Annotated in this window: 181 protein-coding genes, 7 tRNA genes, 2 other RNA genes, 9 pseudogenes and 1 riboswitch (1 of these 200 only partly in view); of the genes and pseudogenes, 75 read left to right on the top strand and 124 right to left on the bottom strand. The window is 39.2% G+C overall.

Annotated features, from left to right (window positions below; translation table 11 throughout):
* Window positions 1-21 precede the first annotated feature (21 nt).
* Both ACT4_RS08290 and ACT4_RS08285 read right to left on the bottom strand, forming a co-directional pair.
* A complete protein-coding gene (locus tag ACT4_RS08290; protein WP_007481341.1) occupies window positions 22-1,116 on the bottom strand; it encodes an acyl-CoA desaturase in 1,095 nt (364 codons plus the stop codon).
* Between the two features lie 14 nt (window positions 1,117-1,130).
* The gene (locus ACT4_RS08285) at window positions 1,131-2,198 is read right to left on the bottom strand and encodes a ferredoxin reductase (protein ID WP_007481340.1); all 1,068 of its coding nucleotides are present in this window, start codon (window positions 2,196-2,198) and stop codon (window positions 1,131-1,133) included.
* A gap of 140 nt (window positions 2,199-2,338) precedes the next feature.
* Between ACT4_RS08285 and fabR the strand changes: the two genes are divergently transcribed.
* Window positions 2,339-3,034, top strand: a complete 696-nt coding sequence (fabR, locus tag ACT4_RS08280) for an HTH-type transcriptional repressor FabR (protein ID WP_007481339.1) — start codon at window positions 2,339-2,341, stop codon at window positions 3,032-3,034.
* Window positions 3,035-3,058: 24 nt separating this feature from the next.
* Here fabR and ACT4_RS08275 read toward each other — a convergent pair whose 3' ends face one another.
* Complete coding sequence (locus ACT4_RS08275; protein WP_007481338.1) at window positions 3,059-4,192, bottom strand: DUF389 domain-containing protein; 1,134 nt, start codon at window positions 4,190-4,192, stop codon at window positions 3,059-3,061.
* A gap of 250 nt (window positions 4,193-4,442) precedes the next feature.
* Here ACT4_RS08275 and dps point away from each other — a divergent pair, with 250 nt between their 5' ends.
* Window positions 4,443-4,940, top strand: a complete 498-nt coding sequence (dps, locus tag ACT4_RS08270; RefSeq protein ID WP_004880945.1) for a DNA starvation/stationary phase protection protein Dps — start codon at window positions 4,443-4,445, stop codon at window positions 4,938-4,940.
* Window positions 4,941-5,000: 60 nt separating this feature from the next.
* Here the strand turns inward: dps and rapA are convergent, their stop codons facing one another.
* From rapA to ACT4_RS08225, 10 genes are all read right to left on the bottom strand, one after another.
* Entirely contained in the window at window positions 5,001-7,838 is a 2,838-nt protein-coding gene (gene rapA, locus ACT4_RS08265) for an RNA polymerase-associated protein RapA (protein WP_007481337.1), read from the bottom strand.
* Window positions 7,839-7,981: 143 nt separating this feature from the next.
* On the bottom strand, window positions 7,982-8,626 hold the full coding sequence (locus ACT4_RS08260) for an RluA family pseudouridine synthase (protein WP_007481336.1): 645 nt from the start codon (window positions 8,624-8,626) through the stop codon (window positions 7,982-7,984).
* Between the two features lie 142 nt (window positions 8,627-8,768).
* Entirely contained in the window at window positions 8,769-9,185 is a 417-nt protein-coding gene (locus tag ACT4_RS08255) for a heme-binding protein (RefSeq protein WP_007481335.1), read from the bottom strand.
* A gap of 348 nt (window positions 9,186-9,533) precedes the next feature.
* Window positions 9,534-10,832 carry a glutamate-1-semialdehyde 2,1-aminomutase gene (hemL, locus tag ACT4_RS08250; protein WP_007481334.1) on the bottom strand — a complete coding sequence of 433 codons (1,299 nt, stop codon included), beginning with the start codon at window positions 10,830-10,832 and terminating at the stop codon, window positions 9,534-9,536.
* Between the two features lie 82 nt (window positions 10,833-10,914).
* Window positions 10,915-11,526, bottom strand: coding sequence for a thiamine phosphate synthase (gene thiE / locus ACT4_RS08245; RefSeq protein WP_007481333.1), 612 nt, complete (start codon window positions 11,524-11,526; stop codon window positions 10,915-10,917).
* Window positions 11,527-11,738: 212 nt separating this feature from the next.
* Complete coding sequence (locus tag ACT4_RS17390) at window positions 11,739-11,849, bottom strand: hypothetical protein (protein WP_201786693.1); 111 nt, start codon at window positions 11,847-11,849, stop codon at window positions 11,739-11,741.
* Between the two features lie 117 nt (window positions 11,850-11,966).
* On the bottom strand, window positions 11,967-13,082 hold the full coding sequence (locus ACT4_RS08240) for an ABC transporter permease (protein ID WP_007481332.1): 1,116 nt from the start codon (window positions 13,080-13,082) through the stop codon (window positions 11,967-11,969).
* Window positions 13,083-13,086: 4 nt separating this feature from the next.
* Complete coding sequence (locus ACT4_RS08235; RefSeq protein ID WP_007481331.1) at window positions 13,087-14,208, bottom strand: ABC transporter permease; 1,122 nt, start codon at window positions 14,206-14,208, stop codon at window positions 13,087-13,089.
* Window positions 14,208-15,980, bottom strand: a complete 1,773-nt coding sequence (locus tag ACT4_RS08230) for an ATP-binding cassette domain-containing protein (protein WP_007481330.1) — start codon at window positions 15,978-15,980, stop codon at window positions 14,208-14,210. Before ACT4_RS08230 ends, ACT4_RS08235 begins: the two co-directional genes overlap by 1 nt.
* A gap of 10 nt (window positions 15,981-15,990) precedes the next feature.
* Window positions 15,991-16,989, bottom strand: a complete 999-nt coding sequence (locus tag ACT4_RS08225) for an HlyD family efflux transporter periplasmic adaptor subunit (protein WP_007481329.1) — start codon at window positions 16,987-16,989, stop codon at window positions 15,991-15,993.
* Between the two features lie 106 nt (window positions 16,990-17,095).
* Between ACT4_RS08225 and ACT4_RS08220 the strand changes: the two genes are divergently transcribed.
* Window positions 17,096-17,728, top strand: a complete 633-nt coding sequence (locus ACT4_RS08220) for a TetR/AcrR family transcriptional regulator (protein ID WP_007481328.1) — start codon at window positions 17,096-17,098, stop codon at window positions 17,726-17,728.
* A 61-nt stretch (window positions 17,729-17,789) separates the two neighbouring features.
* Here the strand turns inward: ACT4_RS08220 and ACT4_RS08215 are convergent, their stop codons facing one another.
* From ACT4_RS08215 to ACT4_RS08200, 4 genes are all read right to left on the bottom strand, one after another.
* Window positions 17,790-18,470 (bottom strand): SDR family NAD(P)-dependent oxidoreductase, encoded by a 681-nt coding sequence (locus ACT4_RS08215; protein ID WP_007481327.1) that lies wholly within the window; start codon window positions 18,468-18,470, stop codon window positions 17,790-17,792.
* Between the two features lie 10 nt (window positions 18,471-18,480).
* Window positions 18,481-19,239 (bottom strand): SDR family NAD(P)-dependent oxidoreductase, encoded by a 759-nt coding sequence (locus ACT4_RS08210; protein WP_007481326.1) that lies wholly within the window; start codon window positions 19,237-19,239, stop codon window positions 18,481-18,483.
* A 5-nt stretch (window positions 19,240-19,244) separates the two neighbouring features.
* The gene (locus ACT4_RS08205) at window positions 19,245-19,931 is read right to left on the bottom strand and encodes a glutathione S-transferase family protein (RefSeq protein ID WP_007481325.1); all 687 of its coding nucleotides are present in this window, start codon (window positions 19,929-19,931) and stop codon (window positions 19,245-19,247) included.
* A 323-nt stretch (window positions 19,932-20,254) separates the two neighbouring features.
* On the bottom strand, window positions 20,255-21,286 hold the full coding sequence (locus ACT4_RS08200; protein WP_007481324.1) for a LysR family transcriptional regulator: 1,032 nt from the start codon (window positions 21,284-21,286) through the stop codon (window positions 20,255-20,257).
* Window positions 21,287-21,482: 196 nt separating this feature from the next.
* On the opposite strand from ACT4_RS08200, the gene ACT4_RS08195 reads away from it, so the two are divergent.
* Genes ACT4_RS08195 through ACT4_RS08185 form a run of 3 tightly spaced genes read left to right on the top strand, consistent with a single transcriptional unit; the run spans window position 21,483 to window position 27,374 of the window.
* Window positions 21,483-22,706, top strand: coding sequence for an efflux RND transporter periplasmic adaptor subunit (locus ACT4_RS08195; RefSeq protein WP_007481323.1), 1,224 nt, complete (start codon window positions 21,483-21,485; stop codon window positions 22,704-22,706).
* 6 nt (window positions 22,707-22,712) lie between these two features.
* Window positions 22,713-25,892 (top strand): multidrug efflux RND transporter permease subunit AdeG, encoded by a 3,180-nt coding sequence (adeG, locus tag ACT4_RS08190; protein WP_007481322.1) that lies wholly within the window; start codon window positions 22,713-22,715, stop codon window positions 25,890-25,892.
* 12 nt (window positions 25,893-25,904) lie between these two features.
* Window positions 25,905-27,374, top strand: coding sequence for an efflux transporter outer membrane subunit (locus tag ACT4_RS08185; protein ID WP_007481321.1), 1,470 nt, complete (start codon window positions 25,905-25,907; stop codon window positions 27,372-27,374).
* 192 nt (window positions 27,375-27,566) lie between these two features.
* Here the strand turns inward: ACT4_RS08185 and ACT4_RS08180 are convergent, their stop codons facing one another.
* Window positions 27,567-27,785 carry a hypothetical protein gene (locus ACT4_RS08180; RefSeq protein WP_004880972.1) on the bottom strand — a complete coding sequence of 73 codons (219 nt, stop codon included), beginning with the start codon at window positions 27,783-27,785 and terminating at the stop codon, window positions 27,567-27,569.
* Window positions 27,786-28,581: 796 nt separating this feature from the next.
* Here ACT4_RS08180 and ACT4_RS08175 point away from each other — a divergent pair.
* Window positions 28,582-29,496, top strand: a complete 915-nt coding sequence (locus tag ACT4_RS08175; protein WP_007481319.1) for a LysR substrate-binding domain-containing protein — start codon at window positions 28,582-28,584, stop codon at window positions 29,494-29,496.
* Window positions 29,497-29,558: 62 nt separating this feature from the next.
* On the opposite strand, the pseudogene madM reads toward ACT4_RS08175, so the two are convergent.
* From madM to kdpA, 14 genes and pseudogenes are all read right to left on the bottom strand, one after another.
* Window positions 29,559-30,321 (bottom strand): annotated as a pseudogene (gene madM, locus ACT4_RS08170) (malonate transporter subunit MadM).
* Between the two features lie 28 nt (window positions 30,322-30,349).
* Window positions 30,350-30,750, bottom strand: a pseudogene (gene madL / locus ACT4_RS08165) (malonate transporter subunit MadL).
* Between the two features lie 47 nt (window positions 30,751-30,797).
* Window positions 30,798-31,727, bottom strand: a complete 930-nt coding sequence (gene mdcH / locus ACT4_RS08160; protein WP_007481311.1) for a malonate decarboxylase subunit epsilon — start codon at window positions 31,725-31,727, stop codon at window positions 30,798-30,800.
* A 12-nt stretch (window positions 31,728-31,739) separates the two neighbouring features.
* Window positions 31,740-32,345, bottom strand: a complete 606-nt coding sequence (locus ACT4_RS08155; RefSeq protein ID WP_007481310.1) for a malonate decarboxylase holo-ACP synthase — start codon at window positions 32,343-32,345, stop codon at window positions 31,740-31,742.
* Complete coding sequence (gene mdcE, locus ACT4_RS08150) at window positions 32,336-33,163, bottom strand: biotin-independent malonate decarboxylase subunit gamma (protein ID WP_007481308.1); 828 nt, start codon at window positions 33,161-33,163, stop codon at window positions 32,336-32,338. The genes ACT4_RS08155 and mdcE overlap by 10 nt, the downstream gene beginning before the upstream one ends.
* A complete protein-coding gene (locus tag ACT4_RS08145) occupies window positions 33,160-34,011 on the bottom strand; it encodes a biotin-independent malonate decarboxylase subunit beta (protein ID WP_007481306.1) in 852 nt (283 codons plus the stop codon). Before ACT4_RS08145 ends, mdcE begins: the two co-directional genes overlap by 4 nt.
* Window positions 34,004-34,303, bottom strand: a complete 300-nt coding sequence (locus ACT4_RS08140; RefSeq protein WP_007481304.1) for a malonate decarboxylase subunit delta — start codon at window positions 34,301-34,303, stop codon at window positions 34,004-34,006. The genes ACT4_RS08145 and ACT4_RS08140 overlap by 8 nt, the downstream gene beginning before the upstream one ends.
* Before the next feature lie 23 nt (window positions 34,304-34,326).
* Window positions 34,327-35,193, bottom strand: a complete 867-nt coding sequence (locus tag ACT4_RS08135; RefSeq protein ID WP_007481301.1) for a triphosphoribosyl-dephospho-CoA synthase — start codon at window positions 35,191-35,193, stop codon at window positions 34,327-34,329.
* On the bottom strand, window positions 35,193-36,872 hold the full coding sequence (gene mdcA, locus ACT4_RS08130) for a malonate decarboxylase subunit alpha (protein ID WP_007481298.1): 1,680 nt from the start codon (window positions 36,870-36,872) through the stop codon (window positions 35,193-35,195). The genes ACT4_RS08135 and mdcA overlap by 1 nt, the downstream gene beginning before the upstream one ends.
* A gap of 343 nt (window positions 36,873-37,215) precedes the next feature.
* Entirely contained in the window at window positions 37,216-37,917 is a 702-nt protein-coding gene (locus ACT4_RS08125; RefSeq protein ID WP_007481296.1) for a response regulator, read from the bottom strand.
* 9 nt (window positions 37,918-37,926) lie between these two features.
* Window positions 37,927-40,575, bottom strand: coding sequence for a sensor histidine kinase KdpD (locus ACT4_RS08120; protein WP_007481294.1), 2,649 nt, complete (start codon window positions 40,573-40,575; stop codon window positions 37,927-37,929).
* Window positions 40,576-40,588: 13 nt separating this feature from the next.
* A complete protein-coding gene (kdpC, locus tag ACT4_RS08115; protein ID WP_007481289.1) occupies window positions 40,589-41,200 on the bottom strand; it encodes a potassium-transporting ATPase subunit KdpC in 612 nt (203 codons plus the stop codon).
* A gap of 9 nt (window positions 41,201-41,209) precedes the next feature.
* Window positions 41,210-43,219, bottom strand: coding sequence for a potassium-transporting ATPase subunit KdpB (gene kdpB / locus ACT4_RS08110; RefSeq protein ID WP_007481287.1), 2,010 nt, complete (start codon window positions 43,217-43,219; stop codon window positions 41,210-41,212).
* Window positions 43,220-43,232: 13 nt separating this feature from the next.
* Entirely contained in the window at window positions 43,233-44,936 is a 1,704-nt protein-coding gene (gene kdpA / locus ACT4_RS08105) for a potassium-transporting ATPase subunit KdpA (protein WP_201786691.1), read from the bottom strand.
* Between the two features lie 215 nt (window positions 44,937-45,151).
* Between kdpA and ssrA the strand changes: the two genes are divergently transcribed.
* Together ssrA and ACT4_RS08100 are read left to right on the top strand one after the other, a co-directional pair.
* Window positions 45,152-45,511: a transfer-messenger RNA gene (gene ssrA, locus ACT4_RS16920) on the top strand.
* Between the two features lie 334 nt (window positions 45,512-45,845).
* On the top strand, window positions 45,846-46,106 hold the full coding sequence (locus ACT4_RS08100) for a hypothetical protein (RefSeq protein ID WP_007481283.1): 261 nt from the start codon (window positions 45,846-45,848) through the stop codon (window positions 46,104-46,106).
* Between the two features lie 2 nt (window positions 46,107-46,108).
* On the opposite strand, the gene ACT4_RS08095 is transcribed toward ACT4_RS08100, so the two are convergent.
* Window positions 46,109-46,576 (bottom strand): BLUF domain-containing protein, encoded by a 468-nt coding sequence (locus ACT4_RS08095; RefSeq protein WP_007481279.1) that lies wholly within the window; start codon window positions 46,574-46,576, stop codon window positions 46,109-46,111.
* Window positions 46,577-47,083: 507 nt separating this feature from the next.
* On the opposite strand from ACT4_RS08095, the gene ACT4_RS17510 reads away from it, so the two are divergent.
* Window positions 47,084-47,413 (top strand): hypothetical protein, encoded by a 330-nt coding sequence (locus ACT4_RS17510; protein WP_081399764.1) that lies wholly within the window; start codon window positions 47,084-47,086, stop codon window positions 47,411-47,413.
* Between the two features lie 251 nt (window positions 47,414-47,664).
* On the opposite strand, the gene ACT4_RS08085 is transcribed toward ACT4_RS17510, so the two are convergent.
* The 6 genes from ACT4_RS08085 to ACT4_RS08060 all read right to left on the bottom strand — a co-directional run bounded on the left by ACT4_RS08085 (window position 47,665) and on the right by ACT4_RS08060 (window position 52,174).
* Complete coding sequence (locus ACT4_RS08085) at window positions 47,665-47,874, bottom strand: cold-shock protein (protein ID WP_004881013.1); 210 nt, start codon at window positions 47,872-47,874, stop codon at window positions 47,665-47,667.
* A gap of 106 nt (window positions 47,875-47,980) precedes the next feature.
* Window positions 47,981-48,214 carry a hypothetical protein gene (locus ACT4_RS08080; RefSeq protein WP_004881015.1) on the bottom strand — a complete coding sequence of 78 codons (234 nt, stop codon included), beginning with the start codon at window positions 48,212-48,214 and terminating at the stop codon, window positions 47,981-47,983.
* A 185-nt stretch (window positions 48,215-48,399) separates the two neighbouring features.
* Window positions 48,400-48,476 (bottom strand) — tRNA-Met (locus tag ACT4_RS08075).
* Window positions 48,477-48,728: 252 nt separating this feature from the next.
* Window positions 48,729-50,255, bottom strand: a complete 1,527-nt coding sequence (locus tag ACT4_RS08070) for a DHA2 family efflux MFS transporter permease subunit (RefSeq protein ID WP_007481276.1) — start codon at window positions 50,253-50,255, stop codon at window positions 48,729-48,731.
* Between the two features lie 6 nt (window positions 50,256-50,261).
* Window positions 50,262-51,410: an HlyD family efflux transporter periplasmic adaptor subunit gene (locus tag ACT4_RS08065; protein ID WP_007481272.1), complete on the bottom strand. Its 1,149-nt coding sequence runs from the start codon at window positions 51,408-51,410 to the stop codon at window positions 50,262-50,264.
* A gap of 266 nt (window positions 51,411-51,676) precedes the next feature.
* Entirely contained in the window at window positions 51,677-52,174 is a 498-nt protein-coding gene (locus ACT4_RS08060; RefSeq protein ID WP_007481271.1) for a thioesterase family protein, read from the bottom strand.
* Between the two features lie 174 nt (window positions 52,175-52,348).
* Between ACT4_RS08060 and hemB the strand changes: the two genes are divergently transcribed.
* Window positions 52,349-53,362 (top strand): porphobilinogen synthase, encoded by a 1,014-nt coding sequence (gene hemB, locus ACT4_RS08055; RefSeq protein ID WP_007481269.1) that lies wholly within the window; start codon window positions 52,349-52,351, stop codon window positions 53,360-53,362.
* A gap of 313 nt (window positions 53,363-53,675) precedes the next feature.
* A complete protein-coding gene (locus ACT4_RS08050; RefSeq protein ID WP_007481268.1) occupies window positions 53,676-54,797 on the top strand; it encodes an FAD-binding oxidoreductase in 1,122 nt (373 codons plus the stop codon).
* On the opposite strand, the gene ACT4_RS08045 is transcribed toward ACT4_RS08050, so the two are convergent.
* Both ACT4_RS08045 and ACT4_RS08040 read right to left on the bottom strand, forming a co-directional pair.
* Complete coding sequence (locus tag ACT4_RS08045) at window positions 54,780-55,688, bottom strand: TIGR01777 family oxidoreductase (protein WP_007481267.1); 909 nt, start codon at window positions 55,686-55,688, stop codon at window positions 54,780-54,782. The two genes, ACT4_RS08050 and ACT4_RS08045, sit on opposite strands and share 18 nt — an antisense overlap.
* 71 nt (window positions 55,689-55,759) lie before the next feature.
* Entirely contained in the window at window positions 55,760-56,212 is a 453-nt protein-coding gene (locus tag ACT4_RS08040; protein WP_007481264.1) for an ABZJ_00895 family protein, read from the bottom strand.
* Window positions 56,213-56,515: 303 nt separating this feature from the next.
* Here ACT4_RS08040 and ACT4_RS08030 point away from each other — a divergent pair, with 303 nt between their 5' ends.
* On the top strand, window positions 56,516-56,893 hold the full coding sequence (locus ACT4_RS08030) for a VOC family protein (protein ID WP_007481263.1): 378 nt from the start codon (window positions 56,516-56,518) through the stop codon (window positions 56,891-56,893).
* A gap of 47 nt (window positions 56,894-56,940) precedes the next feature.
* Here the strand turns inward: ACT4_RS08030 and ACT4_RS08025 are convergent, their stop codons facing one another.
* Window positions 56,941-57,723: a crotonase/enoyl-CoA hydratase family protein gene (locus tag ACT4_RS08025; protein ID WP_004881029.1), complete on the bottom strand. Its 783-nt coding sequence runs from the start codon at window positions 57,721-57,723 to the stop codon at window positions 56,941-56,943.
* Between the two features lie 503 nt (window positions 57,724-58,226).
* Here ACT4_RS08025 and ACT4_RS08020 point away from each other — a divergent pair.
* The 3 genes and pseudogenes from ACT4_RS08020 to ACT4_RS08010 all read left to right on the top strand — a co-directional run bounded on the left by ACT4_RS08020 (window position 58,227) and on the right by ACT4_RS08010 (window position 65,278).
* Window positions 58,227-60,269, top strand: coding sequence for a BCCT family transporter (locus ACT4_RS08020; RefSeq protein ID WP_007481262.1), 2,043 nt, complete (start codon window positions 58,227-58,229; stop codon window positions 60,267-60,269).
* 153 nt (window positions 60,270-60,422) lie between these two features.
* Entirely contained in the window at window positions 60,423-61,673 is a 1,251-nt protein-coding gene (locus ACT4_RS08015) for an exonuclease SbcCD subunit D (RefSeq protein ID WP_034604776.1), read from the top strand.
* A 9-nt stretch (window positions 61,674-61,682) separates the two neighbouring features.
* A pseudogene (locus tag ACT4_RS08010) lies at window positions 61,683-65,278 on the top strand (AAA family ATPase).
* Window positions 65,279-65,412: 134 nt separating this feature from the next.
* Here ACT4_RS08010 and ACT4_RS08005 read toward each other — a convergent pair.
* Both ACT4_RS08005 and ACT4_RS08000 read right to left on the bottom strand, forming a co-directional pair.
* Complete coding sequence (locus ACT4_RS08005; RefSeq protein ID WP_004881037.1) at window positions 65,413-66,066, bottom strand: hypothetical protein; 654 nt, start codon at window positions 66,064-66,066, stop codon at window positions 65,413-65,415.
* Window positions 66,067-66,267: 201 nt separating this feature from the next.
* The gene (locus ACT4_RS08000; RefSeq protein WP_007481258.1) at window positions 66,268-66,945 is read right to left on the bottom strand and encodes a YggS family pyridoxal phosphate-dependent enzyme; all 678 of its coding nucleotides are present in this window, start codon (window positions 66,943-66,945) and stop codon (window positions 66,268-66,270) included.
* A gap of 126 nt (window positions 66,946-67,071) precedes the next feature.
* Here ACT4_RS08000 and ACT4_RS07995 point away from each other — a divergent pair, with 126 nt between their 5' ends.
* Both ACT4_RS07995 and ACT4_RS07990 read left to right on the top strand, forming a co-directional pair.
* Window positions 67,072-68,109, top strand: coding sequence for a type IV pilus twitching motility protein PilT (locus tag ACT4_RS07995; RefSeq protein WP_004881041.1), 1,038 nt, complete (start codon window positions 67,072-67,074; stop codon window positions 68,107-68,109).
* Between the two features lie 24 nt (window positions 68,110-68,133).
* Window positions 68,134-69,252: a PilT/PilU family type 4a pilus ATPase gene (locus ACT4_RS07990; RefSeq protein ID WP_004881042.1), complete on the top strand. Its 1,119-nt coding sequence runs from the start codon at window positions 68,134-68,136 to the stop codon at window positions 69,250-69,252.
* A gap of 93 nt (window positions 69,253-69,345) precedes the next feature.
* Here the strand turns inward: ACT4_RS07990 and fur are convergent, their stop codons facing one another.
* Window positions 69,346-69,783: a ferric iron uptake transcriptional regulator gene (gene fur / locus ACT4_RS07985; RefSeq protein WP_004881044.1), complete on the bottom strand. Its 438-nt coding sequence runs from the start codon at window positions 69,781-69,783 to the stop codon at window positions 69,346-69,348.
* 111 nt (window positions 69,784-69,894) lie between these two features.
* On the opposite strand from fur, the gene ACT4_RS07980 reads away from it, so the two are divergent.
* A complete protein-coding gene (locus ACT4_RS07980) occupies window positions 69,895-70,293 on the top strand; it encodes an outer membrane protein assembly factor BamE (RefSeq protein ID WP_004881046.1) in 399 nt (132 codons plus the stop codon).
* A gap of 53 nt (window positions 70,294-70,346) precedes the next feature.
* Here ACT4_RS07980 and ACT4_RS07975 read toward each other — a convergent pair whose 3' ends face one another.
* The 10 genes from ACT4_RS07975 to ACT4_RS07930 form a co-directional block, all read right to left on the bottom strand.
* On the bottom strand, window positions 70,347-70,673 hold the full coding sequence (locus ACT4_RS07975) for an RnfH family protein (RefSeq protein ID WP_007481251.1): 327 nt from the start codon (window positions 70,671-70,673) through the stop codon (window positions 70,347-70,349).
* Entirely contained in the window at window positions 70,673-71,755 is a 1,083-nt protein-coding gene (locus tag ACT4_RS07970; RefSeq protein WP_007481249.1) for a hypothetical protein, read from the bottom strand. The genes ACT4_RS07975 and ACT4_RS07970 overlap by 1 nt, the downstream gene beginning before the upstream one ends.
* Window positions 71,756-72,012: 257 nt before the next feature.
* On the bottom strand, window positions 72,013-72,468 hold the full coding sequence (locus tag ACT4_RS07965; RefSeq protein ID WP_004881051.1) for a bacteriohemerythrin: 456 nt from the start codon (window positions 72,466-72,468) through the stop codon (window positions 72,013-72,015).
* 283 nt (window positions 72,469-72,751) lie between these two features.
* Window positions 72,752-73,600, bottom strand: coding sequence for a class II glutamine amidotransferase (locus ACT4_RS07960; protein ID WP_007481247.1), 849 nt, complete (start codon window positions 73,598-73,600; stop codon window positions 72,752-72,754).
* A 99-nt stretch (window positions 73,601-73,699) separates the two neighbouring features.
* Entirely contained in the window at window positions 73,700-74,476 is a 777-nt protein-coding gene (locus tag ACT4_RS07955; protein ID WP_004881056.1) for a GNAT family N-acetyltransferase, read from the bottom strand.
* A gap of 125 nt (window positions 74,477-74,601) precedes the next feature.
* Window positions 74,602-75,501 carry an acetylglutamate kinase gene (gene argB, locus ACT4_RS07950; RefSeq protein ID WP_004881059.1) on the bottom strand — a complete coding sequence of 300 codons (900 nt, stop codon included), beginning with the start codon at window positions 75,499-75,501 and terminating at the stop codon, window positions 74,602-74,604.
* Window positions 75,502-75,515: 14 nt separating this feature from the next.
* A complete protein-coding gene (locus ACT4_RS07945; protein ID WP_007481246.1) occupies window positions 75,516-76,934 on the bottom strand; it encodes a phosphomannomutase/phosphoglucomutase in 1,419 nt (472 codons plus the stop codon).
* Between the two features lie 193 nt (window positions 76,935-77,127).
* Window positions 77,128-77,580, bottom strand: a complete 453-nt coding sequence (gene dut, locus ACT4_RS07940) for a dUTP diphosphatase (protein ID WP_007481238.1) — start codon at window positions 77,578-77,580, stop codon at window positions 77,128-77,130.
* Between the two features lie 23 nt (window positions 77,581-77,603).
* Window positions 77,604-79,643: a DNA helicase Rep gene (rep, locus tag ACT4_RS07935; protein WP_007481236.1), complete on the bottom strand. Its 2,040-nt coding sequence runs from the start codon at window positions 79,641-79,643 to the stop codon at window positions 77,604-77,606.
* A 196-nt stretch (window positions 79,644-79,839) separates the two neighbouring features.
* Window positions 79,840-80,505 (bottom strand): OmpA family protein, encoded by a 666-nt coding sequence (locus ACT4_RS07930; RefSeq protein ID WP_004881069.1) that lies wholly within the window; start codon window positions 80,503-80,505, stop codon window positions 79,840-79,842.
* Window positions 80,506-80,896: 391 nt separating this feature from the next.
* Here ACT4_RS07930 and ACT4_RS07925 point away from each other — a divergent pair, with 391 nt between their 5' ends.
* The 6 genes from ACT4_RS07925 to ACT4_RS07900 all read left to right on the top strand — a co-directional run bounded on the left by ACT4_RS07925 (window position 80,897) and on the right by ACT4_RS07900 (window position 85,361).
* Window positions 80,897-81,814 carry an acyltransferase gene (locus ACT4_RS07925; protein WP_007481233.1) on the top strand — a complete coding sequence of 306 codons (918 nt, stop codon included), beginning with the start codon at window positions 80,897-80,899 and terminating at the stop codon, window positions 81,812-81,814.
* Window positions 81,815-81,838: 24 nt separating this feature from the next.
* Window positions 81,839-82,897, top strand: a complete 1,059-nt coding sequence (locus tag ACT4_RS07920; RefSeq protein ID WP_007481231.1) for a hypothetical protein — start codon at window positions 81,839-81,841, stop codon at window positions 82,895-82,897.
* 117 nt (window positions 82,898-83,014) lie between these two features.
* Window positions 83,015-83,734, top strand: a complete 720-nt coding sequence (minC, locus tag ACT4_RS07915; RefSeq protein ID WP_007481229.1) for a septum site-determining protein MinC — start codon at window positions 83,015-83,017, stop codon at window positions 83,732-83,734.
* A gap of 65 nt (window positions 83,735-83,799) precedes the next feature.
* Entirely contained in the window at window positions 83,800-84,612 is an 813-nt protein-coding gene (gene minD / locus ACT4_RS07910) for a septum site-determining protein MinD (protein ID WP_004881075.1), read from the top strand.
* A 2-nt stretch (window positions 84,613-84,614) separates the two neighbouring features.
* Window positions 84,615-84,887 carry a cell division topological specificity factor MinE gene (gene minE / locus ACT4_RS07905; RefSeq protein WP_004663449.1) on the top strand — a complete coding sequence of 91 codons (273 nt, stop codon included), beginning with the start codon at window positions 84,615-84,617 and terminating at the stop codon, window positions 84,885-84,887.
* 186 nt (window positions 84,888-85,073) lie between these two features.
* A complete protein-coding gene (locus ACT4_RS07900; protein WP_007481225.1) occupies window positions 85,074-85,361 on the top strand; it encodes a PA4642 family protein in 288 nt (95 codons plus the stop codon).
* Between the two features lie 49 nt (window positions 85,362-85,410).
* On the opposite strand, the gene rhtC is transcribed toward ACT4_RS07900, so the two are convergent.
* Together rhtC and ACT4_RS07890 are read right to left on the bottom strand one after the other, a co-directional pair.
* The gene (gene rhtC, locus ACT4_RS07895) at window positions 85,411-86,028 is read right to left on the bottom strand and encodes a threonine export protein RhtC (protein ID WP_004881080.1); all 618 of its coding nucleotides are present in this window, start codon (window positions 86,026-86,028) and stop codon (window positions 85,411-85,413) included.
* A gap of 128 nt (window positions 86,029-86,156) precedes the next feature.
* Window positions 86,157-89,219, bottom strand: coding sequence for a DNA translocase FtsK (locus ACT4_RS07890; RefSeq protein ID WP_007481222.1), 3,063 nt, complete (start codon window positions 89,217-89,219; stop codon window positions 86,157-86,159).
* Window positions 89,220-89,473: 254 nt separating this feature from the next.
* On the opposite strand from ACT4_RS07890, the gene trxB reads away from it, so the two are divergent.
* From trxB to ACT4_RS07870, 4 genes are all read left to right on the top strand, one after another.
* On the top strand, window positions 89,474-90,424 hold the full coding sequence (gene trxB / locus ACT4_RS07885) for a thioredoxin-disulfide reductase (protein ID WP_007481220.1): 951 nt from the start codon (window positions 89,474-89,476) through the stop codon (window positions 90,422-90,424).
* A gap of 102 nt (window positions 90,425-90,526) precedes the next feature.
* A complete protein-coding gene (locus tag ACT4_RS07880; RefSeq protein WP_007481218.1) occupies window positions 90,527-92,083 on the top strand; it encodes a class I SAM-dependent methyltransferase in 1,557 nt (518 codons plus the stop codon).
* 86 nt (window positions 92,084-92,169) lie between these two features.
* Window positions 92,170-92,901: a leucyl/phenylalanyl-tRNA--protein transferase gene (aat, locus tag ACT4_RS07875; protein ID WP_034604771.1), complete on the top strand. Its 732-nt coding sequence runs from the start codon at window positions 92,170-92,172 to the stop codon at window positions 92,899-92,901.
* Window positions 92,902-92,929: 28 nt separating this feature from the next.
* Window positions 92,930-93,745, top strand: a complete 816-nt coding sequence (locus ACT4_RS07870) for an arginyltransferase (protein ID WP_007481214.1) — start codon at window positions 92,930-92,932, stop codon at window positions 93,743-93,745.
* On the opposite strand, the gene rimI is transcribed toward ACT4_RS07870, so the two are convergent.
* From rimI to ACT4_RS07830, 8 genes and pseudogenes are all read right to left on the bottom strand, one after another.
* Window positions 93,731-94,192 (bottom strand): ribosomal protein S18-alanine N-acetyltransferase, encoded by a 462-nt coding sequence (gene rimI, locus ACT4_RS07865; protein WP_007481213.1) that lies wholly within the window; start codon window positions 94,190-94,192, stop codon window positions 93,731-93,733. The genes ACT4_RS07870 and rimI overlap by 15 nt on opposite strands.
* A 92-nt stretch (window positions 94,193-94,284) precedes the next feature.
* Window positions 94,285-95,169, bottom strand: a complete 885-nt coding sequence (locus tag ACT4_RS07860; RefSeq protein WP_004881093.1) for a metal-dependent hydrolase — start codon at window positions 95,167-95,169, stop codon at window positions 94,285-94,287.
* A 213-nt stretch (window positions 95,170-95,382) separates the two neighbouring features.
* Window positions 95,383-96,264 carry a metal-dependent hydrolase gene (locus tag ACT4_RS07855; protein WP_007481212.1) on the bottom strand — a complete coding sequence of 294 codons (882 nt, stop codon included), beginning with the start codon at window positions 96,262-96,264 and terminating at the stop codon, window positions 95,383-95,385.
* A 200-nt stretch (window positions 96,265-96,464) separates the two neighbouring features.
* Window positions 96,465-97,655, bottom strand: a complete 1,191-nt coding sequence (gene tuf, locus ACT4_RS07850) for an elongation factor Tu (RefSeq protein ID WP_004876408.1) — start codon at window positions 97,653-97,655, stop codon at window positions 96,465-96,467.
* A 93-nt stretch (window positions 97,656-97,748) separates the two neighbouring features.
* A complete protein-coding gene (gene fusA, locus ACT4_RS07845; protein ID WP_007481211.1) occupies window positions 97,749-99,887 on the bottom strand; it encodes an elongation factor G in 2,139 nt (712 codons plus the stop codon).
* Between the two features lie 177 nt (window positions 99,888-100,064).
* Window positions 100,065-100,534 (bottom strand): annotated as a pseudogene (gene rpsG, locus ACT4_RS07840) (30S ribosomal protein S7).
* A gap of 160 nt (window positions 100,535-100,694) precedes the next feature.
* Window positions 100,695-101,069 (bottom strand): 30S ribosomal protein S12, encoded by a 375-nt coding sequence (gene rpsL, locus ACT4_RS07835; protein WP_004638184.1) that lies wholly within the window; start codon window positions 101,067-101,069, stop codon window positions 100,695-100,697.
* Between the two features lie 170 nt (window positions 101,070-101,239).
* Window positions 101,240-102,580, bottom strand: coding sequence for an EcsC family protein (locus ACT4_RS07830; protein ID WP_007481206.1), 1,341 nt, complete (start codon window positions 102,578-102,580; stop codon window positions 101,240-101,242).
* A gap of 290 nt (window positions 102,581-102,870) precedes the next feature.
* Here ACT4_RS07830 and ACT4_RS07825 point away from each other — a divergent pair, with 290 nt between their 5' ends.
* The 3 genes from ACT4_RS07825 to ACT4_RS07815 all read left to right on the top strand — a co-directional run bounded on the left by ACT4_RS07825 (window position 102,871) and on the right by ACT4_RS07815 (window position 105,324).
* Entirely contained in the window at window positions 102,871-104,100 is a 1,230-nt protein-coding gene (locus ACT4_RS07825; protein WP_004881100.1) for a beta-ketoacyl synthase N-terminal-like domain-containing protein, read from the top strand.
* 18 nt (window positions 104,101-104,118) lie between these two features.
* A complete protein-coding gene (gene hemJ / locus ACT4_RS07820) occupies window positions 104,119-104,571 on the top strand; it encodes a protoporphyrinogen oxidase HemJ (protein ID WP_007481204.1) in 453 nt (150 codons plus the stop codon).
* 228 nt (window positions 104,572-104,799) lie between these two features.
* Window positions 104,800-105,324: a hypothetical protein gene (locus ACT4_RS07815; protein ID WP_007481202.1), complete on the top strand. Its 525-nt coding sequence runs from the start codon at window positions 104,800-104,802 to the stop codon at window positions 105,322-105,324.
* Window positions 105,325-105,380: 56 nt separating this feature from the next.
* On the opposite strand, the gene ACT4_RS17270 is transcribed toward ACT4_RS07815, so the two are convergent.
* A complete protein-coding gene (locus ACT4_RS17270; protein ID WP_004881106.1) occupies window positions 105,381-105,542 on the bottom strand; it encodes a hypothetical protein in 162 nt (53 codons plus the stop codon).
* Between the two features lie 847 nt (window positions 105,543-106,389).
* Here ACT4_RS17270 and ACT4_RS07810 point away from each other — a divergent pair.
* Window positions 106,390-108,015, top strand: a complete 1,626-nt coding sequence (locus ACT4_RS07810) for an NAD+ synthase (RefSeq protein ID WP_007481198.1) — start codon at window positions 106,390-106,392, stop codon at window positions 108,013-108,015.
* Window positions 108,008-109,039 carry a hypothetical protein gene (locus tag ACT4_RS07805; protein WP_004881114.1) on the top strand — a complete coding sequence of 344 codons (1,032 nt, stop codon included), beginning with the start codon at window positions 108,008-108,010 and terminating at the stop codon, window positions 109,037-109,039. Before ACT4_RS07810 ends, ACT4_RS07805 begins: the two co-directional genes overlap by 8 nt.
* Before the next feature lie 87 nt (window positions 109,040-109,126).
* Here the strand turns inward: ACT4_RS07805 and ACT4_RS07800 are convergent.
* From ACT4_RS07800 to coaD, 5 genes are all read right to left on the bottom strand, one after another.
* A tRNA-Met gene (locus ACT4_RS07800) sits at window positions 109,127-109,203 on the bottom strand.
* Between the two features lie 250 nt (window positions 109,204-109,453).
* Window positions 109,454-109,530, bottom strand: a tRNA-Met gene (locus tag ACT4_RS07795).
* Window positions 109,531-109,592: 62 nt separating this feature from the next.
* An RNA gene (rnpB, locus tag ACT4_RS16805) (RNase P RNA component class A) lies at window positions 109,593-109,948 on the bottom strand.
* 26 nt (window positions 109,949-109,974) lie between these two features.
* On the bottom strand, window positions 109,975-110,238 hold the full coding sequence (locus tag ACT4_RS07790) for a YfhL family 4Fe-4S dicluster ferredoxin (protein ID WP_007481195.1): 264 nt from the start codon (window positions 110,236-110,238) through the stop codon (window positions 109,975-109,977).
* A gap of 1 nt (window position 110,239) precedes the next feature.
* Complete coding sequence (coaD, locus tag ACT4_RS07785; RefSeq protein ID WP_004881118.1) at window positions 110,240-110,731, bottom strand: pantetheine-phosphate adenylyltransferase; 492 nt, start codon at window positions 110,729-110,731, stop codon at window positions 110,240-110,242.
* Window positions 110,732-111,048: 317 nt separating this feature from the next.
* Between coaD and ACT4_RS07780 the strand changes: the two genes are divergently transcribed.
* Together ACT4_RS07780 and ACT4_RS16905 are read left to right on the top strand one after the other, a co-directional pair.
* The gene (locus ACT4_RS07780; protein ID WP_005091398.1) at window positions 111,049-112,296 is read left to right on the top strand and encodes an integrase arm-type DNA-binding domain-containing protein; all 1,248 of its coding nucleotides are present in this window, start codon (window positions 111,049-111,051) and stop codon (window positions 112,294-112,296) included.
* Between the two features lie 74 nt (window positions 112,297-112,370).
* Window positions 112,371-112,661 (top strand): annotated as a pseudogene (locus tag ACT4_RS16905) (integrase); the annotation flags it as partial.
* 112 nt (window positions 112,662-112,773) lie between these two features.
* Here ACT4_RS16905 and ACT4_RS07775 read toward each other — a convergent pair.
* The 8 genes and pseudogenes from ACT4_RS07775 to ACT4_RS07740 form a co-directional block, all read right to left on the bottom strand.
* Window positions 112,774-113,139 (bottom strand): copper-binding protein, encoded by a 366-nt coding sequence (locus ACT4_RS07775; RefSeq protein ID WP_005091401.1) that lies wholly within the window; start codon window positions 113,137-113,139, stop codon window positions 112,774-112,776.
* 33 nt (window positions 113,140-113,172) lie between these two features.
* A complete protein-coding gene (locus ACT4_RS07770; RefSeq protein WP_007481192.1) occupies window positions 113,173-116,319 on the bottom strand; it encodes an efflux RND transporter permease subunit in 3,147 nt (1,048 codons plus the stop codon).
* A gap of 13 nt (window positions 116,320-116,332) precedes the next feature.
* Window positions 116,333-117,832: an efflux RND transporter periplasmic adaptor subunit gene (locus tag ACT4_RS07765; protein WP_005091405.1), complete on the bottom strand. Its 1,500-nt coding sequence runs from the start codon at window positions 117,830-117,832 to the stop codon at window positions 116,333-116,335.
* Window positions 117,832-119,136 carry a TolC family protein gene (locus tag ACT4_RS07760; protein ID WP_005091408.1) on the bottom strand — a complete coding sequence of 435 codons (1,305 nt, stop codon included), beginning with the start codon at window positions 119,134-119,136 and terminating at the stop codon, window positions 117,832-117,834. Before ACT4_RS07760 ends, ACT4_RS07765 begins: the two co-directional genes overlap by 1 nt.
* An 80-nt stretch (window positions 119,137-119,216) precedes the next feature.
* Window positions 119,217-119,621, bottom strand: a complete 405-nt coding sequence (locus ACT4_RS07755; protein ID WP_005091410.1) for a hypothetical protein — start codon at window positions 119,619-119,621, stop codon at window positions 119,217-119,219.
* A gap of 131 nt (window positions 119,622-119,752) precedes the next feature.
* Window positions 119,753-121,582 (bottom strand): ferrous iron transporter B, encoded by a 1,830-nt coding sequence (locus ACT4_RS07750; protein ID WP_007481188.1) that lies wholly within the window; start codon window positions 121,580-121,582, stop codon window positions 119,753-119,755.
* The gene (locus ACT4_RS07745) at window positions 121,572-121,829 is read right to left on the bottom strand and encodes a FeoA family protein (RefSeq protein ID WP_007481186.1); all 258 of its coding nucleotides are present in this window, start codon (window positions 121,827-121,829) and stop codon (window positions 121,572-121,574) included. The genes ACT4_RS07750 and ACT4_RS07745 overlap by 11 nt, the downstream gene beginning before the upstream one ends.
* Before the next feature lie 10 nt (window positions 121,830-121,839).
* A pseudogene (locus ACT4_RS07740) lies at window positions 121,840-123,119 on the bottom strand (cation transporter).
* An 84-nt stretch (window positions 123,120-123,203) separates the two neighbouring features.
* Between ACT4_RS07740 and cadR the strand changes: the two are divergent.
* Window positions 123,204-123,608 (top strand): Cd(II)/Pb(II)-responsive transcriptional regulator, encoded by a 405-nt coding sequence (cadR, locus tag ACT4_RS07735; RefSeq protein ID WP_004880426.1) that lies wholly within the window; start codon window positions 123,204-123,206, stop codon window positions 123,606-123,608.
* 154 nt (window positions 123,609-123,762) lie between these two features.
* Here the strand turns inward: cadR and ACT4_RS07730 are convergent, their stop codons facing one another.
* The 3 genes from ACT4_RS07730 to ACT4_RS07720 all read right to left on the bottom strand — a co-directional run bounded on the left by ACT4_RS07730 (window position 123,763) and on the right by ACT4_RS07720 (window position 126,989).
* Window positions 123,763-124,644: a copper resistance protein B gene (locus tag ACT4_RS07730; protein ID WP_004880428.1), complete on the bottom strand. Its 882-nt coding sequence runs from the start codon at window positions 124,642-124,644 to the stop codon at window positions 123,763-123,765.
* Complete coding sequence (locus ACT4_RS07725) at window positions 124,631-126,550, bottom strand: copper resistance system multicopper oxidase (protein ID WP_007481182.1); 1,920 nt, start codon at window positions 126,548-126,550, stop codon at window positions 124,631-124,633. Before ACT4_RS07725 ends, ACT4_RS07730 begins: the two co-directional genes overlap by 14 nt.
* Window positions 126,551-126,638: 88 nt before the next feature.
* Window positions 126,639-126,989 (bottom strand): hypothetical protein, encoded by a 351-nt coding sequence (locus ACT4_RS07720; protein ID WP_002058521.1) that lies wholly within the window; start codon window positions 126,987-126,989, stop codon window positions 126,639-126,641.
* A 150-nt stretch (window positions 126,990-127,139) separates the two neighbouring features.
* Here ACT4_RS07720 and ACT4_RS07715 point away from each other — a divergent pair, with 150 nt between their 5' ends.
* Window positions 127,140-127,823 (top strand): heavy metal response regulator transcription factor, encoded by a 684-nt coding sequence (locus ACT4_RS07715; protein WP_002058525.1) that lies wholly within the window; start codon window positions 127,140-127,142, stop codon window positions 127,821-127,823.
* A complete protein-coding gene (locus tag ACT4_RS07710) occupies window positions 127,813-129,189 on the top strand; it encodes a heavy metal sensor histidine kinase (protein WP_004880440.1) in 1,377 nt (458 codons plus the stop codon). The genes ACT4_RS07715 and ACT4_RS07710 overlap by 11 nt, the downstream gene beginning before the upstream one ends.
* A gap of 73 nt (window positions 129,190-129,262) precedes the next feature.
* Here the strand turns inward: ACT4_RS07710 and ACT4_RS07705 are convergent, their stop codons facing one another.
* On the bottom strand, window positions 129,263-131,608 hold the full coding sequence (locus tag ACT4_RS07705; protein WP_004880442.1) for a heavy metal translocating P-type ATPase: 2,346 nt from the start codon (window positions 131,606-131,608) through the stop codon (window positions 129,263-129,265).
* A gap of 277 nt (window positions 131,609-131,885) precedes the next feature.
* On the opposite strand from ACT4_RS07705, the pseudogene ACT4_RS07700 reads away from it, so the two are divergent.
* The 3 genes and pseudogenes from ACT4_RS07700 to ACT4_RS07690 all read left to right on the top strand — a co-directional run bounded on the left by ACT4_RS07700 (window position 131,886) and on the right by ACT4_RS07690 (window position 133,500).
* A pseudogene (locus tag ACT4_RS07700) lies at window positions 131,886-132,265 on the top strand (copper resistance protein CopC).
* A gap of 66 nt (window positions 132,266-132,331) precedes the next feature.
* Complete coding sequence (locus tag ACT4_RS07695; RefSeq protein WP_004880444.1) at window positions 132,332-133,213, top strand: copper resistance D family protein; 882 nt, start codon at window positions 132,332-132,334, stop codon at window positions 133,211-133,213.
* 14 nt (window positions 133,214-133,227) lie between these two features.
* Window positions 133,228-133,500 carry a hypothetical protein gene (locus tag ACT4_RS07690; RefSeq protein WP_004880446.1) on the top strand — a complete coding sequence of 91 codons (273 nt, stop codon included), beginning with the start codon at window positions 133,228-133,230 and terminating at the stop codon, window positions 133,498-133,500.
* A gap of 102 nt (window positions 133,501-133,602) precedes the next feature.
* Here the strand turns inward: ACT4_RS07690 and ACT4_RS07685 are convergent, their stop codons facing one another.
* From ACT4_RS07685 to ACT4_RS07650, 8 genes are all read right to left on the bottom strand, one after another.
* Complete coding sequence (locus ACT4_RS07685; RefSeq protein ID WP_004880447.1) at window positions 133,603-134,499, bottom strand: hypothetical protein; 897 nt, start codon at window positions 134,497-134,499, stop codon at window positions 133,603-133,605.
* A gap of 150 nt (window positions 134,500-134,649) precedes the next feature.
* Complete coding sequence (locus tag ACT4_RS07680) at window positions 134,650-135,789, bottom strand: YqaJ viral recombinase family protein (RefSeq protein ID WP_007481172.1); 1,140 nt, start codon at window positions 135,787-135,789, stop codon at window positions 134,650-134,652.
* A gap of 224 nt (window positions 135,790-136,013) precedes the next feature.
* On the bottom strand, window positions 136,014-137,087 hold the full coding sequence (locus ACT4_RS07675) for a DUF932 domain-containing protein (protein WP_007481171.1): 1,074 nt from the start codon (window positions 137,085-137,087) through the stop codon (window positions 136,014-136,016).
* A 54-nt stretch (window positions 137,088-137,141) separates the two neighbouring features.
* On the bottom strand, window positions 137,142-137,441 hold the full coding sequence (locus ACT4_RS07670) for a hypothetical protein (RefSeq protein WP_005091437.1): 300 nt from the start codon (window positions 137,439-137,441) through the stop codon (window positions 137,142-137,144).
* Window positions 137,442-137,586: 145 nt separating this feature from the next.
* Window positions 137,587-137,949, bottom strand: a complete 363-nt coding sequence (locus tag ACT4_RS07665) for a hypothetical protein (RefSeq protein WP_026056367.1) — start codon at window positions 137,947-137,949, stop codon at window positions 137,587-137,589.
* Between the two features lie 129 nt (window positions 137,950-138,078).
* Entirely contained in the window at window positions 138,079-138,954 is an 876-nt protein-coding gene (locus tag ACT4_RS07660) for a hypothetical protein (protein ID WP_005091439.1), read from the bottom strand.
* A gap of 32 nt (window positions 138,955-138,986) precedes the next feature.
* On the bottom strand, window positions 138,987-139,352 hold the full coding sequence (locus ACT4_RS07655) for a hypothetical protein (protein ID WP_005091440.1): 366 nt from the start codon (window positions 139,350-139,352) through the stop codon (window positions 138,987-138,989).
* Window positions 139,353-140,477: a hypothetical protein gene (locus ACT4_RS07650; protein WP_007481170.1), complete on the bottom strand. Its 1,125-nt coding sequence runs from the start codon at window positions 140,475-140,477 to the stop codon at window positions 139,353-139,355. It lies immediately after the preceding gene.
* A gap of 627 nt (window positions 140,478-141,104) precedes the next feature.
* Here ACT4_RS07650 and ACT4_RS07640 point away from each other — a divergent pair.
* From ACT4_RS07640 to smpB, 6 genes are all read left to right on the top strand, one after another.
* Complete coding sequence (locus tag ACT4_RS07640) at window positions 141,105-142,313, top strand: hypothetical protein (protein ID WP_007481168.1); 1,209 nt, start codon at window positions 141,105-141,107, stop codon at window positions 142,311-142,313.
* A 484-nt stretch (window positions 142,314-142,797) separates the two neighbouring features.
* The gene (locus tag ACT4_RS07635; protein WP_227509641.1) at window positions 142,798-143,034 is read left to right on the top strand and encodes a hypothetical protein; all 237 of its coding nucleotides are present in this window, start codon (window positions 142,798-142,800) and stop codon (window positions 143,032-143,034) included.
* On the top strand, window positions 143,018-144,022 hold the full coding sequence (locus tag ACT4_RS07630; protein WP_007481166.1) for an inovirus-type Gp2 protein: 1,005 nt from the start codon (window positions 143,018-143,020) through the stop codon (window positions 144,020-144,022). The genes ACT4_RS07635 and ACT4_RS07630 overlap by 17 nt, the downstream gene beginning before the upstream one ends.
* Before the next feature lies 1 nt (window position 144,023).
* The gene (locus ACT4_RS07625) at window positions 144,024-144,998 is read left to right on the top strand and encodes a hypothetical protein (protein ID WP_007481165.1); all 975 of its coding nucleotides are present in this window, start codon (window positions 144,024-144,026) and stop codon (window positions 144,996-144,998) included.
* Window position 144,999: 1 nt separating this feature from the next.
* Window positions 145,000-145,194, top strand: a complete 195-nt coding sequence (locus ACT4_RS07620) for an AlpA family transcriptional regulator (RefSeq protein WP_007481164.1) — start codon at window positions 145,000-145,002, stop codon at window positions 145,192-145,194.
* A gap of 127 nt (window positions 145,195-145,321) precedes the next feature.
* Window positions 145,322-145,795 carry an SsrA-binding protein SmpB gene (gene smpB / locus ACT4_RS07615; RefSeq protein ID WP_007481162.1) on the top strand — a complete coding sequence of 158 codons (474 nt, stop codon included), beginning with the start codon at window positions 145,322-145,324 and terminating at the stop codon, window positions 145,793-145,795.
* A gap of 36 nt (window positions 145,796-145,831) precedes the next feature.
* On the opposite strand, the gene ACT4_RS07610 is transcribed toward smpB, so the two are convergent.
* The 3 genes from ACT4_RS07610 to rluD all read right to left on the bottom strand — a co-directional run bounded on the left by ACT4_RS07610 (window position 145,832) and on the right by rluD (window position 148,440).
* Entirely contained in the window at window positions 145,832-146,404 is a 573-nt protein-coding gene (locus ACT4_RS07610; protein WP_007481161.1) for a flavodoxin family protein, read from the bottom strand.
* An 80-nt stretch (window positions 146,405-146,484) separates the two neighbouring features.
* Window positions 146,485-147,225, bottom strand: a complete 741-nt coding sequence (gene pgeF, locus ACT4_RS07605; protein ID WP_007481159.1) for a peptidoglycan editing factor PgeF — start codon at window positions 147,223-147,225, stop codon at window positions 146,485-146,487.
* 165 nt (window positions 147,226-147,390) lie between these two features.
* A complete protein-coding gene (gene rluD, locus ACT4_RS07600) occupies window positions 147,391-148,440 on the bottom strand; it encodes a 23S rRNA pseudouridine(1911/1915/1917) synthase RluD (RefSeq protein ID WP_031234748.1) in 1,050 nt (349 codons plus the stop codon).
* Window positions 148,441-148,511: 71 nt separating this feature from the next.
* Between rluD and ACT4_RS07595 the strand changes: the two genes are divergently transcribed.
* Together ACT4_RS07595 and ACT4_RS07590 are read left to right on the top strand one after the other, a co-directional pair.
* Window positions 148,512-149,603: an outer membrane protein assembly factor BamD gene (locus ACT4_RS07595; protein WP_007481155.1), complete on the top strand. Its 1,092-nt coding sequence runs from the start codon at window positions 148,512-148,514 to the stop codon at window positions 149,601-149,603.
* A gap of 133 nt (window positions 149,604-149,736) precedes the next feature.
* Window positions 149,737-151,602, top strand: coding sequence for a DNA primase (locus ACT4_RS07590; RefSeq protein ID WP_007481154.1), 1,866 nt, complete (start codon window positions 149,737-149,739; stop codon window positions 151,600-151,602).
* A 6-nt stretch (window positions 151,603-151,608) separates the two neighbouring features.
* Here ACT4_RS07590 and hemA read toward each other — a convergent pair whose 3' ends face one another.
* The gene (gene hemA / locus ACT4_RS07585) at window positions 151,609-152,892 is read right to left on the bottom strand and encodes a glutamyl-tRNA reductase (RefSeq protein WP_007481152.1); all 1,284 of its coding nucleotides are present in this window, start codon (window positions 152,890-152,892) and stop codon (window positions 151,609-151,611) included.
* A gap of 79 nt (window positions 152,893-152,971) precedes the next feature.
* Here hemA and ACT4_RS07580 point away from each other — a divergent pair.
* The 12 genes and pseudogenes from ACT4_RS07580 (at window position 152,972) to ACT4_RS07525 (ending at window position 161,091) form a co-directional block, all read left to right on the top strand.
* Window positions 152,972-154,689 (top strand): annotated as a pseudogene (locus ACT4_RS07580) (tetratricopeptide repeat protein).
* A gap of 4 nt (window positions 154,690-154,693) precedes the next feature.
* Window positions 154,694-155,275, top strand: coding sequence for a lipoprotein insertase outer membrane protein LolB (lolB, locus tag ACT4_RS07575; protein WP_007481146.1), 582 nt, complete (start codon window positions 154,694-154,696; stop codon window positions 155,273-155,275).
* A gap of 14 nt (window positions 155,276-155,289) precedes the next feature.
* A complete protein-coding gene (gene ispE / locus ACT4_RS07570; RefSeq protein WP_007481144.1) occupies window positions 155,290-156,123 on the top strand; it encodes a 4-(cytidine 5'-diphospho)-2-C-methyl-D-erythritol kinase in 834 nt (277 codons plus the stop codon).
* Window positions 156,122-156,196: transfer RNA gene (locus tag ACT4_RS07565), tRNA-Gln, on the top strand. Before ispE ends, ACT4_RS07565 begins: the two co-directional genes overlap by 2 nt.
* Window positions 156,197-156,224: 28 nt before the next feature.
* Window positions 156,225-156,299 (top strand) — tRNA-Gln (locus ACT4_RS07560).
* Window positions 156,300-156,317: 18 nt separating this feature from the next.
* Window positions 156,318-156,392 (top strand) — tRNA-Gln (locus ACT4_RS07555).
* 86 nt (window positions 156,393-156,478) lie between these two features.
* Window positions 156,479-156,553 (top strand) — tRNA-Gln (locus tag ACT4_RS07550).
* 100 nt (window positions 156,554-156,653) lie between these two features.
* Window positions 156,654-157,607 carry a ribose-phosphate pyrophosphokinase gene (locus tag ACT4_RS07545; protein ID WP_004881140.1) on the top strand — a complete coding sequence of 318 codons (954 nt, stop codon included), beginning with the start codon at window positions 156,654-156,656 and terminating at the stop codon, window positions 157,605-157,607.
* A gap of 95 nt (window positions 157,608-157,702) precedes the next feature.
* The gene (gene rplY / locus ACT4_RS07540; protein WP_004881142.1) at window positions 157,703-157,999 is read left to right on the top strand and encodes a 50S ribosomal protein L25; all 297 of its coding nucleotides are present in this window, start codon (window positions 157,703-157,705) and stop codon (window positions 157,997-157,999) included.
* Window positions 158,000-158,018: 19 nt separating this feature from the next.
* On the top strand, window positions 158,019-158,600 hold the full coding sequence (gene pth, locus ACT4_RS07535; protein WP_004881143.1) for an aminoacyl-tRNA hydrolase: 582 nt from the start codon (window positions 158,019-158,021) through the stop codon (window positions 158,598-158,600).
* A 145-nt stretch (window positions 158,601-158,745) separates the two neighbouring features.
* Window positions 158,746-159,126 carry an aspartate 1-decarboxylase gene (gene panD / locus ACT4_RS07530; RefSeq protein ID WP_004655255.1) on the top strand — a complete coding sequence of 127 codons (381 nt, stop codon included), beginning with the start codon at window positions 158,746-158,748 and terminating at the stop codon, window positions 159,124-159,126.
* A 174-nt stretch (window positions 159,127-159,300) separates the two neighbouring features.
* On the top strand, window positions 159,301-161,091 hold the full coding sequence (locus ACT4_RS07525; protein WP_007481140.1) for a patatin-like phospholipase family protein: 1,791 nt from the start codon (window positions 159,301-159,303) through the stop codon (window positions 161,089-161,091).
* On the opposite strand, the gene ACT4_RS07520 is transcribed toward ACT4_RS07525, so the two are convergent.
* Window positions 161,088-162,263 carry a hypothetical protein gene (locus ACT4_RS07520; RefSeq protein WP_007481138.1) on the bottom strand — a complete coding sequence of 392 codons (1,176 nt, stop codon included), beginning with the start codon at window positions 162,261-162,263 and terminating at the stop codon, window positions 161,088-161,090. The genes ACT4_RS07525 and ACT4_RS07520 overlap by 4 nt on opposite strands.
* A gap of 14 nt (window positions 162,264-162,277) precedes the next feature.
* The gene (locus ACT4_RS07515; RefSeq protein ID WP_004881146.1) at window positions 162,278-162,490 is read right to left on the bottom strand and encodes a hypothetical protein; all 213 of its coding nucleotides are present in this window, start codon (window positions 162,488-162,490) and stop codon (window positions 162,278-162,280) included.
* A 183-nt stretch (window positions 162,491-162,673) separates the two neighbouring features.
* Window positions 162,674-162,819, top strand: a riboswitch (FMN riboswitch).
* A 94-nt stretch (window positions 162,820-162,913) separates the two neighbouring features.
* On the opposite strand from ACT4_RS07515, the gene ribB reads away from it, so the two are divergent.
* Window positions 162,914-163,573, top strand: a complete 660-nt coding sequence (ribB, locus tag ACT4_RS07510; RefSeq protein WP_007481136.1) for a 3,4-dihydroxy-2-butanone-4-phosphate synthase — start codon at window positions 162,914-162,916, stop codon at window positions 163,571-163,573.
* A gap of 45 nt (window positions 163,574-163,618) precedes the next feature.
* Here ribB and ACT4_RS07505 read toward each other — a convergent pair whose 3' ends face one another.
* Window positions 163,619-164,293: an HAD-IA family hydrolase gene (locus ACT4_RS07505; protein ID WP_007481135.1), complete on the bottom strand. Its 675-nt coding sequence runs from the start codon at window positions 164,291-164,293 to the stop codon at window positions 163,619-163,621.
* A 93-nt stretch (window positions 164,294-164,386) separates the two neighbouring features.
* Here ACT4_RS07505 and ACT4_RS07500 point away from each other — a divergent pair, with 93 nt between their 5' ends.
* The gene (locus ACT4_RS07500; RefSeq protein ID WP_007481133.1) at window positions 164,387-165,154 is read left to right on the top strand and encodes a hydroxymethylpyrimidine/phosphomethylpyrimidine kinase; all 768 of its coding nucleotides are present in this window, start codon (window positions 164,387-164,389) and stop codon (window positions 165,152-165,154) included.
* Window positions 165,155-165,199: 45 nt separating this feature from the next.
* Here ACT4_RS07500 and ACT4_RS07495 read toward each other — a convergent pair whose 3' ends face one another.
* From ACT4_RS07495 to ACT4_RS07455, 9 genes are all read right to left on the bottom strand, one after another.
* Window positions 165,200-165,796 (bottom strand): glutathione S-transferase family protein, encoded by a 597-nt coding sequence (locus ACT4_RS07495; RefSeq protein ID WP_007481132.1) that lies wholly within the window; start codon window positions 165,794-165,796, stop codon window positions 165,200-165,202.
* A 62-nt stretch (window positions 165,797-165,858) separates the two neighbouring features.
* Window positions 165,859-166,332 carry a peptidoglycan-binding protein LysM gene (gene lysM, locus ACT4_RS07490; protein ID WP_004881155.1) on the bottom strand — a complete coding sequence of 158 codons (474 nt, stop codon included), beginning with the start codon at window positions 166,330-166,332 and terminating at the stop codon, window positions 165,859-165,861.
* A 215-nt stretch (window positions 166,333-166,547) separates the two neighbouring features.
* On the bottom strand, window positions 166,548-166,790 hold the full coding sequence (gene acpP / locus ACT4_RS07485; RefSeq protein ID WP_007481131.1) for an acyl carrier protein: 243 nt from the start codon (window positions 166,788-166,790) through the stop codon (window positions 166,548-166,550).
* A gap of 190 nt (window positions 166,791-166,980) precedes the next feature.
* Window positions 166,981-167,223: an acyl carrier protein gene (acpP, locus tag ACT4_RS07480; protein ID WP_007481130.1), complete on the bottom strand. Its 243-nt coding sequence runs from the start codon at window positions 167,221-167,223 to the stop codon at window positions 166,981-166,983.
* 186 nt (window positions 167,224-167,409) lie between these two features.
* On the bottom strand, window positions 167,410-167,646 hold the full coding sequence (gene acpP / locus ACT4_RS07475; RefSeq protein ID WP_004655272.1) for an acyl carrier protein: 237 nt from the start codon (window positions 167,644-167,646) through the stop codon (window positions 167,410-167,412).
* 86 nt (window positions 167,647-167,732) lie between these two features.
* Window positions 167,733-168,467, bottom strand: coding sequence for a 3-oxoacyl-ACP reductase FabG (fabG, locus tag ACT4_RS07470; protein WP_007481127.1), 735 nt, complete (start codon window positions 168,465-168,467; stop codon window positions 167,733-167,735).
* Complete coding sequence (gene fabD / locus ACT4_RS07465; protein ID WP_007481126.1) at window positions 168,464-169,450, bottom strand: ACP S-malonyltransferase; 987 nt, start codon at window positions 169,448-169,450, stop codon at window positions 168,464-168,466. Before fabD ends, fabG begins: the two co-directional genes overlap by 4 nt.
* 197 nt (window positions 169,451-169,647) lie before the next feature.
* Window positions 169,648-169,833, bottom strand: coding sequence for a 50S ribosomal protein L32 (gene rpmF / locus ACT4_RS07460; RefSeq protein WP_004638135.1), 186 nt, complete (start codon window positions 169,831-169,833; stop codon window positions 169,648-169,650).
* Between the two features lie 78 nt (window positions 169,834-169,911).
* Window positions 169,912-170,472 carry a DUF177 domain-containing protein gene (locus ACT4_RS07455; protein ID WP_004881163.1) on the bottom strand — a complete coding sequence of 187 codons (561 nt, stop codon included), beginning with the start codon at window positions 170,470-170,472 and terminating at the stop codon, window positions 169,912-169,914.
* A gap of 96 nt (window positions 170,473-170,568) precedes the next feature.
* Between ACT4_RS07455 and ACT4_RS07450 the strand changes: the two genes are divergently transcribed.
* Together ACT4_RS07450 and ACT4_RS07445 are read left to right on the top strand one after the other, a co-directional pair.
* Window positions 170,569-171,231 (top strand): elongation factor P hydroxylase, encoded by a 663-nt coding sequence (locus tag ACT4_RS07450; RefSeq protein WP_007481122.1) that lies wholly within the window; start codon window positions 170,569-170,571, stop codon window positions 171,229-171,231.
* A gap of 89 nt (window positions 171,232-171,320) precedes the next feature.
* Window positions 171,321-171,937 (top strand): annotated as a pseudogene (locus ACT4_RS07445) (L-threonylcarbamoyladenylate synthase).
* A gap of 100 nt (window positions 171,938-172,037) precedes the next feature.
* Here the strand turns inward: ACT4_RS07445 and ACT4_RS07440 are convergent.
* Window positions 172,038-172,520 (bottom strand): hypothetical protein, encoded by a 483-nt coding sequence (locus ACT4_RS07440; RefSeq protein ID WP_007481117.1) that lies wholly within the window; start codon window positions 172,518-172,520, stop codon window positions 172,038-172,040.
* A 152-nt stretch (window positions 172,521-172,672) separates the two neighbouring features.
* Window positions 172,673-173,404 carry a GNAT family N-acetyltransferase gene (locus ACT4_RS07435; protein ID WP_007481110.1) on the bottom strand — a complete coding sequence of 244 codons (732 nt, stop codon included), beginning with the start codon at window positions 173,402-173,404 and terminating at the stop codon, window positions 172,673-172,675.
* Between the two features lie 239 nt (window positions 173,405-173,643).
* On the opposite strand from ACT4_RS07435, the gene ACT4_RS07430 reads away from it, so the two are divergent.
* Genes ACT4_RS07430 through rluB form a run of 3 tightly spaced genes read left to right on the top strand, consistent with a single transcriptional unit; the run spans window position 173,644 to window position 176,021 of the window.
* A complete protein-coding gene (locus ACT4_RS07430; protein ID WP_007481108.1) occupies window positions 173,644-174,438 on the top strand; it encodes a ScpA family protein in 795 nt (264 codons plus the stop codon).
* A 29-nt stretch (window positions 174,439-174,467) separates the two neighbouring features.
* Entirely contained in the window at window positions 174,468-175,034 is a 567-nt protein-coding gene (scpB, locus tag ACT4_RS07425) for an SMC-Scp complex subunit ScpB (RefSeq protein WP_171054787.1), read from the top strand.
* A gap of 42 nt (window positions 175,035-175,076) precedes the next feature.
* On the top strand, window positions 175,077-176,021 hold the full coding sequence (gene rluB / locus ACT4_RS07420; protein ID WP_007481106.1) for a 23S rRNA pseudouridine(2605) synthase RluB: 945 nt from the start codon (window positions 175,077-175,079) through the stop codon (window positions 176,019-176,021).
* A 51-nt stretch (window positions 176,022-176,072) separates the two neighbouring features.
* Here rluB and ACT4_RS07415 read toward each other — a convergent pair whose 3' ends face one another.
* From ACT4_RS07415 to ACT4_RS07390, 6 genes are read right to left on the bottom strand one after another with little or no spacing between them, the layout of a single operon-like run.
* A complete protein-coding gene (locus ACT4_RS07415) occupies window positions 176,073-177,803 on the bottom strand; it encodes an ABC transporter ATP-binding protein (RefSeq protein WP_007481105.1) in 1,731 nt (576 codons plus the stop codon).
* A 14-nt stretch (window positions 177,804-177,817) separates the two neighbouring features.
* Window positions 177,818-178,960, bottom strand: coding sequence for an ABC transporter permease (locus tag ACT4_RS07410; protein WP_007481103.1), 1,143 nt, complete (start codon window positions 178,958-178,960; stop codon window positions 177,818-177,820).
* 8 nt (window positions 178,961-178,968) lie between these two features.
* Window positions 178,969-179,907, bottom strand: a complete 939-nt coding sequence (locus ACT4_RS07405) for an ABC transporter permease (RefSeq protein WP_004881178.1) — start codon at window positions 179,905-179,907, stop codon at window positions 178,969-178,971.
* Window positions 179,908-179,919: 12 nt separating this feature from the next.
* A complete protein-coding gene (locus ACT4_RS07400; RefSeq protein WP_007481101.1) occupies window positions 179,920-181,935 on the bottom strand; it encodes a M3 family metallopeptidase in 2,016 nt (671 codons plus the stop codon).
* A 22-nt stretch (window positions 181,936-181,957) separates the two neighbouring features.
* On the bottom strand, window positions 181,958-183,769 hold the full coding sequence (locus ACT4_RS07395) for an ABC transporter substrate-binding protein (RefSeq protein ID WP_007481099.1): 1,812 nt from the start codon (window positions 183,767-183,769) through the stop codon (window positions 181,958-181,960).
* A gap of 10 nt (window positions 183,770-183,779) precedes the next feature.
* Window positions 183,780-185,567: an ABC transporter substrate-binding protein gene (locus ACT4_RS07390; protein WP_034604753.1), complete on the bottom strand. Its 1,788-nt coding sequence runs from the start codon at window positions 185,565-185,567 to the stop codon at window positions 183,780-183,782.
* Window positions 185,568-186,223: 656 nt separating this feature from the next.
* On the opposite strand from ACT4_RS07390, the gene ACT4_RS07385 reads away from it, so the two are divergent.
* The 5 genes from ACT4_RS07385 (at window position 186,224) to ACT4_RS07365 (ending at window position 191,560) form a co-directional block, all read left to right on the top strand.
* The gene (locus ACT4_RS07385; RefSeq protein WP_171054783.1) at window positions 186,224-188,908 is read left to right on the top strand and encodes a TonB-dependent receptor; all 2,685 of its coding nucleotides are present in this window, start codon (window positions 186,224-186,226) and stop codon (window positions 188,906-188,908) included.
* Window positions 188,909-189,059: 151 nt separating this feature from the next.
* Window positions 189,060-189,767 (top strand): energy transducer TonB, encoded by a 708-nt coding sequence (locus tag ACT4_RS07380; RefSeq protein WP_007481094.1) that lies wholly within the window; start codon window positions 189,060-189,062, stop codon window positions 189,765-189,767.
* Window positions 189,768-189,806: 39 nt separating this feature from the next.
* Entirely contained in the window at window positions 189,807-190,682 is an 876-nt protein-coding gene (locus tag ACT4_RS07375) for a MotA/TolQ/ExbB proton channel family protein (protein WP_007481093.1), read from the top strand.
* A gap of 11 nt (window positions 190,683-190,693) precedes the next feature.
* On the top strand, window positions 190,694-191,119 hold the full coding sequence (locus ACT4_RS07370) for a biopolymer transporter ExbD (protein WP_007481092.1): 426 nt from the start codon (window positions 190,694-190,696) through the stop codon (window positions 191,117-191,119).
* A 21-nt stretch (window positions 191,120-191,140) separates the two neighbouring features.
* On the top strand, window positions 191,141-191,560 hold the full coding sequence (locus tag ACT4_RS07365; protein ID WP_004881193.1) for a biopolymer transporter ExbD: 420 nt from the start codon (window positions 191,141-191,143) through the stop codon (window positions 191,558-191,560).
* A gap of 75 nt (window positions 191,561-191,635) precedes the next feature.
* On the opposite strand, the gene ACT4_RS07360 is transcribed toward ACT4_RS07365, so the two are convergent.
* From ACT4_RS07360 to ACT4_RS07325, 8 genes are all read right to left on the bottom strand, one after another.
* Entirely contained in the window at window positions 191,636-192,304 is a 669-nt protein-coding gene (locus ACT4_RS07360; protein WP_007481090.1) for a hypothetical protein, read from the bottom strand.
* A 16-nt stretch (window positions 192,305-192,320) separates the two neighbouring features.
* On the bottom strand, window positions 192,321-192,755 hold the full coding sequence (locus tag ACT4_RS07355) for an SMI1/KNR4 family protein (RefSeq protein ID WP_007481088.1): 435 nt from the start codon (window positions 192,753-192,755) through the stop codon (window positions 192,321-192,323).
* 63 nt (window positions 192,756-192,818) lie between these two features.
* Window positions 192,819-193,457, bottom strand: a complete 639-nt coding sequence (gene bioD / locus ACT4_RS07350) for a dethiobiotin synthase (RefSeq protein WP_007481085.1) — start codon at window positions 193,455-193,457, stop codon at window positions 192,819-192,821.
* Between the two features lie 21 nt (window positions 193,458-193,478).
* Complete coding sequence (locus tag ACT4_RS17505; RefSeq protein WP_007481083.1) at window positions 193,479-193,721, bottom strand: hypothetical protein; 243 nt, start codon at window positions 193,719-193,721, stop codon at window positions 193,479-193,481.
* Between the two features lie 272 nt (window positions 193,722-193,993).
* The gene (gene bioC / locus ACT4_RS07340) at window positions 193,994-194,749 is read right to left on the bottom strand and encodes a malonyl-ACP O-methyltransferase BioC (protein ID WP_171054782.1); all 756 of its coding nucleotides are present in this window, start codon (window positions 194,747-194,749) and stop codon (window positions 193,994-193,996) included.
* Complete coding sequence (locus tag ACT4_RS07335) at window positions 194,740-195,894, bottom strand: 8-amino-7-oxononanoate synthase (protein ID WP_007481079.1); 1,155 nt, start codon at window positions 195,892-195,894, stop codon at window positions 194,740-194,742. The genes bioC and ACT4_RS07335 overlap by 10 nt, the downstream gene beginning before the upstream one ends.
* Window positions 195,881-197,176 carry an adenosylmethionine--8-amino-7-oxononanoate transaminase gene (gene bioA, locus ACT4_RS07330; protein ID WP_007481078.1) on the bottom strand — a complete coding sequence of 432 codons (1,296 nt, stop codon included), beginning with the start codon at window positions 197,174-197,176 and terminating at the stop codon, window positions 195,881-195,883. Before bioA ends, ACT4_RS07335 begins: the two co-directional genes overlap by 14 nt.
* Window positions 197,177-197,452: 276 nt before the next feature.
* Window positions 197,453-198,193 (bottom strand): hydrolase, encoded by a 741-nt coding sequence (locus ACT4_RS07325; RefSeq protein ID WP_007481076.1) that lies wholly within the window; start codon window positions 198,191-198,193, stop codon window positions 197,453-197,455.
* 90 nt (window positions 198,194-198,283) lie between these two features.
* Between ACT4_RS07325 and ACT4_RS07320 the strand changes: the two genes are divergently transcribed.
* Window positions 198,284-198,862 (top strand): peroxiredoxin, encoded by a 579-nt coding sequence (locus ACT4_RS07320; protein ID WP_034604751.1) that lies wholly within the window; start codon window positions 198,284-198,286, stop codon window positions 198,860-198,862.
* Window positions 198,863-198,916: 54 nt separating this feature from the next.
* Here ACT4_RS07320 and bfr read toward each other — a convergent pair whose 3' ends face one another.
* On the bottom strand, window positions 198,917-198,921 hold the end of the coding sequence (bfr, locus tag ACT4_RS07315; RefSeq protein WP_004881207.1) for a bacterioferritin. It continues 460 nt past the right edge of the window; only the last 5 of its 465 coding nucleotides appear in the window; its start codon lies off the right edge, out of view; the stop codon is at window positions 198,917-198,919.

Raw genomic sequence — 198,921 nt, 5'->3', positions numbered from 1 at the left:
GGCTTTTTTATTATTCTGTCTTTACTTTTTAAATGGTAATGCATATTTAAAAATACGCCCGACCACTTCACCGAACTGTTTTACAAAACTGGCATTATTATAATGCAAACCATATTTCTCACAGACAGCTTGCACTTTAGGTGCAACTTGGCGATAACGACGTGCAGGAATATCAGGAAATAAATGATGTTCTATTTGATGGCTTAAATGCCCTGTCAAAATATGAAATGCTTCCGAACCTGTCAAATTCGATGAACCTCGAATTTGACGCATATACCAATGTCCACGGCTTTCATCTTGTATTACCGATTTCGGGAATACTTCAACTTCTTTGGTAAAGTGACCACAGAAAATAATGCTGAAAGTCCATACATTACGAATGCCATTCGCCACTAAATTACCTGTAAATACAGGAAGTGCCGAAGGTCCAGCGATCAATGGGAAAAACACATAATCTTTAAAAAGTTGCTTCGCTATTTTCTTTTGGGCTGGCTGCCATTCACGCTTAAATTGCGCCATCGTTTTGCGTTTATACAGCACTTTACCTAATTCAAGGTTTTGAATGGCAACGCCCCATTGGAAGAGCAAACTGAACGGTACGATATACATCGGTTGGATTAAAGTAAATTTGTTCCAACGTTGCTCTGGAAATAGACGAAATACCCCATAACCCACATCATCATCCATACCCTTTACATTGGTATAAGTATGATGCTTAAAGTTATGCGTTTGTCTCCAGTTGTCAGAAGTTCCAACGGTATCCCATTCATAAGTTTGACCATTAAACTTTGGATCATTCATCCAATCATACTGACCGTGCATGACGTTATGACCTAACTCCATGTTTTCCATAATTTTGGCGAAACCTAATAACCCCGTACCTAATAACCATGCTGGTGGGAACCATCCAGCAAATAGCAAAGCACGGCCTAAAAAGCTGCTATAACGGATCGTAGAGTAGACACGGCGGATGTATTTTGCATCTTTTTCACCCAAGTCATCTAAAACATCTTGCTTGATCTGATCTAATTCACGAGCGAAAGCATCTAACTCTGCGGCAGTTAAATCACGATTTTTTGGATTTTTAAAAAATTCAATTTTAACAGGCATATTCATTGTTAATTTCTCTCTTATAGATCAATCACAAGATCTGATTGAGCTGAATTCACACAAATTTTTAATAACTGAGTAGGTTCTTGATTGGCAGCACCATTCAATAAATTTCGTGTCGCACCTTGAGCTTTATTACATGCACATTTATTACAAATACCCATACGGCAACCATAATTTGGCTTGATACCGTGCTGTTCTAAACTTGATAAAATCGACTGTCCTTTCGGAATCGCAACTGTTTTATTCGATTTCGTCAATGTGACGTTAATAAAACCTGTATCAGTTAAATCAGCATCGAATTGGCTCAAACTAAAGGCTTCTGTTTGAATCGCAGCAGCATGGCTCAATAACGCTTCAGCTGTCGCCGCAAACCCTGATGGGCCACATGCATAAACAGTTGTGTTATCTAAGTTTTCAAGTTGATCTATATGCGCTTGATTCAAACGTTGATCTTGAGCTTGAGTATAAAAAACCTGATAGCTAAAATTAGGGAAATTTTCTGTAATTTCAGTCAAATAATCGACATAAGCAGCATCTTCATTGGTTTTAACCCAGTACATGAGTTTGACCCTTGTTGTTTGAAGTTGCTTTGACTGACTCAAACCTTCAACTAAACTCAACATCGGTGTAATACCACTTCCCGCTGCAAGCAATAACAAATGAGGAGTTTTAATATGTTGTTGCATATCCCCGTAAGGTTGACCCAAACGTAAAATATTTCCTACTTGACTCTGCTCGACCAACCATGAACTGACTACACCTTGGTCCACTTTTTTCACAGTTAAACACAGATGATCATGATCTAACTGCATCATGCTATAGGTACGCTCATAATGGCGACCAGCAATCTCTACAGTGACAGGATGATGTTGCCCTGCTACGCCATGTTTAACATGCCGATTGCATTGCAAAATAAGACTAACCGTATCTTTTGCCACAATTTGTTTTTTTACGATTTTGGCAAGTGGCTGATTTACAGACCATAAAGGATTAATTTTCTGTAACCAAAAATTGGTGTCATGACTATTCATTACGCTTTGAGCTAATGAATTGAATAGAGAAATTCTCTTTTCGACTGCTTGCATGAGCGATAACTCTGATCGTTTTTTAATTATTATACATATGTATATATATATTTGTATATACACTCGTATAAAAATTTACATTTCACAAGTTCATCGACTACAGCTATAATCCCGACTAGCTTACTTATATTTTGAAAACAATGGTTCATTCTTCTTTTTTACCGCTCGGCTCAGACACATTAAATGAACAAGATGTCATCGCGATGAAAACACCTGTACGTTCAGTTGGCAGAAAAGCAACAATTACGAAAGAAGAGTTATTCCAAGCAACTTTGAATCTAATTGGCCCGCAAAAAAGCATTGCTTCATTGAGCTTACGTGAAATTGCACGTGAAGCTGGTATTGCTCCAAATAGCTTTTATCGTCATTTCAAAGATATTGATGAACTAGCTATTGCTTTGATTGATCGTTCTGGTTTAGTGCTACGTAAAATTATTCGTGAAGCACGCTTACAGGCATCAATGCAGCACAGTATTATCCGCAGCTCAGTTGAAGTATTTATTCAACAGCTTGATGCGGATGAAGGAAATTTAAGTTTATTGCTTCGTGAAGGCTACACAGGTTCAACCTCGTACAAAGCTGCGGTTGATCGTCAGCTTAATTTCTTTCAACAAGAACTCCAAGAAGATTTAATTCGTTTAGAACAAATGAATGATAGCAAAATTAGCCACGCTGACCTTGTTGCCAAAGCAATTACGCAACTTGTATTCAACATGGGCGCACGCGTTATTGATATTCCTTCTGAGCAACGCATGGAAGTTGCGGAACAAACCATGATTATGATTCGCATGATCTTAGAAGGCGCTCGTCATTTAGATGAAGCAAGTATTCGTTAAGTCTTCTCTATATTCTTTCATTCATTATTGAGTGATTAAGCGCTTAGCAGCTCGATCACTCAAATTCAATGTTTGCTTATCCCCTGCCTGAATAATTTGCACAGGTACAAATCGTACCTGAACAATAGTGGGTTTCTTTTTGATGTCTTTCGGCAAAACCTCATTTAATTTTTGAATTTCCATCGAACTTGGTACTGTATCTCCCTCGACCACCACACGGGCTAAGGTATATTCACTTTGAGCATCGAACTGTATTTTATCGATAATATTATTATTTTTATTTAACGTCGAAATGATTGCGGTACGTGCTTTGGTTTCATAAATTTGCTTTTGAATCATATGCAAAAAGTTTGCAGTTAAATACACACCGAGAACTAGCAGAAACAGTAAGCTCACAAAGTTTCGTTTAACAAATTCTATTACATTACTTTGTACTTCTTCATCTGATCCTCGTCTAAAACCTGCGATCCATAACACCAAAGAAGAACTAATTTGAATTGCGATAATATTGGTAAACGCCAATAACAAAGCATTCGCAGAGAGACGTAAATCCCAATGCGCAAGTAAAATACCACTTGCAACCAAAGGTGGAACAAGTGCTGTAGCAACTGCGACCCCAACAACAGCAACGGATAATCGTGGCGAAACTGATGCAAATGCCCCAGCAGCTCCCCCTGCCAGTGCAATCATTAGATCGATCACATTCGGTTGAGTACGGGATAGAATTTCATGTGTTAGCGGCATATTAAAATTAATAAGCCCCAATATCACCCCTATTCCAAAAATCATTGCCACGCCAAGTGCTAAGGTCTTTAATGCCGTGACGAATAAGATCCAACGATTATCAATGAAAGAGAGTGCAATCCCCGAAATTGGACCAAGCATCATTGCCACAAGCATCGCACCAATCACCACAGCAGAAGAATCAGCGAGTAGACCATAACCTGCGATCACAGCAGCCAAAGCATTCATAATAAAAAATGTTTTGGTGGGTAATGCATCTGCCTGAATGTTGAGACGTACGAGCTTATGATCTATCTTTTTAGAATTTTCACGTAATGCTTGCTTATAGCGTAACTTTTCTTTTAAAACCTCAATCTTCTCTTGTTCTGGATGATCATTAATAACAATGGTTGCTTTATCTTTTTCATTTTCCATTTGTTCTATCTCTTCATTTGAAAGTCAAATTGGCTACCGATTTTATCGGTGCTATTTAACATTTATCTTAGATCAGTCTACTTTAACCTAAGATGCTGTAATCACTTCAAAAAAGGTATTTAAACTCACTATAATTTACAAAAGGCTTAACAATTCGAACACTCATCTGGCCGCTCACGGCTTACTCTAAATATGAAATAAATAGTTTTTATTCACTGTGTTTCACAAACGATAACTGAATGAGGTAACTATGAATTCTTCAGCAGCGAAAAATTTAAAAGTTTATACACGTAATAATTTAGATGATTCGATTAAAGAAGCGACTGTAAAAATATTAAATCAAATTCTTGCCAATCTTATCGATTTATCATTATTAACCAAGCAAGCGCATTGGAACATGCGTGGTAGTAATTTCATCGCAGTGCATGAAATGTTAGATATGTTCCGTACTTCAATTATTACCCACTTAGACAATGTCGCTGAGCGTGCAGTACAAATCGGTGGTACAGCTTTGGGTACAACTCAGACAGTTTCTGAAACGTCACACTTAAAACCATATCCTGTGGCGATTCATGCGGTTCAAGATCATTTAAAAGAGCTTGCTGATCGTTATGGTGTCGTTGCGAATCATTTACGCGATACGATTGATGAAATTAAAGATCCAATTTCGGAAGATATTATTCATGCAGCTTTAGAAGACCTTGATCAATATTTATGGTTCTTGGAAGCCAATATTGAGCAAAGCTAATTATTTTTTAGCAAATAAAAAAGAGGACTCAATTGTCCTCTTTTTTTGTTTCTATCTCAGTTAAGGTTTAACTACAACTAAGACTTGAATTGCTTCTGGTGTCACAGACAAACTATCAAGTAAGCCTAACCCTTCTTTTTGGAACTTCTGTAAACGCTCGATTTCATCTTGGCGAATACTTGGGTTAAATTGCTTGAGGTAAGCTAAACGGTCAATTTCATATTGCCATTTTCCACTGTAATGTTCTTTCGCTTGTTGCATTAACTCTGGCAATGATTCTTTTGCAATATCCAAAGCTTGTGCATAACGTGACTCAATTACTTCACGACGCGCTTTCACCACTTGACGACAGCTATTGCCATCTAAATGATGTAAATATGGACGCAAAATGCTTGGATCAATCTTCGCAGACAAGTCTTGACCATTTTCACTAAGTAATACACGGATCAATTGCTTTGGCAAACTTGCTGGTAAATTCAGAGCTTTTGGTGCAACTACATCAACCTTAAACCAAACCTCAAGTAAGACTGAACCCTGCTTCAATGCATTTGATTTCAGCAACGCAACATTGGTACTACCAAATGACTGTGTACGGATCATTTCCATCACACTTTCAATAAATGGGTGTTCCAAAGTCAAATACTGAGCATCTTCACGAATCTGTGCCTGATCACGATAGAAGGTCGCCGTCATGCCTTCTTCATCCAAGGTTAGACCTTGAACTTGCATTTGATCCGTTGGTTTGATGATCACTGTACCGTTACTTTGCTCGTCAAAATCAATATTGGTTGATGACATGAAACGCTTCACAAACATCGGCAAAGTGGTGTTGTCATCATAATCTTCAAGCGCTTGAACAATGCCCTGCGCTACAACAGGACGACAAGAGTTGTACTCAAGCAAACGGTCACGACCTGCTTGTAATTCAGCTTCCAATGCTTGACGTTGTACATTCACTTCTTCGAGTAAATCTTCAAAAGTCTGACCTTGATCCGCCAATAAGCAGTCTTTCAGTTCAACAATAAAGTTTTCTTGTAGTGTTTGTGCCGTAGGAGAAATATTGCTGAAAATATTAAGTGCTTCGTTATACCAACGGAACATACGCTCTTGCGCTGTACCCATGAGATAAGGCACATGAATTTGAATACGGTTTTCTTGACCAATACGATCCAAACGACCAATACGCTGTTCAAGTACGTCAGGGTTTGCAGGTAAATCAAATAAAATCAAATCACTGGCAAACTGGAAGTTACGTCCTTCAGAACCAATTTCCGAACAAAGAAGAATCTGTGCGCCATAGCTGTCTTCTGCAAAGTATGCAGCCGCCTGGTCGCGTTCCAATAAGCTCATGCCTTCATGGAACATTGCGGTACGAATGCCCGCATGTAAGCGCAAAACATTTTCCAAGGCTTCAACCACTGGCCCACTACGCGCAATCAACAACACTTTTTTATGTTTTAAATCTTTACGCAAAACTTCCATCAACCAAGGTACACGCGGATCATTCTCCATCCACGCGCCATCAAGTTGACCTTCTTCTGGCCACATTTGCTCACGCATTTTGCCATCGAAAGACCAGTCATCTGGTGCAGGTAAAGGTGCAGGTTGGCAATCACGACCTGGGAAGCCTTGAATCGCTTCACGGGTATTACGGAACAAAATACGACCTGTACCATGACGATCCAATAATTCGTGAATCGCACGCATACGCTGTTCAGGCTGATCATCAATACGATGACCCAATAAGCCATCCAATGCAGTAAGATGCTCTTCTGTTAATGGATCATCAGACATCAACACTTCAGCAACTTTTGCCGTTTGTTGATATTGTTCTTCTTCGTCAAGAAAACGATCTAAGCTACTAAAACGTTGCGGATCGAGTAACCGTAAACGTGCAAAATGACTTTCTACACCTAACTGTTCAGGTGTTGCAGTGAGTAATAAAACACCCGCAGTTTGCTCTGCAAGTTCTTCGACTAGATCATAACGATCATTGCCGCCTTCTTCTTCACTCCACATCAAATGATGTGCTTCATCGACAACTAATAGATCAAAACCAGCTTCCATCGCCTGATCACGCAAGTCATCATGGTCAACCATCAGGTCAACGCTGGCAATAATGCATTGTTCAGTCAAGAACGGATTCAAATCAGGATCATGTTCTTTGATCGAAGCAGTACGGGTTAAATCAAACAATGAGAATTGCAGATTGAAACGACGGCGCATTTCAATCATCCACTGATATTGCAGTGAATCAGGCACTAAAATCAGGATACGTTCTGAACGTCCTGTTTTCAGTTGTTGATGAATGATCAAACCTGCTTCAATGGTTTTACCTAAACCCACTTCATCAGCCAATAAAACGCGTGGCGCAAAACGCTTACCAACTTCATGCGCTATATAAAGCTGATGCGGAATTAAACCGACACGCGCACCAAGAAAACCACGTAAAGGACTCGTATGCATTTGCGCTTGCAACAACATTGCTTCAATGCGGAGGTCATACCACTCTTTATAATCGACTTGGCTTGCCAACAGACGTTCTAAAGGTTTTGACAGCTGGATTTGCGCACCGATACGGGTTTCGTTCAGTGACTTGCGTTCTTGTTCGCCATTTTCCAGTGTACGAACTACATCATAACGAAGGACACCATGACGGTCTTCAATCGACTCAACAGTCCACTTGACGCCTTCTTGGTCTTGTACTTCATCATTAACGTTAAAGATGATGCGAGATAAAGGCGCATTGTTTCGTGCATAGACACGAGTTTCATCACTTTTAGGGAATAAAATGCTGATAGAACGTTCATCGACATCAATAAGAACACCTAAACCAAGTTCAGTTTCTGTATCTGATAACCAACGTTGACCAATAGCAAACTGCTGCAATTTTTCCACCTTTATCTCAAGTTAGCCCACATATTGTATTCCTTAAATCAGATTAAATTTAAGGCATTTTATGTAGTTTTCAACAATGTATTTTGACACAAAGCACGATCAAATAGCGTGCATCACATCGTGTTTCATAAAAAAGTTTTAGACTAAAACGGCACTGCACAATCAAAGCTGAGTTGTGCACCTGTTTTAGGATGAGCGAAACTCAATTGTGTTGCATGTAAACACAATCGATCGTAAAGCTGCTGCTGTTCAGGTGTGGCATATAGGGTATCACCGAGAATCGGATGACCAAGATATTGCATATGCACACGAAGCTGATGTGAACGTCCTGTAATCGGAATCAATTTGACTCGAGTTACAGCTTGTCCTTGAATTTCTAGATGTTCGATCACTTGCCATTCGGTTAATGCAGGTTTGTGATGATTAGTATCAACGATATGTAATGGCGGGCGACTTGGATCATAAATCACAGGAATATCGACAGTACCCTGACCTTCTAAATGTCCTACAACCAAAGCTTGATAAATTTTTGAGGTTTGACGATCTTGGAATTGGCGTGAAATATGACTCTGTCCAAATTTAGACAAACCAAACACTAAGATGCCAGAGGTATCACGATCTAAACGATGAATCAGTAAAGTTTTTTGTTCTAGTTCTAATAAGCGATTGATCAAACAATTTTGTAAATCAGGTGTTTTCCCTGGCACGGTCAGTAAGCCTGCTGGTTTATGGATGACCATAAAATCTTCATCACGATGAATCAAATGTTCACTTAGAAAATCACTCAAGGTAGCCTTCCAACGACTGGATGAAAACAAGCGGGCAATCATAAAAAGCTTGGCGCTGAATTACAATGCATGACACGTATTTTTACTCTTTTTTTTCGTGTTTCTCTCGATATTTCATCCAGAATTGAATTTAAATGATGATTTAGGTCTGTTGCTCTAGGAATTGTTGAATCGCATGCTGAGCAATTTCTGCATCTTGAAAAGATTGTACACCTGAAATACCAACAGCCCCTACTACCTGCCCTTGATAAACAATCGGCTCACCACCTTCTAACATGCCGTTTGCAGCATTTATGGTTAAAAAGCCAATTTTACCATCACGGATCATATCTTCTGATACTTTGGTTGCTCTACGGCTTACTGCAGCAGATTTTGCTTTTTCTTGACAAATTTCGGTCGATAATACGGATGCACCATCCATACGCTTCATCATCAGCAGCGTTCCACCTTCATCAACCACTGCAATACTGACATTAAAGCTATGTTCTGTTGCATATTGTGATGCTGCATCAACCAGAATTTCTACATCCGCAGCAATTAAATAATGTTTAGTTTTCATCCGTTACTCCATTCCTATGAGTTTCTTATAAAAAGTTTGTTTAAAATTATATTATCAGCACTATCTTACAGCCTGCCTAAGCCAATATATCCACGCTTTGGAGCAGCTAAAGACAAACACAAAGATAGTTGATTATTCAAGCATATTTTACTCAGTGGTACAGTAAAGATTCTTTATATTTTTTGCTATTCTTAGCTTAGTTTTATCGTAAAAAATAAATGAGACTTCAGTAAGATTCCGTTGCGATCAAGCATTATTTTTAAACCTGTTAAGCTCTATATTCAGCTCAATTAAAATGCATCCATAAAAAAAGCCCGAATGAATCGGGCTTCTGTATGCATCATAGCATTATTTCATTTCTGCAAAAGTTTCTTTTGCTGCCTGAATAGTGTCTGCAATATCTTGATCTGAATGCATAGATGAAATAAATCCAGCTTCAAATGCTGATGGTGCGAGATAGACACCACGCTTTAACATGCCATGGAAGAATTTCTTAAATGCTTCAACATCACAAGCCAACATTGAATCAAAGCTAGTAATGTCATCTTGATCGGTAAAATACAAACCAAACATGCCACCCACTTGCTGGGTCTTGAATGGAATCCCTGCTTCGTCTGCGGCCGTCTGCAAACCTGCAAGTAATTTTGCTAACTGAGCAGCGAGCTTGTCATAAAACTCTGGTTCACGTAAATGTTTAAACATTGCAATACCCGCGCGCATAGCCAATGGGTTGCCTGACAATGTTCCTGCTTGATAAACACCACCTAAAGGTGCGATGCATTCCATAATTTCACGTTTACCACCAAAAGCACCGACAGGTAAGCCTGCACCAATGATTTTACCCAACGTGGTCAAGTCAGGTTTAACGTTATAGACCGATTGGGCACCACCTAAAGCGACACGGAAACCGGTCATCACTTCATCAATGATAAAGACTGATTTGTATTCATCACAGACATCACGGATCGCTTGCAAGAAACCATCAATTGGCGTTACCAAGTTCATGTTGCCTGCAACAGGCTCAATGATCACGCCTGCAATTTCATGACCAAATTTACTAAAGCATTCTTTCAATGCTTCGATGTTGTTATATGGCAGCGTTAAGGTATGTTTTGCAAAATCAGCAGGTACACCTTTTGAGGTTGGTTCTCCTTCCCCTAAAGTCAATAAGCCTGAACCTGCTTTCACTAATAATGAATCCGAATGACCGTGGTAGCAGCCTTCAAACTTTACAATCTTGTCACGACCTGTGTAACCACGAGCCAAACGAATCGCCGTCATGGTTGCTTCAGTACCTGAACTGGTCATACGCACCAATTCGATTGAAGGCATGATCTCGCAGATGGTATCTGCCAAAGTGGTTTCGTGTACCGTTGGCGCACCAAAGCTTAAGCCATCTTCCGCAGCAGTTTGTACTGCTTGAATAATATCTGGATGCGCGTGACCCAAAATCATTGGCCCCCATGAACCGACATAGTCCACATAGCGCTTACCATCAACATCCCACAAATACGCACCTTTTGCCTTTTCAATAAAGACAGGCGTACCACCAACACCGTTAAATGCACGTACAGGTGAATTTACACCACCTGGAATATGTTTATTTGCTTGTTTAAATAGCTGTTCTTGCTTTGGAGATAAGCTCATAAAAGACTCAACCTAAAATCGAGGACGAGGAACGTTGTCGTTCCGAGAAACAATAAAATTTCCGCAAAACGGATACATATAATTAGTCAAATAACGTTGCCCATGCATTTACACGAGCAGGAATTTCGGCTGTAGATCGCCCTAATATATCACTAATTACCGCACAAAGGCTTGCACCTGCCTCAATCACCACTTGAGAATTTTCAACGGTCAAACCGCCAATCGCACAAATTGGTACAGCGAATTTTTGTTTAGCTTGTTTAATGACTTCGATGCCGACATTACCTGCTTCTGGTTTGGTTGAAGTGGCATAAACTGCACCAAAGGCCACATAAGTTGCACCATCAGCAATCGCCTGTTCAGCCAACTCCAGTGAGTTTAAGCAGGTACGACCTATAATCACACCTTTCGGTAAACGCGCAGCAGCATCACTTATTTCACCATCAGATTGTCCAAGATGTACACCTAAACCAAACTGTTCAGCCAAGTCTAAATCATCATTAATGACAAACGGGACTTGATGCTTTTCACAAAGTGCTTTGATCTGTTGCACTTCTAATGGCTGATCTAGTTTTGCTATTTTTTTACGGCGATACTGTAAAATGGCAACCTGCCCAGTCGATAACGCAACATCTAATTTTTCTAATAATAATTGTATTGGATCATCATTGGTGATGAGATAAAGACCGCGCATAAATCACTCGATAAAGATATTTTCGAGTGATACTTTAGTCAATCTGTGTATTGGAATCTATACTCAATTTATCCAATGTTCAGAATATCGACACGATATTTTTAGCACTCAAGCTCACTGTCTTTTCGCACACATTTGTTAATGACACATTTAATAACTTACGCTTTTTAAAGCCGCCTACGATTTTTCAATGAGAAACTAACCATTATAAATCAGAGAAAATACTCCCAAATGATATAGCCCAAACCAAAACCCAAAAAGGCATAGAGTGTAATAATAATAAAAACAAAGCTCGCATTATTTTTCTTTCTTAAAAAGCTCACCTTCACACCTCAACATAAAACTAGCTTATGTTTATTGTGCCCATTTCAATATCCAACCTGTAGGTACAGAATCTGATTAAAAAGCTATAACAGACAGCTGATCTTTTTTCAAAAGACCTAAGACAGACGATTTCTAAACAGCCATGCAGCTAAAGGTAATGTGATTATCGCGAGTACAAACATAGGTACAAAATCCCACTTCACTTGTGAAAACGTTGCCCCCTCTAAATACACTCGCTGTACAAGATCAATTCCAAAACGCAGCGGGTTCGCATAAGTCGCAATCTCTAGCGCATGCGGCATATTCTGAACTGGTGTCAACAAACCAGATAACAACATTAATGGCATGATAATAAAGAATGTAAATAACATTGCTTGTTGCATATTGAGAGAAATTGCTGAAATGGACAGTCCAACTCCAACAACAGCAATATTAAAAAACAATAAGCCAAAATAAAGTAGAGTTAAGGAGCCATTCATTGGAATTTGAAACCAAAATAAAATGATGCAAAGAATAATAGTCGATTGCATCAAACCGACAAAAATAGGCGGCAAAGCCTTACCAATCATGATATGAATCGGTGTATAAGGCGTTACTAATAGCTGGTCAAAAGTTCCTTGTTCTCTTTCTCGTGCTACCGAAAGTGAGGATAGCAATAATGTTTGCATCATACTTAATGCGGCAATTAACGATGGCATAATCCCCCAACGTGATTCCTGATTTGGGTTATACCAAGTTCGTACCTCTAAGTTGACTGATGCTTGCCCTAAGCGCTCCTGATTTACTTTTGCGACGACACTATTGATATAAGACCCAGCCATACCTGCCGTTGATGAATTTCGACCGTCTAAGATAACCTGTATCGGAGAAACTTCGCCTTGAGCCAGTTTGTCTTCAAAATCTGAAGGAATACTAATTACGGCCAAAGCAGTACGATCATCGACTACAGTTTTGATCTGAGTAGCATTATTGAGCGTGGCCGTTCGATTAAAAATACCCGAACCATCAAGATGAGATAATAATTGCTGTGAAACTTGTCCTTTGCTTTGATCTAAGACGGCATAGTCCACATGATTGACATCATAACTTGCAGCATAGCCAAACAATAACGCCTGCATCAGCGCTGGCACAAATAAAATAATTCGATTTGCGGGATCACTAAAAATAGTGAGGAATTCTTTCTTCACTAAAACCAAGAGATAATTTAACCACACGACTATTTTTTGAATCATGTTATTACCTCAATCTCTTTTTTAATGACAAACACGATGCAAAGGTGAATAGCACAACATAGAGCATTAAAATTGCACATTCTTTTGTCCACAAATACCAATCATCACCACCTAGAAACAACGTTTTGATCAAGGTCATAAAATGCGTTGCAGGAATAATTTGACTAATGAGCTGTACTACAAAAGGTAAATTTCGCGTATCAAATACAAATCCTGAGAGCATCATGGCAGGCATAAAGCTTGCCAATAAAGCAATTTGGCTGGCTTGAAATTGGCTTTTAGAAGCGCCTGAAATCGTCAGTCCCATTAACAACGAAACCAATAAATATAAAAATGAAGCACTGATAATTGACGTCAATGAAGCTCGAATCGGCACATCAAAAATAAATGCCGCTGCCAATAAACACACGCCAATATCTATCATGCCAATCACGATATAAGGCGTTAATTTGGCAAGTACAATTTCTAGTGGTCGTACTGGTGTGACAAATAATGCCTCTAACGTTCCCCGATCTCTTTCTCTTGCGATTAATAAACCTGTTAAAAAAGCACCAATTAAAGTGAGGATCAGAACAATCAAGCCTGGAACTAAAAACCAAGTGCTATTTGCAGATTCATTAAACCAAATCCTTAGTTCAACACTGATCACTCCATTGGAAACCTGCATATTTTGACGATCAGACTGGATCGCTTGGGCTGTTGTTAGCGCACTAGAAATATAGCCTTGCAAAGCTGAAGCAATACTGGTCGATCGCCCATTAGTAATGATTTGAATGGTCGCAGCTTGATTTGTACTGGCTTGAGCAAAGTCAGCAGGAACATTTACAATCGCATCAATCTCAGCCCGTCCCATCGCTTGTTCAGCTTGGGCAAAACTTGTATAAGGCACTGCTGTTATATAGCGCGTTCCATTCAAGCCTGAAATTAACTGATTACTCTGTGACGTTACGTTCTGAACGACCACACCGACACGTCCGTTATTTAAATCGAAAGATAAGCCATAACCGAACAGTAAAATCAGGATAATCGGTAAAATCAGTCCTATCGCTAAACTACTTTTATCTCGTAATAATTGATTTGTTTCTTTTTTGATTAATGCCATCAAGCGAGCTACAGAGATACTCATTATGTATGCTCCTGCTTACGAGAACGTGCTTGTTCCACAATAGACATAAATGCACGATTCATATCACTATGGCTCGTTTCACCTGCCATTTGCCGAACTTGTTTTGGTGAACCAAGTGCTAATAATTTTCCAGCATCTTGAATCGCAATTCGATCACAATATTCAGCCTCTTCCATAAAATGCGTAGTAATAATAATGGTAATCCCTTGATTGGCGAGCTCTCCTATGCTGTACCAAAAAGAACGCCTTGCCAAAGGGTCAATCCCACTAGTAGGCTCATCTAAAAAGATAATCTCAGGCTGATGCAATAAAGCCGCAGCCATCGACAAACGTTGTTTAAATCCATTCGGTAAATCACCACTTTTAGCATGTGGCTGTAATTGAAATTGATGCAGTGCTTTGTCTATTTGTTGGTTAAGCTTCTTTCCAGATAAACCATAAGCACCACCAAAAAATTTTAAATTATCAAGTACCGTTAAATTGCTATATAAAGCGAATTTCTGAGAGACATAACCAATTTTTGCTCTCGCCTGTGCGCGTGCTGTGCGCAAGTTCATTCCAGCAACTTCTAAAGTGCCACTACTTGCAGGCAATAAACCACACAGCATTCTAAAAGTTGTTGTCTTCCCTGCGCCATTTGGCCCTAACAACCCAAAAATTTCACCGCGTTGCACATCAAAGGATGTATTTGCAACTGCGGTAAAATCACCAAATTTTCGTACTAAGTCTTTGACGATAATGGCTGATTGCGGTGTTTCAGCTAACTGCTTTTGGGATTCAAGCAAAGCATTTTCATTGCTATTTTTAACTTCAATTTTTTGTTGTTGAGCTTGATGTAAAAAGCTCATAAATGCATCTTCTAACTCAGGTTTTCTAGGTGTAACCACTGCATTTGAAGGTAAATATTCTATTGGCAATTCAGGATATGTAGGTTGAGTAATAAAACGGACAACATCGCCTTTAGGAACGGCATCTACAATATATTTATGATTATCTAATAACTGGGCTTGTAAAACCCTTGCCTTCATTTGTTTTGGTGGTTCAACCTGCCAAGTTTGGCCTCTTACTTTTTCACTAAGCTCAGATGGCGTGCCTTGTTGTAAAATTTTACCTTCATACATCACATACACTTCTGAACAACGTTCTGCTTCATCCATATATGCCGTGCTAATGATGACACTTAAATTTTCTTCCTGAACCAACTGTTTGATAATGATCCATAGATCTCTTCTCGATAAGGGATCAACACCGACACTCGGCTCATCGAGTAATAGCAGTTCTGGTGAGCGAACTAAGGTACAAGCCAAACCTAATTTTTGTTTCATTCCACCTGAAAGTTTCCCTGCTGGGCGTTCAGTAAAATGGGCTAAATCGGTAATTTCTAATAAACGAGCAAATCGTTGTTTACGTACAGCATGAGCTACGCCATGCAAATCTGCATACAAATCCAAATTTTCTTGAATACTTAAATCTTCATATAAACCAAACCGTTGTGGCATATAGCTGATTCGGTCTTGTACTGATTGAGGATCTTTAGCAACATCAATTCCAAGTACTTCCAAAGAACCTGAACTTGGCTGATACAAGCCTGCAATCAAGCGCAAAAAAGTTGTTTTACCCGCACCATCGGGTCCAACCAATGCCGTAAGCTGTCCTGCTTTGACTGTAATATTTAAATCTTGGAGTGCATTTATGTCTTTCCCTTTTTTATTTTCAGACGGAAAGACTTGGGTTAAGTCACGCGCCACCACCACTTTAGACAAAGTATTCATCAGCGTTCACTCACTTGTCCTTGGCAATTTTAACGGTGACAGGCTGCCCCATTTTTAATTGATCATTTGGATCATTTACATAAACTCGAACCTCATAGACCAAGGTTGTTCGGATGTCTTCTGTTTGCACTGTTTTAGGGGTAAATTCTGCAACAGATGAGATATAGCCAATTTTTCCGTGGATAGGTTGATCGGGCTTAGAATCGCGAATGATTTGGGCAACTGATCCCATTTTAATCCAGTCTAAATCTTTTTCATTTGCATACACTCTCACCCACTTCGGATCAGTCAGTGCCAAGGTATACACTGCTTTCTGAGGGTTGGTCATATCTCCCACTTCTTGCAACCTAGCACGCACCACTGCACCTACTGGTGAGCGCAACTCACTTTGTGTAAGTTGGTATTTGATTAAATCTAAATTTGCGTGCGTTGCCTGATATTGCGCCTTAGTCGCAGCACGATCTTCAGCACGTGCCCCTTTTTCTAGTAATGCTAAATTCGCTTCACGCTCTTTCACTGAAGCTGCTGCTGTAGCTTGATTACTCTGTGCAAAATCTAGTTCTTGTTTGCTAATCGCTTGGCCAGAGGTACTTTTATTCAAAATCTGTAAGCGTTGATAATCTTTATTTGCTTTGTCTAGTTGAGCTTGGGCTGATACCAGCTGTGCTTTTGCCTGTGTAATTTGTTCAGGTCGAGTTCCTACTTCTTGCTCAATCATTGCCTGCTTTTGTACATTCAACTGCGCTTCCGCTTGCTGTTCTTGAATCTTCAAAGCATCTGTTTTTAATTCTGCCAATACTTGCCCTTTTTTAACTTTATCTCCCTCTTGCACTGATAAGGACTGGATTCTTCCTGTTTGTTCAAAAGCGAGTGAAATCTGGCGAATATCGACATTTCCATAGAGTGTGAGTTCCTGTTCAGTATTTTTATCTTTATTAAAGAACCAAAGCACAACTGCTAAGAGAACAATGATACTGACCACAGCAACAGCAATAACTTTCTTGTTCATGGAATCAGACCTTTTTTATTAAAGTTTAAATTCAATTTAAATTTAAACTATATCAATTTAAGGAAAAAAGATATACTTAAAATTAAAGTTTAATTCAGAGTAAAAAATGTCTAGAGCTAGGCGCAGTGATGGTGATATTACCAAATCAAAAATTCTTGAGGCAGCAGGTCAATTAATTGCCCAAAATGGTTTTGCTCAGACAACAAACAAAGAAATTGCCAAATTGGCAGAGGTCGATTTAGCTGCGATTAACTATCATTTTGCTGGTCGTGATGGTTTATATAGCGCTGTGTTGGCTGAAGCACATACACATTATATCAACGAACAACAGTTATTGGCGCTCGTGGATAGCCCTCTCCCTCCGACACAAAAACTTGAAACATTTTTTGCAACGCTGGTGAGTAAGCTCGTTGAAAAAGATGTCTGGCATAGTAAAGTTTTTATTCGCGAATTATTTTCCCCTACATCGCATCTGCAAGCATTTATGCAAAGTGATGGTGCTAGAAAGTTTCAAGCCGTCCGAAAAATTATTAGTCAGGTTTCAGGGCTAGATGAAAATCACCCAGCGCTATTACCTTGTGTTCTAAGTGTCGTTGCGCCATGTATGATGCTACTGATCGTCGGAAGTAATCTCCCTGCACCCATACAAGATATTTCAAAAATGAATGCTCAACAATTGGTTAAGCATCTGATGACCTTTTCCTTAGCAGGTTTAGAAGCAATTAAACAACAGCAGTAAATCAAGCGAATGTAGCAAAAACAAAGTGATTTAAAGCTTAAAATATTTTAGCTCTAAGATGCTATATCCCTAAACTCAATTCCTGACTCCACGTTGAATTCGGTTGCTGATGCAAATGCAAACAAGCTTTTTTAACCGAATTCACAAAATCTTCGCGATGACCTTGCCATTGCTCTAACATGCAATAACACACATGAATTCCCTTGGGATGAAACTCTCTTGCTAATGACTGAGAAAGTGCTCGAATCGCAGCAAATGAACTCTGGCTGAGAGGATCATAATATGCTGAACTCTGAGGTTGAGAACCTAGAAAAATCATAGTTCCGCTTTGTCGCATCAACATTTCACGGATTATCACCTGAGATAAACTGACAGCACTCAAGCCATTATTGTTCCATTCATGCTCAGCTTCTTGAGATAACAAAATATCCATTTCACGAGCATGACTAAAGTAGGCTTGGAAAATACACAATTCAATTTGATGCTTTGAACTTGTGATATGCGAAAGTAGTTTCTTTAATGCATGCTGATCAATCAAATTTATGCGGACTACGGTCAATTGATTGTGCAATTTTTCAATATGAATTTTTTCTTGATTTAAATCATTCACAACGTGATAAACATGCAAAGCATCGATCAGATTGGTCTCAGCGAAACTTTGGCTGAGCTGTTGAATGTCACTGCCAACAACTAGCATACAACCTGTCGCTTTCTTGCCCCATCGAAACAGTTTATTACTCATGATGATCACCCTAAAATTTTTCTTGATGTGGCCTAAGATCTAACTCATGCGTCCATAGATCAGCCGTCTGTTGATAGAGCATCCAATAATTTTCAGCAATTGCATCAATATTCAAACCACCAGTCCCACGCGTCATTCGAGCCAAACGACCTAAACCAAACAGTGCTTTATTGACACGATCCCCATCCACCATGCCATCAATCACCACATGAGCAATATGAATATTTTGAGCCTTATACTGCTGGGCAAGGTTCAAAGCATAAGCTCTCAAAGCAGATTTACCCATAGTAAAAGCAGCAAAAAATGGCTTACCACGCAACGAGGCACTTGCACCCGTAAAGATTAATGTGCCAGCTTGTTGTTGCTGAAAAATTTTTAAACTACTCTGCGAAACCCAAAATGCTGATAAAAAAGTTGAATGCCACATTTTGCTAAAAAACGTCAATGAAGACTGCAAGAAAATCGAAGGGACATTTCCACCCACATTATGAATCACTGCGACCAATTGCTCTTGGCTAAGCGAAATTGATTGAAACAATTGTTGTACCTGTATTGGATCTTCAGCATCTAAACCGTAAGCCACGGCGTCACCATGATTGTTTTTGATCTCGATAGCTATCTGCTCTGCTTTCTCCAGTGTGCGACCCACAACATAGACTTTTAAACCTTCTTGAGCAAAACGGCGGCTCACTGCAGCTCCAATACCTTGCGATGCACCGACACCAACCACCACAACACATTGCTGTCTTTCTGAAAGAGAAATGGTCATAGCGATTACTCAGCTTGCTTGTCATACCAAGCTTTAATTGCAGGTCGACTTAATATTTCTTTACCAAACTGACGGCTCGTGCGAATCACTTCGCCTAACTGTGAGACCACAGCAATATCTGCGATTGTTTGGCTATCCCCAACTAACCAACCTGTCGCTGAAAGCACCTGTTCGATTCGATCTAAGTGTCGTCTAAACTCTGCATGAACATCTTCAGCTTTCATTCGACCAGTGCCCTGAAAAAACAATTGCGTTTTGAGTTCTGCTAAAATAAAGCCTTTAACCATTACTCGTTCATAAGCTGGACGACCTTCGCTACTCATCCGAATAGCTTCCGTCAAAGCCTCTGAATCATTGACACGTAAATAGACCTCATAAAAATACAAGGATTCATCAGCCCAATCTTCCCATAATTCAACAAAAGCTCTTTGTGTCGGATCTTTGGGATAAAGTAAAGCTTGGTCGGGAAAAGCCTCATCTAAGTAGCGCGCAATCCGAGTACTATCTTGGATGCGTTGCTGATGAATATCCACCACAGGAACTTTGCCAACCTTACTCAGCAATGGCACTTTTGCCCCTAAAATTCCATTGTAGTTTATGGTCTCAAAATCAATTCCTTTGAAGCGAAGCATTCTCGCTGCTTTTTGGCAAAACGGCGAAATTTCCCATTGATGAAGAACAACTGAACTCATTTCTTGTTTCTCTTTTATATCTATTTAAATAATAAATTTGATGGATTTTTGATTAGCCAATAACTAGCTCACTCCATCTCCTCACTATTTCCCATAAATGCTTTACATCTTAAATGATGGAAAGCTAGTCAGTCTCAAAAAAGAACTAACCTAAGCAAGGTAACGATGAATCAGAAAACTGTCAATCAATTGACTAAGCTTAAATCTAAAGTTGTCCTGAAATGACAGCATTTACCCCTAAAAGATAAATGAAGAAATTTATCAATATAATTATTGAGCTTTAGAATAATATCGATAAAAAACAATGTGACATTGTTTTTAAATTAAGTTTTCAATGCTCTCGCTTCTGCAATATTATGCTGCTCCACTAAAGTACGAATCGTATATTCATGATTAGTCTTTTGATCACATGCAAATTTACATTTCTGATCGAGTGGCATCGCACTGCCGCCCAATAACGGACAGGCAGCAAATAACTCTGCAACCCAATCAACAAAGACTCTAACCTTGTGTGATAAATGGCGGCTTTGTAAATATACCGCTGAAATCGGCATCGGCGCAGGTGTCCACTGCGGGAGTACTTCTGTTAATGCTCCAGACTCTAAATGATCAGTAAGCATATAACGAGGCCCTTGAATCACCCCAAATCCCTGTAACGCCAAATCAATATAGGCATCTCCATCATTAACCGATACGTTCCCATTGACACTGACACTTTTAATCAAATCATCAACCATAAAATCCCAGTCAAAATTACGACCTGTACGACTTGAAAAGAAATGAATCGCTTGATGATTTTTCTGTAAATCCTCAATAGAAGTTGGTACACCCTTTTTATTTAAATAACAAGATGATGCAGCTGTCGCACATTGGAAAGTTCCAATACGTCTTGCGATTAAACTAGAGTCTTGCAACTCACCAACTCGAATTGCACAATCGACAGCTTCGCCGACCAAATCAACTGGACGATCATTCAACCCAATCACAAGATCAATGTCAGGATAACGTGCATGGAACTCACGTAGTCGAGGAATCAAGATCAGTCGTCCAATCGAGACAGGAACATCAATCCTTAATCGTCCGCGTGGCCCTCTCTCAGCATCATTAAAAGAAGATTCAACATCTTCAACATCCGCTAAGATTCTCACGGTACGGTCATAATACACAGCACCATCTGGGGTTAAACTCAGCTTACGCGTTGTTCGATTAAGCAAGCGAACTTGTAAATGTTTTTCTAAAGATTGAATCGTTGTGGTCACAGAAGCTCGTGGCAAACCCAGCGTATCGGCAGCCAAACTAAAACTGTTGGTTTCAACAACTTTATTAAAAACTTTCATCGCATGAAATAAATCCACAAGCCCACTCCCAATCCAATAATCTAAACAATTATCTAACGATTATTATAAAAATACGAATAGTGTTATCAAATTTAATGTATTTATTCATTATTGACAAACTTTTATCCTCCTTTCATTCCATAAATCCTGTTTCTCCCATACAGACCATAACTAAAAGTCTGAAAACAGGGATCCAAATAACTAGGAGCACCTCATGTCACTTTCTCGCAAACAGCTGACGCTGTCTGCTGTCATTATTGCCATTTTTGCTACAGGTGGCAGTTTTCTTCTCTTTCAAGAAAATGCAGATGCAAAAGCTACCCCAGCAGCGAATTCTCAACCCGCAACCACAGTAGATGTAGCCACAGTTGTCAATAAAACCATTACCGATTGGCAAGAATACTCAGGACGTTTAGAGGCGATTGATCAAGTCGATATACGCCCACAAATTTCAGGTAAACTGATTGCTGTCCACTTCAAAGATGGCAACTTGGTTAATAAAGGCGATTTACTATTTAGCATTGATCCTCGACCATTTGAAGCAGAACTCAACCGCGCCAAAGCTCAACTTGCCTCTGCCGAGGCACAAGTAACGTATAGCTCCGCAAACCTCAGCCGTAACCAACGCTTAATCGAAAGCAATGCCATTGCTCGTCAAGAGCTTGATCAAGCTCAAAATGAAGCTCGCTCAGCAAATGCGAACTTACAAGCGGCTAGAGCTGCCGTAGAATCTGCTCGATTAAATCTGGAATATACCCGAATTACTGCACCTGTCAGTGGTCGAATTTCTAGAGCAGAAGTGACAGTTGGAAACGTAGTTTCAGCTGGAAATGGCGCACAAGTGTTAACTCGACTCGTCTCTGTTTCGCGCTTATATGCCTCTTTTGATGTAGATGAGCAAACCTACCTAAAATATATCAGTAATCAAAGAAACTCAGCTCAAGTGTCAGTGTATATGGGACTTGCAAATGAGTCTGGTTTTTCTCGCCAAGGTTATATCAGCTCCATCGACAATAACCTCGATAGTACTTCAGGCACTATCCGTGTTCGCGCTACTTTTGAAAATCCTACAGGCGTTATGCTCCCAGGACTTTACGCTCGTATTCGTCTTGGTGGAGGACAACCTCGCTCAGCCATTCTCATCAATCCGACTGCAATTGGCGTAGATCAAGACAAGCGCTTTGTGGTTGTGGTAGATGCCAAAAATCAAACTGCATATCGTGAAGTTAAACTGGGTGCTCAACAAGATGGCTTACAAATCGTTGACGCTGGTTTAAAAGCTGGTGAACGTATCGTGGTCAATGGTCTACAACGAATTCGTCCCGGAGATCCAATTACACCACACCTTGTTGCTATGCCAAACGCGCAAATCATTGCAGAGAATAGCTCCTCACAACCTCAGCCTACAGACAAAAACTCAACTTCGGCCAAAGGTTAATCCAATATGAATATATCTAAGTTTTTTATTGATCGGCCGATCTTTGCTGGCGTGCTGTCAGTATTGATTTTGCTGGCGGGTCTACTTTCTGTCTTTAAACTTCCAATTTCCGAATATCCCGAAGTTGTGCCGCCCTCAGTTGTGGTACGTGCCCAATATCCAGGGGCAAACCCTAAAGTGATTGCAGAGACCGTGGCTTCTCCGTTAGAAGAATCTATTAACGGCGTTGAAGACATGCTGTACATGCAGTCTCAAGCAAACAGTGACGGCAACCTAACGATTACAGTGAACTTCAAACTAGGTGTTGATCCTGATAAAGCACAACAACTGGTACAGAACCGTGTTTCGCAAGCGTTGCCCCGCCTCCCAGAAGATGTACAACGTTTAGGTGTTACAACACTAAAAAGCTCGCCAACTTTAACCATGGTTGTACATCTAACATCTCCAGATAATCGCTACGATATGACTTATCTGAGGAACCATGCAGTCCTCAACGTCAAAGATCGTTTGGCTCGTTTGCAGGGTGTTGGCGAAGTTGGGCTGTTTGGTTCTGGCGATTATGCGATGCGAGTTTGGCTTGATCCACAGAAAGTCGCTCAACGAAATCTCACTGCCACTGAAGTCGTCAATGCAATTCGTGAACAAAACATTCAAGTTGCAGCGGGAACTATCGGGGCTGCGCCCAATGATTCACCCTTGCAACTTTCTGTGAATGCTCAAGGTCGTTTAAGTACTGAACAAGAATTCTCCGATATTATTTTAAAAACAGCTGCTGATGGTGCTGTGACCAAACTCGGCGATGTCGCGCGCGTTGAGCTTGCAGCATCTCAATATGGCTTACGTTCATTACTGGACAATAAGCAAGCAGTCGCAATTCCAATTTTCCAAGCACCGGGTGCTAATGCCTTACAAGTTTCTGATCAAGTGCGTAGCACCATGCAGGAACTTTCTAAAGATTTTCCATCCTCGATTAAATACGACATTGTTTACGATCCAACTCAGTTCGTACGTGCCAGTATCAAGGCTGTTATTCATACCTTACTTGAAGCGATTGCTCTAGTTGTCGTGGTTGTAATCCTATTTCTACAAACATGGCGAGCATCCATCATTCCTTTACTCGCTGTACCTGTTTCGATTATTGGTACATTTGCACTGATGCTGGCGTTTGGTTATTCCATCAATGCACTTTCGCTATTCGGGATGGTTCTCGCTATCGGAATCGTAGTCGATGATGCGATCGTCGTGGTGGAAAATGTTGAGAGGAATATTGAAGCGGGTTTAAGCCCAAGAGATGCGACTTATCGTGCCATGCGTGAAGTGAGCGGCCCGATTATTGCGATTGCCCTGACTCTTGTTGCCGTGTTCGTCCCTCTTGCATTCATGACAGGTTTAACAGGTCAGTTTTATAAGCAATTCGCAATGACGATTGCTATTTCAACTGTCATTTCAGCATTCAACTCACTTACCCTTTCGCCTGCCTTAGCAGCGATGTTGCTGAAAGGTCACGATGCCAAACCTGATGCATTAACACGTTTTATGAATCGTGTCTTTGGACGCTTCTTTGCATTATTCAATCGCGTGTTCTCTCGTGCTTCGGACAAATACGGTCGAGGCGTGAACCGCGTCATTTCCCATAAAGCTTCAGCAATGGGTGTCTATGCTGCATTGCTTGGTCTGACCATTGGGATTTCATATATCGTTCCCGGAGGATTTGTTCCTGCTCAAGATAAACAATACCTGATTAGTTTTGCCCAATTACCAAATGGTGCTTCACTCGACCGCACTGAAACTGTGATCCGAAAAATGAGTGATGCCGCGCTCAAACAACCCGGCGTCGAAAGTGCCGTGGCATTCCCCGGTTTATCCATAAATGGCTTTACCAACAGCTCAAGTGCAGGGATCGTCTTTGTCACCTTAAAACCATTTGATGAACGTAAAGGCGCTGATCTTTCAGCCAATGCGATTGCTGGTGCATTAAATCAAAAATATGCTGCGATTCAAGATGCTTATATTGCGGTATTCCCACCACCACCTGTGATGGGCTTAGGTACGATGGGTGGCTTTAAACTACAACTTGAGGATCGTGGTGCATTAGGTTACTCAGCCCTAAATGATGCCGCACAATCCTTTATGAAAGCAGCACAGTCCGCACCCGAATTAGGGCCAATGTTCTCTAGTTATCAAATCAATGTTCCACAATTAAATGTAGATTTAGATCGTGTTAAAGCCAAACAACAAGGTGTTGCAATCACCGATGTATTTAATACCATGCAAATCTACTTGGGTTCGCAATACGTCAATGATTTCAACCGTTTTGGTCGTGTCTATCAAGTGCGTGCTCAAGCAGATGCACCGTTCCGTGCCAATCCAGAAGACATTTCACAGCTCAAAACACGAAATGATGCTGGGCAAATGGTTCCACTCTCTTCATTGGTGAAAGTCACACAAACCTACGGTCCAGAAATGGTCGTGCGATATAACGGCTACACTGCGGCAGATATTAACGGCGGTCCTGCGCCGGGATATTCTTCAAGCCAAGCAGAGACCGCTGTTGAACGCATTGCAGCAGAAACCTTGCCGCGTGGGGTAAAATTTGAATGGACAGATTTAACCTATCAAAAAATCTTAGCGGGTAATGCAGGATTGTGGGTATTTCCAATCAGTGTCTTACTCGTGTTCTTGGTTTTAGCTGCACAATACGAAAGCCTTACCCTTCCTTTGGCTGTTATTTTGATTGTTCCAATGGGTATATTGGCAGCACTGGCTGGAGTCTGGTTCACGGGTGGCGATAACAACATCTTTACCCAAATTGGACTCATGGTGCTCGTCGGGCTGGCCTGTAAAAATGCGATATTAATTGTCGAGTTTGCCCGTGAACTAGAAATGCAAGGTGCTACGGCATTTAAAGCAGCTGTTGAAGCAAGTCGTTTACGTTTACGCCCAATTTTGATGACCTCGATTGCCTTCATTATGGGTGTAATTCCACTCGTAACATCGACAGGTGCTGGTTCAGAAATGCGCCATGCCATGGGTGTAGCGGTGTTCTTTGGGATGATCGGGGTAACATTATGCGGTCTATTCCTCACCCCAGCATTTTATGTCCTGATTCGTACATTGAATAGCAAACATAAATTGCATTCTGCTGCGGTACACGAAGCACCTTTACATAACCCGAATCATCAATAAGGAGGACATTTGATGAAAGCATCTACGCCAAAATGGCTATTGTCCTCACTGATGGGAAGCCTGCTGCTCGCAGGCTGCTCCCTTGCGCCTGAATATCAACCAGCACAAGTGATTATTCCTATCAAATTTAAAGAAGCAAATTCGACACTTGAAAACGAACAATGGAAGATTGCTCAACCCGCCGATGAACACATTCGAGGTGAATGGTGGCGTGTCTTTAATGATCCTCAACTGAATGAACTTGAACAGCAAGCTATTTCAGGTAATCAGAATCTAAAAAGAGCGGCAGCAAATATTCAATCATCGCGTGCACTAAGATCAGCAGCACAATCCGAGCGCTTACCGAGTATTGGTGCAGGTTTTGGACCGACACGCCAGAAACCATCCCCTGCATCATTAGGACTGGATGCGGATGCACCAACCTCAGCAAGTACTCTATGGCGAGCACAAGCAAACGTTTCATACGAATTAGATTTATTCGGACGGATCGCAAGTAGTGTGAATGCTGCAACAGCAGATGTTCAGCAACAAGAAGCGTTGTATCACTCTGCTCTACTTGCACTTCAAGCAGATGTTGCTCAAACCTATTTTTTGATTCGACAATTAGATACCGAGCAAGTGATTTATCAGCAGAATATCCAACTGCTCACTGAAACACGCGATTTAATGCAACTTCGTTATCGCAATGGCTTAGTTAGTGAATTGGACTTTTCCCGTGCCCAAACCGAATTATCAACTGCGCAAAGTGACGCATTAAATATTGCGCGTAGTCGAGCGACAGCTGAACATGCACTCGCAGTATTGTTGGGTAAAACGCCAGCGGAATTCAGTTTAACAACTCAACCTGTTAATTCGGATCTCGTTGTTTTGCCTGCTGGACTTCCATCCTCTCTGCTTGAACGTCGTCCTGATATCGCTGCGGCGGAACGAGCTATGGCAGCAAATAATGCACGTATTGGTATAGCCCGCGCTGCATTTTTCCCCAAATTAGATCTCACTGGTGCATTCGGATACGAGTCAGCAAGTTTAGGGAGCTTAGGGAACTGGTCAAGCCGAACCTTTTTATTAGGTCCTGTTGCCGGCACAATTTTATCTTTGCCTTTGTTTGATGGTGGACAACGTAAGGCTGGCGTTGCTCAAGCGCGTGCAGCTTATGAAGAAAGCGTCGCTGGTTATCGGCAAACCGTCTTAAATGCATTTCGTGAAGTTGAAAATGGCTTGTCTGATCAACGCATCCTTGATCAACAAATACAGGCTCAAAATTTAGCACTAAAATCGAGTAAGCATGCCAATCAACTGGCACATTTACGTTATCGTGAAGGTGCAGTGAGCTATTTAGATGTGATTGATTCCGATCGAAATCTATTACAACAGCAACAACGCGCTGCACAACTGAATGGAGATCGTATGCTTGCAAGCGTAGATTTAATCCGTGCTTTAGGTGGTGGTTGGGAATCTGTACCTGCTAAAACAGCGTTGTAATCTTTTGATCGATGGCACTAGATAAGTTTTGGACTCGTCTAGTGCTTTTTTATAAAACGTCCTACTTCAACGGCGAAAACCCCACAACAATTATAGTTATGGAATTTCTTTTAAATTACTCAAAATAAATGCATCAAATCAATTCAGTAGAACCGATAGGATTTAAAGAAAAGTCAGTTCTTCACACTCAAATTAATTTGAATGAACGATATCAATAAAACGATAGATACGGCCATCTTTTGGATTTTCATAGAGCAATTCCATATTCGGTCGCAAAATCTCACCTTCAATTTCAATATGCTCAATGCGTTTAAATAAAGGAATCTCTAGATCATTTACCTTGCTAATTAAAGCAATTGCAACATTTTCGGTTTCAAACTGATCCTTTACTTTGATTTGTATATTTTTCATTGAAAAAACTTCCATTTTAAAAATTTGAAAAACACAGCTGAACTAAGGTTTAAATGAAAAAAGTGACAATAAAGTGAAAATAAAAGCAGCTGTGCGATGTAAGGTTAAGTTGATTCCATAAAGGAGTCTTGTGCTAAATTTTGCAAAGAAAATATGGCAAATTACAGCTAAACTTGTCGACAAAATGGTTGTAACAAAAAATATTAAAAATAATTTATATATTAAAAACAAAATCTTAAATAAGAACTCATGAGTTCAACACATGACGTCAACCTTTTTTAAAATGCATACTAGATCACATATTAATATAAATTTTTCAATTATATGTCTCTGTTTTTCATTCTAAAAACTTATAGATTTTTTAAATTTTTATCTGATCATAGTGGCTAAAAGTATCTCAATCACTTTTTAGATGTTCACAATAGTAAGACTGAGATTAAGTGATAAATATAAAAAAAGCCACATCTGGAGAATGTGGCCAAGGGTATTGCTTTGCTTGCTACGGTGTTTGCCGTATCTTTAAATTAATGTACTAAACTTAAAGAAATCTGAATTTTTAAACTTTTTGATTTTAATGGGCGGTTTAACTCATTTATATGCCATCATCAAGCTGCTGATTAATCGTCAATGCACGCTAAGACCCTGAATATTAAAGCATCTAATTTTTTGACAGATTTTAGTCTAACATGGAGCATTGAGCTAAATTTTACCCTTAATATGAACTGAAGCTTAGAAACGTTTAAATAAACCGAACTATTTTTCAATTCATACCTCATCTGGTACAGGCATTATTGATATGGAAATCGATGAAGATTTAACTTTACGGAAAATTCAAATATTCCTCGCATTTATGCGTTATGGCAACCTTTCAAAAACAGCCGCCGAAATGCAAATCAGTAATGTTAGCGTACATAAAGCATTGCACTCTTTAGAAAATAGCTTGCGATGTCCTCTATTCAAAAATGAAGGACGGAATTTAATTCCCCTAAAAAGTGCATATGTTTTACAAGAGAACTCACAGAAAATTGTTCAAGACATTGTTACCGCTGTAAATAAAACCAGAGAAGCAGCAGGTTTCGCGGCAAAAGTATTGCATTTAGGTTCGTTATATTCACTTACGGTCAATACCATTCCCAACGTGATTAGTGGTCTGAAGTTGAGGCGTGGTGAGTTGGATATTCAACTCTTGCTAAGCTCTAATCTCGATTTAGTTAAAAAATTAAAAACGACTGAATTAGATGCCATTATCGTTGCTTTAAATGAAACAACATCTGATGCTGATTTTGAAAGTTTAGCAATGTTTCAAGATGATATTCATTTAGCTGTGAATAAGAATTCTCCGCTTGCGAGCCTCGAAGAAATCGACTTAAGTACATTAAAAGATGAAACGTTTTTAACCCTATCCAAAGGCTTTGCAACACGTCATGACAGTGACGTCGTATTTGAAAAAGCAGGCATAGATCCTAAAGTCTTTTTACAGGTTAGCGATATTTTTACTTTAATCAGTATGGTGAGTACAGGAGTGGGTTTAGCCTTATTACCCGGTCGTATCTCAACCATCTATGAAAGTTCAGTCAAGTTGATTCCTCTGCAATCGCCTTATCAAATCAAACAAGAAATTGGCTTAGTCTTTCTAAAGAGTAAGGAGCGAGATCCGAACCTCTTAGCATTAATTGCTGAATGCAGAATGTTTGCGCGACAGTATATATAAATATTAAAGGGAGATGATTCTGTCTGAACCATCTCCCCCTCATCTGTTAAAGCAAAATATATTTAACTGAAAATCGCATTTACCGTTAAGAAAAATATAGACGGTGCTAACAAGCATCCAAGACCTGTATAAAATGTTGCAACCAATGCACCATAAGGAACTAATCTAACATCTGTACCCGCCAAACCTGCTGCTGTGCCGCTGGTAGTACCCGCCAACCCTCCAAAGACCATCGCAGAACGCGGACTTTTGAGATACATAAACTTTGCAAGCAAGGGTGTGCCAATCATAAAAAATACCGATTTAATCAGACCAATCGCGATAGACAAAGCAATCACATCTGAACTTGCACCAATAGCCGAACCTGTAATTGGCCCAACGATATAGGTCATCGCACCTGCACCAATCGTCGTCATAGACACAGGATCTTTGTATCCCAAGAACCAAGCAACTACAACGCCGATTACAAAGGGCACTACACAGCCTAAAAGCAAGGCAACTAATCCAACTTTACCCGCCTTTTTTACCTCTTTAACATCAACTTCGAAAGCTGTTGAAGCAATCGCGAGATCACGAATCATTGCCCCGCCCAATAATGCAAATCCCGAAAAAATTGCAATATCAGATATACCCTTGGTCCCGTTTGTATAAACACCTGCAAAATAGGCAACCACCAATCCCAAAGTGATCGCAATCGCTGAACTCTGTAATTTTCCTTTGGTTAAATATTTAGACAGTAAGTGTGAAACAAACATCATTAGCCCAGTTACCGCAAGTGCTGTCACAAGTGCATTTTTTACTGAGAACCGCTATTAAAGTTTCCATCTCATAATTCCTTTATGATTTTATCGTTTTAAGCTGTTTTTTCCGTTGTTTCGATAGACCATTCATAAGTTTCATAGTCGCCACTAATACGATTTAAATATCGAATTACAAGCACGGTTCCGATCAGCGATGCAACGGATACAATAATTCCAAGTAAACCACCTGATAGTGCAGCAACGACATTTTGACCTGCTGACATTGCCACTACGATTGGAATGTACATACCAGACCAATATAAAATTCCGAATTGAGTGACTTGTGGTAAATAACCTTTTTTGCCAATAGTTCTTTGGCCAATATCAGTAAAAGCATGGAAATCGCCACACCACCTACATTTGCTTTTACGCCGAGTAACATACCCAATGTATTACCAAAGTAATCACCTAATAAATGACAAATCGCTAAAATAGCTGTTCCGTATATAATCATTTTAAATTTCCTCTATCCTTTGAGTTACATCATTTTTTGATTAGGCGTTATACAAAATCGTTGTCCTTTTGCATTGCCATAATCAGATTTTCAAGTTGTGTATTTTGAAAGGATAATAGTGTTCCTTCTTTAAATACTTTACGTGCTAAACCTGTTAAAACCGTTCCTGGTAAAGCCTCGATCTGTAAGCGTGCGCCTCGTTCCCAAGCTGCTTGAACAGTGTTGTGCCAATCAATCATCCGACTCATATTAAAAACAAGATCATCAATAATCTGAGTATCTGTTCTCAGTAGCCGTGCAGATGTACCACTTAAATATTGAATTGTAGGTTGCTGTGAATTGATTCCCTCCACGAAGCCAGCGAGCTGCTGTGCTTGTTTGTCCAATAACACACAATGTGATGGCACACTGATCTCTACTTTTTTCGTTGTTGCACCTTGTTGGTTTGCTAATAATGCAACCCGTTGCATAGCATCCAATGATCCCGAAATTACGATTTGATTTTCGGCATTTAGATTTGCGATAAAAACTTCTGCATCTTGCTCATGAACTTCTGAAACCCAGTTTTCAACCTGAGAGCGATCAGCGCCAATGATGGCCGTCATTCCATATCCACTTGGATAAGCTTGCTGCATCAATTGACCACGTTTCGCAACTAGGCGCACACCATCTTCAAACTGAATGACATTGGCTACTGTTGCTGCTGCCCAAGCCCCAATGGATAAACCAGCGACAAACTTGGGTTGAAATCCTTGTTCTTGCAACAATGCAGAACTCACAACACCCGCGATATATAAGCAAAGTTGAACTGAATAAGTAGACTTTAAAGCCTCAGCCTGATCCAATAACATGACGTTTTCTTTCAAAACATCAGAGGCCTGTTCAAGGTACTGATTGACCAAAGGATGTTGCGGAAGATCGTGCAACATATTGACCTTTTGAGCACCTTGCCCTGGATATACCCATATCGAGCTCATTTTGCTATTCCCTTAGCTCCAAGGATTGTCTATCAAAACAGCCTTATCATTGCGTTTTAGTAAGACATTCCCTGTTGTCCCTGCCCATTCTCTCAATGCAACACCACCTTGTGGAGTTTGTAACTGCACATCGAGCTTCATATTCAAATCATCTAATTGCCCTAAGATATTTTGAGCATCCAACTTTGAAACTGGTTCTTGAGCACGGATTAATAAATCAATATCACTATTTTCATTCACCGTTTTCAACCCAGTTGCGAGTTCAAAACCCACGCTTCCCGTATATCCCCATGAGAAATTGAAACCTTGCATCAAGTTATAAACTGCGGCTAATTTCCCCTGAAGATGTGGAAATTGGCTCAAATCTGTATCAATTAAACTTTCAGGTTTCACGCATTTGCTTATGGCGTTTACTGGCATTTCTAATGCCAACCGATGGCACCGTTGCTTACCGCGTATCCCAACCGCAATATTTCTAGGATTGGTTACTGCACGTCTAACCACCACGGGTCTTTGCTCAGACACAGCTTCAACCACCCATTGCGACACATCATCTGGCAAAAGTTCTGGAGTTATTCCCCACAGCAAATCGTGAGGTTGGAACGTGGTCATGACCATTGCTCACGTAACAGTTCACGCACGCGTTTGGACGCACTACGGTTTTCAGCATTCAAGCGATGTTTTAGATCATGGGTTCCTTGCTGTTTAATATCCGCAAAAGCTGCTGTTAATGCCTGTTGTATTTGCTGAATATCTAAAACAGAAGGTTGATCAGCATTACTCACGTCTAAAATATCTGATAACAATCCTAAAGAGTTATAACTCTCGATGTCATACGCCATTGGTGGAATATTGGCTGCTAATCGTTCTAACTCCTCAACGGTCCGTAAAGTCACGCGTGCCGCAGACTCTTTGCCCATCGCATGTACCATCACACCTTGATCTTTTAAGGCGAGAATACGATTTGCTTGATAACCATGTGCTAAAAATGCACCTGACATTGATTTTCCAACCAGCAGACTAACAATCGGATGACCTGCTAAACGGGCACGCGCATAGCTATCTACAGCTCCCGCAAGCGCTTGATGAATACCGAGCACTTCCTCTCTACGACCATAAGCCTGACTCGGTACATCAACAATACATAGGATTCCGCGCTTTTCTGCACGATCTTGATCGGCTTCAATAACCTGATCAACCGCACGAGCCAATGACCATCCTTCTAATAATCCAACCTCACCTTGACGTGCTCTTGGATATAGGTTCTGTTCATTATTCACGACACAAAAAACACGAGTCGGTATACCATTTAATTGGCCATCAGCAATAAGCAACGATGCTATTCCGCTATCAACTGCCTGAAACTGATCTGTTAAAGCACCAAACCAGTGTCGTCCTCTTGATGAGTTCTTAATTGCATTTACATCCATGTTCATGCTTTTTCTCCTCGATATAATTCTTGGACTTCAGTCGGTGAAATCTGTTGAGAGGTATCCACTTGAGTAAGCTTAGATAGATAAAATTCAGCTTGTGTACTGCGTTGCACAGCTGGAATACCTTGCGCTATAAAACTAATAATTTGTTGCTTAATTTGCTCACGATCATCTTCAACAAATGCATCAACAAGCCCACACGCAAAACGTTGTTCACCACCCGTGATACTCCAAATAAATGGTCGATCTTTGGCGTTATACTCATTGCTACCAGCTTCTTGTTCAATTACTTGGGGGCCATTCAGACCTAAACGACCTTCTTGCGTGATGACCAAGTAACTACATAAACCTGCTGCAATTGACATTCCTCCGAAACATCCCACACTGCCAGCCACAACGCCTATCACAGGTTGATATTGTCTGAGTTCCACAATCGCGGATTGAATTTCAGCAATCGCGGCGAGTCCTAAATTCGCTTCTTGCAAACGAACGCCACCTGTTTCAAGTAACAAAATCGCAGTAGTAGGAATATTATTTTGGTTATCTTCTATCGCCAATTCCAAAGCACCAGCGATCTTAGCACCACCAACTTCGCCTAAACTGCCGCCTTGGAACATGCCTTCGATAGAAATCACCACCACAGGTTTTTGCTGAATCGTTCCTTTAATGACAACCACGCCATCGTCGGCTTGAGGAACAATATTTTGCTTCGGCAGCCACGGCGACATCATGCGACTAAAAGGATCAAGTAACTCTTTAAAACTACCTTGATCAAACAAAGATTTAGCCCGTTCACGCGCATCTAGCTCAATAAAACTTTGCTTGCTGAGTAAGTAATCAATATCAACCACGTTGCACCTCCTCAAAAGCCTGCTCTAAACGTAATCTCACCACACCAGGCGTCGCACCAAAATCATGAATATCAATATGAACTGCGGGTGTATTTGATTCTAAAAAAATGCGATCGAATAAATTTTTCCACCGTTGTTCACTGCCATCAACCGATGTCATCACTTGAATGGTGGTTTTTCCTGAATGACTTGGTTCCATCAAAATTTCTAAATCACCAGAGCCAACACAGCCCACTAAAGCTGATTTGTCTGGCGAATGACTCGCTGTAAATTCAAAATTAAGTATTTCCATTGATATATTCCCTGTTATCGAACTCAGTTGTATTGTTCAACTTCATCAAGAAACAAAAGCGTGGCCAATAAATCTGCCGCTCCGCCCGCTGATGCCCGAATGGCTAATAAGTCGCGCTCTAGTTCTTCAAGCCTTTGTTTTCCTTGAGCAGTTGAACAACCACCTAGTGCTAAAATCTGTTGAGCACCTATTTGCATCTTGTTCAAACCATCCAGTCCAGCACGATGAATCACACAGGTATCCGTAAGCTGTGCCATCATCGAAATGAGGGCATTTAAGCGTACTTCCGACTCTGTCCCCCCCTGATCGCGACTATGTCTTAACTGAGGCAAACCATGTTGCATGATCATTGGAAAACCAAGTTGAGCCTGTTGTTTAGCGCCATTTACACCAAATTGCTGTCTAACTTTCTCACCATGACTCGTCTTTTTTTGAGGGGCAAAACGATCTTCGATCAGTGCAATTTCACTCGCTGTCGTACAAATATTTTCAATAAAAAATGATTGTTTATTGAAAACCCTGAGTGCTGTAGCAGTCACTACAAGTCCAATCGACCAAATAGCCCCTCGATGAGTATTTACACCTTGTGTGACTTGCAACATGCGTTGCTCACCTTGTCGACCCAATTGTCCGATGTCTTCTCTTAACGCCTGACAAACCTGCCCATGATGCTCTGCTGCTTCTGCCATTGCTTTGAACATCGGCGCTAGGCTGTGTGCAGATCGCTCCATTAGCTCAAGCGTAAGGTCATCGTGAGCACCACTTCCACGTTGATCAACCAGTGCTGGTTTTGGTGTGAGATTCACTTCATCTAACAATGCCGCAACTGCCATATCAGCAAGATGCTCTGAGGTACTGAAGAAACTGGTTGTTTTTAGGATTGCATTCATTACCAGCTCCTGAATTTTGCAGGAGGCTCATATAGTCCATCTGACCAAGTCACCAAATCAGCAATATTTTTTGCGGCTAACAACTCGCGTGTCGCATCTGTTCGTCGAATTCCTAAATCCTCAGGGAACACGACTAGGCCTTCTTGACGTAGTTTTTGTGTCTTTTTAGGATCTTGGCTTAATCCAATTTCAGTCACCCCAGCAACCGCAGCGATCATGTCTCGACGCTCTTCTAAGCTGCGCGCCTTGTATAAATAGGCAATACCTTCTTCTGTTAATAAATGCGTAACATCATCACCATAGATCATGATTGGCGCTAAATCCATTCCTGATTTCTTAGCCACATCCACAGCATCCAAAGTCTTAACAAATGTTGGCTTACCACCTTCTTGATAAGTTTCAACCATTTGAACAACTAACTTTTTACCGCGGGCTAAATACGTATCTGTATCCGTATTTCCTGCGACTCGCATATCAATCCAAGCAGGTGTAGCATGACGACGTCCACGAGGATCATGTCCCATATTCGGTGCTCCACCGAATCCCGCTAAGCGCCCTTTCGTTACAGTTGATGAATGCCCATCACCATCTACTTGCAAAGTTGCACCAATAAATAAATCAACAGCATACTGACCTGCAAGCTGACACATCATCCGATTTGAGCGCAATGAACCATCTCGACCAGTAAAGAAAATATCAGGACGAGCAGCGACATATTTCTCCATGCCGAGTTCTGTACCAAAGCAATGCACACTTTCAACCCAGCCTGTTTCGATTGCTGGAATTAAGGTTGGATGTGGATTGAGCGTCCAGTTTCGGCAGATTTTTCCTTTTAGGCCTAATGACTCGCCATAAGTCGGCAGAATCAGCTCAATCGCAGCGGTATTAAAACCAATACCATGATTCAATGACTGTACTTGATGCTTTTCATAAATACCTCGAATTGCCATCATTGCCATTAAGACATGCACTGGTTTAATGTGTTTAGGATCACGTGTAAATAATGGTTCGATATAAAAAGGCTTATCGGAAACAACAACAAAATCGACCCAAGATGCGGGAATATCTACTCTTGGCAAATCAGTCACATCATCTACAAGTTCATTAACCTGCACGATTACAATGCCATCACTAAAAGCTGCAGGTTCAATTAGCGCTGGTGAATCTTCTGTACTTGGACCTGTGTAAATATTTCCTTGTCGATCTGCCATAAAACCGGCCGATAACACGACATTCGGAATCAGATCAACCAATAAACGTGAATACAGTTCGATATAAGTATGGATCGCCCCGATCTCAAGCAGTCCATCCTCTAGCAACTGACTAATACGTAAACTTTGTGTGCCTGCAAAAGAAAAATCGAGTTTTCGAGCAATTCCATTTTCAAATAAATCTAAATGTTCGGCACGTCCCACACTTGGCATGATCATGTGCAAGTCATGTAAAACTTCAGGATTGGCCTTTGCCAAAGAACGAGATAAAAAGTCGGCTTGTTTTTGATTATTCCCTTCTAAAACAACTCGATCTCCGGGAGCAATCAGCGTTTCTAACACTTTGATAATATCTTCTGTTGGAATGACCGCACCATCTGTGTATTTGCTTGCCATTTCCAATTTTAGTTGTTTACTATGTCGACGCTTTGTCCAAAGTCGTTCTTTATGCTGAACAGAACCTTCCATGTGTATTTCCTTGGTTATGTCTTGATCTTCTCTTATAAAAAGCTTTTTCAAGTTTCCAATCAATCAACCCCAATTGCAGTTCATTAACTTCAGGTTAATATTGTTTAGTAAAATTCCAAATTGACTATTCCTATGCTTGAGGTTACTGATTCCTCAAATTTTCTCTTTAGTTAATTTTTATTCAGCAAAAATTAAAAAAATAAATTTAAAAAATTAGGCAATAAAAATGATCTAAAAAGAGTTTTATTTGAATAAATATTTTATTATTTAAGTAGATACATAAAATTCATTTATTTTATCTTTGACTAATTTTTTATTATTCTAAAATATTATGAGTTCTTATTTAGCTTTCCTTAAAGCGTAATCCAACGCCTGCGATCGTAAAAATATAAACGGGTGTGAGTGCTGAATCTCCGATTTTGGTTCGGAGTTTTTTGACGAGAATTCGCAGATAATGGGTATCTTCTTCATGGCTAACACCCCATAACTCGGTCATAATTTGTTTCTGCGTAACAATCTTACCCTGATGGCGAATCAGTAGTGCTAAAAGCTGGAATTCCTTTTTGGTGAGAACAATTTCTTCATTCGCCAACTTAACCATATGTTCAGCCACGTTCACAGATAATTGACCATCATCAAAGACAATTTTCTGTTCAACCTGTTGCGGTTTATTGCGAAACATCACTCGAATGCGTGCACACAGTTCCTGAATGCTAAATGGTTTCGTGACATAATCATTCGCTCCAGCATCAAGCAATTTAATTTTTTGATTTTCATCAGGACGCGCAGAAAGTACGATCACAGGAATGTCAGACCATTGCCTTAACTCAGTCAAAACCTCTTGACCATCCATATCAGGCAAACCCAAATCTAGAATCAATAAATCTGCACCTCGACTCGCCAAAGTCTCAAGTCCTTTCATACCATTCTCAGCCACATACACTTTATAGCCTTGCGCGCGCAAAGCAATGTCCAAAAATTTTCGAATTTGTGGTTCATCATCAATAATAAGAATTGAAGCTTGGGCGTTTAATTTATGAGGCATGAAATTATTTTAATCCTGATGTAAAGGTAATCGTATTCTAATTAAAGTGCCTTGACCATGTTTCCCACTAAAAGCTTCAATACTGCCCATGTGCGCGCCAATAATCGCTTTTACAATTGAAAGACCCAACCCTGTTCCTGTTTTACCTCGATCTCCCCTTTGCATGGTATAGAACATATCAAAAATCTGCTCACGCTCATCTTTAGGAATACCAACACCTTGATCTTCAATCTCGATCTGTAAATAGCTTTCGATCTGCTGAATATTCACTTCTATCGGCACATTTTCTGGAGAAAATTTGGCTGCATTTTCTAAAACATTAAAAACAGCTTGTTCAATTAAAGCGGGATGTACATATAACTCAGGCAGCTCTTCAGCAAATGAAATCTTAATGCTCACATGCGGTTGATATCGTTTTAAACGTTCAGTAGCAGAACCAATTAACTCATCAACACCAATCCAAGCACGACTGAGCGTTAATCCTTGATGGCCCAAACGCGTCATATCCAAAAGATTTTGAATATAGCGATCTAAGCGCTCACCTTCTATATGAATGGTATCTAATAATTCATGGCGATCTGTCTCAGGCATTTGTTCGCCATAATATTTAAGCGTATCTGCTGAACCAATCATCGCAGCCAACGGCGAACGCAAATCATGTGATACGGATGACAATAAAGCAGAACGAAGCTTTTCAGTTTCAGCAACGACTCTAGAATTTTCCAACTGCAACGATAGCTGCACCCTAGAAAGCGTTTGTGCAATATCATCAATCATTAACTCAGCCAAACGTTGCTGCTCGAAGTGAATACTTTGCAAATTACGGTTAAATCGAATGGCAACCACACCAAAATCTGCCACTAAATTTACTGGGTTAAACCACCATTCTGAATTGGTCAAAGTATTGGTAAAACGCCCACATGGTTTAGCATTCTTTTGTGTCCAATCTGCTGCTATTTGATCTTTTTCATTCAAAATTAGTGTATCGCCTACTGATTGTCCACTCACTCTCAACCACACAGTAGCATTGAGCGAACTTTCCAAATGCTGCTTGGATATGTTTAAAACTTGCTCAACATCAACACAAGTAGATAACTTTCGCTCTAACTCTTGCAATTGGAGTGACATCGAATTTGCAGCGCGCAAACTCAGCACTTGAGCGCGTAGTTGATTGGCCAATCGTCCTACTAATAAAGCAGAAACGATAAACATAATAATCGTCATCACGCCACGCTCGGCAATGATTCGAAAGGTAAATCGTGGTTCAATAAAGAAATAGTTATAAAGTAGAAAGCAAATCAAGACACTCATAATCGTAATCAGCATTCTTGTCCGCATCGCAACAATCAGCACTGTCACCACAAAAATCAAAGCCAGTTCGCTATAACCAATAAAGTGATCACTCACCAGTGCAACAAGAAAACCGAGTAATACAATTAAAATACTTTCCGTGATCTCACGCGGATTGAAACCAAAACCTTGCGTTAACCAATCAGAGGTTGTGTTTTCTATTCGCGTTTTAGATTCATTATTTTTGGCTTTTAACGGCTGAACAAAAGTAATCTCAAAAGGATGTTGTTTTTCTAAAAGCTGATCAGCAATATGATCTGAAGATAAGCGTTGCCATAATGATTTTTTAGCGCTCTTGCCCAATAAAATATTAGATGCGCCATAATCATAAGCAGCCTGTAAAATCGTTGCTGCAATTTGATTGCTATACAATAAATAGGTATCTGCACCCAACTTACGTGCCAAATTAAATGCTTTAGTAACAGCAAAAGTTTGCCTGTTTTCAATTTTGCTTTTTTGAATTGAAATCACACTCCAAGTCGCATTTCTCCTTTCAGCAATTCGATGTGCTCGTCTGACTAAATCCTCTGAAAACTCAGTTCCATCGATGGCTAACATCACATGATTCTGAATCGGAATAATTTGTCCTTGAGCTACAAATTTCTCCCGATAATCAATATCCACCTGTCCTGCAACCGTTTGAATTGCGAGGTCTCGTAAAGCAGTGAGATTGGCTGGCTTAAAAAAGCCTTGCAAAGCATGTGGAGCGACATCCGCTAAATAAATTTTGCCATGATTCATACGCTCCAATAGTTCTGGTACAGGCAGATCAACCAAGCGAATATCTTTTAATCTTTTTAATAGTGCATCAGGCACCGTTTCTGTTACCCGAATGCCCGTGATTTGATAGACCACATCATTCAAACTTTCGAGATGCTGAATATTCAATGTGCTATAGACATCAATACCCGCATCTAATAACTCATTCACATCTTGCCAACGATACTCATGACGACTATTGGGCACGTTTCGATGTGCGAGTTCATCAACCAAAACAATTTCAGGTTTTAACTTCAGAATTTGATCAAGATCCATTTCATCTAAAAATCGATCTTGATATTCAACAGTCCTTTTAGGAACAACATTCAGCCCTTGAATCAAAGCTTCTGTATCAGCTCGACCATGCGTTTCGACCACGCCCACCAGCACATGATGACCTTGTCGCATCAACTCATGTGCTCTCGACAACATGGCAAAGGTTTTGCCCACGCCAGGTGCCGCCCCCAAGAAAATGGTTAAACGTCCAGATTGTTCACGTTGGCTATGTGCCAACCATGCATCTGCTTTGTTATTTCGGTCGATCTGCATAGGCTCAGCTCTATCAACGTGAGGTTGATGATAATTGATCTAAAGCGATGTTGAGCTGAAGCACATTGACTCGTGCCTGCCCATACAAGCCCAATTGAACAGGTTGAATCTGTTGTTGCACTAAATCTCTGACTTTCTGCTCGGGTAAAGCACGTTGTTGTGCCACACGTTTCACCTGTAATAGCGCACTTTCAGGTGAAATATCTGGATCAATCCCGCTACCCGATGCAGTGATCATTTCTGGTGGTACTTGTTGCTCAACAATTTGATTGCTTTGAGCAAACTGCAAGGTTCTTTCTTTAATTTGCTTTTGCAATTCAGGATTAGATACTGCCAAGTTACTGCCCGCTACACCATCCACATTATAATTCACAGCACTTGGACGACTATGGAAATATTGTTCACTCACAAAATTCTGTCCCACTAAGCTTGACCCGACAATTTTTCCATTTAACTCGATAACACTACCATTGGCCTGTTTTGGAAATAACAATTGAGCCAAAGATACACTGACACTGCAATACAATACACCTGCGACCAAGAACCCAACCAGTACTAAACCCAGACTAGACCGAAAAAAGGATTGTGCTTCAGTCGATAGGGGAAGATTTTCTAATGTATTCATGATGCACTCCTAAATCCACAACGACACAACAAGGTCAATCAATTTGATCGCAATAAACGGAAAAACCACACCCCCTACGCCATAGATCAGCATATTACGACGCAATAGCTGTAAGGCACTGGCAGGTTTAAATTGCACCCCTTTCAGCGCTAAAGGAATCAACATCGGAATAATCATTGCATTGAAAATCAATGCAGAAATCACCGCACTACTTGGACTACTCAACTGTAAAATATTCAAGACATCAAGCTGAGGAATCGCAACGGCGAACAATGCAGGTAAAATCACAAAGTATTTAGACACATCATTTGCTAAAGAAAATGTGGTTAAAGCGCCTCGAGTAATCAACTGCTGCTTGCCAATTTCTACTACATCAAGCAGTTTGGTTGGATCAGAATCTAGATCGACCATATTTCCTGCTTCTTTTGCAGCTTGCGTACCTGAGTTCATCGCCAAACCAATATCTGCTTGTGCCAAAGCGGGTGCATCATTGGTTCCATCGCCAACCATTGCGACCAATTTTCCTGCGGCTTGCTCTTTACGAATACAAGCTAATTTATCTTCAGGTCGAGCTTCAGCAATATAATCATCGACACCTGCTTCGGCAGCAATTGCGGCTGCGGTCAATGGATTATCCCCTGTCACCATGATGGTTTTAATCCCCATTTCTCGTAACAATGCAAAGCGCTCTTTAATCCCTTGTTTAATCACATCTGAAAGTTCAATCACACCTAAAATTGAATGATTCGATGCCACAACCAATGGTGTTGCGCCTTTAGAAGCGACTTGTTCAACACGGGCTTTCAGCTCAATATTGTCTTTAACCTCTTGTTGGGTAAATTTTAGAATCGCATCCACTGCGCCTTTGCGAATCTTTTGCCCTGTCGCTAAATCAACTCCAGATAACCGTGTTGAAGCACTAAACTGAATAAATTCTGCATCTTTAGATTCACGGATACTTTCACCCATTTCTTTACCTAAACACACTACAGATTTACCTTCAGGCGTTGGATCAGCAAAAGACGTGAGCATTGCTGCTTGGCGTAATTCACTTGGACTCACACCAGCCAATGGATAAAAAGCGGTCGCTTGGCGATCACCATAGGTTATTGTGCCTGTTTTATCCAACAGCAATACATCAATATCACCAGCAACCTCAACTGCCTTACCTGACTTCGCCAATACATTGGCTTTTAAGGCTCTGTTCATCCCTGCAATCCCAATCGCAGGCAACAATCCACCAATTGTTGTTGGAATGAGACAGACCAATAACGCAATCAACATCACCAGACTGATTTTGATCCCAACCATAGAACCAATAAACGGTAATGTTGCAACCACAACAATAAAAGTAATGGTCATGATGTTCAGTAAGATACTCAGCGCAATTTCATTCGGTGTTTTTTGACGGTTTGCACCCTCAACCAAAGCGATCATTCGATCTAAGAAACTATTGCCTGCCTCATTACTGACACGAACAATAATTTGATCAGATAAAACTTTGGTACCACCAATCACACCTGAGCGATCTGTATTGGCTTCACGTAATACAGGTGCAGACTCACCTGTCACCGCCGACTCATTAATGGTGGCAAAACCTTGAATAATTTCACCATCCGCAGGCACAATTTCACCGGCTTTAATGATCACCAAATCATCTCTTTTTAATAAATTTGCAGAAATCACCGTTGCTGTGGCATTCAGATCAGCAATTTTATTTGCCATTAAGTTTTCACGGGCTTGCCGTAAAGAAGATGCTTGTCCACGTCCTTTGGCTTCTGCTACTGCTTCTGCATAATTGGCAAACAAAACGGTCACCAATAAAATCAAACTCAGTAAAATACCAAATCCAAAACTGGTGCTCCCCATCACAGTTGCCGCGATGGTTAACACCGTTCCAATCCAAACACATGCCATCACAGGATTTTTAAAGGCATGCTGTGGTAATAATTTATAAAAGGTTTGCTGAATAATTTCTTTATTCAAGATATCCATTTGTGTCGCATTAGAGTGATTCATGGTACTTGCTCCACTAGATCTTTACAGATAAATAATCAGCAATTGGTCCAATCACCAACACTGGCATAAATTGCAAAAGCGTTAAAATCAGTACAATTCCGATTAAAGTCAGTGCAAATGTAGGCGACTCAATCTGTAATGAGCCCTTGGTCTCATCTGCTTTAGGTTTGGTTGCTAGACTGACTGCAATTAAAACTGGAATGATCAGCACGCTATAACGACCTGCTAATAACGCAACACTGGTGCTTAGATTCCACCATAAAGTGTTGTCGGCTAAGCCTTCAAAACCAGAACCATTATTGGCAAACGCAGACACATATTCATAAAACACTTGGCTAATACCATGTGATGCAGGGTTTGAGTTTCCCGTTAAAGATGGGAAAGCGATAGCAATCGCAGTCAAACCAAGAATCACCACAGGTTGTAAAAGAATGACCAATGCCAATAACTTAATTTCAGTGACTTCAATTTTTCGTCCAAATAACTCAGGCGTACGACCTGTCATCAAACCCGCGATAAATACGGCTAAAAATAGATAGATAAAAAATTGTAATAGACCACAACCAATCCCACCCCAAATGGCATTGATTAGCATATTGCATAACTCAACCAAACCCGTTAATGGCGAAGCTGAGTCATGCATCATATTGACCGAACCATTATTCACCTGTGTAGTTAAACTTCCCCATAATGCAGAGGCTTCAGCTCCAAAACGAACTTCTTTACCTTCCATTAGCGCCGTATTTGGGATTAAAGAAGATTTTTCAGCCCACAATGTGAATACAGTAGAAGCCAATGACATCAATAACATCGTGCCCAAAATCATCCACATTAATTTTTTGCGTTGGACAAAGCGACCAAGCATAAATACAACCGACATTGGAATCAGTAAAATCGCAAGCATCTCCAGCATATTGGATAATGGCGTTGGATTTTCTAAAGGCACACTACTGTTTGGACCATACCAACCACCACCATTACTGCCTAATTGCTTGATCGCTACCATCGCTGCAACAGGTCCAAGTGGAATATGTTGTGTTTGTACTTCTGCTGCTTGATCTAAAACTTGGATGGTTGGACCCGCAGAAAGTGTTGATGGCACACCTTGAAAAGTCAGTAATAGAGAAAAAACTAAACCCAAAGGAATAAAGAATCGGAACAGTGGTCGGATCATATCCATCCAATAATTTCCAAGATTAATTTGCAATGCATTTTTCAGTTCAACATTTTCAGCAGCTTGATCTTTGGGCTGTAAAAATAAAGCTCTTAACATGGCTGTTAACAAAGCCAAACCCATAATTGGAGATAAATATTGCAAACCAACAATTACTGTCATTTGCGACAGATAAGACAATTGAGCTTGTCCTGAATAATGCTGCTGATTGGTATTGGTTAGAAATGAAATCGTTGTGTGTACTGCCAAATGCCAATTCATATTAGGAATACGATCTGGATTCAACGGTAACCAAGCTTGCGTCATCAAGATCACAATGCTGATGCCAAGTAACAAAAGATTACTGATGACAAACGCAGCAAAATATTGCCGCCAATTCATACCCATTTGTTTCACATTCAAAATGGCGTAAATTGGTTGTTCGATACATTTAAAGAAACGATCGCTTTTCATTGGTTGAGCTTGCATCACATCTGCAAGATAGCCTCCTAATGGGTAGGCTAAAACCAATGCAAGGATAAATACGGAAATAAATTCCCACATAGCACATGCCATTTAAAAAATAAGTCGGTATTAGTATGGAAATTGACTGCGTAAATTCTCTATATTGAAATAAGAGTAAGGCGTAAATTTTCCGTAAATTATTCTGTATTTCACTACCGTATGTTTGGAATGCCTACTTTTCAATCACAAATACATTCCATTAGAGATTTAGATTTAAATTTCCTATATTTGTGTTATGATGCTGGTACATATATGGGGATGTTATTGGCTTCGACGCTGGTGATGAAGCTCATAGATGCATGCCGAGAGCGCATTTTCTCTCGTAAATAAAATTTGCATTTAAATAGTCGCAAACGACGAAACTTACGCTCTAGCTGCCTAAGGGCAGCTTGTCCGCTTCCTAGAATACTTGTGGTCTAGGAACCCGACCGAAGCGCACGCACACAAGTCCGTATAGAGTCAAGCCTCGGGGCTTTATACCAAACTTAGAGGATCGCACTTTGTACCCTGTTCGTCGGGTCACTTGGTGTTAAAACAATAGACGATATCTAAGCATGTAGTATTCTCGAGTGTAGTGCTGGCGGACGCGGGTTCAACTCCCGCCATCTCCACCAAAATACCGTAAATAAAAGAGCCACTTACCAAAGTGGCTTTTTTATTGACAGGTTTTTATTTCATAACAAAAATTTAATTGCTGATTGAATATTTTCAGAATAAAAAATGAAAGATTGGATCTATTTTCTACATCAAATATAAAATCAAGCATGGGAATCATTATATAAATCAAAATGCTAGTTGCTTTGTTTAAAAACAATTATGCAGTAGTCTGCAAAGATTATAATTAAGTTGCTCTTGTTCTTTGACTTACATTTTTTATATTCCGAAATGTGCATTACAATCACTCAGGTATAATATATAACTGCGACATATGCCTTGGAGGTATTATTTTTGAAGGTTAAAGCGATTATTCTTCAAGATGAAGAATTAAAGCTACATAAATTAAAAAAGGTTAAAGATTCAGCTTACGATTCTATTAAGAAAGCTAAAGTTTCAAACTACTTGTGGATCTATGCCGAAACTGCCGATTTCTTTAACTTCGACTTATGGGATGAATTAGACAACGCATACATCAATAAAGTAATTCATTATAAAAATAAACTCTTCAAAGTGGTCGAAATTAATTCTTTAGATAAAATTAGATATTCTTAGATTTATAGATATGGTCGGATACCACGTTGATTCAATCCAACCTTTTTACGAACACGTGTCTGGTTTTCATTCAACAAAGCCTCTAGCAGACCACTTAAATTTTGCTCATTAATCATCGAGGGAGTAAATTCTTCACAACCTATACGATTAAAAAAAATGTCTACTTTTGAACTTTTTTGAACGTATTTCATTGACCAACTTTTAAAGTTGTATTTATCAATATTTTTGACCTCAAATTCAATGATATTGTTATGCCTGAAGTCTTTTTTAATACTTTCGAATAATGGCAAAACGATAAAATCCTCTCCTTCTAAGCATTGAAAGAATGCATTATTCGCATAATACAAAACACCAAAGACGAGATGTTTAGAGTTAAATTCTCTAGCTATAGACAAGATATCACTTAAATCATCTATCAAATCATTTGCATGACCTTGTCGCAGGCTTGCATAGCACAACTGGATTTTCATTTATTTCTCGTATGTACAATGCGGGAGTGGAATTTTGAATAAGCTTTATTAGAAAACTTAAAAAACAGGATACATATTTTTGTTTTATAAAGCTATTTTTAATTTCAAATTTATTTTGTATACTAAAAATAGCACCTATGTTAAGAATTATTAATGATCTTTTGTTGAAATTTAACAGATTAAATACAAGATACTGATATTTAACAATATTAATAAAATATAGCATTAACATTTTGACCAATTTTTAATCAAATGTAAGAAATTTCTCATAGTTATGTAAGCCAAAGATTATACCGATATTTTTTTGAATACTTATAATTTTCTCATACACCAAGCTTTTGATAATCCATTATTTTTCATTAAGTTTAAAATGATTAGCCATGATAATTTTAGACGAAAAATCAAACATAAAGGCTTATTTAAAACAAAGTGTATTCCCTAATCCCCCTTTAAGATGAGGCCCTTATATGTGGGGATTTTTTTATGCTTTAAAACAGAGGAATAAGAATGAATATCTTCAAAAATCTTTTTATTTTTGCTTTCTCAGTTGTAATAATTTTTCTCGTTATTATATTTTTTGATAAGCTCGGAATGAATAAAAACTTTAATTTATTCTTTTCTTCATTCTTATATTCAGTCTTCATCTCATTGTATTTTAAAAATACATTCATCAGCTTGATGTGCTTTTTTGTATTTTATTCCCTTCTATTTGTACTAAGTAACTCATTGGAAGTTCTGCTGATGCTTTTAACTTCACTTTCAACACTTACTTTAATCAATCTCGCTTTACCAAAACTAAAAAACGAACCAGATGTCATTCATATCCCAATGGGATAAGTCCAAAAGCATTTGAGACAGCTTCAAAATGAGGCTGTCTCGTGTCTGTCTAGCATATTGAGACAGTCAATACGTTGGATGTCACCTAATTTCCACCTAGAACATAAAGGATATAGTTAGCGAGCCTTTATCTATCGAAATCGCTCTAATACAGTAGAAGCTTCAATCAAGGCTTCATAAAAAGTGAAAATAAAACAACAGACGATAAAAAAGCCCACCTAATGTGAGCTTTTTTATTGTGATCTAATGCCTTAGATCACAGTAATTGTTTTAGCTACTGGCCCTTTCTGCCCCTCACCTAACGTAAATGTTACGCGTTGCCCTTCTTGTAGTGCTCGAAAGCCTTTACTTTGGATTTCACTAAAATGGGCAAACACTTCTTGGCCAGAATCAGATTGAATAAATCCAAATCCTTTCTTTTCATTGAACCATTTTACTGTACCATTGATTGTTTCACTCATGCCTGCTGTACCTTCAAATATCTTGTTTGAATATAAATAAAATTAGACCGTGATGCTTTCAATCAGCCTATTTTCATTTAATAAGTACTACAGCTATGTGAAATTTTTATGTCAATCGATAAAGCTGATTCACCGAAGTATAGAAGCTATTTCCATCTAAATTAAAGTCAATTTCTTGACCAGACTCTAGTAGAACTTTTTTCCCAACTTCAACCCATTTAAAACCTTCCAACGTATTTTGTTGACGTTTAAGTGGGATAATTTGTACAGATATTTCATTGCCATTCACGGCTTTGGCTATACGCCATTCATTGATAATTTTCACGACAGAATCACTCATTACTGAGCTCAAGTGATCGATTTTGATTTACTACAAGATTAGACAAATGAGAGAGGATAACAACATTTCTAGAATCTAATAATTTTAGCTTTATTTAGGGTTATTTAAGCTAATTTCATTGCCAAAGTGATTATGACCATCAGCAATATTTAAAACATCACAGAGCAAAATTCAAATAAATAAATTGGTAGCGGGAGCTGGATTTGAACCAACGACCTTCGGGTTATGAGCCCGACGAGCTACCAGACTGCTCCATCCCGCACCAGAGGTTATGCTTTATACGCCTATAATTTCGATTAATCAAGCTTTTCACTAAAAAAATGCAAATTTAGTATATTTTACACCCAAAACCTTTAAATTGACGCTAAAAAACACTTTCCAAGTCTTTTGATTTTCCTCTCTCAAAAAGTACTTTTTGATAAAAAAATTACAATGAAAATAAAAAGTAGAAAAATAAAAAACTCGGATTAAATATCCGAGTTTTTTTATAGTCAACAACCTATTTTCATCTAAGTTAATGTGGTGCAGGTCCACCTGAGATCGGTTTCGGTTTTGGACTCAACCAAATGAATGCACTCGCAAATATAAATACCAATGCCAAAAGCATAAATACATGGTTGGCTGATATGGTAATTGCCTCTTTATCGACTAAATTCGCAATCACACCCAGTGTTGCATCTGGAGAGAATCCATTTTGAAGCAAGCTATTTTGTACTTCTTGTGGATGTAAAGAATTAACCATTTCACTACGCGCCACTTTGGTATGATCATCCCAAATTGTCACTGCAATCGATGCACCAATAGCCCCTGCCATGGTCCGTAAAAAGTTCATCAAACCTGCGGCAGAAGCCATTTCTGATGGTAATACCGATCCCATTGCAATATTCGACAGCGGAATAAAGAAAAACGGTACAGCAAAGCCCTGCAAAATCTGCGGCCATGCCAAGGCCATAAAGTCTGCATCGGTCACCCAAAACATACGCATGACGGTAACAACACCGAGCAAAGCTAAACCAAAACTTGCCAATGCTCGTGGATCGTATTTCGTTGCCAGTTTCGCAACGATAGGCGACATGGTTAAACTACCAAATCCCATCGTGGCGGTGAGATAACCTGCCCATGTTGCGGTATAACCCAAATTGATCTGTAACCATTGCGGGATCAAGACAATACTGCCAAAGAATGAGCCAAAGCCAAAAGCCAGTGCGAGCACAGAAACTGCAAATCCCCGATGCCTAAATACATAGAGATTGACCACAGGATGCTTCTCAGTCAGCTCCCATATCATAAACACGATAAAGCCAACAACAGCGATCAGAGCAAGCATAATAATGCTGCTGCTATTGAACCAATCCCGCTCATGCCCAAGATCAAGCATGAGTTGCAATGCGCCAATCCACAACACCAATAAGCCCAAGCCAATGGCATCAATACGTAATTTTTCAGTTTTGGTTTCAGCAACAGATAGCAAGCGTATCGCAGCTAAAACACAGAAAATACCAACAGGAATGTTAATAAAGAAAATCCAGTGCCACGACAAATTATCACTGATTAAGCCACCCAAAATCGGGCCTAAAATTGGGCCAACGACAGTGGTCATTGCCCACATTCCCATGGCTTGTGAATGTTTTTCTGGAGGGAAAATACGCATGAGCAAGGTTTGACTGAGTGGCATCAGTGGACCACCACAAAGCCCTTGACCTATACGGAAAAATACCAACGTTTCCAGTGAGGTCGCTAAACCACAGAGGAATGAAAAAATAGTGAAACCAATCAGTCCAAAGACAAAGACCCGAACAGTCCCAAAACGTCCAGCCAACCAGCCAGTTAAAGGAACACAAATTGCTTCAGCCACAGCATAGGACGTAATAACCCAAGTCCCTTGTGAACTTGAAACAGCTAAGTTCCCTGTGATGTGGGGTACAGATACATTGGCAATGGTGGTATCTAAGACCACCATAAAGTTTGAGAGTGCGATAACAAATGCTGCAAGCAGTAATCGGCCACCACTCAGTTCTGCAAAAGGTGTTTGCGTTTTCATGGCTAATTACTTCGATGCAAGGTCAATATCCGCTTCCATCGACAAGCCGACACGCAGTGGATGTTCAGCAAGCTCTTTTGGATCTAGAGAAATACGTACAGGTAAACGCTGTACGACTTTAATCCAGTTACCAGTTGCGTTCTGAGCCGGAATCAAAGCAAATGCTGCACCTGTACCGCCAGAGAAGCCCTGAACAACACCATGGTAAACAACATCATCACCGTATAAATCAGATTTGAGTGTAACTTTCTGCCCTGCTTTTACTTTCGCAAGTTGGCTTTCTTTATAATTCGCATCAACATAAAGCGCAGCAACAGGAACCACTGACATCATCACTGTACCGGGCGCTACACGCTGTCCAATCTGGATATTTTTACGTGTTACAACACCATCGACTGGTGCTCTGATCACAGTACGATCTAAGTCCAATTTAGCTTGTTCAACATGGGCTTGAGCAACCAAAACATCAGGCGTAGATGATTCATTGACTCCTTGAATCAATGCTTCATTTGCGGCCAAAGTACTTTCAGCTGCTTTACGGCTTGACGTAGCCTGAGCCAATCCAGCCTGCGCTAAATCCAAACTTGCTTTTGCTGTTGATACAGCACTTTGTGCTTTACTTAATTCTTCTTTTGAAATTGCGCCAGAAGCTGCCAGTTCATTACGGCGTTTTAATTCTAGCGTTGCACGATCAAAATCAGCTTGTGCTTTAGTTACCTGCGCTTGGGCACTAGTGATTTCATCATTACGAACCACAACTTGCGAGTTAAGTGAGCTGCTGTTTGCCTGACTCTGTTTGTATTGACGTTGCGCTTTTGCCAATTCAGCTTGAGCTTGTGCCAATTGAATTTTGGCATCACGCTCATCAATGCGAACCAGTACATCACCCTTTTTCACTTGTTGTGTATCTTTAACCAATACATCAGCAACTTGACCATTCACCATCGAAGTGATTTGTGCAGTTTCCGCCCCTACATAAGCGTTATCTGTGGCCACAGAATGGTTAAAGAAAATCGCCCAAATGCCATACAAAATTGCTGCAAGAATAAGAATGAGTGCAAAAAATCCTAAAAACTTTTTACGTTTTGCTTTCATTGCATCATCTGATGCCGAATTTAAAGCAGCATCTTGTTGATTCGCTTGGGCGTCACTCATAAGTTATTCCTGAAAATTAAAGAAAATTTTAACTTTTGGTTTAATCAGCCGATCAGTCTATTTTTAAAAACTTAACCGAATGTTAAAACCATAGATCAAAATTCGAGCAAAAAATTTAAAAGCATTCTAACGACAAAAAATCACATAGCGAGAATAAAAAAATAACTGGTGCGTTCAATTCTTATATTTTGATAATTATTTTCGGCAAAACTTATATACAAATATAAAAAAAGCGTCTGAGACGCTTTAATTATTGGTCTATTTTTTTAAAATGCATATGAAGCGATTGCTGTTGCAATTGGTTTCCCTTCATCATTGACCATCGTCATTCTCATCGTGCAACCTTTACGTCCTAAACGTAAAGTTTCTGCTCGAGCAATAAAATATTTTCCACGACCCGGCGCAAGATAATCCACACGCATATCAACTGTCGCCAAACGTGACACTTTTTTGATGGTATCGGGTAAATCCTCAGGTGTTGCACGGCGATAGAGCTGTTCCATAGCAACCACACCACCAATGCTATCTAACATTGTTGCAGCAACTCCACCATGTAGAATTTGAAATGCGACATTCCCGACCAACTCAGGCTGCATTTCAAAATATCCTTCGATCTGATCATCAACGACACGCATGACCATGCCACTGTACTTAAAAAAAGGACAGGCATTAAATGCTTTACAAAGCTGCTTCAAGACCACGTCATGATCTGCCTTTGCACCTAATTGAATATTTCCAGTCCAGTTTCTCTTTACATCATTCATACGCTGCTAACATCCAAGGGAACGATAAATGCCCCATTATTTTGCACAAACTTTAAAATATGGGGCTACAATAGCTAGGTTTTTCAATTGATCTAAGCCGCTAAGTTTTCTCCCCTAGCATGACTTAAATGATTCAATTATTCCTATAGTGTAATACTGAACATCGAGATTGTTATGACTTATACGTTCAATCGCCCAGCTTTCCCAGCGACGCGCATGCGCCGTATCCGTAAAAATGACCAACTTCGTGCCATGGTCAGTGAAACACAACTCACAGCAAATCACCTGATTTATCCAGTATTTGTATTACCGGGACAGCAACAAACGCAAGACATTCCAAGCATGCCAAATGTGCAACGCTTATCAGCTGACTTGCTGTTAAAAAAAGCAGAAAGCTTATTGGAACTGGGCGTATCAAAGCTTGCATTATTTCCAGTCACGCCACAAGAAGACAAAAGCCTAACAGCGGAAGCGGCATGGGATGAAAATGGTTTAGTACAAACAACCTGTCGCTTACTAAAAAAAGAATTGCCAGAAATGGTACTCATTACTGATGGTGCACTTGATCCTTATACAACACATGGTCAGGACGGTATCATTGATGATACAGGTTATGTACTTAATGACGAAACAGTTGAATGCCTCGTAAAGCAAGCACTTAGCCATGCAGCTGCGGGTGCAGATGTTGTTGCACCAAGTGATATGATGGATGGTCGCATTGGTGCGATTCGCCAAGCACTTGAGCAGAATAATTTTATTTATACCAATATCATGGCGTATTCAGCTAAATATGCCTCAAGTTTCTACGGCCCATTCCGTGATGCAGTTGGTTCTGCTAGCAACCTAAAAGGCGGCAATAAATATAATTACCAAATGGATGTCGGCAACCGTGCAGAAGCACTGCATGAAATCGCCCTTGATATTCAAGAAGGTGCAGACATGGTGATCGTCAAACCCGGTATGCCTTATTTAGATATTGTCCGTGAAGTAAAAGATACTTTTGGTGTGCCAACTTTCATCTATCAAGTCAGTGGTGAGTACGCCATGCTTGCGGGTGCGATTCAAAATGGCTGGTTATCTGAAAGTGTCATTTTAGAGTCGTTAATGTGCTGCCGTCGTGCTGGTGCTGATGGGATTTGGACGTATTTCGCTGAAGATGCAGCGCGTAAACTGAAAGAGATGAAATGATTGATCTGATTTTGGTATAAAACCTCATACTGAAATTGGATACTCGGAAACGTCATCCGCAATTGGTTGAGACAGGACAACATTAAAAGAATGATGTTTCTGCGATTAACTAAACGAGTTGATGGTAAACAACGAGTTTTGCGGATGACAATGCCTTTGCTTACTTTGGGCGAAACCAAAGTAAGTCCAGCCGAAGGCTTATCCTAAAATATAATGAGAACTCGGCAAAACTCCGCCATGCATATCATTAATAGTAATTCTAAAATAGTTTAAATTAAGCTGAAATTAAACTATGACTTTGGTTTAGATTTTTATGCATATCGCCATCATTGGTGCGGGTATCAGTGGATTAATGACCGCACTAGAACTTGTTGAACAAGGCTGCTCAGTCGACATTTTTGATCAACAACAAGCAGGCCAAGCTGCTTCTTGGGCAGGTGGAGGAATCCTTTCTCCGATGTACCCTTGGCGATATGCACCAGAGGTCAATCAACTTGCTCAATATGGTAAACCCCTCTACCAAATATGGAATGAAAAGCTACTCCCTATTACAGGAATCGACTTTCAAATCCACGATACAGGCATGCTGATTTTTGATCAGGAAGATTTTAAAGTTGGTCTTGATTATGCAACTCAATTTAATGAACATATGCAACAGGCTCATTTATTAAATAGAGAAAAATTAGAACAGGTTAATCCGCATATTTCGGCACAATTTCAACAAGCGATTTATTTCCCACAACTATCCAATGTACGCAATCCACGATTATTGCAATCACTGATTCACTATTTAAAACAACATCCCCTCGTTCAATTTTTTGAACATTGTCCAATTGAAAAGCTACTGATTCAAAATCATAAAGTACAGGGCATACAACTCAATGATGGACAGCGTTTTTATGCAGACCATGTGGTACTGGCTTCAGGCGCATGGAGTCAGTATTGGCTAGAACAAGTGCAACGAGAAATTCCAGTTCATCCAGTTCAAGGACAAATGCTATTATTCAAAACACCCGAAAACTGGTTACCTACCATGTGCATGAATCGTGTGATGTATCTGATTCCTCGCCAAGATGGGCATATCGTATGTGGCTCAAGCATGGCGGAAGTTGGTTTTGATACCAACACAGATATGTCGACGCAACAGAATATTTTAGACGCTTGCTTAGAAATGGTGCCCGAACTTGCGCAGTTCCCGATTGTAAAGCGTTGGGCTGGTCTACGCCCAAGCTCGCCTAGAGGGATTCCATATATTGGTAAAATGCCTGATATCGAAAACCTTTGGGCAAACTTTGGACATTTTCGCAACGGACTATGTATGGGTTCTGGCTCTGCCCTTTTACTACGCCAATTGATTTTAGAACAAAATACCATTGTCAATCCCAGCGCCTATTCACCTAGCCGCTTAGAAAAAACATTATTGATGACGAGTTAAAATGTCTTTGAGGGCTGATTCAAGCGTTGGGTATTGGAATTGAAAACCATACTCAACCAAAGCTTTGGGTTCAACAAATTGACCATTTAAAATCAATTGAGACTGTTCACCTAACATCAATTCAAAAATACATTTTGGCATTGGCAGCAGTGGCTTACGCTTTAAAATTTTTGCCGCAACTTTTACAAATTGCTGCTGATTTGATTGCTCAGGTGCAACCAAATTATAGACTTTTTGTGCTTGATCAGATGTGAATAAAAATTCGATTGCGCTTAGCACATCTTGGATATGAATCCATACAATCGGCTGTCTTCCAGATGCAATTCGTCCCACTGTATTTAAACGAATGGGCAGTAACATTTGCGGCAGAATTCCACCATGACCAAACACAACCCCCAAACGAATGATTTTGGTGTTTTGTGCAGTGAATTTGAGCGCCATTTGCTCCCATTTTTGGCAAAGTTCAGACATAAATATCGCTTGGGGCGGTGTATTTTCATCGCAACTCACCATCCATCGCTCATTTGGATCAATGCCATAATAACCAATTGCAGAACCAGAAATAATGCACTTGGGGAAGATTTGATGTACATCTAGCCATTCATACAGCTTTTGCGTCATTGCAACACGGCTTTCAATCAGCTGTTGTTTACGACTTTCAGTCCAACGCTTAGCGCCAATATTCTCCCCTGCCAGATTTACAACATAATCAATTTGTGTCGTCTCTATTTGCTCAAAATGATTCACCCAATACAGATCAGGATGATCCGATGATTTATTCCTTTGCCGCGTCAATGCGATGACTTTATATTGTCTTTCCAATAAATAAGCTAAAAGATGGGAACCTATGAAACCACTTGCTCCCGTTACCAATACAGTCAATTTTTGCATCTCACGACCTATCAAAAATTATGTGTATTTGTAGTCTTAGCAAAATAAAAGTGAATTACAAGTGAACTTTTTTAGTGCGTATTAAACATCTTGTTCGCCATTCGTTGAGCTTGTGGGCCATAAAACCAAAAAGTAATCAAAAATAATGGAACGGCAATGACGAACCACGTGGCTAAAACCGTCAATAAAAATGCAGGTTGTTTTAAATACAATAAAAAGTTCTGCCAAATTTCAGGGTCTTTACGTGCAAAGATAAATAAACCAAGCAATAAACCACAAGCGTTATACCCCCAAAAGATCAAAGTAAAGCCCAGCGTTAATCGTTTTTTCTCTTGTGGTGTTGGTGCTCGACGCTGTTTTTTTAGAAATCTGAATAAAACAAAAATAATCGCAATCAAATAAGGAATCGCTGTTAACACACCGCCTACACTATTCGGTAAAATTGCAGCCAAGATACCAGCTATCAAAGTTGCAAGCAGACAAATAATAAAAAACCAAATATAGTACAAACGCAATGAAATCATAAAGATAAACCTAATAGAATCGGCTTTGGAAAATAATTATAAATTTTTTTCTCTTTTTTTTCATTTTTATGTCAACCAATCCTCATCGAGCAGCGTTATATAGGATACAAGGTCGCAGCAACCGAATGTTCATTGCACGGCATCCGCAATATTTTTCGGTGACCTTTCATTATGACTCTCCATCTTTGGCAAAGGTTTTGTTAGCAGCCAAAACCTTTAATAAAGATTTTGACCGACGATTTCTCATCACTCGAATCGTCGGTTTTTATTTTTATCATCAACAAAAATAACAAGGATAAAAATATGAATCATCTTATTTATTTTGAAATTCAGTCTTCAGATCCAAAGCGTGACATTCATTTTTATCAATCTGTATTTGATTGGCACTTCGAAAAAAATGAGGGGCTTCCAATTGAATATTATCGTATCGAAACAGATGGAATTCACGGTGGTCTATTACAACGTCCTGTTGCCATACCACCTATGGAATGTGGTACCAATGCCTTTACTTGCTCCATTCAAGTTGAAAACTTTGATGAAACGGCAAATAAAATCTTAAGTTTAGGCGGTACTGTTGCTATGCCAAAATTTGCGATTCCAAATCGTTGCTGGCAAGGCTATTTTCTCGATTTGGATCACAATGTATTTGGGATTTGCGAGGTCGATGAAAATGCCAAATAAACCTGTCACCCCAATATGTTATATGACGAATCAGAAAAATTTAAAATTCATTTTCCTTTAAAATCAGGTAATCGTCTTTCAAGCATAGCCCTTACACCCTCTTGGGCATCTTGAGATGAAAATAACGGTTTGAGATAACTATCCATTTTCTGAAATGCAAACATCTGTCCTTCGGTTACAGCATCGGTTGCTGATGCCAATAAGGCCTGTACTGCCAAAGGTGCGGCAATACAAATTTCTTGAGCTACCTCGATAGCGCGATCTAGCTGTTTACCTTTTTCAACGATCTCCGAAAGCAAATTAAGTTTATCTGCTGTTTGAGTGTCAAAGGTCTTACCCGTTAACAAATATGGCATCGCTTTTTGCCAGCCTGCTGCTTGTACAAATCTTACCGTCGCTCCACCAAATGGCATAATTCCACGTAATACTTCAAGCTGTCCAAATATGGTGTCTTCACTTGCAATCACTACATCAGCATTGAGCATTAACTCAACGCCTGCGGTATAACAAAAGCCTTGTACGGCGACAACAATAGGTTTCGTTCTATGTCGTCCACTCACACCCCAAGGATTTACTTGACCTTCCTCAAAATTAAAAATTCCTTGTGGAATTTTCGGTTGTAATTCGACCAGATCTAAACCCGCCGTGAAATGATCACCATGTGCAAAAATCACGGCGCAACGCAATTCAGGATTATTTTCATATTCAGTTAAGGCTAGGGATAAATCGGCAATCATATGACTGTCAAAAGCATTACGCTTTGCGACCCGATCTAAGCCGATCAACATAATATGTCCCATTATTTCTCGGCTTACTTTTCCTAAGCTCATTTTATTTTCCTCTTTGTAATCATCATCTCGGTAATAAACTAATTGATGGTTTAAATATCTTCAATGTATGTCTTGTAGATTTTTTGGCTTAAACACAACTCTTTTTTTGATTTAATTAAAAGTAGTTCAATCATCATATTTTAGGTATTTTTGCATTGATTAGGAAAATGAATAAACAGTGATTTTTTTTAATACAAACTTCATTAGATACTGATTTAATTTAGCTTTTCAAAATTTAGCTCGATAAAATCAATATAAAAATATGTCTGAATTCTCAAACTAAACGGATCAACTTTTAACTTCGCCTGACCATTTCAACCATGTGCACTGATTTGTCGCATCATCATTTTGACGTTATTATAGTCAATATGAAGAAAATGATGTCGAGCAAAGCACACACTTATTCTTATAGATTCAAACGCATTATCATCTATCAATGATGTTATACGAACCCTCTATCGACTTAAAAAATTTAAGAAAAATATCGAAAGGAATGGTTTTGTATGACTTCCACAACAGAAACAAAAGGATTTTTTAAAACAGCAATCTTACTTCCTGTTTTTATTCCAGCCGTTATCGTTATTGTCTTCGTGCTATTTGGAACAATCAGTAATCCAGAATTAGCAGGTCAATTTTTCTCAGAAGTTCTTAACTATGTAACCCATACTTTTGGTTGGTTCTACATGTTAGCCGTCGCAACATTTCTTATTTTTATTGTTGGGATCGCAATGAGTAACTGGGGAAATATCAGATTAGGCCCTGATCACGCTGAGCCAGAATATAGTTTTTTATCATGGTTCGCGATGCTATTTTCAGCAGGTTATGGTATTGCGCTTTTATTCTTTGGGGTGGCCGAACCTGTTTTGCATTTTAGTCAGCCACCTCAAGGGACACCAGAAAGCATAGATGCCGCCAAACAAGCCATGCAAATCGCCTATTTCCATTGGGGTTTCCATATTTGGGCCATCTATGGCGTGGTTGGCTTATCACTTGCCTATTTCACTTTTCGTCATGGCCTACCACTGGCGATGCGCTCAACGCTATTTCCCTTAATTGGAAATCGAATTAATGGTTGGATGGGACATACCGTCGATACCTTTGCAATTTTAGGTACTTTATTTGGGATTGCCACGACCTTAGGATTATCTGTAACGCAAATTAATACGGGGATGAATTACTTATTCCCTTCTATCCCAATTAGCACGCCTGTGCAGATTGCAACCATTTTAATTATCACGCTGTTGGCAACTTTTTCCGTTGTTGCAGGTATGGATAAAGGCATTAAGCGACTCTCCATTATTAATATTGGACTTGCTGTTGCGCTCATGTTGTTTGTATTTATTGTTGGCCCAACCTTATTTATTTTACAAACATTTGTTGAAAATACAGGGAGCTATCTCAGTAATTTAGTTGAACGCACTTTTAGTTTACAAGCCTATACCTCAAATGACTGGATCGGAAACTGGACTTTATTCATCTTTGGCTGGACGATTTCATGGGCACCATTTGTTGGTATCTTTATTGCGAAGATTAGTCGTGGACGAACCATTCGACAGTTTATTGTTGGGATCATGCTCATTCCAACCTTTTTTACATTCTTATGGTTTTCCGTCTTCGGTGATACCGCTCTGCATTTGATTATGGTCGAGGGTTATCGCTCACTGGTGCAAGATGTTCAACAAGATAAAGCAATTGCCTTATTTAAGCTCTATGAACATTTACCACTCACGTCTTTATTATCCTTTCTCAGTGTTATTTTGATTATTACTTTCTTCGTAACCTCAGCAGACTCAGGCTCATTAGTGATTGATTCCCTTGCCTCTGGCGGAGTAACCGATACTCCGATTTGGCAACGTATCTTCTGGTCGACCACACAAGGATTAATTGCTTCGGCATTACTACTTGCTGGTGGTTTAACGGCTTTACAAACGGCCTCTATTGTCAGTGCGCTGCCCTTTACCATCATTATGTTGATTGCAATTATTGGAATGTGCCGAGCCTTGGTGATTGAACAACATCGCAATGCAAGCTTAATTCATCATCAACCGACCCAACACGCCCCTGAAAAAAGTGATGACACTGAATCCTTAATTCAACGTCGTCTACACTGTCTTGTAACGTTCCCAACTCAGCACCAAGTGAGCCAATTTATCGCAACGACAGCTTATCAAAGTATGGAAGCAGTAAAACAAGGTTTCCAAGACAAAGATTGGCCATTTGAAGTGATTTACGATGAAGTCAATACGCGAGTACAACTCAGACTATCCGAACTCGATAATGTTGAATTTATCTACGAGATTAGGATGTGTGAATATACGATTCCAAGCTATATGAAAGACTTGAAGCGTAAGGAATACGCTGATCAAGAAAAATATTATCGCGCTGAGGTTTTCTTACTTCGTGGTGGTCGAGCGTATGATGTTTATGGTTTTGATCAAAGCTCTCTCATCAATGATATTTTAAATCAGTTTGAGAAATATCTTCACTTCTTGCATATTTCACCAAGCACTTTACCGTGGAAAATGGAAAGTGATATGCATCATTAATCTGACAGCAAAATGCCCTAAATTATGTAAATAATTTGGGGCTTTTATTTTTATGGTTTTGATCTTCCCTCACACATTCAGATAACACGATCCTATTTTAAGTACCAATTTATGCTACCTTATCCCTATTCAAAAATAGGGATTTTCTATTTCATGACTGTGCGTTTTTTTCATACGTCTGACTGGCATTTGGGACAGTTTTTTTATAACCACTCACGCCAATATGAACATGAACAATTTCTTGCATGGTTACTGGAACAGATCAAAATAAAACAACCGCATGCGCTACTGATCGCGGGTGATATTTTTGATGTCATCAATCCCAGCTCACAAGCACAAAAACAACTTTATCAATTCCTTGCCGATGCACATGATCTTGCGCCACAAATGCAAACTTTAATGATTGCAGGTAATCATGACTCAGGTTATCGCATCGAACAAGTTGAGCCTTTATTAGAAAAATATAATGCCAAAACCGTCGGAGTGATTCGTTGGAATCAAGACAAAAGCCTCGACTTGGAGCGTTTAATTTTACCGATTTATGATGAGCAAAAACAGATTGTGGCATGGTGTATTGCCCTACCTTTCTTGCGTTCAGCAGAAATCACTGGGTTTAATGAACACACCACCAACAGCCAAAATGCGATTGCTTATTTACATCAACAATTAATTGAAGAAGCTAAACGTCGTAAAACAGATGACCAAGCACTGATTTTAATGTCACATGCACATATGCAAGGTGGAGAAACCTCTGATTCAGAGCGACCAATTATTATTGGCAATGAAGAAGCACTTTCGACTGCTTTATTCGATGACAGTATTGATTATGTGGCTCTTGGGCATTTGCATAAACCACAGAAAGTTCAACATCCACATATTCGCTATAGCGGCTCACCGATCCCACTTTCATTTAGTGAAATCAACTACAAGCACCAAGTAGTTGATGTCACAATTGACTCAGCAAATGTTGAAAATAAATTTTCTTTTGACGCCATTGCGATTCCACGATCAATTCAGTTGCATAAAATCAAAGGCGAATTGAATGAAGTCATGCAGCGTCTTAAAAATTTACCAAATGAACCCATCGAAAACATTGACCATCGTGAATATGTCGATATCGAATACCACACCGCTACGCCACCACAACCCAATTTAAGACAACAATTTGAAGATGCGCTCCCTAAAGATCGTTATCGCTTAGTACGCATTTCAAGACAGTATTTGTCTACTGAAAACTCAACTGAAACTAAGCAAAGTGTCAATTTAGAACCACCAACACCTGAAAAGCTTTTCCAACAAATTTGGGAGAAAAAAGGATATGACAGTGATAGTGAAGTGATTAAGGACTTTATGAGCCTCGTTGCTGAAGCACAAAAACAACTAGAAGATGATCAGACTGTTTAAGGATTTGCCGTGAAAATTTTATCGATTCGACTTAAAAATTTGGCATCTCTTGCAGGTGAACATTTTATTGATTTTGAAAGCGAACCACTGGCAAGTGCAGGTTTAATTGCCATTGTCGGAAAAACCGGCGCAGGTAAATCTACACTACTCGATGCAATGTGTTTAGCTTTGTTCAATCAAATTCCTCGTCTTAAATCGAGCGATGGCAAACTGGTCGATGTTGATGGTTCAGAGCTACTGACCAATTCCCCTTTGACGGTATTACGTCGTGGGACGGGACATGGTTTTGCTGAACTGTGTTTTGTTGCTCAGGATCAAAAACATTATCAAGCACGTTGGGAAATTAAACGTGCCCGTGAAAACCCAAATGGCAAACTACAAAGTGTACAACGGTCATTAAAATGCCTGACTGATGGTGTGGTGATTGCAGATAAAACCAAAGCCGTAGAAACCCATATTCAACACATTACCCAACTCAGTTTTGAACAATTCACCCGTGCTGTGTTACTCGCGCAATCCGAAGTGACCGCATTTTTAAAAGCACGTGATAATGAACGTGGTGAATTATTAGAATATCTCACCAACTCCAGTATTTTCGCCAAGATTGGACAATTGGCTTACATCAAAACCAAAGAAATCGCTGATCAACGCAAGCAATTGGAAAATATCTTAGGTCATATTGAAATTCGTTCTGATGAAGAACTTGCTGAGCTACAAAAGCAATTCCAACACCTTCAAGAACAAACTAAAAGTTTGGAAAATGAAAAAAATCAATTCAAACAACAACAGCAATGGTTTGAGCAACGAGATAAAATCAACAATGAAATTGGATTAAAACAACAACAGTTTGATCAGCAACTTAAAGCACAAGAAACCATTGCCAAAGATCGCCAATTACTGGGTCAATTAGAACAGTTCGCTGAGATACGCCCTATTGTATTTCAACAACAACAGTTGCAAAAAACATTGCAAAAACTCACGCCACAAATTCAACAAAAGCATAATGAGTTTAGTGCCTTAACAACTCAATTTGAGCAGCAAAAAACGCGTTATACCCAAGCAGAAACAACACTCAATCAGTTTCAAGATTTCGAACAAAAGCATCAAACTGAACTGACACAAGTACGTAAATTTGTTCAAGAACGTGACTATATTGCTGAAGAATATAAAAAAACCAAAACTCGAGTGAATCAACTGGAAAGCCAGCAGCAACCACTCATTGAGCAACAACAACAGCTTGAACAAAGCATCCAAAACTTGAGTGCGCAACATACGACTTGCTTAGAACAGTTAAAATACAGTGCTCAATACGCTCCTTTAGATAAAGGTTTAAATGCCCATATTCAACAACTCAAGCAATTTATTCAGCAATATCAAAAAGTAGAAAATGCGCTCGGTTCTATTCAACAAGCACAAGCGAAACTTGAGCAAGATCAAAATACATTCGACAGTTTAATCGCGCAATTTGGCTCAACCCAACACATTGAACAGCGTATTGAGCAACAGTCGAAATTAAAAGAAGCTCAACAGCTTCGCCTTAATCAATTGGATGTAATTCAACAAAAACTTCATCATTATTTTGAATTAAAAAATGAGGTGCTTACCTCGCAAAACAAATTTGACGCTATACAAACACAATCTCAACAGCTAGAACAACGCAGCAAAAAAACTGAGCAGGATTATCATGCTGCTAAAACTGAACGTGAGAAACTACAACAGGTTTTGCAACAACAACGTCTACTGCATGCTGAAAATATTGAACATCTACGTGCTGAACTCAAACCCGGCGAAGCCTGTCTAGTCTGTGGCAGTACCGAGCATCCTTATCTTGATGATGAAAGCCAAATCTCTAAAGCGCTGTATGAACTACAGCAACAACAAGAACAACAAGCAACTCAACAAGAACAACAGCTTTTCCAGCTTTGGCAAAAAACACAACAACAATTCACCCAAAGCCATACTGAACAAACTCAATTGCAACAACAGTTACAGCAGTTGAATGAAAAATTAAAAACACATGAGCAGGTGTTACAGAAGCATGTATTACAAACGAATATTAAACTCGATTTCAATCTCAGTGAGCATGACATCACGAATAAGACGCAAACATTCGTTTTAGAGTCGACGCAGGCTCAACAACAGCTTGAAAAGGAATTACAACAACTTAACCAAGCCAATAAAGATCAGCATACGCTCAATCAAAATATTCAGAATACCCGTCATCAACTTGAGACCGTACAACACTTACAACAACAGATTCATCATATCGTGGACTGTCTCAATATAGACGATAAAACTTCTTGGTCTAAGCAAGGCGTGTCATTCTCACCACAAGTCTTACAAGCATTGCAACAACGCAGCCAACAAATAGAACATGCGGAATCACTCACCAAACAGAAAGACCAATTCGATCAGCAGCTAATTTTATTAAAGAGCAATTTGGCAGGACTTACCACCCAACAAGTTGAATGTGCACAGCAGCTAAAAGACATCGAAATTAAAGGCAAACAAAATACTGATGCTGCCAATCAACTAATCTTGACCATGACAGGTTCAACTAAAATCAAAGCCAATGAATGGTTACAACAGCATGATCAACAACGTCAGCAATTACAAAACCAATATCAGCAGTTAAAGCAGAGTTTTGAACAGGCTCGTCAAAATTTTGAACAACAGAAAAATGAACTTGAACAACTCAAATCACAACAGCAACAGAATCATGAGTCTTTGGAGCAATGTAAAACTGAAATTAACAGTTGGTTAGCTCAACATCAGAATTTTGCAGAAGATCAACTCAACGAATTACTTGCGATTTCATCAGCCCAAGAACAGCAGATTCGGAGTGCAATACAACAAGCAGATCGTACGCTCAGTGAAGCAAATTCTGCACTAAGAACTATCCAAGAACAGTTGAATACACATCTTCAATCAGAACCGAATATTCAGGTTGAACAACTCACTGAATTGATAAATACCAATCAAGAAATTTTGCAGCAAGCAACAGATCAGCGAGATCAATTAAAAGTTCAACTTGAGTTACATCAGCGTAGCATTGAGAAACAAAAAAATTTGCCGAGCAAATCCAGCAGGTTCAACAGCAAGAACATCGCTGGAATAAAATCTCTAGTCTGATTGGCGATTCAAAAGGTAAAGAATTCCGAGATTTAGCACAGCAATATAACTTGGATATTTTGCTCGAATATGCCAACCAACAATTAGCGATGTTGTCTCAACGCTATACATTAAAGCGCTTGGATAATTCGCTAAGTCTCGCCATTATCGACCATGATATGGATGGTGAAACTCGTTCTGTTGCTTCATTGTCTGGTGGTGAATCTTTCTTGACTGCCTTGGCAATTTCCTTAGCGATTGCCAATATGGCTTCTGGTTCAATGAAAATCGAATCTCTATTTATTGATGAAGGCTTTGGGACTCTAGACGCATCTTCGCTTCATATGGTCATGAATGCGCTTGATCAACTACAAAGTCAGGGACGAAAAGTGATTTTAATTTCCCATATTCAAGAAATGCATGAACGGATTCCTGTACAGATTCAGGTACAACCCATTGGTTCAGGTTCAAGTCGGGTTGAGGTAATTGGATAATATTAAAAAGCCTCGATATTCTACCGAGGCTTTTCTTAACTTTAGTTTAATATAGCTAGAAGTTAAAAGTCTTTATCTCAAATTTTTAATCGAATAGATTAAATTTAACGCTCGAAAGTAGAGCATTATTTATTTTAATTATTCTCTTTTAGCTTATTCACTAATTTAGCTTCATAATCATCTAAAGCAAGATTAGTATTTTTAATCCACATAGCCCCTGTCACAGCTTGAAGCGATTTCGTTATTTTTGTTTCAACCACAATTTTTTTTGCTGGTTCTTTGTCGTTTAAAATAGTAGTTTCTATTTCAGTATTTAATTTAGCAGCCCAGAATCCAAGCTCAACCCACGACCAAAATTTATCAATTTTCACTGAGATCACTAAATCTGCATTTTGGTAGTTTGCTTCTGATGCAGGTACAACTCGATATCCTGATTGATTTAAAGCACTGACGACTCGCTTTTCGACTGTAGAAGCTACAGTACCATCACGCAGCATAATATCTCCAAGCGCTTTACCATAACCATTTCTTTTTCTTGCTATAGCCTTTGCTTTATCGTCTGCTGTTGCTTTCTCTAATCCACCTTTTAATGAAGGAATATTTGGCGTTTTTGGTTTTTCCTCAAACACTCGATCATCTTCTACAATTTTGATAATAGCTGTTTTATTTAGATTTTCTGGTTGAGCTGTTACTTTAGGATCTGCTAGGGTTACTAATCCTCTTGTCGTAACACAACCAGAAAGGACAACAACTAACATCAACAAAGATGCCATTAAAATTCTATTCATGATATAACTCTATAAGTTTTCTAATACTAAATGAATTGAAAAATGATTTAAAAAATAAGATTGAGTAACTCAAAATCAATCTTATTTTAAAATAATTTTAATATAGTTAAAAAAGATTGCATTAAAAATTATTGCAACTCATTTTTAAACTAGACATTCTACATATTTAATTATTATCTACAATTTAATTCTAAGTATTAATTAACTTCTTTTGCCAAACAGCGCCGTCCCTATTCTTACCATGGTTGAACCCGCAGCAATTGCTGCATCCAAATCAGCAGACATACCCATACTTAAAGTATCCCAGTCTTGTGACTGTGCATGTTGAGATTTTACTTGCTCAAATAGGACTTTGGCATCTGCAAATGCAGCATGATTTTCAGGCGCAGGAATCACCATCAAACCACGCAAACGGATATTTGGAAGTCGGCTAATTTGTTTAACTAGTTCAATAACTTCTTCTGGCTGACAACCATCTTTGGAATCTTGCCCATCAATATTCACTTGTAGGCAAATATTTAACGGCGTTTGCGACTCTAAACGCTGACTCGATAAACGTTCCGCAATAATCAAACGATCAACCCCATGTACCCAGTCAAATTTTTCAGCTAAATGCTTGGTTTTATTGCGCTGCACATGTCCAATAAAATGCCATTCGATCTCTAAATCTTGTAACTCTTCTATTTTGGTCAGTGCTTCTTGTAAATAGTTCTCACCAAAACTACGCTGTCCAACGGCATACATTTCTCTAAGCGCTAAACTTGGATGTGTCTTTGACACGGCTAACAATTGCACTGTTGCAGGATCACGTTGGGCTTGCTGACAAGCTTGTTCAATTTGACTTAAAACAGATTGGCGGGATTGTTCCGATTGATTCATTGACACAGTTCTCATTTATGAAATCTTTTTTTGCGTTCGCATTCTATAAGGTGTTGGTAAGCTAGAATGAAAGCCGTATATTATTCTACAAAATAATGAGACATTTTTGATTGTTTCGGGGAAATTATGGATATTACAGAATTACTCGCCTTTTCAGTAAAAAACGGTGCTTCAGATTTACACCTTTCTGCGGGTATGCCGCCTATGATTCGTGTAGATGGTGAAGTTCGTCGTATTAACTTACCTGCATTAGAACATAAAGATGTACACCGTTTGGTGTATGACATTATGAATGACAAACAACGTCGTGATTTTGAAGAAGATCTAGAAACAGACTTTTCATTTGAAGTACCAAATATCGCTCGTTTCCGTGTGAACGCATTCAACCAAAACCGCGGTGCTGGTGCAGTATTCCGTACCATTCCTTCAAAAGTTTTAACGATGGAAGATTTAGGATTGGGATCAATTTTCAAAGAAATTTGTGACTATCCACGTGGAATTGTACTTGTAACAGGTCCAACAGGTTCGGGTAAATCAACCACCTTGGCTGCGATGATCGACTATATTAATGAAAATCGCTATGACCATATCTTAACTGTCGAAGACCCAATCGAATTTGTACACCAATCAAAAAAATGTTTGATTAACCAACGTGAAGTTCATCGTGATACACATGGATTCAATGAAGCACTTCGTTCTGCGCTCCGTGAAGACCCTGATATTATCTTGGTCGGTGAGATGCGTGATTTAGAGACCATCCGCCTCGCTTTAACTGCAGCAGAAACAGGTCACTTAGTATTTGGAACGCTACATACCACCTCAGCAGCAAAAACCATTGACCGTGTGATCGATGTCTTCCCTGCTGAAGAAAAAGACATGGTACGTGCCATGTTGTCAGAATCGTTACAAGCTGTTATTTCTCAAACACTATTGAAGAAAAATGGTGGCGGTCGTGTTGCTGCACATGAGATTATGATTGGTATTCCTGCGATTCGTAACCTTGTACGTGAAAACAAAGTTGCACAAATGTACTCAGCGATTCAGACGGGTGCTAACTATGGTATGACAACGCTAGATCAAAGCCTGAAAACCTTAGTTTCTAAGGGATTAATTAGCCCTCAAACAGCCCGTACCGTTGCTAAACAGCCTGAATCATTCCTATAAAAATAAATGGATTAGAGAAATATCATGGACTTTAATGATTTACTCAATTTGATGATTCAGCAAAATGCATCTGACTTATTTGTCACTGCTGATGTTGAACCATCAATGAAAATTAATGGTCAGATCGTACCTGTATCAAAAACTAAATTGTCTGGGGAAATTGTTGGTCAACTTATTCAGTCAGTAATGACTGATAAGCAACGTAAAGAGTTTGCAGAAACTCGTGAATGTAACTTTGCCATTACCAACCGTGAAAAAACTGCACGTTTCCGTGTGAGTGCATTTCAGCAACGTGATATGCCTGGCATGATTTTGCGTAAAATTGAAACGCACATCCCGAGCATGGAAGATTTAAAATTACCCGAAGTTCTTAAAGAACTTGCAATGACCAAACGCGGTATCATTATTTTTGTTGGCGCAACAGGTACTGGTAAATCAACTTCTTTAGCATCAATGATTGGCTTCCGTAACCATAATTCGAAAGGCCATATCATTACCATCGAAGATCCAATTGAATTTGTACACCAACATGCAGGCTGTATCATCACACAGCGTGAAGTCGGTATCGACACAGATTCATTTGAAGTCGCACTGAAGAACACCTTACGTCAAGCACCAGATGTGATTCTAATTGGTGAGATTCGTTCTCGTGAGACCATGGACTATGCTATTGCTTTCGCAGAAACGGGACACTTAGTGCTTGCAACACTACATGCGAACAATGCCAACCAAGCATTAGATCGTATTATTCACTTCTTTGAAGCAGACCGTCATAGCCAACTTTACATGGACTTGTCTCTAAACCTACGCGCGTTAGTTGCGCAGCAACTTATCCCAACGCCTGATGGTAATTCACGTCGCGCTGCAATTGAAATTTTAATTAATACTCCACTCCTTGCAGATTATATCCGCAAAGGTGAAATTCATGAGATTAAGGATCTAATGAAACGCTCGCGTGAGCTAGGTATGCAAACCTTCGACCAAGCGTTGTTTGATCTTTATAAAGCAGGTGAAATTACCTATAAAGATGCGCTTAAACATGCAGACTCTCCAAATGACTTACGTTTAACCATTAAGTTATCTGAAGAAGGTTCAGACCAATTATTGAGCGCAAGTAAAAACATTACATTTGATGGCCAATAATTAGCGCTAAGCCCATAAAAAAGGAAGGTTTTTGTAACCTTCCTTTTTATTTGTTCATTTTTAGTGAACAAGAAAATAAAGCATAATTCGCACTTATTTTTTACGATAAGCTTCTTGGCATTCTGCATCATTACAGTAGCCATATAAATTTAAAGAGTGTCCAGTTAGTGCAAATCCATGTTGATCTGCTACAGCATGTTGCTCTTTCTCGATAATATCATTAGTAAATTCAACAACTTTATTACAATTCAAGCAAACTAAATGATCGTGATGATCTTCTTGCATGATCTCAAATACAGAGTGATTATTTTCAAAGTGATGGCGCTGAATAATACCTGCAGCTTCAAATTGTGTTAAAACACGATAAACCGTAGCTAAGCCAACATCTTCACCTTGCTCAAGCAAAGTTTTATAAATATCTTCTGCACTTAAATGATGTTGTTTTGAATTTTCTAATAATTCCAAAATCTTAATACGAGGAAGGGTAACTTTAAGTCCAGCTTTGCGTAAGTCTTGATTGGAAATAGGCATGAAAAAAGGTCTCTCAACAAATCTTAAGTTGGAATAGGCAATAGAGTTTAGATGCAGTATGATCTATCCTTGAACCAAATGCATCATCATTTATCAGGATAGTGTAGCAAAATGCAAAAAATCATGCTGACGTTATTCGTCACTTCAGTACTTAGCGGTTGTTCAGTCTTTGGTGTGTATAAAGTCGATATTCCACAGGGAACTCCATTAACCAAAGCACAAGCATCTCAAGTACAAGTAGGCATGAGCTTTCAACAAGTACGTTTCTTACTTGGTAGTCCAACTGTAACAGATCCTTTGAATCCACTGCGTTGGGACTACATTTATAACTACATTCCAGGTACTTATGCTAAAAAAGCAAAAATACCAGCAGCGCATGGTCAACATTTAAAAGTTTATTTTGATGGAAATGGCATCGTAGAACGCATCGAAGGTTTAGATACTATTCCAGAATCACAACCTGGTTTACCAGCATCAAAAGAAGCCATTTTGACTGCGCCCCCACTATAACCACTTTCACATAAAAAGAAACCCCTCATTGAATTGATCATGAGGGGTTTTATTTATGAATTTGATGGTCTAAAGCGATTGCCCTTGGCAAATCTTCCTACAGGATTCTTTGCAGCACGTTTTCGCCGAATATCTTTGGGATTAATTTTTAATGCACGATAGATTTCAACACGATCACCTGCATTGAGAACAGTATCCACGTCGATCTTGCTTCCAAAAATACCCAACTGTAAGGGCTCAGGTAATGCGACCTGCTCAGCGATTCCACTTTTATGAATAGCATCTAATGCTGTCATTCCATTCATGAAATCAACAGTAATATGAAATTGCTGCTGTTCAGTTGCGAATGCAACCGATACATGCTGCTGTTTGTATTCCATTAGAAGATTTGTCCAATAACTGCCACAATTGCGACAACAATTGATAACGGCAATACTAAACGTACCGCAATACGCCATAAATTATAAAACAACTCATTACTAAAATTCATCGCTTTACGCAAATGACTGATTTTCATAATCCAACCAGCAAAAATGGCATAGATTAGACAAATAACAAGTCCCCATAACATAAGCGCAATATTAAAAAGTGATTCAACTTGTGGTACAGCCCAAACTGCAATTGCAGCGAGAATGATCAACCATTGCACAGCCATCGCCAATTGACGCTGAGCCAATTGCTCTTTGGCAAACTGAATCAATAAAGCTGCTGACGAAACAGCTGCAAAGATCCAAACAAGTGCTGGAATTTGTGCTTGTAAAGAGAAGAATCCAAAAGCAATGACAGCCAATAATTGTGCAATCCAGACAGGTAAGGCTGTAGATGTCGCAGCATCTTGTTTTTGAATATCAGCAAGGCTTGTCTGCCAATACAGCCCTAGACCTAAACCTGTCGCTACAAGCGCAAGAACAGTCGCATTGCCCCACTCTTTAAACTCAACACCAGTCCAGTGCCATGCTTGTAGATGTGTTCCCATAACATTTGCGAGAACGAACGCAGCAAGTACCCCAAGTGCAGATAAAGCAATTAAAAACTGACGAGGAATAAAAGATAATCCCACAGCAATAACAGCTAAAGCTGCAAAAATAATTTGGCTCGTAATATCTAAAGAGAACTGTTGTCCGATCAAATGCGCAGCGGTCGTTAAAACACTACCAGCAAAAAAAGGAACAAACACAACTGCCAACCACCCAACAATACGCCATTTAGGTGAAGCATCAGCATCCCGTGTCAAACTCGATAATGCTTGTAAAGCCGTCACCTTCGAGCGTTTTGCTAATGCAATTTCTAAATATCCAATTGGCAGTGCCAATAAAATCATCGTACCGAACCAAAGCAACCAAAAATCAAACTGACGATCAATTTGAATCCCTACTGTCGGTGCTAGTGTAGTGATCATGACAAATGATAAGCAAAATGCCATCACTGGAGTGAGCCAGCGTGACAGAGTTGTGTCCTGCATAATGCATTCCTTGAAAAATCTTTGAACTCATTGCGCTATATGGTGTTTGCAATGAAATATTCAATGTATTTTGCCTTTCTCAAGCATGAAAATCAAAACAAAAGATGTCGAAATAAAAAGGCAAACCATCATTTCAGATGGTTTGCCGCGCACTAATTATTATAATGTTTATTCGACCCTCTATTTCTCACTCATGCCTATCGTATTATTTTTATTTAATAGAGGGTCTTTTTTATTATTTTTTTATTCTCTTATTATTATGAGAAAAATCTAGAAAACCAATTCTTCCCTTTTTTCTTTTCATTTTCTTTAATAATACCCATCATATTTTCTTTAACTGCACCCACATAATCAGCATCATCATGACGGATATGATTAATCAGCCATTTTGATAGTACTTCATGCAATTCAGTATCAATGTTATGTCCTAATTCAAAACGCTCACGATATGTCTCTATCTTCTTGATAAATAAGTCATGAACACGTTTATGTGGAACGCGATATTTGTAGTTCGCCTCTTCTTGAAGACTTTCTTCAAAAGTAAAATGAGACTGAGTATAGTCAATAATATTGTCTAAAACACTTTTCATTTTCATACGATCATTGGAGTGCTTTAAATCAGCAATTTCATTAATATAATCTAGAATACGTCGATGTTGATCATCAATAACCTCGATTCCTGTATTATATTCGACAGACCACTTCATCCCCATATCGAACCCCAAACCAACACTTTATATTGAATAAGAGCATAATATCTACAAAGTGAGTAAATAAAAACACAGCGTTTTTGTCAGATTTTAAGTATTTCCAATTAAAATAAATTAACCTATTGTTTTATATTTATTTAAATATTTTCACCAATCAAAACACTCAAGTATTTTTTAACCAATAAGAAAAATTATCTCTTTAATTTTATTGAAATATGTATAAAAAATACAACTTTAGTAGCATAAGAAAATAATATGCAGACTATTAATTAGAGTTATATGGAAATTAATATTGATCAGCTTTGGTTACTCTTTTTAATGATGGGTTTTCAGCTTCTCTTACAAGTCGCTCAATATGAGTTAAAGCGTGTTTTATTGATTTACCATCTTGAAATAAAATCATTTCACCTGGCTGATACGCTGTCCATGCTTCATTATGCGTCAATGGCTCTGTTGTAATGACAGCAACTCTGTCTTCAGGTGTTGTCACTTCACTAAAGTCGACCTCAACGTCTAAATCAATGAGATGCGCATGCTGAAAAGGATATTCCCGTACTAACCAATGTAGCTTCGTTGTCGCATAACTAAATAAAGCTTTGCCATTCGACAAACAGAAGTTAAAAGTTCCATGCTCAGCTACTTGCGGTGAGATACGTTCTAATAAAGAAAATATTTGCTCCAAGCTCGGCTCAGTGTAGCCAAACTCCTCAACCAATTGATCAAGCAAAAAGCAAAAAGCGAGTTCACTATCAGTATTACCAACAGGTTCAAAGCGACCACTTAATTTTGGATCAAAATTATGTAAATCACCATTATGTGCGAAAATCCAATGTCTCCCCCATAACTCTCGCAGAAATGGATGAGAATTTTCTAAAGTAATCTTACCCTGCGTCGCTTTTCTGATATGTGCGATGACATTACGAGACTTGATTGGATAATTACGCACTAAGTCTGCAATTGGGGATTCAACAGCTGATTGATTATCGACAAATAAGCGACAAGCTTTATCTTCAAAGAATGCAATCCCGAACCCATCACAGTGATCAGACGTCACACCAGCTCGTTGAGAAAAACCACGAAAAGAGAAGGTAATATCTGTTGGAGTAGCGCAATTCATTCCTAATAGCTGGCACATATCTATAATCTTTTTAACATCTTCGCCTATTGTGCATGAGGTTTCGATGTATTGTAAATCTCAATATGTGCTCACTATAGGATTGAGAACGATATATGCTTATCGTTGCACCATCTTATTCATTACAAAAGAAGTAGCAATCTTATTTACTTCTAAAAAAACAAAATAATCTAAACATTTAAAATGCTCATCATAGAATGCTTCTTTAGATAGTTTTGACTGCATCCCCAAATAAGTTTGGAACAATTTCGGCATACGCTCATCTTGAGGGAAACTGAAATCAGGACGTACTGGCTCAAACGCATGCTTTGAACGAATATCGATGGTTTGATGATCTGCCAACTGTTGAATCTGGCGATGAGTGTAATAAGTACGAGCCAAATTGTCTTCTAGATGAATGCTGACGCAACCCATCAAGTATTTTGCACGCATTGACCAAAGTACTTTTGGTGCTAAATTCAACCATAACATCGACAATGCTTTACCAGAGCGAAAACGTGGATGTACGCAGGTACGCCCAATTTCGAGAACATTCGGTAAATGTGATAACTGAGGAACGATTTCAAACTCTTTTGCACTGTAGCTCTGGCTAATTTCATGACCTTGGAATAATTTAAGGCGTGTATAAGCAACAATCTCACCAGTCCACTTCTCACGTAACACAGCGTGTTCACAACCAAAATCGTAAAGATCCTGATCTAAACCATCTTCAAATGACATACCAAATTGATGAGCAAATTGCGTTGCTCTAAAACGTTGTACTTCTTGTAATTCTTTTAAGTTGTCCACCCATTCAAAACGGAATTGATTTTGAGCTGGTTTGTGGCGTAAAGGTAAAGTCAATGTCTGACGATATTGATTTAGTTTTTCTAGCATAATGAAAGCTCCTTATGGCTAGATTTACCTTAAATCCCTTAAATGACAGTGCAATGACTAAAACATGAACAGGTCATGACAAAAAAAGACCTACTAGAGGTCTCTTTTGAAATCAATATAGTGAATTAATGTTTCACTCGATTGGTAATCAATGTACCCACACCATGATCAGTGAATATCTCTAATAAACTTGCATGTGGCACACGACCATCAACAATATGTGCACTCACAACACCACCTTTCACAGCATCAAGCGCACAACCGACTTTAGGAATCATGCCACCATAAATCACACCTGTATCGATTAGACGATCAACTTCTTGAGTTGTTAAACCTGTTAATAGGTTTTTATTTTCGTCTAAAACGCCAGTGATATTGGTAAGTAGAATAAGCTTCTCAGCACCTAATGCTTCAGCAACTTTACCCGCGACAAGGTCAGCATTGATGTTATAGGTATTACCGTCCTCATCGACACCTAATGGTGCGATCACAGGGATAAAATCACCTTGAGTAAACATTTCTAATACATCAGTTTTTACACCTGTAACCTCACCCACCATACCTAGATCAATTTGCGAAATTGAACCATCAGCTTCCTGTTTTTCCATTAACAGTTTACGCGCACGAAGTAAATTACCATCCTTACCCGTTAAACCAATTGCACGACCACCATGTTTATTGATCAAATTCACGATTGATTTATTGACACTACCGCCCAACACCATTTCAACTACTTCCATCGTGGCTTGATCTGTAACACGCATACCATCAATACGGTCAGACTCTTGACCTAGACGCTTAAGTAATGAATCGACTTGTGGGCCACCACCATGTACTACGATTGGATTTAAGCCCACTGTTTTTAACAGCACGATGTCACGAGCAAAAGAGCTTTCTAACTCAGGATCAGTCATTGCGTTGCCACCATATTTTACAACCAGCGTTTTACCTGAAAAACGTTGGATATACGGCAAAGCTTCAATCAAAATTTTTGCTTTATCAATGCCGATATGCTCGTGTGGCATGTGACTCTCCTTCATTAAGCCTGTGCGAGTTCTTGTGCAATCAATGGATACTGTGGTTGCAACATAGAAACAAATTTCTGGCGGATTTCAACTAAGCGGTCAGGATGATCTGCATCAAAACGAACAGTAAAATACTCGCCAGTATTAGATGCTCGAATAATGCCAAAACCATCATCAAAATCAAGTCTTACACCATCGATTTTACTGATACGAGCACCTAAACGATGACTTAAAATTTCAACGTCACTCAAAACTTGCTTTGGATTGATATGATGCGTGCTGATATATGTGTCTTCGGTACAGTATCTTTCTGGGTAAACTGAAAGTAACTCAGCTAAGCTTTTAGCATCAGATTGAGTCAAATACTCCATAACGCGTAACGCAGCATATAATCCATCGTCATAGCCATAACCGCGTCCATCGTTAAACACATAATGCCCTGCATATTCACCGCCAAATACAGCTTCACCTTGCGACTGCGATAAATACGCGCGTAAAAAACTACTACCTGTTCGGATCATTTTCGCGTGTCCCTCAAGCTGCTGAACTGTATCAGCGACCATACGAGAGCATTTCACATCAAATACGATTTCTTTATGTGGATGTTGTTGCAAACACATCTGGGCAAATAAAGACAATAAACGATCAGGACTAATGATATGTGCCAGCTCATCCAATAAAACCACTCGATCTCCATCGCCATCTAAGGCAATACCAAGATCGGCTTTCTCTGACAGAATGGTTGCTTGTAATTGTGATAAATGTTCGGCATGCGAAGGATCTGGTGCATGATCTGGAAAGTGCCCATTTGCCTCACAACGCAGCGCGATCACTTCGCAACCTAACTTTTCCAAAACAAGCTTTGCACACCGCCCAGCAGAGCCATTCAAACCATCTAAAACAACTTTTAATGGTCTTGTTAAGTGAATATCACTGAGTAAAGAATGTTGATATTGCAAGCAATACTGCGGAATGATTTTATGGAGGAGACCATCAACTAAAGGACTATTGAGCTGATTCTTAGATATTTGAGCAAGATGTCCGACATGTTGAATCATTTCAGGACAAGGTGGCTCTCCTTTTAGAATCCATTTAATCCCATTATCAGATTTTGGATTGTGACTTGCTGTCACCATGATGCCATTACCACCAAAATCTCGGGCGATGTAATACATCATCGGTGAAGAACAGCACCCTATATTGGTTATAGCTATTCCTTGTTGTTCAAATATCTGTTGAATGATATTTGCATAAGTTGGACTGGTTAAGCGTGCATCATAACCAATGACAATATGGTTTTGCTCACTTTTTTTATATTGATCTGCTAATGCATAAGCAATTGAGCAAATCACTTGAGGTGTTAAATTGCTAAGTTTTCCACGGATATCATAAGCACGAAAAATATTCAGAGGAAATGTATGTTTTATATTCACAGCAAGCCCCTATTTCTTATAATCATAGATGATTCAAAAACCAAAATTGTTTAGAAATTAATTAACCCTTATTCAGTTAAATTAAAATAATTAATCTGCTGCTTTTTAATATATATTTGGTTAACAATCAATATGAGAAATGCAATATCTCATAGGAAGATATTGCATTGATATAGATAAAAGCTTAATAAACTTATTGTTTTCCTGTGTGACCGAAACCACCAGCACCACGCTCAGTCGCAACAAACTCATTCACTTGTTCAAACTCGGCTTGTATTACAGGAACGAGTACATATTGTGCCAAACGCTCACCTGGTTCTAAACGGAAGGTATTTTGCCCACGATTCCAAACAGAAACCATAAGCTCTCCTTGATAATCAGAGTCAATTAAACCAACTAAGTTACCTAACACAATACCATGTTTATGACCAAGACCTGAGCGAGGTAAAATTAAACCAGCAAAATTTGGATCTTCAATATAAATTGCTAAACCAGTTTTAACTAAAACCGTTTCACCCGCAGCAATTTCAATCGCTTCTTCCAAACATGCACGTAGATCCAAACCAGCTGAACCATTCGTTGCATAAGAAGGCATCGCCCACTCTTGGCCTAAACGCTTGTCTAATACTTTTACTTGGACTTTCATTACAACTTCCTACTTACAATTTTTTAACGTTTCAATAAAGCTTTTAAATTTGCGAGATATTGCTGAGCCTGTTCTTTCGGATCTATATTTGGCGCAAGTTTCTTTTTGCGTCCATGCCATTCCAACTCATCTTGTGGCAACTCATCCAAGAATCGACTTGGTGTCATTTGACGCATTTGACCACCATTCTTACGCTGTTCAGCTAAAGTAATAGTCAAACCTTGTCGCGCACGTGTAATCCCCACATACATCAATCGACGCTCCTCCTCGATGGTTTCCGAGGCAATTGAGTTTTTATGTGGCAATAACTCTTCTTCTAAACCGATCATATACACATAAGGGAATTCCAACCCTTTCGCAGCATGTAAAGTTAATAAGTTAACTTTATCAGTATCTTCCTCTTCCTGTTGCTGCTCAAGCATATCTAACAAAACAAGTTTACGAATGACACTTTCAATATTCTTCTCATCAACATCGTCTGTACGATTCAATAAGTTTTGGATGCTGGTGTATAAACTTTCGATATTGTCTATTTTGGTTTTTTCTTGTGCAGGCGTCGCAGCTTGTTCACGAACGTAATCGATATACCCTGCTTCATTGATCATCTGACGAACTTTTGGAACTGGTTCATCATCATCAAGTAACTCGCGCGTAAATGTTGCAATAAAGTCTGCGAACTCATGCAATTGTGTGGCAGCTTTCTTCGGTAAAACCATCGATAAACGTTGATCCGAAGATGCTGTTAATAACGACAAAGTATTTTCTTGGGCAAATAACCCCAACTTTTCAAGCGTTACAGGGCCAATCGCACGTTTTGGCGTATTAATAATTCGTAAAAATGCACTGTCATCTTCGGGGTTGATGATCAAGCGTAAATAGCTCATCACATCTTTAATTTCTGCGCGTGCGAAGAAAGATTGCCCGCCAGAAAGTTTATAAGGAATTTGCATTTGGCGAAGTTGTGTTTCTAAAACACGTGCTTGGAAGTTACCACGATATAAAATCGCATAATCTTTCCAATTTTTCCCATTCATCAATTTATGTGTGATGAGATCCTTAACAACACGCTCGGCCTCATCATCATCATTTAAACAAGTAATAATACGGATGGTCTCGCCATGTCCTTTATCACTCCACAGCTTCTTATCAAAAATATGTGGATTATTTTCAATAACAGCATTGGCTGCTTTTAAGATTCGGCTGGTTGAACGATAGTTTTGTTCAAGCTTAATCACTTTTAAGTTATGGAAATCATCTTTCAACAACGCCATATTTTCAGGTTTTGCACCACGCCATGCATAAATGGATTGGTCATCATCACCAACGGCAGTAAACTGCCCCATAACACCAACCAACAGCTTCACTAAGGTATATTGTGCTGTGTTGGTATCTTGATATTCATCGACCAGTAAATAACGCACACGATTCTGCCATTTATCGCGCACTTCAGCATTTTCTTGGAGTAAGCGTGTTGGCATCACGATCAGATCATCAAAGTCTACAGCGTTATATGCACGTAAATTGCGCTCGTAGAGTTGGTATAAATGTGCAAGTTGTACATCTTCAACAGTTTCACAAGTTGAGTGTGCCTGTTCTGGCACAACCAAGTCATTTTTCCAATCTGAGATTTTCTTCATTGCTTTCGCAATAAGCTCTTTACTCTCTGCCCCGGACATATTGTCACGTTGCATCAAATCCATCAGGATTCGTTTACAGTCATCCGCATCTAGAATCGAAAAATTATTTTTAAGCGGTAAATGTTTTAGTTCTATACGTAATAAATTCAGACCAAAGGTATGGAAAGTAGAAACAGACAAACCTTTTGCTTCTTCACGAGAGAGTAATTTACCAACACGCTCTTTCATCTCACGTGCTGCTTTGTTCGTAAATGTCATTGCTGTAATACGATGTGCTGGAATACCACACTGTTGCACTAAAAAAGCAATCTTTCGGGTAATAACAGAAGTTTTACCTGAACCTGCACCTGCAAGCACCAACAATGGCCCCTGAACATATTTCATGGCTTCAAGTTGCTTGTCATTGAGTTGACTGGCAGATGACATTAATAATACCTCTCTCGTTTCCGAGCCTTATTTTTCGAGCACAATTATAGACATCTCTTTTTTAGAATCCCAATAGTAAATCTTGGGATATGTATAAATTATGATGTCTTATGCAATTGCTACGCCACAGTTTGTCGCGAGATTCTAAAAGCCATAAAAAAACCACCCGAAGGTGGTTTTTAGAAATCAGTAAAAATTACTGTTTTGCATAAATGCTGATTTCAACACGGCGGTTTTGCTCTTTACCAGCAGCAGTCGCGTTAGAAGCGATTGGGTTAGAAGAACCCATACCTTGCGCATCAATACGGCTGCTTGAAATACCTTGACCAGCTAAATAAGTTTTAACTGATTGAGCACGCGCTTGAGATAATGGAATGTTGATTGAGTCATTACCAGTATTATCTGTATAACCTGTTACAAGAATCGCGCTCTTGTTATCTTCAGCTAAAACTTGTGCAACTTTGTTTAAAGTGCCGTAGAAGTTAGGTTTGATATTTGATTTGTTAGTATCAAATGTAATGCTACCAGGCATAATCAATTGAACAGAACCATCTGGATTACGGCCTACATCAACGCCAGTACCTGCCATTTGCTCACGTAATTTTTTCTCTTTGTTATCGAGATATAAACCGCTCGCACCACCAAGAATCGCACCAATTGCAATCGCACGGTTATTTTGGCTGCTGCTACCGTTGTTAATACCCTTAGATACACCATAACCTGCTGCTGCACCAATTAATGCGCCTAAAGCAGATTTGTCGTATGAAACACCACCAATATCATTACCCTGACCGCTCATTGTTTGGCAACCAGAAAGTACCAATCCAGCCCCTACGAGTGTTGAAATTACTAATGCACGCATTGCGTAGCTCCTGTCTATGTATTTTGTTGTCTTGGTAAATAATGAAGTAGAACTTTGCGCTAGACCATTGATATTTTGTTAATAATAAACACTTTATTTATATTTTTGTAATATTTTGATGCACTTTACTTGAAGGTATCATCACACTTCCTCCATGTTCGACCAATTATGAACTAAAAATGAATTTAGCGACTCGGGTCACAAAACAAGTCATCAGATAATAGATCTGTTCCATATATTGAGTTTTCACCTATTTTGCACAGAAAAACTCGCTTAAATGATTTAAATATATAAAAAATGTCAACATCTCTAAATATACAGTTGTATTTCAATCTCTGTTGTTTATAGTTGGAACATCTTTATTAAAACATCTGCACTCAAGGCTCGATTTATGACTAACGCAAATAAAAAAGCGTCCTTATTGCAAAAAGTAAGCAAAGGACTCACCGTCAGTTCAGTGATCACTGGAAGTACATTTTTGCACGGTCCTCCAGTTCTAGCTTTGGGCTTCACTAAATTCTTTAAAAAATCAAAAAAAGTCGATGAAACCAATATCCAGTTAGCAAATAGCTGGATTGGCATTAACAATCAATTAATTGAACACGTCTTACCAAATCTAAATTGGGACATCACGATTGATGAAAAACTCGACCTGAATTTACAAGGTCGCTATATGATGATTTGTAATCATCAGAGCTGGGTCGATACGACGGTTAATCAATATTTTGGTTTAAAACGTATGCCACTCACCCGTTTCTTCACCAAATGGGAACTTATTTTTATTCCTTTTGTAGGGCAAGCCTTCAAGATTTTGGGCTTCCCAATGATGAAACGTCATACCAAGGCTCAAATTGCAAAGAATCCAGAACTTAAGCATCGTGATATGCTCGAAGCACGCAAAGCTTGTGAACAGCTATTAAGTCAACCTTTTACTTTATTAAACTATTTAGAAGGAACACGCTTTACGCCTGAGAAACATGCTCAACAGCAATCGCCATATCAAAACTTATTAAAGCCTAAAGCAGGTGGATTGGCCTTGGCATTGAATATCTTGGGAGATAAAATCGATTCTCTCGTTGATATGACCATTGTTTATCCAAATGGTGCACCAGGTTATGGCGATTTTTGGTTAGGTGGCGTATCAGATATTGCTGTCGATTTACGTAAAATTGATATTCCAGATTGGGTTCTCGGTGGTAATTACGAAGACGATCCAGTTTATCGTGAACGGTTCCAAAAGTGGGTAGATCAAATCTGGACTGAAAAAGATCAACTCATTACTCGCATGAAATCCAGATACAACCAGTAATTTATTAAGGGATTAAATAGAAGTATGGCCCAGCAGGACTCTGATCAAAACTCTAAATATAACTATGTAAATCCGAGCAGTAAGTTTTTTAAACTGTTCCTTGTCTATGACATTTTCATGGTCTTTATTATTGTTTTTAACCTGTTCTGTTTGGGCATGAACTTCTTTCTCATGAGCAATATTGGAGCGTGGTTTTTTAATACCATCCAGCTCCCAAGTGTTCTTGAGTTTTATCGTACACACTTACATCCGTGGGTCATCATCACAGAAGCGTGGTTTATTATCTTTTTAATTGCTGAGCTTGCCGTACGTTGGTTTCTTGCAATTGTCCAAAAGCATCATGCGCGTTGGTGGTTCTTCCCTTTTATTCACTGGTACGAGATCATTGCGATTATTCCGCATTTCCGTTTTTTACGTTTATTCCGCGCTGGTATTATTGCTTATCGACTACACGAGCTGGGTTATAAAGTTGTTCCTGACAATCTTCGAATCAAAGCACTCTTTTACTATCGTGTCGTAATGGAAGAGCTTTCCGATCGTGTTGTGATTACCGTGATTGATGGTATTCGACATGAGCTGGATACAAGCTCAAGTCATAAAAAGATTATTCATGACTTAGTAGATCATCATCGACAATTATTCACAATAACACTCGCTTCGATGTTGCAAGAGTCGCTTGCTGTCGCATTACAACAACAAGAACCTGCAATTAAGCAAAAAGTCGGCCTGATTGTGAATCAAGCAATTGAGGATACGCCTGAACTTACCCAATTATTACGTCTAATTCCAATTGTTGGTGGGCGCATCGAACAACAAATTCAAAGTATAGGACAACGCTTAGGTGAAAATATTAGCGCTGGTTTAATTGAACCATTTATCGCAGGTTCACCACAAAAACCAAATGAAAGTTATCAGCTGATTGCAGAGAAAGTGAGTGAGTTAAATATCGACAATCATTACTTGGAAGAATTGGTTGAATCCGTCGTATATGAAAGCCTTGAAGCTATTCGAAAACAAGTAAAAGTAAAACAATGGCAGCAAATGTTAGAAGAACATGATCAATTGGATAAAAAAGCAGAATGATTACAAGAAAAATTACCAATCGTGCTAGAGAATTCGTGTAATTTGTTCTAGCATTTGCTTTTATTTACAACATGCTTTAACACAATAGAGCGCTTAAAAAGCCCTGAAGGATAAATTATGGCTGATATACGGATTACGGGCAGAATGGTGAATTTTAGTCGACTGACTTTCGACACAAATGACCATACTGCAATCCGCCAGCAACTTAGCAACACACTCAGCGAAGGTTCTTATTTAGGAACTTTAGTCATTATTGATAGTACAGTTGAGCAAGAACTGATTGCCTTAATTCAGCTTTTGATTGATTTAGGCTTACAACCAATGGCTGTGATTGATGGGATCCTGGGCGAACAAGCACGCGCGATCCAGTTCCCTGTACTTCCAGCAGACCAACCGCTACAAAGAATCAAAGCATCTAAAGAGCAAGTCGTTGAGCATGTAGCAGAGAAACCTTCAGAGAGTTCTGCAATACAAACACCACAAAAAAATACATCGAATACGCATATCACCTCTTATCATGATGAGATTTTGCGTACAGGCCAATGTTTGGTTCAAGATCAAGGCGATATCATCCTAAATGCTGGCATGAATAGTGGTTCAGAAGTGATTGCGTCTGGAAATATTCACATTTATGGTAATGCTCGTGGTAGAGTCATTGCAGGTGCAGGTGGACATACTTCAGCGCGTATTTTTTGCCACTCGCTTGAAGCTGAACTTGTCTCTATTGCAGGGACTTATTGCGTAGCAGATGATATTCCAAAAGATATGATCAAAAAGTCTGTACATATTTATTTAAATAACAAGCAAGAGCTTGAATTTGAAGCTTTACAGTTTTAATTTATCAGATTAAACACCAAAAAAGCCCTTTTAGGGGCGTATGACCATAAATAGGAGTGGATTCGGTGGCCAAAATTGTTGTCGTAACGTCAGGCAAAGGTGGTGTAGGTAAAACTACAACAAGCGCATCTTTTGCAACAGGGTTAGCCCTACGTGGTCATAAGACTGTTGTGATTGACTTCGATGTAGGTTTACGAAATCTTGATTTAATCATGGGCTGCGAACGCCGCGTAGTTTATGACTTTGTAAATGTCATTAATAATGAAGCACGCTTACAACAAGCGTTGATCCGTGATAAAGATATTGAAAACTTATACATTCTCCCAGCTTCTCAAACACGCGATAAAGATGCGTTAAGTGATGATGGTGTAGCACGTGTAATCGACGAACTTTCTCAAGAATTTGATTACATCATCTGTGACTCACCTGCGGGTATTGAACGTGGTGCTATTTTAGCCATGTATCATGCTGATGAAGCAATCATTGTAACGAACCCTGAGATTTCATCAGTTCGTGACTCAGACCGAATCATCGGTATGCTAGACAGCAAAACTAAAAAAGTTGAACAAAACGAAGGTCGTATCCGTAAGCATTTGTGTATTACACGTTTCAACCCAGAACGTGCTGATAAACAAGAAATGCTCACGATTGATGATATTTCGAAAGATATTTTACGAGTGCCGACATTGGGTGTTATTCCAGAATGTCCGAGCGTACTTCAAGCATCTAACGAAGGTAAGCCAGTTATTCTTTATTCAGAAACTAAAGCTGGACAAGCCTATGATGACTTAGTGGCTCGCTTCCTTGGCGAAGACCGCCCATATCGACACATTGAAGTACAGCCAAAAGGTTGGTTAGCTAGACTATTTGGAGCGTAATTATGGCAGGATTCTGGAGTAAACTTTTTAGCAGTGATGAAAAACCATCAAGTGCACAAACTGCCAAAGATCGCTTAAAAGTTATTGTTGCATCTGAACAAGGTCTAGGTCGTCGCCTAAGCCAAGATAAAATTGACCAAATGAAGAAAGAAATCATGCAGGTCGTAAGCCGTTATGTACGCGGTGTTGATGAACAGCATATTCAAATGCAAGTTCGTTCAGAAGCAAATATCGAAATGTTAGAAATGAATATCAATTTACCTGAAGATCGATAGAAGTTTTTTCATTAGCGAACTTTTGTAAATAAAGGCAGAATATACAGCAGAATTTTAAAAGTATTACTTTTCTAATCCCTCCCTACTTGAAGCCTAGCTTCTCGTCCTGCGGCAGGGAAAAGCGATGCTTTTCTAGTCCTGCCTCATATTTTGCCTTTATTATTTTATAAGACAGAGGAGATTGTCATGGCATTATCACAGCCAGCAACTTTCAACGAAGAATGGTCAGATGAGCGTGTGTTTGCCTACCTCAACCAGCTTCCTCCAACTGGCGTCAATGCTGACTTTCATGTGCTTTACCATGCATTTAAACATATGCGTCCAAATGACTATGAACGTTTATTAACAAAATTCTTAGCTGATGGTCGTGATCTGAATGCAACGAATCCTGAAGGTCAACGCATCCATGATGTTATTGCACAGTTCCCTCGTCAAAAAGATGGATTCTTAGAAGTTTTAGCAAAATTTGCTTAATTCAGCTTCATCAAAAAAGCCTGCATCGTGCAGGCTTTTTATTTTGCAATTATCGACTACCAATCAGATACACACCTAATAAGGTAAAAATCCCACCAGAAACGCCATCAATCCATTTTGCAAAGTTTTGATAAGCAGCTCTAAATGTAGGTAATGAAAATACAAAAGCAACCACCAAAAACCATAACAAGGTTTCTACAGCGATGATAATAAAAAGTAATGAATGATGTTGATCAAACAGTGGGTTTGCAAGGAATAATGAGAATACACTGCCAAAATAAATGACTGCTTTTGGATTTGATAAGTTCGTCAATAAACCTTTCATAAAAAACAAATAAGGCGACTGTGGTAATACCATTTGTTTTACAGTCTGCTCACCTTTTGAAAATGCCGAACGGAGCATCTGATAACCTAACCAGCATAGGTAGAGACCACCCGCAATTAAAAGCCCTTGCTTCAACCAAGCCATTTTTTCAAAAATAATATTAAGACCCATTAATGCTAGAAGTGACCACACCATTGCGCCTAAACAAATGCCAAGTGCAACAAGTACAGCATCTTTACGTGAACGGCTGATTGCAGTTTGAGAAACTAAAAAGAAATCTGGACCGGGGGTGATGAGCGCACAAAAATGAATAAAAATTAGTGTACATAATGCGACTAACATGGCTCACCCTTCAACTTGAGTTTTTGAACGATAAGCTTAAATAATAAGCGTGATTATTACCATATAAAATTGATAAATATATAGCAATAAAGCCTCTAAATAGAGGCTTTATTCATACACTATTCTTATTAAACGAGAATCTCGCGTTTACCGTTCGCCCCCATTGAACTCACGATACCATTCTCTTCCATCTGATCAATGATACGTGCAGCACGGTTATATCCTAAGCTAAATTTACGCTGCAAAGAGGATGTCGATGCTTTACGAGTTTCGAGTACAAATGCTACGCACTGATCATACAGCGCATCACGACTTGGATCACCATCACCATCCTCAAAACCACGAGAAGTTGGTTCTTCATCATACGGCGTTAAAATTTCATCAACATAGTTAGGTTCGCCACGCTCACGCCAAGCATCACAAATACGGTTGACTTCATCATCGCTGATAAACGCACCATGTACACGCTCAGGTTCAATTTTACCAGGCCCAAGGAATAACATATCACCATGACCAAGTAAGTCTTCTGCTCCGCCCGCATCTAAGATAGTACGAGAGTCAATTTTACTATTCACACGTAAAGCTACACGTGTAGGAATATTGGCTTTAATTAGACCAGTAATTACATCAACCGATGGACGTTGTGTTGCAAGTAATAAGTGAATCCCAGCAGCACGAGATTTCTGTGCTAATCGCGTGATCATTTCTTCAGCTTTCTTACCAACTTGCATGATCATATCGGCAAACTCGTCTGCCACAATCACAATTGAAGGCAATGGTGTTAAACGTGGTGCACGTTCACCCACTACTGAATCACTTGCTTTCCATGTTGGATCAATCAAATCCTCGCCATTCGCAATCGCTTCTTCGACCTTGCGGTTATAATCACTAAGCTTACGAATTTTTAAGAATGACATTAGCTTGTAACGACGCTCCATCTCATTGACACACCAGTTCAATGCACTCACCGCATCTTTCATATCGGTCACAACTGGCGTTAATAAATGTGGAATATCGTTATAGTTTGCTAATTCAAGTTGTTTAGGATCAATTAAAATGAGACGTAACTGATCGGGGGTATATTTCAACAACATCGATAAAATCATCGAGTTAACTGCAACTGATTTACCCGAACCTGTCGTACCAGCAACCAACATATGCGGTGCTTTGCCGAGATCTGTAATCACAGGATTGCCTGAAATATCTTTGCCCATCGCCATTGAGAGCAAGCCTGCTGGATCTTCAAATGCAGGTGTTTTGAGTAACTCAATCAAGCGAACCATTTCACGGCTACTATTCGGTACTTCGATACCGATATACGGTTTACCAGCGATAACCTCAACAACACGTACAGAAGCCATTGACATTGAGCGAGCTAAATCACGAGAAATATTCGTCACTTTAGATGCTTTTACACCCGGCGCTAGGTCTAGTTCAAAACGTGTAACGACTGGTCCCGGTTGAGCCTCTACAACTTGAGCTTTAACATTAAATTCCTGTAATTTAATTTCTAAAAGTTCAGACAACCGTGCTAATTGCTCAGCCGTAAAATTCACTTTCTTGTTTGGATCAACTTCATCCAGTAACTCTAAACCTGGTAAAGTTGGTAGATCACGACGTTTTTGTGCAACTTGCATTGCGCGCGACATTGGACGACCAAATGCATCTGTTAACGGAGCATCTAAATCAAAGTCTTCTTCAATATCCAGATCTGGTTCAGCTTTACCAGCAGTCTCTTGCCAAGCTTCGATAAATGCTTCTTTAGATAAAGCTTCTTTTGGTGCAGCGACTTCGATTGGTGCTTTTACAAATGCAGAAGTTTGAGCATAGCTGGTGGTTTGAGGACTAACTTTTTGCGGCTCATCATCAACCAAGAGATCATTAAAGTCATCAAAGCTAGCTAATTCATCTGATGCAGAGTTTTTAGGTGAATTGACTTGGGGTTGAGTCTCAACTGTATGTGTAAACTCAGATGCAGGTTGTTGAGGCACTTCATTAAAGGATTCTAAATGTAATGCTTCAACTTCACTGACAATATTTGTGCTTGGTTGTACTTCTTGAGTAAAAGGCGTATGTACATCTGTCGCAGTTTTACTATTTGGAACTGCCGCAAGTAACTCATCAAAAATCTGATCATCATTCCAATCTAAGTGACTATGAGCAGCTTGCTCTGCTTTAGATTCAGTTTGCGAAGGATGAGCATATTGCGTTGATGGATTTACGGAATCATCCGCAGCACGTAGCAACGCATCAATCTCTTGTTTATGACTTGCATCATCGTGTTGAAGTGCACGCCAAACTTCGCCTGTTTGAATCAGACGCTGGCTTTCAGTTTCAAACTGATGAGCACGTTGTAAAGTCTCTTCAAAATCTTCTGTTGACTGAGTTTCTTGAGGTTGATTACTTTGCTGCTCTTTCGCAATAACATCAGCAAACAACTTTTCAGCTAATTGTTGATGATGATCATGTTTTGATGCCTTAACAGGTTCTTCAACTGCTTTAAATTGATCGTTGGCTACTTCAGCAGTTTGTTCTTGGGCTTGCTGCTTATTTTTTATTGCGGGTGTATCTGCTGCTGTTAATTTCTCAGTCAAGTCATAAGCAGATTCTTGCTGAGGAATATTTTTATAAAATAAATCTTGCAGGTAAGCGGGTGTATTTTTCAACGTTCCCCATGTTTTATTCCATTGTATTCCAAATGCCAAAGTGACTAATAAAATACTAAATGCTAATAAGAACAGCGTTGCACCGTAAATTGTCAATAATTGGCTAAGGCTTTGACCAAGTTCAAAACCAATAATCCCACCTGCCGCATTTTCTAAAGTATCGGCTGGCATACTCCAATGTAAGTAGAACAAGCTAGACAAAGACAGAATTAAGAAAAATTGAGCTGCATAACGAAATGGACGATTTAGAAAACTTCTTGGCCACCACACTTGTACTGCTTCGATAAACAGAAATAGTGGAATCAGTAAACTTGCCCATCCCAAAAAGCCAAACAATAAATCTGCGATCCACGCCCCTGCCACACCACTTGCATTTGACACCTGTTGTGTATCACTTGATATATGCATCCAACCCGGATCAAAAGGTGTGTAGGTTACTGTGGCAAGAAATAGATAAATGCCAAAAGAAATCAAAAATAATGTCATTAAAAAGCGTTGTGCATAAACACTTGACACCGCAGTCATATACTGTCCTGTAACCCAATTCGTTATTTGTTTGTCTATTTTTTAAGGTCTAAGCCACCTTAATCAATAAGTTTAATATTATGCACTCGTTCTTACAAAAAAGATGCACGATTGTTTACTGTTGTTGTTAACATCCAGCCTTGATATAGCCCAATTCGATTGAGTTAATCAATATTATCCTGATGGATTTAACCCACTCCCCTGTGGTTTCACGTATAATTTTACCAGTTTCAATATAAAAAGGATGTTCTTTAATGAGCGCTCGTCACTCACGGTTAATTATTTTGGGCTCTGGACCTGCAGGCTACAGCGCGGCGGTATATGCTGCTCGTGCAAATTTAAAGCCTACACTGATTGCAGGTTTACAACTTGGTGGTCAATTAACAACGACAACTGAAGTTGATAACTGGCCAGGTGACCCTGAAGGATTAACTGGTCCTGTGCTTATGGAACGTATGCAAGCTCATGCAGAACGTTTCGGTACAGAAATCGTTTACGATCATATCAATGAAGTAGACTTAAAAACTCGCCCATTTGTCTTAAAAGGTGATATGGAAGAGTACACATGTGATGCGTTGATTATTGCAACAGGTGCAACTGCACAATATTTAGGTCTTGAATCTGAAGCTGCCTTTATGGGTCAAGGTGTAAGTGCTTGTGCAACATGTGATGGTTTCTTCTACAAAAACCAAAATGTAATGGTTGTCGGTGGTGGTAATACGGCCGTTGAAGAAGCACTCTACCTTTCGAATATCGCTGCACATGTGACTTTAGTTCACCGTCGCGATACATTACGTTCTGAGAAAATCTTACAAGATCACCTCTTTGCTAAAGAAAAAGAAGGCAAGATCAGTATTATTTGGAATCATCAAGTTGATGAAGTTCTGGGTGATAAAACAGGTGTAACTTCTGTGCGCATCAAATCAACTCAAGATGCTAGTACACAAGATGTTCAGGTACAAGGTTTATTTGTTGCAATTGGCCATAAACCAAATACAAGTATGTTTGATGGTCAGCTGAACTTACGTGATGGATATATTCAAGTCCATAGCGGAACAGCGGGCAATGCAACAGCGGCTTCTGTTGAAGGTGTATTCGCAGCAGGTGATGTTGCAGATAGCGTGTATCGCCAAGCGATCACTTCAGCAGGTTCGGGCTGTATGGCTGCACTAGATGCTGAGAAATATCTTGATAATTTAAATTAATTATCTAAAAGTAAAAAAGCCACCGATATGGTGGCTTTTTTTATTAAATTAAGCATAATCAAAAAAATGATGCATTTTTAAACAAAAAATTGGAACACATAAATGACAACAACTTGGACCAATGGTTATCAAACTGAAGTTAATTATACCTACGGATATTATCGAGATCTCAGCCCCAATTTTCAAAAGTTCTGTTTATTACTCAATGGAATTGAAAGCCCAGATTTCCAAGAGAATCAAACACATTGTGAGTTAGGCTTTGGACAAGGAGTCAGTATTAATATTCATGCTGCTAGTAACATTGCAAACTTTTATGGTACGGACTTTAATCCAGCACATGCAGCACATGCCAATCAACTAGCGGAACAGAGCAAGACCGAACATTATTTTTATGATGATAGCTTTGAAGAACTGCTTAACCGACATGACTTACCCATGTTTGACTCAATCAGTTTGCATGGTATCTGGAGTTGGATTAGCTATGAAAACCAGCACATCATTTTGAAGTTTATTCGTAAATTTCTAAAGCCAAATGGCATCGTTTATATCAGCTATAACTGCGTTACTGGATGGGCCGCGAACATGCCTATTCGAGAACTATTTCATAGTCATTTTAAATTTAATAGTAAAAGTACCAACCCACTGCAAAAGGTCAATGAGGCGCTTAATTTCAGCGAAAATCTATTACAGCAAAATCCTATTTTCGCCCAGCGCAATCCAAATGCCGTACAAAAAGTCGTAGATCTAAAACAACAAAATCCCAATTATCTTATCCATGAATATTTAAACCAAGATTGGCAATGCTTTTCTTTTCAGCAAGTGGTCAGGATTTTAGATGAAATCAAACTTTCTTATGCTGGTTCTACGGACTTGAATACGCATTTAGACAACATTAACTTTTCAGAGCAACATCAAGCATTCTTAAATGCAATTGAGCACCCTATTTTTAAAGAACAATGTCGTGATTACTTCGCCAATACTCAATTTCGCCGCGATCTGTTTATTCGAGGAAAAAACAACTTAACACCACTACAAGCTCAAGAAAAACTTCGTAAAACTGCTTTTGTTTTATTGACAGCTAAAGAGCAACTTCCGACAAGCATTAATGGTTTATTAGGAACCTTTAATTTAATCGAAGAAATTTATCTTCCTATAGGTAAAATGTTTGCTGAAAGAAACTATGAGGCAATTACGATTGCTGAACTAGAACAAGGCCTTAAGCAATTAAATTATGCCCAAATCTTAAATGCTCTCGTCATTCTCTGTCATTTAGGCTTAGCTCAACCTTGCCAAAACTTAGCACCTAATGATCAAGTTTTGCAGCGTTGCCATAAGCTAAACCATTATTTACTCAGTCAAGCAAGCTTCCATCAAAATTATGGTGCTCTCATTAGTCCATTAACGGGTATCGGTATTCCGACCGAACATTTCCATCAATTATTTTATCGTGCACATTTCATTGATGGGCTGAATACCGCCACTGATTTTGCTTATTACGTTCAAGATGTTATTCATCAACTTGGATGGTTGGTATTAGACAAAAAAGGAAATGCAGTCGCTGACAAAAATGAAAGCCTCACCATTATCCAAGAAAAGGCGCAATATTTTTTAGATAGCAAGAAGTTGGACATAGCCAAACAACTTCGTCTATTTGAATAATTCAATGCTGGAATGGCGATCGAGGTTGATTGCCATTCTATGTTAGTTCAGTTAGCTTAGAATCAGTCCTATTGAATTTTCGTACTATGCAACAACTCCCTACCTCACAATATATTTTTCCAGATCCTCTTGAAGCAGATCCCGAAGGCCATGGTTTTATTTGCATCGGTGCAGACCTCTCCCCTTCAACACTATTTGAAGCCTATACACATGGACTTTTCCCGTGGTTTAACCAAGATGAGCCGATTTGTTGGTGGAGCCCTGAACCACGCTGCATTATTGATCCTAAAGCTTATAAACCAAGCAAGTCTCTAATTCGTAACATGAAGAAATATGATTATCACATTACGATTAATCATGCATTTGAGGATGTCATCCGATCTTGTTCTTTGCCCCGTAGTTATGCAGATGAAACATGGATTAGTGAAGATATTATTGAAGGTTATACTGCCTTATTTGCAGCAGGCTATGCATATAGTGTCGAAGTCTGGCAGCAAGATAAACTGGTAGGCGGCCTATATGGTGTCACCATCGGCAAAGGCTGTTTTGGTGAATCCATGTTTAGTACCGAAACCGATGTCTCTAAAATGGCATTTTATACTCTAATGTTAATAGGCCAAGAAAATCAGCTCCCTTGGATCGACTGTCAATTAGTGAATGAGCATCTGATAAGCCTTGGTGCTAGTACACTTTCTCGCCAAGCCTACCTAAAATCGTTACAAGATGTAATTATTGCCCCCTCTATCAATTGGAAAAATTATCAAGAACGTGTATTTTCAAGTAAAACAATAGCACTTTGTGCAAAATTAAACGGTTAATGGATTAACGCCTTGGAGGGACAGATTAATGAAATCATACCAACCCAAGTCCCTTTTAAATGACTTACAGTATTATATTACGCCACCACATGACTGTAGCTATCTCGAAAACAAGTCTGCGCGAATGGTATTTTTAGACCCGATTCATCGCATTGATGTGGTGACATTATCTGAGCTATCGCGTGTTGGTTTCCGACGTAGTGGAGACTTTGTTTATCGCCCCGAATGTCATCTATGTCGTCAATGTTTATCGTGCCGAGTACCTGTACAAGAATTCCACATGAATAGTAGCCAAAAAAAAGCTTGGCGACGTAATCAAGATTTAAAAATGAGTATCTTGCCAACATCAAAGGCTACTCAAGAACATTATGATTTGTATGAACGCTATATCAATGAACGCCATGCCGATGGTGATATGTATCCTGCAAGTCTCGACCAATTTGAGAAATTCTTAGTCCACAGTTGTACTGAAAGTTTCTTCATTGAGCTTTGGGAAAATGAAAAATTAATTGCAGTTTCAACGTGTGATTTGATGGATGATGGGCTTTCAGCTGTTTATACTTTCTTTGATCCAGATGAACAACGTCGTTCTTTAGGTGTTTTTGCAATTCTCAAGCAAATTGAATATGTTAAAACGCTAAATCTAGAGTATTTATATCTGGGCTATTGGGTGCCACATTCATCCAAAATGAATTATAAATCGCAATATACACCACTTGAGTTATTACTTGATGGACAATGGCGAAGACTCAATCGTCCACTTTCAGAAAAAGAAATCCATCAACTCGGAAACTCTTTGATGAGCACATTGCCCTCTGAGTGGAATAATTTAATTATTAAATAACGCTGCAAAATCATCAGTGCATGTTTTGACCATAATCACAGCATGCTCTTTTGTGCCATCTGAGTTTGGATAATAGTTTTTGCGTAAATCAATTTGATGAAATCCTGCTTTTTCGTATAAATGAATCGCAGCAGTATTACTTTCGCGTACTTCTAAAAATATTTGAATCGGATTATTTTTTAATTGTTGAATTGAATAATCCAGTAATTCATAACCCAAACCCTTTCCTTGCTGATTAGGATGAATCGCCATCAATAATAGATTTGCTTCATCAAGCACAGGCTGCAAAATACAAAACCCGACAACCTGATGATTATGCTCATACACTGTGCATTGATAAGATTCTAAAGATTCTTGAAACTGTTGTTTAGACCAAGGATGCGTTTGCACAAGACGCTCAATTGCCGCAACATTATCCAAATCTTTTTCCTGCATCAATCGAATCACAATATCGCACCTATAAATCATTGATGCAGATTATCAGCAATTTAAAGCAAAATGAGAACAAAAAAATGGGCAACTTTCATTGCCCACCTATATTAATTTGCATTAAATCCCAATTCAGCGCGCCACTTATTCAAAAGTGCTGTAGTGTCATCATCATTTGGATGAAACTTCGGTCTCAAAAATGAAAGTAACGTTGGGATTTGGCGTGTCATAAAACCTTTATAACCATACATAAAATTAATCATATACTTGGTATCACGCCATGTAAGTTTGCCATCAGTTTGCAATAATTTCGCAGTGAAGTATGACTGAGTAATAAAGATTAAACCCATTGCAATAACCAATGCTAATGATCGCATGAAATAAGCTTTCGCACCCTGCCCATACATCGCTTCATAAACATCAAAAGCGACTGCTTTATGTTCATTTTCCTCAACTGCATGCCACATCCATAAGTGATACATGGTTTCATCCATGAACATCGACTGAATATCTGGATTACTCAGTAATTCCTCGGCAATCGTAGAAGTAAAATGTTCTAGTGCACATGTGCCCGTTAAGCCAATCATTTCTTTAGTAAAGCCAAATGGTTTTAAAAGCTTAGAGGTAATACCCACAGCACGATTAATTAGTCGTCCTGTTTGATCTTCCATTTTGCGCACACCATATCCATAAGCTTCGGCTGAGGCATTAAACGCCAAATGCTCTTTTGAATGCATCGCTTCTTGACCAATAAAGGCACTAATTTCTCTTTGTAATCTTGGATCCGCAAGTTTTGGATCATTTCGCACTGCTCTCGTACTATTTACGAAGAATTGTTCCCCTTCAGGAAATAGTGCTGACAAAGCGGTCATAAAATGCGTTAAAGCAGCATCACCATTTGCCCAGTAGCGAGGTACTTCACCAAACTCAAAATCCATTCTTCGTACAGGGAAACTAGCACCAGCTCGGTTTGAAATATTGACTTTAGCATTCATACCTTCTTCTCCTTAAAGATACTTATTTATTTTAAAAATTCATCTATCTTCTATTTATACGCCCTTTTCTATGCGTGAAATAAGTGCAAATAAGGTCATAAAAGCATCATCTTAGGACATCTAATTATTATAAAAAGCGTTGTTTTAACGCATAAAAAAAGGAGCACATGCTTGCTCCTTTTTTAACAATTAGTTTTTAAACGCGTTCACAACTTAAAAACCAAGTTTAGCTTTCCAGTCTTTTAATAGTTGAACTGTATCTAAATCATTTGGATGAAAGCGCGGTTTAAAATATGCCAACATTTCACCTGCCATACCTGTAATGATCCCTTTAGAAGGACTATAACCATACTTATAGATCATCCCTAACTCTTTTAGATTTAGCTTTTTATCTTGTTGTAATAAGCGTAAGGTAAAATAAGACTGTAAGATAAAAATTAGAGCCATCGCGAATACAAGTGCAGTCGTTCTTAAGCTATATGCCTTAAGCCCAGTTCCAAATACGCCCTCGTATACATCATAAGCAACTGCTTTATGCTCATTTTCTTCAACGGCATGCCAGAACCACATATACGACATTGTGTCATCTGTCATCAAATCTTGGATATGCTTGTTGCGCAATAATTCTGAGGCAATCGTCGCAGTAAAATGCTCTAATGCTGTCGTTGCTGTTAGGTCGACCATTTCACGCGTCATACCAAAAGGTTTTACGATTTTTGAAAAATTATTCAATGCAAATTGGATATAGCGTCCAGTAATCTGTTCCAAAGAACGTACATCATGACCATATTTTTGCGCAGAAGCATTGAAATTTACATGCTCTTGGGTGTGCATTGCTTCTTGACCAATAAATGCACTAATTTCTTTTTGTAATTCTGCATTATCTTTAATTGCTGGGTAATAACGTACAGCACGTACAGCATCGATAAATAATTTTTCACCGTCAGGGAATAGTGCTGACAATGCTGTCATAAAGTGTGTAAGACCAGCTGAACCGTCCATCCAGTACTCTGGTACTTGATCGAAATCAAAGTTCATACGACGTACTGGAAAACTCGCACCTGCACGATTTGAAATATTTACTTTAGCATTCATGCTGCCCACTCCTTCTGTGGAATTTCTCCACTTAGATACTTTTGTTCATTTTCTTGAGTTTTATATTACGGTTTTATGCGTATCAATTAAGTGCAGTTTAGGACAGCTAAGTATCAGTTTAGGACACTCTTACAGACAAATTGTCAAACAATAGACATAAAAAACACCCCGATGGGGTGTTTTTTTATTACCTTAGAGGCTTATGCAGTTACTTTAGCAACAACACCAGCACCTACAGTACGACCACCTTCACGGATCGCAAAACGCAGACCTGGGTCCATTGCGATTGGGTGGATTAATTCTACTGACATTTCAACGTTGTCACCTGGCATTACCATTTCAACGCCGTCTTGTAACTTGATTGCGCCAGTTACGTCAGTTGTACGGAAGTAGAACTGTGGACGGTAACCGTTAAGGAATGGAGTATGACGACCACCTTCTTCTTTAGAAAGTACATATACTTCTGCGTCGAATTTAGTGTGTGGCTTGATTGAACCTGGTTTAGCAAGTACTTGACCACGTTGTACGTCTTCACGCTTAGTACCACGTAGAAGAACACCACAGTTCTCGCCCGCACGACCTTCGTCAAGAAGTTTACGGAACATTTCTACGCCAGTTACAGTTGTTTTAACTGTATCTTTGATACCAACGATTTCAACTTCTTCGCCTACTTTAACGATACCAGACTCTACACGGCCTGTTACTACAGTACCACGACCAGAGATTGAGAATACATCTTCGATTGGCATTAAGAATGCTTTGTCGATAGCTCGTTCTGGTTCTGGGATGTAAGAGTCAAGCGCTTCAACAAGAGCAAGAACTGAAGACTCACCATACTGACCAGCGTCGCCATTAAGCGCAGCAAGAGCAGAACCACGGATAACTGGAGTGTCATCACCAGGGAAGTCGTAAGTAGAAAGAAGTTCACGAACTTCCATTTCTACTAATTCAAGTAATTCTTCATCGTCAACAAGGTCACACTTGTTAAGGAATACAAGAATGTAAGGTACACCAACCTGACGAGAAAGAAGGATGTGTTCACGAGTTTGTGGCATTGGACCATCAGTCGCAGCACATACAAGGATCGCGCCGTCCATCTGAGCAGCACCAGTAATCATGTTTTTAACATAATCGGCGTGGCCCGGGCAGTCTACGTGAGCGTAGTGACGAGTTGGAGAATCGTATTCTACGTGTGAAGTATTAATTGTAATACCACGTGCTTTTTCTTCTGGTGCAGAGTCGATAGCTGCGTAATCTTTAGCTTCACCGCCGTAAGTTTTTGCACAGATAGTTGCAATCGCAGCAGTTAAAGTTGTTTTACCATGGTCAACGTGACCAATTGTACCCACGTTTACGTGTGGTTTATTACGTTCAAACTTGGCTTTAGCCATGATGATCTTCCTTTATAAACTGCTCATGAGGGTCGCCCATGAGCACTTGGTTTTTTAACTAAATTTTAGTTGGGTAATATAGTAATCGAAAGATTACTCGTCGTCACCTTTTTTACCGCCAGCTTGGAACTTAGCGATGATGCCTTCAGCCACGTTACGTGGAGTTTCAGCGTATTTAGCGAATTCCATAGAGTAAGTCGCACGACCTTGAGACATAGAACGCATTTGAGTCGCGTAACCAAACATCTCAGCAAGTGGTACTTCAGCTTTAATTGCTTTCGTTCCACCAGGAAGATCGTCCATACCTTGAACCATACCACGACGACGGTTTAAGTCACCCATGATATCGCCCATGTAATCTTCTGGAGTTTCAACTTCAACTTTCATGATTGGTTCAAGAAGGATAGGATCAGCTTTCATGAAACCGTCACGGAAAGCGTATGAACCAGCCATTTTGAACGACAATTCATCAGAGTCGACATCATGGTAAGAACCGTCGAAAAGAACTGCTTTAACGCCTACAACTGGGTAACCAGCCAAGACACCGTTCTTCATACGTTCTTGAATACCTTTATCAACCGCACCGAAGAATTCTTTAGGTACTACACCACCTACAACTTCTTCAGCGAATTCGTATTCTTTACCAGCAGCTTCAACGTCAAGTGGTTCTAAACGAACATATACATGACCGAATTTACCTTTACCACCTGTTTGACGAACGAATTTACCTTCTTGCTCAATAGTTTTCTTGATCGTTTCACGATAAGCAACCATTGGTTTACCGATATTCGCTTCAACACCGAATTCACGCTTCATACGGTCAACGATGATGTCAAGGTGAAGTTCACCCATACCCGCAATAATCGTTTGACCAGATTCTTCATCTGTACGAACGCGGAACGATGGATCTTCTTTAGCCAAACGACCTAAAGCGATAGACATTTTTTCTTGGTCAGCTTTAGTTTTTGGTTCAACAGCCAATGAAATTACTGGCTCTGGGAATTCCATACGCTCAAGTGTAATGATGTTTTTCTCATCACATAATGTATCACCAGTTGTAACGTCTTTAAGACCTACACACGCTGCGATATCACCTGCACGGATTTCATCAAGATCTTGACGTTCGTTCGCATGCATTTGCACGATACGACCGATACGCTCACGCTTAGATTTAACTGGGTTATAAACTGGATCACCTTGTTTAAGAACACCAGAGTAAACACGTACGAATGTTAAGTTACCTACGAATTTGTCGTTCATAATTTTGAACGCAAGCGCAGAGAACGGAGCTTCGTCAGATGCTTCACGAGACGCTTTAGTTTCGTCTTTGTCGTCAAGGATACCTTCGATTGCTTTAACTTCTGTAGGTGATGGTAAGAATTCAATTACAGCATCCAACATACGTTGAACACCTTTGTTTTTGAACGCAGAACCACAAAGCATTACTTGAATTTCAGATGCTAATGTACGAGCACGTAAACCAGCAATGATCTCTTCTTTAGAAAGATCACCTTCTTCAAGGTACTTGTCCATCAACTCTTCTGAAGCTTCAGCAGCAGCTTCAACCATCTTAGTACGCCATTCGTTAGCCGTATCAACGAGGTCAGCTGGAATATCGCCGTATTCAAACTTCATACCTTGAGATGCTTCATCCCAGATAATCGCTTTCATCTCGATAAGGTCAACAACACCTGCAAACGTATCTTCTGCACCAATTGGCACAACGATAGGAACAGGGTTACCACCTAAACGAGTTTTAACTTGTTCAACAGCACGGAAGAAGTTTGCACCTGTACGGTCCATCTTGTTCACGAATGCTAAACGAGGCACTTTATATTTGTTCGCTTGACGCCATACAGTTTCAGACTGAGGCTGTACACCACCAACTGCACAGTAAACCATGCACGCACCGTCAAGAACACGCATTGAACGTTCAACTTCGATTGTGAAGTCAACGTGTCCCGGTGTATCAATTACGTTGATACGGTGTTGTTGGAATTGGTTAGCCATACCAGACCAGAAACAAGTCGTCGCAGCAGAGGTAATTGTAATACCACGCTCTTGTTCTTGTTCCATCCAGTCCATTGTTGCTGCACCGTCGTGTACTTCACCAATTTTGTGAGATACACCTGTGTAGAACAAGATACGTTCAGTTGTAGTTGTTTTACCTGCGTCAATGTGCGCAGAAATACCGATGTTACGGTAACGAGTAATAGGGGTTTGGCGAGCCATGATGTCTACATTCCTAAATGTTATATTTAAAACAGGACGCACCAATTAAATTGATGCGCACGAATATCCAAGCAGGCAACTTAAATACCCGCAAAGCTCCCACTTTGATAAAGAGCGATGTTGAATCGAGCTGCTGTACGCATGAATATTCTCCTGATTAGGGACTGTTTTATCCGCTTAGAAACGGTAGTGAGAGAAGGCTTTGTTGGCTTCAGCCATACGATGCACGTCTTCACGTTTTTTGATCGCTGCACCTTTACCTTCAGCTGCATCAAGCAACTCACCAGCAAGACGTAAAGCCATCGTTTTTTCAGAACGCTTAGCAGCAGCATCTACTAACCAACGCATAGCTAAAGCAGTACGACGGGATGGGCGTACTTCCATAGGTACTTGATAAGTAGCACCACCAACACGGCGTGCTTTTACTTCAACCATAGGACGAACTTTTTCAAGAGTAGTCTCGAAAAATTCAACTGGGTCTACTTTGTTTTTTCTTGAACACGTTCTAGAGCACCGTAAACGATACCTTCAGCAACAGATTTTTTACCATCTTGCATTACGTGGTTCATGAATTTAGCGATTGTTTGGCTGCTAAATTTTGGATCTGGAAGGATCTCACGAGCAGCGACTACGCGACGTCTTGGCATTTTAATACACCTAATAATATGACACTTCAGGATGATCCAGCAGTTGTACTAAGTGTCGTGTACATGACGCTGGCCTTACTATACGTCGCTTGAATTACAAATCTATGAAGAATTCAAACAAGCGAAACGCTAAAGGGTTGCTTGGGCTAGTTTCCTAGAATTACTTCTTAGGACGTTTAGCACCGTATTTAGAACGTGACTGGTTACGATCTTTCACGCCAGCACAGTCTAAAGAACCACGAACGGTATGGTAACGTACACCTGGTAAGTCTTTAACACGACCACCACGGATAAGAACAACACTGTGCTCTTGTAAGTTATGACCTTCACCACCGATGTAGCTAGATACTTCAAAACCTGAAGTTAAGCGAACACGGCAAACTTTACGCATTGCTGAGTTAGGTTTTTTAGGTGTAGTCGTATATACACGTGTACATACACCACGACGTTGTGGACAAGCCTTCAACGCAGGAACTTTTGATTTTTCAATCAAAGTTGTACGACCCTTACGGATCAACTGATTTGTTGTTGCCATTTGGCAATTCTCCCGTTATTAAACAACCTCAAAAAGAAAAACACCTCTTTTCAAGGGCACATAATTGTAAGTCAAGAAGTAAAAATGGTCAACATTGCGATGCATAGCAAATGCTGACCATTCCTAGAGTTTTGTTAATTTTCAATATGTATTACATATCCTGAAATAAATTAGCTGTGTTTGTTCGACGCTGGCTCAATATCTATCGTCTTTTGTTCAGTGACAAGTTCTGCTTTTTCAGTCAAAACTTGTTGCTCTTCTGCATCGCTTAAAGCAGGCTGTTGTTTCGTATGTTCATGTTCAACCACATGCTTTTCAGCGAGTTGTTCAATCCCTAACTCAACATCATCAAGCTTAGATTCCTCACTCGTAGATTGGGTTTTTACTTGAACCTCTACCTGAGTGATCACCTCATTCTGAGCGTTACTTTGCGATGCATTGTTTACATTCTCAGCATTTAAAAGTCTTGGACTTGCTTTTTTCAATAAAGCTTCAGCCTTTAAATAAGCCTCTAATGGAGAAATATTTTCATCTGGATGCTCATTTAAATAGAAACGTGCAGCGCCAAAAATAGACTGCGATTTATGTCCAACATCTTCTAAAAGCTTCCAACTATAAAAACCACCTAAGGCAGCTCCTGCAACTGGTGTTAACCGGCCTATAACAGAAACTTGTGGAATATGATTGAGCCACCCCCACTTAAACTGCCCTTCTTCATCGACCAGCCATTTCTTAATAAGCTCAATGTCATTATTTGAACCCATCAATTGCTGAAATTGCTGTAAGTCATGTGTTTCTAACATTGATTTTAATGCTTTAAGAGCGAGTAATAATGTTTGCTTTTCAGCAACAAGCCCCAAATCAATTTCTTTAAAAACAAAAGCAACAATCTCTTGGTCTGCATCTTCAGATAAGTCAAAGCCATGAGAACGCCCCGTTTGATAGATGGTTCTCAATGCCAAAACAATAGATGCTGGAATATCAACAGCAGCACCCCACACTCCTGTCGCACCTGTTACCAAACCTTGAGCAGCAGCTAATAATTTATTTTGCTCAATCAATGCTTGACTTAAACGTTGTGAGCGACCTGTATCACGCGTCAACTCAGCAATGTCTTTGACTCCAGCCTCCTCAAGAATTTTCTCAGTTAAAGAGCTATTTGAACTGAACTCATTTAGCCATTGGAATAAATAGTCAGAAACTTTTTCACCAAGATCAGGTGAAACAAAGGTCGCTACATTATTTACACGACCATAATGACGACCAAGTAATTGATGGGACAATTTAGGTAACTGTTGACGAAGCATATGTTGTGGACTTTCATAACTCTCCACCTCAAATGGGCTTTTAAGACGAGCTTTCCCCTCCACAATCTGTGATGCATTCGCAAGTTCAGCACCAGATGTGGTTGGAGCTACTTGAAGTTTTTGTAATTCGGAACTGAGCTTTTTAGCCACTCCAAAGGCTTGTGCAAATAAACCTGAAGTTTGCTTGTTTTTAGATTTTGCCATCAAGAACCTCTGCTCTGTAATCTGTGCATTTCTAGGTAAATACTAGGTTGAATGCAGATTTATCTCAACTTTTATCTGTATTCTTTCATTACGTTTCGTCACAACATCACTTATGTTTACCAATATTTACACAACTGGAAATAGGCATAAAATTTGCCATAAGAAATAAAAAACCTTTCTGCTATCATGGTGTCATTCACTCAAAAGCCATTTTAATCGTTATATTCTCCTGAGTTGTATTCATAGCGATAACTACAAAGGCTTCGTATTACCATAAAAGGGAACTGTAAATGAAACGTGTTGTAATCACTGGTATGGGCATTAACTCATGTATCGGTAACTCTTTAGAAGAGGTTACTCATTCTCTAAAAAATGGAATCTCTGGAACACGTTTTAACCCAACTTATGCAGAACTTAACTTCAAAAGCCATGTAAGTGCTGCAGCAGTACAAGACTTTGACGGTATTGATCGTAAACTTAAGCGCTTTATGGGCGTATGCGCGATGTATGCATATAATGCAGCTATCGCAGCAGTGGAAAACGCAGGTCTTAAACAAGAAGATTTAGCCCATAATCCACGTTATGGTATTGCTGGCGGTTCTGGTGGTAACTCAACTGCATCAGTGACTGAAATGGTAAAGCTTCTTGAGGAAAAAGGCGCACGTAAAGTCGGTCCTTTCTTCGTTCCACGTAATATGAGTAATACGATTACTGCAAACGTTGGCGTCGCTTTAAAACTTCAAGGGATCGCGCACTCTATTACCAGTGCATGCGCAACTTCAGCAGATGCTATTGGATACGCTTTTAACCTCATTCAACTTGGTAAGCAAGATTTAATGCTTGCAGGTGGTGGTGAAGAAGACCATTGGTCTCAAAGCTTACTATTTGATGCGATGGGTGCTTTATGTTCTAAATATAATGACTCTCCTGAAACCGCATCTCGCCCATACTCAGCAGACCGTGATGGATTTGTCATCGCAGGCGGCGGTGGTTTTGTGGTTTTAGAATCACTAGAACATGCTCAAGCACGTGGTGCAAATATCTTAGCTGAAGTCGTTGCTTATGCTGCGAATAGTGATGGTGCCGATATGGTTGCACCATCAGGTGAAGGTGCTACACGTTGTATCCTTATGGCATTAGACGAAGCGAAACAACATGGTGTAGAAAAAGTTGATTATGTAAATACGCATGGTACATCTACCCCTGCTGGCGATGTAACTGAATTAAAAGCAATGGAGCGCGCATTTGGTGAAGGCAAAGTTCCTGCATTAAGTTCAACAAAATCAATGACAGGTCATAGCTTAGGTGCAGCAGGCGTTCAAGAAGCGATTTATTCTGTATTAATGATGCAAAATGACTTTATCGCTCCAAACATCAATGTGACTGAACTTGATGAAGGTGCTCAAGGTTTCGATATTGTACTTGAAAAACGTGATGCAAAACTGAATACTGTGATGAGTAACAGTTTTGGCTTTGGCGGTGTTAACGCTTGCCTTATTTTCAAGAAGTGGGATGCATAATCCCACCTAGGATTATCGATGGATGCACCTTCTGATGCTTTCTTGTGGGTAAAAGCATTACATATTATTGCCGTGGTTTGTTGGTTCGCTGCGTTGTTCTACTTACCACGTCTTTTTGTTTACCACGCCATGAGTGAAGATGCTCTAAGCCATCAACGCTTTGAAGTAATGGAACGTAAGTTATATCGAGGGATTATGTGGCCATCCATGATTGCCACATTAATTACTGCTCACTTTCTAGTTGATTGGGGTGATGCAACTCGACATTACCACGATGCATTATGGTTTTATCTCAAAGTAGGCTTGGTTGGCTTACTAGTGATCTACCATTTTGTATGTGGTTATTACCGTAAAAAGCTGATTGGTAATGCTCACTACAAATCACATAAGTTTTGGCGCTTCTTTAATGAAATGCCAACACTGATCCTATTTGCAGTGGTCATTCTTGTGGTCGTAAAACCTCAGTTTTAAATGAGCGAATCTTCTCGGATGCTGTACTTTGCTTATATGCTTGTACAGCATTTTTCGTATTCATACTAAATATTACAAATAATTAATACACTCTTAGCTCAAACTAGGCCATTTTCTTGTTTTCAAATATCCAAAAACCATTAAATTGCCTAAATACCAAAAAACAACTATCTAACAAATATTCTATTTTAGAATAGATATTTAAGTTTTTTCATATATCAAATTCTGATGATCAAACCATCTCAGCACTATTTAAACAGATTAAATGCTCGATTCATTTCCAGCTTAATCATTTATCTAAAAATAGATCAATTTCAATATCGTCAATTGACTACAGGTGAAATTGAAATGGCACGTTCAGTCTTTGGTCATTTAATTAACTACAAAGAAGTCAAAATTTTTAACATCCCGTACCTACCTTGGCAACCAGAAAACATTTTTATTGCACCAAATGGAAATCTATTTGTTCATCCCAAATATTTCCGTTCTGACTACTCAAGTTGTTCAACCAACTTACAAGGAGTTTTTATTCATGAAATGGCACATATCTTACAGTTTCAGCAACAGACCAATGTCATTCTAAAAGGCGCAATCTTACAATTAGGCTATTATTTGAGTTTAAAAAAATACAATCCCTACCATTATCATTTTATTCAGGGAAAAGCTTTCTCGGACTACAATATTGAACAACAAGGAGACGTTGCCCGAGACATTTTTTTAAATAAGATTCCAAACATTATTCTTGGGAAATAAAAAAGCTCTATAAATTTAATTTACAGAGCTTTTAAGTAAAAGAACTACAACATGTATTACATAGCAGTACTTTTTTGAGTTTCAGAGTTGAGTTCATGACTATCATCCATTTCAGTCGTAAAATCTACACGCATTGCATCCATAACGATTGTGCTCATACGTCCCGCACCAATTGCTAATCCTAAAGCAATTACAAAATACACAAGCATCAAAGTCATATCATCAACCTCTCTTCAAAATGCTTATTGAGTGAATAAAACTTAGTTCTCATTCTCACGAAGCATTACTGTACCTACACGACCAACAGTAATGGCTAAGCCAGATGCAACAGCTAATATTAATAAAATAGACATATATTTCACCTCACTTGTAACTGGATAGTAGATGTGATCTGCTAGCTTAAGCTTGCTGATCGCCATCATTTAAAATAATCGTGCCTACACGACCAACAACTACAGCTAAACCAAATGCGATAACTGGAAATAATACAACTGACATAGTGAATACCTCTTTGTTTTTCTGAGCATGTATCGCTACATACTTAATTTAAATCACAGTGTACATATGTTCACATTAATTAGGATAATAGCAGTGCACAAATGTACACTCAAGTGTAGCAAATAGATTCCCGACGAACGGTCAAAAAAGGTACAACTCAATAAAATTATATATTTGAATCATTTATATTTTAGAGAAACTCTAAATTTTCGCATTTTTTTCAAATCAAGATAGAAATCATACGAAAGAATGATTTCTATGATGTCATTTAGCTGTCATTTCTATATGCGAAATTGACATGAAAAAAATCTTTTTATAGCTATATTAAATTTATTCACAATCATGCACCATAAAAACGCAAACATTGAGAAATGTTGCTGTTTTATACAGAAAAACTTGTTATTTTTACGCAGAAAAATGTGCATTTAGTATATATTAGTAAACTTGTCATTTTTCTTTAAGATATAGAATGTTTGACACCATGATATACAAGCGTTTTTAAAACTATACCTATATAAATCAAAACCTTGTATGTCAGCACTAGTTAAAACTCAGGATTAGGTTTGAATGAAAAATTTTAAAGTTGCCCTTGCTCAGTTCTCTCCGCATATTGGCAATATTGACGCAAATACTCAAAAGATGGTTGAACAAGCAAATCTAGCGAAACAACAAAAGGCTGATTTGGTCATCTTCCCTGAACTTTCTACCATCGGTTACCCAGCAGAAGATTTATTACTCCGCCCTAATTTACAAAAACGCACCCAAAAAGCGTTCGCCCAATTAAGCGAAGTAAAAGATATTTTAATGGTGTTTGGTTTTGTGCACCAAACTGAAGATGGTCATCGTTACAACTCTGCTGCCGTCATGAAAGATGGTCAAGTTTTGGGCATTTATAATAAACACAACTTGCCAAACTATAGCGTTTTTGATGAAAAACGTTATTTCCAAGATGGTCATCAACATTTAATTTTCGAATACCTTGGACATAAATTTGGTGTACTAATATGCGAAGATGTTTGGTCTCTCAATACAGTTAAACAATTAAGTCAGCTGAATGTAGAAACAGTATTAGTTTTAAATGCATCACCATATGAAGTTGGCAAGCCACAACATCGAATTCAAACATTAAATGAGCTTGCTAAACAATTAAGTCTTAATGTTATTTACGTTAACCAAGTTGGCGGACAAGATGACTTAATTTTTGATGGATCGAGCTTTGTCTGCAATAAGAATGGTCAAGCTGCTTTACAAGCACCAAGCTTTAAAGAAGACCTTTATATTGCAGAGTACGATGCAGAACAAAAACAATTTAAAACGTCTGAAACAGCGCCAGCTTTAGAAACTTTCGCTGAAATTTATCAAGCACTAGTTCTAGCGACTCGTGATTATGTTCAACGTTCAGGATTTCCTGGTGTCATCTTGGGTTTATCTGGCGGTATTGACTCAGCATTAACGCTTGCAATTGCAGTCGATGCGATTGGCGCTGATAAAGTTCAGGCTGTGATGATGCCGTACACTTACACATCACAAATGAGTGTCGAAGATGCAACTGAACAAGCACGTCGTATGGGTGTGACGTTTGGCATCGCCGAAATTCATCCGATTGTAAATAGCTTCATGCAAACGCTTTATCCATTCTTTGGAAATAGCCCAGCAGATGCAACAGAAGAAAACTTACAAGCCCGTACACGCGGCACCTTACTGATGGGATTATCAAATAAATTCGGTAATCTTGTGCTCTCTACAGGAAACAAATCTGAAATTTCAGTTGGTTACTGTACTTTATATGGCGATATGGTTGGTGGTTTCTCTGTATTAAAAGATGTCTACAAAACTATCGTGTTTGAATTAGCTAAATATCGCAACACTTTAGACGAAACTCCTGTTATTCCTGAGCGTGTGATTACTCGCCCACCTTCAGCGGAATTACGTCCTGATCAAAAAGACCAAGACTCTTTACCTGCATATGACGTATTAGACGCAATCTTATATGCATATATTGAAGAAGACCTTAGTCAAGCAGACATTATTGCTAAAGGCTACGAAGCGGCAGTCGTAGAGAAAGTGATTCGTTTGGTTGATCGCAATGAATACAAGCGTCGTCAGGGCGCAATTGGGCCACGCATTAGTTCGCGTGCGTTCAGTCGTGAACGACGCTACCCTATCGTCAATGGATGGACAGCGAATGACTGAAAAAATTGTTTCTGAAAAGTCACAATTACTTGCTCAAGCACTTATGCTTGAGCAAGTTGCATTTTATAAAAAACAACTTACAACTGAACTTTCCGCTGAATTTTTTCAGCAGTTCATTCAACTTTTTTTGCAGCACGCACCCAATATTCAACTGAATGAAGTTGTCGAACTCGAACAAATTCAAGCAGTCGTCAAACGCTATGCATTTGAAATGCAGTTGGGTGCAGGGCTATTAGAATTTATTGGTGAAATCGCTCAACGATTGCATGTTTTTTCTTTACAGTCATCAGCAGAGTTACAAGACTTATTTTCAGACCAACAGTTTGAAATGTGGTTATCGAAGTTTCTAGAACTAGAAAATATTCGCCACTATTTGAATCACTTCCTGAGAGAAAGCCCATCTATTCAGCAGTTGTGCCAATATATTGCAACAACAACATTACAGAATAAATTACCAAAATTATTCTCGCAATCTGATGAAGACAGAGTTTCTTCTAGTAAATATGAATGGCAACAGAAACTAAAAACATTCTCTCATCGCCAACAACAACGTATCGAACAAAAAATTGAAGATAGTATTGCTCGCTTCATTCAAGAGCAGTTAGTAGATCTCAGCTTACTTTCAAATGATGATTTAGAGACACTCGCTCGCAATGTTTGGGATGATAATAAATCAAAACCACTCTCTGAATACACCAAGCAAGTAACCCCGCTTGATGTTGAAGAATTTTTCGTGATGATCTACGAATACTGGAAAGAACTACGCGAATCTTCTTATATTCAGGACTTAATTTTATACGGCGTTAAAGTCTTTTATGATTTCTACAAAGATGAAAGCTTAGCAGATGTTTTTGCTGCAATTGGACTAGAAGAAAGTGATCTTCAAAATGAGGCTGTTCGGTTCTACCCTAAAGTGGTAGTCGCTTTAGATGAACATGAAGTATTAGAGCCTATCATCACGTTAATTTTAAAGCCGTTCTATGAAAACAGCCAAACGTTAGCGACGATAGAAAAACATTTATAAGATCTGTTCTTAAGCCAAAGTAACCTTTGGCTTTTTTTATAAGAATTATAGATAAAAAGAAACCACGCAGGAGCGTGGTCTATAAAATGGTGGCTATGACGAGACTTGAACTTGTGACCCCCGCATTATGAGTGCGGTGCTCTAACCAACTGAGCTACATAGCCGTAAACTGTGAGCGCATTATCTAGTGTTCCACCCTACAGGTCAAGCCTATGGCATTGAAAATATAGGACATATGAACAGTTTTTATTCTTTTAAATTGTATTTGATCATTTTTCAACTAATTTACAGCTAAATTAAAAATTTAATGAAAATGTCAAAATGATTTGTTAAAAATTCAATCAGAAAAATAAAAAAGTTGTTTTTAAAAAACAGCAGATAAAAAGAGACCACGCAGGAGCGTGGTCTATAAAATGGTGGCTATGACGAGACTTGAACTTGTGACCCCCGCATTATGAGTGCGGTGCTCTAACCAACTGAGCTACATAGCCGAAAACTGTGGGCGCATTATCTTAACTTTCGCTACACACGTCAAGCACAATTTTCAAAAAATCTTAGAAGTGAGCCTATAAGCCGGGTTCTGTCGAGGACGATCATTCCTCTAGGCGCACAATCACTCATACGCTCAAGCGACCTACCCGAATCCAGCACGGGCCGTGCCTCAGGATTCCTATTTGGTCTTGCTTCTGGTGGGGTTTACCTTGCCGTGAACTGTTACCAGACACGCGGTGCGCTCTTACCGCACCCTTTCACCCTTACCTCACGAATGAGGCGGTCTACTCTCTGCTGCACTTGCCGTCGGCTTTCGCCGCCCAGGCGTTACCTGGCACCTTGCCCTATGAAGCCCGGACTTTCCTCCCCTGCTTCAGTCACGGAGACCTCCACAGCAGCGACCGTCCAGCCCACTTCGAGGCGCATCTTATCAAAAATTAAAATTAATTGCTCGCATTTTTTTGTACCGTGAGCTTTTTATACTTTGCCATCAATTCATCTTGTGATTCCACATGCTGAGGATCAAGAGGAATACAATCTACCGGGCAAAACAACTGACACTGAGGCTGATCATGATGTCCTACGCACTCTGTACAAAGCGCAGGATTTATTTCATAGATCAGCTCACCCATATAAATAGCTTCATTAGGGCACACAGGCTCACAGACATCACAGTTAATGCATTCATCTGTAATATATAATGACACTTTACCAGCCTTGTTGATGCTTACGTTCAAATGCTTCAACCACAATGGCTGGAACAAATTTAGTCACATCACCTTTCAATCGCGCAATTTCTCTTACTAACGTTGATGAAATAAAAGAAAATTGCTCCGATGGAGTTAAAAATACAGATTCAAACTGTGGATCAAGTTGACGGTTCATGTTTGCCAACTGAAACTCATATTCAAAATCAGAAATTGCTCTTAAACCACGTAATACTGCTGTTGCACGTTGTTCACGAAAGAAATTTACCAACAAACCATCAAAGCCCACAAATTCCACATTAGATAAATGACTCAATGATGCTTTTGCTAACTCTACACGCTCTTCTAAGCTAAACACTGGATTTTTATGGTGTCCAATCGCAATTGCTACAACAACCTCATCAAACATTTTTGATGCTCTAGCAACCAAATCAACATGACCATTGGTAATTGGATCAAATGTCCCCGGATAAATCACACGTGTTTTAGACATGCGTTGTACTCTGCGTCTATGAGATAAGGTGCATATTTTAACAAAAGTTAAGCATAAACGCTAAATTCCTAAATGATGGAAAAAGATTGCGTTTTACGGCACAATAAGCGCAATTGTGGAAGTTTAAATTATGGCGAAAGCAACAGTAGTAAAAAATAATAATGGTTAATGTTTTTTATAATTCCTTACAGTTCTTTTAATGATCATAAGTATTTGAAATAAAATAAATACTATTCTTATTAGTTCTTTTTAGTATCTTTTAATTCCTTATAAAAACGGGTAATAATACGGGTAACATTTCATTCAAAATACTCTCAATGGCTACTACAAAACTTTCTGATGTCAAAATTAAGAGTCTAAAACCAAAAGATAAATTATATAGACTACTAGACTCTGATCGACTATATATAGAGATTAGACCGACTGGTGCTAAGGTATGGCGATTTAAATTTGTTTTTCAGGGTAAAGAATCATCAATGAGCTTGGGGGAATACCCTGCTATTAGTTTAGCCGAGGCTCGTTCTTTAAAAGACCAAATGAGAGCAAAGCTAGCAAAAGGCATACATCCTGTTGAAGATCGAAAAAATATTAGAGCTCAGGCATTAGCTGAAACAACTAATACCTTTGATTCAATTGCTGCTGAATTTAAACTGAAACGAATGTGTTCAAAGTCCGAAACATATCAAGGGAAGTTTGATATTGCTTTAGAAAAAGATATTTCACCTGTTATTGGGAAGAAGAATATAAACGAGGTAACATCAGCAGATGTGCTTAAAATACTTGATAACACTGTAGAACGTGTTGTAAAAGAATCAAATGGAAGATTTACTGGTGCTTCTGCGGCACTTGAGAACAGAAGATTTGTTGGGGGGGTTATTCGATATGCTATAGCAACGCTTCGTGCTGAGAATGATCCTACTTATGCAGTACGTGATGTAATTAAACGTCCTCGTGTCAATCATGCAAGAGCATTAACGAAAGAAGAACGATATAAAGCTAGAACAAGCCTACCTAAATACAATGGCACACAAACTGTAAAGAATGCAGGCTTTATCCTCTTATACACAATGCTACGTGCTGTAGAAATCAGGAAGATGCAATGGTCATGGGTAGACTTTGAATCAAGATTAATTACATTTCCAATAGAAGTGATGAAGAAAGCTAGAATCCATGTATTGCCAATTTCAGATCAGGCATATAAGGTTTTGCGGCAGCAGTATGAAATATCAGGTGATAGCATTTTGGTGTTCCCTGCTATTTTTAGCAAAAAGAGTAGCGGGATGCTTTCACCATCAACTTTAAATAGCATGTTGGAGTATATCGGTCTTAAAGATGTAACTACTCATGATTTTAGAGCCACAGCATCAACCTTACTATATGAAAAAGATTATGAAGAAGCGTGGATAGAGAAACAATTAGCACATGCTGAATCTAATAAAACTAAAGCCTCTTATAATCATTCTAAGCATCTAAAACAAAGACGGAAAATGATGCAAGATTGGGCTGACATTGTTGACAGTTGGAAGACTGAAGAGAATATAAATGAAAAAAATAAATGCGTATGAAGTTAGGATATTGGCTGACTGGAGATTTTAAATAATTTGTATTAGCTCAAACCTAAGCTGACAGTTACCGATATTTGCTTTCGGATATGTCTGTGACTACATTTATAAAATACATGTATAAACAAAATGGCTTAGGCTAGATAGATCCAAAACAAAACAGAGTGATCACGACACATGGTTTCCACTCTACATTCCGTGATTGGTCAGCCGATAAAACGGATTATTCACGGGAAGTTTGTGAGCATGTACTTGCCCATAAACTTCCCGATGAAGTTGAAGCTTCTTACTTACGTGGAGGGTACCTTGAAAAACGTAAAGGTTTAATGGCTGATTGGACTGAATTCTGTTGTACACACTTTAACTAGACATCATAAAACGAATGCTTCAGCCTTAGATGGCTGAAGCATTCGTTTTAAAGGGAATTACACAGATTTTTTTACAGGCTCTGTACTCTTGATATTAGTTATACTTTTGACATTACTTGTTTTCTGGTTTAACACTTACGATTGTGTAAATTTCACCATCTGCTTTTAATTCAAAGTCAACTTTATCTCCTACAGTTAAACCATTTAATAAGGATGGGTCAGCAACTTTAAAGCCCATCTTCATTGCTGGCCAATTAATCGCAGGAATTGCTTCATGGTCGAGTGTTAAAATATTTTCATTCGTATCAATAGCAGTAATCACCCCAACGGCTTGAGCCGTTGTAGCGGTAGAAGACTCCTTATTCATCTGCTCCATAGGTGCGTCTGCTTTCTTCTGCTCTGATGCTTCATTTTTACTACATGCGCTTAATGCAGCAATAGTGGTAACAAGAGCAATAATTTTCATGAATTTCAACATAATAAAACCTCTTTAGACGAAATAATAAAACGATCAATGTGTTGATAGTTTTCTTTTGATTAAAAGCTGATATACAGCCGGGATAACAAACATTGACAGTAGAGGAGCTGAAATCATGCCCCCAACCATAGGTAAAGCAATACGGCTCATCAATTCAGAACCTGTCCCAGTCCCTAAAAGTATAGGAATTAAGCCTGCCAAAATGACGGCAACCGTCATGGCTTTAGGACGAACGCGTAGTACTGCTCCTGTTCGGATTGCATCATTGAGTTGTTGCTCCGTTAAGGATGTCGTTGAAGAAGATAGGTTTTGCTGTGCATGTTCAACTGCTTGCTTCAAATAGAACAACATGACTACACCAAACTCAGCAGCAACACCTGCAAGTGCGATAAAACCAACTGCAATCGCAACTGAAAAGTGAAAACCGCTCAAATACATGGCCCATATACCACCAATCAAAGCAAAAGGTAGCGTTGCCATAATCAGAACTGCATCTTGTACTTGTCTAAAAATCAAATAGAGCAGTAGAAAAATAATCATCAATGTAATTGGAATGATGACTTTTAAACGCGCATTAGCACGTTCCATAAACTCAAATTGCCCTGTATAGCTAATGCTCATGGCAGAGGAGCGTTTTACTTTTTGATCAATAGACTGCTTCAAATCTTGCACAACCGAAGCTAAGTCACGTCCCTGTACGTCTACATAAACCCAACCGCTTGGGCGAGCATTCTCACTTTTTAGCATTGGAGGGCCATCTGTAATTTGAATATTGGCAACACTACTTAATACAATTTGTTGTCCAGATTCAGTTACAATCGGTAAATTTCTCAAAGCTTCCAATGAGTCTCGAATCTCTCGTGGATAACGTACATTAATAGGATATCTTGCTAATCCCTCAACAGTTTCACCAATATTTTCCCCGCCAATCGCAGATGATACAATTTGCTGCACATCGTTGATATTGAGGCCATATCGTGCAGCCTGCATACGGTTAATATCGACATCAACATATCGACCACCTGTGAGTCGTTCAGCCAAAGCCGAGCTAACTCCGGGCACCTGTTTAGCCACTTGTTCAATTTGCTGTGCTACCCGATCAATATCTTGCAGATCATTTGCTGAAATCTTAATCCCGATTGGACTTTTCACCCCAGTTGCCAACATATCAATCCGGTTACGAATAGGTGGCACCCAAATATTCGTTAAACCCGGTACTTGAACTGCTTCATCCAGTTCTTTTACTAATTTGTCAGGTGTCATACCTGAGCGCCATTCAGACCGTGGTTTGAACTGAATCGTGGTTTCAAACATTACTAAAGGCGCAGGGTCTGTTGCTGACTCAGCTCTCCCTGCTTTACCAAATACTGTCGCAACTTCTGGAACCGTTTTAATCATTCGATCTGTTTGCTGTAACAGTTCTGAGGCCTTAGCTGCGGACAATCCTGGTAAAGCTGAAGGCATATACAGTAAATCACCTTCATCCATATTCGGTAGAAATTCTCCACCTAATCGAGTTAAAGGTAAAAGACTAATAAGGAAAATTAGCAACGCACCAAATAAAGTGGTCTTTGGATGAGCTAAAACCTGATCCAACATAGGTCGGTATATTTTGATGAGGAAACGGTTCAATGGATTACGCTGTTCTGAGGGTAATTTCCCGCGGATCCAATAACCCATCAAAACAGGAATCAGGGTAATGGATAAACCAGCTGCCGCTGCCATGGCATAGGTTTTGGTAAACGCCAGAGGCGAGAACAAACGTCCTTCTTGCGCCTGTAAAGTAAAAATAGGAATAAAAGATAATGTAATGATAAGTAAGCAGAAAAATAAAGCAGGACCAACTTCACTGGCGGAACGGGCAATAATATTCCAGCGTGCTTGAGTTTCTAATACTTGATTGGGATGTTCATGCTGCCAAGTCTCTATATGCTTATGTGCATTTTCAATCATCACAACCGCTGCATCAACCATAGCGCCAATAGCAATGGCAATCCCCCCCAGTGACATGATATTGGCATTTAGGCCCTGATAGTACATGACTAAGAAAGCCGACAAAATCCCAAGTGGTAAAGAAACAATAGCTACCATTGCTGATCGTAAATGCCAGAGGAAAAGTCCACAGACTAAAGCCACGACAATAAATTCTTCAATTAATTTATGACTGAGATTCTCGACTGCCCGATCAATCAGTTTACTGCGATCATATACAGGAACAACCTGCACTCCTTTCGGTAAACTTTGTTGCAATTCAGCCAGTTTCGCTTTCACAGCAGTAATCGTTTCACGTGCATTCTTACCAGCCCGTAAAATCACAACACCACCAACAGTTTCACCTTGTCCATTCAGCTCAGTGATACCACGACGCATTTCCGGTCCGAGTTGAATTGTTGCAACATCACCTAAAGAAACAGGAACACCCAAACTATTTGTTCGTAGTGGAATCTGGCGAAAATCATCTAAAGTTTTTAAATAACCAGAAGCTCGTACCATATATTCCGTTTCAGCCATTTCAAGGACTGAACCACCAGTTTCCTGATTAGCCTTTTGAATCGCCTCAATGACATTGTTTTGTGTAACACCTAAAGCCGCCATTTTGCTTGGGTCTAAGACAACTTGATATTGCTTAACCATGCCCCCAATCGTGGCAACTTCAGCCACATTAGGTAATGTCTTTAGTTCATACTTTAAAAACCAGTCTTGTATGCTTCTCAGTTGTGCAAGGTCATGTTGTCCTGTTGGATCAACTAATGCATATTCATAAACCCAGCCAACTCCAGTAGCATCGGGTCCTAACGACGATTTTGCATTCGCAGGCATTTTTCCCTGAATCTGGTTTAGGTATTCCAATACACGAGAACGGGCCCAATAAAGATCGGTATGTTCATCAAAAATGACATATACAAATGAATCACCAAAAAAAGAATAACCGCGAACAGTTTTAACACCGGGCACCGATAACATGGTTGTTGTTAAAGGATAGGTCACCTGATTTTCAACAATTTGTGGTGCCTGACCGGGAAAATTAGTTCGGACAATCACTTGTACATCAGACAAATCTGGCAAAGCATCAACCGGTGTATTCTTTACAGCCCAAGTTCCCCAAGCTGCCAAAACTAAAGCTGCCAACAAAACAAATATGCGATTCGCAATTGAAAAACGAATAATACGAGAGATCATAATAGTTCTCCCGTTAGTTCTTCAAAGATGCCATAGACATCTTGGAAATGTCAGAAATAACGTAAGCATCTCCAACTTTTGTAAAACTAAAGTTGACCTGGTCACCTTGCTGAATTCGGGTAAATGGTTGTACGGGCTGTTTAAAGCTCATGGTCATAGCACCCCAACCCAACTCAGGAATAGCCTGATGTGAAATAGTAACTTCCTGAGCTGTGACTTTTTCAACTTTTCCAATGCCTTGATATTTTGATGTCTTAACTGCTTGAGAGGGGGTAATAGATTTTCCAGTATTCAGCTTATCCAATACGCCTTGCAAATTTGCTTCAGAATCAATCAGAAATTGTCCTGAAATCACTACTTTCTGACCAGCTTTCAACCCTTGCAGGACTGCAATTTTATTGCCATCACTTTGACCTAACTGTACAACAACAGGTTCAAAACGTCCTTGCTCATGCCCTACAATGACAACATTCCGAGTACCTGTCCGTATAACAGCTTGCTCTGGTATAACCAAACTGCTTTGGGGATTATTTATTATATTGACAGAAGCAAACATCCCTGGCTTAAGTTGACCACTAGGATTTGGTAATTCAATCCGAACTTTAATAGTTCTTGATGTTGTATCTAAGGTAGGCAAAATGTCGATAACTTTGCCAGTTACTTTTTTAGAAAAAGCAGCAAAATTGGCTTCTACACTCATACCTCGTTTGATTCCAGCAATTTGTCTTTCAGGAACGGCTGCCTCTAGCCAAATCGGGTTGATACCTTTAATTGTGGCCAAGGTTTGTCCCATAGCCAAAGCCATACCATTGCGGACTTCTAGTGAATCAATAAATCCACTAATGGGAGCTTGCAAAGTTATATTAGATTGCACTCGACGAGTTCGCTCAACTTGATGAATCACATTTTGTGGTATTCCTAAAAGCTGCAAACGTTGACGGCTTGCTTGAATAAGGGAACGATCTCCAGTACGGAGCACAGCTAAAAATTCAGTTTGCTCTCCAGTCCATTCGGGTATTGAAATATCAGCTATAGGGCTTCCTTCGGTCACCATATCTCCAACAGCATGCCCATACACTCGCTGAACAAAGCCACTTGCTCTAGTTTGTAAAATAGCTGTTTGCCGTTCATTTGCTTGTAATATGCCATTAGTAAACATGGCATTTCCAATTACAGCCTGTTCAACAGTGCCGTAACGGATGGCTAAATTTTGTTGAAGAGATGGATCTATTTTGACTGTAGGACGACTTTCATCCGTCATCGCAGTATTTTCGTCTGCATATTTAGGTACCAGTTGCATGTCCATAAAAGGAGACTTGCCTGGCTTATCAAAATGATGTTCTGGTTTCATTGGATCGTACCAATAAAGCACTTTAGCATCCTGCTTCTGGCTTACCAATGCCGATTGAGAACCCTCTTCCTGATGAGCAAACCAATATCCGGCACCGCCACCTACGACAAGACTAATTGTGGCAACTCCCATGACAGTCATTGCCAATTTATTTCTTAACATTATAGCTGCTCCTCAGCATGGTTTAAGGTCGGCTCTTCAAAGGCAAAATAAAGTTGTGCTGTTGTAATTGCTTGTTGTTGTTGAAGATCAATAAGTCGCAGCTGTTGTTCTAAAAGAGCTTGCCGGGCAGTAATGACATTGGACAAATTGCTTTTACCAGCTTGGTAGCTTGCCAACTGTAAACCCACTTTTTGTTTAGCGAGTGGAATACTTATTTGCATTGCACGTCTAATTTGCTGATCAAGCGCATCAAGATCAGATAACCCATCATCCAGCATGGTGAGATATTCACGGTATTGAACTTCTTGATCGGCAATGATCCGGTTTTGTTCGGCTAAAGCTGCCTGAATGAGGGGACCACTACGTTTTTTTGAAAATACAGGAAGCTCAGTTGTCAGTTGTACACCGATCATATCGCCAAACTCTGGGGCACGATGCCGGTATGCAAGCTCAATCCCCCAATCAGGCTTTTGTAAAGCTTGAGCTTGTTTCAATTTTGCTTCAGCAGTTTTCTTTTCAGCCTGAAAAGCTTTTAATTCAGGATGCTGATGCAAGTGATGATACAGCTTTGATGTATCAAGATGGATGGATGGAGCTTGGTCAGGTAAGGTTTCAATTTGAGTAAGGTTTTCGGTAGGCTCTGCACTGATCAAGCGATGCAACTCTAGCTTGGCTTTATTTAAATCACGAAGCAAATCATCCTTCTGGTCAAGCAATACCGTGGCTTCTTGTTTTGGATCAAGTGCATCAGCAACCATTGTCCGACCAGAGGTGACCTGTGTTTGGGTCATCTGAGAAAGTAATCGATTCTCTGAAAACAGTTCATCGTATAGCGCCAATTTACGCTCAAGATAAAAACGTTTAAACCAAGCAGATGCAACTTTTTGACGTAACTCAATACGTAGAATCTCAGTTTGAGCAGTGACTGAACCCAATTCAGCTTTTGCTAACTCGACCTCGGCTTGTCTTTTGGCGCGGTTTGGAAAATCTTGCATAACGCCAATTTTCTGCATGGTCATGCCATCTTGTGTGACTGACCATGACGCATCACCAGATATAGGATAATTCTCCAAACCGACAAATAATTTAGGGTTGGGTAAAATACCTGAAGCTAAAACTACATTCTCAGCCCCTTCAATTTGGGCACTATTTACTCTTAAAGTTGGAGCATATTGCTCAGCAAGCTTCAAAGCTGTATCCAAAGTCAGTGGCTGGGCATAGACTTGACCATAGACTAGAGAAAAACAGATCACACCTATCGGCCATCTCACCCTGCGAGATAGCTTTTCTTTATAAAATTTCATATTTTTAGCTCTAAAATGATATACACGCGCACGCGCAGAACATCCATAAAAAATGCTATGAATGACGAAGAATTATCAAATTAGTTAGAGCGTGGGGGCTTCCATAAATTGGAAGGATCAGATGAGGTGAAATTTTGATTTAATGGAGAAAAAGCAGACTGTTCCACAGGGGAAGAAACCATAGATTGCAAAACACCTAGTGCTGTAGATGTATATGCAATTTTAGAAAATGACATAATACAATCTTGCTTAGACATACATGATGGATCATGTAATTGCTTCTTAATCTTTAGTTCAGCTTTCATACAATCCATGTGCATAGCACTTGCTTTTTCATGATCTTCAGAATTCATCATTTGCATGGGTTGCATATCTTGAGATGACATTAAACATGGACTATGTACAGATGCAGCTGCTGCTGCCGATCCTACGATGAGGATAGCAAATGATAAAAACAGCGAAAGGCATGTTTTTAACCAGTGCATAATGTCATGACCAAAATTTAAGCTTTTTTAGTTTTACAGATTCTTAGTAAAATAACAATCCTATAATTAATTTAAATAATTACTTAGACAAGAGCATGGTTGTTGATATGAATCAACAACCATGCTCTAGATTAAAAACGACTCACAACTTGATAAGTTATGAAAGAGAATAAGTAGGCCAACGAGAAAAGATAGATGGCCATTATGGTTGGCTGTTTCCAACTCCCTGTTTCTCTTCTGATAGTTGCCAATGTTGCTAAACAATGTGGAGCAAAGATAAACCAAACCAATAGTGACATCCCTGTCGCTAGTCCCCATCCATCAGGACCCGATATTTGAGATAATAAGGTTTGGGTAACTGCATTCTCATCACCAGACATTGCATAGATTACCCCTAATGCAGCAATAATCACTTCACGAGCTGCCATGGCAGGAATCAAAGCAATACAAATTTCCCACGTAAATCCAATCGGAGCAAATATTGGATGGATTAGATGTCCTAACTGTCCAGCAATACTATAATTGATTGGTGGCATTGTTGGGTTATCAGGTGGTAATGGGAACGTTACCAAGAACCATAATAAAATAGAAAGTGCGACAATAATTCCACCAACTCTTTTTAAGAATATAGTCGCTCTATCATAAAGCCCCAAAGCTACATTTCGAACATCTGGAATACGGTATGTAGGTAATTCAAAAATGAAAATACTTTCAGTTTTATCTTTTCTTACTAATTTCAGGAATAAAGAAACCAATAAAGCGGATACGATTCCTGACATGTAAAGCCCGAACAGAACTAGACCTTGTAAACTGAGCCAACCATAAACCAACTTGTTTGGAATGAATGCAGCGATCAGCAAAGCATATACAGGTAATCGTGCAGAACACGTCATCAAAGGTGCAATCATAATCGTTGCCAAACGATCTCTTTCAGAACTGATACTCCGTGTTGCCATAATTCCTGGGATGGCACAGGCAAAGCTTGAAAGCAACGGAATAAATGAACGCCCACTTAAGCCTGCTTTAGACATCAGTTTATCCAACAAAAAGGCAGCTCTAGGTAAGTAACCTGATTCCTCTAAAATTAAAATAAAGAAAAACAAGATCAGAATTTGAGGCATATATGCGAGCACACTACCAGCACCTGCAATTACACCATCAATGATCAAGCTTCTTAAAAGTGGATGAGTGATCAGTGGTCCTATTGCCCCACCAAACCATGCAATCGAATCCTCAACAAAGGAAATTAATGGTTGAGCCCAAATAAAGACAGCCTGAAACATTACAAACATGGTAAAGGTCAATATTAATAATCCAAAAACTGGATGTAAGAATATTTTGTCCAAGAAAGCCGTTCGTTTATCACCATTATCATTTTTCAAGATGACTTGTTTTGTAATATATTTGATTTGGTCAAAGTGACTCAGATCAGAATGATAAGGGGCAACAAACAAATTCTTTTGATCCAATTGTGTCAATAGCCCCTGAATGCCTTTTGTTTTTACAGCTACTGACTCAACAACAGGAATACCTAAAAGCTGAGATAGCTTCGTTGTATCAATTGCAATCCCACGCTTTCCAACCTCATCCATCATGTTAAGAACAAGTAACATTGGTCTGTTTAAAGCCCTGACTTCAAGTACAAGACTTAAATGAAGATGAAGATTCGTAGCATCGACAACACATACAAAAATATCAGGTATGACTTCGCCTTTTAATTCACCAAAGCATACTGCTCTAGTTACCTCCTCATCTAAACTGCTAGGTTTTAAACTATAAGTCCCAGGCAAATCCAATACTCGAACGGTATCACCAGAAGGTAGTTTAAAAAATCCCTCTTTCCGTTCTACCGTTACCCCAGCATAATTTGCAACTTTTTGACGAGTCCCTGTGAGGGTGTTAAAAAGTGATGTTTTACCGCAATTAGGATTACCAACCAGTGCAATATTTTTAGTTTCCATTGGTAATCTCTACAAAAATTCGTTCTGCTTCATTTTTTCTTAAGGCGAAACGTGAGGTTTCGATTTGAACCAACACAGGATCACCACCAAAAAGCCCTTTCGCAAGCACTTGTAAGGATTCACCTACTCTAAAGCCCAGCAGTTCTAAACGCTCCAGAACAGGATCATTTTTATCTTGATACTGTTCACCCTTTTTAAGATCAATGATTTTTACAGTCTGGTCTTCCTTTACTTGAAATAAATTCATTGTCTGCACCCTATTTCAACGCCAAAATCTTTCGAGCGCCATTCAGTACAAACAGTGAAACAAGAATACCAATAATCAAATCTGGGTAAGCTGAACCAGTCCATGCGACAAGTACACCTGCTAAAATAACCCCCATATTTACTATTACGTCATTAGCTGAAAAGATCCAACTCGCTTTCATATGGGCTCCGCCATCTCTATGCCCAGAAATGAGATACAAGCACGTCACATTGGCAATAAGTGCTAAGAAGCCAATAATGATCATCAAATCTGACTCTGGCTCACTACCGAACATGAAACGTCTGACAACATCAACAATAACGATCAAAGCTAATAAAAGTTGAATCCATCCTGCAAAATGAGCTGCTTTTAATTGGTATTTTGCCGCTTTCCCTACCGCGTAAAGTGCTATACCGTAAACCGCCGCATCAGCAAACATATCAAGAGAGTCCGCAATGAGACCCGTCGATGCAGCAATAATTCCACTTATGAATTCAATAAAAAAAGAATACCATTAATCGCTAGTAATAATTTTAGGACTTTCGCCTGCTTAGTCGGATCTGGTGTTTCAGGCAATTCCCCAGTGGCTTTTACTGTTTCCACGAGCTTTGCACCAAAACCGAGGGCTTCAAGTTTTGTGGTAATTTCATTAATCCCATTTGTATGGAAAACAACTAACTGTCTTTGTGCCAAATCAAATGATAAACCTTTAACTTCATGCAAGGGAGAAAGAGCCATTCTGACCATTTGCTCTTCTGCCGAACAATCCATCTTTGGAATTAGAAAAGTACTGGCTTCTTGTGCGTGCTCTTTATTTTCATAAACTTCAGTTTTATTTAATTTTGCCCCAAATCCAAGAGCTTCAAGTTTTGCAGTGATTTCATTACTTTCACCATTATGCAGAACTTTTAGGTTTCGATTCGGCAAATCAAAAACCAAGCTCTTAACATCTACCAATGGAGATAAAGTCATCCGAACCATTTGTTCCTCTGTGGAACAATCCATTTTCGGGATGCTATAGTCACTGATGAAAGCCACTATACTTTCATTGCCACGAACTTGCTCTGGTAAATTTATAGTATCTGGGCCACAGCATGAATTCGACTGCTTACTACCGCAGGAATCTTTTTCATCAGGGGTAGGTTCTTGCTGTACTTCATTATCGCAACAAGAACTTTTACTTTCTTCTGTAGCTAAATCTTTAATTTTACAAGAATCTGTTTTTGATTCATTTTGTTTTTGCTTAGTGTCTTCACAAGAACTTTCTTGATTACAACCGCAACCACTCATTGATGTGCCTATAGTCATATCTTCACGTATTGCATATTAAAATCCCTATAGCTACTATAGAGTCAATAGATTAGGTGACTTGAAATGAACTTAAAAATTGGTGAATTATCCCAGCTATCTGGTTGCCCTGTTGTTACAATACGGTTTTATGAAAAAGAAGCTTTATTACTAGCCCCTAATCGTTCGGAAGCTAATTATCGACTTTATAACAAGGACCACTTAGAGCGGCTTCTATTTATTCTTAATTGCCGAACTTTGAATATGAGCTTGGACGAAATTAAAATTTTATTAGCATACAAAGACAAACCTTGTGGAAACTGTAATTCTATTAACATCTTAGTTGATAAACATATTCATCAATTAGAACAAAATATCCAAAAACAGATTCAGCTTAAGCAACAACTTTCTGATTTAAGAAGTAAATGCTCTGGTTTTTTGGAAATTAACTCTTGTAAAGTACTTGAAGGGTTATCCGTAAGTTTAAAATAATTAAGATTAGACCTCTTGCGTAAGTGCTATTTTCAATGATTTTAGAATTGATCAAACTTAATAAAATCAATACTTACATCTGATTATTTTTTGACTTTTGCAAGAGGTCTAATGAACAATGGAATATCACCATTATTCATTCTTAATGAAATATTTAGAAAACTAATTCAATACCTGCCCCGTATAACCACCCCTTTTCAGAATCTGTAGCTTCTTGAAAAGTTGTTAATTTCTGTCCTTTTTCATATTGATAAGCGACATCAACAAATGGTCTGATACGCTTATTAATCTCGTAACGAGTTTTTATACCTGTCTTTAACTCAGACAAACCTGACTTTGCAGCAAAATCTGAATTATCATTAAGCACAATATCTGCTGCAATATATGGCTGAGTAATTAGCTTTTGAGTGAGTAATAGATCTCGATCAAACTCAAAACTGGCTCCCCAAAAATTATTTTCACCACCATAAAGATAAGCTTTTGTCTCAAAGAAATAAGGAGCAAGACCTAATAATCCAATAACGCCATCAATGCGATTACTATTACGGTTATTTTTGTCCTCACTATACCTTACCCCAGCTTGTACATCCCAAAATGCTGCAACATTTCTACTGTAAAGAGCTGATACATCATAATTGGGATCATTACTCTCTGCTTTATTCAGATTGGCTTCAACAAATACTCGATTCTCATCTGTTCCAATCAATGTTTCGAAACTAGAACCTAAACTACCCTTACCATCGTTATCAATTACCCACTCATTGGAAAATTTAGTTGTTTGGTAAATCTGTCCACCATGCTCGTTCAGATGTTTATCATGATTTTGGCTAAGAGCTAATTTGCCTTTTGAAGTACTTTGAGCAGCATTACGTTCAACATAGCCTAATCCTCCAGCTTCTTTTAAAAGCACATTCATACTTGACGTACTCTTATTTAGATTTTCAGTCGAATTATCATTAGCAAATGCCATACCTGCTAAACCAATTAAAGCAACTGATAAAAGTGTTTTTGAAAAAAGTTTTTTAGTGGTTTGCATGTTGATTCACTCCCTTATCATTTGCATGGGGTTGGGCAACGATACTTTTTGAATCAACATCATTGCTATCTACATTTGCCACAATGAGTTTGTTCATCATTCCAGCTGCCATGTGATATAACAAATGGCAGTGGATAGCCCATTCACCTAATTCATCAGCAGTAAGTAAAGTTGTAACTGTTTTCCCTGGTGGCACAATGATCGTGTGTTTATTTGGCATATTACTTGGATCTTGACCATTTTCAAGCTGCATAAACATACCGTGCAAGTGCATTGGGTGAGCCATCATACTGTCATTCACAAATTTCAAGCGTATACGTTCCCCATATTTCACTTTGAATGGTTCTGTTTCATTAAACTTCTTACCATTAATTGTCCAAATGTAGCGCTCCATATTCCCACCAAGACGGATTTCCATTTCACGTTCAGGGGCACGAGTATCTGGTTGAGGGTTTAAAGATTGTAAATCACTATACTGGAGTGCTTTTTGACCAACGGGTGTTGAAGCATTTGCCCATCCAAATACGGTATTATCATTCTTGTCTGAAGCCGACTTAACAGTAGCGCTATTCATCGGCATATCATGATTCATACCTTTCATAGAAGACATATCGTGATTCATGCCTTTCATAGAAGACATATCGTGATTCATGCCTTTCATAGAAGACATATCATGATCCATACCTTTCATAGAAGACATATCGTGATTCATGCCTTTCATAGAAGACATATCATGATCCATACCTTTCATAGAAGACATATCATGATCCATACCTTTCATAGAAGACATATCATGATTCATACCTTGCATTGAAGACATGTCATGATCCATCCCCATATCTTCCATAGTCAATAAAGAGCGAGGACGAGGTTTAGGCATCTCAATTTGTTTTACAGGTAAGGTATTTTCATCATGTAAGGTTCCAACCGAAAAACCAGTACGATCAATAGATTCAGCTTCAATTTGGTAATGTGCTTGTTTTGGTTCCACAATGACATCATAAGTTTCAGCAGTACCAATACGGAACTCATCTACAGGAACGGGCTTTACAGGTTGACCATCAGCACTGACTACAGTCATTTTTAGGTTTGGAATGCGTACATCAAAGAATGACATAGCGGAAGCATTAATAAAACGAAGGCGAACTTTTTCACCAGCTTTGAAGTTACCCGTCCAATTTTGCTGAGGTGTCTTGCCATTCATTAAAAATGTATAACCAGTCACATCGGACATATCTGTTTTCAGCATTCGCATCTGATTCCACATAGAACGGTCTTGCCAAGTCGCTTTTAGCCCATCACGTTTAACTTGTTTTAATACATCGAATACTGTTTCGCGGCGGTTCTGATAGTAGTCTGCTTCTTTTTTAAGATTTTTCATAATTTGATCACTTGTCGAATTATGAAAATCAGAAAGCAAAACAACGTAATCTTTATCGGTTTTTTCAGCAGCTGTTAGTGGAGTTTTATCTTTAGGATAAATAACAAAAGCACCATATAAACCGTCTTGTTCTTGTCCTTTACTATGTGAATGATACCAATAAGTACCATTTTGGCGGACTTTAAACTTATATTCATAAGTTTTATTAGGGGCAATGCCATGAAATTTGTTAAATCCAGGTACACCATCCATAATTCCAGGTAGTAATAAGCCATGCCAATGGATTGAAGAGTCCTGATTTTTTAACTTATTGTGAACACGGATAACGGCCTCATCACCTTCTTCAAATTCAAGAAGTGGTGCAACGAATTTACCATTTACAGTAATTCTCTCAACTGGTTTTCCTGTGATATTTACAGTTTGTTCAGCGATTGTTAAATCATATTCTTTAACTGCCGCCATTACCCAAGTTGATGAAAATAAACCAACTCCTATTAAAAGGACATGACTTAATTTTTTAGACATTTATTTCACCTATCTAATATAAAGATGGGGAGCTCAAGCAAACCAATTATTCGCTTTAATCTCCCCAATCTTTCATTTATCGTATTTGTTATTTATTTGATGTATTTGACATGTTCATCTTTGAGTGGTCCATGTTCATCATATTTGAATGATCCATATTACCCATTTTAGACTGATCCATATTCATCATCTTAGAGTGATCCATCTGAGACATATCAGCCATATTGCCATGCTCATGCTGACTATGATCCTGTTGGGTTTTCTCATCATTCTTCATATTACAAGGTTTTTGGCATTTCTCTGACATTTTTGAGTCCGCTTTAGTTTCAGTGACTACAGTGGTTCCCTGTTTAGCATCGGCTGCCCAAGACTGAGTTCCTGCAATTAAAGTTCCAATACACATAAGTGTAGTTAAGCTACGACGGAATAGAGTTTTCATGTTTTGCTCCAAAAATTAACTTTATACAAATACCTTAAAGGCTACCACCAAACATTTATATGACATGAAAATGACATTTTTGTAATCTACAAAGAATCACGTATTTATAACGTTATTATATTCTTAATGAGTGATATTGGATTTTTATCAATGAGAATCTTACTAGTTGAAGATGAACAAAAAACTGGTGACTACCTTAAACAAGGTCTATCTGAAGCTGGGTATATTACGGATTGGGTCACAGATGGATTATCAGGTAAACATCAAGCACTTTCCGAAGAATATGACCTCATCATTTTGGACGTTATGTTACCAAAATTAGATGGCTGGAATATCATTTATGATATTCGCAAAAGCGGAAAGACAATGCCTATTCTATTTCTTTCAGCGCGTGATCAAATTGAAGATCGAGTTAAGGGATTAGATTTGGGAGCTGATGACTACCTCGTAAAACCTTTTGCTTTTGCTGAGTTATTAGCACGCATTAAAAGCTTACTCCGACGGGGACAACAAAAAGAAGATAGTAACCTTATTACAATTGCTGATCTTGAACTTGATCTTCGTAAACGCCGCGTCACTCGCGCTGGGCAACGTATTGACTTAACAGCTAAAGAATTCGCGCTGATGGAATTATTTATGCGTAGACGTGGTGAAATTTTACCTCGCGCACTCATAGCTTCTCAAATTTGGGATATGAATTTTGATAGTGATACCAACGTCGTAGAAGTCGCTATTAAACGTTTGAGAAGTAAAATTGACAGTAACTTTAGCCCTAAGCTAATCCAGAACATACGGGGAATGGGTTATGTTCTAGAGGTTGAAGATGACTCGTAAATTGTTTAATGCAATCAGCTTTCGTATAGCTATTATTTTTTCTCTATCTACCGTAATCATTCTAATGATTATGGGACTAGTTATTCATCAACTCGTAATGCATCATTTCGAAACTCAGGACCGGACACAACTAGAAGGGAAAATTCAACTTCTAGAAAATTTACTAGAACAAAATCCAGCCAATTCCCAAGAGCTAAATATTTATTTAAAAGACGCCTTAGTTGGTCATCATGATCTAATTGTTCAAATTGAACGACCAACAGGTCAAATTATTTTTAGTTCAGCCCCTGCACTTATTAAAGCGCAGACATTAATTAAATCTAAACATACTCCTTGGTTAGAGTGGAAAATACAAAATAAAACTTATCGTGGATTAGCTTATAAAAAGTCTTTTAATAGAAATAGTAGCATTCCAACAGCTCAAATTATTGTTGGAATCGATACATCCGAGCATTTGCATTTCTTAAATGATTTTAGGCGCCAGTTATTATACATTGGCATTGTCGGTACTATCTGCTTAATGTTTTTAGGCTGGTTTGCTGCATGGCGAGGATTACGTCCCGTACAAAAAATGGCAAAAGTGGCAGAAGGTATATCTGCTCAACATCTTTCTGAACGCTTAGAAGTCGAAAACACGCCAACAGAGCTTAGATCCTTAGCCATAGCTTTTAACGATATGTTAGATAGACTGGAATCTGCTGTAGAGAAATTATCAGACTTCTCATCTGATCTTGCTCATGAAATTCGCACACCTATCAACAATTTGATGACCCAAACCCAAGTATGTTTATCTCGTAGTCGAGATATTAATACCTATCAAGAAGTTCTGTTCTCCAATTTGGAAGAATTTGAACGTTTAGCTCGAATGATTTCCGATATGTTGTTTCTTGCAAAGGCTGAACATGGCTTGCATTTACCAAACTTAAAACAAGTTGATCTAGTAAAAGAAGTTTCTGCCTTATTTGATTTTTATGATGCGATTGCTGCCGAAAAGAGTATCTCTTTGGAACAAAAAGGTTATGGAGTTGTAAATGGTGACCCATCTATGTTACGTCGTGCTCTGAGCAACTTACTATCAAATGCAATAAAATATGGTAAAACAGAATCGGTAGTCAGAATCAAAACCCAACAAAACTTTGATACAACTGTTTTTACAATTGAGAATGAAAGCTCTCCATTGACATCTGAACAGTTAAGCCGATTATTTGACCGTTTTTATCGTACAGATGCATCCAGACAGCGAGTTGAGGAAGGTACTGGCTTAGGGCTAGCAATTACCAAATCCATTCTTGATGTACATGGCGCAACAATTAGAGCAGACTATCATAATGGCCGCATAACCTTTAAAATTATTTTTAAAAATTAATCGCTTATATAAAAATAAACAACTACTGACTACTCATCTTTAATAGTTAAAAATAATGAGTAGTCAGAAAAACTTAGTTTTGGCTACGTAGTCGTAAAGCATTACCAATGACTGATGCTGAACTTAGACTCATTGCTAAGGCTGCGATCATAGGAGAAAGTAACCAGCCAGTAAATGGATATAAAATACCCGCTGCTAAAGGAATACCTAAAGCATTATAAAGAAATGCGAACATAAGGTTCTGCTTCATGTTTTTAATGGTTGCTTCTGATAATGAACGAGCAATCTCTATACCGCGTAAATCACCTTTTACCAAAGTAACTTGTGCACTATTCATTGCTACATCTGTTCCTGTACCCATTGCAATTCCGATATCAGCCTGAGCTAAAGCTGGGGCATCATTGATCCCATCACCAGCCATCGCAACCACTCTTCCTTCTTTTTGCAATTTCTTAACCAATTCTAATTTATCTGCGGGTTTAACCTCACCATAAACCTCATCAATACCTAATCTAGCGCCAACAGACTTAGCTGTTGTTAATCCATCACCAGTAGCCATTACGATTCTTAGACCGGAATCTTTTAATGAAAGAACAGCCTCAGGTGTACTTGCTTTGATTGGATCTGAAACAGCTATTAACCCTATCAGTTTTCCATCCACAGCTAAATGCATGACACTTGCACCTTCGGCTCTTAACTTTTCAGCTTCGGGAACAAATGCTTTAACTGATATTCCCAGCTGTTCCATTAATGCTGTATTACCAAGAGATAATTGTTGTCCATTTAACTCTCCTTTAACACCAATCCCAGAGCCAGATTCAAAAGATGTTGGTCTAGACAGTACAAGATCTCTTTCACGGGCAGCACGTACGATTGCATCAGCTAAAGGGTGTTCACTCCCCTGATCCAGACTAGCTGCTAACCGAAGTACCTCATTTTCTTCATAGCCCGAAAGAGCGATAACCTTATCGAATGAGGGTTGGCCTTCAGTTAAAGTACCTGTCTTATCAATAATTAAAGTATCAATCTTACGTAAATTTTCTATTGCAGCTGCATCACGAAAAAGTACACCATTCGATGCACCACGACCTGTTGCCACCATAATTGACATAGGTGTCGCTAAGCCTAAAGCACATGGGCAAGCAATAATTAACACTGCGACAGCATTAATTAACCCGTAAACCCAACTAGGCTCTGGGCCAAATACCCCCCAACCAAAAAATGTAAGCACAGAAATAGCAATAACTACCATAACAAACCAACCTGCAACATGATCTGCCATTCTTTGCATCGGCGCTTTAGAACGTTGAGCTTGCGATACCATTTGTACGATCTGAGACAGTACCGTTGAAGATCCAACCTTTTCTGAACGCATTACTAATGAACCATTCATATTTATTGTTGCACCTATTACTTGATCGCCTTCACGTTTTGTAACGGGAACAGGTTCTCCTGTTAACATTGATTCATCAATAGAACTTGACCCTTCAGTAACAACTCCATCAACAGGGACCTTTTCACCTGGTCGTACTCGGAGCAAATCTCCAACATGTACATGGGAAAGAGGAATATCTTCTTCTTTACCATCGTCATTTATTTTTCTTGCAGTCTTAGGTGCTAGCCCAAGTAAAGATTTAATTGCTGCCGAGGTCTGTGATCGAGCTTTCAACTCAAGAACTTGGCCTAATAAGGTCAGCGAAATAATGGCTGCTGTGGCTTCGAAATATACAGCGACACGTCCCATAGAAACAAAAGAGTCTGGAAATACTTGTGGAGCCAAAGTTCCAATGAGGCTGTATATAAATGCGGCACCAGTACCAATTCCAATTAAGGTCCACATATTCGGACTACGATTTAAAACTGATTGCCAACATCTAACAAAAAATGGCCACCCTGCCCAAAAAACGATAGGTAATGTAAGAATGAGTTCAATCCAACTCTGTATCTTCATATCAAATAAATTCAGCTGATGCCCAAACATGGCTAAAAATACAACGATAAGAGTTAAAGGTAAGGTATACCAAAATCGTCTTTTAAAATCTTTTAGTTCAGGGTTTTCGTCAGCTTCATCCAGATTTGGAAGTAAAGGCTCTAAAGTCATACCACATTTAGGACAATTCCCAGGGTGATTTTGTTGAATTTCGGGATGCATCGGACAAGTGTAAATAGTAGAAGTATTCACATTTATCGGCTGATCAACCACAATTGAATTTATCCCAATCTCTTTTGGATTAGTCGCTTTTGCTAGTTTATTAATATAAAAAGCAGGATCATTCTTAAACTTTAACCAGCAATTTTCACTGCAAAAATAGAAAGTTTTACTGTCAACTTTTTCATAAAATTGAGATGTTTCTTTTACTGCCATGCCACAGACAGGATCAGTAAGTGTATTTTTATCTTCGTGATGATGATGGTCCATACAACCTCCTTCATATTTAATTTTAAAAGTAATAAATTGATTAAAACGTAAATAATTTCCTATTACTTGATCATTAGATAAGCGAAATTTTCTTTATAGTCAGTGTAGCACTTGTGACTTTTCAATTTTTAAAATGACAAAAATGTAATTTTGAAGTCATCGGAGTGTTTCTATCTTTCTTTGATAATAGGATTACAAAGTTGGTGACCAAGCTATCAATCAATGAATTTCATTCGGTCATTACTGGGCCCAAGATTAATTTAAAGAGGATGAAGAAATGAAAATTTTCAAAAATAAAATGTCTACTCTACGTAACGTACTCGTAGGCACGACTATGGTTGTAGCTACTTCAAGTGCATTCGCACATGTGAAACTTGAAAGTGCAACACCTGCTATTAATGCATCTGTAGCTAGCCAACCGAAAAATATAACTTTGAATTTTGGTGAAGAAGTTATGTTAATGAACGTCAAGTTGCTTGATGCACAACGTAAGGACATTCCTTTAAATTATAAAATAACTCATGATATGAAAAAATCATTTGACGTCGCTGCACCTAAACTAAAAAAGGAAAATATACAGTCGTGTGGACCACAATGGGAGCGGATGGCCACAACATGAATGGCGAATATAATTTCACCATTAAATCAGCAAAATAAAAATCAAGTGCTAATAGCAACATGCCAGCGAACTGCTGGCATGTTGCTATTACGATGGAGAAAATTATGATTCCTGAGACTTGGATATACGCAACATGGTTGGTTAAAGTCATTCTATATTTAGGGATTGCATTTATTATAGGTGGTGCTTTCTGCTATTTCTTACTTGGACGTTATGTTGAAATAAAGGGAACTATTCTCAAATACATAACTATTGGTACAGGATTAGGTCTTTTTTCAAGTGTTCTCGGCTTCTTCATTCTTATAGGAAGTTTTGCCAACACTGGCCTTTCAGGTATGTGGGATAGCAACTATATAAATATACTAGTCAATACTCCTACTGGACATGTCTATATCATTCGATCAATCAGTTTTGCACTTTTACTCATATTTATGATAGTCAAACTTAGTAAAGGGACGATTGATATTTCCAAAACTGAAGGAGCAATCTTTACCATACTGCTCACACCAATCGTTTTAAGTTTTTCACAACTCGGACACGTCACGAATTTACCCTTTTTCGCTCAAGCTTTGTTAACAATACATGTACTTGTAATGTCCTTATGGATGGGGTCGCTTTATCCATTATGGAAAACAAGCAAAAAAATTAATGGCTTACCACTTAAAGAACGTATGCATCTATTTGGGCAAATAGCAGCCTTTATTGTAGGAATACTCATCGCTTGTGGTCTTAGTATTGCTTTATTACTCTTTAAAGATTTTAATACTCTAATCAATACACCTTATGGGCATGGATTTATTATTAAAATATTATTTGTCCTAAGTATTTTATTGTTAGCAGCCTTTAACAAATGGTATTTCACACCTCGCTTACAAGACCCGAAATTTGCGAAACAATTGGGCTATGCCATTTTATTTGAGATGTCATTAGGTCTATCAATTCTTTTAGCCACTGGTTATATCACCACTGTAGTCGGTATTGAGTAAAAAAGGATCACGCTATGACTTCATGGATGAAGTACAATTTATTATTTCTCATATTTTTAAATACAATATCTTGGGCTGAACCTAGCACTTCAAAAACGATTCGCTCCTTAGATGATACTGATTTACGTAATATTACTGATCATAACCATGGCGATACCAAAGTTGATGAGAATAAAGATGACCATCATTCCAAAGATAAACAACTACGTAATGAGGATAGTAGACAACAAAAAGTTATAAATGGATTAATGTTACAAAAGCCTAACGTACTACCGCCCTCCAAATAAACGATACTTAAGTAATGTTTATTGATTCAATAAGTAGTTCAAATTTTTAATAAAAAATAGTAGCAATATTACTGTTGGGGGCTTCTTAGCCCCCAACAGTATTTAATTCAAAGCCTGCACCGACTGCTGCAACCCTTTCTGAATATCCTGAACATGATTCAGGTCATGCGTTTGCTTACGCTGTTCTGGTTTGGAATCCTCCGTATAAAACTCCTCAACAATGTCCATCCCTTCCTCACCTCCCACCTCAAAGCTGGCATTGCCATAACCTATCCTCGCTACTTGATCCAATGCCTCTTGATAGAACCCTGCTGCTTTGCTTTGTTCACTGATTTGCTTGGCATTGCTAATCGCTTCCTGCAAATTGACACCATCACGTAAGGTCAAGTCCACGTAGTAAATCGGAGTACGGTAACTTTGCGTGGTACTTTTGCCTCTGAGAGTAAGTTGCAAAGGTAGGCATGAAAGTAAATCACCTGAAGCCGAGCTGTAATAACGTAATCGCGCTGCCAGAGTGCGGATGCTATTAAAACCTGTGGTTCTAAAGATGAAGGTACCGAACTCATCGGATTCGTCTAAATTGACGTAAAGTCTCCCGTAAGGCTTACACAGTCCACCTTGTGCCAATGGACATAAATCAGGGGATGGACATGGATGTTGCTCAATCCCATTTTGTCCAAGTCGCTGGCAAGTTTCTCCATTGCCTGAACAGATTAAGCGTCCTGTTTGGCGGTCAAATAGGCTGTACTCTGCCCGTAGACTCAGTTCGGGATCATTGAAGATCATCCGCACTGGAATGGTTCTGAGTTTTTGATTGGGTGCTTTAGCTCGGAGTTGTTCATCCAAGGGATGCTTGATCCACCCATCCTTTCCTTGAATTTGGCTGGTAATGGTAAATTGATCATCCTTTTCAGGGACGCGCTTTCCGTTCTTTTCCACGATCTTACCAATACTGATACGACCTAAAACGGGTGGTGTGATTGCTAAACCTTTAATCATGGTGATGTCCTCTATATAGGTGTTGAAGTGATGTTTAAATTTTGCGCATAAAAAAATCCCATATCTGTTGAGGTATGGGATCGGGTTATTTGATGTGGCTATGGTGATTGATGCGTTGTTGGGAAATAAATGCTGGAATGTGTATTTGGCCTATCCACCATTCGGATAAATCTGAAATCTTCGTGTCCCTACTTTGATTTGTGGGAATTGCTGTAGATATTCAGGATGTTGTTTCAGTAACGCTTTACTATTTAAGGTGGTGGCGTCTTGTGCCTTCTTCCACGTCACTGAGCCTCCTGTAAATACCGCACGTTCCGCATCTTTCATCAGCATTTGTATTTGATGTTTAAGTTCATCGAAATACTGTTGATGCTGTTCAAGCCTATGTCGCTCTTCTAACAGTTGGTTAAAGAGGTAGTTGGCCTGTTCATTTTGGCTGAGGTCTTCTACAGTTAATGGAATTTGTTCAGGATAGAGTTGCTGTAGTGCTTTAGCTGCTGAATCAGAAGCATCGACACTCGGTGGAATACCTGACTCGACACATTGCCAGAAGTGACGCTCCGCATTGATGATGTGCTGGATCACCGTTTCATTACGGGTCACTTTATAGATTTTAGTTTCATGTCCACAGATCAAGGCACAGATATGTGCAGCTTGTTTGCCTGTCACCGCCAGTTGATGTTGCACTTGGCACAGCACATACAGTGGTACACCATCTCGCCAAAGTTTTGCACCATATTCTCCAACGGTTTTACATTCCAAGATTTGCACATCGGGGTTGCCTACCACGGCATAGTCTAGATTGGCGAGCATAAAGTGCTTGTCTTCATCAGGGTGTTGTAATACTGCATTGACACGACGGACTTTATTATTGGTATGCATGCTGTAGTATTCAGCCACCAAAGGTTCAAGTTGTTTACCCCAGTACAACGGTGCATAGCCTGCACTTTCATCTTCAATGTTTTGTTGCATCCGACCCGTTTTGATCATCCACAGCTCTAGCATCGACATATAGGGATTCAGTCCGCAGGCAGTTGCAGCATCACTACTGCCGATGCCCTGTTTACGGATTTCAAGCCATTGTTGATAGTTGAGTTGCTTGGTGTTGGCAAGGCGTTTAGCTGCGGGAGTTTTGGATTTTCTTGATTGTTTATTTTGGGAATGTTGAGCTGAATTACGTTTGGTTCGAGTGCCGACTTCCACCTGTTGACCAGATGGGTTGATATTCGGTGAGTAGGCTTGTAATGGGGATTGGTTTAATGCATTTTGAATGTGATGATGACTATTCATAATGGCACGACTCCTTTTTGAATAAAGTATCGTCACCACAGCAACCGCTAAATTTCAGGCATAAAAAAAGCCACCTCTGAGTGTGGCGAAGGGTCTTGCACTGCGGCTATCTTATAACCACTGGCTTAGGCTAATGGTGAAAGCTTAAATGAAGCTGAAATTTGAGTCACTGTGGTGGCTGTTGTTTCTGAAGTGAATGATGATTGAGTTTGATAGTGGGTGGGCTAAGCCAACATGCGTAAAGCCTGTTCCAAGCCGCGTTGTTTAAGCGCAGCCCCTGCCCCAAACCATGCTGAATCCAGTCGATGATCGGTACTCATCGCGCGTCTTTCGTGATCGCAAAACTCGGTGATTGCGCATAGTAAACCGTACGCTGTATCTTTGGCTGAACTCAATTCTGCACCACGGCCATGTCCGTTGAACATGGTCATCACTTTTGACATGGCACGGCCATTGGGTTCGGTTTTGTTATCGGATTTATTGATGCTCGATGTTACGGGAATAGTTGCTTTGGGTAGTGCTGCATTGCGGTAGTATTGAATGATAGTGTCCTCTTGATCTGCCACACTGAGATTGCTGTTATTAAACACCGCATCAAAGTAAGCGGCTGCTTCCTGCTGTGTAACTTTACGTTGACTCAGTTGCTTCATTTCATACATGTGTTCATCCCATGCACGCACTGAAATACCGAGTTGATGTTTGACTTTCTCTGCATCAAAGCGAGTACTGTGTGGAACTTTGACTACGCCCGTGTTGTTCGATCCAGCGTTTTGTGCTTTCAGGGCAATCGCAAGCGTGTTGTTACAGACCACACGAATAGAGGTGAATTGGGCGGTGGTCGCTAAGGTTCCATCACAAGCAGTAGCTAATAGAATATAGCCATTACTCACATCCTTTCCTTTTAAGGCAGATGTTTGTCCTGTCTTAGCCAATGCCCAGAATTTCTTACCGCCTTTAAGCACCCCAGCAGTTTCCAGTTCAAAACCTGATTGCTCAGTCAGATCACGGTAAAACTCTAGAATCTCTTTGGGCTGAACCTCTTGAAAGCGTTGACTGACCACGGATAAAGGTTCATGCGTATCAGAGCGATACAACACGCGTTGCTCTTGATAAGGCAAGATTAGGTTTTGTTGTTTATGGTTTTCAGCCATATAACTGACATTTGAAGATTCGATGCGCCAGTCCATGCCTGCTTGTTTGGCCCAGACTTCAATCGGTTGATTGGGCGTGAGTTGGTTGCCTAGTCCATGCCAAGGGGTTTGTCCTACAAATGCCATGTTTTCAACTAAATGTGTCATAGAGATGATTCCTGTTTAAAAGTTTAGTTGTTAAAAAATAAAATTGAACGATGCTTAATCAGCCACAGCAAAGTCTTGTCCACATTGTAGACAGTGGTAATGTTGCGCGGATTTATAATGGCGATAGAAATAATGCTGACTGACCATAACCAGTGTTCCACCGACTACCACTCCAATCAGCCCACCGATATACGGAGGGATACCTGCCTCTTTTGCCAGTTTGATACCGAGTGCGGCCATTGCTGGTGGTGAAAATGCATCTAGGATTTTTTCAAAATACTGTGGACCATTCGGCTGAGATTCTCTGAGAATCACCTGTTCAGAATGGCAATAAGGACAATGTACGGTGCTCATCACGAAAGTCCTTTCAGTGAATGTGAATATTGATTTTTTATGTCTAAATCTTGAGATTTTCAGGCATAAAAAAACCATGCCCGTATTGGGCATGGTCTGTGTCTTTATAGCGTGTTGGTTCAGTCTATATTTGGTATGAGTCTGCTTATTTAAAGCTATAGCTTGCTGAGCCTTGATCCGTCTCAATATCAACTTTTACCACAGCATCGTAGGAACATCTGAGGTAAAGCTGTAGGGATTGCCCAATCTGGAAATAGGCAGGTAGCTTGATTGGATCATTGTATCGACCTGTGTAACTGCAACGTCCATTATTTACATTGACGTTGGTCACCGCGATTGGCTCAGCATCGATAGAACGAATGGTGAGAATCACATAGGTTCGATCGTATAACCCTCCTGGGCTATATTCTGTATTTAAATTCACTTCCAATACATCAGGATTAAAACTCGAACCACATCCTGTCAGCATCAGTGGTAGGGTAATTAATGTAGGTAGTATCAATTTCATTAATCGTTTCACAATTATTTTTCCTTTATTCGGTTTAGCTTCTTGAATGTTAAATAGCACCGAGTCCTCTTGTGGCTGGGTACTGGGTCTTCACAGAGGTAATATGTATTTGAAATTTCTTTATTTTGATTAAGTGTTCCCTGTTATAAATGCTGGGAACTGCGCAAGAATGCTCGTGGCAGTTGCCTGATCAACATTTAAAGCGGTACTGATCTGAAAGAAATGGTTCCGCGCTGTTTCAACTTCAAAGTTCCTTTTTTCCATCAACACCAGTACTTCTTCAAGCAGGCTCTGACATAGTTGGGGTGACAGGCTGTTTTGAATCGCAGAGACTTCATCAAGTAGGTCAAAAAAATCAAACTGCTGATCTTGTTGCATCAACTTCCCAAGGAATGCCTGATCCTGTGGATGGACAAATTCACGATCAAATAACTGTTGCATCAACGCCCTCACCTGATTGCTCCACTCACCTCGCCAGCCCAGTAATAAGTAGGCATACAGTTTGATGATTGGCTGTAGGTTTGCGATCGTTGTGGGTTGGCTTTGTTGAGATTGTTGCTGCGTAGATACAGATGACAATGAATCAGTCAGGGTTTTATGAAGCGCACAATATTGGTTTAGGAAATCTGCCAATAGCCGTAGCCCTGCTTTTTCAGGCTGAGCCAAAGTCACTTTAGCGGTGCTATTGATCACTAACTGCTTACTGAGCATTCCCATTGAATAACCCACTGAAGTGATTGCTTTCATTGGATAGACATTTGCATTGGCAAAGGCTTCCTTGAAATAGATGCCTTGCGTTGTCAGACACAATCCATTCTTGCCCTGACCAAATACCGTTTCATCGACCAAAAGCAATACTTCTTCAGGCTTAGTCCTAGGAGGCAAATAGCTCATTGCACCTAGAATCTTATTCATAGGAATCTGGGGTGCTAGGAAAATAGCGGGGTCAGCCTGTAATAAATCTAACTGCGGAAACTGTTGTTTACATTGATTAAAGTCCATCATTATTTTTTCACTCTTCATCTTTTTGATCGTGCTTAGTTCGATGCAACCAATTGCCAGCCTGTTTCTGAATCATAAGGGCGTAAATGTACGACCTGATCTTTGAGGAAGGATTGCTTATATTCATCATCAAAGCGTTCAACCGTGATCTGACAGCGATAGAGATCGTATTTGGAACTTGTCCCTTCTTGCCCTACAAACAGATTCCCGACCTGACATTGCTGTAACTTGATCTGAATCACTGAGGCATCTTGAGCATGCAAGAGCTGAAGCACTGCATCAGCTTGAGGAAGTTCTGTTGGTGTGTCCTTACTGCCACATCCATACAGGCTGCCAAGTAACAACAGACTGCATATAAATTGGATATTTCGAACGGATTTATGTTTAAAGATCTCTAACATTTACAGTGCCCCCTCTATACCACTTGACCCTACATTTAGGCTGAGTTGCGTGATTTCTTCTTCAGTTGGTGGTCGAACTTCGAGTTCAGGCTCAGCTTGTTGCTGTTCAGGATTACGGTAATGTTTAAGACCAAACAGGAATGGCAGTTTTTGTTGGAGTGGGTATGGCTGTTCAGTATTGAGATTCTTGTTGGACTCATCTGCATTTAATGGACGAGTGCTTAAATACAGTTGTGAGGGATTGATGGTAGCTAGACGTAAGTAGCGATCATCATTGTTATTGTGCTGGTACAGGATGGCTTGTTCTAAAACCAATTGCCCTTGCTGCATACTCAAGATAAAACCAAGATAATTCCGCTTGTCTCGTTCATCACGTAGATTGCCTAGAATGATTTCGGCATCTTTGGGTGATGCACTAAAGACTAGATTGAGCTTAGATACGGTTGAATCGTAGTAGCCCGCAGCATTGGTGCTCGATGCCTGTATATGCATCACCTGTCGATCCGCATCATATTGAGCTGAATCTTCGCTAGATGGACTAAGTACATTGATAGGAATGGGATAAGCCAAATAATTTAAGGCATCTTCCAGTCGTCCAAGGTCAACTTTGAGATGGGCTGTGGCTTTTTTTAAAGTGCCTTGTTCTGCCTGAATCCGTTGCTGGTATTGCTCGGTCGTTTCAAATTCGCCTTTACCTGCTCCTGTAGGAGTCTTCAACATTCGGGCATGGTTAATCACCAAATCGTTGGCACTGGCAAACAGGTCATTGTTTGGAAATTCCAGTAGCAATTCTTGGTTGGTTTTTTCGATTCCTAAGAGCAAGACTTGATTCGGTTTGAGTTGCAATTTTTCTCGGAATTGTAGCAGTGCAGTTCGATTGCCTGATTGACCATGTAAATAGTCACGGAAGCCTGAGACATCAGCTTCAGGCAGTTGTTGTTGATTGAGGAAAGGTTGTAATGCTTTGGCTTCGACCAGAACAGGTCGCTGTGTTGGTTCAAGTCGTTGGCTGAGTGCTGCATTTTCGTCAGGGCGTAAAACTTCAGTGGAAGCATTTTTATTTCCACAGCCGATCAGTAAAAATGATCCGAGCACACAGACAAACAGAGGATACACATCCTTCATTTGTTTACCCCAGATAAAATTATTGTTTTATGTATGCTGTTATTGGTTTAGCTATGACAAAACCGTATACAGCATTGGGGTATATAGAAGAATGAGAAATTAAGAAGATGTAGACGCATGGGCGACTCCTTTGGGTATAAAGAAGTTTCACCACATCACTGCTAAATAATGGTGGCGAAACGAAAAGGGGTTAGCAGACTGATACCCAAAAAGATCAGCACATCCGAGGATGTCCCCTCCCGTTCCGCCGCAGAGGGGACACGCAAGGTCGCCCACAAAAAAGAAGGACTTTTTCGTGTGCTTTGGGTAAGCGGTCTGCTAAAACCGACTGGCAATGTAGGCCAGCATCAAAAGGATAGCCTCCACTTTGTCTACCGTCAAGCAGACAAAGTTGAGCAAATTGATTGATGTTGAATTCGTATACAGAAATTACCACGTCAAGTTATGGGTTAGATTTTCAACGCCAAATACTGCTCAATTCTACGTATATTTTTATTGCAGTTCACATATCCTTTGCTATTTTTCCCCACCAAAAAACATCTCTATATTCAAGTTTCATAAAGCAGAAAAATACTATAAAATTTAATAAGTAAAAGATAACTTGTACAAGCTTTTTAAGGAAAAATCATGGCATGGAAACAATTAAAAGAGCAGCCACCTGAATGGCTTGATTTGCCTAATTTAAATGAACAAAAATTAAGAACTATTAAAGATATAAATGCAGACAATAAAAATGCAAAAAAAATAATTGCGTGGAGCCATGAGTTATCAAAACAGCTCAAATGTCCTGTAGATAAGAATGACCCAGTACTAAACCAATTTATTAGACAAGTTCAATCCAAGCAGTACAAAGAAATCAATATACAAACCTCACTCCTAGAAGATGGTAAACTTCAGCCTACAATTTTTCATTTTACTTATGGTGAAATAATATCTCAGGTTTTCATAAAAGACATTCAGGAATGTAATGCAACCGATGTTTTATTCTTAAGAAGTGTTAAACTACCATCAAATACTTTCTATCAACTTAAAAGTGCCATCATCATTATATTTAGTGTTTTTATGGAACATTTTATTGATGATGCTTTTCAAAGCAGTTTTGACATGAGACATGCTTTAGCACTCACTCTCCAAGAAATTGAAAATAAACCAAGCCTGGATCAAGAAGCAAAAAATGAAATCTTTTTGTACCTAATAGTACTTGTAGGCTTATTTGAAGAATATAATGACCTCCCTGACCAAGTAACTTTTCAGGAATTGCTTAATGAATTAGACATTATTAAAGCATTGGCTAAAATTAAAGAGCCAAAAGAAAGGGAAAAATTTGAAAAGAACAATGAACCAAAAACTTCGACTCAACATCTTATACGAGATATTTTGGGATTATTCCAAGAAATCATAAACCAAGCAATTGATATAGGATTATTGGATAAGTTTAAAGTATCAACAATCCAAGGAAATCAAAATATTTCTATCGCAACAAATCATCTTTTATTAAATGAAAAAAAACTGCTCAGTCGACTCAATGGTGATGAACGTAGTCAACGTGCCAATCAGGGCAAGACACAAATTACCGAACGTATAAAGCTGAAGATCAAAGAGCAACTTAAGGCCCATTCCAACGAAAAATACAAAAGTATCAATGAAGCCGCAGAAAAATTAAGGGTATTGCTTACGGAGAAAATAACGCAGATTATTCATGATGATCAGCAATCCTATCAGCACAATTTTCGATATGGCGAAGATCATTATTTTGAATTGATTAAGAGTATCATCAAAGCAGATGCTGAATTGAAATCGCAATATATACGTAAACCATTAAAAAATAATAAATAATTAAAAAAATATTTTCTAGGCGAGTTCTCAATTAATTTTTGCTAGGACAGTACATTTACCGCAAGCCCAAGCTAATGTGCATGTGACAGGTGCAATTAGTCGTTTGGGTGAAACAAAAAATTTCTTCAATTCGTATTGATTAAAAGTTGGTAATTATGTACATCCGAATCAATCCCAATTCACAGCAAAAACACCCTCCGCAAGGGATGTTTTTAGCTCAATCACCTCTAGAAAAATTCAGGATAATACTATTATTTACAATAGTTTATATAAATTCAAGATTAGTACCAACATCCTTGTTCAGTACTATTTCTACAACACTCAATGTGATACGAGACATCACTCTTCATCTTAGAGGGTCTAACACATCCATTGTCTGGAAACAGGAGAAGGTGTGTTCATGAGCATTAAGAGAAAAGTAGCACCAATCCGTTTTGCTAAAGGTGGCAAAATGAAGTCTAACCAATTACACAACGGTCCCATTATGACTCGCGAGCTTATGGAGAAGTTCTGTAAGGCTAACCCTAGACCACAAAAGTATCGAGAACTTGATGAGGCTGTGATTTTCCCATTCATCACGGACTCGACCTATGAGTTGTCACCATCATCTTCACTGGATGCTACGGTTTTATATCGTGAGTTTCGTATTAAGGTAATGCTGAACATGACATCTCTGATCTGGGAGTGCTGCAAAGCAAAACAGATTGGCAGCCACCGTTAAGTCAGTTGATGCGTTTAATGGGATCTTTTCCTACCCTGACTGGTTTCGCCCCTTCATCCCTGTGTTTGATGAACTTACAGGAATTAGCAGAAAGGAACTTGAAGACTTTCAGGTAGGTGAAGAAATCTCATGCTTCTATGAGGCATTAGACCTGTTAGACAGCGATCTTAATTTGATCGGACTATTTGAGAATCATCCGCAAAGTCTGATGTATCTTCAAACAAGAGCTGACTTATTGAATCGTTTCTTTCAACTGATACGTGAGCGCATGAAGAGTGAGAAAGTCAAACTCGCTATTCAAAAACGTACCCAAAAGAGTGCTACTCAATTAAAGGGATGTCGCAAACTGATAGATGCCTGCTTTGAACGATGGTCAAAGCTCTTGGTGTTACGCATTGACTTTGGATTCAAGATTCCAGATGAGATCGTAAAAGCCAACTATCACGTAGATGACCTTAAACATGAGTTTCACTCTCTAGACAAACTTGTGTTGCTAAAAGAGTTACTGAGACAGTTCTTGAACAACCGTAGACATAATTCAATTTTGAGTAAGATCAAGGCTTACATATTCAAATTTGAACACGGTATCAAGAAAGGGTTTCATGCTCACGCCATACTTATACTTTCGGGCAATGAATGCCAAAAAGATGGCTACTACGCACATGAGATTACAGAGTACTGGAAAAAGCTCACGCACGGTAATGGCTGCACCTATAACTGCCACATGGCAAAACAGAAATATAAAAGATTAGGTATCGGTATGATTAACTACCTCGACAGTGAAAAACGTATGGTTCTAGACGAATGTCTTCAATACCTGTGTAAAGCAGATCAAGCATTTATATTCAGAACACTGGATTCATCTGAATATAGATCATTGCAAAAAAGCCAGAAGCCCAAAAAAATTAGCAACGCTGGCCGACCACGCAAAACATCACAATCACAAGACGACAAGTCTTCCGTAAATAAAAAAAGCGGAGGTAAATAATATGTTTAAGAAAAATGATGCTCCGCTGCTACATTCAGCGTATATGAGCAAAATTGCTAGAATCACTCAACCACACCCAAGCCCAGTTGAGATCGGACAAGTTATTAACGAATTATCGAAAGTTCGTTTACCCAGTCAACCTGTGTTCCCAGCGTACCGTTTGCCCCCTCAAACTTTACCTGAAAATGTAGATAAACTAATAAAGTCAATACAATGGGTACATCATTTACCATGGGTGAATGGTGTCATGAAAGTAATGCTACACCCCCAACTAAATCTCGGAATTGGATTAGCAAAGCGACATGGGTTAATTGATCAACAGCATTCTTGGAAAATTGATCCTATAAGAGGCTCTAATTTCATTCGTGAATTTCAAGATATTCTGCTAACTCATCATTTTAAAGAGTTAAAAGAAGGTTGGGATGATGCTCATAAGTTGAGTGATCAAGAGCTTAGCGATGCCCTAAAAGCAGTCCAGAAAGAATCAAATGGGTTCGCATTCTATGAGTTCATATCCGTAATGGATTCATCTCACCTGCATTCTCCTCAATTAGATCAATTTATTGAGGATGTAAAAACTGGCTTCATCAATAATCTGGATAGTGAGCAATTACTGGCGGTTCTTTTGAAAAAAGAACCATTACCCAATAGACAGATGAAATTACGATTCATCATCCTAATAAAACGTGATTTCTTGGATAGCCCTGCACACCTCACAAACTTTAGTTTTTTTGAAAAGATAAAGTTTAATGTGGAACAAACTCACGGTTACCAAATCTTTTACGACCCATCGCTGTTGAATGGCTATATGCAGAGTAATCTTTTTCACAAGAAAACTCAGTCATTCAAAGAGCAGATAAAGCAACTGAGAATTTACCTTACAGGGACTGATGCTCTGTACAGGATTGGGAGCGTAGAACCGACATTTAGTGTTTTGCATACGAAAGTCAAAATTCAAGATTTGGAGGGAGTGTAAAATGGGTATCGCACATAGCTTTAAAATTGATCGTAGAATTCGAGCAAAAGAGTTTATGGCTCTTCTTTCTATTGGTAGAACCAAGTTTTATCGAATGATAAAAAATGGGGAAATTCCGCAGCCAATCAGAGTTAGCGAGAAAGAAGTCTTTTGGCACGAATCAAGTGTGAAAATAGTTGTAGAAAAACATAAGTAGAATTCTGATATGATAGCCTGCTAAACGCAGGCTTTCTTTTTTAAATTAAGAGCCTTTTAAAACGGGTAACTAAACGGGTAACTCGAAAAAACTCTAGAATTTAATTATTCATTTTCAAAAGGTTGAGATGAACAAGATTGTTGTAAAAAAACATAATGGTGGCACGATTGCTCAAAATAAAAGAGCACGTCACGATTACTTTATCGAAGAAAAATTTGAAGCAGGTATGTCATTACAGGGCTGGGAGGTTAAATCTCTTCGCGCTGGTCGTATGAGCTTGACTGAAAGTTATGTCATTTTCAAAAATGGCGAAGCATTTTTATTTGGTTCGCAAATTCAACCGTTGTTATCAGCTTCAACACATGTGGTTCCAGAAGCTACACGTACACGTAAATTATTACTGTCGCGTCGTGAGCTTGAACAACTCATGGGTGCAGTGAATCAAAAAGGTTATTCATGCGTACCTTTAGCATGTTACTGGAAAGGTCATTTAGTTAAACTTGAAATTGCATTGGTAAAAGGTAAGCAAATGCACGATAAGCGAGCGACTGAAAAAGACCGCGATTGGCAGCGTGATAAAGCACGTATGTTGCATAAGTAATAAAAAACCTCCAACTCATGGAGGTTTTTTAATCTTCTAACTAGAAGAATGCTTTAATCTTAATTCAGCCAAATATTTACCAAACTTTCGAGCGGTTTCCAAATCACCTTCTGGCGGCGTAATTTCGACACTGGCATTATCAGATTGTGTCATTAGACCAAGAAAACTCGACATACGGTTAATGTCTAGTGGACTACGCCCTGTCGGCATAAATGGTAAGCCCGCCCATAACATGCCATGTTGCATCGCAAACAAATTAATTTGCTGTAATACCGCTAATTTATCACCACTTAAACCACCGCCATTGGTAAAGCCTGCCGCAATTTTTCCTTGCCATGTACGCGCTAACCAACGTTTAGAAGAGTCTTCCATAAATTGTTTCAATGCAGACGTTAGACTGCCCATATAAGTTGGGCAACCCATCACGATGACATCTGTTTGATCTATCAAATCCCACTGTGGTGCAGCGACAGAAATAAGATGCACATCTGCACCGGCTTGCTCTGCACCTTGAGCAATATATTGTGCAACTTTTGCCGTATGCCCATAAGGACTATGATAAATCACACAAACTTTGACTTGGGGAGTAATTTGCTCAATAACAGACATGGAAAATTTAAAAACCAATGAATTAGATCAAGTTTAACATTTTTAAACCACTCAAGGCGAATCAGCAATGCAAGATATATTTATCGCATAAAAACAAATGTCGCCATTCGTCCTGTTTTAGGATCACGACGGTAAGAAAAATAATCTTTATCTTGCTGATAAGAGCACTGATCCCCACCTAAAACAGTTTCCACACCAAAACGATTTAAAATAAATCGTGCAATCGCATATAAATCGGCTTGGTATTTACCTTCAAATTGACCAGCAATAAAAGCGCTTTCCAATTCAGGATATTTTTCGCAAAAAACAGCTTTTACCTCAGCACCCACTTCAAAACAAGGCTGACTAATCGCCGCACCCAACCATGCCCACGTTGGTTGTGATTGCATTTCAGTCACTGTATTTTCAATAATACCATTGGCCAAACCACGCCAGCCTGCATGTAGGTTCGCAACCTCTGTCCCTTCAGAATTGCCGAGTACAATAGGAAGACAGTCCGCTGTCATCATCATTAATGCATGACCTTGGCGCTGAGTCACCAGACCATCACCTTCAAGTGCAATAAATGGAATTTGCTCATTGATCGTATGACAAATAGTGCTGTGTGTTTGCGTCATCCACGTTATTTTATCAACACCAAACTCTGATAGCTGATTTAATAAGATCATCCGATGCTGTTGCACACGTTGTGCATCATCATCGACATGTAGCGCTAAATTAAAACCAGCTAAATGATTATCGGATGTTGTAATCGTTTGTGCATTTTCAATACGTGTTTGCCCAACGAAAATACCTTTGGGTAAACCTTGTACAAATTCCATAAATATCTCCTGAGCTATATTTTCTACCGTCAACCTCTCCCTTGCGGAACTATAATCGTTCCTCACCTCCTAAAAGGAATGGAAATTTAAAGCACTTCAAGACATTGAATTCATGAAAGTTTCCCTCCTTAAAGGAGGGAAACTTAGAGGATGGTAGAGCTTTACTTAATACGCTTCATTTTCACTACGAAGAACTTCAACCAATTGAGTGAAATCCTCTGGCCACGGTGCTTCAAACATCATTTCTTCGCCAGTGCGTGGATGTACTAGACCAAGCTTAGCGGCATGTAGTGCTTGACGTTTAAAGCTACGCAGCATATCGGTTAGTTTTTCTGAAGCGCCTGCTGGAAAACGAACGCGATTCACATAAACAGGATCACCAACTAAACCATGACCTAAATAACTAAAATGCACACGAATCTGGTGTGTACGGCCAGTTTCAAGCTGCGCTTGAATACGGGTAAAGTCACGGAAGCGTTCTTTGACATTATAGTGTGTTACCGCATCACGCCCACCCGGTAAAATCGCCATTTTAACGCGGTCAACTGGATGACGTTTGATTGGTTCATCAATCGTTCCGCCTGCAATGATATTACCGTAGGCAATCAAATCATAAACGCGATAAACCGTTTTCTTTGCCAATTGTTTACTCAATGAAAATTGAGCTTCCAGATTTTTAGCAACGACCAATAAGCCACTGGTGTCTTTATCAATACGATGAACAAGTCCAGCTCGTGATAGCTCAGCCAGTTTTGGCGCGTGATAAAGTAGGGCGTTCACTAAAGTTCCCGTTGGATTGCCGGCACCTGGATGAACAACCATCCCTACTTCTTTATTGATCACAATAATATCGTCGTCTTCATAGACAATATTGAGCGGGATATTTTCAGGCTGACTCGATGTTTGTGCTTCAAGCTCAACATCTAGGGTTAATACTTCATTACCTTCACAACGGTACTTTGGCTTAACCGTGTTACCATTTACCAACAGATGACCGTCTTTCATCCACTGTTTAAGTTTCTCACGAGAAAACTCACTCCAGACGAGTGCTGCGACCTGATCAATACGTTGACCTAAATAGTCTTCATCAAGTTGAATTTGCAACGATAAACGTGTTGCAGTTGAGTCAGAATTATGATTATCTGCATCGACAGAATCTTCAAGTAAGAAATCTGTTTCAGAGATGTTTGAATTGGAAGATTGTGCTGAAGTCATTTGATGATCGGTACAAAAGTGGTTTAATAGCACCATTGTAGCTCATTGCCCAGAATAACAGAGGAGTTTTTATGTCGCTACCACGTTATAAAATTACGATGCTTGCGCTTTCTTTAGGTGTAGCATCTGCATTTGTGGGCTGTAGCAGCAATCCAAGCAAAAAAGAAGTGGTTGATAAAGGACCGCAATCAAGCGAACAGGTTTATTTTGATAAAGCACAAAAATCGCTTGATCGTAATCAATATACTGATGCCGTGAAATCGCTAGAAGCTTTAGATACTTACTATCCTACTGGACAATATACGCAACAAGCGCAACTTGAACTTCTCTACGCTAAATTCAAACAAAAAGATTATGAAGGTGCAATTGCACTAGCTGATCGTTTCATTCGCTTAAATCCGCAACATCCAAATGTTGACTATGCTTACTATGTTCGCGGCGTTGCGAACATGGAAATGAACTACGACAGCCTAATTCGCTACACATCTTTACAACAATCACATCGTGATGTCAGTTATATCAAAGTTGCCTATCAAAACTTTGTTGACCTCATTCGTCGTTTCCCAAGTAGCCAATATTCTGTTGACGCAGCGCAACGCATGAAATTTATTGGCCAAGAACTTGCTGAAAATGAAATGAATGCCGCACGATTCAATATTCAGCGTAAAGCATGGTTAGCTGCTGCTGAGCGTGCGCAATGGGTGATTGAACATTACCCTCAAACACCACAAACACCAGAAGCGTTAGCAACTTTAGCTTACAGCTATCAAAAACTTGGTGATCAAGCGACTTCTCAACAATATATCGAGATTTTAAAACTCAATTACCCACATTTGGTTAAATCAAATGGTGAAGTGAATTTACGCGCTGCACGTAAAGAAGGTAGCTGGATTAACCGTGCAACATTAGGTTTATTAGGACGCGAGTCTAAAACTGTTGATGCTAAAAATGTCGAAGCAACGAGTGAAACTGAACAGCGTAGCTTAACCAATCGCCTCACTTTAGGCTTATTCGACAAACCTGAATCTGAGAAAACAGCAACAGAGCCAGTTGCAGCACCAGAAACACCGACTCAGGAAAAGAGCTGGACGAATCGTCTAAGCTTTGGATTATTAGATAAACCTGAACAACAAAATACAACTGAGGAAGATGCTGCAAACTAATTTGCAATCATCTGATACAGCAAACAGGCAAGTCTCCCTTGCCTGTTTTTTATTTTATGCAACAATGGTTCCTGACATTTTTGCACTGTAATAATGTCTTAGTCTTACTCCTGTCTGAAATGGTTTAACGCACATGGCAATTCCACAGCATACGATTGATCAAATATTAGATCGAACCGACATTGTCGATTTGATTGGTCAACGTGTGAAGTTAAAAAAGACTGGACGAACTTATTCTGGTTGTTGCCCATTTCATCAAGAAAAAACACCATCTTTTCATGTTTATCGAGATAAACAATATTTTCATTGCTTCGGCTGTCAGGCCAATGGCAATGCTATTCGTTTCTTAATGGATATTGATGGACGTAACTTCGTTGATGTGATGAAAGAACTGTCGAATAAGACAGGCATTGATCTCCCGAAAGACAATCACGACAATAAAAAACTCTCGTATAAACGTAGTCCACAACCACCTGTAACACAAGATAAGACAACTGAGCTTAATCCTCCGACTCAAGAGCCGATGGATGATCATTTCATCGACATGGATCGTTTTATAGATGATCCTTTTGCCCAGTTCGATCCATCATTTATGATTGATGAAAATGTACAGGAAGGAAACCTATATGACTTACTGGAAAATGTTGCGCAATTTTATGAGCGTCAACTGCCCAATAGTCAAAAAGGACAGAATTATTTCAAACAACGTGGTTTATCAGCTCAAACAATTCAATTTTGGCGTTTAGGTTACGCTCCTGAAGACTGGCAACATTTAGAAAAAGCCTTTCCTCAAGATATTGAAGGGTTAAAACAAATTGGTTTGATTCGATCAAGTGATAGTGGTCGAGATTTTGATTTATTACGTGACCGCGTTATTTTCCCTATTCGTGATCATAAAGGCCGCGTAGTCGGATTTGGTGGTCGTGCGCTCAATGATGAAATCAAACCCAAATATATTAACTCTCCTGATTCAGAAGTCTTCCACAAGAACCAATTACTGTATGGCTTATATGAAGGGCGTAAGCTTAAAGCCAATGATTGGCTAATGGTTGAAGGCTATATGGATGTCATCGCTTTGCAGCAGTATGGCATTAATGGCGCTGTTGCGACACTAGGAACAGCAAGTAATGCAGATCACTTAACCACACTATTTAAGCAAAACTCACGAATCACTATCGCTTTTGATGGTGATGCTGCTGGACAAAAAGCAGCACGTCGTACCTTAGAAATTGCACTGCCCTTACTCAATGATGGTCGAGAATTAAAGTTTTTTGTCCTTCCTAATGAACATGATCCTGACTCTTTAATTCGCCGTGAAGGTTTAGAAAACTTCCAAAAACTATTGCAACAAGCTCCCTTGTTATCTGATTTTGTATTTGCACATTTAACGGGACAGCATGATGTAAGCTCCCCTGAAGGCAAAAGCTTAGTTATGGGTGAATTACGAGATCTAACTGAATTACTGCCTAAACAAGGCTCATTCCGTTATCTACTCACACAATCCTTTAGAGAAAAATTAGGCTTAGGTAAACGCTTTACACCGCAAATCAGTCATGATGCTTCTTTATCTTTTAATATCCATACCAAAGATGAAGATTTTGCAATTGCGATCTTGATGCACCACCCATTTTTATATATTCATTTTGAAGAATTACGAGCCGTCATCGACCAAACTGAACTATTGGCCAAAATTTTGGCTTCATTAAATATAGTATTTGATGATTTGCCCGATGATCAGGAATTGGCAACTTATTATGTGCTGGGTGCATGTAGCAGCTATAGCCATGAAATTGCAGACATTATGCAACGAACGAATATTCAATCGCTCACACAAGCACCAGAAGTTGCAGATAAACTGGCTAAAGAATACGCACTCGGTTTACAAGAGAAGTATTTAAGATTAAAACTTAAATCACCGATTACACTGATTGAATCAAGAAATCTGCGTCAACAACTCAATGAATTGACCAAGCAAATCAGTTTACGCTTATTGTCTTAATTGTTGCTATTGTTTTGGTTTACGCTCGTGCTCAAACACATCGTGCAAATGTTGTTGCAACCATTCAAAGTAATCAGGGTTTTCAGATTTCGCAGCTTCCCTTAAAAGAATGGAAGTTGGATGCATCAATTTTTGAGTCAAACGATGTGCGAACTCATGTAAAACCTGTTCAGCTGTATGACCATGCTGTAAAGACTCTAAGGCATGATTGAGTTCCAATTGACTCATTTCTTCACTGTGCTGACGGTATGTTTGAATCGCACCACTCGCCTCTTTAACCTTTTGCTGTGTGAGTAACTGTGTCGCAAGCTGATTGACCATCACCTCTGCTTCAACCGCGGCTTGACGACGTTGCGCAAGATTCTCATCAATCACACTTTGTAAATCATCAACACCGTATAAATAAACGTTATCTAATGACTCAACTTTGGGATCAATATCGCGCGGTACAGCCAAGTCAACCATCAGCATTTGTTGATAGCGACGCTTTTTTAATGCAGATTTGACATCACTATATCCAATGACTTGATGCAAGCTCCCCGTACAACTAGAGACGACATCAGCACGATAAAGATTTTTTGCTAGCTCATTAAACGGAATGATTTCAACTTCGACTTGATGTCCAATTTCTTGGGCAAGAAGATCTGCGCGTTCACGACTACGATTACAAATCATAATCTTAGCAACACCCATCTCAGCTAAATGCTTGGCAACAAGTGTATTCATCTCACCAGCAGCAACCATCATAACTGTCAATTTTTCAGGATGGCTAAATACCTGTGATGCCAATTGAGCAACAGCATAACCCATTGAAACAGCATGGCTTCCAACTGAAGTCTCTGAACGTACTCTTTTTGCTGCATAAAAAGCATATTCAAAAACGCTGTTGAGTTCAGCAGATACCGTTTCAGCATCTTTTGATAAAGCAAGAGCGCTTTTGACCTGCCCTAAAATTTGCGGTTCACCCAGCATCAATGAGTCTAAACCACTCGCTACTCGCATCAAGTGCGTAATAGCCTGCGCATTTTCGTAACGATAAACATGATGAATTAACTGTTTTACATCAATATTATTCACTTGGGCTAGCCAACTGAGAATGCAATCGGCATCTTCAGTCATGGCGTAAACTTCGGTGCGGTTGCATGTAGAAACGACAACCATGTCTTTTAAAGCAGGATTTTGTCGTTGTTCAAGCAATAGCTCAGCTAATCGCTCTGCATTAAAAGCGATTTTTTCTCGAAGTTCGACAGAAGCTGTTTGATGGTTGACACCCAATGCAAAGAAAGACATATCAGATCATCATTTCGCTAAATTTATGTTATTGTGCAACATCGGTGTCATAAAAAGCATTACTTTGGATCAATAAAAATTGCGTCAGCTATATCGCCGTAAACATTTTAGCGGCAAGACGATTAGACGGTATTCTACCACAATCTTGTTGTTAGGTAGCATGAGCTCTTATGCCTCTGCTCAAGCAATACACGAGATGTATGCAGACAAAAGCTTTGAAAATGCACTGCAACAAAGCATGGTAGCTGAATTTTCTCTTGCTTATGACGATATTGCAACTGCTCTGCACAATTATACTGTGCTAGCTATCCGCAGTAATTCCACAACCATTAAACAACGTGCTTTAGATATCGCATTAGAATATAACGACTTGCAAGCAGCACTAGATATCGCAACACATTGGGTTGAACAAGAGCCGACTGATGTTCCAGCCTTATTCTATTTATCTCATATTGCATTAAAAACCCATGAGTATGAACTCGCTGCAGAAACACTCGATAAAATTTTAAATATTGATCCAACTGCAGATTTAGAAGAAATTTTAGCGGGGATCGCACCAGAACAACCACAAGATCGAGATATTTTGCTTAATGCTTTACGAGCAAGTAAAGAGAAAAACAATCCGTCTATTTTGGCATTAATCGCAGGTTTGGAAGCCCAAAATGGCTTGTACGAGCAGGCATTGAACAATATCAATCGTGCACTTCGCAAACGCTCCAAATCGACCAGTTTCATTTTAATGAAAGCCAATCTATTAATTGCTTTACAAGATGATGAGGCAACTAAAGATTGGTTTGCTAAAGCAAGCCGCCGTAATAAAGATAATTTAGATATTCGCTTAGCCGAAGCGCGTTACTACATTCAGATTAATGAGCAGAAAGAAGCATTAAGTAAACTTGAAAGCATCATTAAAGACCATCCTGATGCCCAAGAAGCACTTTTTATTGCAGGCTTAACCAGTATTGATTTGAAGCAATATGAGAAAGCTGAACAATATTTAGTTGATCTACGCACATCAGCTAAATATCAAAACGAAGCTTATTATTATTTGGCGATCAATGCCCAGCGTAAACAGCATTATGAAACAGCCAAGGCATATTATCGACTTGTCGATGGCAGTCTCTATATCACCTCTCGACGCAATATGATTGCGATTTTTGATAAGCAAGATCAACTTAATGATGCGCTTCGTTTTCTAACTCAAGAGCGTGTCAATTATCCACAACATGCTAGTTTTCTATATCAAGCCCAAGCTGATATTTTAAAAAAACGAATAATAAAAAAGCGGCACTGGCATTGCTTGATGAGGCGATTAAGAATCTACCAGATGACCCTGAACTGATTTATGCAGAGGTTTTATTACTCGATCCATTCACCGATCGAGACAAACTAGATAAAACGCTTAAACAGCTTTTAATTATTGAACCTAATAGCCCAACATATCTGAACGCTTATGCATATACCTTAGCTCTGCAAAACCGCAGGCTTAAAGAAGCTCGTAAATATGCAGAACTTGCACTGGAATATGCTCCTGAACAAGCGTCAATTTTAGATACATTAGGCTATATTGCCTTTCTACAAAATGATTTTGACACCGCAGTTAAAGTGCTCGGACAAGCTTACGCATTGAGTCAAAATGTAAATATCGGCATCCGATATGCAAAAGCGTTGTATATGCAAGGCGCATTAACGCAGTTTAGCGATGTGTTACAGCAACTGAAACAAAATCATGCGAATGCCCCACAATTACAACAACTTGATAGCTTAATCTTACCTGTAACCGTAAAAAAGAGTTAAATCCATGCGTTTGTTTTCTAAATTATGCGTTGCAGTATGTAGTAGCAGCGTTCTATTCCTTTCAGGTTGTCAGCATTTCAGCCAACCCAAACAAATCCAGATTGCACCGCAATTACAAAATGAAAATAACTTTAGTCTGCAAGGCAAAATTGGTGTTCGTACACCGCAACAATCTGGCAGTGCATTTTTTACTTGGTTACAGCAGCAAGATCAGTTTGATATTGAACTCACTGGTATTTTGGGTGTTGGCAAAACTCAGATTCAAGGCAAACCAGGCGAAGTCACTCTAAATAGTGCAAAAACAGGCTTAATCACAGCGACAACCCCTGAAGAGTTACTAGAAAAAGCGACGGGCTGGCAAGCTCCAATTATGCATTTAGCTTACTGGGTTCAAGCAAAGCCAGCAACACCAAATGCTCAAGTAACAAATGATGAGCAAAACCGTCTAAAACAACTCATAGAAGATGGTTGGACGGTGGATTTTAGCTATAACGATGATCAAACATTACCCAACAAGCTCTTGCTCAAACAATCACTTGCAGAAGGTAAAGAAAACCGTATTACAATGGTTATTCAAAACCGATAATTTAGATTCTTTTTATGATTAGAGTGCCTTCCCCTGCCAAATTGAATTTATTTCTTCACATCACCGGTCGTCGTGAAAATGGGTATCATGAATTACAAACCATTTTCCAACTCATTGATTTATACGACTGGATGAATTTTGAAGCAATTGGTGATGAAGACATTCAAATCGAAGGATTAGATAACGTTCAACTTGAACAAAATTTAATTTATCGAGCTGCACAGTTACTTAAACCTCATGCAAAAAAACCATGTGGATTAAATATTCGTATTGAAAAAAATATCCCAATGGGAGCTGGACTTGGTGGCGGTTCATCGAATGCAGCCACGACTCTGATCGTACTTAATCAACTATGGGAATGTGAGCTTAGTGAACAGCAACTAGCCGATTACGGCGTAAAGCTCGGTGCTGATGTTCCGATCTTTGTTTTAGGTCGAAATGCATGGGCTGAAGGTATCGGTGAACATTTATCATTCATAGACTTAGCTCAAAAAAAATTCATAATCTTAAAACCTGACTGTTTTATCAGCACTCAACAGCTTTTTTCGCAAAAAACATTGACAAGAGATTCTAAGATCACTACATTTTGCGCCTATCAGTTACAACCTTCTAGTTTTGGAAATAACTTTGAACCTTTGGCTCGACAGTTATACTCAGAAGTAGATGAAGCAATGCGATATTTAGATCAGTTTGGTCTAGCTAAGCTTACAGGTACAGGTGCTTGTGTTTTTACTGAAGTAACCAATGAAATGGATGTAGAACAGATTTTGCAAAATGCGCCTTGTAAAGCTTACTTGGTTAACAGTCTAGCAGAATCACCTCTCAGACATTTTAAAGTTACACGTTAGGGGCGTCGCCAAGTGGTAAGGCACCGGGTTTTGATCTCGGCATCCGTTGGTTCGAATCCAGCCGCCCCTGCCAATTTTCACCTGTAGATGTATGTAATAATAGGGGCGTCGCCAAGTGGTAAGGCACCGGGTTTTGATCTCGGCATCCGTTGGTTCGAATCCAGCCGCCCCTGCCATTACATATCATCAAATCTAGGGGCGTCGCCAAGTGGTAAGGCAGCGGGTTTTGATCTCGCCATCCGTTGGTTCGAATCCAGCCGCCCCTGCCATATCTTTAAGACAGACTTGTTTTACATCGGTATTTGCTCAAATATATTGACATTATCTTGTAAAACTATTAAAGTTCTGCCGCATTAGGGGCGTCGCCAAGTGGTAAGGCACCGGGTTTTGATCTCGGCATCCGTTGGTTCGAATCCAGCCGCCCCTGCCATATAATAGATTGTTTCTAAATTACCCGTTGGAAAAACTTAAAGTTTTTCCCTTGCGCTCGGTCGAAGCAATGCTTCGCTTAACCCTCGCTCAGGTGCTTCATGCCCAATCTTGTCGTTTTCAGTGGAAGTGCTCATCCACAGTTCGCCCAAAAAGTCGTAAGCCATTTACATATTCCACTCGGTGCTGCTTCTGTAAGCAAGTTTTCTGATGGTGAAATTTCAGTTGAAATTACTGAAAATGTTCGTGGTAAAGACGTTTTTATCGTTCAATCTACTTGTGCGCCTACCAACGATAACCTAATGGAAATCTTGGTTATGGCTGATGCTTTGCGTCGCGCAAGTGCTGGTCGTATCACAGCAGTAATTCCGTATTTCGGTTATGCACGTCAAGATCGTCGTCCACGTTCTGCTCGTGTTCCAATTACTGCTAAAGTTGTTGCAGATATGCTAACAACTGTTGGGATCGACCGTGTGGTAATGATCGACTTACACGCAGACCAAATTCAAGGTTTCTTCGATATTCCAGTTGACAACATTTATGGTACGCCAGCGTTATTGGCTGACTTACGTCAACAACAACATGACAACTTGATGGTTGTTTCACCTGACGTAGGTGGTGTTGTTCGTGCGCGTGCTGTTGCAAAACAATTGGGTGATATCGATTTAGCTATCATCGATAAACGTCGCCAAAAAGCAAATGAATCTCAAGTGATGCATTTGATTGGTGATGTGAAAGATCGCGACTGTGTCATTGTTGATGACATGGTAGATACTGCAGGTACGCTTTGCAAAGCTGCTGATGCACTAAAACAATTTGGTGCTCGTCGCGTTATTGCTTATGCAACTCACCCTGTTTTATCAGGCAAAGCACTAGAAAACCTTCGTAACTCTGTCATTGATGAACTTGTTGTAACAGACACGATTCCTCTTTCAGATGAAGCTTCAAAACTCGGTAAAGTTCGCCAAGTTTCTGTTGCTAGCATGGTTGCTGAAACAATTCGTCGTATCAATAACGAAGAATCTATTAGCGCAATGTTCGATAGTTATCTATAATAGCCCAGCTTTTTTCTTAAACCCTAGCTCGCTAGGGTTTTTCTATCACTAAACTGGTCGCAAGTTTAGTTACTTAACTCTCTGAGGATATGCCCATGGCAAACTTCGTATTAAACGCTCAAGCACGTGAAGAAGCACAACAAGGGAAAGGTTCGAGCCGCCGCCTTCGTCACGCTTCTTTAATTCCAGCTATCATCTACGGTGGCAGCGCTGAGCCTGTAGCAATCACTTTAGAGCTTCGTGAAATCGTTAAAGCTTTAGAAAACAACGCTTTCTTCGAAGAAGTTATCGAAATCAAAATCGGTGACAAAGTTGAAAACGTTAAAATCCAAGCATTACAACGTCACCCAGCTAAAAACACTCCTATGCACGCTGACTTCAAACGCGCATAAGTGTTAAAGGCGTAAATTAGTGTCAAATATTTCGCTAATTGTTGGTTTGGGTAATCCTGGAAAGGAATATGCCCAAACCCGCCATAATGCAGGCTTTTGGTTCGTTGAACAGCTTGCAGATCGTTATGGTATTAATTTAAAAGCTGATCCGAAATTTCATGGATACAGTGGTCGTGGTCAAGTTGAAGGCCATGATGTTCGATTATTATTACCAACCACTTTTATGAACCGTTCTGGTCAAAGTGTTGCCCCTTACGCTAAATTCTATCAAATCGCACCGGAAGCAATTCTTATTGCTCATGATGAACTTGATATGGATCCAGGCGTTATTCGTTTAAAAACAGGTGGTGGACACGGCGGACACAATGGTCTTCGCGATATCGTTCCTCATATTGGCGCTAATTTCCATCGTCTACGTATTGGAATTGGTCATCCAGGTTCAAAAGAACGTGTTTCTGGTCATGTGCTAGGCAAAGCTCCAAGCAGTGAACAAGATTTAATGGATGCAGCAATTGATCATGCACTCTCAAAAGTGAAAATGCTTGTTGACGGACAAGTTTCACAAGCCATGAATCAAATTAATGCTTACAAACCCGCTTAAACTTAAACTGAATTGTTGATCAATCACGCTTGCTATATTGCACTTTTAAGCGCAAAATGCGCATCAAACCGCCTACACCCTGCGGAAAACGTGACAAGTCAACCATAAGATTTCCATCTTAGGTCTTACTCAGGAGACGCTAGCCATGCTATCTCGTTTATTAAAATGTAAAATTCACCGTGCAGTTGTGACACATGCAGAGCTTCATTATGAAGGTTCTTGTGCAATTGATGGTGTGTTAATGGACTTAGCAGGGATTCGTGAATACGAAGAAATCCACGTATGGAACGTAACTAACGGCAAACGCTTCACAACTTACGCAATCCGTGGTGAAGATGATTCAGGTATTATTTCAGTTAATGGTGGTGCAGCACATCAAGCTGACGTTGGTGATCTAGTGATTATTGCAACTTTTGGTGATTTCACTGAAGTTGAAGCTAATCTTCACAAACCTCGTCTTGTATATGCAAATCCAGACAATACAGTGAATCACACAGCAAACTGTATTCCTGTACAAATTGCATAAGCAAAAGATAAAATTTAAAAAGCCAGTCACGATGAACTGGCTTTTTTTATGTCTAAATAAAAGCAAACTTATAAATATTGCATGAAATTAGCTTTTATCTGTTTACGTAATCTGACTTGTAAAACAGGCATATGCTTTATTAAATAAAAAGACAATGAAGATAACTCGAAGAATATGGATATTATAACAACTCTAAGCAAAGCAACGCTTTTTGCTGAACTAGATCAATCTATTTTGTCGACATTGGCGATGCACTGTCATATTCGTCACCTACAAACCGGACAAGAACTTTATAAGGTTAATGATCAAGCTAACTACATCTACATTATTGCTTACGGCAGAGTAAAATTAGCGACACCCTCAGGTTTAGTTACCTATCTTGGGCGGAATGAAATTGTTGGTGAAATGGGCGTGATTTCTAATCAACCGCATCATGGAACTGTTAATGCATTAAGAGATACCGCTTTAGTGGTTATTCCTAAGCAACAATTCATTGAGTTTATTACCCAACATGCCAATATCTTATTTACTCTCTCTCGCTTGATTATTAGTCGCTCACAACCTGAACTACAGCATATTCATGCGATGAGTCATAGCCGCACGCTTTCAGTAATTCCTGTTTCATCTCAAATACCTGCCACACACCTAGCCGAAAAGCTGACTGAACATTTGCAACGGTGGCCACATGTTCGTCTAGTCACCGCTGCACATGTTGATGCGTTATTTGGTGAGGGCTTTAGCCAAACACCATTGGACTATAGCGTAGATGATCTTAAGCTCCGACAATGGTTAGCAAGCTTAGAGGAAAAACATTGTTATGTTCTATATGCAGCACATAACAATGAAGATGAATGGACTAAACGCTGTTTACATCAAGCAGATCGCATTCTAATCCTCGCAGAAGCCAATCAAACACCAATTCATACCAAACTGGTTGATGTACTTAATCAGCATAATTGGCAAAGTCCAATTGAATTAGTGCTATTGCGCTCTGAAGGTGATCCCTCTCCTCATACGCTTGTTTGGAAAAAGCTTTACCACGCTCGAGCACATTATTTTATTCACCCTTGGGCTCAAGCAGATATTTGTGCCGTCGCTCGACAAATTTCAAGCCAAGGCTTAGGTTTAGTGCTCGGCGGCGGTGGTGCACGGGGTTTTGCGCATATCGGTTTAATTCGCGCACTTGAACAACTGCATATTCCTATTGATATCGTTGGCGGAACCAGTATGGGCGCATTCGTTGCAGCTCTCGTTGCCTGTGGATTTGATAGTGTAGAAATGACGCATATTGCTTATGAAACCTTTGTAGCCAGAAATTATTTAAATGATTACACCATGCCGAGAGTTTCATTGATTCGAGGACAACGCTTTCATGAAAGATTGCACGCAATCTTTGGACAACGAAAAATAGAGGAGTTAAAACAAACCTTTTACTGTATCTCTACGAATCTGACAACAGGTCAAGCCATGATTCATGATCAAGGAGAGCTTGCAACGTGGGTTGGAACCAGTATGAGTGTCCCCGGTGTCGCTCCTCCTGTAGCTTGGCATGAAAATTTACTTTGTGATGGAGGCGTAATTAATAATTTACCGACTGATGTCATGCAAAATCTTGAGAGAGGAACGGTGATTGCCAGTAATGTGAGCTTACATGATGATATCCGCGTTCCCGGTATTGGTTTAGACAAACCCGATCAAAGCGCTTTATTGAATTGGAATAAAATCATTAAAGATAAACTGCTACATGCGCCAAGACTCGCCGAAATCTTAATGCGAACCGCAACACTTGCCAGCGACACCATGATTCAAACTGCTGCAATCGAACGTGCCAATTTACATATTCGAATGCCAATTGAAGGCATTGGTATGTTTGACTGGCATAAACTAGACGAACTCGTTGAACGTGGTTATGAACATGCTTTAGAGACCCTATTACCGATTAGAAATACACTCCCAACCAGTTAAACCGAAGTATGAATCTGAAAGCGATTTAATAACTCATCTAAATATTGATAGGTTTCAATATCTAATTGCCTCATGTAAACGTCCAAAATTTTGTGGCACTGTTGTTGTTTAGGAATAGGCATACGTCTCATAATATCGAATGTCACCTCCCATTGTGAGCGTAACAAAGACGCATAAGCAATATGATGCAGTACGAACTCATCAATCTGCGCAATTGCAGTCGCGACAGCCTGCCGTGCTTCATCATACATATAACTTACGATCACCAACATATCAGCCCAAAGATCACAACGATCAGCAGCCTCAACAATACTTTGAATGATCTCCACTTTTCTTAAAGCAGGTAAATTAGCGACAAAACTTTGTGCATTCGCAGATAAACATGCAACTACTGGCAGCATATCCTCCCAAAGCTGATCTTCTTGGGTGGCTTGGATAATCGCATTAATCACTACTTCCCCTTGCTGCACAGCTAAATCCCCAAGCTCCTGTTTTAGTCCATAACTGATATAACTCATCAGTGCCAAAACCTTTGGCCATATCAGCCGTTGCTCAGGGTCACCAATAATCAGTAATGCCTGTTCAATTCGCTGCTTGGGTAAGACATGAACTAAATGATCGATTTGCTCTCTCGATTCAATATAGAATGCAATTTCCAAGAGGTCACTTTCACTTTCAACAATCTGAGCAACATCTTGTAAAACCGAATCAGATAACATGCTGACAAATCGTCCCATCGTGACAAAATCACGTTGCGCCAATAACACCTTGGTAATATCAGTAATTTGATGCGTGGTTAAATAACCCAATAACTCTCTGGCTAATCGAGGATCAAGATGAACAGAAATTGCCGCTACGGTTTTCGGGGGTAAATGCTTTACAATCCGATAAGAACGCTCGGTGGATAAATACACAGCAATTTGTGCCACGATATAAGGCTGTAAAAAGTGTTTAACCATAAAAACACTAATTCCCAATGGCAGCCAATTTACCCATCCAGCCAAATGCTTAAAACGCAATTTTTGTTGATTTTGTAATCTGTCTAATATTGCAAAACGAAATTGTCTCAAGCTCTCTGGCGCAGTCTGCTGCATGAAAGCCAACTCTTGCTCTGATACATTTAAAATTCTTGCGAGCTTAATGATTTCTGCCTGTACTGCTAATCGAGTCATCGCATCTATCCATGTTATTTTTGTTTGAATAACCAACGTAAAAAGAAAGGTGTCTGGTACAAACTTTGATTCATTTTCTTTTCTTCATTTTGCATTGCTTCAGATAACTTCTGATTGAGCCATGCTAAATCACGATCTGACATTTGAGAGAATGCTTTTAGGCTCATTATCGGCCGATGTAATTGTTGTGCCAAACATTCTATTTCAGTCTTATTGTTTTGATCCATGAACCATTACTCCATGTTATTGTTGTTTTATCTAATGAGTTTATGCCCATTATTAACTGATTACTAGTTTCACAGATTAAATTAAAAAATTGATTTGGTTCGCAACATTATCGTCTTTCATAGAACGATTCATTCTACAAAAAAGTTCCCTTTCACATAATAATTATGGCTATAATCAAAGCACATCGCTTCAGGGCGGGGCGTAATTCCCCACCGGTGGTAAGTTAGGCATGACCTAATCAGCCCACGAGCCTGTATATGTTTTATATACAAGCAGATTTGGTGAGAAACCAAAGCCGACGGTATAGTCCGGATGAAAGAAGACGAAACCCCCAAAACAACTTTGGTTTGTTTTGGTGTCCGCTTATTTTTACATCAGTCCTGAAATGTTCAACCGTATCCTATTTACGAGAGCGTTTCATTATGTCGAGTTTAATCCAACCCGAACTTTTCTTTTTAGCCCTTTCTCCTGCTGAACAACGTATTCAACAAGCTTTAGAAGACATCCGCCAAGGTAAACCCGTATTGGTGATGGATGACTTTGACCGTGAAAACGAAGCTGATTTAATTATTGCAGCCGAGACTTTAACCGTTGCAACCATGGCACAAATGATACGTGATGGCTCTGGTATTGTGTGTTTATGTTTGACTGAACAATTAGCTGACCATTTAGAACTCCCACCCATGGTTATGGATAATTCTAGCCAATTCAAAACAGCGTTTACGGTCACAATTGAAGCTGCTCAAGGTGTAACAACAGGTGTTTCTGCTAAAGATCGTGTAACCACTGTTTTAGCTGCAACTAAAGATGGTGCTATTGCAAGTGATCTCAGCCGTCCAGGTCATGTTTTTCCATTACGTGCCCGTGATGGCGGCGTATTAAGCCGTCGTGGTCATACTGAAGGAACTATTGATTTAGCACGTTTAGCAGGTCTGAAACCTTCTGGTGTTCTGTGTGAATTAACAAATCCAGATGGTTCTATGGCATCCGGCATTCAAGTCTTAGCTTATGCTCAAACACATGGTTTAACCGTGATCAGTATTGATGAACTGGTGCAATATCGCTTAAAACATGATGTTTAATTAAACAAAAAAGCCTCGATCATTCGAGGCTTTTTCTATCTCGCATTATGAAACTTTTCGTTCTGCGTTAATCTGATCTACACATATAATCAATTGATTAAACTCTACAATTTGCATCACAGGTTGTGCCTGTAACAACTCTTCAGCCGTTCCATAACCATAGTCCACCGCAATCGTTTCAATTCCATTCGCACGCGCGCCAATAATGTCATATTGACGATCACCGACCATGATACATTCTTGAGCATTTAACTTTTCTTGATCAAGAATATAAGCAATTAGATCAGCTTTATTGGTACGCTCTCCAGTCAACTCACTACCATATATTTCGGTAAAGTATTGAGCCAAGTCAAAATGAACTAAAATATGTTTGGCGTAAATTGTTGGCTTAGCTGTTGCCAAAAATAAAGAAAAACCTTGCGCTTGCAATTGTTGCAAAGTTGCAGCAACTTTTGGATAGACTGCATTTTCAAATAAGCCTGTGACAGAAAACCGCTCACGATAAGCTGCTAATGCCTGTTCAGCGAGAACATCATCTTGTGTATTTAATAATTTTGCTAACGATGCTTTTAAAGGTGGGCCAATCGTCCAGTCTAAATCAACATTATCTGCAATTGGCTGACCCAATTTTTCTAGTGCAAACCGAATTGAACGATGAATCCCTTCTTTAGGATCTGTTAATGTCCCATCTAAATCTATCAAAATATTTTTGATCGTCATTCGTTCAATCTCTTATCGCCTTACACAACAGTATCGAGAGTTTCTCGAAACTTCCTTATACTAGCGCATATTGAAGAATAAAAGGAAATTGCAGTGCGACCTACCGTACTTTGTTTTTCAGGTTTAGATCCATCAGGTGGTGCTGGCTTACAAGCTGATATTGAGGCGATTGGACAAAGTGGTGCACATGCAGCAATTGCCTGTACTGCGTTGACCGTGCAAAACTCACAACAAGTGTTTGGTTTTGAAGCAACATCTAAAGCACTCCTACTCGCCCAAGCAAATGCCGTCGTCGGCGATCTTCCGATTAAATGTGTCAAATCGGGCATGTTAGGGACAACTGACAATATTGCAGCACTCGCAACGTTCTTACGTGAGCATCCTGACTACTTGTATGTGCTTGATCCTGTACTTGTTGCCAATAGCGGTGGTTCACTCGGCGATCAAGCAACCTTAGTAAAGGCGTTTGTTGAATTAATTCCTTTAGCAACAGTCATCACACCAAATACCGTTGAACTGCGTGCACTCACTGGTTTAGATGATATCGAACGAGCAACTCAGAAATTATTTGAAATGGGTGCTCAAGCCGTCCTAGTTAAAGGTGGGCATGAAGATACACCTGATCATATTCGAAATGTGCTTTATGCAAATGGAAAAATGATTGCTGAAAGTCACTGTCCTCGCTTAGAGGGTCAATATCATGGTTCAGGTTGTTCCTTAGCAAGCTTTATTGCTGGACGTTTAGCATTGGGTGATTCATTGAAAATAGCCGTTCAGTATGCTGAAACATGGTTATTCGGTGTATTAAAGAATGCTGAAACACCTGTTCCGAATGGGCAAAAAATTCCAAAACGCTTTTAAAAATAAAAAAGAATAGAAACCCGAGTTGTTTCTATTCTTTTCGTTCTAACTATTCAGCTCAATAAAGTTTGGGAGTTGCTCAAAACGTCTCAACCAAGCTTGGATGTATGGATATTGATCTAACTCAATCTTACCTTGATGAGCCATCGCCACATAAGGATAACAAGCAATATCTGCTAGCGTTGCTCGACGCCCTACCAACCAATCTTGTTCAGATAAATGTTGATTCATCATCTCTAATACTGCATAAGCCTGTTCAGTTGCATGCTCAATCTGTACATGTGGTTTATTTACTAAATAAAAAGCTCTTGCGGCAGCTAAACTAGAAGCAATATTTTGATTTGCAAAAAACAGCCACTCTAAAACATGTGCCATTAACATCGGTTCTAATGGAAACCATAACTGTTCCACATCATACTCACGGGCGATGTAACACAGGATTGCCTGAGAATCACGTAAATAAATACTATGATCTTCTAGCACAGGCACTTGCCCTAAAGGATTAAGCGCAAGAAACTCAACTTTCTTTTGATCCTTTGCTTTTAAATCAATGTTGATCTTTTCATAGTCTAAACGCAAGAATGAAAGCAACAATCTAATTTTATAGCAGTTTCCCGATATGGTCGTATTATAAAGTTTCATACTATGCTTCTTTTTAAAATTATGAAAAAGGCGCTAAATGCGCCTTTTCTATTACTTTGAAATTATTGCGGAATACGCAACACCTGACCTGGGAAAATTTCATCAGGACTTTTGAGCATTGGTTTGTTTGCTTCAAAAATTTTCGGATACTGATTTGCATCACCATACATTTCTTTTGAAATCTTAGATAAATTATCCCCAGATTTCACTGTATAAAACTTACTTTCAGGCTCAGGCGTTTCTACCGTCATTTGATCATCGACTTGTGCAACATGATCAATATTTCCTACGGCAAGAATAATTTTTTCTTTATCGGCTTGGCTTTTCACCTGACCTTTAATTACGGCTGTATCAGTATTTCCATTATAAGTAACTGATAGGCCTTCAACACCTAAGCCTAAACTTTTAATCAAACCTAATAATTTATTTGCGACTTCCTGAGCAGAAGGTTCAGCTGGAGTTGCTGGTGCAGCTTGTGGTTCTGCTGGCGCTGTATTTTTCTTACCAATACCTTTCACAAAATCAAAAAGACCCATTGTTATTTCCTCTGTAATTATTGATTAAGCATAGTCGAAACAGACTCACAATTAGTTATACCGAAAAAAAGAAGCATGCGAGTTTCAATTTAACGAGGTCTTGTAAATATATGTATACTCACCAAAACTTATATAAAACTCGCAGATTCACGTATTTTTAAATACAAAAAAGCCACCTAACGGTAGCTTTTAACCTGCTCAAAATACGGTGTAATTTAAGCATTTTCTCCCACAATATTGGTCATATAATCAATTGCAGATTGAACCGTGATGATTTTTTCTGCTTCTTCATAAGGAATTTGGATACTAAACTCCCCTTCCAAAGCCATAATCAGCTCAACAATAGCCAACGAATCAGCACCTAAATCATCTGTAAAAGATGCACTAGGCACAACCTCATCTGCATCTACACGAAGTTGCTCAATGATGATCTCTTTAATACGCTCTGCTATATTCATAAAATTCCCTTTTGTTGTTATGGTTTAATCAATTATTTTTAATAGCATAAACTTTATACACTCAAATAAATTCTTTGCATATTTATCATTTATTTTTTCTTGTAAAAAAATTTATATTTACTCAAATATAAATTAAACATATAAAAAGCAACCTTTGGTAGCTTTCAATCTATTCAACGGATTATGCAATTTACGTATCTTCTCCGACATTAGCCACTATATAATTAATAGCAGATTGCACGGTTGTAATTTTTTCTACATCCTCATCAGGAATTTCAAATCCAAACTCTTCTTCAAAAGCCATAATCAGTTCAACGATGTCCAAGGAATCAGCACCTAAATCATCAAGAAATGATGCATTAGACACAACTTCTTCCTCATCTACACCAAGTTGCTCAACGATGATTTGTTTCACTCGTATTTCTATACTCATAAAGTTACCTTTTGTTTTTATGATTTAGTCTGTTATTTTAAATTGAATAAATTTTATACAATTAAATAAATCCTTTTCATATTGATCGTTTATTTTTTCTTGTAACGATATTTATATATCTATCCAGTTAAAAAGTTGAACAGATAAAAAAGCCACCTTTCGGTGGCTTTTGATCATGCAATATGATTAACCAAGTTTCTTGGTTACGTAATCAATTGCAGATTGAACAGTTGTGATTTCGTTTGAATCTTCATCTGGAATCGTGATGTCAAAATCATTTTCAAAAGACATTACAAGTTCAACCAAATCTAAAGAGTCAGCACCTAAGTCATCCATGAAAGATGCTTCGTTTTTAATCTCTTCAGCACGCATACCTAATTGTTCAGCTACTGCTTGTTTGATGCGTTGTTCGATATCGCTCACAGGAATTCTCCTCATTGCTTGTGGCGTTTTAATTTGCCACTAGTTTAATTGAATATAAAAATTTTTAAAAGTTTATACATCACCACTTAGGCCATGTATAAACCACCATTTACGTGTAAAACTGTACCAGTAATGTAACTTGCCTTATCGCTAGCAAGGAAACTCACTGCATCAGCAATATCTTGAGGTTCACCTAGACGATTTAAAGCGACTTGATCTGTCATTTTTTTACGAATCTCTTCGCTTAACTGATCAGTCATTTCAGTTGCAATAAAGCCTGGTGCAACACTATTTACAGTAATCTGACGACTACCCATCTCTTTTGCTAAACTACGGCTAAACGCTTCAATACCAGCTTTGGCAGCTGAATAGTTTGCTTGGCCTGGGTTAGCAAAGTGCGCAACAACAGAACTGATATTAATAATGCGCCCAAAACGAGCTTTGGTCATGCCTTTCAGTACACGCTTAGATAAGCGGTAGACTGCTTTGAGATGGATATTGAGAATGTCATCCCAATCATCTTCAGACATACGCAATAATAAATTGTCTTTGGTAATACCCGCATTATTTACGAGAACCAAAACCGAACCATATTTTTGTTCAATATCTGAAACAAGTGCATCAATCGCCTCGCCATCACGAACATCTAATACTGCGCCTGCACCATTCTCGGCAAAGCTCTCTGTGAGTTTTTGCGCGCCTGATTCAGAAGTGGCTGTACCAACTACAAAAAAACCGTCTTGAATGAGTTGCTGTGCAATTGCTGCGCCAATTCCTCGGCTTGCTCCTGTCACTAACGCAACTTTTCGTTGTTGTGTCATGCAATTTTTCCTTCTGCCACTAACACTGCGTTTAGGGCATCTTCCATACGAGCTTTGCTATCAATGGCAAAAGCTTTTTCTATGTTCGGTAATCGCTTTGCAAGATTGCTAAGTACAGTCCCTGGCCCACACTCAACCACATACTGAATACCTTGATCTTGTAGATATTGCATCGTCTTGGTCCATTGTACTGATTCGTACAATTGAGCCGTTAAAGCTTGACGCAACTGAGCAACATCTATCGCGATTTCCGCGTTGACATTTTGTATTACAGGAAGGTGTGGTAGCTCAATGGCAGTTTGTTCCAAAGCTTCAGCAAACTTTTCTGCTGCTGGCTTCATCAATGTGCAATGAGACGGTACTGAAACTGGTAATGCGATTGCTTTGCCTGATTGCTCTTTTGCTTCAGCCATCACTTGCTGAACCAAAGCTGCACTTCCAGCAATCACAACTTGACCTTGAGCATTATAATTGGCTGCCTCAACTGAACCTTGCCCTGTAGCAGACGCTTTTTGACAAAGTTCAATCACTTTTTCATCAGCCAAGCCAAGAATCGCAGCCATTGCACCTTCACCTTGAGGAACAGCACTTTGCATTAACTTACCACGTAAATTAACCAACTTAACTGCATCTGCAAGCGTCATCGCTTCTGCCGCGACCAACGCACTGTATTCGCCAAGAGAATGACCAGCTAAGTATTTTGGTGCAACGCCCCCAAGCTCTAACCAAACTCGCCACAATGCAATACTTGCTGTAAGTAAGACAGGCTGAGTATTCTCAGTTTGATCAAGACCTTCTCCGCTTTGCGCGATATGCCACAGATCAAAACCAAGCGCTTCAGACGCTTCAGCAAAAGTTTCTTGAACCACACTAAATTGCTCAGCAAGTTCAGCTAACATACCTACTTTTTGTGAACCCTGACCAGGAAAAACAAATGCAGTTTTTGTTGCTTGAGCAGCCTGCTCAAGTCGTTTAGTCGACATATAAAAATCCTTCAAATGGTCTATCGCCAATTTCATCAACACTCATGATTTTACATGAGAATGACAACAGACTCTTTCCCGATGCGGCAATTTACCATTGATTAAATCGTTTTATAATTGCGAAAAACAACAAAAAAGGGAGCTTTCGCTCCCATTTTTTTTATACTTTAAGCTAACGCTTAATGCATATGACTCAATTATTCAGCATCAGCTGCTTTAGCGAATAATTGACGACCACGGTAAATACCGTCTTTAGTCACGTGGTGACGACGATGAGTTTCACCAGTAGTTTGGTCTACAGATAATGCATTCTCGGTTAAAGCGTCATGTGAACGGCGCATGTCACGGCGAGAGCGACTTTTACGGTTTTGCTGAACGGCCATGATGGCTCCTTACAAAGATCGAAAAATGGATCAGAAAAAATTCAGTTGTCTTAACTCAACATAATAACACAAATTGTGTTATGAGTTAAGTTTGCCTTTCAAACTTGCCAAAACATCAAACGGGTTATCCCGCTTTTCTTCGACAACTTCCTGAACGACAGGTTGATGTTTATGCTCACAAACATCATGTTTGGGAGATAGAGGCATCAACAATAACAATTCATCTTCTAGCAATGCGAGCAAATCAATCGAAGCAGGTGTATCAAAATCACCTTTTTTCGAAGATTCACTTTCACCTAAAACGATGAAATCAGCATCCTCATCCAAGCGCTCTATCAGTGACTCATCATCAATCAAAGCTAAACGAACATCTAAAACAAGTGGAGTCTCGACAGTATCCAAACAACGTTGGCACTCCATCGGAACTTTTGTTTCAACATGTGCATCTAACCATACAATGCGATGATAGGCATCCATTGATAGCTTACAGTCTATGTTGATCAATTGATCATTAATTGATCCAACAGCTTCACGAGCGATACGAGCAAAGCGAGACAATGGCAGTGTGCCTGACCATGTAAAGCCCTGTTCAGCCCATTTAAACGGCTCAATCTGTGCCGGAAAGGTATTTGCTGACATAATTAAGGCGGCAATTCTACAAATTCATCGGTACTCTGTCAAAGATTAAGATACAATTTTGCACTTCTTTAGACAGAACTCGGGGTAAATTAAGCAATGCACCTGTTGCAGCCGCAACTTGAAGTAACAACTTCATTACTTGTTAGCACCCATTCAACATCTGTTCCTGCATTAACGCCCGATCAAGTGCAACGTTCATCTTGGCAAAAGTTAACAACAGAAGCAGAACAAGTTGATTGGCTTATTTTACACTTTAATCACTGGTTTTCCCACCATAATGTCACGCTTGTTAAAGGTGATTTTGAACCAGAATATTTCCCAGCAACTATAGAACATCCCGCAAGAATCCAATTTGCACATGGTTTCTTTAATAGTGCTCTGCATGAAATCAGTCATTGGACGATTTCTGGAGCGCAACGTCGACTATTACCAGACCTTGGTTATTGGTATGCACCAGACGGTCGAAGCGCAGAACAACAAGCGTTATTTGAACAGGTGGAAATTAAACCACAAGCGATAGAATGGTTATTTGCGATTGCATTTGGTCGTAAATTTCGCGTGTCTCTCGACAATCTGACAGGTGATGGCGGAAATGGACAGCATTTTAAAGACAATGTTTTTATGCAAGTTCAACGTTATTTTTCTGGTGAAGCAAAATTGCCTCTTGATGCGGCACATTTTATTCATTACATCTGTATCTGTACTCGCAATGGAAAGCCATTACAACTTGATGAATTTAAACGTGAATCGCTGAATTAAATGACAAAATTACCACAGCAAACACTTGCATCTCAGCAGCAACAAGTTTCATACTCAATTTAACGGTATATCAATCAGGGAGTTTAATCATGTTACATCTACATATTCATCCTGAGAATCCACAAGCCCGTCTGATTACTCAAGCCGTTGACCGTATTCGTGCTGGTGATGTCGTTGTCTATCCAACAGATGCAGCCTATGCGATTGGTTGCCAAATCGGAAATAAGAATGCAATGGAGCGAATTGCACAAATTCGTGGCTTAGGCCCAAAACATCAGTATGCAATTATGTGTTGTGACTTGTCTGATATTGCCACATATGCCAAAGTCGACAATGCGATGTATCGACTCCTCAAGAACAACACCCCTGCCGTAACCACTTTTATCCTGCCTGCAACAAGTGAAGTTCCTAAGCGATTGATGCACCCAAAGAAAAAACCATAGGTTTACGTATTCCAAGTAATCCAATTGCTCAAGCGTTACTGCAAGAACTCGGGGAACCGTTATTGACCAGTACATTAATTTTACCTGATCAAAAAGATCCACTTGATGATCCTTACGATATTGAAAATCAGTTAGGCAAACGTATTGATGTGTTTATTGATGGTGGTTTTGGCACTTTATCAACTACCAGTATCGTAGATTTATCGGGTGAAAACCCAGAAATCGTTCGTCGTGGCGTCGGTGATGTCAGTGCGTTTGAATAACAATATTGAGTTTAGCAGCCTAAAACTGAAAGCGTTTTAAACTGCTAAAATAAGTTAAAAAGATTTTTTAATTATTTTTAATAGATTAAAGACTAATATGCTATGAAATACTTTGCTTTAAATTTATAAATTCAGGGCACTGTGACAAGACTTGCTTATGTTCAAGCAAAATGTCACCTAAACGATTTTTTGCAATATATGTCATTGTTATATTATCTTCCTCAATAACATTAACGATTGCTTTAGCGCGATCTTTATATTTATCATCTTGATCGGATACCTCAGAAAAATAACGACATATCAATTTTTGGCTATTCTCTGCTAACTTTGACTTAATTTGAGTTTCTATATTCTTCGGTAAATCAGCAGTAAAACTCATATATAAGAAAATATTTGGATATTGATTCAAAATATCCCCTTTGATTGGCAAGCCTCTAATTTCTTCTTGCATTTTTTCATCAAATGTAAGGCTTTTAAGTTCGTTACGCTGTTGTTCCTCAAATTCATGCTGCCAATATTTTTCTGTACCAAAATATAATGCACCAATAATTACCAAACCAATTGTAATAAATTTGATATTCATACGACCCCCAATTATTTAACTTATAGTGATGAAATTTAAAATTATTTATAGCTGCATTATTAATAAATTATGTCGAAAGACAATAAAAATCATATTAAAATTTTAAAACCATTTTATATTTCCGACAGACAACAAAAAGGCTATTGTTTCGATCATAAACTTTTAAATACTGACATGAAGTCAGATAAACGCTTTTTCTGAATACCATTTGCATCAAAATTTTCTGAATTTAGCCAGTGTTGATAGGCTTGCTCTAAATGAGACCATTCTTCATCAATGATTGAAAACCATGCTGTATTCCTATTACGCCCTTTGACGATACGATCTTGTCTAAATAGTCCTTCGTATTGAAAACCAAAGCGCAAGGCCGCTGCTTTAGATGGTTGATTCGCGTCATCACATTTCCATTCAACACGTCGAAATTCTTGCTTAAAACATTGTTGTAATAATAAAAAGATAACCTCTGTTGCAGCTTTTGATTGTTTCATTTTATGTGAAAAATAAACATTACCTATTTCAATAACGCCATGCTCAAGCCTAGGATTTAACAACGCAATCCATCCATGAACTTCTCCGTTCACTTCAATCAAAAAATGCGTTGAATCTTTAAAACCAAAAAGATTGAGTAAAGACAGCTTTAACTTCTCTCGATCAGAAGGAGGTTGATATGGAAGGTAAGTCCAACACCCTTCATTTGGTTCAGTGGCTACACACTCCCAAATTTGATCTATTCCAAGCTCAGTCAGATCATTTAAAGTGTTCAACAACCCTACACTATGCCCAAACAAATTGGTTTGTAGTTGCTGGCATACAATAGGGTTATCAATGGAATAGCCGACTTCCTGACCAAGTGAATTTTGCTGTGTTTTTAAGTAATTTTTCATTGGAATTTATGGTTTAGCATCATTTCAGTATTTAATTTAACCATAAATTATATCTATGACCTATGCGATAGTGCATAAACACAAAAAATACCCTAAGAAGCTTAAGGTTTTTGTAAGTGAGTAATTTATTAAATGAGGCATTTCGATTAGAATAGCGTAGCTCTTTGCGGCTTGTGTCATCTCAAGCACACAAAAAATCTCTTTCATGCTTTTGAAAATTCGCGTGGCTTATAACGGTAATGAACCAAATTCTTCCCTCTACATCGGAGTTAACTCCTTCCATTCGCGTGCTCGACGAGTGGCAAGAAGTCATACCTGAAGATTTGTACATTCCCCCTGCTGCGTTCGAAATTTTACTTGAACAATTTGAAGGTCCTTTAGACTTCTTGATTTATTTGATCCAAAAGAATGGCTTTGATTTACTACAGTTAGATATTTCTCCGATTGCGACTCAATATCTTTCATACATGGATAGTATGAAGTCACTCAATATCGAGTTGACCGCAGATTATATGGTGATGGCGGCTTTATTGGCTGATCTAAAATCTCGCCTGTTATTACCGAAACCAACAGCAATCGACCAATTTGAAAAAGATCCAAAACAAGAACTGATTGATCGTCTAGAAACCTATTTACGCATCAAACAAGCTGCTGAAAGACTCGGTCAAATGCCAATTTTTGAGCGGGATACCTTTAGTGCCAATGTCAGTATCGGTCATATTGCTCCAATTTATGAAGGCTATGATGTCGAAGCTTTGCATGATGCATTATTTTATGTTTTCAATCGTCCAGAACCAGTTACACATGTCGTTGCACAAGAGCCAGTTTTGCTTGAAGAACGAATTGCATTTATTGAAAGCCAATTGGCATCAGGCGAAGCACTCAGTTTTATTGAACTATTAAATCCCAAGCAAGGTCGTATGGGAATGGTTGTGACATTTATGGCGGTTCTTGAACTCACCCGTCAACAAAGAATCCAAATTATTCATACAGGTATTGAAGCTCCTTTAACCATTCAAGGAGTTGCTACGTGAGTTTAGATCAATTTGATGCCAATGAAGGAATGTCTTTAGAAGATATTCATCATGATGTATTGCTACAAATTGAAGCGATTTTATTTGCCAGTGACTCACCAGTTTCTCTTGCAAGACTAAAAGAAGCTTTTCAAAACCAATATAATAAACAGCAATTACGTACATTTTTGCAGCAACTTGCGATGTTGCAACATGGCCGTTCAATTGAACTGATTGAAACTGCACAAGGCTTTCGCTTTCAAGTCCGAGCAAAATATCGAAATATTATTGCTCAGGTGTGGCCTGAACGCCCAACGAAACTATCACCATCGTTACTCGAAACGGTTGCTGTGATTGCTTATCATCAGCCTGTAACTCGTGCAGATATTGAACAAATTCGTGGTGTATCAAATAATAGTCAAAATTTAAGAACGTTATTTGACTGGAACTGGATCAAAGAGTCTGGTTTTAGAGATTTGCCTGGAAGACCTGCGTTGTTAGTGACAACGCCCCAATTTTTAAATGCTTTTGGTTTAGCCTCGCTAGGTCAATTGCCTCCCCTACAGAACGCCAAGGAAGCATTCATGGCACTTGACGCGCATGCGCCGAAGTCCTGAGAAAGGTGAACTGTTGATCATTATGTCTAAGGTTGTGCTGTCATGAGTGAAAAATTACAAAAGGTGTTGGCGAGAGTCGGGCTTGGCTCGCGTCGCTATATGGAGGAAGTCATTGCTGCTGGTCGTGTCAGCATCAATGGTAAAATTGCGCAAGTCGGCGAACGTATCGAACCAACAGATGAACTTCGTATCGATGGTCGTAAAGTACAATTCCAAGTTGAAGATGAAATTCGTCGTCGCGTTTTAATTTACTATAAGCCTGAAGGTGAAATTTGCTCACGCAACGATCCTGAAAAGCGTCCAACTGTATTTGATCATTTACCCCAAATCGCCAATGATCGTTGGGTGATGGTTGGTCGTCTCGATATTAACAGTACAGGTCTTTTGCTATTTACAAATGATGGTGAGCTTGCAAATCGTTTAATGCACCCTTCAAATGAAGTTGAGCGTGAATACGCTGTACGTGTCATGGGTGAAGTCACACCGCAAATTCGCAATAACATGCTCAAAGGCGTGGAACTTGAAGATGGCCCAGCAAAATTTGAGTCATTCTCTGAAATTGGTGGTGACGGTATCAACCGTTGGTATCAAGTGGTTGTAAAAGAAGGTCGTAACCGTGAAGTACGTCGTATCTTTGAATCACAAAGCTTAAAAGTAAGCCGTCTATTACGTACCCGTTACGGTACCGTGATTCTGCCACGCGAATTGCGTACTGGTCGTTGGATGGAGCTGGATAAAACGGATATTGATAACTTAGCGAAATCAGTTGAGTTAAAACCGCGTCAAGGTACAGGTTTATTTGGTATGGCAAAACGTCGTACTGAACGTATGACTGATAAACCAATTGCAGCTCGTCGTGGTGGTTATTTACGCCAACAACGTCGTGATGATGAACAAGATCAACCACAACAACGTTCAAGTGGTAATGGCAATAATAGTAACGGTCGTAAAACGATTGGTTTCAATAAAGGTTTTAAGAAGTTTTAATCCTTTGTACTGATATAAAAAACGCTCTTATTAGAGCGTTTTTTATTGCTGTTAATGCGTTGAAGTCACCCCTTGAGGAATCGCATTGAGTAACTTCTTCGTATATTCATGCTGTGGATGTAGATATAACTCATCTGAATTGGCAATCTCAACCAATTCGCCATGATTCATTACCATCACTTGATCCGAAATATATTTCACAACGGATAAATCATGTGAAATAAAGATATAGCTCAAACCGAATTCATCCTGTAAATCTTGCAGTAAGTTCAACACCTGAGCTTGTACCGATACATCCAACGCTGAAACGGATTCATCACAAATCAGAATCTCAGGCTTTAAAGTTAAGCATCGTGCAATCGCAATACGCTGACGCTGACCACCCGAAAATTCATGTGGATAACGATCAAAAGCTTGAGCAGGTAAACTGACGCGCTCTAATAACTCTAAAGCAATTTTCTTACGTTCCGTATCGTCTTGACCAATGCCATGAATACGCATCGGCTCAAGTAGAATCTGCCCAATCGTAAAACGCGGATTAAGCGATGCATAAGGATTTTGAAAAATGATCTGTATTTTCCGTTGGTACTGAGCAAACTCTTTCTCAGACATTGCCAAAATATCTTTTCCATCGATTAAGGCTTGACCACCAGTTGCTTCATGCAAGCGCATTAACAATAGACCTATGGTGGTTTTACCTGAACCTGACTCCCCGACTAACCCTAAGGTTTTACCCTTTGCCAGTTGAAAAGATACGCCTTTAACTGCTTGAAACTCGTCACGTCCCCATAGCCCTTTACGACTATAAAAAGACTTTTTCAAATCTTTCACATCCAACACAATCGGTTCTTCACCTGTTACACCACGTGTACGCTCTTGCAAGTGAAAGGTGGATAAATTAATCGCCTCAACCAATTCACCATTTTCCTGTTTCATAAAGTCACTGGTCACAGGTAAACGATAAGGACGAGCTGATAACTGAGGACGACAATGCAATAAAGCGCGTGTATAAACGTCATTTGGTTGTTCGAGCACCTGCTTGGCTTCGCCACATTCACGAATTTCACCGTGACGCATTACAATCACTTGATCGGCAATTTCACCGACCAATGCCAAATCATGAGTGATGAACAGCATCGACATTTGACGGCGTTGGCGTAGTGACTCTAATAAATCAATAATTTGCTTTTGAATGGTCACGTCGAGTGCAGTGGTCGGTTCATCGGCAATCAACAATTTCGGTTCACAAGCAATCGCCATTGCGATCATAATCCGCTGCTGTTGACCACCTGATAGCTGGCTTGGATAAGCATCTATCTTGGTCTCAGGTGACGGAATCCCCACCTCTTTTAACAACTCAAGTACGCGCGCTCGTGCTTGTTTACGCCCCATGCCAAGATGAATTCGTAACACTTCAGCAATTTGATCGCCAACCGTAAAAACAGGATTCAAAGAAGACATCGGCTCTTGGAAAATCATGGCAATTTCTTTACCACAAATGTTCCGAATTTCACGCATAGAAAGATTTAACAAGTCTTTGTCTTCAAATGTAATTCGGCTTTGCGTCGCAATTTGACTCTGACCTTTGGGTAACAAGCCCATGATTGCAAGCGAGGTTACGGATTTACCACTTCCCGACTCTCCGACCAAAGCGACTGTTTTATTTTTAGGAATCGAAAATGAAATGCCTTTGACCGTTTCAATCCACTGTTTATTTTCACCCTTAAAACTGACATGAAGATTTTCGACATTTAATAGCGTTTCTTGATCATGATGATTCATCTTATTTCTCTCCGCTATTTCAGTTTAGGATCTAATGCATCACGTAATGCATCAGTGAACATTGAAAATGCTGTCACCAATACTGCCATTGCAATTGATGCAGCTGCCAATTGCCACCATTTCCCTAAGATCAATTCACTTTGCGCTTCATTCAACATACTGCCCCATGACACCACGCCAACAGGAACACCAAAACCCAAGAAACTCAAGATCACTTCTGATTTGATAAATGCGACAACTAAAATTGAAATCTGCACTAAGGCAATATGGCTAACGTTTGGAAAGATATGTACAAACATACGGCGTAAATGACTCACACCAATCGCTTTGGCAGCAAGAACATATTCGCGTGACTTATGTTTCATGTATTCTGCCCTAATAAGACGAAACACGCCTGTCCAGCCTGTCAAGCCTAAGATCAGGACAATTGACAAAATTCCTTTTTGTTGAAGTACTGCAGCAATTGCAAGAACCAAGAGTAAATAAGGAATGGAGGTAAAAATGTTGTAGAACCAGTTCAAGACATCATCCACCCAACCACCAAAGTAACCCGCAATTGCCCCCAAAAATGTACCGATGACAACAGCAAGCAAAGCCGATAACAATCCTACAAGAATAGAAGTTTCTGCACCTTTAATGGTTTTCAATAGGACATCTTGTCCCCATTTATCAGCCCCAAATGGCAAGGTTTGTTTAAGTTCGACTTGTTGATCAAGTAAATGTCCATCAAGTTGCTGATCAATCGTTTGCATATCTTCTGCGAGTGGATCGACCACACCATAATAATCAACTGGTGAACCTGTTTTTTGCTCTTTAGCAATTTCAGCATTTAATTCATGAATCACATCTTTTAAAGGATCAACAGGATTCTCTGGTAAAGCTTCAATCACCTCAGTTTTTTGCTCAGCCTGATTATCGCTCTTATCTGCACCGATGAAACTCGGGGGTGCGTAACTTACCGCAACCTCTTTATTCCAGTCTGAAGCAATCACACCCGTCACAGACAAAATCAACACCAAGAAATAGCACAACACCACGAATAAAGAAGCCATCGCAATACGATCTGCTTTTAAACGTCGCATTGCTAACTGCCATAATCCTGACGAAGCTGTGTCAGATGAAGTAGCTGCCTTTTTTTTCAATAATATACTCAGCATATTCCCACCTACTTCAACTGCACACGTGGATCAATCAATTTATAGACCAGATCTGCGATGAGATTAAAAATCATCGTTGCTGCGGCGACATACACGGTAATCGCTTTAATCACAGGGAAATCACTACGCTCAACCGCAATAATCACTTCCCGCCCAATTCCCGGAATCCCAAAGAAACGCTCAATCAAAAATGCACCGATCAATAATGCTGGCAAGGTTGCCATCACATCTGTCACGATTGGAATAGATGCATTACGCAGCACGTGTACACCAAATACACGACGCTCACTCACACCTTTAGCACGCGCGGTACGAACATAGTCCTGATTGACTTCATCTAATACAAAACTGCGGTATAAACGTAGAGTTGGAGCAATACTCACCACTAGCATAATCAGAATAGGTAATAGTGAATATTTGAATAAATTTTCAGTAAAACGATCACTCCACCCTTGAACTGGAAACCAACTCAACTGATAAGCAAAGAAATATTGAAAAACAATGATATAAACTAAAATACTGATCGACATGCCTATCGTGCACATCATCATCACCATACGATCAGTCAAGCTGCCACGAACCGCAGAAACAGCCAACGCAAGAATGATTGAGATCACCGTTTGAAGCACCACCAACGGGATCAATAAGGTCAGTGATGGCCCTAAACGCGTCATAATGATTTGAGATACAGATTCACCTGTACTCCAACTCACACCATAATCAAAGGTTAATATCTGCTTAATAAAAATCCACAGCTGAACATAGTAAGGTTGATCAATACCGAGCTGCTGTCGGATATTTTCGATCTGTTCTGGATTCGACATTTTCCCTGCCAAGATATAGGCAGGATCGCCTCCTACCCAGTTAAACAGGAAGAAAATCAGCAGTACAACCCCAAGCATGGTCGGGATCATCTGCCATATACGTCGTATGATATATGCCAGCATAAAGATGCTCCCTTATTTCACTCGTTGACCTGTAATTTCATCAAAGAAAGCTTTGTTATCAGGTTTTCGCCCAAGAAAATCTTCAACGAGTGCTTGTGCTGGTTTTTGACTACCTTGAGATAAAATCGTTTGTCGGTAGCGTTGCCCTACTTCTGGATTATTTAGGTTATTTCCAAAGGCTGACAACATATCTAAAGCCATCACTTCAGACCACATATAGCCATAGTAGCCAACTTGATAGCCCCCCATGATATGACCAAATTGCCCTGGAAACTCTGTCGTTGGTACATAACCCAGTGCTGTTGCACTTTCCATTTTTTTCCAAACATCTAATGGCTGTACTTTTAAAGCATCGCTGCCATGTAACGCCATATCATATTGTGCATAGAGTGCCTGACGTGCATAACGTAAACCACGACCATAATTGTGCACTGCATTTAACTTCGCAATTAAAGCATCATCTACACGAGGGCAAGCGGGTTTACAGTAATCAGCAACTTTAGACAGTGTTTCTTTACGTCTCGCCCACTCTTCATACATCTGCGAAGGTGCTTCAACAAAGTCGCGTTCCACTGAAGTACCTGATTGAGAGGAATAACGTGTGTTAGATAAAATGCCATGTAAGGCATGTCCAAACTCATGTACGAAAGTTTCTAACTCATCGCTATTTAAACCTTTACGGTTAAAGTTAGTGACTAAAGCAGAAATCGGTTTACGTTGTGTGAGTGTGCTGCCGCCATAAACGCCCCATACCGCAGCGTGCCCATACTTTCCTTCGCGTGGAAATTTATCCATATAAAGTCCACCCAAAAGCTTCCCTGTTTTAGCATCATTGACGTCGTAATATTCAACTTCATCTTGCCAAGCAGCAACTTTCACGGGTTTAAATTCGATGCCATACAAATTAGATGAAATTGCAAATAACCAATCTTGTGCAGCTTGAGTTGGAAAATAATCACGTAACTGTTCTTGATCAACTTGATACTCGGCTTTGCGTAATTTTTCACTCCAATACGCTTCGCTCCATCGTTCAATTGTGGCTTGCTCAAGTGGGATATTTAAAGTTTTGGCTTTGAAAGCACGTAAAGTATCGACTTCTTTTTGTTCTAAAGGCGCAACTGTGGCGTGAACATCGGCTAGAAATTTATTAACAGCTTCAGGTGTTTTTGCCATACGTTTTTGTAAAACCCACTCCGCATAGTTTGCCTTGCCAAACAATTGCGCAAGTTCATATCGCAAATCCATCGCTTGCTTGAGTAAGGCTAAATTCCTTTCTCCACCACGACGAGTGAATGCTATTTGATAACGTTTACGCGCATCATCATTGTCCGCCAATTCCATAAATGGGCGATATTCAGGATATTCAAAACCGAGTAAATAGTTACCTTCATCATTTTTCTTTAAACCGTCAATATAACTTTGCGGTAATCCTTTGAGTTCATCTGGAGTGAATTCAAGTTTTTCCTGATTATCGCGGACATTACGGGCATATTCTTGCTCAATTTTTGTGAGTTCATCCAAGATCGCTTTTAAGCGTTTTTGCTTAGCCGCTGGTAACTGAATGCCCGTTTTTTCAAAGTCATAGAGAATGTCATCGCGGAATTTAGTATCAATTGCATCCAATGCTTTTAGCTTTTTAAATTGCTGATATAGCTTTGGGTTTTGCAAAATATCGGTTTGGAACTGGCTAATTTTAATTTCACAGTCATCAGATGCTTTGCGCACGGCCTCATCGGGAGAAACATTGCTATATAAGCCAATCGGGCCATAAAAATCTTCAAAAGATGCAAAAATACGATCCCATTCAGCAAGCACAGGTGCAGCAGGAGCATCTTGCTTTAATTTTAATGTCTCCAAGTTCTTCAACTGATTTTTGACTTCATTAATTTTCTCATCACAGAGCACTGGAATGTCTTTGGCTTGAAATTGAGGTAAGGTCTGACGAACAGCCGTTTCAGCAACAGCAATTTGGCTTGCTCCGATTGCACATAGACATAATGTGGTCAATTTGAATGTTTGATTTTTCATCACTACTCCAGTTTTTTAATTTCTATTTCTTCATGTCAATATCAATGTACATCCATTCAGCAGGCAGAATGGGATGCTTTTTAAATCCAATTACGCGAGGTTGCGCTAGAATATTTCGGTAACGAGCGCCAATGACCTGTACAGGCATGTACACTTCTAGTACCCGTGACATCTTGCGATATAAGGCATCACGCTCAGGTCCGGGTGCCATTTTTTGTGTCTGCTCATATAAACGATCAAATTCAGGAATACTGGTACAACTGTTATTACTGGCATGAATATTTTTGCTATAGAACAGCTGCATAAAATTATCAGCATCAGGATAATCAGCGATCCAAGCAGATGTTTTAAACATGGTTTTACATTGTTTTTCTAACTTTAATGCTTCTGAAAAAGGTAAAGACTGTGTCGTCATTTGGATCTTTAGACTATCCAAAATTTTCTTCCAGTACTCAGCTTGTTGTTGACTACGCAAACTATTTCCACTCACCGTCATTTCAATGACTAAGGGCTTACCATTCGGCAAAGTTCGCCAACCATTTGCCCCCACTTTATAGTGATAGCGATCTAACAATAAATTCGCGGCTTTGACTGAATAAGGAATACTACTTCTATAATTTGGGTCGTACCCCACAATTCCTTCGGGAATCAAGGCTTGTAGTTTTTTTGCATCGCCTTTTTGCAAGATATTGATATAGTTATCCGCGGAAAAAGCCATCGACATCGCACGGCGAAGTGCAATTTTCTCTTTACTTATTCCACCGACAACGGGGTTTTGCATATTCCAATAGTGATAATCAATTGAAGGATCAACAATCCGAGACAGTTGCACGCCTTTTTTAACTAATTCAGGTTTAAGCTTTCCATCCTTTATGGCTTGGGAAACAAGCTCACCCTCTAATTGAAATAGATCAACTTCATCTTTGCTAAACGACAACCAACGAGACTGCCCCTCTTCCATCACTTGTATATCAATCACACCAATTTGTGGCATTAGCTTGCCTTGCATGGCTTTAACGATCTTTTCATCATCCGCTGAGCTTGCTTTAAAGTTCCAAACAAAACTTCTAAAGTCTGGATTGGCTTTTAAAATAATCCGTGAACCCGGCGTCCAGCTCGACAACATATATGGCCCTGTGCCTACAGGATGTCCCATCGCAAAGCCAGCTTTGTTTCGATATTTTTCAATCACTTCTCGTGCAACAGCACCAGCAGGCTGATGTGCCAATAACATTGGGAAGTTTTGATCAGGGCTTGTTAGGCGAATCACCAACGTATAGCGATCAGGCATTTGCAAACCAGCAACAGGTTGGTCGTAATCAAATTTTCCTGTTTTTTGCGCTTTCTTCTGTAAGGCTTCCATCCCCACGACTCGCCCATCCAACAACCAACTATTTGGTGAACGCAATGTTGGATCAAGCAAACGTTTGAATGTGTAAGCATAATCTGCAGCTGTCAGCTCTCGTTTTTTACCTTTGAAAGCGGGATCATCGGCAAAATAAATACCCTTTTTCACACGAATGGTATAGGTCAAACCATCTGCACTGACTTCTGGTAATGCCACTGCTGTGCGGGGTACCAATTTTGCAGGTGAAGCCAAATAATCATAAGTAAATAGCGTTTCAAAAATCGAACCATTGACATGCGCCGAATACAGATCATGCACACCAGCAGGGTCAAACCCTGTTTCGGCAACAGGAAATACATATCGCAAAACCTTGTTCGGATCTGCTGGGCTTTTAGCCTCAGTCCATGCTGCACTTAAGCTGATAGAGCTACCAATCAAAAGCGCTAAAGCATAGCGAGGTAAAGAAAGTTTAAACTTTTGCTTCATCATAAACTCATCACTTATTTTGACGTGGTGAAGCAATATCTAAATATTGCCAATTGGAATTCATAATTGGATGGGCTTTAAAACCTTGAACTTCTGGTTGAATCAGCCAGTTTCTAATTCGTGTATCTTGTAAAATCCAAGTCGTATCTGCTTCTATTTGTCGACTCATTTTTTCGTAAAACGGCATTCGTTTTTCAGGCGGTTGTTGCATCGCTTGTCGATATAAATTGTCATAAGCATCTGACTGATAACATGACTGATTACCGCGTCCGACATTAGGCCCATAAAGAAGTTGAGTAAAATTCTCTCCCTCAGGGTAATCCGCATGCCAAGCGCCACTCCACATCATGTATTGACATTGCGTTGCTGCTTTTAAATTATCGGCAAAATTGCTGACTCTAAAATCAGATCGAATCCCAATCGCATCTAAACTCTTCTTCCACAACTCTGAATACATCACAGAAGCCGAGCCACTTTCAGTATTTATTTTCAAAGTCAGTGCTTTACCATCAGGCAATGTGCGATAGCCATCATCCCCTTTTTTATAACCAAATCGATCAAGTAGTTTATTGGCTAAAACAGGGTTGTATCCGATACTGCTGCGATAATTTGGGTTATGACCATTCACCCCAGCTGGCACAAGCATTTCAGCTTTTACAGCCTGTCCTTTTCTTAAAATACGAATATATTCATTTACATCAAATGACAGTGCTATTGCTCGTCTCAGTGCAACTTTATCTAAAGATGAGCCACCGACAATCGGATCTCGCATATTCAACATAGAATAGGTAATCTCAGCCTCTTTATTGCGATAAAGCTGAACACCTTTGTTTTTCATCTCAGATTTTAAATGATTATTTTGATCGAGGACTTTGGGAATAGCATTCGCAGTGACTTTGTCAAAATCGAGTTGTTTCGATTGAAATGCCAACCAACGAGATTGCTCTTCTTCGATAATACTAATGTTGACCTTACCAATTTGCGGCATTTGCTTACCACTCATTTCTTTAACCAGTTGATTATCCCAAGCTGTTCCAGTGGACTTAAAATTCCAAACAAAGCCGCGATAATCAGGATTTGCAACCAATTCAATTTTGCTTCGTGGTACGTATTTACTTAGCATATAAGGTCCTGTACCTACAGGATGCATACCTAAACGGTCTTTATAGTATTCAACTACTTCGCGAGCTGTCGCACCAAATGTGCTATATGCCAAAATATATGGAAAATTATAATCAGGCTGGGTCAAAGTAAATTGAATCGTGTATCGATCTAAAGCTTTTAGACCCTGAATAGAAGCATCATAATTAAATTTTCCTGACTTCTTCGCTTGATCGACAAGTGCATTTGCGCCGACAATTTTATGATCGATAAAAGCAAAAGATGAGGAGTGGTTTTTCGGATCTAAAATACGTTTAATTGAATAAATATAATCTTCAGCAACTAGCTCTCGCCGTTTACCTTTGAAAGCGGGATCGTCTGTAAAATAAATACCTGGTTTTATTTTAAAAATATAAACTTTCCCATTGTCCTGAATGTTCGGCATACTTTCAGCCGTAGATGGAACTAGTTTTACTGGATTAGCTAAATAATCGTATTGGACAAGCCTTTCAAAAATAACATCCGCAACATTGCCACTATAAAAATTGAAGGTTTTCACCATATCAAAACCATCATCAGGTGCTTCAAAAGCGATTCGAAGAACTTTGTCAGCTTGTGCTGGGGTTTTGGTATATCCCATCGGCGCAAATGCAACAACGGTTGAAAACAACGTGACCGTAAAAAATTTAGACTTCAACTCAATGCTCACATTATCGTTTTTTAATAAATACTAGACTTTCGAATAGCATTCAACCACACAAAGACTTAACCACCTTCATTTAATTAAATGACCTTTCTTAGCAAAATCATAAATTTAATTATTTTTTACCTTTCGTAAAAATAATAAAAGTGGAAAAATCTACTTTAAGACCAGAAAACATTTGCTATTTTCATGCCACTTTTCAAATAAAATAGTTTTATCAATTAAAAAACTTTTAACACATAGTCTAAAATATTATTTTTTCTCATCTTAATGAAGAGTAACTTTATGCCAAATCATATTTTCTTATATACTTTTTTAATCAAATAAATATCTATAGCTAAACACCTAAAATAACTAAAATAAAATTAATTCGCACCAATTTAACGCATCATAAAAATAGCATGATTCATTTTAATGCTCATAAAAAAATTATGGTTTTTGTAAAAAAATGACAATTTAAAAATTTTTTTAATTTCATATTTTTTTAATAATTAGTAAAAATATGAAAAACTTATTTTTAAAAGTAGAACACTTTTACACTTTAAAATCGAGTTTAAATCCCCCTTAAAAATCGTATTTGGCACATGTCTTGCTAAAACGCTTTTGTTCATTCTTTTAGAGTGACCATCTATTTAGGGGTTATAAATTCAATGAAAAATACCAATTTCGTTCAATCAAGTGCTATGCCAAAAGCGAGCAAATGCATACTAAAACTCAGTACCCTGAGCCTAAGTATGTTGTGTTTAACTATGACCCATGCTGCTGAAACAGAATCATCTACCGATGAGAAACCGACGAAAGTCGTAAAAGTTGCAGTTACAGGTTCATCGATCAAGGGCGTTGCTGCACAAAGTGCATCACCAATAACCATCGTAAAAGTCGATGAAATTTTAAAACAAGGGATCACGACAACAGAGGAGGCTTTAGCAAAAATTACAGCCAACCAATCAAACTTCGTTACCGCATCAAACGTTGGTGCGAGTAGAACTGTTGGCTCATCTGCTAACTTACGCGGATTAGGTTCAAATAAAACCTTAGTACTCTTAAACGGCAGACGCCTTGCTGCCAATGCTTATGACAGTGGCGTTGCCAATCTCAATATCATCCCTCTTGCGATGCTCGATCGTATTGAAGTTCTGAAAGATGGTGCTTCCGCCGTTTATGGAACAGACGCGATTGGTGGTGTTGTGAACTTCATTACCAAAAAACAATTCAATGGCTTAAATTTCAGTGCTGGTTATCAAAAGCCTGAACAAAAAGGTGGTGAACAACAAAATTATTCTATTTTTGGTGGTTTCGGTGACTTAGATGAAGATGGTTTCAATGCATTTGGTGTAGTTGATTATCGTCGTGGCGAAGATGTTATGGCACAAGACCGTAAGGTCAGTCGTCGCGGTGGTGTTATACCTGAATTAGGTGTGAATAGAACCAGTAGTGGCTCATTTCCTGCAAACCTATACGATACAAAAACAGGTACTTTTGGCAACCCCTATGCGAGTTCAGGCTGTGGGGACAACCCATTATTTTTTAGTAATGATGGCGTAACTTGCCGTTATAACAGCCAAGCCGTGATCGGTATCGTTCCTAAAACTGAAGATGTTTCTGTCATGGGGCGAGTCACTGCAAAAATCAATGATAACTTTAATGCGATTGGGGAATATTTATATGCACGCAATGAGGTAACCACCTCTGTTGCTCCAGATGTATTTTTTGATTTACCAATGAGCCCAACTAGTAAATATTATCCAGGTAATGGCATCACTCCAGCAATGGATAATGTCAGCGGTCCTTTAGAACTATATTTACGTTCGCAAGCTGGCAATCGTATTAGTAACAGTGTCAATGATTCACATCGTATTTTTGCTGGTATCGAAGGTGAAGCATACGGCTGGGATATTAATACAGGGGTAACATATGCACGAAGTAATGCTGCTGATAATATTTTAAGTGGTTATCTTAACTACGATAAAACAGCAGAAGCTTTACTCAATGGCACGCTTAACCCATTTGGACCTCAAGCAGCAGAAGATGGTGATGTTTGGAGTACATTAGGCGTTAAAGGTAAATATTTAGATGCTAAATTAGATTCAACAATCGTTGATTTCACTGCTAGTCGCCCTATTTATACTCTTCCAGCAGGCGATGTAGGTTTTGCAGTTGGAGTAAGTTACCGCAAAGACGATTGGCAATCAAAAACTATCTCTGAAATTGCCAGCGTTGCACCGAGTACTGGTGTAGATCCAAATGAACCGATTAATGAAGGTTCTCGAAACATCAAGGCAGTATTCACAGAGCTCCATATCCCACTTCATAAAACATTAGAAGCTCAGCTTGCCGCGCGATACGATGATTACAGCGATTTTGGTGACACATTCAATCCCAAATTCTCTCTTCGTTGGGAACCAAACAAACAGTTGATGTTCAGAACAAGCTATACCAAAGGCTTTAGAGCGCCAACGCTTAGCGAAATGTACTCACCAACTTCGATTACCAATACCGCTGCAACTTATAATGACCCTGTTCTTTGTCCGGGTGGTGTTCCTGCTACTGGTGCATTACCCGCGCGTGACTGCGGAATGCAGTTTGATCGTCAAAATGGCGGTAACAAAGACTTAGAACCTGAAAAGTCCGATTCATTCACCGCAGGTGTGGTGTTCCAACCAACAAAAAATCTTGTTTTCACTCTAGATTACTTTGATATCAAAGTTAAAAATCAAATTACAACTATCTCTGAGACGGCTATTTTCGGTGATCCTGAAAAATATGCAGATAAATTTGTTCGAAATGCAGACGGTTCACTCAATTATATCAATACAGTACAACAAAACTTAGGTGGTATTAAAACCTCAGGTTTTGATGCAAGCATGGCTTGGCGTTCACCAATGACAAGTACTGGTCAGGTTGGCTTCAGCATTGATGGAACTTATGTTACTGATTACAAATATCAAGAAGATGAAGGTATGCCGTGGATTGGTGTTGCTGGTAGCTATGCAGGTCTAGACTATCAAGCCATTGTTCTACGTTGGAAACATACTGCAAATCTAGATTGGCGCTATGAAAACTGGGCACTCAACCTTCAACAAAACTTCTCTAAAGGTTATAAAGATCAAAACTCTGATGGTCAAAACCATAAAGTTAGTGACTACACAACCTACAACCTCTCAGGAACCTACAAAGGCTTCAAAAACGTAGAACTCACCTTAGGTATTAAAAATATGTTTGATGCAGAACCACCAGCATCAAATGTATTGGATAACTTCCAAATGGGTTATGACCCACGTTATGCAGATGTACTCGGTCGTACTTACTTCGTTCGTAGCACTTTCAAATTTTAATATGTTCATCACTACAACATGATTTTGATGCTGTAGTGATCCACCGTAATCATCAATTCACACAAGGAAAAATGGTCTGTATTTCCCCCATTACGAACCTTTTCCTTCACAAGTTAAACGTGAATTGATGATTACAATTTCAGGAGCAATTATGGGCATACCCTTTTCTGAGAGTGAAAATCAATCCGCCAAACGCCTAGTCGGTATTGGTGTGGTTTTATTCTTACACCTCGTGATCGCCTATATTCTGATGACCAGTTTAGCGACTGACTTTATCAAACCTGTCGAGAAGCCTGTAGAACTTCAGATTATTCAAGATATTGAACCACCGCCGCCTCCACCACCAAAACCAGAGGAAAAGCCACCAGAACCACCAAAAATGGTAGAGAAAGTGGCAAAAATTCCTGATCCACCACCGAAACCAGTTGAGGCTGTGAAACCTGTTCAAAAGCCTGCACCGACTCAGACAACAAAGGCTACGGATGCAACTCCTACACCATCACCTGTTGCAGCAAGTCCAAGTCCAGTTGCAGCTCCAACCGTTGCAGCCGCACCTTCCGCTCCAGCTAAACCAGCAGGCATTTCACGTGGTGTTTCCGAAGGTGAAGCTGGCTGTAAAAAACCAGACTATCCACGTGAACAAGAAATGGCAGGTGAAGAAGGTACTGTTCGAATGCGTCTTCTAGTAGATGGTTCAGGAAAAGTGATAGATGCAAAAGTTAAGAAATCCAGTGGAGTTAGAGCCTTAGATAAAGCCGCTTCGAAAGCATTTAGTCTATGTACATTTACTCCCGCAATGAAAGATGGCGTACCTCAACAAGATTGGTATGAAGTTGAATACTCTTTCACAATTTCTTAATTAATTGAATAAATGAAACAAATTTTTGGAGAATTTAAGATGAATAAAACAGCAAAACATATCGCACGCTTCGCAGCAATCGGTCTCATTTCTACCAGTACATTATTACCATTTCACACGGTATGGGCTGATGAAACTACGCAAGCAACGGCTGTCACAACAACAAATACTGAAGCCGTTACCCAAGCCACACCAACTCCGCCACCGTTACCCGCTACTGAAGAAAAAGTACATAACCCTTATGGCTTAGAGGCACTATGGCGTGAAGGTGATCTCGTCGCAAAAACCACACTTTTTATTTTAGTTCTGATGTCAATTGGAACGTGGTACATCATTTTTTCTAAAGTATTTCAACAAAGTAAAATCAAGCGTCACGGCACTGAAGCTGAACGTAACTTCTGGGAAGCAGATACATTAAATAGTGCAAAAGAAAGTTTAGATCCTAGCAGTACCTATCGGTATATTGCTGAAAAAGGCATTCACTCAACAAAGCACCATGACGGCACCTTATTAGAACGTATCGATTTCAACACTTGGGTAACGATCTCAATTCAACGTGCAATTGAAAAAGTCCAAAGTCATCTTGGCAATGGTTTAGCTTTCCTCGCTACCGTCGGTTCAACTGCGCCTTTCGTTGGATTATTTGGCACAGTCTGGGGTATCTACCACGCATTAACTGCAATCGGCATTTCAGGACAAGCATCTATCGATAAAGTTGCTGGACCTGTTGGTGAAGCACTTATCATGACTGCAATTGGCCTTGCTGTCGCAGTACCAGCTGTACTTGGTTATAACTGGCTCACTCGCCGCAATAAAGCCGTGATGGACAATGTCCGCTCTTTCGGCTCAGACCTACATGCTGTACTTCTCAGTGGTGACCTAAACAGCAATCACCCAAACCGTAATTCTAAATAAGGAATACGATTATGGGCATGATGATTAATTCAGATCAAAGTGACGATGATGTAATCGGAACGATAAATACGACTCCACTTGTCGACATCATGTTGGTATTGCTAATTATCTTTTTAATTACTGTTCCAGTCGTCACACATACCGTTCCAGTCAAACTTCCTGAAGAAAAAAATACGCCTTATGCCACCACACCACAAAATATTCAGCTCTCAGTCAATAAAACTGGCGATATTTTTTGGAATGAACAACACGTTGCAAATAAAGAAACCTTGCTTGCACGTCTTCAAGTTGAGGCGCAAAAACGCCCTCAACCTGAGGTTCATATTCGTGGCGACCAACTTACACATTATGAGGCGATTGATCAGGTTATAAGTACAACTCAACAAGCTGGTATTGGCAAAATCGCATTTGTCACTACACCACCTAGTTCACCATAAGGTCAGATTAAGGAGTCACTCATGGGTATGAATGTCGGTCCAAAAAGTAGTGAAGATGATGTCATGCTTGATGTCAACATGACACCTTTAATTGATGTCATGTTGGTATTGTTAATCATGTTCATCATCACAATTCCAATCCCAAATAATGCCATTAATATCAACTTGCCAAACGGTACGCCTCCGCCGCCGACTGACCAAAAACCGCCTGAAGTGATCAATTTACGTGTCGATGCTCAAGGTCAGATTTTTTGGAATGATCAGGTGGTCGCGGATCGCCAAGCACTAAAAGCACTGTTTGAAAATGTGGCTCAAAAGGCAGATCAGGATCAAATTAAATTTAAACCTGATGCCCAAGCAGAATATAAAAATATTGCGATGGTGATGGCTTTAGCTCAGCAAAGCAATGTCACTAAAATAGGAATTGTCAGTAATAACTAGAAAAATAAAAACAATCAACTAAGCTTCACAACTCTAAGTTGCTCCTATGCTAACAAGCTCGCTTGTTAGCTTTTTTTATTTTATTTCATTCACCACAATAGGGATGATGGTGCTATTCACCTTATAGCCTTTCGGTTTGTCATCACATGCATCGCCCATGACTGTCGTTTTAACAACAAACGAAGAATAAGGCATCACATTTAAATAGCCAGTATTATCAGCACCAGTACGACAATCTTCGCTTTCAAGTTTTTCATCAAAACGTCCAGCATAAGATGACTCTTGAACTTCTGTTATTAACTTTGCATTCCATTGGTTGAGATAAACTAAACTTTTTGTAGATTCGACTGCACCCTGTCCTGAGCCAGCACTTTCGATTTCAACTAATTCAATCGATTTACCCTTGTACACACTTGGATGCACTTTAAATGTATTCGATTGCCCACCGAACTCTTTTAATATCTGAGCCTGTTTGAGCTTTGGTCGAGTCAGCACATAACCTGCCCAAAAGTTACGACCTGCATTTTCAAAACTCACACCAGATAAATAAGCTTCTTCACCCGAAACTAATTTCACTTTTTCAGTATGATCAATCTGAATGGCTTGTGGTGGATTAGCATTTGAGTCTTGAAGGTTGGTAATCCAACTAATGATGGTTTTATCTGTCGGGACAGCAGCATGCACTACTGAAAGCAATGAACTCAATAAAAATACTGAACTGGCTAGATAGTATTTAATATCCACAAATAATCTCCCTCTCTTATTCCCAAAATTTTTGCCCTAATTCACTCACATACTCTGTAATAAAATTATAGAAATTTAATTCAAGATTATTCCAATTATTTCTACTATCTAATGGCGTTACAATCATCATAGAACCATAATCATTTTTTGATGGATCAGTTCTTAATAATAAAAGATCACTGTCACCCAAAAACTCGCCAACAATTAAATCTCCTTTTAAATAATCACTATTTCCTTCTATGAAATCTCGTGTTTTCTCTTGAATTAAAAAAGCATCCAACAATTGCAATCCCCATTGACCATAAACAATATCTTCAAATAGATAAGCTCCATTTGCTAATTTGTAAAACTCAACAAACTCTATTGGTAAATCAATAAGAAGCTCATCTATCCCGATAAAACCATGAAAAAATTGGCACCTAAAAAGCAGGTCGTGAGAGATGGAATCCATATGTTTTGGAATTGTCCAATCTTTTTTATTTCATTAATCAGCTCTTTAAATAGGTTTTCTATTTTAAAACTTTTCCAACTCAATCCATTGAGCATCAGGAAAATGCTTTGCTAAATAAGTTTTTAAATAATCCGCTGTATCTTTAGAAATAAGTGGATCTTTCGACTCATCTTTTAAGTTATACACCAAAGCATGCAAACTCAAACCACGCTGCTTTAATGCTTCTAAACTCAATAAAGTATGATTAATACTGCCCAAACGCCCAGAAGTCACCAAAATCACAGGAAATTGATGCTGAGCGATATAATCAATAGTCAACAATTCTGTGGTTAAAGGCACCATCAAGCCGCCAGCACCTTCTAACAATACGACCTCAAACCGCTGAGCCAATTCTTTAGTCGCAGCTTCAATTTTCGCGAAATCTAAGTCTCGTCCATCTAAACGTGTGGCTAAATGCGGCGAGGCAGGATAAGTAAAAATTTCAGGCATGGTCAATTTTTCATGATCTTCCTGAAACCAGCCACTACCCATAATTTCACGGTGTTTTTCAATATCTTCAGAGATATCTATATTACCCGTTTGAACTAATTTTTGGGTAATAACTCGCTGCCCTTGTTCAGTCCAAAGTTTGGCGAGATAACCTGTGGCATAAGTTTTCCCAATTTCTGTATCAATACCGCTGACAAAATAAATACCTTTCATCTCTTTTCTTTCACTTTACATTTAATGGATCGATTCAGGTTCAATTTTAAAAACACGAGGATAACTTTCCCATCGATCATCAAAAGCATATTCAATACAAATATTTGATGATGAAAGCAGCTCTTTATTCTCTTGATAATATAAAAAAGTGACTACTTTTTGTTCACCTACTAGCTCAAATGTATTTGGTGTATGTCTACTGTTTGAGATATTTATATTTTTAACAAGACCACATATTTTTTGAATTGGTGCTTTTAGTTGCATATATGATGAAATCTCAAATGAAAAATATATAGAGTAACCAACAAAAATCATCAATATAATTTTTAATAAAAAATAAATAACTTATTACTATACTTTTTTGTAAAAAACCAAATATACCTAATGAAATACCAGTTACCAGTATCATTACTCCAAATTCAAACTCATAAAATATAAGCAAAAACAGGCTAACTATAATTGAATAACCAGCATACTTGATCATATTTTCTGAAGTTAACTCGTCTTTAAGCACTTTTAATATATACCTCTTATACTTATTTTTTTCTTACAATCACGTAAATCGGATGATAAGTTAGGCGAAAACCATGCTCATCATAGAACTGTTGATAATCAGAATAAAACTGCTGTAAAGATTGCTTGGTCCAACGATGTGACTTTGCTGTTGCAGTCACCCCCGTCGCTTTTAGATGATGCAGCACTAATTTAGGATCATCAAAATATAGATTTTTCTGTTCTTCTTGTATAAACACAATCTCAAAGCCATTTTCTTCAAGTTTCTGTTTCAATACTTCACTAGAATAATAATTTAAACCTTGCCCAGTCAGCTTTTTTATTTCGATTAAATTATTTTCACCAAATGTTGAGAAACCAAAATAGCTTTTCGGTTTTAAAGCATTATGAATTCGTTGTAATAATGCAGGTAGATCAACCATCCATTGTAAAGCAGAACTTGAAATTACTGCGTCAAGTGAATGAGGGAGTTGAAGTTGCTCAATATCACCGATCAGCCAGTGTATCTTTTCCAGATCAGAAAAATGTTGAGCTACATCTTCATATAGATCATTTAAATAAAGATTTTTCGTCTGAAAGCAAGATTGAAATAAGTGGGTTAAATTTCCTGAACCACAACCGATCTCAAGGACTGAATCCAAGTTTTTCGGACAATAAGTTTTGAGATATTCAAATAGTTCTTTACTGATCTGCTTTTGCGTCACGGCATGTTCAACATAACTTTGCCCTGCTTTAGCAAATCTTTGGGCAACCAGTGCTTTATTGACGCTCACAAACACTCCACCAATTGTTCTAACTCCTTTTTTTGCACCAAAGAAGTTAAAGATATTCTTAAACGTGAACTATTTTGCGGCACGGTTGGCGGACGGACAGGCATGGCATAAAAGCCCTGTTGCTGCACATACTTCGCCTTTTCGATTGCAGCTTGGCTCTCACCGACAATAATCGGAATAATATGACTACTGGATGGACTATAAAAACCTTTCTCAATCACAGCGTGTTGTAAATATTGACTCATTTCAGCCAAATGCTGACGTTGCTGCTGCATGCTCAACATTTTATTAAAAATAAAGTCAGACCAAGCCATCGAAATTGGCGGTAATGCAGTACTAAAAATCAAAGGTCGCATTTTATTGATCAGATAATCACGAATGATTGAATCACAAATGATATATCCCCCAACCGAAGCCATCGCTTTACCAAGTGCCCCAACCAAGAAATCAATCTGATCCAATACTGCATATTGCTCAGCACAACCTAAACCCTGCTTGCCTCTCACACCAATGCCATGTGCTTCATCCACATATAACATGGTTTTATGGAAACGCTGTTTTAACTGAACTAAGGCTGCTAAATCAGTCTCATCGCCATCCATACTAAAAATACTTTCAGTCACTACAATAACGCGTTCAATCTGTTCATCTTGATGATACTTTAGCAATAACTGTTCCAAATGCTGCAAATCATTGTGTCGATAACGCACATATTGCGCCGTAGACAATCTGATACCATCAATCATACTGGCATGTACAAGTTTATCCGCCAAAATAATGGTTTTGCTATCAGCAAGCGCAGGCAAAATACCAATATTCATGTGGTAGCCACTATTGAAAAGTAATGCAGCACGACCAAAAGTTTTGCTTAGGCTATTTTCAAATTGTTCATATTCTGCAAAATTACCTGTCAGTAAGCGCGATGATGATGAACTAAATAATATCCGTTCGATTTTTAAAGTATCAAGAAATTCTTCTCTTAACTTTAGATCAGCAGCTAAGCCCAAATAATCGTTGGAAGCTAAATTCAACATGGTTCGATCTTGAATGGTAATAAATCGTCCATGCTGTTGATTTGAAGTAAATTGTCGAAAATTACCTTGTTGCTTGAGTTGATCAAGCTGCTCGGCATAATGATTAAGCAAGGACATTGACATCTGCTCCTTGCATACTTTTCACCACTTCAGTCAAATGTGTTAATAAATAGTTCAGTTCATCATCACTAATCACATATGGCGGCATCACATAAACCAACTTTCCAAATGGTCGCACCCAAATACCCCGTTCAACGAACTGCTGTTGTAAAGTTTTCATATCAACATTGATGGTTAATTCAACCACACCAATCGCCCCTAAAACCCGTACATCAGCAACATGGTCAAGCTGAGCTAAATCCGTTAATTGTTCAGCCAGAATCTTTTCAATTCGTTGAATATTGGCTTGCCAATCCTGTTCCACTAATAATTGGGTGCTTCTTAAAGCAACAGCGCAAGCCAATGGATTCGCCATAAAGGTTGGACCATGCATAAACACGCCAGCCTCACCACGGCTAATGGTTTCAGCCACATCTTTTGTCGTTAAGGTCGCAGACAATGTCATATAACCGCCTGTCAATCCCTTACCAATACACATAATGTCAGGTTCAACTTGGGCATGTTCCCAAGCAAACATTTTGCCTGTGCGCCCAAAACCAGTGGCAATTTCATCAAAGATTAACAATAAATTGAACTGCTCACACAAAGCTTTGGCTTGGCGTAAATATTCAGGATGATAAAAACGCATCCCCCCAGCACCCTGCACAATCGGCTCAATAATCAATGCTGCAAGTGTAGGATGATGAAGTTCAATTTGCTTTTTAAGTTCATCAATATCTTCTGGATTCCATTCACCATCAAAGCGGCTTTGTGGTGCGGGTACAAAAATTCGATTCGGTAAACTCGTGCCAAAAATCTGATGCATCCCAGTGACTGGATCACAGACAGACATCGCATTCCATGTATCACCATGATAGCCAGAACGGGTGGTAATAAAGTTAGTTTTCGCGGGTTGATTAAACGCAGCCCAATATTGCACGGCCATTTTTAAGGCCACTTCTACAGCAACAGAACCTGAATCTGCATAGAAAATCTTATCTAAGTTCGGTGGCGTAATTTTTAATAATAATTTGCCCAATTCAATCGCAGGTTCATGGGTTAGACCGCCAAACATGATATGCGCCATGTTCTGTAATTGATCTGCAACCGCTTGATTCAGCTCAGGATGGTTATAACCGTGAATCGCACACCACCATGACGACATGCCATCAACTAAAGTTCGACCATCTTCTAGTTCAATCGTTGCACCATAAGCACGTTTCACTTTAAAGGTTGGTAGTGGATTTAACATCGAAGTATAGGGATGCCATATATGTTCTAAATCAAATAAATCGGTCATCCTTTATTCACTCCTCATTTTATCCTAAGCCAATTAAATGCACGAAAATATCTACAATCGCAGAGGCGGCATGGATGCCGCCCGTTGAGCTGCGGCATCAAGGATGTGCCGTCAGCTCAACAAAGGATTTTTGCTTACTTTTGATCCTTCAAAAGTAAGGTCATATATTTGCACAATACAATAACGTTGCCATAACCGACAAAGGCCAACTATCTTAAACGTGTCAAAACCTAAAATAAATTGCGAGAACTTTCAATTCAAGCAAGATTAAACCGTCTATTGAATAAAATCCTTAATTATTTGCACAGTCTGTTCAACCATGAAGCATGGAAAACCATGTGAAGCACCATCAATCGAAACAACATATAGATTCTTTGCAGCTAAATTCTGAATATTTTGCACAACTTGGTAAGGAACTAAAGCATCATGCTCCGCAATCACATGAAGCTGATCACCTTGATAGTTTTCATACATCTCAACCAAATTGATTTGTTCCAACATCAGTAAGCCTTGCTTCAATAACGCAATCGGCTGTGGACGAATCAACTTTTGCATTGCTAAAAAATCTTTTCTTGCAGTATCCGCACCTTGGCAAACAAGTAAACCAAAGCGTTTTAAAGTTGTAATCGCATCCTGCTCAAATGATTGTTTAAACTGTTGGAATATTTCAACAGGCATTGCAGTCGACCAGTTTTCTTGCGCTACAAAACAAGGATTTGAAGCTAAAGTAATTAAAATCTTCTGTTCTGCATATTGTTTTTCTATTTGATGGACTAATAATGTTGCAAGTTGTCCACCCAGCGACCATCCAAGAATTACATCAAACGCTCTTGCATATTCAACTTGTTGTTGCAAGACTTGCTCATCTAAGGCATTGAAAATATTAATTCGATCTACACAATGTCCTTGCTGTTGCAATGCTTCATGCAAAGGTTGTAATAATTCGGCTCCACCACCCCATCCTGTGATCAGTAAAATCTTCTTAGACAAACGTATACCTTTTGATTGAACAATCATTTTGTATAAAACATCGCATATATTCGTTATTTTTCCTAGCCGCCCCACTTCAATTTGCTAAAATATGTGCGATTACACTTTGAGATCAAAATGATGAATACGATAAAATCCAAAGTTCTTATTCTTTGTAGCTCACTATTTTTAATGACTTATCCAAGTCTAACCGTAGCACAAAGTAACTTATTTTCCTCAAAAAATACCGCGCAGAAAGAATGGGTTGGACAATCTGCACCTGACTTTAAACTACAAGATCAAAGTGGTAAATGGCATACTTTGAATCAGTATAAAGGTAAGTGGGTTGTGCTCTATTTTTACCCTAAAGACAACACCGCAGGCTGTACACAAGAGGCCAATCAGTTCAAGTCACTTTACCCTCAATTTATAAAATCAAATGCTGTCGTTTTAGGGGTAAGTTTAGATGATGTCGCTTCACACCAAAAGTTTTCAGAAAAACTTGGCTTGCCATTTCCTATTTTGGCTGATGACAAAGGTGAACTTGCAGGAAAATTTGGGATTGTAAGAAATTTCGGAATTGCAAAAATTGCCAAACGTGAGAGTTTTTTAATTAATCCTCAAGGTGCAATTATGTATCACTATACCAGTGTCAACACACAAACTCATGCGGATCAGGTGCTTAAAGACTTGAAAGACGCTCAAACGAAAAAGTAAATTTAGAAATAAAAAAACTCAGCATTAAGCTGAGTTTTTTATTAATTTTGAATATTAGA

Origin of the sequence: Acinetobacter sp. NBRC 100985, from assembly GCF_000241225.1 — a bacterium.
In the GTDB taxonomy this organism is placed as follows: domain Bacteria; phylum Pseudomonadota; class Gammaproteobacteria; order Pseudomonadales; family Moraxellaceae; genus Acinetobacter; species Acinetobacter venetianus.
Note: the sequence above shows the minus strand (reverse complement) of the source record. Positions and strands in the feature narration are given on the sequence as shown.

Bases quoted from the DNA above. Each gene is read 5' to 3' on its own strand.
- ACT4_RS08290 (WP_007481341.1), bottom strand. From the start codon at position 1,116: ATGAATATGCCTGTTAAAATTGAATTTTTTAAAAATCCAAAAAATCGT.
- ACT4_RS08285 (WP_007481340.1), bottom strand. From the start codon at position 2,198: ATGCAAGCAGTCGAAAAGAGAATTTCTCTATTCAATTCATTAGCTCAA.
- fabR (WP_007481339.1), top strand. From the start codon at position 2,339: ATGGTTCATTCTTCTTTTTTACCGCTCGGCTCAGACACATTAAATGAA.
- ACT4_RS08275 (WP_007481338.1), bottom strand. From the start codon at position 4,192: ATGGAAAATGAAAAAGATAAAGCAACCATTGTTATTAATGATCATCCA.
- dps (WP_004880945.1), top strand. From the start codon at position 4,443: ATGAATTCTTCAGCAGCGAAAAATTTAAAAGTTTATACACGTAATAAT.
- ACT4_RS08255 (WP_007481335.1), bottom strand. From the start codon at position 9,185: ATGAAAACTAAACATTATTTAATTGCTGCGGATGTAGAAATTCTGGTT.
- hemL (WP_007481334.1), bottom strand. From the start codon at position 10,832: ATGAGCTTATCTCCAAAGCAAGAACAGCTATTTAAACAAGCAAATAAA.
- thiE (WP_007481333.1), bottom strand. From the start codon at position 11,526: ATGCGCGGTCTTTATCTCATCACCAATGATGATCCAATACAATTATTA.
- ACT4_RS08240 (WP_007481332.1), bottom strand. From the start codon at position 13,082: ATGATTCAAAAAATAGTCGTGTGGTTAAATTATCTCTTGGTTTTAGTG.
- ACT4_RS08235 (WP_007481331.1), bottom strand. From the start codon at position 14,208: ATGAGTATCTCTGTAGCTCGCTTGATGGCATTAATCAAAAAAGAAACA.
- ACT4_RS08230 (WP_007481330.1), bottom strand. From the start codon at position 15,980: ATGAATACTTTGTCTAAAGTGGTGGTGGCGCGTGACTTAACCCAAGTC.
- ACT4_RS08225 (WP_007481329.1), bottom strand. From the start codon at position 16,989: ATGAACAAGAAAGTTATTGCTGTTGCTGTGGTCAGTATCATTGTTCTC.
- ACT4_RS08220 (WP_007481328.1), top strand. From the start codon at position 17,096: ATGTCTAGAGCTAGGCGCAGTGATGGTGATATTACCAAATCAAAAATT.
- ACT4_RS08215 (WP_007481327.1), bottom strand. From the start codon at position 18,470: ATGAGTAATAAACTGTTTCGATGGGGCAAGAAAGCGACAGGTTGTATG.
- ACT4_RS08210 (WP_007481326.1), bottom strand. From the start codon at position 19,239: ATGACCATTTCTCTTTCAGAAAGACAGCAATGTGTTGTGGTGGTTGGT.
- ACT4_RS08205 (WP_007481325.1), bottom strand. From the start codon at position 19,931: ATGAGTTCAGTTGTTCTTCATCAATGGGAAATTTCGCCGTTTTGCCAA.
- ACT4_RS08195 (WP_007481323.1), top strand. From the start codon at position 21,483: ATGTCACTTTCTCGCAAACAGCTGACGCTGTCTGCTGTCATTATTGCC.
- adeG (WP_007481322.1), top strand. From the start codon at position 22,713: ATGAATATATCTAAGTTTTTTATTGATCGGCCGATCTTTGCTGGCGTG.
- ACT4_RS08185 (WP_007481321.1), top strand. From the start codon at position 25,905: ATGAAAGCATCTACGCCAAAATGGCTATTGTCCTCACTGATGGGAAGC.
- ACT4_RS08180 (WP_004880972.1), bottom strand. From the start codon at position 27,785: ATGAAAAATATACAAATCAAAGTAAAGGATCAGTTTGAAACCGAAAAT.
- ACT4_RS08175 (WP_007481319.1), top strand. From the start codon at position 28,582: ATGGAAATCGATGAAGATTTAACTTTACGGAAAATTCAAATATTCCTC.
- mdcH (WP_007481311.1), bottom strand. From the start codon at position 31,727: ATGAGCTCGATATGGGTATATCCAGGGCAAGGTGCTCAAAAGGTCAAT.
- ACT4_RS08155 (WP_007481310.1), bottom strand. From the start codon at position 32,345: ATGGTCATGACCACGTTCCAACCTCACGATTTGCTGTGGGGAATAACT.
- mdcE (WP_007481308.1), bottom strand. From the start codon at position 33,163: ATGAACATGGATGTAAATGCAATTAAGAACTCATCAAGAGGACGACAC.
- ACT4_RS08140 (WP_007481304.1), bottom strand. From the start codon at position 34,303: ATGGAAATACTTAATTTTGAATTTACAGCGAGTCATTCGCCAGACAAA.
- ACT4_RS08135 (WP_007481301.1), bottom strand. From the start codon at position 35,193: ATGAATGCAATCCTAAAAACAACCAGTTTCTTCAGTACCTCAGAGCAT.
- mdcA (WP_007481298.1), bottom strand. From the start codon at position 36,872: ATGGAAGGTTCTGTTCAGCATAAAGAACGACTTTGGACAAAGCGTCGA.
- ACT4_RS08125 (WP_007481296.1), bottom strand. From the start codon at position 37,917: ATGCCTCATAAATTAAACGCCCAAGCTTCAATTCTTATTATTGATGAT.
- ACT4_RS08120 (WP_007481294.1), bottom strand. From the start codon at position 40,575: ATGCAGATCGACCGAAATAACAAAGCAGATGCATGGTTGGCACATAGC.
- kdpC (WP_007481289.1), bottom strand. From the start codon at position 41,200: ATGAATACATTAGAAAATCTTCCCCTATCGACTGAAGCACAATCCTTT.
- kdpB (WP_007481287.1), bottom strand. From the start codon at position 43,219: ATGAATCACTCTAATGCGACACAAATGGATATCTTGAATAAAGAAATT.
- kdpA (WP_201786691.1), bottom strand. From the start codon at position 44,936: ATGTGGGAATTTATTTCCGTATTTATCCTTGCATTGGTTTTAGCCTAC.
- ACT4_RS08095 (WP_007481279.1), bottom strand. From the start codon at position 46,576: ATGAAAATCCAGTTGTGCTATGCAAGCCTGCGACAAGGTCATGCAAAT.
- ACT4_RS17510 (WP_081399764.1), top strand. From the start codon at position 47,084: ATGAATATCTTCAAAAATCTTTTTATTTTTGCTTTCTCAGTTGTAATA.
- ACT4_RS08085 (WP_004881013.1), bottom strand. From the start codon at position 47,874: ATGAGTGAAACAATCAATGGTACAGTAAAATGGTTCAATGAAAAGAAA.
- ACT4_RS08080 (WP_004881015.1), bottom strand. From the start codon at position 48,214: ATGAGTGATTCTGTCGTGAAAATTATCAATGAATGGCGTATAGCCAAA.
- ACT4_RS08070 (WP_007481276.1), bottom strand. From the start codon at position 50,255: ATGAAAACGCAAACACCTTTTGCAGAACTGAGTGGTGGCCGATTACTG.
- ACT4_RS08065 (WP_007481272.1), bottom strand. From the start codon at position 51,410: ATGAGTGACGCCCAAGCGAATCAACAAGATGCTGCTTTAAATTCGGCA.
- ACT4_RS08060 (WP_007481271.1), bottom strand. From the start codon at position 52,174: ATGAATGATGTAAAGAGAAACTGGACTGGAAATATTCAATTAGGTGCA.
- hemB (WP_007481269.1), top strand. From the start codon at position 52,349: ATGACTTATACGTTCAATCGCCCAGCTTTCCCAGCGACGCGCATGCGC.
- ACT4_RS08050 (WP_007481268.1), top strand. From the start codon at position 53,676: ATGCATATCGCCATCATTGGTGCGGGTATCAGTGGATTAATGACCGCA.
- ACT4_RS08045 (WP_007481267.1), bottom strand. From the start codon at position 55,688: ATGCAAAAATTGACTGTATTGGTAACGGGAGCAAGTGGTTTCATAGGT.
- ACT4_RS08040 (WP_007481264.1), bottom strand. From the start codon at position 56,212: ATGATTTCATTGCGTTTGTACTATATTTGGTTTTTTATTATTTGTCTG.
- ACT4_RS08030 (WP_007481263.1), top strand. From the start codon at position 56,516: ATGAATCATCTTATTTATTTTGAAATTCAGTCTTCAGATCCAAAGCGT.
- ACT4_RS08025 (WP_004881029.1), bottom strand. From the start codon at position 57,723: ATGAGCTTAGGAAAAGTAAGCCGAGAAATAATGGGACATATTATGTTG.
- ACT4_RS08020 (WP_007481262.1), top strand. From the start codon at position 58,227: ATGACTTCCACAACAGAAACAAAAGGATTTTTTAAAACAGCAATCTTA.
- ACT4_RS08015 (WP_034604776.1), top strand. From the start codon at position 60,423: ATGACTGTGCGTTTTTTTCATACGTCTGACTGGCATTTGGGACAGTTT.
- ACT4_RS08005 (WP_004881037.1), bottom strand. From the start codon at position 66,066: ATGAATAGAATTTTAATGGCATCTTTGTTGATGTTAGTTGTTGTCCTT.
- ACT4_RS08000 (WP_007481258.1), bottom strand. From the start codon at position 66,945: ATGAATCAATCGGAACAATCCCGCCAATCTGTTTTAAGTCAAATTGAA.
- ACT4_RS07995 (WP_004881041.1), top strand. From the start codon at position 67,072: ATGGATATTACAGAATTACTCGCCTTTTCAGTAAAAAACGGTGCTTCA.
- ACT4_RS07990 (WP_004881042.1), top strand. From the start codon at position 68,134: ATGGACTTTAATGATTTACTCAATTTGATGATTCAGCAAAATGCATCT.
- fur (WP_004881044.1), bottom strand. From the start codon at position 69,783: ATGCCTATTTCCAATCAAGACTTACGCAAAGCTGGACTTAAAGTTACC.
- ACT4_RS07980 (WP_004881046.1), top strand. From the start codon at position 69,895: ATGCAAAAAATCATGCTGACGTTATTCGTCACTTCAGTACTTAGCGGT.
- ACT4_RS07975 (WP_007481251.1), bottom strand. From the start codon at position 70,673: ATGGAATACAAACAGCAGCATGTATCGGTTGCATTCGCAACTGAACAG.
- ACT4_RS07970 (WP_007481249.1), bottom strand. From the start codon at position 71,755: ATGCAGGACACAACTCTGTCACGCTGGCTCACTCCAGTGATGGCATTT.
- ACT4_RS07965 (WP_004881051.1), bottom strand. From the start codon at position 72,468: ATGGGGATGAAGTGGTCTGTCGAATATAATACAGGAATCGAGGTTATT.
- ACT4_RS07960 (WP_007481247.1), bottom strand. From the start codon at position 73,600: ATGTGCCAGCTATTAGGAATGAATTGCGCTACTCCAACAGATATTACC.
- ACT4_RS07955 (WP_004881056.1), bottom strand. From the start codon at position 74,476: ATGCTAGAAAAACTAAATCAATATCGTCAGACATTGACTTTACCTTTA.
- argB (WP_004881059.1), bottom strand. From the start codon at position 75,501: ATGCCACACGAGCATATCGGCATTGATAAAGCAAAAATTTTGATTGAA.
- dut (WP_007481238.1), bottom strand. From the start codon at position 77,580: ATGAAAGTCCAAGTAAAAGTATTAGACAAGCGTTTAGGCCAAGAGTGG.
- rep (WP_007481236.1), bottom strand. From the start codon at position 79,643: ATGTCATCTGCCAGTCAACTCAATGACAAGCAACTTGAAGCCATGAAA.
- ACT4_RS07930 (WP_004881069.1), bottom strand. From the start codon at position 80,505: ATGCGTGCATTAGTAATTTCAACACTCGTAGGGGCTGGATTGGTACTT.
- ACT4_RS07925 (WP_007481233.1), top strand. From the start codon at position 80,897: ATGACTAACGCAAATAAAAAAGCGTCCTTATTGCAAAAAGTAAGCAAA.
- ACT4_RS07920 (WP_007481231.1), top strand. From the start codon at position 81,839: ATGGCCCAGCAGGACTCTGATCAAAACTCTAAATATAACTATGTAAAT.
- minC (WP_007481229.1), top strand. From the start codon at position 83,015: ATGGCTGATATACGGATTACGGGCAGAATGGTGAATTTTAGTCGACTG.
- minE (WP_004663449.1), top strand. From the start codon at position 84,615: ATGGCAGGATTCTGGAGTAAACTTTTTAGCAGTGATGAAAAACCATCA.
- ACT4_RS07900 (WP_007481225.1), top strand. From the start codon at position 85,074: ATGGCATTATCACAGCCAGCAACTTTCAACGAAGAATGGTCAGATGAG.
- rhtC (WP_004881080.1), bottom strand. From the start codon at position 86,028: ATGTTAGTCGCATTATGTACACTAATTTTTATTCATTTTTGTGCGCTC.
- ACT4_RS07890 (WP_007481222.1), bottom strand. From the start codon at position 89,219: ATGACTGCGGTGTCAAGTGTTTATGCACAACGCTTTTTAATGACATTA.
- trxB (WP_007481220.1), top strand. From the start codon at position 89,474: ATGAGCGCTCGTCACTCACGGTTAATTATTTTGGGCTCTGGACCTGCA.
- ACT4_RS07880 (WP_007481218.1), top strand. From the start codon at position 90,527: ATGACAACAACTTGGACCAATGGTTATCAAACTGAAGTTAATTATACC.
- aat (WP_034604771.1), top strand. From the start codon at position 92,170: ATGCAACAACTCCCTACCTCACAATATATTTTTCCAGATCCTCTTGAA.
- ACT4_RS07870 (WP_007481214.1), top strand. From the start codon at position 92,930: ATGAAATCATACCAACCCAAGTCCCTTTTAAATGACTTACAGTATTAT.
- ACT4_RS07860 (WP_004881093.1), bottom strand. From the start codon at position 95,169: ATGAATGCTAAAGTCAATATTTCAAACCGAGCTGGTGCTAGTTTCCCT.
- ACT4_RS07855 (WP_007481212.1), bottom strand. From the start codon at position 96,264: ATGAATGCTAAAGTAAATATTTCAAATCGTGCAGGTGCGAGTTTTCCA.
- tuf (WP_004876408.1), bottom strand. From the start codon at position 97,655: ATGGCTAAAGCCAAGTTTGAACGTAATAAACCACACGTAAACGTGGGT.
- fusA (WP_007481211.1), bottom strand. From the start codon at position 99,887: ATGGCTCGCCAAACCCCTATTACTCGTTACCGTAACATCGGTATTTCT.
- rpsL (WP_004638184.1), bottom strand. From the start codon at position 101,069: ATGGCAACAACAAATCAGTTGATCCGTAAGGGTCGTACAACTTTGATT.
- ACT4_RS07830 (WP_007481206.1), bottom strand. From the start codon at position 102,580: ATGGCAAAATCTAAAAACAAGCAAACTTCAGGTTTATTTGCACAAGCC.
- ACT4_RS07825 (WP_004881100.1), top strand. From the start codon at position 102,871: ATGAAACGTGTTGTAATCACTGGTATGGGCATTAACTCATGTATCGGT.
- hemJ (WP_007481204.1), top strand. From the start codon at position 104,119: ATGGATGCACCTTCTGATGCTTTCTTGTGGGTAAAAGCATTACATATT.
- ACT4_RS07815 (WP_007481202.1), top strand. From the start codon at position 104,800: ATGATCAAACCATCTCAGCACTATTTAAACAGATTAAATGCTCGATTC.
- ACT4_RS17270 (WP_004881106.1), bottom strand. From the start codon at position 105,542: ATGACTTTGATGCTTGTGTATTTTGTAATTGCTTTAGGATTAGCAATT.
- ACT4_RS07810 (WP_007481198.1), top strand. From the start codon at position 106,390: ATGAAAAATTTTAAAGTTGCCCTTGCTCAGTTCTCTCCGCATATTGGC.
- ACT4_RS07805 (WP_004881114.1), top strand. From the start codon at position 108,008: ATGACTGAAAAAATTGTTTCTGAAAAGTCACAATTACTTGCTCAAGCA.
- coaD (WP_004881118.1), bottom strand. From the start codon at position 110,731: ATGTCTAAAACACGTGTGATTTATCCGGGGACATTTGATCCAATTACC.
- ACT4_RS07780 (WP_005091398.1), top strand. From the start codon at position 111,049: ATGGCTACTACAAAACTTTCTGATGTCAAAATTAAGAGTCTAAAACCA.
- ACT4_RS07775 (WP_005091401.1), bottom strand. From the start codon at position 113,139: ATGTTGAAATTCATGAAAATTATTGCTCTTGTTACCACTATTGCTGCA.
- ACT4_RS07770 (WP_007481192.1), bottom strand. From the start codon at position 116,319: ATGATCTCTCGTATTATTCGTTTTTCAATTGCGAATCGCATATTTGTT.
- ACT4_RS07765 (WP_005091405.1), bottom strand. From the start codon at position 117,832: ATGTTAAGAAATAAATTGGCAATGACTGTCATGGGAGTTGCCACAATT.
- ACT4_RS07760 (WP_005091408.1), bottom strand. From the start codon at position 119,136: ATGAAATTTTATAAAGAAAAGCTATCTCGCAGGGTGAGATGGCCGATA.
- ACT4_RS07755 (WP_005091410.1), bottom strand. From the start codon at position 119,621: ATGCACTGGTTAAAAACATGCCTTTCGCTGTTTTTATCATTTGCTATC.
- ACT4_RS07750 (WP_007481188.1), bottom strand. From the start codon at position 121,582: ATGGAAACTAAAAATATTGCACTGGTTGGTAATCCTAATTGCGGTAAA.
- ACT4_RS07745 (WP_007481186.1), bottom strand. From the start codon at position 121,829: ATGAATTTATTTCAAGTAAAGGAAGACCAGACTGTAAAAATCATTGAT.
- cadR (WP_004880426.1), top strand. From the start codon at position 123,204: ATGAACTTAAAAATTGGTGAATTATCCCAGCTATCTGGTTGCCCTGTT.
- ACT4_RS07730 (WP_004880428.1), bottom strand. From the start codon at position 124,644: ATGCAAACCACTAAAAAACTTTTTTCAAAAACACTTTTATCAGTTGCT.
- ACT4_RS07725 (WP_007481182.1), bottom strand. From the start codon at position 126,550: ATGTCTAAAAAATTAAGTCATGTCCTTTTAATAGGAGTTGGTTTATTT.
- ACT4_RS07720 (WP_002058521.1), bottom strand. From the start codon at position 126,989: ATGAAAACTCTATTCCGTCGTAGCTTAACTACACTTATGTGTATTGGA.
- ACT4_RS07715 (WP_002058525.1), top strand. From the start codon at position 127,140: ATGAGAATCTTACTAGTTGAAGATGAACAAAAAACTGGTGACTACCTT.
- ACT4_RS07710 (WP_004880440.1), top strand. From the start codon at position 127,813: ATGACTCGTAAATTGTTTAATGCAATCAGCTTTCGTATAGCTATTATT.
- ACT4_RS07705 (WP_004880442.1), bottom strand. From the start codon at position 131,608: ATGGACCATCATCATCACGAAGATAAAAATACACTTACTGATCCTGTC.
- ACT4_RS07695 (WP_004880444.1), top strand. From the start codon at position 132,332: ATGATTCCTGAGACTTGGATATACGCAACATGGTTGGTTAAAGTCATT.
- ACT4_RS07690 (WP_004880446.1), top strand. From the start codon at position 133,228: ATGACTTCATGGATGAAGTACAATTTATTATTTCTCATATTTTTAAAT.
- ACT4_RS07685 (WP_004880447.1), bottom strand. From the start codon at position 134,499: ATGATTAAAGGTTTAGCAATCACACCACCCGTTTTAGGTCGTATCAGT.
- ACT4_RS07680 (WP_007481172.1), bottom strand. From the start codon at position 135,789: ATGAATAGTCATCATCACATTCAAAATGCATTAAACCAATCCCCATTA.
- ACT4_RS07675 (WP_007481171.1), bottom strand. From the start codon at position 137,087: ATGACACATTTAGTTGAAAACATGGCATTTGTAGGACAAACCCCTTGG.
- ACT4_RS07670 (WP_005091437.1), bottom strand. From the start codon at position 137,441: ATGAGCACCGTACATTGTCCTTATTGCCATTCTGAACAGGTGATTCTC.
- ACT4_RS07665 (WP_026056367.1), bottom strand. From the start codon at position 137,949: ATGAAATTGATACTACCTACATTAATTACCCTACCACTGATGCTGACA.
- ACT4_RS07660 (WP_005091439.1), bottom strand. From the start codon at position 138,954: ATGATGGACTTTAATCAATGTAAACAACAGTTTCCGCAGTTAGATTTA.
- ACT4_RS07655 (WP_005091440.1), bottom strand. From the start codon at position 139,352: ATGTTAGAGATCTTTAAACATAAATCCGTTCGAAATATCCAATTTATA.
- ACT4_RS07650 (WP_007481170.1), bottom strand. From the start codon at position 140,477: ATGAAGGATGTGTATCCTCTGTTTGTCTGTGTGCTCGGATCATTTTTA.
- ACT4_RS07640 (WP_007481168.1), top strand. From the start codon at position 141,105: ATGGCATGGAAACAATTAAAAGAGCAGCCACCTGAATGGCTTGATTTG.
- ACT4_RS07635 (WP_227509641.1), top strand. From the start codon at position 142,798: ATGACTCGCGAGCTTATGGAGAAGTTCTGTAAGGCTAACCCTAGACCA.
- ACT4_RS07625 (WP_007481165.1), top strand. From the start codon at position 144,024: ATGTTTAAGAAAAATGATGCTCCGCTGCTACATTCAGCGTATATGAGC.
- ACT4_RS07620 (WP_007481164.1), top strand. From the start codon at position 145,000: ATGGGTATCGCACATAGCTTTAAAATTGATCGTAGAATTCGAGCAAAA.
- smpB (WP_007481162.1), top strand. From the start codon at position 145,322: ATGAACAAGATTGTTGTAAAAAAACATAATGGTGGCACGATTGCTCAA.
- ACT4_RS07610 (WP_007481161.1), bottom strand. From the start codon at position 146,404: ATGTCTGTTATTGAGCAAATTACTCCCCAAGTCAAAGTTTGTGTGATT.
- pgeF (WP_007481159.1), bottom strand. From the start codon at position 147,225: ATGGAATTTGTACAAGGTTTACCCAAAGGTATTTTCGTTGGGCAAACA.
- rluD (WP_031234748.1), bottom strand. From the start codon at position 148,440: ATGACTTCAGCACAATCTTCCAATTCAAACATCTCTGAAACAGATTTC.
- ACT4_RS07595 (WP_007481155.1), top strand. From the start codon at position 148,512: ATGTCGCTACCACGTTATAAAATTACGATGCTTGCGCTTTCTTTAGGT.
- ACT4_RS07590 (WP_007481154.1), top strand. From the start codon at position 149,737: ATGGCAATTCCACAGCATACGATTGATCAAATATTAGATCGAACCGAC.
- hemA (WP_007481152.1), bottom strand. From the start codon at position 152,892: ATGTCTTTCTTTGCATTGGGTGTCAACCATCAAACAGCTTCTGTCGAA.
- lolB (WP_007481146.1), top strand. From the start codon at position 154,694: ATGCGTTTGTTTTCTAAATTATGCGTTGCAGTATGTAGTAGCAGCGTT.
- ispE (WP_007481144.1), top strand. From the start codon at position 155,290: ATGATTAGAGTGCCTTCCCCTGCCAAATTGAATTTATTTCTTCACATC.
- ACT4_RS07545 (WP_004881140.1), top strand. From the start codon at position 156,654: ATGCCCAATCTTGTCGTTTTCAGTGGAAGTGCTCATCCACAGTTCGCC.
- rplY (WP_004881142.1), top strand. From the start codon at position 157,703: ATGGCAAACTTCGTATTAAACGCTCAAGCACGTGAAGAAGCACAACAA.
- panD (WP_004655255.1), top strand. From the start codon at position 158,746: ATGCTATCTCGTTTATTAAAATGTAAAATTCACCGTGCAGTTGTGACA.
- ACT4_RS07525 (WP_007481140.1), top strand. From the start codon at position 159,301: ATGGATATTATAACAACTCTAAGCAAAGCAACGCTTTTTGCTGAACTA.
- ACT4_RS07520 (WP_007481138.1), bottom strand. From the start codon at position 162,263: ATGACTCGATTAGCAGTACAGGCAGAAATCATTAAGCTCGCAAGAATT.
- ACT4_RS07515 (WP_004881146.1), bottom strand. From the start codon at position 162,490: ATGGATCAAAACAATAAGACTGAAATAGAATGTTTGGCACAACAATTA.
- ribB (WP_007481136.1), top strand. From the start codon at position 162,914: ATGTCGAGTTTAATCCAACCCGAACTTTTCTTTTTAGCCCTTTCTCCT.
- ACT4_RS07505 (WP_007481135.1), bottom strand. From the start codon at position 164,293: ATGACGATCAAAAATATTTTGATAGATTTAGATGGGACATTAACAGAT.
- ACT4_RS07495 (WP_007481132.1), bottom strand. From the start codon at position 165,796: ATGAAACTTTATAATACGACCATATCGGGAAACTGCTATAAAATTAGA.
- lysM (WP_004881155.1), bottom strand. From the start codon at position 166,332: ATGGGTCTTTTTGATTTTGTGAAAGGTATTGGTAAGAAAAATACAGCG.
- acpP (WP_007481131.1), bottom strand. From the start codon at position 166,790: ATGAATATAGCAGAGCGTATTAAAGAGATCATCATTGAGCAACTTCGT.
- acpP (WP_007481130.1), bottom strand. From the start codon at position 167,223: ATGAGTATAGAAATACGAGTGAAACAAATCATCGTTGAGCAACTTGGT.
- fabG (WP_007481127.1), bottom strand. From the start codon at position 168,467: ATGACACAACAACGAAAAGTTGCGTTAGTGACAGGAGCAAGCCGAGGA.
- fabD (WP_007481126.1), bottom strand. From the start codon at position 169,450: ATGTCGACTAAACGACTTGAGCAGGCTGCTCAAGCAACAAAAACTGCA.
- rpmF (WP_004638135.1), bottom strand. From the start codon at position 169,833: ATGGCCGTTCAGCAAAACCGTAAAAGTCGCTCTCGCCGTGACATGCGC.
- ACT4_RS07455 (WP_004881163.1), bottom strand. From the start codon at position 170,472: ATGTCAGCAAATACCTTTCCGGCACAGATTGAGCCGTTTAAATGGGCT.
- ACT4_RS07450 (WP_007481122.1), top strand. From the start codon at position 170,569: ATGCACCTGTTGCAGCCGCAACTTGAAGTAACAACTTCATTACTTGTT.
- ACT4_RS07440 (WP_007481117.1), bottom strand. From the start codon at position 172,520: ATGAATATCAAATTTATTACAATTGGTTTGGTAATTATTGGTGCATTA.
- ACT4_RS07435 (WP_007481110.1), bottom strand. From the start codon at position 173,404: ATGAAAAATTACTTAAAAACACAGCAAAATTCACTTGGTCAGGAAGTC.
- ACT4_RS07430 (WP_007481108.1), top strand. From the start codon at position 173,644: ATGAACCAAATTCTTCCCTCTACATCGGAGTTAACTCCTTCCATTCGC.
- scpB (WP_171054787.1), top strand. From the start codon at position 174,468: ATGTCTTTAGAAGATATTCATCATGATGTATTGCTACAAATTGAAGCG.
- rluB (WP_007481106.1), top strand. From the start codon at position 175,077: ATGAGTGAAAAATTACAAAAGGTGTTGGCGAGAGTCGGGCTTGGCTCG.
- ACT4_RS07415 (WP_007481105.1), bottom strand. From the start codon at position 177,803: ATGAATCATCATGATCAAGAAACGCTATTAAATGTCGAAAATCTTCAT.
- ACT4_RS07410 (WP_007481103.1), bottom strand. From the start codon at position 178,960: ATGCTGAGTATATTATTGAAAAAAAAGGCAGCTACTTCATCTGACACA.
- ACT4_RS07405 (WP_004881178.1), bottom strand. From the start codon at position 179,907: ATGCTGGCATATATCATACGACGTATATGGCAGATGATCCCGACCATG.
- ACT4_RS07400 (WP_007481101.1), bottom strand. From the start codon at position 181,935: ATGAAAAATCAAACATTCAAATTGACCACATTATGTCTATGTGCAATC.
- ACT4_RS07395 (WP_007481099.1), bottom strand. From the start codon at position 183,769: ATGAAGCAAAAGTTTAAACTTTCTTTACCTCGCTATGCTTTAGCGCTT.
- ACT4_RS07385 (WP_171054783.1), top strand. From the start codon at position 186,224: ATGAAAAATACCAATTTCGTTCAATCAAGTGCTATGCCAAAAGCGAGC.
- ACT4_RS07380 (WP_007481094.1), top strand. From the start codon at position 189,060: ATGGGCATACCCTTTTCTGAGAGTGAAAATCAATCCGCCAAACGCCTA.
- ACT4_RS07375 (WP_007481093.1), top strand. From the start codon at position 189,807: ATGAATAAAACAGCAAAACATATCGCACGCTTCGCAGCAATCGGTCTC.
- ACT4_RS07370 (WP_007481092.1), top strand. From the start codon at position 190,694: ATGGGCATGATGATTAATTCAGATCAAAGTGACGATGATGTAATCGGA.
- ACT4_RS07365 (WP_004881193.1), top strand. From the start codon at position 191,141: ATGGGTATGAATGTCGGTCCAAAAAGTAGTGAAGATGATGTCATGCTT.
- ACT4_RS07355 (WP_007481088.1), bottom strand. From the start codon at position 192,755: ATGGATTCCATCTCTCACGACCTGCTTTTTAGGTGCCAATTTTTTCAT.
- bioD (WP_007481085.1), bottom strand. From the start codon at position 193,457: ATGAAAGGTATTTATTTTGTCAGCGGTATTGATACAGAAATTGGGAAA.
- ACT4_RS17505 (WP_007481083.1), bottom strand. From the start codon at position 193,721: ATGCAACTAAAAGCACCAATTCAAAAAATATGTGGTCTTGTTAAAAAT.
- ACT4_RS07335 (WP_007481079.1), bottom strand. From the start codon at position 195,894: ATGTCCTTGCTTAATCATTATGCCGAGCAGCTTGATCAACTCAAGCAA.
- bioA (WP_007481078.1), bottom strand. From the start codon at position 197,176: ATGACCGATTTATTTGATTTAGAACATATATGGCATCCCTATACTTCG.
- ACT4_RS07325 (WP_007481076.1), bottom strand. From the start codon at position 198,193: ATGATTGTTCAATCAAAAGGTATACGTTTGTCTAAGAAGATTTTACTG.
- ACT4_RS07320 (WP_034604751.1), top strand. From the start codon at position 198,284: ATGATGAATACGATAAAATCCAAAGTTCTTATTCTTTGTAGCTCACTA.